This is a genomic window from Arenibacter troitsensis, assembly GCF_900177645.1.
GTDB lineage: Bacteria > Bacteroidota > Bacteroidia > Flavobacteriales > Flavobacteriaceae > Arenibacter > Arenibacter troitsensis.
In genome coordinates this window covers 230,687-461,372 of the sequence record NZ_FXAO01000001.1, presented here as the reverse complement: position 1 = coordinate 461,372, position 230,686 = coordinate 230,687, and the positions used below count along the sequence as shown (strand labels likewise).

The 230,686-nt window shown below is 40.0% G+C and carries 182 protein-coding genes and 3 tRNA genes (2 of these 185 cut by a window edge); 67 read left to right on the top strand and 118 right to left on the bottom strand.

Annotation, left to right across the window (positions count from 1 at the left end; all coding sequences use genetic code 11):
- A protein-coding gene (locus B9Y87_RS01805; protein WP_085495616.1) for a hypothetical protein crosses the window boundary here: on the top strand, positions 1 to 876 show its 3' portion. It extends 315 nt beyond the left edge of the window; 876 of the gene's 1,191 nt are visible here — the last part of the coding sequence; its start codon lies off the left edge, out of view; the stop codon is at positions 874 to 876.
- 493 nt (positions 877 to 1,369) lie between these two features.
- Here the strand turns inward: B9Y87_RS01805 and B9Y87_RS01800 are convergent, their stop codons facing one another.
- The 9 genes from B9Y87_RS01800 to B9Y87_RS01760 form a co-directional block, all read right to left on the bottom strand.
- On the bottom strand, positions 1,370 to 3,745 hold the full coding sequence (locus tag B9Y87_RS01800) for a beta-N-acetylhexosaminidase (protein WP_085495614.1): 2,376 nt from the start codon (positions 3,743 to 3,745) through the stop codon (positions 1,370 to 1,372).
- Between the two features lie 105 nt (positions 3,746 to 3,850).
- Positions 3,851 to 5,548 carry a beta-N-acetylhexosaminidase gene (locus B9Y87_RS01795; protein ID WP_085495613.1) on the bottom strand — a complete coding sequence of 566 codons (1,698 nt, stop codon included), beginning with the start codon at positions 5,546 to 5,548 and terminating at the stop codon, positions 3,851 to 3,853.
- Positions 5,549 to 5,620: 72 nt separating this feature from the next.
- A complete protein-coding gene (locus B9Y87_RS01790) occupies positions 5,621 to 6,529 on the bottom strand; it encodes an endonuclease/exonuclease/phosphatase family protein (RefSeq protein ID WP_085495611.1) in 909 nt (302 codons plus the stop codon).
- A gap of 66 nt (positions 6,530 to 6,595) precedes the next feature.
- Positions 6,596 to 8,695, bottom strand: coding sequence for an alpha-L-fucosidase (locus B9Y87_RS01785; RefSeq protein WP_085495609.1), 2,100 nt, complete (start codon positions 8,693 to 8,695; stop codon positions 6,596 to 6,598).
- Positions 8,696 to 8,889: 194 nt separating this feature from the next.
- A complete protein-coding gene (locus B9Y87_RS01780; protein ID WP_085495607.1) occupies positions 8,890 to 9,216 on the bottom strand; it encodes a RagB/SusD family nutrient uptake outer membrane protein in 327 nt (108 codons plus the stop codon).
- A gap of 64 nt (positions 9,217 to 9,280) precedes the next feature.
- Positions 9,281 to 10,504 (bottom strand): DUF4998 domain-containing protein, encoded by a 1,224-nt coding sequence (locus tag B9Y87_RS01775; protein WP_085495605.1) that lies wholly within the window; start codon positions 10,502 to 10,504, stop codon positions 9,281 to 9,283.
- 83 nt (positions 10,505 to 10,587) lie between these two features.
- A complete protein-coding gene (locus tag B9Y87_RS01770) occupies positions 10,588 to 11,799 on the bottom strand; it encodes a DUF5000 domain-containing lipoprotein (protein ID WP_176225574.1) in 1,212 nt (403 codons plus the stop codon).
- 28 nt (positions 11,800 to 11,827) lie between these two features.
- Positions 11,828 to 13,726, bottom strand: coding sequence for a RagB/SusD family nutrient uptake outer membrane protein (locus B9Y87_RS01765; RefSeq protein ID WP_085495602.1), 1,899 nt, complete (start codon positions 13,724 to 13,726; stop codon positions 11,828 to 11,830).
- Between the two features lie 35 nt (positions 13,727 to 13,761).
- Positions 13,762 to 16,959 carry a SusC/RagA family TonB-linked outer membrane protein gene (locus tag B9Y87_RS01760; RefSeq protein WP_085495600.1) on the bottom strand — a complete coding sequence of 1,066 codons (3,198 nt, stop codon included), beginning with the start codon at positions 16,957 to 16,959 and terminating at the stop codon, positions 13,762 to 13,764.
- A gap of 749 nt (positions 16,960 to 17,708) precedes the next feature.
- Between B9Y87_RS01760 and B9Y87_RS01755 the strand changes: the two genes are divergently transcribed.
- Entirely contained in the window at positions 17,709 to 21,746 is a 4,038-nt protein-coding gene (locus tag B9Y87_RS01755) for a hybrid sensor histidine kinase/response regulator transcription factor (protein WP_085495597.1), read from the top strand.
- Between the two features lie 647 nt (positions 21,747 to 22,393).
- Here B9Y87_RS01755 and B9Y87_RS01750 read toward each other — a convergent pair.
- From B9Y87_RS01750 to B9Y87_RS01725, 7 genes are all read right to left on the bottom strand, one after another.
- The gene (locus tag B9Y87_RS01750; RefSeq protein ID WP_085495595.1) at positions 22,394 to 23,050 is read right to left on the bottom strand and encodes a response regulator; all 657 of its coding nucleotides are present in this window, start codon (positions 23,048 to 23,050) and stop codon (positions 22,394 to 22,396) included.
- Positions 23,051 to 23,084: 34 nt separating this feature from the next.
- Positions 23,085 to 25,043, bottom strand: a complete 1,959-nt coding sequence (locus B9Y87_RS01745; RefSeq protein ID WP_085495593.1) for a tetratricopeptide repeat-containing sensor histidine kinase — start codon at positions 25,041 to 25,043, stop codon at positions 23,085 to 23,087.
- Positions 25,044 to 25,134: 91 nt separating this feature from the next.
- Entirely contained in the window at positions 25,135 to 26,145 is a 1,011-nt protein-coding gene (locus B9Y87_RS01740) for a hypothetical protein (protein WP_085495591.1), read from the bottom strand.
- 93 nt (positions 26,146 to 26,238) lie between these two features.
- A complete protein-coding gene (locus B9Y87_RS21750; RefSeq protein WP_139827118.1) occupies positions 26,239 to 26,577 on the bottom strand; it encodes a hypothetical protein in 339 nt (112 codons plus the stop codon).
- Between the two features lie 28 nt (positions 26,578 to 26,605).
- Positions 26,606 to 27,619, bottom strand: a complete 1,014-nt coding sequence (locus B9Y87_RS01735) for a hypothetical protein (RefSeq protein WP_085495589.1) — start codon at positions 27,617 to 27,619, stop codon at positions 26,606 to 26,608.
- 25 nt (positions 27,620 to 27,644) lie between these two features.
- Complete coding sequence (locus tag B9Y87_RS01730) at positions 27,645 to 30,506, bottom strand: CHAT domain-containing protein (RefSeq protein WP_085495588.1); 2,862 nt, start codon at positions 30,504 to 30,506, stop codon at positions 27,645 to 27,647.
- A gap of 38 nt (positions 30,507 to 30,544) precedes the next feature.
- Complete coding sequence (locus B9Y87_RS01725; protein WP_085495586.1) at positions 30,545 to 31,276, bottom strand: toxin-antitoxin system YwqK family antitoxin; 732 nt, start codon at positions 31,274 to 31,276, stop codon at positions 30,545 to 30,547.
- A 508-nt stretch (positions 31,277 to 31,784) separates the two neighbouring features.
- Between B9Y87_RS01725 and B9Y87_RS01720 the strand changes: the two genes are divergently transcribed.
- The 5 genes from B9Y87_RS01720 (at position 31,785) to B9Y87_RS01700 (ending at position 40,132) form a co-directional block, all read left to right on the top strand.
- The gene (locus B9Y87_RS01720; RefSeq protein WP_085495584.1) at positions 31,785 to 32,069 is read left to right on the top strand and encodes a DUF2188 domain-containing protein; all 285 of its coding nucleotides are present in this window, start codon (positions 31,785 to 31,787) and stop codon (positions 32,067 to 32,069) included.
- Between the two features lie 433 nt (positions 32,070 to 32,502).
- A complete protein-coding gene (locus B9Y87_RS01715) occupies positions 32,503 to 34,032 on the top strand; it encodes a M81 family metallopeptidase (protein WP_085495582.1) in 1,530 nt (509 codons plus the stop codon).
- A gap of 267 nt (positions 34,033 to 34,299) precedes the next feature.
- A complete protein-coding gene (locus B9Y87_RS01710; protein WP_245808619.1) occupies positions 34,300 to 35,730 on the top strand; it encodes an efflux transporter outer membrane subunit in 1,431 nt (476 codons plus the stop codon).
- Between the two features lie 12 nt (positions 35,731 to 35,742).
- Positions 35,743 to 36,951, top strand: coding sequence for an efflux RND transporter periplasmic adaptor subunit (locus B9Y87_RS01705; RefSeq protein WP_085495577.1), 1,209 nt, complete (start codon positions 35,743 to 35,745; stop codon positions 36,949 to 36,951).
- A 7-nt stretch (positions 36,952 to 36,958) separates the two neighbouring features.
- Entirely contained in the window at positions 36,959 to 40,132 is a 3,174-nt protein-coding gene (locus tag B9Y87_RS01700) for an efflux RND transporter permease subunit (protein ID WP_085495574.1), read from the top strand.
- A 178-nt stretch (positions 40,133 to 40,310) separates the two neighbouring features.
- On the opposite strand, the gene B9Y87_RS01695 is transcribed toward B9Y87_RS01700, so the two are convergent.
- The 4 genes from B9Y87_RS01695 to B9Y87_RS01680 form a co-directional block, all read right to left on the bottom strand.
- Positions 40,311 to 42,464: a ligand-binding sensor domain-containing protein gene (locus B9Y87_RS01695; protein WP_085495572.1), complete on the bottom strand. Its 2,154-nt coding sequence runs from the start codon at positions 42,462 to 42,464 to the stop codon at positions 40,311 to 40,313.
- 219 nt (positions 42,465 to 42,683) lie between these two features.
- A complete protein-coding gene (locus B9Y87_RS01690; protein WP_085495569.1) occupies positions 42,684 to 43,106 on the bottom strand; it encodes a response regulator in 423 nt (140 codons plus the stop codon).
- A gap of 424 nt (positions 43,107 to 43,530) precedes the next feature.
- Entirely contained in the window at positions 43,531 to 45,843 is a 2,313-nt protein-coding gene (locus tag B9Y87_RS01685; protein ID WP_217807476.1) for a hypothetical protein, read from the bottom strand.
- An 81-nt stretch (positions 45,844 to 45,924) separates the two neighbouring features.
- Positions 45,925 to 48,330 carry a transglycosylase domain-containing protein gene (locus B9Y87_RS01680; RefSeq protein ID WP_245808618.1) on the bottom strand — a complete coding sequence of 802 codons (2,406 nt, stop codon included), beginning with the start codon at positions 48,328 to 48,330 and terminating at the stop codon, positions 45,925 to 45,927.
- A 564-nt stretch (positions 48,331 to 48,894) separates the two neighbouring features.
- Between B9Y87_RS01680 and apaG the strand changes: the two genes are divergently transcribed.
- From apaG to B9Y87_RS22275, 3 genes are all read left to right on the top strand, one after another.
- Complete coding sequence (gene apaG / locus B9Y87_RS01675; protein WP_085495565.1) at positions 48,895 to 49,281, top strand: Co2+/Mg2+ efflux protein ApaG; 387 nt, start codon at positions 48,895 to 48,897, stop codon at positions 49,279 to 49,281.
- 199 nt (positions 49,282 to 49,480) lie between these two features.
- On the top strand, positions 49,481 to 51,109 hold the full coding sequence (pruA, locus tag B9Y87_RS01670; RefSeq protein WP_085496600.1) for an L-glutamate gamma-semialdehyde dehydrogenase: 1,629 nt from the start codon (positions 49,481 to 49,483) through the stop codon (positions 51,107 to 51,109).
- Positions 51,110 to 51,390: 281 nt separating this feature from the next.
- The gene (locus B9Y87_RS22275; RefSeq protein ID WP_262483162.1) at positions 51,391 to 51,519 is read left to right on the top strand and encodes a hypothetical protein; all 129 of its coding nucleotides are present in this window, start codon (positions 51,391 to 51,393) and stop codon (positions 51,517 to 51,519) included.
- Positions 51,520 to 51,521: 2 nt separating this feature from the next.
- On the opposite strand, the gene rsmG is transcribed toward B9Y87_RS22275, so the two are convergent.
- Complete coding sequence (gene rsmG / locus B9Y87_RS01665; RefSeq protein ID WP_085495562.1) at positions 51,522 to 52,157, bottom strand: 16S rRNA (guanine(527)-N(7))-methyltransferase RsmG; 636 nt, start codon at positions 52,155 to 52,157, stop codon at positions 51,522 to 51,524.
- Positions 52,158 to 52,273: 116 nt separating this feature from the next.
- Between rsmG and B9Y87_RS01660 the strand changes: the two genes are divergently transcribed.
- Positions 52,274 to 53,377 carry a fatty acid desaturase family protein gene (locus tag B9Y87_RS01660; protein ID WP_085495561.1) on the top strand — a complete coding sequence of 368 codons (1,104 nt, stop codon included), beginning with the start codon at positions 52,274 to 52,276 and terminating at the stop codon, positions 53,375 to 53,377.
- A gap of 14 nt (positions 53,378 to 53,391) precedes the next feature.
- Positions 53,392 to 54,576, top strand: coding sequence for a pyridoxal phosphate-dependent aminotransferase (locus tag B9Y87_RS01655; protein WP_085495559.1), 1,185 nt, complete (start codon positions 53,392 to 53,394; stop codon positions 54,574 to 54,576).
- A 69-nt stretch (positions 54,577 to 54,645) separates the two neighbouring features.
- Here B9Y87_RS01655 and B9Y87_RS01650 read toward each other — a convergent pair whose 3' ends face one another.
- A complete protein-coding gene (locus B9Y87_RS01650; RefSeq protein WP_085495557.1) occupies positions 54,646 to 56,136 on the bottom strand; it encodes a TrkH family potassium uptake protein in 1,491 nt (496 codons plus the stop codon).
- A gap of 1 nt (position 56,137) precedes the next feature.
- Positions 56,138 to 57,487: a Trk system potassium transporter TrkA gene (trkA, locus tag B9Y87_RS01645; RefSeq protein WP_085495555.1), complete on the bottom strand. Its 1,350-nt coding sequence runs from the start codon at positions 57,485 to 57,487 to the stop codon at positions 56,138 to 56,140.
- A 351-nt stretch (positions 57,488 to 57,838) separates the two neighbouring features.
- Between trkA and ubiE the strand changes: the two genes are divergently transcribed.
- Complete coding sequence (ubiE, locus tag B9Y87_RS01640) at positions 57,839 to 58,567, top strand: bifunctional demethylmenaquinone methyltransferase/2-methoxy-6-polyprenyl-1,4-benzoquinol methylase UbiE (RefSeq protein ID WP_085496598.1); 729 nt, start codon at positions 57,839 to 57,841, stop codon at positions 58,565 to 58,567.
- 3 nt (positions 58,568 to 58,570) lie between these two features.
- Complete coding sequence (gene porT, locus B9Y87_RS01635; RefSeq protein WP_085495552.1) at positions 58,571 to 59,266, top strand: type IX secretion/gliding motility protein PorT/SprT; 696 nt, start codon at positions 58,571 to 58,573, stop codon at positions 59,264 to 59,266.
- 4 nt (positions 59,267 to 59,270) lie between these two features.
- Here the strand turns inward: porT and B9Y87_RS01630 are convergent, their stop codons facing one another.
- Entirely contained in the window at positions 59,271 to 59,993 is a 723-nt protein-coding gene (locus tag B9Y87_RS01630; RefSeq protein ID WP_085495550.1) for a TrmH family RNA methyltransferase, read from the bottom strand.
- Positions 59,994 to 60,068: 75 nt separating this feature from the next.
- Here B9Y87_RS01630 and tamL point away from each other — a divergent pair, with 75 nt between their 5' ends.
- Genes tamL through accD form a run of 3 tightly spaced genes read left to right on the top strand, consistent with a single transcriptional unit; the run spans position 60,069 to position 64,624 of the window.
- Positions 60,069 to 62,612, top strand: a complete 2,544-nt coding sequence (gene tamL / locus B9Y87_RS01625) for a translocation and assembly module lipoprotein TamL (RefSeq protein WP_317045102.1) — start codon at positions 60,069 to 60,071, stop codon at positions 62,610 to 62,612.
- Positions 62,613 to 62,671: 59 nt separating this feature from the next.
- Positions 62,672 to 63,739: a class II fructose-bisphosphate aldolase gene (gene fbaA / locus B9Y87_RS01620; RefSeq protein ID WP_085495546.1), complete on the top strand. Its 1,068-nt coding sequence runs from the start codon at positions 62,672 to 62,674 to the stop codon at positions 63,737 to 63,739.
- A gap of 24 nt (positions 63,740 to 63,763) precedes the next feature.
- Complete coding sequence (gene accD / locus B9Y87_RS01615; protein ID WP_085495545.1) at positions 63,764 to 64,624, top strand: acetyl-CoA carboxylase, carboxyltransferase subunit beta; 861 nt, start codon at positions 63,764 to 63,766, stop codon at positions 64,622 to 64,624.
- 52 nt (positions 64,625 to 64,676) lie between these two features.
- Here accD and B9Y87_RS01610 read toward each other — a convergent pair whose 3' ends face one another.
- Entirely contained in the window at positions 64,677 to 65,537 is an 861-nt protein-coding gene (locus B9Y87_RS01610; RefSeq protein ID WP_085495543.1) for a hypothetical protein, read from the bottom strand.
- Between the two features lie 248 nt (positions 65,538 to 65,785).
- Between B9Y87_RS01610 and rpsO the strand changes: the two genes are divergently transcribed.
- The 7 genes from rpsO to B9Y87_RS01575 all read left to right on the top strand — a co-directional run bounded on the left by rpsO (position 65,786) and on the right by B9Y87_RS01575 (position 75,103).
- Complete coding sequence (rpsO, locus tag B9Y87_RS01605) at positions 65,786 to 66,055, top strand: 30S ribosomal protein S15 (protein WP_031442673.1); 270 nt, start codon at positions 65,786 to 65,788, stop codon at positions 66,053 to 66,055.
- Between the two features lie 228 nt (positions 66,056 to 66,283).
- Positions 66,284 to 68,503 (top strand): polyribonucleotide nucleotidyltransferase, encoded by a 2,220-nt coding sequence (locus B9Y87_RS01600; protein WP_085495541.1) that lies wholly within the window; start codon positions 66,284 to 66,286, stop codon positions 68,501 to 68,503.
- A 186-nt stretch (positions 68,504 to 68,689) separates the two neighbouring features.
- Positions 68,690 to 69,553, top strand: coding sequence for a sigma-70 family RNA polymerase sigma factor (locus B9Y87_RS01595; protein WP_031442671.1), 864 nt, complete (start codon positions 68,690 to 68,692; stop codon positions 69,551 to 69,553).
- Between the two features lie 274 nt (positions 69,554 to 69,827).
- Entirely contained in the window at positions 69,828 to 72,029 is a 2,202-nt protein-coding gene (locus B9Y87_RS01590; protein ID WP_085495539.1) for a B12-binding domain-containing radical SAM protein, read from the top strand.
- Between the two features lie 69 nt (positions 72,030 to 72,098).
- Complete coding sequence (locus B9Y87_RS01585; RefSeq protein WP_085496596.1) at positions 72,099 to 73,334, top strand: DEAD/DEAH box helicase; 1,236 nt, start codon at positions 72,099 to 72,101, stop codon at positions 73,332 to 73,334.
- Between the two features lie 111 nt (positions 73,335 to 73,445).
- Complete coding sequence (gene rpe / locus B9Y87_RS01580) at positions 73,446 to 74,105, top strand: ribulose-phosphate 3-epimerase (RefSeq protein WP_085495537.1); 660 nt, start codon at positions 73,446 to 73,448, stop codon at positions 74,103 to 74,105.
- A complete protein-coding gene (locus B9Y87_RS01575; RefSeq protein ID WP_085495535.1) occupies positions 74,105 to 75,103 on the top strand; it encodes a YpdA family putative bacillithiol disulfide reductase in 999 nt (332 codons plus the stop codon). The genes rpe and B9Y87_RS01575 overlap by 1 nt, the downstream gene beginning before the upstream one ends.
- A gap of 67 nt (positions 75,104 to 75,170) precedes the next feature.
- Here B9Y87_RS01575 and B9Y87_RS01570 read toward each other — a convergent pair whose 3' ends face one another.
- Positions 75,171 to 76,199 carry a LacI family DNA-binding transcriptional regulator gene (locus tag B9Y87_RS01570; protein WP_085495533.1) on the bottom strand — a complete coding sequence of 343 codons (1,029 nt, stop codon included), beginning with the start codon at positions 76,197 to 76,199 and terminating at the stop codon, positions 75,171 to 75,173.
- Between the two features lie 154 nt (positions 76,200 to 76,353).
- On the opposite strand from B9Y87_RS01570, the gene kduI reads away from it, so the two are divergent.
- From kduI to B9Y87_RS01545, 5 genes are all read left to right on the top strand, one after another.
- Positions 76,354 to 77,196, top strand: coding sequence for a 5-dehydro-4-deoxy-D-glucuronate isomerase (gene kduI, locus B9Y87_RS01565; RefSeq protein ID WP_085495531.1), 843 nt, complete (start codon positions 76,354 to 76,356; stop codon positions 77,194 to 77,196).
- 18 nt (positions 77,197 to 77,214) lie between these two features.
- Positions 77,215 to 78,009 (top strand): gluconate 5-dehydrogenase, encoded by a 795-nt coding sequence (locus B9Y87_RS01560; protein ID WP_085495529.1) that lies wholly within the window; start codon positions 77,215 to 77,217, stop codon positions 78,007 to 78,009.
- Positions 78,010 to 78,019: 10 nt separating this feature from the next.
- Positions 78,020 to 79,198, top strand: a complete 1,179-nt coding sequence (locus B9Y87_RS01555) for a DUF4861 family protein (RefSeq protein WP_085496594.1) — start codon at positions 78,020 to 78,022, stop codon at positions 79,196 to 79,198.
- Between the two features lie 161 nt (positions 79,199 to 79,359).
- On the top strand, positions 79,360 to 80,901 hold the full coding sequence (locus tag B9Y87_RS01550) for a pyruvate kinase (protein ID WP_085495527.1): 1,542 nt from the start codon (positions 79,360 to 79,362) through the stop codon (positions 80,899 to 80,901).
- Positions 80,902 to 81,035: 134 nt separating this feature from the next.
- On the top strand, positions 81,036 to 81,494 hold the full coding sequence (locus tag B9Y87_RS01545) for a GNAT family N-acetyltransferase (RefSeq protein WP_085496592.1): 459 nt from the start codon (positions 81,036 to 81,038) through the stop codon (positions 81,492 to 81,494).
- A 207-nt stretch (positions 81,495 to 81,701) separates the two neighbouring features.
- Here the strand turns inward: B9Y87_RS01545 and B9Y87_RS01540 are convergent, their stop codons facing one another.
- Positions 81,702 to 82,214, bottom strand: a complete 513-nt coding sequence (locus tag B9Y87_RS01540) for a YfcE family phosphodiesterase (RefSeq protein ID WP_085495525.1) — start codon at positions 82,212 to 82,214, stop codon at positions 81,702 to 81,704.
- 247 nt (positions 82,215 to 82,461) lie between these two features.
- Here B9Y87_RS01540 and B9Y87_RS01535 point away from each other — a divergent pair, with 247 nt between their 5' ends.
- Positions 82,462 to 82,980, top strand: coding sequence for a GNAT family N-acetyltransferase (locus tag B9Y87_RS01535; RefSeq protein ID WP_085495523.1), 519 nt, complete (start codon positions 82,462 to 82,464; stop codon positions 82,978 to 82,980).
- A gap of 60 nt (positions 82,981 to 83,040) precedes the next feature.
- Here the strand turns inward: B9Y87_RS01535 and B9Y87_RS01530 are convergent, their stop codons facing one another.
- On the bottom strand, positions 83,041 to 83,418 hold the full coding sequence (locus B9Y87_RS01530; protein ID WP_085495521.1) for a cupin domain-containing protein: 378 nt from the start codon (positions 83,416 to 83,418) through the stop codon (positions 83,041 to 83,043).
- A gap of 189 nt (positions 83,419 to 83,607) precedes the next feature.
- Positions 83,608 to 85,404 carry an arylsulfatase gene (locus B9Y87_RS01525; protein WP_139827116.1) on the bottom strand — a complete coding sequence of 599 codons (1,797 nt, stop codon included), beginning with the start codon at positions 85,402 to 85,404 and terminating at the stop codon, positions 83,608 to 83,610.
- Positions 85,405 to 85,675: 271 nt separating this feature from the next.
- Between B9Y87_RS01525 and B9Y87_RS01520 the strand changes: the two genes are divergently transcribed.
- The 3 genes from B9Y87_RS01520 to B9Y87_RS01510 all read left to right on the top strand — a co-directional run bounded on the left by B9Y87_RS01520 (position 85,676) and on the right by B9Y87_RS01510 (position 89,805).
- On the top strand, positions 85,676 to 87,832 hold the full coding sequence (locus B9Y87_RS01520) for a cation:proton antiporter (protein WP_085495517.1): 2,157 nt from the start codon (positions 85,676 to 85,678) through the stop codon (positions 87,830 to 87,832).
- A gap of 620 nt (positions 87,833 to 88,452) precedes the next feature.
- Positions 88,453 to 89,457, top strand: a complete 1,005-nt coding sequence (locus B9Y87_RS01515) for a receptor L domain-containing protein (RefSeq protein ID WP_085495515.1) — start codon at positions 88,453 to 88,455, stop codon at positions 89,455 to 89,457.
- A gap of 81 nt (positions 89,458 to 89,538) precedes the next feature.
- A complete protein-coding gene (locus B9Y87_RS01510) occupies positions 89,539 to 89,805 on the top strand; it encodes a hypothetical protein (RefSeq protein WP_139827115.1) in 267 nt (88 codons plus the stop codon).
- Positions 89,806 to 90,542: 737 nt separating this feature from the next.
- Here B9Y87_RS01510 and B9Y87_RS01505 read toward each other — a convergent pair.
- On the bottom strand, positions 90,543 to 92,396 hold the full coding sequence (locus tag B9Y87_RS01505) for an Ig-like domain-containing protein (protein WP_085495511.1): 1,854 nt from the start codon (positions 92,394 to 92,396) through the stop codon (positions 90,543 to 90,545).
- A gap of 572 nt (positions 92,397 to 92,968) precedes the next feature.
- On the opposite strand from B9Y87_RS01505, the gene B9Y87_RS01500 reads away from it, so the two are divergent.
- From B9Y87_RS01500 to B9Y87_RS01490, 3 genes are all read left to right on the top strand, one after another.
- A complete protein-coding gene (locus tag B9Y87_RS01500) occupies positions 92,969 to 94,834 on the top strand; it encodes an IPT/TIG domain-containing protein (RefSeq protein ID WP_085495509.1) in 1,866 nt (621 codons plus the stop codon).
- Position 94,835: 1 nt separating this feature from the next.
- Positions 94,836 to 96,899 (top strand): IPT/TIG domain-containing protein, encoded by a 2,064-nt coding sequence (locus B9Y87_RS01495; RefSeq protein ID WP_085495507.1) that lies wholly within the window; start codon positions 94,836 to 94,838, stop codon positions 96,897 to 96,899.
- Between the two features lie 261 nt (positions 96,900 to 97,160).
- Entirely contained in the window at positions 97,161 to 97,520 is a 360-nt protein-coding gene (locus tag B9Y87_RS01490) for a hypothetical protein (RefSeq protein ID WP_085495506.1), read from the top strand.
- Between the two features lie 815 nt (positions 97,521 to 98,335).
- Here the strand turns inward: B9Y87_RS01490 and B9Y87_RS01485 are convergent.
- The 16 genes from B9Y87_RS01485 to mraZ form a co-directional block, all read right to left on the bottom strand.
- Positions 98,336 to 98,409: transfer RNA gene (locus tag B9Y87_RS01485), tRNA-Arg, on the bottom strand.
- A complete protein-coding gene (locus B9Y87_RS01480; RefSeq protein WP_085495504.1) occupies positions 98,387 to 98,644 on the bottom strand; it encodes a GIY-YIG nuclease family protein in 258 nt (85 codons plus the stop codon). Before B9Y87_RS01480 ends, B9Y87_RS01485 begins: the two co-directional genes overlap by 23 nt.
- Positions 98,645 to 98,782: 138 nt before the next feature.
- Positions 98,783 to 99,235: a GatB/YqeY domain-containing protein gene (locus B9Y87_RS01475; protein ID WP_085495502.1), complete on the bottom strand. Its 453-nt coding sequence runs from the start codon at positions 99,233 to 99,235 to the stop codon at positions 98,783 to 98,785.
- A 94-nt stretch (positions 99,236 to 99,329) separates the two neighbouring features.
- Positions 99,330 to 101,255, bottom strand: a complete 1,926-nt coding sequence (ftsZ, locus tag B9Y87_RS01470; protein ID WP_085495500.1) for a cell division protein FtsZ — start codon at positions 101,253 to 101,255, stop codon at positions 99,330 to 99,332.
- A gap of 44 nt (positions 101,256 to 101,299) precedes the next feature.
- On the bottom strand, positions 101,300 to 102,628 hold the full coding sequence (gene ftsA / locus B9Y87_RS01465) for a cell division protein FtsA (protein WP_072865213.1): 1,329 nt from the start codon (positions 102,626 to 102,628) through the stop codon (positions 101,300 to 101,302).
- 3 nt (positions 102,629 to 102,631) lie between these two features.
- Positions 102,632 to 103,351: a cell division protein FtsQ/DivIB gene (locus B9Y87_RS01460; protein WP_085496590.1), complete on the bottom strand. Its 720-nt coding sequence runs from the start codon at positions 103,349 to 103,351 to the stop codon at positions 102,632 to 102,634.
- A 10-nt stretch (positions 103,352 to 103,361) separates the two neighbouring features.
- Positions 103,362 to 104,723 carry a UDP-N-acetylmuramate--L-alanine ligase gene (murC, locus tag B9Y87_RS01455; protein WP_085495498.1) on the bottom strand — a complete coding sequence of 454 codons (1,362 nt, stop codon included), beginning with the start codon at positions 104,721 to 104,723 and terminating at the stop codon, positions 103,362 to 103,364.
- Positions 104,724 to 104,727: 4 nt separating this feature from the next.
- Positions 104,728 to 105,822, bottom strand: a complete 1,095-nt coding sequence (gene murG, locus B9Y87_RS01450; RefSeq protein WP_085495496.1) for an undecaprenyldiphospho-muramoylpentapeptide beta-N-acetylglucosaminyltransferase — start codon at positions 105,820 to 105,822, stop codon at positions 104,728 to 104,730.
- The gene (locus tag B9Y87_RS01445) at positions 105,809 to 107,002 is read right to left on the bottom strand and encodes an FtsW/RodA/SpoVE family cell cycle protein (RefSeq protein ID WP_085495494.1); all 1,194 of its coding nucleotides are present in this window, start codon (positions 107,000 to 107,002) and stop codon (positions 105,809 to 105,811) included. The genes murG and B9Y87_RS01445 overlap by 14 nt, the downstream gene beginning before the upstream one ends.
- Positions 107,003 to 107,005: 3 nt before the next feature.
- Entirely contained in the window at positions 107,006 to 108,340 is a 1,335-nt protein-coding gene (gene murD, locus B9Y87_RS01440; protein WP_085495492.1) for a UDP-N-acetylmuramoyl-L-alanine--D-glutamate ligase, read from the bottom strand.
- A 1-nt stretch (position 108,341) separates the two neighbouring features.
- Complete coding sequence (gene mraY / locus B9Y87_RS01435) at positions 108,342 to 109,565, bottom strand: phospho-N-acetylmuramoyl-pentapeptide-transferase (RefSeq protein ID WP_085495490.1); 1,224 nt, start codon at positions 109,563 to 109,565, stop codon at positions 108,342 to 108,344.
- Between the two features lie 52 nt (positions 109,566 to 109,617).
- Entirely contained in the window at positions 109,618 to 111,081 is a 1,464-nt protein-coding gene (locus B9Y87_RS01430) for a UDP-N-acetylmuramoyl-L-alanyl-D-glutamate--2,6-diaminopimelate ligase (protein ID WP_085495487.1), read from the bottom strand.
- Positions 111,078 to 113,084: a penicillin-binding protein gene (locus tag B9Y87_RS01425; RefSeq protein ID WP_085495484.1), complete on the bottom strand. Its 2,007-nt coding sequence runs from the start codon at positions 113,082 to 113,084 to the stop codon at positions 111,078 to 111,080. The genes B9Y87_RS01430 and B9Y87_RS01425 overlap by 4 nt, the downstream gene beginning before the upstream one ends.
- A gap of 2 nt (positions 113,085 to 113,086) precedes the next feature.
- Entirely contained in the window at positions 113,087 to 113,407 is a 321-nt protein-coding gene (locus tag B9Y87_RS01420; protein WP_072865195.1) for an FtsL-like putative cell division protein, read from the bottom strand.
- A gap of 107 nt (positions 113,408 to 113,514) precedes the next feature.
- Positions 113,515 to 114,420, bottom strand: a complete 906-nt coding sequence (rsmH, locus tag B9Y87_RS01415) for a 16S rRNA (cytosine(1402)-N(4))-methyltransferase RsmH (RefSeq protein WP_245808617.1) — start codon at positions 114,418 to 114,420, stop codon at positions 113,515 to 113,517.
- On the bottom strand, positions 114,398 to 114,862 hold the full coding sequence (mraZ, locus tag B9Y87_RS01410; RefSeq protein ID WP_085495478.1) for a division/cell wall cluster transcriptional repressor MraZ: 465 nt from the start codon (positions 114,860 to 114,862) through the stop codon (positions 114,398 to 114,400). The genes rsmH and mraZ overlap by 23 nt, the downstream gene beginning before the upstream one ends.
- A 265-nt stretch (positions 114,863 to 115,127) precedes the next feature.
- Between mraZ and B9Y87_RS01405 the strand changes: the two genes are divergently transcribed.
- Complete coding sequence (locus tag B9Y87_RS01405; RefSeq protein WP_085495475.1) at positions 115,128 to 115,892, top strand: alpha/beta fold hydrolase; 765 nt, start codon at positions 115,128 to 115,130, stop codon at positions 115,890 to 115,892.
- 37 nt (positions 115,893 to 115,929) lie between these two features.
- Complete coding sequence (yihA, locus tag B9Y87_RS01400; protein WP_085495473.1) at positions 115,930 to 116,544, top strand: ribosome biogenesis GTP-binding protein YihA/YsxC; 615 nt, start codon at positions 115,930 to 115,932, stop codon at positions 116,542 to 116,544.
- 23 nt (positions 116,545 to 116,567) lie between these two features.
- On the opposite strand, the gene B9Y87_RS01395 is transcribed toward yihA, so the two are convergent.
- From B9Y87_RS01395 to gldB, 3 genes are all read right to left on the bottom strand, one after another.
- Positions 116,568 to 116,951 carry a GTPase gene (locus B9Y87_RS01395; RefSeq protein WP_085495471.1) on the bottom strand — a complete coding sequence of 128 codons (384 nt, stop codon included), beginning with the start codon at positions 116,949 to 116,951 and terminating at the stop codon, positions 116,568 to 116,570.
- Positions 116,952 to 117,058: 107 nt separating this feature from the next.
- Positions 117,059 to 117,394, bottom strand: coding sequence for a gliding motility protein GldC (gene gldC, locus B9Y87_RS01390; protein ID WP_072865182.1), 336 nt, complete (start codon positions 117,392 to 117,394; stop codon positions 117,059 to 117,061).
- Between the two features lie 27 nt (positions 117,395 to 117,421).
- On the bottom strand, positions 117,422 to 118,387 hold the full coding sequence (gene gldB, locus B9Y87_RS01385) for a gliding motility lipoprotein GldB (RefSeq protein ID WP_085495469.1): 966 nt from the start codon (positions 118,385 to 118,387) through the stop codon (positions 117,422 to 117,424).
- Positions 118,388 to 118,480: 93 nt separating this feature from the next.
- On the opposite strand from gldB, the gene nadE reads away from it, so the two are divergent.
- Positions 118,481 to 119,269, top strand: coding sequence for an NAD(+) synthase (nadE, locus tag B9Y87_RS01380; RefSeq protein WP_085495467.1), 789 nt, complete (start codon positions 118,481 to 118,483; stop codon positions 119,267 to 119,269).
- 169 nt (positions 119,270 to 119,438) lie between these two features.
- A complete protein-coding gene (locus tag B9Y87_RS01375; RefSeq protein WP_085495466.1) occupies positions 119,439 to 120,068 on the top strand; it encodes a response regulator in 630 nt (209 codons plus the stop codon).
- Between the two features lie 87 nt (positions 120,069 to 120,155).
- On the opposite strand, the gene dnaG is transcribed toward B9Y87_RS01375, so the two are convergent.
- Positions 120,156 to 122,135 (bottom strand): DNA primase, encoded by a 1,980-nt coding sequence (gene dnaG / locus B9Y87_RS01370; RefSeq protein ID WP_085495464.1) that lies wholly within the window; start codon positions 122,133 to 122,135, stop codon positions 120,156 to 120,158.
- A 122-nt stretch (positions 122,136 to 122,257) separates the two neighbouring features.
- Between dnaG and B9Y87_RS01365 the strand changes: the two genes are divergently transcribed.
- On the top strand, positions 122,258 to 122,524 hold the full coding sequence (locus B9Y87_RS01365; protein WP_085495462.1) for a zinc-ribbon domain-containing protein: 267 nt from the start codon (positions 122,258 to 122,260) through the stop codon (positions 122,522 to 122,524).
- Positions 122,525 to 122,594: 70 nt separating this feature from the next.
- Here B9Y87_RS01365 and B9Y87_RS01360 read toward each other — a convergent pair whose 3' ends face one another.
- The 7 genes from B9Y87_RS01360 to rsgA all read right to left on the bottom strand — a co-directional run bounded on the left by B9Y87_RS01360 (position 122,595) and on the right by rsgA (position 129,056).
- On the bottom strand, positions 122,595 to 123,572 hold the full coding sequence (locus B9Y87_RS01360; protein WP_085495460.1) for a polyprenyl synthetase family protein: 978 nt from the start codon (positions 123,570 to 123,572) through the stop codon (positions 122,595 to 122,597).
- Between the two features lie 168 nt (positions 123,573 to 123,740).
- Positions 123,741 to 124,787 (bottom strand): dual-specificity RNA methyltransferase RlmN, encoded by a 1,047-nt coding sequence (rlmN, locus tag B9Y87_RS01355; protein WP_085495458.1) that lies wholly within the window; start codon positions 124,785 to 124,787, stop codon positions 123,741 to 123,743.
- Between the two features lie 87 nt (positions 124,788 to 124,874).
- On the bottom strand, positions 124,875 to 125,924 hold the full coding sequence (gene queA / locus B9Y87_RS01350) for a tRNA preQ1(34) S-adenosylmethionine ribosyltransferase-isomerase QueA (RefSeq protein ID WP_085495456.1): 1,050 nt from the start codon (positions 125,922 to 125,924) through the stop codon (positions 124,875 to 124,877).
- A 95-nt stretch (positions 125,925 to 126,019) separates the two neighbouring features.
- On the bottom strand, positions 126,020 to 127,249 hold the full coding sequence (locus B9Y87_RS01345) for a 3-phosphoshikimate 1-carboxyvinyltransferase (protein ID WP_085495454.1): 1,230 nt from the start codon (positions 127,247 to 127,249) through the stop codon (positions 126,020 to 126,022).
- Between the two features lie 78 nt (positions 127,250 to 127,327).
- Positions 127,328 to 127,654 carry a nucleotide pyrophosphohydrolase gene (locus tag B9Y87_RS01340; protein ID WP_085495452.1) on the bottom strand — a complete coding sequence of 109 codons (327 nt, stop codon included), beginning with the start codon at positions 127,652 to 127,654 and terminating at the stop codon, positions 127,328 to 127,330.
- Positions 127,654 to 128,106, bottom strand: a complete 453-nt coding sequence (dtd, locus tag B9Y87_RS01335; protein ID WP_085495450.1) for a D-aminoacyl-tRNA deacylase — start codon at positions 128,104 to 128,106, stop codon at positions 127,654 to 127,656. Before dtd ends, B9Y87_RS01340 begins: the two co-directional genes overlap by 1 nt.
- Positions 128,106 to 129,056, bottom strand: a complete 951-nt coding sequence (rsgA, locus tag B9Y87_RS01330; RefSeq protein ID WP_085495448.1) for a ribosome small subunit-dependent GTPase A — start codon at positions 129,054 to 129,056, stop codon at positions 128,106 to 128,108. The genes dtd and rsgA overlap by 1 nt, the downstream gene beginning before the upstream one ends.
- A 105-nt stretch (positions 129,057 to 129,161) precedes the next feature.
- Between rsgA and B9Y87_RS01325 the strand changes: the two genes are divergently transcribed.
- A complete protein-coding gene (locus B9Y87_RS01325) occupies positions 129,162 to 129,602 on the top strand; it encodes a hypothetical protein (RefSeq protein ID WP_085495446.1) in 441 nt (146 codons plus the stop codon).
- Positions 129,603 to 129,687: 85 nt separating this feature from the next.
- Here B9Y87_RS01325 and B9Y87_RS01320 read toward each other — a convergent pair whose 3' ends face one another.
- From B9Y87_RS01320 to B9Y87_RS01300, 5 genes are all read right to left on the bottom strand, one after another.
- Positions 129,688 to 130,362 carry a head GIN domain-containing protein gene (locus tag B9Y87_RS01320; RefSeq protein WP_085495445.1) on the bottom strand — a complete coding sequence of 225 codons (675 nt, stop codon included), beginning with the start codon at positions 130,360 to 130,362 and terminating at the stop codon, positions 129,688 to 129,690.
- Positions 130,363 to 130,641: 279 nt separating this feature from the next.
- Positions 130,642 to 131,724 (bottom strand): bifunctional 3-deoxy-7-phosphoheptulonate synthase/chorismate mutase type II, encoded by a 1,083-nt coding sequence (locus B9Y87_RS01315; RefSeq protein WP_085495443.1) that lies wholly within the window; start codon positions 131,722 to 131,724, stop codon positions 130,642 to 130,644.
- Between the two features lie 9 nt (positions 131,725 to 131,733).
- Entirely contained in the window at positions 131,734 to 132,594 is an 861-nt protein-coding gene (locus B9Y87_RS01310; protein WP_085495441.1) for a prephenate dehydrogenase, read from the bottom strand.
- 104 nt (positions 132,595 to 132,698) lie between these two features.
- A complete protein-coding gene (locus tag B9Y87_RS01305; RefSeq protein WP_085495438.1) occupies positions 132,699 to 133,844 on the bottom strand; it encodes a pyridoxal phosphate-dependent aminotransferase in 1,146 nt (381 codons plus the stop codon).
- Positions 133,838 to 134,668 (bottom strand): prephenate dehydratase, encoded by an 831-nt coding sequence (locus tag B9Y87_RS01300; RefSeq protein ID WP_085496588.1) that lies wholly within the window; start codon positions 134,666 to 134,668, stop codon positions 133,838 to 133,840. Before B9Y87_RS01300 ends, B9Y87_RS01305 begins: the two co-directional genes overlap by 7 nt.
- Before the next feature lie 477 nt (positions 134,669 to 135,145).
- On the opposite strand from B9Y87_RS01300, the gene gldA reads away from it, so the two are divergent.
- The gene (gldA, locus tag B9Y87_RS01295; protein WP_085495436.1) at positions 135,146 to 136,039 is read left to right on the top strand and encodes a gliding motility-associated ABC transporter ATP-binding subunit GldA; all 894 of its coding nucleotides are present in this window, start codon (positions 135,146 to 135,148) and stop codon (positions 136,037 to 136,039) included.
- 34 nt (positions 136,040 to 136,073) lie between these two features.
- Here gldA and B9Y87_RS01290 read toward each other — a convergent pair whose 3' ends face one another.
- The 7 genes from B9Y87_RS01290 to B9Y87_RS01260 all read right to left on the bottom strand — a co-directional run bounded on the left by B9Y87_RS01290 (position 136,074) and on the right by B9Y87_RS01260 (position 141,373).
- The gene (locus B9Y87_RS01290; RefSeq protein ID WP_085495434.1) at positions 136,074 to 136,946 is read right to left on the bottom strand and encodes an ABC transporter ATP-binding protein; all 873 of its coding nucleotides are present in this window, start codon (positions 136,944 to 136,946) and stop codon (positions 136,074 to 136,076) included.
- A complete protein-coding gene (gene modB, locus B9Y87_RS01285; RefSeq protein WP_085495432.1) occupies positions 136,943 to 137,614 on the bottom strand; it encodes a molybdate ABC transporter permease subunit in 672 nt (223 codons plus the stop codon). Before modB ends, B9Y87_RS01290 begins: the two co-directional genes overlap by 4 nt.
- Positions 137,614 to 138,015 carry a TOBE domain-containing protein gene (locus tag B9Y87_RS01280; RefSeq protein WP_085495430.1) on the bottom strand — a complete coding sequence of 134 codons (402 nt, stop codon included), beginning with the start codon at positions 138,013 to 138,015 and terminating at the stop codon, positions 137,614 to 137,616. The genes modB and B9Y87_RS01280 overlap by 1 nt, the downstream gene beginning before the upstream one ends.
- Positions 138,008 to 138,796 carry a molybdate ABC transporter substrate-binding protein gene (gene modA / locus B9Y87_RS01275; protein ID WP_085495428.1) on the bottom strand — a complete coding sequence of 263 codons (789 nt, stop codon included), beginning with the start codon at positions 138,794 to 138,796 and terminating at the stop codon, positions 138,008 to 138,010. Before modA ends, B9Y87_RS01280 begins: the two co-directional genes overlap by 8 nt.
- Before the next feature lie 51 nt (positions 138,797 to 138,847).
- Complete coding sequence (locus tag B9Y87_RS01270; protein ID WP_085495426.1) at positions 138,848 to 139,279, bottom strand: BLUF domain-containing protein; 432 nt, start codon at positions 139,277 to 139,279, stop codon at positions 138,848 to 138,850.
- Between the two features lie 109 nt (positions 139,280 to 139,388).
- Positions 139,389 to 140,198: a sulfurtransferase gene (locus tag B9Y87_RS01265; RefSeq protein ID WP_085495424.1), complete on the bottom strand. Its 810-nt coding sequence runs from the start codon at positions 140,196 to 140,198 to the stop codon at positions 139,389 to 139,391.
- Between the two features lie 11 nt (positions 140,199 to 140,209).
- Entirely contained in the window at positions 140,210 to 141,373 is a 1,164-nt protein-coding gene (locus B9Y87_RS01260; protein ID WP_085495422.1) for an alpha/beta hydrolase family protein, read from the bottom strand.
- A 276-nt stretch (positions 141,374 to 141,649) separates the two neighbouring features.
- Here B9Y87_RS01260 and B9Y87_RS01255 point away from each other — a divergent pair, with 276 nt between their 5' ends.
- Entirely contained in the window at positions 141,650 to 144,697 is a 3,048-nt protein-coding gene (locus B9Y87_RS01255) for a PVC-type heme-binding CxxCH protein (protein ID WP_176225572.1), read from the top strand.
- A gap of 315 nt (positions 144,698 to 145,012) precedes the next feature.
- On the opposite strand, the gene B9Y87_RS01250 is transcribed toward B9Y87_RS01255, so the two are convergent.
- The 7 genes from B9Y87_RS01250 to B9Y87_RS01220 form a co-directional block, all read right to left on the bottom strand.
- Positions 145,013 to 145,522, bottom strand: coding sequence for an OmpH/Skp family outer membrane protein (locus tag B9Y87_RS01250; RefSeq protein WP_085495417.1), 510 nt, complete (start codon positions 145,520 to 145,522; stop codon positions 145,013 to 145,015).
- 76 nt (positions 145,523 to 145,598) lie between these two features.
- Entirely contained in the window at positions 145,599 to 146,438 is an 840-nt protein-coding gene (locus B9Y87_RS01245; RefSeq protein ID WP_085496586.1) for an OmpH/Skp family outer membrane protein, read from the bottom strand.
- A gap of 105 nt (positions 146,439 to 146,543) precedes the next feature.
- Complete coding sequence (locus B9Y87_RS01240) at positions 146,544 to 149,123, bottom strand: BamA/OMP85 family outer membrane protein (protein ID WP_085495415.1); 2,580 nt, start codon at positions 149,121 to 149,123, stop codon at positions 146,544 to 146,546.
- 4 nt (positions 149,124 to 149,127) lie between these two features.
- Entirely contained in the window at positions 149,128 to 149,811 is a 684-nt protein-coding gene (locus B9Y87_RS01235; RefSeq protein ID WP_245808637.1) for an isoprenyl transferase, read from the bottom strand.
- A 64-nt stretch (positions 149,812 to 149,875) separates the two neighbouring features.
- Entirely contained in the window at positions 149,876 to 150,562 is a 687-nt protein-coding gene (gene porG / locus B9Y87_RS01230) for a type IX secretion system protein PorG (protein ID WP_085495409.1), read from the bottom strand.
- Positions 150,563 to 150,679: 117 nt separating this feature from the next.
- Positions 150,680 to 151,561 (bottom strand): NAD kinase, encoded by an 882-nt coding sequence (locus tag B9Y87_RS01225; protein WP_085495407.1) that lies wholly within the window; start codon positions 151,559 to 151,561, stop codon positions 150,680 to 150,682.
- 142 nt (positions 151,562 to 151,703) lie between these two features.
- Positions 151,704 to 152,360 (bottom strand): CBS domain-containing protein, encoded by a 657-nt coding sequence (locus tag B9Y87_RS01220; protein WP_085495405.1) that lies wholly within the window; start codon positions 152,358 to 152,360, stop codon positions 151,704 to 151,706.
- Between the two features lie 289 nt (positions 152,361 to 152,649).
- Between B9Y87_RS01220 and B9Y87_RS01215 the strand changes: the two genes are divergently transcribed.
- The 6 genes from B9Y87_RS01215 to clpX all read left to right on the top strand — a co-directional run bounded on the left by B9Y87_RS01215 (position 152,650) and on the right by clpX (position 158,371).
- Positions 152,650 to 153,363 (top strand): pyridoxine 5'-phosphate synthase, encoded by a 714-nt coding sequence (locus tag B9Y87_RS01215; RefSeq protein WP_085495403.1) that lies wholly within the window; start codon positions 152,650 to 152,652, stop codon positions 153,361 to 153,363.
- On the top strand, positions 153,363 to 154,130 hold the full coding sequence (locus tag B9Y87_RS01210) for an alpha/beta fold hydrolase (RefSeq protein WP_085495401.1): 768 nt from the start codon (positions 153,363 to 153,365) through the stop codon (positions 154,128 to 154,130). The genes B9Y87_RS01215 and B9Y87_RS01210 overlap by 1 nt, the downstream gene beginning before the upstream one ends.
- 311 nt (positions 154,131 to 154,441) lie before the next feature.
- Positions 154,442 to 154,792 (top strand): phage holin family protein, encoded by a 351-nt coding sequence (locus B9Y87_RS01205; RefSeq protein WP_085495399.1) that lies wholly within the window; start codon positions 154,442 to 154,444, stop codon positions 154,790 to 154,792.
- Positions 154,793 to 154,891: 99 nt separating this feature from the next.
- On the top strand, positions 154,892 to 156,214 hold the full coding sequence (gene tig / locus B9Y87_RS01200; protein ID WP_085495397.1) for a trigger factor: 1,323 nt from the start codon (positions 154,892 to 154,894) through the stop codon (positions 156,212 to 156,214).
- A gap of 143 nt (positions 156,215 to 156,357) precedes the next feature.
- Entirely contained in the window at positions 156,358 to 157,038 is a 681-nt protein-coding gene (gene clpP, locus B9Y87_RS01195) for an ATP-dependent Clp endopeptidase proteolytic subunit ClpP (protein WP_085495395.1), read from the top strand.
- 97 nt (positions 157,039 to 157,135) lie between these two features.
- On the top strand, positions 157,136 to 158,371 hold the full coding sequence (clpX, locus tag B9Y87_RS01190) for an ATP-dependent Clp protease ATP-binding subunit ClpX (RefSeq protein WP_085495393.1): 1,236 nt from the start codon (positions 157,136 to 157,138) through the stop codon (positions 158,369 to 158,371).
- A 61-nt stretch (positions 158,372 to 158,432) separates the two neighbouring features.
- Here the strand turns inward: clpX and B9Y87_RS01185 are convergent, their stop codons facing one another.
- Together B9Y87_RS01185 and B9Y87_RS01180 are read right to left on the bottom strand one after the other, a co-directional pair.
- Positions 158,433 to 158,978 (bottom strand): hypothetical protein, encoded by a 546-nt coding sequence (locus B9Y87_RS01185; RefSeq protein WP_085495391.1) that lies wholly within the window; start codon positions 158,976 to 158,978, stop codon positions 158,433 to 158,435.
- 74 nt (positions 158,979 to 159,052) lie between these two features.
- Positions 159,053 to 160,567, bottom strand: a complete 1,515-nt coding sequence (locus B9Y87_RS01180; protein ID WP_085495389.1) for a GH3 auxin-responsive promoter family protein — start codon at positions 160,565 to 160,567, stop codon at positions 159,053 to 159,055.
- Between the two features lie 103 nt (positions 160,568 to 160,670).
- Between B9Y87_RS01180 and B9Y87_RS01175 the strand changes: the two genes are divergently transcribed.
- Positions 160,671 to 161,465: a DUF2797 domain-containing protein gene (locus B9Y87_RS01175; RefSeq protein ID WP_085496584.1), complete on the top strand. Its 795-nt coding sequence runs from the start codon at positions 160,671 to 160,673 to the stop codon at positions 161,463 to 161,465.
- Positions 161,466 to 161,639: 174 nt separating this feature from the next.
- A complete protein-coding gene (locus B9Y87_RS01170; RefSeq protein ID WP_085495387.1) occupies positions 161,640 to 162,974 on the top strand; it encodes a cryptochrome/photolyase family protein in 1,335 nt (444 codons plus the stop codon).
- Between the two features lie 142 nt (positions 162,975 to 163,116).
- Here the strand turns inward: B9Y87_RS01170 and B9Y87_RS01165 are convergent, their stop codons facing one another.
- The 3 genes from B9Y87_RS01165 to B9Y87_RS01155 all read right to left on the bottom strand — a co-directional run bounded on the left by B9Y87_RS01165 (position 163,117) and on the right by B9Y87_RS01155 (position 166,914).
- The gene (locus B9Y87_RS01165) at positions 163,117 to 163,569 is read right to left on the bottom strand and encodes a sterol desaturase family protein (RefSeq protein ID WP_085495385.1); all 453 of its coding nucleotides are present in this window, start codon (positions 163,567 to 163,569) and stop codon (positions 163,117 to 163,119) included.
- 376 nt (positions 163,570 to 163,945) lie between these two features.
- On the bottom strand, positions 163,946 to 164,782 hold the full coding sequence (locus B9Y87_RS01160; RefSeq protein ID WP_085495383.1) for a phytoene/squalene synthase family protein: 837 nt from the start codon (positions 164,780 to 164,782) through the stop codon (positions 163,946 to 163,948).
- Positions 164,783 to 164,904: 122 nt separating this feature from the next.
- Positions 164,905 to 166,914, bottom strand: a complete 2,010-nt coding sequence (locus B9Y87_RS01155) for a fasciclin domain-containing protein (protein ID WP_085495381.1) — start codon at positions 166,912 to 166,914, stop codon at positions 164,905 to 164,907.
- A gap of 152 nt (positions 166,915 to 167,066) precedes the next feature.
- Between B9Y87_RS01155 and B9Y87_RS01150 the strand changes: the two genes are divergently transcribed.
- Positions 167,067 to 167,948 carry a MerR family transcriptional regulator gene (locus tag B9Y87_RS01150; RefSeq protein WP_085495379.1) on the top strand — a complete coding sequence of 294 codons (882 nt, stop codon included), beginning with the start codon at positions 167,067 to 167,069 and terminating at the stop codon, positions 167,946 to 167,948.
- A 157-nt stretch (positions 167,949 to 168,105) separates the two neighbouring features.
- Here the strand turns inward: B9Y87_RS01150 and B9Y87_RS01145 are convergent, their stop codons facing one another.
- Positions 168,106 to 170,850 carry an AsmA-like C-terminal region-containing protein gene (locus tag B9Y87_RS01145; RefSeq protein WP_085495377.1) on the bottom strand — a complete coding sequence of 915 codons (2,745 nt, stop codon included), beginning with the start codon at positions 170,848 to 170,850 and terminating at the stop codon, positions 168,106 to 168,108.
- Positions 170,851 to 171,177: 327 nt separating this feature from the next.
- Positions 171,178 to 171,903 carry a queuosine precursor transporter gene (locus tag B9Y87_RS01140; protein ID WP_085495375.1) on the bottom strand — a complete coding sequence of 242 codons (726 nt, stop codon included), beginning with the start codon at positions 171,901 to 171,903 and terminating at the stop codon, positions 171,178 to 171,180.
- 137 nt (positions 171,904 to 172,040) lie between these two features.
- On the opposite strand from B9Y87_RS01140, the gene B9Y87_RS01135 reads away from it, so the two are divergent.
- Positions 172,041 to 174,119, top strand: a complete 2,079-nt coding sequence (locus B9Y87_RS01135) for a DUF5723 family protein (RefSeq protein WP_085495373.1) — start codon at positions 172,041 to 172,043, stop codon at positions 174,117 to 174,119.
- 104 nt (positions 174,120 to 174,223) lie between these two features.
- Here the strand turns inward: B9Y87_RS01135 and B9Y87_RS21745 are convergent, their stop codons facing one another.
- The 3 genes from B9Y87_RS21745 to sppA form a co-directional block, all read right to left on the bottom strand.
- Positions 174,224 to 174,436 (bottom strand): alpha/beta fold hydrolase, encoded by a 213-nt coding sequence (locus tag B9Y87_RS21745; protein ID WP_139827113.1) that lies wholly within the window; start codon positions 174,434 to 174,436, stop codon positions 174,224 to 174,226.
- A gap of 18 nt (positions 174,437 to 174,454) precedes the next feature.
- Positions 174,455 to 175,117: an alpha/beta fold hydrolase gene (locus tag B9Y87_RS01130; protein WP_176225571.1), complete on the bottom strand. Its 663-nt coding sequence runs from the start codon at positions 175,115 to 175,117 to the stop codon at positions 174,455 to 174,457.
- A 285-nt stretch (positions 175,118 to 175,402) separates the two neighbouring features.
- Positions 175,403 to 177,163: a signal peptide peptidase SppA gene (gene sppA / locus B9Y87_RS01125; RefSeq protein WP_085495371.1), complete on the bottom strand. Its 1,761-nt coding sequence runs from the start codon at positions 177,161 to 177,163 to the stop codon at positions 175,403 to 175,405.
- Positions 177,164 to 177,347: 184 nt separating this feature from the next.
- Between sppA and folK the strand changes: the two genes are divergently transcribed.
- Positions 177,348 to 178,493 carry a 2-amino-4-hydroxy-6-hydroxymethyldihydropteridine diphosphokinase gene (gene folK / locus B9Y87_RS01120; RefSeq protein ID WP_085495369.1) on the top strand — a complete coding sequence of 382 codons (1,146 nt, stop codon included), beginning with the start codon at positions 177,348 to 177,350 and terminating at the stop codon, positions 178,491 to 178,493.
- Between the two features lie 755 nt (positions 178,494 to 179,248).
- Here the strand turns inward: folK and B9Y87_RS01115 are convergent.
- Complete coding sequence (locus B9Y87_RS01115; protein ID WP_085495367.1) at positions 179,249 to 179,779, bottom strand: RNA methyltransferase; 531 nt, start codon at positions 179,777 to 179,779, stop codon at positions 179,249 to 179,251.
- Between the two features lie 209 nt (positions 179,780 to 179,988).
- Here B9Y87_RS01115 and mutS point away from each other — a divergent pair, with 209 nt between their 5' ends.
- The 8 genes from mutS to B9Y87_RS01075 all read left to right on the top strand — a co-directional run bounded on the left by mutS (position 179,989) and on the right by B9Y87_RS01075 (position 187,779).
- On the top strand, positions 179,989 to 182,565 hold the full coding sequence (mutS, locus tag B9Y87_RS01110) for a DNA mismatch repair protein MutS (RefSeq protein WP_085496583.1): 2,577 nt from the start codon (positions 179,989 to 179,991) through the stop codon (positions 182,563 to 182,565).
- Positions 182,566 to 182,732: 167 nt separating this feature from the next.
- Positions 182,733 to 182,808: transfer RNA gene (locus tag B9Y87_RS01105), tRNA-Gly, on the top strand.
- Positions 182,809 to 182,839: 31 nt separating this feature from the next.
- Positions 182,840 to 182,923, top strand: a tRNA-Leu gene (locus B9Y87_RS01100).
- A gap of 589 nt (positions 182,924 to 183,512) precedes the next feature.
- Positions 183,513 to 184,364, top strand: coding sequence for a 3-keto-disaccharide hydrolase (locus tag B9Y87_RS01095; protein WP_085495365.1), 852 nt, complete (start codon positions 183,513 to 183,515; stop codon positions 184,362 to 184,364).
- Positions 184,365 to 184,900: 536 nt separating this feature from the next.
- Positions 184,901 to 185,356, top strand: a complete 456-nt coding sequence (locus B9Y87_RS01090; RefSeq protein WP_139827111.1) for a hypothetical protein — start codon at positions 184,901 to 184,903, stop codon at positions 185,354 to 185,356.
- Between the two features lie 173 nt (positions 185,357 to 185,529).
- Positions 185,530 to 186,165: a SanA/YdcF family protein gene (locus B9Y87_RS01085; protein WP_085495360.1), complete on the top strand. Its 636-nt coding sequence runs from the start codon at positions 185,530 to 185,532 to the stop codon at positions 186,163 to 186,165.
- Between the two features lie 23 nt (positions 186,166 to 186,188).
- Complete coding sequence (locus B9Y87_RS01080) at positions 186,189 to 187,448, top strand: NRAMP family divalent metal transporter (RefSeq protein ID WP_317045101.1); 1,260 nt, start codon at positions 186,189 to 186,191, stop codon at positions 187,446 to 187,448.
- A gap of 139 nt (positions 187,449 to 187,587) precedes the next feature.
- Positions 187,588 to 187,779, top strand: coding sequence for a hypothetical protein (locus B9Y87_RS01075; protein ID WP_085496579.1), 192 nt, complete (start codon positions 187,588 to 187,590; stop codon positions 187,777 to 187,779).
- Between the two features lie 68 nt (positions 187,780 to 187,847).
- Here the strand turns inward: B9Y87_RS01075 and B9Y87_RS01070 are convergent, their stop codons facing one another.
- The 7 genes from B9Y87_RS01070 to B9Y87_RS01040 all read right to left on the bottom strand — a co-directional run bounded on the left by B9Y87_RS01070 (position 187,848) and on the right by B9Y87_RS01040 (position 199,779).
- Complete coding sequence (locus tag B9Y87_RS01070; RefSeq protein ID WP_085495358.1) at positions 187,848 to 189,779, bottom strand: OmpA family protein; 1,932 nt, start codon at positions 189,777 to 189,779, stop codon at positions 187,848 to 187,850.
- A 13-nt stretch (positions 189,780 to 189,792) separates the two neighbouring features.
- Positions 189,793 to 190,785, bottom strand: a complete 993-nt coding sequence (locus B9Y87_RS01065; protein WP_085495355.1) for a PorP/SprF family type IX secretion system membrane protein — start codon at positions 190,783 to 190,785, stop codon at positions 189,793 to 189,795.
- An 8-nt stretch (positions 190,786 to 190,793) separates the two neighbouring features.
- Positions 190,794 to 194,663, bottom strand: coding sequence for a T9SS type B sorting domain-containing protein (locus tag B9Y87_RS01060; RefSeq protein WP_085495353.1), 3,870 nt, complete (start codon positions 194,661 to 194,663; stop codon positions 190,794 to 190,796).
- Between the two features lie 155 nt (positions 194,664 to 194,818).
- Positions 194,819 to 195,703 (bottom strand): ACP S-malonyltransferase, encoded by an 885-nt coding sequence (fabD, locus tag B9Y87_RS01055; protein WP_085495351.1) that lies wholly within the window; start codon positions 195,701 to 195,703, stop codon positions 194,819 to 194,821.
- A gap of 163 nt (positions 195,704 to 195,866) precedes the next feature.
- The gene (locus B9Y87_RS01050) at positions 195,867 to 196,376 is read right to left on the bottom strand and encodes a gamma carbonic anhydrase family protein (protein ID WP_085495349.1); all 510 of its coding nucleotides are present in this window, start codon (positions 196,374 to 196,376) and stop codon (positions 195,867 to 195,869) included.
- A 395-nt stretch (positions 196,377 to 196,771) separates the two neighbouring features.
- The gene (locus B9Y87_RS01045) at positions 196,772 to 197,503 is read right to left on the bottom strand and encodes a LytR/AlgR family response regulator transcription factor (protein WP_085495346.1); all 732 of its coding nucleotides are present in this window, start codon (positions 197,501 to 197,503) and stop codon (positions 196,772 to 196,774) included.
- A gap of 74 nt (positions 197,504 to 197,577) precedes the next feature.
- Complete coding sequence (locus B9Y87_RS01040; RefSeq protein ID WP_085496577.1) at positions 197,578 to 199,779, bottom strand: tetratricopeptide repeat protein; 2,202 nt, start codon at positions 199,777 to 199,779, stop codon at positions 197,578 to 197,580.
- Positions 199,780 to 200,097: 318 nt separating this feature from the next.
- Here B9Y87_RS01040 and B9Y87_RS01035 point away from each other — a divergent pair, with 318 nt between their 5' ends.
- Complete coding sequence (locus tag B9Y87_RS01035) at positions 200,098 to 201,273, top strand: vWA domain-containing protein (protein ID WP_085495344.1); 1,176 nt, start codon at positions 200,098 to 200,100, stop codon at positions 201,271 to 201,273.
- 174 nt (positions 201,274 to 201,447) lie between these two features.
- Here B9Y87_RS01035 and B9Y87_RS01030 read toward each other — a convergent pair whose 3' ends face one another.
- Positions 201,448 to 202,443 (bottom strand): PorP/SprF family type IX secretion system membrane protein, encoded by a 996-nt coding sequence (locus B9Y87_RS01030; RefSeq protein WP_085495343.1) that lies wholly within the window; start codon positions 202,441 to 202,443, stop codon positions 201,448 to 201,450.
- 119 nt (positions 202,444 to 202,562) lie between these two features.
- Between B9Y87_RS01030 and B9Y87_RS01025 the strand changes: the two genes are divergently transcribed.
- From B9Y87_RS01025 to B9Y87_RS01015, 3 genes are all read left to right on the top strand, one after another.
- A complete protein-coding gene (locus B9Y87_RS01025; protein ID WP_085495340.1) occupies positions 202,563 to 203,465 on the top strand; it encodes a NifU family protein in 903 nt (300 codons plus the stop codon).
- Between the two features lie 69 nt (positions 203,466 to 203,534).
- On the top strand, positions 203,535 to 203,735 hold the full coding sequence (locus B9Y87_RS01020; protein WP_085495339.1) for a dodecin family protein: 201 nt from the start codon (positions 203,535 to 203,537) through the stop codon (positions 203,733 to 203,735).
- Between the two features lie 180 nt (positions 203,736 to 203,915).
- Positions 203,916 to 204,752 (top strand): mechanosensitive ion channel family protein, encoded by an 837-nt coding sequence (locus B9Y87_RS01015; protein ID WP_085495336.1) that lies wholly within the window; start codon positions 203,916 to 203,918, stop codon positions 204,750 to 204,752.
- Here the strand turns inward: B9Y87_RS01015 and tsaB are convergent.
- From tsaB to B9Y87_RS00900, 23 genes are all read right to left on the bottom strand, one after another.
- Positions 204,749 to 205,420, bottom strand: coding sequence for a tRNA (adenosine(37)-N6)-threonylcarbamoyltransferase complex dimerization subunit type 1 TsaB (gene tsaB / locus B9Y87_RS01010; protein WP_085495334.1), 672 nt, complete (start codon positions 205,418 to 205,420; stop codon positions 204,749 to 204,751). The two genes, B9Y87_RS01015 and tsaB, sit on opposite strands and share 4 nt — an antisense overlap.
- Positions 205,421 to 205,439: 19 nt before the next feature.
- Positions 205,440 to 206,780, bottom strand: a complete 1,341-nt coding sequence (locus B9Y87_RS01005; protein ID WP_085495332.1) for a TolC family protein — start codon at positions 206,778 to 206,780, stop codon at positions 205,440 to 205,442.
- Positions 206,781 to 206,822: 42 nt separating this feature from the next.
- Positions 206,823 to 207,971, bottom strand: coding sequence for an efflux RND transporter periplasmic adaptor subunit (locus B9Y87_RS01000; protein WP_085495330.1), 1,149 nt, complete (start codon positions 207,969 to 207,971; stop codon positions 206,823 to 206,825).
- 31 nt (positions 207,972 to 208,002) lie between these two features.
- Positions 208,003 to 209,265, bottom strand: a complete 1,263-nt coding sequence (locus B9Y87_RS00995; protein WP_085495329.1) for an ABC transporter permease — start codon at positions 209,263 to 209,265, stop codon at positions 208,003 to 208,005.
- Position 209,266: 1 nt separating this feature from the next.
- Entirely contained in the window at positions 209,267 to 210,496 is a 1,230-nt protein-coding gene (locus tag B9Y87_RS00990) for an ABC transporter permease (RefSeq protein WP_085495327.1), read from the bottom strand.
- Complete coding sequence (locus tag B9Y87_RS00985; protein ID WP_085495324.1) at positions 210,489 to 211,190, bottom strand: ABC transporter ATP-binding protein; 702 nt, start codon at positions 211,188 to 211,190, stop codon at positions 210,489 to 210,491. The genes B9Y87_RS00990 and B9Y87_RS00985 overlap by 8 nt, the downstream gene beginning before the upstream one ends.
- Positions 211,191 to 211,291: 101 nt before the next feature.
- Entirely contained in the window at positions 211,292 to 212,404 is a 1,113-nt protein-coding gene (locus tag B9Y87_RS00980) for an efflux RND transporter periplasmic adaptor subunit (protein WP_085495322.1), read from the bottom strand.
- A 91-nt stretch (positions 212,405 to 212,495) separates the two neighbouring features.
- Entirely contained in the window at positions 212,496 to 213,755 is a 1,260-nt protein-coding gene (locus B9Y87_RS00975) for an ABC transporter permease (RefSeq protein WP_085495320.1), read from the bottom strand.
- 28 nt (positions 213,756 to 213,783) lie between these two features.
- Positions 213,784 to 215,031, bottom strand: a complete 1,248-nt coding sequence (locus tag B9Y87_RS00970; RefSeq protein WP_085495317.1) for an ABC transporter permease — start codon at positions 215,029 to 215,031, stop codon at positions 213,784 to 213,786.
- An 88-nt stretch (positions 215,032 to 215,119) separates the two neighbouring features.
- On the bottom strand, positions 215,120 to 215,356 hold the full coding sequence (locus tag B9Y87_RS00965; protein ID WP_245802556.1) for a hypothetical protein: 237 nt from the start codon (positions 215,354 to 215,356) through the stop codon (positions 215,120 to 215,122).
- A gap of 10 nt (positions 215,357 to 215,366) precedes the next feature.
- Positions 215,367 to 215,900 carry a DUF420 domain-containing protein gene (locus B9Y87_RS00960; RefSeq protein WP_085495314.1) on the bottom strand — a complete coding sequence of 178 codons (534 nt, stop codon included), beginning with the start codon at positions 215,898 to 215,900 and terminating at the stop codon, positions 215,367 to 215,369.
- A complete protein-coding gene (locus B9Y87_RS00955) occupies positions 215,900 to 216,628 on the bottom strand; it encodes an SCO family protein (protein ID WP_085495312.1) in 729 nt (242 codons plus the stop codon). The genes B9Y87_RS00960 and B9Y87_RS00955 overlap by 1 nt, the downstream gene beginning before the upstream one ends.
- A complete protein-coding gene (locus B9Y87_RS00950; protein WP_085495310.1) occupies positions 216,628 to 217,260 on the bottom strand; it encodes a hypothetical protein in 633 nt (210 codons plus the stop codon). The genes B9Y87_RS00955 and B9Y87_RS00950 overlap by 1 nt, the downstream gene beginning before the upstream one ends.
- Before the next feature lie 136 nt (positions 217,261 to 217,396).
- On the bottom strand, positions 217,397 to 217,780 hold the full coding sequence (locus B9Y87_RS00945) for a cytochrome C oxidase subunit IV family protein (RefSeq protein WP_085495309.1): 384 nt from the start codon (positions 217,778 to 217,780) through the stop codon (positions 217,397 to 217,399).
- Between the two features lie 67 nt (positions 217,781 to 217,847).
- Positions 217,848 to 218,822: a cytochrome c oxidase subunit 3 gene (locus tag B9Y87_RS00940; RefSeq protein ID WP_085495307.1), complete on the bottom strand. Its 975-nt coding sequence runs from the start codon at positions 218,820 to 218,822 to the stop codon at positions 217,848 to 217,850.
- Between the two features lie 147 nt (positions 218,823 to 218,969).
- Complete coding sequence (locus tag B9Y87_RS00935; protein WP_085495305.1) at positions 218,970 to 219,551, bottom strand: cytochrome c oxidase subunit 3; 582 nt, start codon at positions 219,549 to 219,551, stop codon at positions 218,970 to 218,972.
- A gap of 5 nt (positions 219,552 to 219,556) precedes the next feature.
- Positions 219,557 to 220,456, bottom strand: coding sequence for a heme o synthase (cyoE, locus tag B9Y87_RS00930; protein WP_085495304.1), 900 nt, complete (start codon positions 220,454 to 220,456; stop codon positions 219,557 to 219,559).
- A 216-nt stretch (positions 220,457 to 220,672) separates the two neighbouring features.
- Complete coding sequence (locus B9Y87_RS00925) at positions 220,673 to 221,383, bottom strand: energy transducer TonB (protein WP_072862816.1); 711 nt, start codon at positions 221,381 to 221,383, stop codon at positions 220,673 to 220,675.
- Positions 221,384 to 221,625: 242 nt separating this feature from the next.
- A complete protein-coding gene (locus B9Y87_RS00920; protein ID WP_176225570.1) occupies positions 221,626 to 221,982 on the bottom strand; it encodes a VanZ family protein in 357 nt (118 codons plus the stop codon).
- A 37-nt stretch (positions 221,983 to 222,019) separates the two neighbouring features.
- Positions 222,020 to 222,400: a glycine cleavage system protein GcvH gene (gene gcvH / locus B9Y87_RS00915; RefSeq protein WP_085495299.1), complete on the bottom strand. Its 381-nt coding sequence runs from the start codon at positions 222,398 to 222,400 to the stop codon at positions 222,020 to 222,022.
- Between the two features lie 121 nt (positions 222,401 to 222,521).
- Positions 222,522 to 229,703 carry a T9SS outer membrane translocon Sov/SprA gene (gene sov, locus B9Y87_RS00910; RefSeq protein WP_085495296.1) on the bottom strand — a complete coding sequence of 2,394 codons (7,182 nt, stop codon included), beginning with the start codon at positions 229,701 to 229,703 and terminating at the stop codon, positions 222,522 to 222,524.
- Between the two features lie 5 nt (positions 229,704 to 229,708).
- Positions 229,709 to 230,290: a Holliday junction branch migration protein RuvA gene (ruvA, locus tag B9Y87_RS00905; RefSeq protein WP_085495294.1), complete on the bottom strand. Its 582-nt coding sequence runs from the start codon at positions 230,288 to 230,290 to the stop codon at positions 229,709 to 229,711.
- A gap of 57 nt (positions 230,291 to 230,347) precedes the next feature.
- Positions 230,348 to 230,686, bottom strand: partial view of an NADP-dependent malic enzyme gene (locus B9Y87_RS00900; protein ID WP_085495291.1) — the 3' end only. 1,956 nt of this gene lie beyond the right edge of the window; 339 of the gene's 2,295 nt are visible here — the last part of the coding sequence; its start codon lies beyond the right edge, outside the window; it ends in the stop codon at positions 230,348 to 230,350.

Here is a 230,686-nt window from a genome sequence, read left to right as displayed (position 1 = left end):
CCAATGGACACACTTCTTAACAAGGGTACCAACTTTGATGTGAAAATTGAAAATAATCACTTTATTGCAGACCTTACCAAGAACCCCATTAATACAGATTCCTCTCTAACGGCTGGACAATTACGTGCGTTGAGTATTAAAAATGAATCCAATACCTATTTAAAAAGAAGCGGCATAAATATGCACTGGTCCCCCAATTTTCAGAGCACCGGACGGGAATACCGTACTTCTAGCCATATTACCAATCTTAGCTATGCAAGTGTTGAAACTGGTCGCTATCTTACGACTTTGGTCAAGGAAGGAAAAGTATCCGGCTATCCAGAGATTACATTAAAGACCTCCTATGAATTTTATGCAGGAACACCATACTTTGTATATAGCTCCGAGGTACTCATAGAAAAAGAAATTGAACTTTACTTGTTGAGAAATGACGAGATGACCCTTGATAGTATATTCACTCAAATTATTTACCCAGACCCAAAACAGGGAGTTTTGACACTACCCCTTTTTAAGTCATCAACTTTTAAGGAATTAAAAAATAATCCTATCAAGCAAGATGTTCCTTGGCTCACATTTTTCAACCCTGAATTACAATTGGGTTATGGATGCATTAGACTAGAATACAATAATACAAACCTAAACGGAGCACCTTCTCCATTGTACCTTCCACATACTAAAATAACTGCAGTTAATGCTGATGGCGGAAGATATTGGAACAGAAGATTGATACATGAAAAAAATACCCTCATACCTAAGGGAAGTAGATACTATGAGAAAAATTTATATTTTATAATAAAAGACAGGTCGGATCTAGAAGATGCAATAGACGGCTTATTAAAAAGGATAAACAATCCCTTGAAGGTAGTTTACCATTAGACTTAAAAAGTCACCTATTCGGTGAGCATAAAATACGAACTCTCTAAAATCCTTATATACGGGATAATCCAGCTATAGGTTTGAATCATCCCCCTGCACTTAAAAAAGGCTACCCTATAGGTGGCCTTTTTGAGTTCGGCCCATTTTACCGAAGCCAGCGCACCTACTCGCTCCCGCACTAAAATTGTCCACCGGAAATTTTATTAACACTTGGACGTCTCCGGCTCCACTGAAATGATATCATTGCACACCAGAAAAACCCGTAATAGTATGATTACAGGTTTTTTTTATTTTATTACACATCATTTGAATTCAAATCGTACTAAATAAAAAGTCCCCAAAGCGACATCTAAAAATACAGGAATTCCTCTTCTATACTTTTTTACCTTAAAGATGAGCGTCGTGACAAGAACGAAAAAGCAGGCCTATTACATTTTTCATCTTTGTCCAATGAAATCTATTAGTAGCTAACTTTTCTATTGTATACATTTAATCAAAATACTATAACCTCATCAATAAGCAAATAACTTTTTTGTCCTTCCTTATGATGACCATCTGGAATAGGATTTATGAGATAAGCCTTTATTCTTAAGTTTTTAATATTTCTCGCTTTACACGATATATCTGTTTTGATTCTATTCCGACCTTGTATGAGACTTGTTTTGATAAAGCCCGAATCTCCTATTTTTTGGTAATCAATACCGTCGGAAGAGCCATAAATTTCTATTTGTCTTGGAGGATAAATGGCACCTATTGTTTTTTTAAGGGAGATAACACTAACACACTTAATATCAGTAGGACCATCCAAAACCAGTTCTATATCAACATCCTCATTGAAGCCTTGCCAGTTTTCATCTTCTTGGGCCAACAATTGTCCATAGTTGAGATCTGTGAGGGCCGTTTCCCCTGCAGCTTTGTACTTCTTATCGTAGCTGTTATGATAAATAACTTTGGCCCCAGCAGCTTTATGGATAGGGTATGTCTTTTCTATAATATTTCCTAACCTTTTTCCATTTTTAAAAATAGCCGATTTTATAGTAGTGGTCTCTGAAATAGTAAAGGGAGTAACATATTTTTCACTAGAAACTGTTGGACTAGTCCCATCTATTGTATAACGTATATCCGGATTTGATAATTCAGAACTTAACGATACTTCTATGGTATTACCTATTCCTTTTTGATGTATCCAAGGATTGTAAACACTATTGGCATATCGTATGTTGTTGGCTTTTAAATACTCCAACCGTGGAGCAAGCCTATTAATAAAATCATCAAAATCTTGCATTTTTTCAGGTGTCCAACCATTTTCAGCAACGGCAAACAAACGTGGAAAAGTCATATAAGTAAGTTTGCCCCAATCTGAAATAGATTCTGTCCATAAATTGCCCTGGGTCCCTAAAATATATTGAGATTCTTCCTGAGTGAGTCCATCTGGGATTACCGAATAATTATAACAAGTAGACAAGAGTGCTTCAGAATAACCTAAATTGGGTTCAAAATCTGGTTGACCCTGTTTTAAATCCAAATAGTTGGCAAAATTTGGTGTCATAATAACCCTATGTTTTGCCTTGGCCGCTGCGATACCCCCTTGTTCCCCTCTCCATGACATGACAGTGGCATTGGGAGCTAAACCTCCTTCAAGGATTTCATCCCAACCAATAAGGTCCTTACCCTTCGCATTGACTATTTTTTCAACTCTTTTTATAAAGTAACTTTGGAGTCCATCCTCATCTTTCAATCCCTTTACCTTAATTAGATCCTGACATTGTTGGTGGTTTTTCCAACCCTCCTTATTACATTCGTCCCCTCCAATATGTATATAATTAAACGGAAACAAATCCATAACCTCACCAAGTACCTCTTCTAAAAACGTATAAGTTTCTTCTTTAGAAGCACATAAGGCATTGTCTTTATAAACACCACCTGTTGCTACTTTGTAATTTCCATCATCACAGGAAACATGGGGATATGATGCCAAAATTTCTTGGGAATGTCCCGGAACATCTATTTCTGGTATTACTTCAATATGACGTGCTTTAGCGTAAGCAATGATTTCCTTCATATCTTCCTGGGTATAGAAACCGCCATAGGTTGCCTTCTCGCCATCCATTTGTACAGGTAATCCCCACCAATTGTTCACGGTTTCGTCATGATTGGTATAATTTACCCGCCATGCCCCTACAGAAGTAAGCTTAGGGTACTTCTTAATTTCTAGGCGCCAACCTTGATCGTCTGCTAAATGCATGTGAAAACGATTTAATTTTAATGAAGCCATAAAGTCAAGTACTTCTTTTACCTTTTCTTTTCCATAAAAATGTCGAGAAACATCAAGCATGTAGCCTCGCCATTCAAATACCGGCTTGTCTTTGATATAAACGGCAGGAATTTTATGAATTGGGATTTTTGTGCTATAATTTTCAAGAGGTAATAGTTGTTTTAAGCTCTGTAAAGCATAGTAGCCCCCTGCAGCAGTACTTGCTTTTATGAGAATTTTGTTGTTGGTTACATTCAATTCATATTCTTCAGCTTCCAAATCATTAACTTGCTTAATGAAAATGGAATTACCCAGCGGCTTCGTATCTGAAGTGAGCAACGATATACCTGTTTCCATTTTAAGCTCATCCACGAATCTATTTTCTAAATTCATGAATTCCATGGACCGATTTTCAATGTATATCATCGTACGGTTATCTAATTCAAAATAGCCATTTTCTTCCTTTAAGATTAATGGTTTAGGAATGATTTTGTATTTGTCTTCCTCCTTCACCGTCTCCTTCACCTTCTCTACTTTCTTGTAAGAAGTGAATCCTGTAAAAAGAAATATTAAAGCCAAAAAGGTCAGGGTTTTTCTAGCATATTTTAACTTCATCAAAACTATTTTTAAAAGAATTATGATATAAACTACATTAAAGCGAACCGATACAAAAAAGGTGTTGAAAATTTAATTCGTATTGGCTAGTTCTTTTACGCCTTGCTATTTGTCTTCAACTAATATGTGCTTTGCATAGTTCAGCCCCATTGCATCATACCTTTTTGACATATCCTCTAGTCGATTTTTAAAATCGTCCCAATTTCTAGATTCCTGTGGAGACCAAACCACTTCGGATAGGGCTGTCATACGGGGAAAGGTCATATATTCTACCTGCTTTTCTGTTTTCATATATTCGGTCCAAACATTACCTTGTGCCCCAAGAATGAATTTTTCCTCCTCTTTATCCAATTCTTCTGGAATAGGGTTATAGGAGTAGACCTTTTCAATAGGCAGAAACCCACCAATGGCCAAAGGTTCATTATCCTTATCCTCTGATTGGTAATAATCGAAATAACTATAGGTGGTAGGTGTCATGATTACATCGTGATGCTGTTTGGCCGCTTCAATTCCTCCTTTTTCGCCACGCCAGGACATAACCGTAGCGTTAGGGGCCAATCCGCCTTCCAAAATCTCGTCCCATCCAATAATCTGTTTGCCCTTTCCATTTATATATTTCTCCATTCGCTGTACGAAATAACTCTGCAGTTCATGCTCGTCACTCAACTTCTCTTTCTTGATCCTGTTCTGACAGTTCGGGCAACGTTCCCAATTCGCCTTTGGGCTTTCATCCCCACCTATATGAACGTACTTTGATGGAAAAAGTGGTATCACCTCATCCAGGACATCTTGTAAAAAAGCAAAAGTGCTTTCCTTCCCCCCACAAAAGACATCATCCATTACGCCCCATGTTTCCTGTACGATCTTAGGGGTACCGGATATTTGCAGCTCCCTGCTCTTATCGGACATCATATCATTGAATACAATAGTTGGTTCTTCCGGGAAACAACTCAAATAGGGATATGCAGCAATAGCTGCCGCTCCGTGTCCGGGCATCTCTATCTCCGGAATAATGGTGATATGCTGCTTGGAGGCATATGCTACGATATCTTTAACCTCTTCTTGGGTATAGAAGCCTCCGTATACCTCCTGATCATTTGCGGTGCCCGGATGGTGTCCAATAATGGTCCCGTTCCGGAAGGCACCTACCTGAGTCAACCTTGGATACTTTTTTATTTCTATGCGCCAAGCCTGATCCTCTGTTAAATGCCAATGCAGGGTATTCATTTTATGGAGGGCGATAAGGTCTATGTACTTCTTGACAAAGGATACGGGAAAGAAATGACGGCTTACGTCCAGCATCATGCCCCTATAGGCAAACCTTGGCTCATCTTTAACAACCACTGCCGGAATGGATAATTCGGTCTCCAAAGAAGTTCCCGATTCTATTGTCGGAGGCAAGAGCTGTCGCAATGTCTGAATAGCGTAAAACACTCCTTTGGTCGTTTTTCCCGAAATTATAATTTTGTTGTACTCTACAACCAACTCATATCCTTCATCATTTTCAATATTTTCGTCCAGTTTAAGTATTATACCACCTTCTCCTATTTTACCCTGCTCAAAGGAAATCTTTATCCCTACTGCACTGCCCAACATTTCGGACAGGTATTCTGCCTCCGTCTTCAAGGCATCAGTACTGGATATATAGGTTTTACTGTTGACCAAAAAAGAGCCCTGTGAGCTCACTAAGGACAAGGGCTTGGGAATGATTTGATATGCTTGTTCCGGGTTATCGTTGTTCTTGTTTTGGTCTGCACAGGAAATGGTCAATAATCCGACCAATAAAAAAATAAGTATTCTCATTGTTTATCAATTATTATTTAAATTTTAATATTTGTTTATGCCTATTACCATTTTGTTCACATTTAAAGAAGATCATTCCAGAAAAGGGTAATCAAATTCTGCCATTACCGGATAGTGGTCGGATAGATAATACGTATCTTTTTTGTTTAATACACCTGCATTTACGCATTTTGTTGCTAAAAAAGGGGAACTCAAAATATAATCTATTCGTGTGGAGTTAATAGGCCGCCCCTCCCCTTTTTCAGATTCAAAAACTTGGGTGGGACAGCTTACCCTATTATCCCATGAAGACGTAAACCTTTGGACAACATCAATCAGAGGATAGCCTAAGAGCGAACCAAGCACACTATATTCCAACTGGTCCTCCAATAAATTTCTAACATGATCGTGTTCTATTTCCGAAGCTCTTTTGTTCTCCAAGAGCCTAGGGTTGTCTTTATACAAGTGGGCATCAAAAGGAGATAAAGCATTAAAATCTCCTAAAACTAAATATTTGTTTTGTCCAGTGGAAAGCTTAGATAGTTTATCCATTATGATTTTTGCCTCCTCGCTTCTTTTTTGATAACTAAAAGGGGAAAAATGAACTACAAAAATGTCTATGTCGTAAACCTTGCAATGCAAGGCCCCATGGTGCATGTCGTCCAGGATCTTTTCTTTTACTACTATGGGTTCCCTGGAAGTAATCCCTACGGAATATCCAGAAGTTTTTAGAATCTCGACAAACGGATGCCCCCATTTCAATGCATCACTCTTTAGTTTTTCTTCATCATAGCCGCAGAGTTCCTGTAAAGCCAATACATCTGGATTTTTAGACTTGATCCAATTAATCGTGGCCGCTTGGCGTTCACTATCCTTGCCCCAATCAAAACCATTCCAAATGTTATAGGTCATCACCTTTAATTTCTCTTGAGATCTTAACCCATGGGAAGACACCCCAAAGGTTAGAATTATAAGCACAAAAGGTTTAATTTTATTAATCATTTACTATATGTCTTAAAGTTAATTCCTTATACTAATTTGTTTCAATTACCATACATGAAACTGAATTTACTGTTTAGTAATCACCCCTATTTCACCAACAGACATTCTTTTATCATCGTCAATTATTTTAACTCCTTTCAATTTTACAAATCGTGCTTTCGTTGTTTTGAAGCTTACGGTTTGTTTAATAGGATTGTTTTTGATATTGGCAAACTCTCCAGTAGCTGCCACAGACCATGTTTTATTATCCCTACTAATTGAAAACTCATACTGTGAAACAATTCCCACCGGCCATCTTCCCCGAACGGGCATATAGGTAAACCCTTGTAACCGCTGTACTTCTCCTAAATCAACAACGACTTCCACAGCTGTATCGCTTGCCGCGCTTACCCAAGTACTATTTGGATTGTCATCAATAAGCCTATGGGCGTCTCCAAGCTTGCCGGCACTTACCTTTAGCACCTTCCAATCTTTTTTGCTAATATCAAAATACATTTCCTTGACCGAGGTTTTCTCCCTGTTTTCCGGATTATAGGCCAAGGCCTTAATAGTTGTAGGTTTATCTATCCTGAAACCTGATTGGTATTTGGGAGATTTTTCTGTTGGTTCCGAACCATCCAAGGTGTAATGGATATCTATATTTTTATCACTCACCTCCATGCTTACCACACCACTTTTATCTCTTTTGATTATAGGTTGTGTAAGCAAATTTGGAGCACGGTACAACTCGATATTCGAAATAACGGGTGCCGCTTTTGATGCGGTAATATTTACACGGACGGCAGAAACTTCAACGGTATCGAATCGTAAGATTCTTTTCACTCCTATGGTAGTTTGCGTATCTATAAGTTTCCAATTTCCGTCTATCCTAGCCTCTACGTTAAATCCATAAACCCGTTGTCCCAAGGCAATATATTCTTGAAGTAGAATTCTGTTTACTTCTGTTGGTGAATCAAAGTTAAGGGTAAGGGAAGCTGTTGTGACTCCCTCATCGGTTGTCCAATAGGTATTGTTGTCCCCATCAATTACCTTTCCAGCTCCAAATTTGGAATGATTACCCCTAACATTTGTGGCACCAACCTTGGCGGTTTTAGCAATGTTATTTGCAAAATCCTTATTTATTTGTTCCTTTAGCGCCATTAGTTGAACCGAATCCCTCTCATGTACCAACCCTCTATCATCTACGGGTAAATTAAGCAACAATGAGGCGTTCCTTCCCACCGATTCATAGTAAATCTTTACCAAATGTTCCAGGGATTTCACTTGTGAATCCTCGGAAGGGTGGTAGTACCATCCTGGTCGTATAGACACATCGCATTCGGCCGGTACCCAATGCGTACCGTTCTCATGTCCGGAACGTAATTCCTTATACTTGGAATAGCCTGGATAAACTTTGTTTCTTTCCAACAAACTCCAATTGGTTTCATTGGCCCATCCTTCCTCATTGCCTACCCATCGGACTCCAGGACCACCATCACCAAAAATCACGGCATTGGGCTGTAGTTCCCTTATTATTGCAATGGCCTTATCCCATTGATAATAGGTTTTGTTATCAATTTTCCGGGTTTCATTAGCCCCTCCGTAATAACCAGAACCTCCATTGGCACCATCGAACCACACTTCAAAAATCTGCCCGTAATTAGTAAGCAATTCCCGCAACTGATTGTGAAAATAGGTCACGTACTCCGGTTTACCATAATCCGCATGGTTTCTATCCCATGGGGATAGATACACCCCCATTTTTAGTCCGTATTCAGCACAGGCTTCCGATAAATCTTTCAACACATCACCTTTACCGTTCTTCCAAGGAGAGTTTTTTACGGAATGTTCTGTGTATTTTGAGGGCCATAAACAGAATCCGTCATGGTGCTTGGCAGTTATTATAACCCCTTTCATGCCAGCTTCTTTTATAGTTTTCGCCCATTGTCTGGCATCCAATTGGGTTGGGTTGAATTGTGATGGTTTTTCACTTCCCATACCCCATTCCATATTGGTGAAGGTATTCATATTAAAATGAATAAACCCATAATACTCCAAATTGTGCCATGCTAATTGGCGTTCTGTTGGCAAAGGGCCGTATGGTTCTGGAGCATCAGTGTATTGCCCATGGGACAAGTAGAAATTTAGCAGTGCCAACAGTACTAAATTTAAATTAAATTTACTCATATATAAAAATTTACAACTCTTGCTAGTTTTAAATCCAGTGTCTAAAGTCTAACCTCTTATGTCTTCACACCTAGGTTCCCCCTAAGAATAAGGGAGAGACTGTTAAAGTCTCTCCCAAACAACTCAACTAACTATAACAAACTCAAAAATTAAACTTCATCTTATACCGCCATTAGGCATGTATTTCTGAATTATTATTCCCAACCCGGGTTTTGTTTCAATTCTCCATTTGGGTATAGGCCTATTTGACTTGGAGGAATTGGATATAAGTAATTTTTGCCCTCATCAAATTGCCTTGCTCTTGATGTTCCTTGATAAGGCTCAACAAATCCGTCCGAGTTTGTTCTTGCGAATGGCTCATTCACTGCATTAGGATAAACATCAGGGTTAAATTTTGCTCCCAATGGGGTCTGGGCAAGCAATTGCCCAGCCTTCCATCTAACTATATCATCCCTTCGCATTCCCTCAGCGGCACACATTCCACAAAACAACACGATTGACAAAATACTTGAATTGAACATAATTAAAAGTAAATGTTATTGAAACGTTTACTATCAAATCTATAACTAGCCATAGTATTGGGAATTAATCTACTGCCGTGGCCATAAAGGTCAATTCGTCAAAATTGGCTGTGATTTCACCATTGATCGATGAAATAGCCACTAATCTAACATATCTATAATTTGTGGAATTTTCCGGGATCAAAACCTCAAAAGTTTCTTGTGTATTATCGGTTACCTCAACCAGTTTGACCCATCCTTTGGATATTGCATCCGCTTCCCAATGAGCAATTGAGACATTATTTTCATCCCCATCAGCGTCTATATCCATCGTTTCGGCTCCAACAATTTCATTTGTTGCCCAAATTTGATAGGATGCAGGGCTTCTACCCCCACAACATTCCGACCGCTTATCAAGTCTGAATCCACTTAGATTGGCAGCCACCCCGATATCAAAACTCATTACGAACGGGTACTGGTCCTCCACCGAGTCACAACTATGCCAGAATTCTCCGGTTGCACCATCGGTTAACCTTTCATAGCTAGACCCATAACAACCATCAGATGCATCAAAAGGCATTCTTAGAGCAGTAATATTGGTATGGTTTATTTGAAATTGTTCTGGGAATACTGTTTCCGATATAGAACTAAAAACATCAATGGCATTGGAGCGAGGTGCATAAATACTTTTTACAATAATGGAACCACCTAATTTGTAGGATGACAAAGTTGTTTCACTTATATCATTGGATACTTCTATTGTCTGCATAGCTCCATTAGCATCTTCATAGCTTATAGATGTTGAGATACTTCCATTCGGGACATCTCCCCAGGTTAGCACCGCATGAGTCTCAAATGCTTTTATTGCGGAAATGCTTCTACTTAGTAACGCATTTTGATACTTTGTACCATAAACAACAGTAGTGACTTCTCGGGGAATGGATGTATTTCCCGAATCGTCTTTTAGTAAGACGTCAAAATTATATTCCCCTTCGTCTAAATTGACAATAAAAGAAATGGTGTCATTGCCATTACTTTGTCGTTCCACATCAAACTCATGATTGAACGATTTGTCTTTAGTTTGGAGAACACCGCCGCTTATTTTAGGATCGGCATTAATTACTATTGAAAATTTTAGTTTTTCAAAACCAGGAGCGACTATCACGGTATCAGGTGTTCCAACGTATATGATCTCCCCGTCTTTGGTGAATTCACTGTAGGTTTCGGACGTCTCTTCACAGGAGGCAACGACAATAATTGTGCCTATGGCCAAGAGAGCGAAATACATAATTCTTGATGACTTTTTCATTATTTTATAATTATTAAAGATTAGCGATAACAGGACTGCTTTGATTAAATATGGTTTATTTTATTGGCAATCCAGTTTTTCGGTTATTCAGCTAACTGTCCCCAGAAATTGACTTCCATGATATGCATAAATTTTCCTTCTGACCAGTTTTTAAGGTTTACAAAACGGATGTAGCGTATCGGTGGGGCATCAATTGGAAATTCAAACTCTTCTCCTGAAGCTGCCGAGGCGGCATCTTCAGCACTGTTCAGACCTATAGCCCCTCCAGAAGGTTTTATAACTTCCCCATTCTCAATTAATTTGGTCCAACCTTCAAAAGAATCTCCATTATCGGCAGGTAGTTCGTCTATACCCCAAACCTCAAAATACCTGGGATTACCATGGGTGAAAATCCAAGAACCTTGTCTTTGCCAGAATTTAAACCTACTTAGTTTAGCCTTCACCCCAAGATCCATGGTAAACATATGATAAGGCTCAGTATAAGGGGCAATGGTAACACCAGGTTCTGTTTGAGAGGTATGATACCCTGAGCCGTCAATACTTCCGTTCCACATATTGGGCATTACCCAGCCAAATGCATCTTGTCTGTCCCCGTTAAGGAAAAGATCGTCAAACTTTTGAATGTCCAGCTGAATTTCTGACAAGGGCAGCACCTTTGTTTGTTTTATATCTGTGATATTATTCCAACGGTCTATGGCGGCAACACCAAAATTTTGTAGGGCCGGAGCAAACGTTCTATAGGTAAAGTGAGACCGGTTATCGTTCTCTATAAACGCGGATTGATTATAACTAATGTTGCCATTTGCATCACTCGCATATAAAAGCAATTCAGCTTTAATATTATCCTCATTATTATATTTCAGTCGGACACCTCCAAAATCTGGAACCAGTTCAAACGATGAAAAAAGCTTGTCTATTGGTGCCGTTTGAGGATTGATGGTAACCTTAACTGGAGTTGACTTATTGTTGCTTCGATCCACTACTACAAGGTTAACATCCTGTGGGGAAGTTTCTTTGAGTCCCTCAATACTGACATAATTCTTAAAATTGGAAGACCTTGCTGAAATCAATTCCCCATTTCTTTCATAACTGGCCTCCACAAGAAGCGCATCTTCATCCGGCGGCAGTTTATATTTAATAATGGCACCACCGGGTAAATTCTCTACAGTAACTTCTGTTATTACATTTGGTGGTACCCCATCACCGACCAATGGTCCTCGCTCTTCTTCTTCGCAGGAAAAATTCAACAAACATATTGATAGAAGCGTTAAACTAAACAATTTGATATTTTTCATTGTATAATTATTCTTTATAAAGTACATTTTACCAACCTGGGTTTTGTACTAAATTACTATTAGTTATTATGTCGTTCTCGGCTATAGGCCAAAGATAGTCTCTGGTCAAAAAGCGATAGCTTCCTATTGATATTACCTTGTAATAATCTTCTGTATTCTCCCCTTCTGCATTCCATCCACGTTTGTCACTGTTTAAAAATTCCCCAGCGCGTTTCCATCTTCTTAAGTCCCAAAAGCGATGACCTTCAAAGACAAGTTCAATCAAGCGCTCGTCATGGATTATATCTCTTAAACCATCTTGGGTATTTGGTTTATTCGGATTAGTGGAGGCAGCAGTCCAAGATTCTACTACCCCATTTAGGCCCGCTCTATCCCGAACCAAATCGATCCACGGTATAGCTTCAGATGATTTTCCAGATTCATTCAGTGCTTCTGCATATAACAAATAAAGATCCGCCAATCGTACAACTGGAAAGGGGTAAGCCCTGTTACTATAACCGTAAGATGTGCCTCTTTGGACATTTTCATAATACACCAATTTTTTTGGCCAATAACCAGAGACTCCCCAACGGTTGGCATCGGTCTTACCTGTTCTTTGTCCTTTTTTTGCCTCGACTATAAGTTCATTATCATCACTTTGTTGACCATGGCCGAACCATGTACCTCCATCAAAACCTAATGAAGCATAAAATCGCGGTTCCCTGTTCATATTGAGGTTTGCCGTTTCAAACCCAGGCCTGACATAATGTTGATGAGCTTCATCTGCAACAGAAACTTTAAAACGGTTACTAAAATCATAACTATTATCCTCGTCTATTGGCACTCCATTTTCTGAGTAGAACATTTCTGCGATTCTCATTGGAGCATTATAGTATGACTCAACACTTTCCCGTGTCTCAGCCGTAATATCAAGGGCAATTTTAGCCTGCGACCAGTTTTGTAAGGCTGATACGCTACGGCCAGAGGCACCCCAGACTATTTCCTCGTTCCAACGTTCCGCTATACTACCTCTTATACTTAATTTAGTCACTGTGGTGTCAGACCAGTCTGACGGAGCCCCAGTAAATCTATATAAAGAGTGTCCGGCATCATGAGCAAAATCAATGGCGTCTTTACATGCGATTGCTGCCAAGTTCCATTTTTCTTTATCATAGGTAGTATTGATCAATTCATTACCTTCCGCATCGATAAATCCAGCGTAGTCAACGTTTCCATTAAACAAAGGACTAGCAACCGTCATTAAGGTACGAGCCTTAATGGCTGCAGCGATAGGGGTGGTTATTCTACCAAGTTCAGTCCCCTGATCTTCCACTACACTTGGCAGATCACCAATAGCTTCATCCAGCAATTCCACAATGTAATCCGCCACCTCATCTACAGGAGCCCGGCTAACCCTTACTGCCTCCACCCCAGCGCTAACTTCTATATTTTCACGGATAATCGGGATAGGGCCGTACATTCTCATTAAATAAAAATGGTAGTAAGCTTTTAAAACCTTGGCTTCAGCTATCCATCTTATTTTTTCATCCTCACGAATATCAAAAGGTTTGTCGATATTTTCTAAAAATATATTACAATCACGTAATGCAATAAAAAGATTAGATACACTATTTGAGCCCCAGTAGCCTAAGCGAGGAGTAACCTTGGATTGCCCCCCCCTTCCAATAATGCTTCCATCCCAGTCCCGTGACACATTGTCATTCACAGCTATTTCATCCCCAGCCACTAGAGCTGGATTGCTAATACTGTTAACTGGAGGGAGGTAGCCATACAAAGTGGCAAGAAAACGTTCTGCTGCATCCCGGGTTTCGAAGGCATCTTCAATAACCGCTATATTATCTGGCACAACATCTACATATTTGGAGCACGAAACTCCCGATGCAATTAGTATAATGGACAGAGATCTTATTATCAATTTTATATTCATCTTTTTTTCTTTTTGATTTTATTTTTTTAAAAAAATTAAAAACCGAGTTGAATACCCACATTTATAGTTCTTTGAAGTGGATAATTTAAACCCGTTCCCTTAAGTTCCGGATCCCATATCTTAAATTTGCTCCAAGTCATTATGTTCGTTCCTGTGACATACATTCTAAGCTTCTGGATATTAAGCTTTTCTTCCATTCCCTTGCCTAGGTCAAACCCTATTTCCACTTGTTTCAGTCTCATAAAAGAGCCATCACGTAACCACCAGGTACTTGTCTGTAAATTGTTTTGGATTGGGGTGGTAGAAAGTCTGGGCCAAAGAGCGTATACATTTTTATCGTCCTCTGACCAATGATCATCAGCATAGGCCTGAAGTAGGCCATTTTCTGATAAAATACCATTGCCAGCTTCTATCAATAAATCCGCTTGATCTGTCTGTGATCCCACAACGCTATTGATAAATGGTCCCGTCCTGTATGGGTCGATAAAAAAAGATGTTTCGGCAAGACCTTGAAAGAACATACTAACATCAAAGCGTTTGTACCCAGCGGAAAGCCCAAACCCATAGGTGATTTTTGGTACGTCTGGCTTTCCTATTGCTGCCTGATCCAAAGAACTAATTAGATTATCTCCATTAAGGTCCTTATACTTAATGTCCCCTCCACCGTAATCGATTCCAGGAGTTCCAAATTGAGCAGGTGAGTTTTTCGCTTCTTCATCATCGACAAACAAACGCTCAGCAATATAACCCTGTCTAGTACTTACATTGTTGCCGATGTTAGATCGCCAAGGAGCACCGAGTTCGGCATAATTGGGCTCTTCAAACACGGTATACTCATTGTCGGTATAAACAAAAGTTGCGCGACCCTGCATCCAAAAATTTTCATTAAAGGAGTGGTTAATATCCAAAGAAGCATCTACACCTTGTAATTTCACTTCACCCACATTGGTCTGGATTACCGACTGTAGCCCTAATGTAGTAGGAATGTCCGATCTTGTTTGCAAGATATTGGATCTGTTATCCTGAAATACATCTGCTCTGAACTGAACGGCGTCATTAAATAGATTCAGGTCTACCCCTACATTGAGTTTTCGTGCAGTTTCCCATGTAACCAAAGGATTTGCATATCTGCTAATGGAAACACCGTTTACGGTCTCGTTCAAATCACGACCAAAAGTATATCCTCGACCACCATTATTGATATCGACCTCTGAGAGATAGAAAAAACGATCATTTCTCGTGTTTCCTATTTGATCGTTACCTACCCAACCGTAAGAGGCTCTAAATTTAAGTCTGGAAATTGATTCGGATTTAAAAAATTTTTCATTTGACACCAACCACCCCACACCAAAGGATGGAAAGAATCCAAAACGATTTTCTTCGGCGAACCTTTCTGATCCGTTATAGCCAAAATTGGTTTCCAAAAAATAGCGGTTATCGTAGTCATAATTAAATCTACCAGCCAAGCTAAGATTTCTACTCGGCAGTGAAAGTTGAACCGTGTTGGCGTTCCCATCCAAAAATTCTCGTGCGGTAAAGGCCAAAAGCCCTGAAACGGTATGTTTTTCGTCAAAGGTATTGTGATAATCAGTAGCGAGTTCCATATAGAGAACTGAACTATTCACTGCCTTATGATCGGGATCCAACTCTAACGACTCATCACCTTCAGAAGTTCTCGTTAATGTGTATTCCTCTGTATTCGAATCAAAAGTTGAAACCCTATAGAAATAAGGTCTATAGGATCTTCTGTTTTCGAAGGCAGAAGTGGTGTTGGCGTTTCCTAAAAACCTTGCAGAAAGGCCTTCCAAAATCGAATTTAGGTTTTGTTTGAACTCTAATTGCACCAAAGACAACTGACGTCTATAATCACGATAACCTCTTTGTAACTCCGCATAGGGATTGTACCAAACGGCCCCGTTATCTCGATTAGCGCTCTGTCTTGGCCCCAAGTCGTTTCCGAATGTAATGTGTGGAACTCCTTGCAATGCAGCATCAGGCTCTAATACCGCAGGAAAACGCACTGGGCTTGTGCGTACAGCTGCATTGTAAATAGCATTTCCACCTTGTAAGGGGCCTCTGTAATCATCTATTGTTGAATGCAACCTTACAATCATTTCAGTGTTTTCGTGCAGATCAATATTTATGTTTGAACGTAGTACATATTGATTAAGTTTTATGTTATTGGTGAAACTATTGGTGTCATCTACTTTAAGTAGGCCATCATCCGAGTTTAGTGCACCTGCAACATAATAGCGCACCTTGTCACCGCCACCACGTACATTTAGATTAATACGCCTCGAACCGGCCCAATCTTGAAATAATTCTTCAAACCAATCTACGGCTGGATAGATATTTGAATTGCCACCTCTGGCAGTACCTGCAATTTTTTCCTCTGTAAAAGTCGGGAAAAGTCCTCGTGTTCTATCGGCCTCATTCTGTAGCCGCATATGGGTAACGGGATCGGCCAGATCAATAACAGAAACTGGTGAACTGTAAGAATTCTCGTATCTCAAATTAACAACAGCTTTACCTTTTACACCGGTCTTTGTTGTGACCAGAATTATACCATTAGCCCCACGTGCTCCATAAATTGCAGTAGTGGTAGGATCTTTTAGAACCGAAAAACTTTGAATGTCATCGGGCTGTAATCGAGCAAGGTCATCTACTGTTAATTCAACACCATCTATTAGAATCAATGGACCATTTTGTCCATTAAACGAGGCTACCCCACGGACAAAGAACTGGGCATTGTCTGCACCTGGTTCACCGCTGGTCTGATAAGAAACCATTCCAGATATTCTACCTGCAAGAGCAGTTGTTAAGTTACTTGAGGGAATCTTAAGTTCGGATGGCGTAATTGAAGTCATGGCCCCTACAACAGCTTCCTTCTTTTGCGTTCCAAAACCCATAACAACAACTTCGTCCAATGCAGAAGCATCCTCCTGCAAGGCCACTGCTATGTTTGTTTTTCCCTGTAGGGCAATCTCTTTGTTAGCAAAACCTAAATAAGAAAAGACAAGTACAGCTCTGGCATTTAGCACATCAATAGAGAAGTTTCCGTCGAAATCGGCTGTTACGCCATTAGTTGTTCCTTTTTCTATAACATTTGCACCTGGGAGTGGAGTTCCACTTCCATCAGTTATAGTTCCTGATACGGTCACATCTTGGGCACTTATGTCTTGCAGACCCAGTAGTACCAAAAATATTAAAAAATGAAAAAGTCTAAAATTCATAAAATGTTTTTTTTGGATAGTCTTCACAATTTCTGGGAAGAAAATTTCGATTAGATTTAAATTGGGGCAAAATCAGCTTAGCATGTGTTGTTCATCAAAATCTTAATGTAATATGATGTAATGGACATTACACCTAACCAAAACAGTTAAATTTTTATTTATAACCAAAAGCATACAATGGCCTAATTGGATTTTGAAAACTTATGCCCCATGAATTTGACAACAACAAGAATTATTGCCTGTTAGATAAAAATTATTCCTTAGTAGATTTAAAAATAGTCTCATAAAAGATTTGAGGAATTATTTTACATGTCCCTTTTGATTTGGAAGTGGTCCTCTTCCGTAATTTTTGATTCATACTCATTAAAATTTGATGGTTAATTATTGGTTAAAATTTTCCTCTTTTTTCCATGGTTTTACAATTATTCATGCTAAAAAAGTAGTCCTTCAAATGTATAGGCCTATGCATTCAACTTTGGGCTCATAACAGGTTTCATTTGGGCTCCATTTGTACAGTGCGCCTCCTTCTAACTAACTTTTTATAGGGTACATTTGTACTTGTAACAACCTCCAAAAACAATTAGTAACATAATTATCAGACTTTTACATTAATACACGACACCGGAAACTAAAAATTTCGACTATTGCCATATTTTCAATTCTTCATTGATAAATCCCATAATCGTATATTTGAAACCAACCAAATTGCGAATAACGTAATTTCAATACCACTAGAAATATCAAATTGAATGGCACTGACATGGAAGAACTTATTTTTACTGATAGTCCTAACTTGCAACACCATTTTTGGACAAAAAGAAAGTATCAACCTCCCTTTCTTTTCATTGAACGTCAAAGATGGCTTATCACAGAATTATATTACATGTACTACACAGGATTTTGAAGGTTTTATATGGATCGGCACACGAAATGGCCTCTATAAATATGACGGCTACCATTTTGAACAAATAAATCTAAAAGAAAAGGGAATTCAGGACAATCATATCAACTGTCTATATAGGGGGAGTGACCAAAATTTATGGATAGGCACCAACAAAGGCCCGGTACTTTATGACTACCAAAGCGGAGACCTTACCCCTCTGTTCTTAGAGAATGGTGCCCTGGCAAAAAGCATTACGACTTTTTTCCAACAAGACAAAAAAAACATCTGGATAGGTACTGGCGAAGGACAGCTCTTATCATACAACATAGCCAATAATGAAATAAAGAAGTATAGCCATCCCGGATTTAGGAACATTTCCAGTATTGGAATTACAAATACCAACACCTTATTGATTGGTTTCAAATACGGTGGACTGTTAACTTTCTCTATAAAAAATGAAAAATTCTCTGTCCCAAAAGGATATGAACAGATAGGTGGAACCGGGATCAATTCCATAATTGAGGCCAAACCAGAAACTTTCCTTGTCGTTACCCCCAAAGGAGTATTCCTTTATAAACATGGGGTTAACCCCTTGGAAGTACAAAAACTGATAAGCCCAACGAATGCCAATGCCCTAAATTCAGTCATTAGTCTATTGGCGGTAAATAATAAACATATATGGCTAGGTACGGACGGTCATGGTATACTTGAGTATACTATTGCATCCGGAAAACTGGAGCCACTACGTTTCGAAGGGCTATCCCCTTCCTTCTCCGTCACCTCCATGTTTAAGGCCAGGGATAATTCCATTTGGATCGGAACTACCAATCAAGGACTTAAAATAGTCAACCCCTATAAAAGTCAGTTTAACCATTGGGCTTTTGAAAAAGGCAATAAAACAGGGTTAAGTAGTAATTCTGTTTTAGGGTTGACGGAGGACAGCAATGGAAATATAATCTTGGCTATGGATGGAGGCGGAATTACTATATTTGATCCCAACTCAAGAAAATTTGAACATTATTTCAAAAATTCAGAGGAAAAAAGGGTGGTTAACACGGTAATCCAAGATAAAAATAATCGTATTTGGGCCGGAACCTTCAATCATGGATACCATGTTTCCCGACTTTCCTCCTCCTACTTCCTAGAGCCACTGACCCTTGCAATACCCAAAGAAATTGAAAACATTTCCGTTAAATCCTTTCTTCGGGACAAGCAGGACAACATTTGGATTGGTACCATCACTGGAGGAATCTACCTTTACGACAATAAAAACGGAACGATAAAAAAGTTTAAGGAAAACAATCCCCTTATTCAATACGCACAACCCTATTGTATTTATCAAAGCTCGGATTCCAAAATCTGGTTTGGATGTTACTCCGGCCTGTACGTTTATAACCCAAAAGATGATTCTTTAAAAGAATTCTTTCCTGAAAATGGGTCCCACTTTAAACAAGTTATCTCCATAGAGGAATTGGATGGGGACAATTTATGGTTAGGCACCAAAACCGGATTATATAATATTAATAGAAAATACAATAAAACAACACTTTATACAGAGAAACAAGGCTTGCCCAGTAATGTAGTCAATTCACTTTTGGTTGATTCCTCAAAATTCTTATGGTTGGGAACGGATAAAGGTCTATCTCAATTTAATCCGGCTACTAAGGAATTTCGAAATTTTGGGCGAGAGGATGGTATTCATGGCCTTGAATTTAATGAAAATGCAAGGTTAAAAGGCAGTGATGGTACATTATATTTTGGTAACACAAACGGAGTTTATTTTTTCCACCCAAACCAAATAAAAACCAATCCTATTCCACCGGAAATTGTATTGACCGATTTTAAGATAAACTCAGAGGATGTGACTACAACCAATGACAACGTGGAAAATAACAGGCCTATCAACCAGGTAGAAGAAATTAATCTAAACCACAGACAAAATTTCTTCACCCTGCATTTTACAGCACTAAATTTCACCAATCCTGACAAGAACCAATATAAATATAAACTTATGGGGTTTGATCAAGATTGGATTTTTGCAAACAATGAAAGAAAAGCCAATTATACGAATATACCCCCAGGAGAATATATTTTTAAAGTGGAAGCCAGCAATAACGATGGAATATGGAGCATTGCACCTAAAACTTTAAAGATAATTATATACCCGCCTTGGTGGCTAACATGGTGGGCCAGAATTTTATTTGTGATTATAACTTTAGGATCTCTAATCTTGGTCAACACCTATGTATTAAAGCAAATAAAATTAAAAAATGATCTAAAAATTGAGCGTTTGGAGAAGAATAACCAGATACAACTGAACGAATTTAAGACAAAGCTTTTTACCAACCTTACACATGAATTAAGAACACCCTTGACCATGATATTGAGTCCGTTGGACAAGTTGATCAATAAGGAAACACAGGGACCGGAATATAAAAGTCAACTTCTATCTATTCAACGCAATGCCCAGAACCTGTTAAAACTAATCAATGAATGGCTGGATTACCGCAAATCAACCTCAACACAGCCAATAATTAAGGCCATTCAATTGGACTTGGTCAATTTTGCCCAAGATATTACAGAAGCATTTAAGGAATTGGCCACCGATAAATCCATGGAGATAAAATTTATATCGCAAACTCCATCCATACCTTGTCATTTTGACCCCAGAGCCATTGAAAAGGTAATATCCAACCTTATTTCCAATGCCATAAAATATTCGGAGGCGGGAAGTAACATTACTATACAGCTAGGTACTTCTTCTTCTAAATTAGATGGAACGTCAAACGCTTTTTTTAAGATTGAGGATGAAGGGAAAGGAATTTCATTAAAAAAACAGGAACTAATATTTGAACGCTTCCAATCCCTAGGCGAAAATCCTTCTACTAGCACGGGTATAGGCCTTGCCCTTTCCAAAGAGTTGGTCGAGGCTCATCATGGTAAACTGGAATTCACCTCTATTCCACAAAAGGGCAGCACATTTACGGTAAACCTACCTTTGGGTACAGCCCATTTTACAGAAGAACAACTATCCAATTCTGCGGACCAATATACACCAACAACCACATCGCAAAAACAAAATCATCAAATAGAGATTACCCCTCACCTAAACGTTATCAACAGTTTTAAGGTTGCGCCCGATTACACGGTATTGATTGTAGAGGACGAGGATGAAATACGTGAATTTATAGCCAAGGAACTGGCCGACCACTTTAAGGTATTGACCGCGAATAATGGCAAGGACGGATTCAATAAAGCAGTTGAATCTATGCCAGATTTAGTGCTCTCTGATGTACTAATGCCCAAAGCCACAGGCTTGGAACTCTGCAAAAGCCTAAAGACCAATCTAAAAACCAGTCATATTCCCATAATTTTATTGACGGCTTTATCTGATGAAGAAAGTCAAGTTCAAGGGTTAAAAGAAGGTGCCGAGGACTATATTACCAAACCATTTAGTATAAATGCCTTGTTCTATAAAATAAAATCGATCATTGAAAATAGACAGTTGATTACTCAAAGATATCAGATTGAAACAATAATGAAGCCCAAGGAGTTGGCACAGTCCACACCTGACAAAGATTTACTCGAAAAGGCAGTAAATATTATACACAACAATATTTCGGAACCAAATTTCACCGTAGACAAATTGGTAATGGAATTAGGGATGAGCAGAACTCCATTTTTTAAAAAAATAAAAAGCCTTACTAATTTAACACCAAATGAATTTTTAAAAATTGTACGTTTGAGACATGCCGCTCAAATGCTTCTAAAAACAGACCTGAATATATCTGAAATCAGTTTTGAAGTAGGGTTTCTGTCGGCCAAGTACTTTCGATCAACGTTTAAAAAACAATTCGGAGAAACACCATCAAGTTACAGGGAGAAGAGAATTACTAAAACCTAATTATTTATTATTATATCCTTAACCTTATAGATTTCTTGACTATGAACATTGTATGAAGGGTAGTAGTTCGAGTTAGAAATTATGTAGTTTATTTTATGCCACAACCTATAGTTTAACTCCTATAAACAGTTTTAAACTAATCCTTCTTAGAAGTCACCTATTCGGTGAGCAAAAAAAAAAAAAAAAACGACTCCCTAAAAACCCCTGTATACACGGCATTCCAGCTGTAGGTTCTGGTCCCTCCGGCTCCACTTCAAAAACCACCTACGGGTGGTTTTACGATTTAATTCATTGCATATTATTGTTCATTAAAAGTTTTTAGGAAATCGATGATTTACTTCTAAATCGAGATTAGGAGCAGCCAATGCTAGGCATTTGGCAAGGCAAAAAATGAACGGAACACGAACTCTGGGATAGTTTATTTTATATTTTTCCAATTCCTACATAACTTTTAGGATTGATCCTGCGGATGTCCAATAATAAAAAGTCCTTAAATTTCCCTATAATACATCAAGGACATTATTCGACGTTGAGAATTATTTGGGGAAATCCATTATTTTATTAATTCTGCCACATCCCAAAATCATAGAACTCATTCTAGCTTGACCTTTATAGCCACAACTATAGAATCTACGTATGCTGGTGAATTATATCAGATTTTGCCTCCTAGCCTTCTGCACTGCTTCCAGTTTGTTGTGGACCTGAAGTTTTTTATAAATGTTTTCAATATGCTTCCTTACCGTACTAGGTGAAAGGAATAAATTATTAGCTATGACCGTATAACTTAGTCCCCTTGCCAATTGATCCAGAACCTCTTGCTCCCTTCCACTCAGCACAACCATATCTTCATTTATGGCTAAAGATTCCTGTTTTTCCGGACAACGCAAAAGCCGTAAAGTTTTTACCGCTATGGAAGGACTCATGGCCGCTCCTCCGCCAAGTGTATCCTTGATGGCCGTATATAGTTTGTCCGCCTCAATTTCCTTGAGCAAATATCCATCGGCCCCGGCTTTTATGGCATTGAAAATATTTTCGTCGTTGTCAAAAACAGTCAGCATAAGCACCTTAATGTGTGGGTATTTTTGCTTTACGAGATTTACGGTCTCTATCCCATCCAACACCGGCATTTCAATGTCCATGAGCACCAGGTCTAGGTTGTGGTTCTTTTCCAGTTTTGCCAAAAGTTCACTTCCATTGTACACCAGGTATTTGATGGCGAGATCGTCATAATCGACAAGCTTTTCATGAATGGCCCGTGCCAAAAATGTATTGTCATCCACTATGGCCAATTTTATTTTGCTCATCCTTTTGTTGTTTTTTTTTGATTGTAGACCCAATTCATACGTTGATCTCCAACTCTACCTTAGTACCCTTACCCGGAACAGATGTCTGCTTTAGTTCGATTCCAGCTTTTCTGGCCCGGTTGCGCATAATATGAAGACCGTTCCCTGTGGACTCTTTTGTGGAATCGAAACCTCTTCCAAAATCTTCGATCTCAATATTAATGGTATTTTCTTCCTCTGAAAATGTTACAAGTATTTCTGGACTGTCGGCATGTTTAACGGCATTGTTCACAGATTCCTGGACAATTCTAAATAGATTCATCCCTGTAAAGGCGTTGAGCACTTTGGGCGAAGGATTTCCCTCTACCCTTACCTTGATCCTGTCATCTGTAGCTTCATGGACAGTGGCAGCCAATTGTTGAGTGCGTTCCTTTATGTCTTCCAAACTAATTTCATCCTTGTTCATGGCCCAAATGGTATCCCGCAGTTCGGATATGGTCACTAAGGAAAACTGTTTCATTTGGGTTAGCTTTTCCATGAGGAAAACTTCTCCCTTATCTATCCCTCTTTTGGCCGAATCCGTAATCGAGGTAAGATAGGTAAGCTGGGAACCTATATTGTCATGTAGATCACGGGCAATGCGTAAGCGTTGTTCCTTTAAGTTCTCTTGGGCCCTTGCCTCGGCCATAGCCTTTTCCAAGGCAGTTTCCCGTGCCAAGTTCTTTGCCTTTACTCTCTGTTCACGAAACGTAACAATACCAATCAATAAAAGCAATACCAATAAACCACCACTGGCGAACAACATATTGTTGCGCTCTTTTAAGGAAAGCTCGCTTTCTACCAGCTCGTTCTGTTGGCGTAGAATTTCATTTTCCTTTTGCTCGGACTCGTACTTTTCTCTTAGGTTGAACATTTCCTTCGCTTTTTCGGCAAAATAAAGACTGTCTCTTGCTGCCTTATGTTTTTGATGATACCCATATGCTTTTTTAAAGTCGGGTTTTTCTTCATAAATTAGAGACAAGGTTTTAGAAAGCGCGTCAATGCCCGGAAGGTAATTTATTGAATCTGCTTCTCGATATGTGGTCAAAGCCAATTTTTCGGCCAGATCCATTTTACCCTGTTTTAAATATATATTGGCCAAATCATTCTTTAATGATATAAGGGCCAGACGTTCTCCCTTTTCCTGCTGAAGGGCTATGGCCTCATTATAATAAAGTTCAGCCTCTTCAAAATTTCCAAGTGCCCAACTTGCCAGGGCCAAATTCGTCAAAGGATATGCAAGTTCTAAAATGGCACCGATATCTTTATTGGTATCGTATGATTTTTTGGCAAATTCAATGGCCCTGTCGTAGTGCTTTTTTTCCAAATAGGCCACCGCCAAAGAGTTATAGCACATGGCCATAAAATAATTGTTCCCAATCCTTTCATACAAATCCAATGCCTTTAGATAGTATTCAAGAGATAGATCAGATTCTTGAATCAGCTTATATCTATTTCCCAAATTCAAATAAGATCCAGCAATCCAAATGCTATCCTTCCCTGCTGTAAAGTTCTCTAATGCCTTAAACTGAAAGTCCACCGATTTATCAAACTCAGATAGCGCCTCGTACGCATTGGCTATATTGGTATAAAGGCTTCCCAAAACAAAATGATCGTTGGAGGTTTCCAAAATAGGCTTGGCCTTTAAATGAAAACCCAATGCTTCTTTGGGCCTACCTTCATCCCAAGAAAGAATCCCATATACAATCCATATCCTAGCCCTGTAATAATCGTCATCCAAAGCTTCTGCCTCCTTAAATGCCCATTCTGTATAAAATCTGGCACTGTCCATATCTATGGATCGAAACTTCATTGCAATATCTTTCAATGCCAATACTTTATCTCCTTCCTTTTTCAGTACCAAAGTATCTTTCAACGCAATAATCTCTTGTTGAATATCTTGGGCAAACAGTGGTAATCCGAATAGAATAAAGAGGTATAAAAAGGGTAAATCAAATTTTTTAAGGTCGGTCATTACAAAAAGAAAATGATTGGTGATTAAAACTAAACCAAATGTAGAAATAATCGTTCTTTTTATTAAAAAATAGGATCGGCATAGTAGTAATTTAATTTGATTTATCCACCAATTTATCTATAGTGGCGTCCAGAAAGGCATCGATACCAATTTCTGCTCCCTTCTTATAAATTTCTGGATTGCATTTCACAACGGTTACATTGATATCTTCCTTGTCTTCTACACGCCATACATGAAAAACACCCGCATCCGTACCTCGCTTATCCACATCGGCGGCTTGAGAGGCATCAAATTTTTGTTTTTTCAGTACATCAGCTACCTCAACACCGCCACGAACAATCATTTGCCCTATATTAAACCTGTTAAAGCTCGATTCGTTGATTTTAAAATCAGTATCGGCCTTTACCTGAGCATACCCAGCCATACGGTTCAAAGATCTGGAGGTTTCGCTTAAAGCATTATCAAACGCCTGCACATTCAAAACTACTTTATTAAAAATAAAATCCTTTTTCCCGTTCGAGACCTTCATTTCCACCTGTTCTTCATAATTAGCTATTTTAAGGGGGCCGGTCTTCTTGTTATCCATGGATTGCTTTGCCACGATAAACTTTTGGCTTGTTGGGCGCATAATTATCGCCCCAAACTCCTCTCCTTTTTCACCACCTTGCCCAGCTCTTAATTCCCAACGTTTCTCGCGGTCTTTTACATAGGCCCCATGGTTCCACAATTCATCTATAGAGATTATTTCAAAACCTTTAGATTTAAGATTTGCTTTATACTGTTCGAACAATTTATCGGTAAGTTCCTGTAAATCATCTATTTGCAATCCGTCCAAAACCAAGGTCAAGGATGCTTTGGCATCGCCCTTTAACCCTCCTCTCCACATCTTCCCACCTGCCTTTTTGTCCTCCAACTGCAAGGCCGTTTGAAAATTGACTTGAAAATCCGAAATAACGATCCTTTTAGGACTTTTCCTAAAATTAAGGTTTGCCGGACCCAACATCTTTACTTTAAAATCCTTCACATTTTGGGCCATTACCAATGAAGATGTACATAATAAGATCAATAAAAAAGATAAGATGGATAAATTGTTACGTTTCATATTATAATTTTTAAGTTTTTTTTACAAACCTATATAACCTTGATTTTGGTCACAATAGGGCAATTGACGTAAAGTCAGCCGAATGTGGCATCATCAAATATCAAAAAAATTATAGCTAAGTAGACCAACAAGAAAGGCGGCCATTATCAATAAGGCATTCACTTGACGCAATTTTGGGTTCAAGTTCTTGGACCTGGCCAACAAATGCATTATAATGGACAACAGCAAGGTGGGCAAGCTGATGTATAGGTTGAACAAATAAAACCACATCCACGCAGTACATAACGACCAAATTGCCAATACTGAAGTCAATGGCGGAATACATCTTTCCATAAGCCCTACCGATTCATCTGGAAAATGAAAATAGAGAAATGTGAAAAGCAGCCCTATTGGTCCGATCAATACCATCAACATTAAAACAATGCCTAACATGAGTATTGGATTAATTGGTACATAAACACTATACCAGATATGTTTCTTGATTATCCTTCGTTCTTATGCTGATCGGTACATTTCCAAATTGCGTCTTGAAAATGACAATCCCATCCCCTACCGAAAGTTGATCGTACAATACGGTATTCACCACCAACGTACCATCGGTGGTTCCTACCCTATTTGAGTTGGATGTGCGGTTGGATGTAATAGTGACCTTGTCCTCCACCAGGGCCGCCACTCCCTTTTTATGGGCACTGAACCTGTCTTTTCGATGAATTCTACTCGCCCTAAGGAGTTTATAACCCTGATACAGGGGCACTATCCAAAGTGGGAATAGTAATACCATAAAACCCCAAAAACCACTAATCAACAATAAAATACCAACCGATAAAAACGGGGCAGCCAGCAACAAGCGTCGTTTCAGCACTGCATACCACATTCTTTTGAGGGCCTCAAAATCCCTTTGGGTGTACCGGGTATGTGGAATCCGTTTTTCAAGGAACCTTGTCGTATCCTTATGGGTAAGGGAAACGCCCCTCTCATCAGGTTGTAAAACAACAATAAGATCGAGTGTCCTTTTCGATATTGGTGCACGGTCCATTACTATATCCATCCCCACCTTTACTTTGGAATATTCCCGATAATCCACCGAAAATTCCTCATCATCCACGTGCAGGTAATAGTGTCTGGCGGTTCTTGTTTTTCCTCTTGTTCCCGATCTGCCACCTGTGGACTGAACATTGAGTCTTTTTTCGGTTACCCTTCCAGAGATACGATGTTTCAGCCCACGGCGGAGATCGATTGCCGTGGTCGCGATCGTATAGGCGATGATGCCGAAAAAGAACAAGCAAAAACCAATTACCACATATATCGCAATGGTATCTCCCTCAAAACTATTTTTGAAATCCCTGAACACAAAAGAGATACATAACAAAAACATCCCAATCACGATTACAGGGAACGCCAACATGGCGATCAATTGTTGTCTGAGCTTTTTTATGTCGGAAGGCGATAAGGGCAAAATCTCCTTTACTGGCATTGAGTGAAGTCTTTTCGAAATGATATCAGTAACCCGTATAGATGAAAGGTGCCCAAAAATAAGGATGGGTCTGGTCCCCATATTTCCCTGCAATAAAATTGCGTTTCACTTCGGCCAAGGCAGTGGGTGTGGCCATGCTCTTGTTGAACATCCTGTCATAGAGTTCCACACTCAGAAACATGGTGCCCGAATCACTTACACTCCACAGGGAAGTCAACGTGCTACTTACCCCTGCATTGAAAAGGGCCTGATTAAGTCCCTTGATACCATCGCCCGGCGACTCAATGCCCAAGGCAGTCTGGCATGCACTGAGCATCACAAAATCTATGGGAAGGTTCAGTTTTTCCACTTCACCCACGACCAACATGCCATCTTCCCCGTTCACAGGTTCTGGCTTTACCGTCATAGCGAAGGCACTTAGGTCAAATACGTAGGGATGTACACTGGCATGACTTGAGAGATGAAGCGCCCTATACTTGCCCAGTTCATTGGCCTGGCTCATTCTTTTGAGTTCGTTCTCGGTCATCATGGCATCGAGCCTAGTATCCGTGAGCGGTACTTGTTTCTGGATCAGCACCACTTCATTTCTTCCGCCTTGCAAAAAGCTCATAGGCTCCTTGCCCTGGAAGGTGGCAAAGGCATAGTCCAAAGGCAATCCCTTTTCCAAATCTTCCCGCACACGGTATCGCAGTTTTTCGAGATCGCCGATAGAACTTAAAGGTGCCTTGGGCGTTGAATACAAATCATAAGTGGCACCTCCAAAAGCCAAAACATTTTTCTCAAACTTCTTTTTGGGCTGTTTTCTAAGGCTGTACAGCAAGGAAGCGCTTGGAATATAGCCCATTTCGAACCGCTCGGCCAGATAACGGCCCTGACCATCCAACAATGCATCGAAGGGTATGGTACCTGTCAATCCTTCCGGACTGATGGCAAGTTTGGTGATGCCCTGTAATTGATCCTCCAGTCCATTTATAAAGGTGATATAAAATCGGCGGAGCAGGTCCGGCATTTTCTCTTTTTGGTAGAACACGTATTGACCATCCACTACCGAGGCCTCCATGTGTTTACGAAGGTATTGGGTCATCAACTTGAATTCGCCTGGAGCAAACATACCGGGCTTTCTCACCTTGGTCCCATTTAAATAGTCTAGATCGGGCTGTCGGAATTCATTTTTGGCCATTTCCTTTTCCAATGTAATGAGTTCCTTGTCGTTGGACAACATATCCGCAAAGGCCCCGGCAGATCTATTGTATTTTATGGTGATATCATTCTTACGCACCAAACACATCAAATAGGTGCCTTCGTAGGTATTTCCTTTTGAAACATCGATGAAGGAAAGATAAGCCTCATTGGCTCCCAGGACGGCCTGAAGCTCCTTCAATGGCAGTTGTTTTATAATGCTTCTTTTATCGTTCAATAGGGAATAGGATCGGTTGGATTCTATAACGTCATAGATCTTATTGAACTGCTGGGTCTCATAATAAGTGGCGGCCAACATACCATTTATCCGTTGAAACTTATCTAGATAACCCCTTTGGGCCAAGGTTGACAATCCCTTCAGCACCTCGATTTCTTCTTCCTTGGCTTTTTCAAATAATTTGGCAGCTTCCGTGTAGTTTTTCAACTCCATCAACCGAATCCCATCGTTGTATGCGTTGCCCGTTAAGGCTACTTCTCCTTCACCAAGAATGTTTTCCGTGGTGGATAAGCCGTTCCTCACAAAGGAGGAATAGGGTTGATTTTCCATACCATGGATTTTTAGAAACACCTGGGCCTTTCTACGTATGGCCTTGCCTTTTTCCACATCTTTGTTAAAGGCATAGGCACGCATCAACACATAATAGGCCTCAGCAACGTACTCCGGCGATTTCAATTTGGGCAAAAGATTGATGTAGGCATCGGCAATGAGGGAAGCCTCGCCATATTTTTGTTGCTCGGTTAGGGCCATGACGGTATAGAAATAAGCTTTTGCCAAGACGGCTGTAGACGGTGCACTCCCCTTCAGTTCGTTCAAAATAAAACTACTGGAGGCCAATACACGATCCCATCGCTTAAGGGCGGCCTGTATCCGTGCCAATTTTAAATACGCCCTATACCTAGAGGGCAAGGAATAGTTTTTCTGGTCAAAAACTATTTTCTCTAAGTGAGGCTCCAGTTTTTGCCCAAAGAAAAAATTGACTTTTTCCGATAACTGGGCCAAATTAACCAATGCTTCGGTGTACAGTGCCCTAGTAATTAGGCCTTCTTCCACTGCTTTTTCCGAATTGACCCAATCGGCCAATATTTTTTCCGCGGTCGTATTCTGGGCAATGTTTTCATAAGTAGCCCCGAGACTGGAACCCAGATTTTCAAAAGTGGTTTTGGCCCGCGTTATGCTCCTATTGTTATAGTCCGATAGAAATCCGTTCGCCATTTTTACGGTTGCGGACAATTGCGGAAAATTGACCAAGGAGTTTACATAACCGCTCAATGCCCGATGATCCCTTTGCAATGTTGCCTGATCTTGCCCCACGGCCTGCATATTCTCCAAAAAGAGCTTTGCGTCATTTGGCCTGTTGGCAAATACCGCATATATAAACCCATAATACCCGGTTTCAGGGTTATAACTATCAAAGGCCATGGCCCATTGCGAAAACATCACCGCATCGTCGGGTCTATTATTACCATACAAGGCACTGGCCAACCATCCAAAGGTTTTAGCATTCTCTGGGTAAATTTCCAATAGTTCTCCTGCCGACAACAACCGAGCATTGTTATTCTTAACTCTAGCTGCGTCCAAGTAGGCAGCATAGCTGGAATGGGATGTTGGATCGTTGGGTGGAATGGCCATTTGTGACCAACAAAGGAGATGGGCGAAGACGAACGCCATGAATATAGAATTTCGCATAATGTGCTTTTTTAATATGACTACAAGTTATTGGAAGCCTAGAAAGACATAATTGGTTGGCCGTCCTTACAGATAGTGGCCTCATGGGTGTTGTTCTGGTTCTTTTTTAGGTATTGACCATTGCGGGCCCCATTTTGCATTTGCATAATTTCCTTGCTTCCATCAAAGTACCATATCATTTGTAAACCATTAACAATACCTCCGGAGAATTCCGAAAAAACGATTTTTTTCTCGGACATCAGAAACTGCATCGTCATGCCGTGCATATTCCCATTTTTCCAATCGCTATATACGGCATCGCTCCCATTCACTTTTACCCCTTTGCCGTTTTCGCAGTTGCCCATAACACATGGGGAAAGCCCAGTGGTGGGCAGGGGACTATTGCTCACATGTTTATCATTTTTGTAGTCTCTAAAGTCGTAACCGTTTTTATTCCTAATAACATGCAAACCTTCTTTTTTGTCATTAACAAACATGCCAAAGGCATACATATTGTCTTCGCTCTCATAACTAAAAAAACCCTCTTTTAATCCATTCTTATAAGCACCCCAATATTTACCAAAGTTACCAGTCTGATTGGCAATTCCATGTAGCAACCCATTGTCATAAAAACCGACTTGATAACCAATCTCCTTATTATTGGCATCCACAAGTGTTGCATATGCATATCCAGTGTTGCAGTCGCCTGTTATACATCTTGTGGCATCTTGGGCAGCTACTGAACCAAATATTAGTAATGTTAATAGAATAATCATCTTAATTTTATCCATGTCAATAGGTTGTTTTTAGGTTGTTGTGCAAACCTAGTCAGTAACCAAGGTTGGTTCAATAGGGCAATTGACTTATTTGCTGGGCCATAGATAAGATATTCTAATGCCAAGGGCTCTACGATACTCAAAAATACGTAGCAAACCAAAGGCCTGACGAAATGCTAATGTTACGCGGGCATTTTTGAAAACTTTAGGATGCCCATGTGATAACCATGGGTATTTTTATTTGCAACATTTTGATAATTAAGGACACACAATCCTACGGCTCCACTTTAAAAAACCACCTACGGGTAGTTTTTTCGTTTAGTTATTGCTTATTATTGTTCTTTGAAGGTATTAATTCATAAACATCCTTTTGTCGACATCGCTTCCCGGATTCAATGGCCGAAGCGCAGCTCGCTTTTTCGCCAGAATATATAATGTAACTTTTTCCGAGAACCCCACCGATTCAATTTCATCAATCGGAAAACTGGAAATAATAGTATCTTAGGAACAACAATAATCGAATATGTCGAACGTCAAATCTTGGATACGAACCCTTGTTGAGCTTTTGGAAGTCTTTTTTAACAGCTCGCAACAAAGCAAACGAGGCAGAACTTGGCACCAGCATGTGGTGCCCTATGAGGAAGGTTGGGCCGTGCGTCGCGAAGGCAACCAACGTATAACCAGTAAACATCGAAAACAGAGCAAGGCCATAAGCAAGGCCAAAAGTTTAGCCAAAAAATACAAGGCCGATGTCATTATTCATCGAGAGAGTGGCGGTATACGAGACCGGATAAGCTATGATGATTAAGAAATCAACTCATTCTAGGAAGCCTTTAGGGTTTCAAAAGAAAGACAATCGGGGTCGTACATAAAAGAAAATTTTTCCATACCCTTATTAAAATGTTTACAAAAAGCGGGTTGGCCATTTATATAAAATCATCAGCCAGTTCCCTGAAAATTTACATGATTTTTAAAATTCTTGACCCAAAATAACATATCCCCAATTCTCGAGTTTTTATTTGCCATGAGGTTGAATTAAAACGTTGACTTTGTCTCCGGAACATTGAATTTTGTTCGATTCTTATTCAAAAAACCCACCAATAAATCCTTATATTGGATTCCCATAACGGGATTTCTAAGGCAAAATATTGCCCTTACCCATTTTCAAACTTAATTGGGAACCTAAAACATAAGTACTATTGAAACCACTTTACAATTGCTATATCCTTCTCTTGGTCCTAATGGCTTCATGCCAACAAGGCAAAAATGAAAAATCAACAAAAGAACTGCCTAAAATTGCCATTGCAGGTCTGGGAATAGAAAGCAGTACCTTTTCGCCCGCCCTGACCCATGAAGAAGCTTTTCATGCCAAAGTAGGTGACTCTATTTTTGCCAAATACCCATTTCTTCAGATAGATTCTTTAAATAGGAATAGGGCACAATGGGTACCTACCTTGGTAGGGAAGTCATTGCCAGGCGGAACAGTAACCCGTGAGGCATACGAATCCCTAGTAACCAAAACCTTAAAATTATTAAAGGAAAATGGCCCCTATGACGGACTTTTTTTTGATATACACGGTGCCATGAGTGTGGTTGGATTGGACGACCCAGAGGGCGACTTCATAGAACGAATTAGGGACGTGATAGGAACCGAGGTGCTTATATCCACCTCTATGGACCTCCATGGAAACGTGTCCGAAAAATTGGCAAAACATACCGATTTGATAACCTGTTATAGAATGGCGCCCCACGAGGATGCCATCGAGTCCAAAAAAAGGGCGGTCACCAATCTTCTGGAACGACTTGAAAACGGCAAAGGCAAGCCTCAATACAAGGTCTGGATCCCTGTGCCCATATTATTACCAGGCGAGAAAACAAGTACCCGAATTGAACCGGGCAAAAGTTTATATGCAAAAGTTCCCGATGTAGCCAATGCAGAAGGTATTATTGACGCGGCCATTTGGATTGGATATGCCTGGGCAGATGAACCGCGCAACCATGCCGTAGTAATGGTTACCGGTGATGATAGGGAAAAAGTTGAAAAAGGTGCCGAAACATTGGCGCAAAGCTTTTGGGATGTGCGGAAACAATTCGAATTTGTTGCCCCAACTACAACATTGGAAGAAAGTTTAAAAATGGCACTGTCCAGCGAAAAACATCCATTTATGATCAGTGATATGGGAGACAACCCAACTGCTGGCGGTGCAGGAGACGTTACGTGGACATTGCAACAATTGTTGGCCAGGCCGGAATTTAAATCGGACAAAGGTCCTTCCTTGATTTATGCCTCTATTCCTGGGCCCGAATTTGTTGATAAAGCCCTTGAAATAGGTGTAGGTGGAAAAATTAAGGCCATGGCCGGTGCAGCCGTGGATGACCGATTTGCTGGTCCTTTGGAACTGGAAGGAACCATTGAAGCTATCAAGGCCGGTGATGTGAACGCGGAAGTGGAGGTCGTTGTTAAAATTGGAAGTATACAGGTAATCGTTACCAAAAAAAGAAAACCGTACCATTATTTAAGCGACTTTACCAATTTAGGATTGAATCCCAAAGAAACGGATATCATTGTTGTCAAGATAGGTTACTTGGTACCAGAACTTTACGATATGCGTGGCGATTGGGTGATGGCATTGACCCCGGGCGGTGTAGATCAAGACCTTAATAGATTGGGTTATAAACGTATTAAAAGACCCATGTTTCCATTGGACAGTACTATGGCCCAACCGGATTTGAAAGCCCATTTTATTCCGGCTTCCAATTCAACCGAATAATTATGGACAAGGTTATTTAAAAGGGCTATTACAGGTTACATTTAATATTCTCTACCGTTTATCACCTAAACATAGGATGTTCCTTTAGCTAAGAGTTTGTCCAAATTACTGCTAAAGCAAACGCAGCACAAAACCAATACAAGTGCAATGGGTATTGGTAAAACCCAGACCTATTTCCTTAAGACATTATTAACAATTAAGATTTTGTTAATACAGTAATACGGCTAAAAAAAGTATTTTAGGGAAAACCTAAATATAACCCTACCATTGCAGACTAAAAGCTCTTTCCCAAGATTAAAAACGCCATTCAAACCAATAGGTATTCAAAAGACCTTTGCATTTTGTTTTTTGATCTTCGTCTTGCTCTTCTATGGCTGCTCCCCCAAATTTTCAAATGTAGCGCTACCCATAGATGGCTTGGAGGAATTCTCTTATAGTGGCTCAAGTGTTTTGGAAGACAAATGGTGGACCGCCTTCAACGATGAACAACTTAATGTTCTTATCGATTCCGCATTACAGTCCAACCTTAATCTAGCGGCTACTTGGCACCAATTTTTGGCAGCAAAAGCCATTGTAGCACGTGAAGGCGCCGACAAATGGCCACAAATTGGAGCTAGCGCACAGTCTGCAATTAATTTACCGGAACCCGATTTTGTGGGCGGGGAAAATACACAATTGGGTCTGTCTGCCAATTACGAACTGGATTTATGGGGCAGGATACGAGCTTCGGTACAGGCAGAAAAATTGAGGTCGGAAGCTAGCCTTTATGATTACCGAACCGCCGCAATATCCCTTTCCGCAGAAATTGCAACAACTTGGTACCAACTAATTGCGGCTAAAAAACAACTGCAAATTACCTTGGACCAGATTTCTACCAATGAGGATATTATTAAACTTATAAGAACGAGGTTTGTGGGAGGTCAGATTAGGGCAGTGGATATTCTGAGACAAGCACAGTTATTGGAAAGTACCAAGGAGCAACAGATAATTTTTGAGACCAATGTAGCCCTTTTGGAAAATCAACTGGCAGTTCTTTTGGGCAAACAACCACAAAGTAATATTACTTTTGACACCAAGGATCTACCAACACTGCCAGATCTACCGGAGATTGGTATTCCCTTGGAACTCATTAGACGCAGACCGGACATACAACAATCCTACGCCATATTACTCGCTGCGGATAGGGATATGGCGTCTGCCGTGCGCAGTAAATACCCAAGAATATCGGTAAATGCCAGGGGGCAACTGCGTTCCAACAGCTTTCAAAATCTTTTTGACAATTGGGCCTATACCCTAGCCGGAAACATATTGGCCCCCCTTTTCTATGGCGGACAGCTAAGTGCTGAAGTGGACAGGACCCAGGCCGTTAAACAACAACGCCTTTTGGAATACGGACAGACCACTTTGGAAGCGTTTCAAGAAGTGGAAAATGGCCTTATACAGGAATTAAAGCAAAAACAAAGGGTAGAAAATATAGCCAGACAATTGGATTTGGCGCAAAAAAGCAACAGACAACTAAGGGTAGAGTTCCTCAATGGATTCAGCCCCTATCTGGATGTACTTATAGGTTTGGACGCCGAGCAACAACTCCGCAGGGATTATGTAGTGTCACAACGGCAACTAATTCTCATACGAATTGCATTGTACAAGGCATTGGCGGGTAGATTTGAAACGGATAGGGAAATAGACAATCAATAGAAATTTAACGATATGAGCAATAAAAAAATACTGTGGATATGTTTAGCTATTCTAATTGCAGGGATTGCTATTACCACCCTAATATTTTCTACGGAACCAGAGGCACAGACCGAAGGGGCAAGTATAGAAACGGCCATGTTGGTGGATGTGATTACCATAAAAGGAGGCTCCTTTGAACCTACCATAGCAGCTACTGGGACAGTGCAGCCCGTGGAGGATATTACCTTGAGTCCGTTGGTATCGGGTCAGATACTACATAGGGATCCTGCTTTTACTCCCGGAGGTTTTGTCAAAAAGAATCAACCTCTGTTACAGATAGACCCTTCGGATTATAAAAATACCTTAGAACTTAGAAAGAGCGAACTTCTGCAATCCAAAACTACTTTGGATACCGAAATGGGCCGACAGCAAATAGCGGAACAAGATTTAAAGCTTATAACCAACGATTCCCTTTTTAAAGACAATCCGTTGTCCGCAGAAGAACGACAATTGGTATTACGGCAACCCCAACTCAATGCGGTTAAGGCCACCATTGTGGGCGCGAAAGCTTCTGTGGATCAGGCACAATTAAACTTGGAAAGAACTACTATCCGCGCTCCCTTTGATGCACATATTCTTAGCCAGAACGTCACCACAGGTTCCCAAGTTGGCCCCGGGGACGATTTAGGCAGACTGGTTGGTACGGACTATTATTGGGTTACTGCAACCGTACCGGTCTCCAAACTTCAATGGCTGCGCTTCCCCGAAAATGATAAAGACAGGGGTTCTGCCGTACTTATAAAAAATTCTACGGCCTGGCCAGATGGGCAGTATCGTGAAGGGTTTCTGGACAAACAAATTGGAGCCTTGGACGGGCAGACCCGCCTAGCAAGAGTGTTGGTAAAAGTGGCCGATCCACTGGCTAAAAATAACGATATGGAAGGGAAGCCAATATTAATGATAGGCACCTTTGTTGAAGTGGAGATACAGGCCAATAAATTAGACGATATAGTACGGCTGAACAGGGATTATATTAGAAGTAACGAAACGGTTTGGGTAATGAAGGACGAGAAATTGGAAATTCGCGAGGTTGATATCTTACTTACGGATAATGAGTACGCCTATATTAGAGAAGGCTTGCAAGAAGGAGAACATGTAGTTATCACAGATCTAAGTACGGTTAGCAACGGAATTGGACTAAGAACAAGGGCTGAAGGCTCTGAAAAAGAACCGACGCAATAGTTAGACCATGGTAGAAAAGGAAAAGACAGAAAATAAAATTCCAAGGAAAGAAGGTGCCATTGCCTATATGGCCAAGAACTCCATTGCCACCAACCTACTAATGTTGGTTCTCCTCGGCGGTGGAATTTTTACCATGTTCAAAATACAAAAAGAAGTATTTCCAGAATTTCAGCTAGATTTTGTTGAAGTCTCGGTAGCTTACCCAGGTGCCTCCCCGGCAGAGGTTGAGCAAGGTATCCTGCAGCCCGTAGAGGAAGCCGTTAGGGCCGTACAGGGAATAAAGGAAATTGTTTCCGAAGCCAATGAGGGGTCGGGACAGATCCTTATTGAACTTGTTGCGGGGTCGGAACGAATGAAAGCCTTCCAAGATATTGATCAGGCCATTAATCGTATACGTACCTTTCCAGATGATATTGAACAACCAATTGTAAGTCTGCAATCCCGTCAACGGGATGTACTTCAAATTGGATTATACGGCAAGGCAGATATTTGGACCCTGCGCCAATTAGCAGAACGTCTACGCAATATCCTTCTCAGCAATCCCAAGATTACTCAGGTGGAACTGGGAAATGTCCCCGATTATGAAACCCGGATCGAGATACCCCGCCACAACCTACAAAAATACAACCTGACCCTAGGACATGTAGCGGACATTATTGAACAAAGTAGCAATGACGTACCTGCCGGAGCGGTACAAACCCAAAGCGGGGAAATATTACTGCGCATGCAGGAAAGAAAACAATGGGCCAAGGAATATGGAAATATCACTATAATCTCTTCCGACTCTGGGGCCAAGGTGACATTGGAGGATATTGCCACCATCACCGATGGTTTTGAGGAAACCGGATTTCACGGACAGTTCAATCAAGAAAACTATGTAGAACTACGTATTTTCCGAATTGGGAACCAGTCCCCTCTGGAGATTGCCGATGCCGTGGAAGGCATCATGGAAGATTTCCAGCTTCCTCCGGGAATCAAATATCGCACGGATAGCAATCGCGCCGCGGATTATAGGGAACGGCTATCGCTTCTAACAGAAAACGGAATTCTCGCCATTATCATTGTGCTGATTATACTTACCCTATTTTTGGAGTATCGCCTAGCCTTCTGGGTAATGATGGGTATGACGGTTTCCTTTGTGGGAGGAATGATATTCCTTCCCCTAATTGGTATCAGCGTAAACATGATTTCCATGTTCGGATTTTTGGTAGTCCTGGGAATTGTTGTGGATGATGCCATTGTAGTGGGAGAAAATGTGTACGAATACCGACAGAAGGGGTTAAGCCCCATCAAAGCCGCCATTGCGGGAACTAAAGATGTTTCCTTACCGGTAGTATTTAGCATTGTCACAACTATTATAGCTTTTGTACCCCTCTTATTTATGCCGGGTGAAACTGGGAAGTTTTGGCAACCCCTACCTGCAGTGGTTATCGTAATTTTAGGGGTTTCATTGTTGGAAGCACTATTTATTCTACCATCCCATTTGGCACATCTTAAAAAAGAAACCAATAAGAACAAATGGGTGAAAAAGCTTGAAGAATGGCAGCGTTCATTTGCCAATGGTTTTGACCGTTTTATAGAAAATCAATATCGACCATTGCTGGACAAGTGTTTACAATATCGATATATTACACTAACTGCCGCAGTTGTTCTATTACTCATCGTAGGAGGCTATGGTTATAGTGGACATATGGGAATGATTATGATGCCCGAAGTTGCAGCCGACGAAATAGAAGCCGGGGTTCGCCTACCAGTTGGTACCACTCCGGATCAGGCGGCCAAAGTAGCACATGCCATCACCAAATCTACCCAACGTATGTTTGATGAGCACAATCTTTATGAAGTAGCTGAAGGAATTAAAACAAATGTTCGTGGGCAGAATTTTATAGACGTTGAAATTGTGATGTTACCTCCGGACCAACGGGATATTACAGCCGCTGAAATCATTGCCCTATGGAGAGATAATATTGGGGATATTGAAGGGGTGGACCAAATTACCTTTGAGGCCGAAAGAGGTCCTGGAGGAGCAAGGCAGGCCATTAGCATAGACCTCAGCCATTCGGATATCAATGTGCTGGAAAAAGCCAGTGGCGCATTTGTAGAAAGGATGAAGGCATTTTCCAATACGCGTGATGTTACGGATAACTACAACAAGGGAAAAATGCAACTCGATTTTAAGATATTACCTCAAGGAAGAAGTCTTGGGCTTACTTCTGACGAGGTAGGCCGACAGGTGCGCGATGGTTTTTTTGGAGCTTTGGCAATGAGGCAGCTGCGGGGAATGAACGAAATTGAGGTACGGGTAAAACTGCCGATCGAAGAACGTAAGGACATCAAAAATTTGGAAGATTTCTTGATACGTACCCCCAGCGGATTGGAGGTCCCCTTAATGGACGTGGTGATGGTGGAACAAAGGGAAGCCTTTAGCAGTATCAATCGTAGGGATGGCCGTAGAATAGTCAATGTTGGTATGGACGTTGAACCGGCCAATGCCGTAACAAAGGTCATTAATATGGTTCAGGAAGAAACACTACCACAATTACGCGCAGATTTCCCCGGAATTACATGGACCTTTGAAGGGAGTCAAGCAGATATGCGGGAAAGTACCAACACCCTTAGGTCCGGTTTCGCAATTGCCATGGGTCTAATTTATGTATTGTTGGCCATAGCCTTTAACAATTATGCACAGCCCTTGATCGTCATGACCGCCATTCCATTTGGTATAGTAGGTGCCGTTATAGGTCATATCTTGCTTGGCTACGACCTCTCATTGGTAAGTTTAATGGGGGTCATAGCATTATCGGGAGTGGTAGTCAATGATTCCCTGATTATGATAGACTATGCCAATAAACGGCGTAAGGAAGGAAACCCCATTTACACTTCCATTCACGAAGCCGGCCTTAGAAGGTTTAGGCCCATTATGCTAACAACCATGACCACTTTTGGTGGTTTGGCCCCTATTATCCTTGAAACTTCAAGTCAGGCATATTATTTAATTCCTATGGCGATTTCCCTGGGATTTGGAATTGTATTTGCTACTGCGATCATCTTGGTCATTGTTCCTTGTTTATACCTAACGCTCGAGGATATACGGCTAATCATTGAAAAAGGCAGAACGGTAAGGCAAATGGACGTATCCAAGACCAAAGTACCGGAAAACAACGTACTGGCAGATAAATGAAACAGCCTCCTTTTGTTCGTCATCGAATTGAAATTTTAGAGGGAATATTGGTTTACTTCTCCCCAAGGACATCATATTCCATTTCGTATAAGAAATTACCAACTCTTGAAAATGCCTAACTGAACATAGTGGCCTTATGTAAAACTTGGAGATTGTACTTAAAACCTTAACCTCATTTTCATTCAATCAGTTTATAATAACGTGCCATCCAGTAAGGCAACAGGTACTCATCACCTGCCAAACGGCTCATTTGAGATCCTCCTTGATCCAAGACAAACGGATTGGTATTATGCCTGTGCATTTCCCTCTCCCCGGGGTAGAGTACATTTGTGGTGGTCTGTCCCCTAAAATTCTGTGGTAAGAATTCCAGATCTTTTCGATGGGAGTTTTTAGTGGAATATCTATCCAGGTCCACATTAAATTCCCTTAAAAAGAATAAGGTAGAGTCCATATCAATATCGCCACTAACCCCGTAGGTACAGAGTTCCCAAAGACCATCCTTTTCGGGCCGTTCCAATTCCCAATGATCTCTGGCAACGGCTTCATACTTCTGTTTCAGCTCATCATTGAAGGGAAATTTGTGCAAAACCCAATAGGTTAAAAATGACATTTCATCATCGGAATGATTCCAAGAATCCCCCATTACATCCCCCATATGCACATATTCCAAGGTCCTGCGCATAGTCTTCATGGGAATCATGATATTTTCTAAATATCCATGATCCTCCATTAATCGGAAGGCCTCGGTCTTGTATATTTTCTTTCCCGTCAAGTGATAGGCCAATTGGAGTCCCGCGATTAAATGGGCACTGTTCAATTTCCTATCCGATACATAATCTGGATACCAATTTACATATTCTGGATTCCATCGGCCCCAGCGTGTAGGCTTCCCATCTACATCAACAAAATAGTAGTCATTTTCTATAATGTGGGTCATTATCGCATCTATAAAATTGGTAATGCGCTGTTTTTCTGCTGCGGTTTTTACAATAAACTTATCCATAACCGAAACTACAAAGAGGTAGGCTATATACTCATCCGTGCTGGTGGTTCCTTTCCAATCCCAATCTTTTTCTTGGGAAGGCCGCCATGCGTCATCATCAACAATAATACCCCTTCTTTCAAAGGTCCGGGCCGGAAAGCCCTTTAATGGATTTACGGTCAGTAATCTCTCATAGCACTCAAATGACTCCCACACGTATCTTTTGGCAAGTTCTTCGCCCGTGACGGCATATTTAAAGGCCTGACTGCCCAGGTAAAGTGAAGTCCATAATCCATCATTGTCATTATCCATGGAATGGGCAGTTTTCAAATCTCCCGGACTTCCGTATCGAAATTCGTTTACCCAGCCAAAACGCATATGGTATTTACGGATATCGTCCTCTATCCTTTTTGTCTTTTCTGCCAAGGTTTGGGTAATATATTTCACCTTGTTCAACCCTGTTGGGGTGAGAAAGTATAGGTCGCCCCTACTATCGCTTGTGATATCGACCACTTTATTGTGATCCAACCAACGTCTCCCGGCAAAATAACGGAATCGATCCGGCTCTTGTAAAAAGGCACCATTTTCCGATCCAAACCAGAGTTGATTGCCCACCTGAAGCATCTCGGAAATATTAGGTACCGGTAGTTTATTATTTCTATCCAAGACTGTTTGTCCTTTAAAGCTATCAACGGCATAAAATCCATCAGTTGATCCCACAAAAATTGTATTGTTCCTAAAAGCGAGGGCCGTCAGGTTCCCGCCCTTATGCAACAATTTCCAATCCATATTTTCCAAGACGTAGATAGCATCAGTGGTCAGATAATAGAATTTCTGATCATGAACATAAGCCTCCACCAATACCCCGTCCGGTAATTTGAGGTTGGCCATCTTTTTTGTTCGTTGATACAATGCGCCTTTTTTATTACCCAATAACATTACTTGATCTTGTTCATTAACCAAAATACGCCGGTACTCATTCTTTGGAAAGTACTCATAAATTGTTCCTGCATGGGCATTGGTAAGAAATTGATCGGCATACAGGTAATATAGATAACCCGTTCCTTCCTGAACGCAAATATCAACGGGTTTCTTTTTATCCAAGAGCCGATAGAATAGATCTTTGGACAGTTCGTCTTCATTGTAATCCCTAAAAAGACCTTTGTCCGTCAATACATATATAATATCATTATAGTCCACTACGACCTTTTTAAATTGGGCGTCCTTGAGCTCTTCCGATAGCACATATTTTACAGAGGTAGCCTGTTTAAAAGGCACATCAATGACTTGGGCCGTAATATTTGTCACGACCAAGGTTAGGTATAGCAATATATAAATCCTCATTTTCATAAATTTTGTTTTGGTCTCGAATCTTACAAAGTCAAGAAAAGAAGGATATAAAGGTACAGGAAGGAAAAACGATAAACTGCTAATATTTTACAGGATTCATATTATTTATTACCCATTTACATCCTTTATGAGGAATCAAATGGGGCAACAAATTACGAGCATTGTGCACAGGAAACCTATTTAGCAAAAAAAGGACACAAAGGCGGGCGCAGCACTAGTTTAAAGTGATGTGTTATGGAGGCCCTCCGTCTCTATGGTCTTGAACAAATCGGTAAGAATGGAATCCGACAATGGCTTTACTATAAAGTCTTTTACTATTTCATAGGTTTTGGCCTTTTCAATATCCTGATTATCTATTGAAGAGCTCACTATATACACCCTGGGCTTATTTTTAATAGGCAGTTTTACAAATTCATCCAAAAATTCCCATCCATCCATGATAGGCATATTTAGATCCAAGAAGATAACATCGGGCAGTTTCTCACCTGATCTTACCATGGAAGTGAGATTATCCAAAGCTTCCTTTCCATCCTCATTCACAATAACAGAGGAACCAAAACTACTGTTGTAGTTTAATAAAATTTTGGTTCCATAAACAAAAATGGGATCATCATCTATAATACATACTGTCTCTATCTTCATAACGATAAATAGTGTAAAAAGGCCAAATCAAATCAATAGTACATAGTAATCTCCGAATAATTAAAAGGGTCATTATTAAGTTATAATAATTCGGAAATAGTGCCAAAGATTTGACATTCCTTATTTTGGGTAAGTTTATTTTTTACAAAGTAATATTTTTCCTATAATTTGTATTTATACAAATGTAGGTAAAAATATCAAACTGATAGGGGGTATTTTAATAGCACCACCTGCATTTCAACGGATAATAGTGTATTTCAAATAATAGTTCATATACTTTTGCGTGCAACAGAGGATCCTTATTGATTTAGCGCTAATACAAAAGCTATTTAAGAACAATCCATTTCATCTCTGAAAATGTCATAAATAAATCGCATTTGTTGCATGACCAATAGTTTACGGCCCCAACATCGTTTTTAGTGATCTAATACCCTTCAGCCCTATGTAGCATATAGCTATTGACTATTTTACCTTCCTTTAATTCGTTCAATATCCAGGTATCCTTATTTTCACCATTGAGCAATCTCCAATTCTTTTCAGGCTTTGCCAAAAGTTTTTTAACATCACTTGGAAAGGCATTTGCCGCCCTGGCATTTTCCCAAGTCCTGATTACCTTAAATATGGCCTCCTTTTCTGGACAGCTTTCCACATCTTTCTGATTTAAATAGAGACTGTAAGTAGTACCGATCCCTACCGAAATTGCCTGTATATGTTCATATTGCCCAACCGTGGAATTGGCATTGATAGGAAAATTTCCACCCATTCCTACGGGAAAATAATTGGCATAGGTTACATCCCTAAGATCCTTTCCCTGGCTTGTTGCACTTCCCCATTCCCTAGTATCCACATCATATAGATTCTTCCCCCCTCCTACATTCCATATACTTTGATAATGCCAAGAACCCTCGGATAATGTAGCTCCAGTAAACCGGATAGGCGGAATACCATGTAGGGTGGCCCTGTCGAACATTTTTCCAAAAAAACGCTTGGCAGAATAATATCCATGCCCGTTATTAAACAAAAACTCCTGTCCATCAAAATCGTAATACCCCAAACCATTTATGTAACTTACATCAGCGTAATACTCCGCAATTTTATCCTGAAGCTGCATATTAGGTATCAATCCGTCATAGCCGTAATTAATGGTTACCTGTAATTTACATATGGTATCATTGGTTTTGTGTTCTGAGGGCGTGGTGCCCCAGTAGCCACGTTCTACATTCAAAAGTCGATAAGGCTCGTCTTCCGAAACGCCTAGATAATGGATAAGTTCCTTCCCAATTTTTACCATATTCAGGTTTTTGGCATGCCCCTCCCAACTGGCAATCTCGTCCAAATATTTGGGATCGCTTACAGAAATAAGGGTATCCGTTGCACTAATATTATTGGCCAATAAACGTTTTTGTTGACAACAAAGACTATCACTTGGCATTGGACTCGCATCCTTTGTCCCTGGGGCCAAAGAGGTTGTAATAGGGGTCCTTCCTATGGTAATCCCGTATTTTGCCGCCATTTTGGCGAATTCCTTATGCGACAAATTACCTGAAGTAAGTTTCAATGGTTTCTTTTCGAAATCCTTCCCGTCTATATACCCCCCATTTCCTCGATCTGGTCGTAAAAAGCTCTGATCGTATAGACTGATGGCCTTAAAGCCCAATCTGGAGGTATAAGATATAATACTATCGTAAAGACCCCCGCTGGTAATGGCATCCGGAACATAAGCGGCAGGGTCCTTCACCCATTTTCCATTCAAGGTAGGATAGGGAAGTCCTTCAGACAAAACAATATCTTGAATAACATCCATCAAGGCCGTGCTATCCGGACTGCCCCACAAGGCTACCGAAGACCCAATATAATCCACGCCGGGCAAAGGTTCAACTTGCAAATGGTTGGGGGTATTAGCCTCCATGTTGGGAATCAGTGAAAAATAAACCTCTCTCTTTTTTGTCCTGTCCCTTGAATTATAGGTAATGGATATCCTTCCCTTATCATCAATTTCAGCAGCATTTCCGTACAAAATTCTATAATAAGGTTCCTTGTGGGCATAAAAGGCTACGTCACTAATTCCGTTGCCGCCCAAGGTAAAAATTTGCCCTTCATATAGTTCTTCCGGCAATGGGTATTGAATAGTATCGGGCGAATGGATGACATATTGAAAAGGTGCGGCGTCTCCTATGGTCCTAGACGTGCCGCCCAAGGTATTGTCGTCCAGGGCCAGCATTCCCAGGGCATAATTGACGGTTTCACTGGTATCACGGGCCACCCCAATAATCTCTCCAAAAAGATTGGTAATATTGGTGTGGACAGAACCCCATTGAACGCCTTCAATATCTTCCCGGTTGGTCAAGGACTCAAGGGTGAATTTTAAATATTTGTCCTTCGGCTCAACCCTGATTTCAGCTCTGGAATTGTTGGGAAAGACAAGCACTATAGTATTATGGGGCAAATTAAATTCGGCACTAAGTGGCTGGTACAAGGTGTCTAGCTTGCTATTGTACAATGTCAACAGTGCAGAAGGTTTGTCAGTTGGACTCAACTCCCTAGGCTGCGACTTTGTAAGGTCTTTTATGCTATAAATAAGTCCCTGGTCATTAATACTTATTTGCAAATAATTTGTACTAAAACTGGTTTTTGAATTTTGGGAACAGCCAAGTACTAAAACAAAAAGTGGCAAGAGATAAACCCCATGCCCATATTTCTTTAAATAATAACCAACATTAGTGTATGTTTTTATCAATTTGTTAAGGTATTATAATGATAATATTTTCTTATTTCCATTGTCGAGATCAAATGCAATATAAATATAGAAGCCACAACTTTAATCAATATTGATATTGGATATATCGATGTCGATGGTAGGACTATCCTTTGCTATGGAATCCAATGGCATTTGACCTGGAAAAATACCTTGGACACTATCTATTTCTATGGGTTTATCCTTTAATATGGCAAGGGTATCCTTAATCCGCAATTCCTGTAAATAGGTAGAATCTGTTCGTGCCAACTCATAAGCCTCTGTTGCATTGGACTCTACGAAAGGCCTACAGGGAAAATAATCAAAATCATACTCAAAATTGGTAAGCATAGGTCTTTTCCAATAACTCAAATTTTTAAAAATGGAGGCTACAATTGGCAGGGCAGTATTGGCACCAGAACCCATACTAGTGGACGCAAATTGTACCCGCTTGTCAAAGGTGCCCACCCAGGAACCAACCACCAGCTCTGGGGAACAACCAATAAACCAGCCATCGCCATTATTTTGGGTAGTTCCCGTCTTACCAATAATATTATAGGGAATCCCATAACCCAATAAGCGCGACCCAGTGCCATCCCTAACTACGCCTTCCATCATTTTCTGCAAGGCCTTAATATTTTCGCTGCTCGCTACCCTTCCTTCATAACGCGGTTTTGCTTCGAACAAAACATTGCCCTGTTCATCTTCTATGCGATCAATGGCATAAGGTTTTATTTTGTTTCCTCCATTGGAAATACTGGCGTAAGCCGTTACCATTTCCAACAAACTAATATCGGCCGTACCCAACACAATGGATGGCACATTAGGAAGTTCCGATTCTATACCCATTTTCTTTGCCTGGCCCAAGACCCGCTCCGTACCGGTCTTCAATTGCAGGGTTACCGAAACCGTATTTATGGAATTTGCCAAAGCACCATGCATGGCATAACTGCCACCATACCTATTATTGGAATTTCGCGGTCTCCAATCCTCATATTTGGAATAAGTTATAAGATTATTGTCATAATAATTACAAGGGTCCTCCCCTGCCTGCAAAGCGGCCAAATAGGTAATAGGCTTAAAAGTGGAGCCGACCTGTCTGGGCGTAATAACATTGTCTATCTGACTAAATCCGTAATCGATGCCGCCTACATAGCCCATTATCCTACCAGAGACACTGCTTACAGCTATAACCCCAGCATGTAACCTATTGATACTTTTTACAATAGAATCCTCCAACGACTGCATTTGCTCTTCATATCCCTTGCCAATGACCCAATATTTTCTTTTTCGCTTTTCCTTGACAAAGGCGGCAATTTCAGCCTCGGTCCTACCCCTTTGCCGCATTTGCCTTACCTCCCTATTTTGATCTACCAATTTTTGAAGAAGTACCTCCTTACCGCCCTCTGTGGTGGCTGCTGCCCAATAGGTATCCATAAGTTTCTGAAGATTGTCCGCCTGTCTATGCAGGGCGGCTTCCGCATATTTCTGTATATTGGTATTTAAGGTAGTATATATATTTAACCCGTCTGCTTCCAAATCGTAGATATGACCGTCCGGCGCAGGGTTATCCTCTGCCCATAAAACAAACTCCCTAGCTACATAGTCTTTGAAGTAAGCAGAAAAAGAAGACACTTTCTTTGGGGTTTGATAATCCAATTTCAAGGGAGTCTGGGCCTCTTCAAAAGTTTCCCGGGAAATATAATGGTATTTAAGCATTTGCGACAATACCACATTCCGCCTCTGTTCGGCCCTTTCCGGAAAATTCCTTGGATTGTAATAGGACGGGGCCTTTAGTAGCCCCACCAAGGTAGCGCTTTCGGGCAGGGTCAATTCCTCTGGCGCCTTATTAAAAAAAAGAAAGGACGCCTTTTCAATACCGTAGATATTTTCGCCAAAGGAGACGGTATTGAAGTACAACAATATAATATCCTCCTTGTCGTAAATGCTTTCCAGTCTTCTAGCTATGAATATCTCCCTAATTTTATTGATCGGTGTAGAAAGAAAAAACTGTTTCTCCCTTCCGAACAAATTTTTGGCCACCTGTTGGGTGATAGTACTACCACCCCCGGCATTCTGCTGCAAAATGATGGATTTTATCAATACCCGTGCATAACTTTTGTAGTCTATCCCCCTATGTTCATAGAACCTTGAATCTTCCGTAGCCACTAGTGCCTGAATCAGGTCGGATTTTATTTGAGAACTATCGGCATTTGATCTGTTTTGTAGATAATAGTACCCAATAGGCTCTTTATTGGAGGCATAGATTGTAGAGGTAACAGGGTTTTTTAGGCTTTTTAAGTAGGCCTTGGACGGTAACTTCCCAAAAGCACCAAGGTAAATAACCAGAAATAGTAAAATTAAACTACAAAATCCGGCAATAGCCGCAAATAGCAATGACTTAAAGGGATGTTGCCTAACATAGGCGATTAATCCACGAAACCTTGACCACGTTTGTGCCAAAACCTTTTTTACACCTTCAAACATCATAATACCTTTTCACAAATTTCCATAATTAAAATTCCATAGCACATAAAAATAATTGAATATTCGATAACTGCTACTGTTTACATCTTAAATAAGTTTGAGCAGGATAGCAAGCACTATTATTTCAGGGCACTATTTGTTACAAAAGTATTCAGGACCTTAAAACAGACGGAAATAAAAATAGGTTGAGGACCATCCTATACTTCAGCTATGCCGACCGGACTGCGGTGCAGTGAACGATTGTATTGATTTACATCAGAAATAATATTAATTACACCGATTAAATCTACATTAACTTTTGTAATTTAAAGTTGTTCTTTATCTTGCTGATTAATTGCTTTTTAGAGGTACAAGTTTCACCTTAAAAGAATTATAATTTTAAGAAAATTTGTAATATTTGCGCTTTATCTTTGCAAGAAAATGTGCAATTCCTTTGAGCAATGTAGATTTATGACTGCGGTTAAATTGGCATCTTAAAATACTGTTATTGTATTTTTTTGTGTTTATGCCCTTAAAGGCTTTAATGCATACAGCGGAAGTTTATTTACATATTTAGAACCCGATCTTATGATAACACAGGTAACAAAAGGCATTAAAATTTCGGTAAACACCAGTTTTGAAGGAACTTTCTTTAAAAACTACAAAATGCATTTTGCTTTTGGTTATACCATAACCATTGAAAACCAAAGCAAGGATTCGGTACAATTAACATCTCGTCATTGGCAGATTTATGATTCCTTGAACGAATTGGAAGTTTTGGACGGGGAAGGGGTAATTGGCAAAAAGCCGGTAATCAAACCTGGAGAATCCCATACATACAGTTCCGGATGTTTATTAGCCTCCACCATTGGAGCCATGAAGGGCCATTACAATATGGTAAGCATAAATAATTCCGAAAAATTCAGAGTGTATATTCCCACTTTTAAGTTTAGTGCTCCATTTGCCCTAAATTAAATTTTAAATCCTACTTATGTAATCAATAATTCCATGGAGTAATTCATGGAAAATGCCTTGCGCTGTAACAACAACAATTACAGTTATTCCCGTTATCACCGTTCTTTTGCCATATCCCAAATTTCACACCCCCGTTAGTTTTATTTTCGCTAATGCATTTAGTACCTTTGCCGTGAATTTGAACTTAAAAAAAAATATCATGGGCAAAGGATTTTTTCAAGTCCCCGCGGCATATAACGAACCTATAAAAAGTTATGCCCCCGGCACACCAGAAAGGGAAGAAGTATTAAAACAATATAGTACCTATTTCAATGGTAAAGCAGACATACCAATGTATATTGGCGGAAAAGATGTAAAAACCGGAAACATCAGAACAATTTCCCCACCCCACGACCATCAACATATCGTTGGTCAATACCATATCGCCAACAAGGAAGATGTGTCCAATGCCATTTCCAACGCCTTGGAAGCCAGGAAACAATGGGCAGATTTGGAATGGGAGCAACGCGCTGCAATATTCCTAAAGGCCGCTGAATTGATTTCAGGCCCATATAGGGCAAAGATCAATGCCGCAACCATGATTGCGCAATCGAAAAATATACATCAAGCCGAGATTGATTCTGCCTGTGAACTTATAGATTTCCTTCGTTTTAACGTTGAGTATATGTCGCAGATCTATGAGGAACAACCAGATTCTGCCGAAGGTATATGGAACAGGGTGGAATACCGACCTTTGGAAGGCTTCATCTACGCCATAACCCCATTTAATTTCACTGCAATTGCCGGCAACCTTCCTGCCAGTGCAGCAATGATGGGAAATGTGGTATTATGGAAACCTAGTGATAGTCAAGTGTTTTCCGCAAAGGTAATCGTGGATATCTTTAAGGAAGCTGGACTGCCCGATGGCGTTATAAATGTGGTTTACGGAGATCCTGTAATGATTACAAAAGTAGCTTTGGACAGTCCGGATTTCGCCGGAATCCACTACACTGGATCCACCCATGTATTTAAGGAATTGTGGAAACAGATTGGAAACAATATCCACAAATACAAAACCTATCCTAGGATTGTAGGCGAAACAGGGGGCAAGGATTTTATAATTGCGCACCCTACCGCCAACACAAAACAGGTTGCAACGGCCATAGTGCGGGGAGCTTTTGAATTCCAAGGTCAGAAATGTAGTGCCGCCTCCAGGGTTTATCTTCCAAAATCCACATCCAAGGAAATATTGGAATATGTAAAGGCCGATGTGGAATCGTTTAACAAACCTGGTTCTACCGAAGATATGGGCAACTTTATTACGGCCGTTATCCATGAAGCTTCTTTTGACAAATTGGCCAAGTACATTGACCAGGCCAAAAAGGACAAGAATGCCGAAATATATGTGGGCGGTAATTATGATAAATCCAAGGGCTATTTCATTGAACCGACCGTAATCGTAACCACCGACCCAAAATATACCACCATGGAAACAGAACTTTTCGGTCCGGTGGTCACCATATACGTGTATGAGGACAAGGACTGGTCCAAAACGCTGACATTGGTAGATAGCACCTCCGAATACGCACTTACTGGCGCGGTACTTTCTGGAGATCGTTATTCTATTGCAGAAGCAACCAAAGTCTTGCAGAACTGTGCCGGCAACTTTTACATTAACGACAAACCAACAGGTGCCGTTGTAGGACAGCAACCATTTGGTGGAGCACGGGCTTCCGGCACCAATGACAAGGCTGGTTCCGCACAGAACCTTTTGCGTTGGGTTTCCCCTAGGCTTATAAAGGAAACTTTCGTTACTCCTGTAGATTATAGGTATCCATTCCTAGGATAAGGGAATTAATATAAATAATTAGGGCCCGTATTTGCTTTAGCAGTTACGGGCCCTGTCATTTATAAAATTCTACCCACCCTGAAGGCAACCACCCGTCCGTAGTCCGCCCCGTAAAGCTCCTAATTTGGGCAATCAAAAGGTCGTTATTTTCACAATAAACCTTGGCCAAAGAACATTTTTAACATAATTAAAACCATCTGTCACATAATTTTAATGTAAATTTAACGTTAACTTATTGTAAATTTACAGTGAATTTAAAGTTAACGTTAAAGCGAGTGACCATGAAAGAAAGCATAGAAAACAAAATCCAGAGTAAAGTAAAACGATTTTCATTTAGGAATATCCCCAATTACATAAAGGCCTATGCCAAGGTTTGTAGGGAGTCCTATTACCATATGTTAAGTCTTTAGTACTAGCCCTTATATTTTACAGGTAAGTATACCAACTTTTTGGTTTCAAAGAATTCCTCTTCAAATATTGCCGAAAGATCATAGATTTCAACGGTACGGTATTCCTTTAATTCTTCTTCAAGATCTCCCCCTTTTAAATAAAGGATTCCATTCTTGCGTTCGTGTTCGGATTTCTTTTTTATTTTGCCCTTCACCCAATGTGTAAAGGTTGGCATAGCCGCTACTGCCCTACTAACTATAAAATCGAATTGTCCCTTAATTTCTTCCACTCTCGAATTGACCGCAGTGACATTTTCAATTTCCAGTCCCGACACCACTTCCTGCACCACTTTAATCTTTTTCCCTATAGCATCGACTAGGGTAAAATGGGTCTCGGGAAATAAAATGGCCAAGGGAATCCCAGGAAAACCTCCTCCGGTTCCAACATCCAATACTTCCGCCCTAGGGTTAAATTTTTGAAATTTTGCTATCGCCAATGAATGCAATACATGTCGCATGTAAAGCTCATCGATATCCTTTCTGGAGACCACATTAATCTTTAAGTTCCAATCCTGGTACAAATGTTGCAGTTTTTCTATTTGCTGTTTCTGCAAATCCGTTAAATCTGGAAAATATTTGTAAATGATTGTATAGTCCATTTTGTTTCGTTAAATTTTTGCAAAAATAGTACTTTAACAGGCACAGCCTAAGTTTTAACAAAACAGTTATACTTAATTTGGGCTCTAATTGCCGTATATTTACAAAAAATTAAATCATGGACAACAATCCCATAAGATTTTCACGAAAAGACTCTGCCCAATTCTTCAAAACACTAAATAAGCGCGTTAATGATTATTTCAAGGAAAACGACCTTAAAAAGACAGGGAACTGGAAATTGCACTTAAAAACCGCCGTAATGTTTGCCTTATTTTTGGCACCCTATTTTCTAATACTAACCCTTGGACTTCCAAATTGGGCCAATTTATTGCTTACCATTACCATGGGCGTGGGTATGGCCGGCGTTGGCATGAATGTAATGCATGACGGTAACCACGGTTCCTATTCCAACAAAAAATGGGTAAATAAACTCATGGGCGGCAGTATCTACATCTTGGCCGGCAACGTTTACAACTGGCAGGTACAACACAATGTACTGCACCATACCTACACCAATATACATGAACACGATGAAGATTTGGAAGCTGGAAGGATCCTTAGGTTTTCAAAGCATGCCAAATGGCATAGATTCCACAAATTTCAGCATTTTTACTCTATATTCCTATATGGCCTTCTTACATTCAACTGGGCCATCACCACGGATTTTCAGCAGATGTACCGTTATACCAAAAGGAAATTGGCCTATGGCAAATTTCCTAATCCGTTTATAAACTGGAGTATGCTGGTAGTAACCAAACTTATTTATCTAACCATCTGGATTATTGTACCTATGGTATTTCTGGATATAGCCTGGTGGAAAATTCTTTTAGGATTTTTTATAATGCATTATGTTGCAGGGGTTATCCTTAGTGTCGTTTTCCAATTGGCACATGTTGTGGACGAAGCGGATACACCCTTACCCGAAAAGGACGGTACCATGAAAAACACTTGGGCCATTCACCAATTGTTCACCACTGTAAATTTTGGCACTAAAAATCGTATAGTGAATTGGTTTACAGGAGGTTTAAACCATCAGGTGGAACATCACATTTTCCCAAACATCAGCCATATTCATTACACAAAAATTGCCAAAATTGTTAAAGAGACTGCAAAAGAGTTTAATTTACCATACAACGAATATAAAACTACAAGAAAAGCTATAATTTCGCACTTCAAACATTTAAAGGAACTGGGCAAAAAACCCAAATTACAATATCAGTAAATTACAATATAAAAATGAAGAACCATTTATCCGATAGGATCAATTCCATGTCCACCTCGGCCACATTGGCTATGGCGGCCAAAGCCAGAGAATTAAAAAATGAAGGCAAAGATATCATTGGCTTAAGTCTCGGGGAACCCGACTTTAACATCCCTGATTTTATCAAGGAAGCAGCCAAAGAGGCCATAGACCAAAATTACAGTAGCTATTCCCCCGTGGATGGTTATGCCGACCTAAAGCAGGCTATTGCCAATAAATTTAAAAGGGACAATGGACTAACTTATGGTCTTAACCAGATTGTAGTCTCAACAGGAGCAAAACAATCCTTGGCAAATATTGCCATGGTAATGCTCAATGATGGTGACGAGGTTATACTACCTGCTCCTTATTGGGTTAGTTATAGCGATATTGTGAAATTGGCACAAGGTGTTCCCGTAGAAGTGCCTACAAGCATTGACACCGATTTTAAAATGACACCGGAACAATTGGAGCAAGCCATTACTCCTAAAACCAAAATGATGTGGTTCAGCTCCCCTTGTAATCCAAGTGGATCCGTATACAACAAGGAGGAATTGGAAGGTTTGGCCAAAGTTTTGAGAAAACACCCCAACATTTTTGTGGTATCCGATGAAATCTATGAACACATCAATTTCAGGGGAGGTCATGTAAGTATAGCCAATATTGAAGGCATGTACGACCGCACCATAACCGTAAACGGAGTTTCCAAGGCGTTTGCGATGACCGGATGGCGTATAGGATATATTGGAGGTCCGGAATGGATCGCCAAGGCCTGCACCAAGTTTCAGGGACAGATTACCAGTGGTGCCAATTCTATTGCACAACGCGCTACTATTGCCGCCCTTAATGCGCCAATATCCTCCATTAAGTTTATGATCGACGAATTCCATAAAAGACGTGATCTTGTATTGGAACTATTGGGTGAAATAAAGGGATTCAACTTGAATGTCCCAGAAGGAGCATTTTATGTATTCCCAGATATTTCCAGCTTCTTTGGCAAGACATTAAACGGAACATTGATCAACAATGCTTCCGATTTTGCGCTATACCTATTGGAAAAAGCCAATGTGGCTACCGTAACTGGTGAAGCCTTCGGAAACGACAATTGTATACGTATTTCCTATGCCGCTTCCGAGAAGGAACTTAGGGAGGCAATGGCCAGAATAAAGGCCGTATTATAATATAGACTTTAATCATAAAAAAATGGACGTCCACATCGGCGTCCATTTTTTTTATCCTCTTTTTGCATCCTAAGTACGCTTCCAAAAATACGGCGAAAATAGGATCAATACCGTAAATAGCTCCAACCTACCCAAAAGCATTAGAAATCCACACCACCATTTCCCTAAGGCAGGAAGGCTGTTAAAATTGACCAGCGGATTCAATGTACCTAAGGCAGGCCCTACATTCCCCAGAGAGGATGCAGCCCCTCCCACCGCACTTTCAAAATCCAATCCTAGCGCACCAAGCACCAAGGAACCAATAATGAATAGCAACATATAGAGCACAAAGAATGCAATGATATTGTAAACGATATTTTCAGGTACCGTCTTATTGTTATATCTAACGGGAATTATGGCGTTGGTATGGAGGGTACGCTTAAATTCCAACAGCCCATTCTTAATAATAAGCAAATGCCTCATTACCTTGATACCCCCTGCGGTTGAACCAGCGGACCCCCCAAGGAAAAACAGTCCGAAAAAGAATATGGTCAAAAAGGGTGTCCAAGAGGTAAAATCGGCAGTAACAAATCCTGTCGTCGTAATTACCGAGACCACTTGAAACAAGGTATGTCTAAAGGCGCTTTCCACCTCTCCGAACACCATGGGATGAAAATCGGACATTGGCACATTGGCCTGAAAATAAACTACCAAACTGGCCACTATGGTAAAGCAAAAAATAAAGATGGAATAGAATTTAAATTCTTCATCCATAAGCACTTTTTGTACTTTACCCTTAAAGGCATAATAGCTCAATACAAAATTGCTTCCGGCCAAAAACATGAACAAAATAACAATGTACTGAATCAAAGGTTGATCGTTCCAATAGGCCATACTGGCATTTTTGGTAGAAAAACCGCCCGTGGAAAGAGTTGCCAAAGAATGGTTTACCGCATCAAAAAAGGACATTCCCGCCAATTTCAACAATAGGGTCTCAGCCACGGTATAACTAAAGTAAATTAGCCAAAGTCGCTTCGCGGTATCGGTAATCCTAGGATGTAATTTATCCCCACTTGGTCCGGGAGCCTCCGCGGCGAACAACTGCATTCCCCCAATGCCCAACAGTGGCAAAATTGCTATGGCCAAGACTATAATCCCCATACCGCCTATCCAATGCGTTAGACTCCTCCACAAAAGGATTCCCTCGGGCAACGCCTCTATATCATCAACCACCGATGCTCCCGTAGTAGTATAACCGGACATCGTCTCAAAAAAAGCATTGGTAACGTTGGGTATGGCACCGGAAAAAAGATAGGGCAGCATCCCTGATGCGGACATTACCAACCAACCAAAAGTAACAATAATGTATCCCTCCTTTCGCTTAACCTCCTTTTTGTGGTTTCGCGTATAGAACATAGACAAAACACCAGCAAGCATTGTAACCACGGCCGCTAGGGTAATATCCAAGGTGGCTCCATCATCATACACCCCGCTTACCACAGCAGCCAAAATCATAAAAAAACCATTACAAAGTAATAGCAATCCCATGAGGTGAAAGATAATTTTTGAATTTAGGCCCATACTACAGGAATAGCTTTTCAATTTTTGGAATGGCACTTGGCAAACAACATACCACTACCCTATCGCCCTCTGTAATTTTAAATCCCCCTAGGGCAATAATCCCTTGATTGTCGCGGATTACACCTCCAATAGTAGCTTCCCTAGGAAATTCAAGCTCCCGTATTATTTGCCCGTTTACTTGGGAAGTTGGCTTTACAATGAATTCCAAAATTTCGGCATTTAAATTATTCAAGCGGGTCATCGCTACTATTTCCCCTTTCCGGATATGCCTGAAAATATTATTCGCAGCCAGTAGCTTCTTGTTTAACAGGGTATCTATTCCTATAGAGTGCGATAATTGAAAATAATCCATGTTCTCTACAAGGGCGATTGTCTTTTTAACATTCTTGGATTTGGCTACCAAACAAGACATTATATTTGTTTCAGAATTTCCAGTTACAGCCACGAAAGCATCCATAGCCTCCAGATTTTCCTCCTCCAACAGTTCCACATTTCTACCATCGCCATTAATGATAAGGGCATTGGGAAGTTCATCCGCCAAATCGAAAGCTTTTTCCTTATTCTTCTCAATAAGCTTAACGTTAAACCTATTTCTACAAAGATCCCTAGCGGTCTTAAAACCAACCTTACTGCCTCCAAGTATCATAACATTTTTAATGTCCTTCTTCTCCTTCCCGGTAAGTTTGTACAGTTCGTCCAAACCTTCTCTGGAAGTAATAAAGTACACCTGATCATTTTCCTTAAAAACCGTATCCCCTCTGGGAACTATGGTGTATTGGGTACCCATCCTTTGAATGGCAATGGGCATAAAATGCAGCTCTGAAAATATCTGGGCCGCCTCCATAACCGTCTTTCCCACAAAAGGAGCGGTACTTGGCAGGGATACGCCCACCATAATCAAAAGACCTTCCTCAAATTCATAGGTATTGTTAAATGCAGATTGATTCAACAAAAGTTGTATTTCCGTAGCAGCCAAAGCTTCTGGAGAAATCAGCTCATCGATTCCCAAGTCCGAAAATCTAATGGCTTCTTTATTATGAATAAACTCAGCATTGGAAATACGGGCTATTGTTCGCTTACAACCCAATTGCTTTGCCAACATACACAAGGTAATATTAGTGGTCTCGGAAGAGGTTACCCCAATGACCAAATCGGATTTTTCCACTTGTGCATCCTTTAATATGGCGATGGAGGTAGCATCCCCCCTTAACACCCTAATATCCAAATGACTGTCCGCATACGATAAACTATCCTTATTACTGTCTATCAGAGTAATATCCTGGGATTCATAAGACAATAATTTCGCCAAATGAAAACCTACTTCACCAGCCCCTGCAATAATAATTTTCATCTGTTATATAAATTGTTTTTCATCAACCGAAGTACACAATAATTAATGATCACTTTAGCGTTGCCAGGGTTCCAAACCGTAAGACACCCAATAGCAATGCTAAACTAAATCCATTTCCTTGGCATAACTCCTTTTGGAATTTCGAATTAAATCCATTTATACCATATAGGAAAGAAGCTTGTAAAAGCATATTTCAATTAAAATCTGAATGTAAGCGCGACAAAATTACATAATTAAATTGGGTTGTATTCTAAAATATACGAGTTAAACAGACAGAGGTCAACCCTAATTGTAAAAATTAGAAGCATAACTTTAGCTCTATATAGTATCTTTACCAAAAATTTAATGATTATGGATAAAAAGGTAACCCCATATAAAGATTCAACGTTGGGCAAGAAGGAACAGGTTACAAAAATGTTCGATACCATTTCCGGAAATTACGATGGACTTAACAGGGTTATATCTTTTGGGATTGATATTAAATGGAGAAAGCGGGTGGTATCCATAGTCTCCGAAAAAAATCCAGCCAAAATATTGGACATTGCTACCGGAACAGGCGACTTGGCCATAAACATGATCAAAACAGGTGCCAAAGAGATTATCGGTTTGGATATTTCCCCTGGAATGTTGGAGGTTGGCAAAAAGAAGATTTCTGAAAAAAACCTTGGGAACACCATAAAAATGATCGTTGGTGACAGCGAAAATCTACCTTTCGAAGCCAACTCCTTTGATGCCGTTACGGTGGCCTTTGGGGTAAGGAATTTTGAAAATCTTGAAAAAGGACTTGAAGAAATATACAGGGTCTTGAGTCCCGGAGGCTCGTTTGTTGTTCTCGAAACTTCCATTCCCACAAAAACTCCCTACAAACAAGGGTATAAAATCTATACCAAATACATTCTCCCGGCCATTGGTAAGCTGTTTTCCAAAGATCGCAGTGCTTATGCCTATTTATCCGAATCCGCAGCTGCCTTTCCACATGGAAAACAGTTCAACAATATTTTGGCTAAAATTGGGTTTATAGGTATAGACAATAGACCCCAAACATTTGGGGTTGCCTCTATTTACGTAGCTACAAAATAAAATATGAAAAATATTTTTGTTCTTTTTATTGTTTTTTATGCACTAGGCAACACGGCAATTGCCCAGTTTAATGAAAAACCCGTAATGAACCTTGAAAATGAGGACAAGCCATTACTAAATTGGGGATATTTTTTAGGCTTTAATCAATACGACTTCAAATTTGAATACAAAGATGATCTCCCCGATATTTTGGTGGACAAATCATTTGGATTCAATGTTGGTCTGATCGGGGAACTGCGTCTCAACCAATTTTTGGACCTTCGATTTGAACCTGGACTCCACTACAACCAGAGAAATTTGGGTTTTCCGGGATTTGATAACGAAAGGGATGCCATTAGGGAGGTAAAATCGACCTATATAAATTTTCCCTTGCTCCTAAAGGTCAGTACCAAAAGACTGGGGAATTGGAAACCATTTCTTGTTGGCGGGGCATCTACCTCATTAAACCTTGGAAGCAATGAACAAAGTTTGGACGACAACAGCAGTGCCACTTTCCGAATGAAAAAGACCACATATTACTATGAAATGGGTTTTGGGATCGATTTCTATTTGGAATATTTTAAGTTTACCCCCTCTATCCGAGGAGTTTTCGCCATTAATGATGAATTGATAAGGGATAATGACCCCAATAGCCCGTGGACGGGCAATATTGAAGCTATGATGACCAGGGGACTTTTCATCAACTTTACTTTTGAATAGTAAGTTAACCCCTTCTAATTTCGTTTAACAGTATAGCGGTGGCCGTTGCCACATTTAAACTTTCTGCGGTTTTAGGCCCAAACTGTGGAATGCTGATTTTTTTGCCAATCAAAGCTTCCATGACTTCCGACACCCCATTGGCCTCATTCCCCATAACCAATATTCCCTTTTTGGAAAATTCTTCCTTATAGACCACGGCACCATCCATAAATGCCCCGTAGACCGGAACCCCGCAATTTCCAATAATCCCATGCAAATCGCCATACACAATATTTACCCTACTAACAGATCCCATAGTAGCCTGTAATACCTTAGGATTATAACAATCCACGGAATTGGATGAACATATTATGCTTTTGACCCCAAACCAATCGCATAGGCGGATAATGGTTCCCATATTTCCCGGATCCCTAACATCATCCAACGCAATGACCCAGTCCGAAAAATCCAATGGTTCCGGTTCTGGAATATGAAATACGCCCAGAACCTTATTTGGAGTGGATAACCCACTCATTTTTTTCAATTCCCCTTCACTTATCAACTCCACAAAATTGGCGTCCCTTGGCAGCACTTTGCTGTCCGTTACATATATTCTATAGACCTTCAGGGAAGAATCAAGTAGTTCCCTAACGGTCTTTACCCCCTCCACTACAAACAACTTGTTTTGTGTTCGGTACTTTTTTTGCTGTAAATTTTTTATAAATTTTATTTGGCTTTTAACAACCATACAAATAATGTATTTTTGACTTCTATGAGGACACGGCCGTGTATGCTATTTAACTTTACGAAAATAGGATTATTATTGCTAGTAATTGCAATTACCTCCTGCAATGCAACAAAAAGGGTAGCTGATGATGAACTCTTGCTGACCAAAAATCTTATTTATGCCGATAGTGTAAAAATTACCAACGAGGATATACATAGCCTTATTTTTCAAAAACCCAATAGCGCATTGCTGGGGTATCCCCTAAGGCTAAATCTTTACAATCTAGCCAAGAAAAATCCAGATTCCTCCTTTCAGGCCTGGTTGCACAAAAAGGAAAAAAGGGAGCAGCGCCTCATCAATATCCTTTCTAAAAAACAAGTGGAAAGATTGGGTGAATCATTTTTGGTGAAAGGGGCCAGCGTATGGTTAAAAAATATAGGAGAACCTCCCATGGTCATAGACACTTCACGAACAAGAAGGTCTTTGCAAAGACTGAATGCCTATTATAAAAGCAAAGGGTATTTTAATAACTCCACCACTTATGAAATAGATACCAGTCTTAGAAAACAGCGCGCTATCATAAATTACAAGTTGGATTTGGGCACTCCTTATGTCATAGACTCGATATCCACAAAAATTACCTCCTCTGCACTGGACTCCATCAACAATGCCAATAAGAGTGATTCCTTTATTAAACCAGGGCAACGAATAGACCTGGACAATTTTAATAGTGAAAGGGAACGCTTGACCAATCTTTTTAGAAACAATGGAATCCACAATTTTCAAGAGAGCTCCATTTCATATGATCTAATTGGGGACACCACCAAACTAGGGAACAACCAAAAATTGGATATCCTTTTAAATATCGAAGATTTAAAGACTAGAACGGATAATGCGCTTTCCACATCGGAATACAAGATCCATACCTTTAAAAAAATCAATATTTACACGGACTATACCTTCAATAATGGATTGGACAGTCTAAAAAAAGTGGATTATAAGGATTTCACGATCTATTATCAAGGAAAATTACGTTATAAGCCCAAAACGCTTACTGATGCCGTTTTCCTAAAAAAAGACAGTATTTACAGGGAAATTAACCGGATTAGAACATACAGGCAGATTACCAACCTTAATACTTTTAAATATCCAAATATTGAATTCGTAGCAGATAGTACGGCATCCGAATTAACTGCCAATATCTATCTTTCCCCTCGTCCTAAATACTCCTTGGGCACCGATTTTGACGTAACCCACTCCAACATTCAATTTTTGGGCATTGGGTTTAGCCCCTCCCTGCAGGCCAGAAATTTGTTCAAAGGGGCAGAAAACCTTAGCATATCGGGAAGGATAAGCATAGGGGCCTCAAGTGATCCGGACATAGCGGACAACCGGTTTTTCAATATTCTGGAGATGGGTGCCGATATGAACCTTAATCTGCCCCGTATTTGGTTTCCTTTTTTAAAGACATCCCGAATTATACCCAACTACATGCTTCCCAAAACCAAATTATCGATTGGGACAAGTTTTCAACAAAATATTGGGCTGGACAAACAAACCTTGAATTCTGTATTTGGCTACAATTGGTCCCCATCAGATTTTATAAAGAATACTGCCGAATTACTGAATGTGCAGTTTGTCCGCAATGTAAACCCAGATCGATTTTTTGCCGTATACGAGAGTACTTATGAAAGTTTGGATGAAATTGCCGACAATTACGAAACAGAACCTGCCCTGGCCGATTATTTTAAGACCACAGATGACGGTACCGATCTGCAGTTGATTATTCCGGAAGGCACCACCGGCTTTACCAATACCATTCTAAATGGAGAGGTATCTTCCAGCGAAACTGATTATGAGGATGTAAGCAGTATTGAGGAAAGAAGAGTAAGGCTCACCGAAAACAATTTAATATTTGCAAGCAATTACACTTTTACGAAAAATAACAAAAGCGGAACTGCCGATAACGATTTTTATCAGTTTAGGCTTAAATTGGAAAGTGCCGGAAACCTATTGTCGGGAATTTCCAAAATAATTCCCTTCTACACCAGCGAAGACGACAAACTATTGGTTTTCAACGTACCTTTTTCACAATATATAAAAACGGAATTGGATTATATAAAACATTGGAGCACCTCAAGGACCAATGTTTTGGCCTTTAGGAGTTTCCTTGGTATTGCAATACCTTATGGAAATTCGGACAACATACCTTTCGTAAGAAGTTATTTCGCCGGTGGCTCCAACGACAACCGCGCCTGGCTACCCTATTCCCTAGGACCAGGAAGGACCGATAACATAAACGACTTTAACGAAGCAAATTTAAAAATTGCCTTTAATCTGGAATACAGGTTTCCTATAGTAGGCGATATAAAAGGGGCTCTCTTTGCCGATGCCGGCAATATTTGGAATGTCCTGGACAATGTCACCGACGAGAAGGCGACCTTTGAAAATTTGCGCTCCCTTGGGGATATAGCCTTGGGTACCGGTCTTGGAATCCGTTACGATTTTACGTATTTTGTATTCAGATTGGATATGGGTCTTAAAACCTATAATCCGGCCGAAGAATCTTCAAAAAGATGGTTTCGGGACTACAATCTATCCAATGCAGTATTCAACATAGGTATAAATTATCCTTTTTAGAGCTGATTATTTTATTACTTTTGTCGCATCTTTTTAATTAACTACATTAAAACAAGAATATGGCACACAATATTAAACCAGGAGTTGCAACCGGAGATGAGGTACAAAAAATTTTCAATTATGCCAAGGAAAAAGGATTTGCCCTACCTGCTGTTAATGTTATAGGATCGAATACTATTAACGGAGTTTTGGAAACTGCTGTCAGTTTAAATGCTCCTGTAATTATACAGTTCTCCAACGGAGGAGCACAGTTCAATGCTGGAAAAGGATTATCAAATGACGGACAACAAGCTGCCATATTGGGCGCAGTGGCAGGAGCAAAACACGTTCATCAATTAGCCGAAGCCTATGGTGCTACCGTTATTTTACATACAGACCACTGTGCAAAAAAATTATTGCCTTGGATAGATGGTTTGTTGGATGCAAGTGAAAAGCACTTTGAAGAAACAGGAAAACCGCTTTACAGCTCGCATATGATAGACCTATCAGAGGAGTCACTTGAGGAAAATATTGAAATTTGCAAAAAATATCTTGCCAGAATGAGCAAGATGGGAATGACCCTGGAAATAGAATTGGGAATAACCGGTGGTGAAGAGGACGGAGTGGACAACTCCGATGTGGACGATTCCAAACTATACACACAACCGGAAGAGGTTGCCTATGCCTACGAGGAGCTATCCAAAGTGAGCCCAAAATTTACCATAGCGGCCGCCTTTGGCAATGTACATGGTGTATACAAGCCAGGAAATGTAAAATTGACCCCAAAAATCCTTAAAAATTCACAGGAATTCGTTACTAAAAAATACGGGGTAGAACATAACCATATCGATTTCGTATTCCATGGCGGATCCGGATCTACCGTAGAGGAAATTCGCGAAGCTATTGGATACGGAGTTGTTAAAATGAATATAGACACCGATCTACAGTATGCCTTCTTGGAAGGAATCAGGGACTATATCCAAGATAAAAAGGATTATTTACAATCCCAGATCGGCAATCCAAACGGGGCCGACGAGCCAAATAAAAAGTTTTACGACCCACGTGTTTGGTTGAGAGAAGGAGAAAAAACGTTTGTTACACGTCTAAAAAAGGCTTTTGAAGACCTTAACAATGTGAATACCTTATAATCCCCCAATCCAAAAAGAAAGCTTATGTCGTCTTGGTTTAAAAGAAAGGAAAAAGGAATACAAACTGCCACGGATCAGAAAAAGGATACCCCAAGGGGTCTCTGGTACAAATCCCCCACCGGAAAAATTGTAGAATCCGACGAATTGGCAAAGAATTTTTATGTTAGCCCTGAGGATGATTATCATGTACGAATAGGTAGTAAGGAATATTTCGAAATTCTTTTCGACAACAACAAGTTTACTGAGTTGGATGCAAAACTTACTTCCAAAGATCCATTGAAATTTGAGGACACCAAAAAGTATGTGGATCGTTTAAAGGCAGCCGAAGCAAAAACAGGCCTTAAGGATGCCGTAAGGACCGGAGTAGGCAAATCTATGGGTAAGGATGTAGTTATATGCTGTATGGACTTCAGTTTTATTGGTGGCTCCATGGGCAGTGTGGTAGGAGAGAAAATAGCAAGGGGCATCGATTATTCCATCAAAAAGAAAATCCCCTTTGTAATGATTTCCAAATCCGGAGGTGCACGTATGATGGAAGCGGCATTGTCCCTTATGCAATTGGCAAAGACATCGGCTAAATTGGCTCAACTTGCGGATGCGGGCATACCTTATATTTCATTATGCACCGATCCCACCACTGGAGGAACAACAGCTTCCTATGCCATGTTAGGCGATATAAATATTTCCGAACCTGGCGCCCTGATCGGTTTTGCAGGCCCACGCGTAGTAAAGGAGGCAACTGGTAAAGAATTGCCGGAAGGGTTTCAAACCGCGGAATTCCTACAGGAACATGGATTTTTGGACTTTATAGTACATCGAAGGGATCTTAAAAAGAAAATTAATCTTTATATAGATCTAATAGAAAACAATCCTGTTAGAGTATAAAAATAAACGGCCCTGATCATGATCAGGGCCGTTTTAATTATCCCATCCCCTCTTAATTATTAAACCTTCTTAAAAGGATTTCCTTGGTTTCTCCATTAGGAAAGGTCAACATTCCCTTGGCATCACAAGTACCATCCCCAAGATCGAGGCTAATAGTGGTATCGTTTTTAGAAACTTCCAATACTCCACTAACGATAAACCGGCAGGACAACTCCCTTCGAAGAGAGCTCATAGTTTCCCTTGTATAGACATCACCCGTCTTATTGGTATAGGTACCCTCCCCTGAAATAAGGAAAACATTATCGGCCCAAAATCCGGAACCGTAGCCCTCTACCCATTCCCGGGTCCTATTTCCCGTAAAACTGGCCACACTCCCGTCTGGCCATACTCCGCTATAACTGGCTACGGCATCGGATTGGGGATTACCATTATCGTTGGAACGTTGGCGCACCAAGGTAGCTCCCCCGGTTACTGCCACTTCGTTAAAGGTGAAATCCTCTAAGGAAAGGCTAATGGTCTTGGTTGCCGCATCCATATCCTTGGCATAACTTAAATGGATAATTCCACTTAACTGATTACCATTGGGCATGGTGCAGCCCTCTCCAAAATCAACGGTAGTTTCTTTGACCTCACTGGAAACCACTGTTGTTATAGTGACGCATTCCGGCAAGAAATTGGAAAGAAAAAACGATTTTGAGGTAGCCCTGATCTCTTCGGTGGCATATACGTCCTCACCTATGTTAGCTATTTCTTCCGAAATCAAATCGGCTTCATCGCTAGCTACCAGTTCGGCCACTTCAAAGGTGGCATCCTCTTCCACGTTGGTGGACTCTTCATTGTTACAGGAACCCATTACCAATAAGACCATTAGCAACCATCCTGTTAAGTTCGAATTTTTGAGACTTTTTTTCATCTGTTTTAATTTAAATGTTTACAATTGGAAAAATTAAATTCTGTTGCTGGCCAGCATTACGATCGTTTTACCGCCTATAAGGCAATAACATTTCTTTAACGTTTATAATAGGACACCATATTTTTAAAAAAGTTTAATCCACACTTCAAAAAATATTGGGATAGCACCAGGTTTCTAAAAAAAAGTCTATCTTTGCGCCCTGATTGAAAATCAATCATGTACATAAAAATCATTAAATTAATATTGGAATGTATTTAACTAAAGAAGTAAAGGCCGAGATTTTTAAGAAACACGGCGGGGAAGAAAAAAACACAGGTTCTGCTGAAGGGCAGATAGCTTTGTTTACCCACAGAATCAACCACTTGACAGAGCATTTGAAAAAGAACCGTAAAGATTTTAACACTGAGCGCTCTTTGGTAAAGTTGGTAGGTAAGAGAAGATCTCTTCTAGATTACTTGATTAAAAAGGATATCATTAGATATCGTGCCATAATTAAGGAATTAGGAATTAGAAAATAATTTACCAAAAGGGGAAAGTGTTACTTTCCCCTTTTTTACAATATCAGTAATATTGTTTTTCAATACTATTGTAAAGTCCCATAGGCTTAGCTTAGGGCAAAAACAAAAAGCTTGCACATAGTTTTTCATTGGTCCACAACACACAACTACAACACAACAACGCGTCTATAACAGACGAAAGACCATTGTTTAACAAACCTGTAAAGAGACAGGTTTTAATTCGTATTTATGATACCAAAAGTATTTAGAGAGGTCATTGACCTTGGGGACGGTAGGGAAATTTCTATCGAAACCGGAAAATTGGCAAAACAGGCCCATGGTTCTGTTGTTGTACAGTCTGGAAAATGTATGTTGTTATGTACAGTAGTTTCCAATTACAAACAAAGTGATGTGGATTTCCTTCCACTTACGGTAGATTACCGTGAAAAATTTGCGGCTTCCGGGCGTTATCCAGGAGGTTTTTTCAAAAGGGAAGCAAGGCCTAGTGACGGTGAAGTATTGACGATGAGATTGGTAGATCGTGTTTTACGTCCGCTTTTCCCTAAGGATTACCATGCTGAAACCCAGGTGATGATCCAATTGATGTCCCATGATGAGGATGTTATGCCCGATGCTATGGCAGGATTGGCTGCTTCCGCTGCCATTCAACTTTCAGATTTTCCATTTGAATGTGCTATTTCAGAAGTGCGGGTAGGTCGTATTGATGGTCAATTCATAATCAACCCTACCAGGGCCCAATTATTGGTATCGGATATCGATATGGTCATAGGAGCTTCTGCAGATTCTGTGATGATGGTCGAAGGTGAAATGAAAGAAATCTCTGAGGAGGAAATGGTAGAAGCCATTAAATTTGCCCATGATGCCATTAAGGTACAATGTGCTGCCCAAATTAAGTTGGCAGAAGCATTTGGCAAAAAAGAAATTCGTGAATACGAGCCGGAAAGGGAAGACGAGGAGTTAGCCAAGAAAATCCACGACATGGCTTATGATAAGGTTTATGCCATTGCAAAAGCCGGTTCGGCAAAACATGAAAGAAGTGCTGCCTTCGACGCAATAAAAGAAGAAATAAAAGCTACTTTTTCTGAAGAAGAATTGGCAGATTTCGGGGATCTGATTTCCAAATACTACTATAAAGCAGAAAAAGCTGCGGTTAGAGACCTTACCTTAAATGAAGGACTACGTTTGGACGGCAGAAAAACCGATGAAATTAGACCCATCTGGTGTGAAGTGGATTATTTACCTTCAACCCACGGTTCCGCTATATTTACACGTGGGGAAACCCAGGCTTTGGCTACGGTTACTTTGGGAACTTCAAGGGAAGCCAACCAAATAGATATGCCTTCTTTTGAAGGAGAGGAAACTTTCTATCTACATTACAACTTCCCTCCTTTCTCAACCGGAGAAGCCAGACCTATTAGAGGTACTTCCCGTAGAGAGGTAGGACATGGTAACTTGGCCCAACGTGCACTTAAAGGCATGGTCCCTGAGGATTGTCCTTACACAGTACGTGTGGTATCTGAAGTATTGGAATCCAACGGATCTTCTTCCATGGCAACGGTTTGTGCCGGAACTATGGCACTGATGGACGCAGGGGTACAATTAAAGAAACCTGTATCCGGTATAGCCATGGGATTGATTTCCGATAGCGAAACTGGAAAATATGCTGTTTTGTCCGATATACTTGGTGATGAAGATCATCTTGGGGATATGGACTTTAAAGTAACCGGAACCGCAGACGGAATTACCGCTTGCCAAATGGACATTAAAGTAAAGGGATTATCCTATGAAATTTTGGTCAATGCATTAAAACAGGCCGGTGCTGGACGTTTGCACATCCTAAGTAAATTGGTAGACACCATTGCTACACCAAATGCAGATGTTAAACCACATGCTCCTAAAATGGTCACCAGAGTTATTCCTGGCGAATTCATTGGAGCATTGATAGGACCTGGAGGAAAAGTAATCCAAGAATTGCAAAAAGCTTCCAAAACCACCATAGTTATCAATGAAGACCCAGTTACCGAAGAGGGTATTGTAGAAATACTAGGTACCTCACAAGAAGGTATTGATATGGTTCTTGCCAAAATTGATTCCTTATTGTTTAAACCTGAGGTAGGTAGCGTATACGAAGTAAAGGTCATCAAAATGCTGGATTTTGGTGCCGTTGTGGAATATACCGATGCTCCTGGCAATGAAGTATTGCTTCACGTATCCGAATTGGCTTGGGAAAGAACGGAAAATGTTTCCGATGTAGTAAACATGGGAGATGTTTTTGATGTTAAATACTTCGGTTTAGACCCAAGAACTAGAAAGGAAAAAGTTTCACGTAAGGCACTTTTGCCTAAACCTGAAGGCTATAAGGAAAGACCACCACGAGAAGATCGTGGAAGAAATGACAGAGGCAACGATAGAAATAGAGATAGGGATCGTAAACCTAGAAGGGACTAGTTTTATATAACTGTCGCAGTACCAAAGCCACGTTTTTACCTTTTTTTAAGGAGAGCGTGGCTTTTTTCATGCATTTTATCTAAAAAAGCAAAATAAAACGGACCCATTGTAACATTTTAAACTTTTCAACGTATAACCTAATGCAGCTTATGCTTAATGCAAATAATTTAGAACAATAAAATTTCGATGAGACAGCTTAAAATTACAAAACAGGTTACCAATAGGGAAACTGCTTCTTTGGATAAATACTTACAGGAAATAGGTAAGGTTGATTTAATTACGGCAGATGAGGAAGTAGAATTGGCACAGAGGATCAAGGCAGGTGATCAACGTGCACTGGAGAAATTGACCAAAGCCAATTTACGATTTGTGGTTTCCGTTGCAAAGCAATACCAAAATCAAGGTTTGACCCTTCCAGATTTGATCAACGAAGGTAACCTTGGCCTAATTAAAGCTGCACAACGTTTTGATGAAACCCGTGGTTTTAAATTTATATCCTATGCGGTATGGTGGATTCGCCAATCCATATTACAGGCTTTGGCGGAACAATCGCGTATTGTAAGGCTACCCTTGAACAAGATTGGATCTATCAATAAGATAAATAAGACCTTTGCCTTCTTGGAGCAAGCCCATGAAAGACAACCTTCTGCTGAAGAAATTGCCAAGGAATTGGACATGACCGTAGAAGATGTAAAACAATCGTTAAAAAATTCCGGGCGTCACGTATCCATGGATGCGCCCTTGATAGACGGTGAAGATTCCAACCTATACGATGTACTGCGTAGCGGCGAGTCTCCAAATCCGGACAGGGAATTGTTGCACGAATCTCTTAGAACCGAAATAGAAAGAGCTTTGGAAACCTTGACCCCAAGGGAAGCGGATGTTATTCGTTTATACTTTGGCTTGGCAGGGCAACACTCTATGACCTTGGAGGAAATAGGGGAAACTTTTGACCTTACCAGGGAAAGGGTTCGCCAAATTAAGGAGAAAGCCATTAGAAGGCTTAAACACACCTCAAGAAGCAAAATTTTGAAGACATATTTAGGTTAATCCTAACAATTAAAATTTTTGCGCAATCGCTTATCCCCATTGGAAAGCTAGTGCAAAAATCGTAAATTGTACACAGTAACAACAGTTATCATGACTGTTCGTTTTTTGATTGATGAATAAACTCCGGCTGATTACCGGAGTTTTTTTGTTCATACAAGTCATAACTTCAGCCAATCCCAACCATTTCATAAAAAAATTGAATCCTTATGGGATAAATTAAATACGCCCATTACCCCAAACACCCCTATCTTTGTTTCACCACATAAATTATTCTATGGCCAAAGACCTCCTTTTAATAACACCTCCCTTTACCCAACTAAACACCCCTTATCCGGCAACGGCATACTTAAAGGGCTTTCTAAATACCAAAGGCATAAGTGCTTTCCAAATGGATTTGGGTATTGAGGTTATATTAAAAATTTTCTCCAAAGACGGACTTCGGAATATTTTTGATTATGCCCAGGACAAGAATTCCATAAAATCGGACAACTGCCACAGAATAAACACTTTACATGAAGATTATGTAAAGACTATAGATTCCGTTGTTTCCTTTTTACAGGGACATAATGCCACCTTTGCCAGACAAATATGTACTCCAAACTTTTTGCCGCAAGCAGCGAGATTTGATCAATTGGACGATCTCGAATGGGCCTTTGGCAGTATGGGACATCAGGATAGGGCGAAACACCTGGCCACCTTATATCTGGAAGACCTATCCGATTTTATTGTGGAATGCGTGGATGAAAATTTTGGCTTTAGTCGTTACGCGGAGAGATTGGGGAGAAGCGCCAATTCGTTTGATGAACTCTATCAGCATTTGCAAAGTGACATCACCTATATAGACCAATTGACCCTCGATATTTTAGCCTATAGAATCGATACTGTTAAACCCAAATTGGCATGTTTTTCCGTTCCTTTCCCTGGCAATTTGTACAGCGCGTTTAGAGGTGCCCAATTTATAAAACAAAACTTTCCGAAGATTAAGGTTTCCATGGGCGGGGGATTTCCCAATACGGAACTCCGGTCTCTTACGGATACAAGGGTTTTTGAATTCTTTGATTATATTACTCTGGATGACGGGGAACTGCCTTTGGAACAGTTGACAGCCCACTGCCTATTGCCCAAATCCGATGATAGCAAAGCCCTTCTAAAAAGAACCTTCCTATTAAAGGATGGTGCGGTATATTATAATAATCTTTCCACTAGAACAGATTACAAACAAAGTGAGGTAGGTACGCCGGACTATTCGGATCTATTACTAAACAAGTACATCTCGGTCATAGAAATCGCGAACCCCATGCACAGTCTTTGGAGCGATGGCCGCTGGAACAAACTAACCATGGCACATGGTTGCTATTGGGGCAAATGTACTTTTTGTGATATCTCTCTAGACTATATAAAAATATATGAGCCCATTGCGGCCAAACTGTTGGTAGACCGCATGGAAGCTCTCATTGCACAAACCGGTGAAAGTGGCTTTCATTTTGTGGACGAAGCCGCACCCCCAGCCCTTATGAGGGCATTGGCGCTGGAAATCATAAAACGAAAATTAAGCGTTAGCTGGTGGACCAATATTAGGTTCGAAAAGAGCTTTGGCCGCGATCTTTGTAAATTATTAAAGGCATCAGGCTGTATTGCCGTTTCCGGAGGCCTGGAAGTTGCCTCGGACCGATTGTTGGCATTGATCCAGAAAGGAGTTACCGTAGAGCAGGTAGCCAAAGTTAACCGTAATTTTACGGAAGCGGGCATAATGGTGCATTGCTATCTTATGTACGGCTACCCTACCCAAACGATCCAAGAGACCGTAGATAGCCTGGAAATGGTGCGGCAAATGTTCCAATTAGGAATACTACAATCCGGCTTTTGGCATCAATTTGCCCTTACGGCCCATAGTCCGGTAGGGCTCAATCCAGAAGATTACCAAATTATCCCGGACTATCAACCCATAAGCTTTGCCAATAACGACATCCAATTTACGGATACCACCGGCATAGATCACGAAAAATTTAGTTTTGGGTTAAAAAAATCGCTTTTCAATTTTATGCACGGCATATGTTTTGACCATCCCTTGCAACAATGGTTCGATTTTAAAATCCCCAAAACCACTATAGCCCCCAATTTTATAGAGAAAGCCCTTGCAGAAGAGCCCGTCCTCAACACCAAGGACAATGCCAAAATAGTGTGGTTGGGAAGCGCACCCATAGGGGAGACCATTACAAAAACTAAAAAAGGGCATAGCTGGAAATTGCTTAAATTGACATTTCATAACAAGTCGGGCTCCATAAGCATTACCGTAGATCAGGAAAAGGGAGAATGGTTAAGGAACACCTTGCAAAAGGTATTGGCTTCACATGAAAAATTCCACACCTTCGGCCAGCTTAAGACCGACTTTGAATCGCAGTTTGAGAATTTTGAACTTTTCTGGTATTCCAAACCATTACAAACTTTAAAGAGCCATGGGCTTTTAACCTTGTAGGGTTTACCAACACATGCCTTACCATTTTACCTTACCTTTGCATACATCACTAGCTAAATGGGTACCTATATGAATTTTAAAGAATTAAAGCTCAACAAACATCTTTTGAGAGCAGTGGCAGAAAAAAACTATGACGACCCAACTGCCATTCAGGAAATGGCCATCCCTGTGGTTTTACAGAAAAACGACTTAATAGCTTCTGCCGAAACAGGAACAGGAAAAACGGCCGCTTTTGCCCTCCCCATACTACAGCTATTATTTGATAAACAGGAAACTTCGGAAAAAGGCAGAAAAATCAAGGCCTTGATTATAAGTCCCACCCGCGAACTGGCATCCCAGATTTATGAGAGTTTTATGGATTATGGCAAGTATACCCATTTAACTTCAGCCGTTATTTATGGAGGAACAAAGATAGAGCCACAAATAGCCATCTTAAAAAAGGGAGTGGATATCTTGGTGGCCACACCAGGCAGGTTATTGGACCTTCACAAGCAGGATCTGGTGAATTTGGATTATGTGGAAACCTTAGTGCTGGATGAGGCAGATCTTATGCTGGATATGGGATTTATAGACGATGTTAAAAAAATAGAGCGACTTTGCCCCAATGAAAAGCAGACCCTGCTATTTTCGGCCACTATGCCCTTTAAAGTAGTGCAATTGGCCGATACCATTTTAAAAGATCCCAAGAAATTAGCCGTTACCCCAACATCTTCGGCAGCGGCCACTGTGCACCAATTATTGTATTATACGCCAAAACCCAATAAAATAGAACTCTGCCTTTATCTGTTAAGAAATACCATAAAGGGCAATATTTTAATTTTTAGGCGTACAAAATACGGGGTGGACAAATTGGAAAAAACGCTCCGTAACAACAACTTTAAGGTAGACAGCCTACACGGGGACAAATCCCAAGAGGAGCGTCAAGCAGCATTGGGAAAATTCAAACAGGGAGTAACGAACATCCTTGTGGCCACAGATGTGGCCGCCCGTGGATTGGATATAGACGAGCTGGATGCCGTCATCAACTTTGACCTGCCCAATATACCCGAAACCTATGTGCATCGGATTGGCAGGACCGGTAGAGCGGGAAACACAGGAACATCCTATGCCTTTTGTTCTGCCGATGAAAAGGGATATTTATCCACTATTCAAAAACTGATGCAGAAGCATATCCAAGTGGTTGATGACCATCCGTACCCCTTGGACCCCAAGGCCAAACCGCAAGTACATAAAAAGCAAGGCAGCAAGCACAAAAAAGGCAGAAAGTCCGCGGCCTCCAAAAAGAAAAAAAAGCGCTGGTATTAGTGCCTATTAACCTTAAATTTTAAACTGTCCCATAATTTAATATCGCGTGCCCCCTATTCCCTTAAACCATATCAATTCACTACCTTTGTGGAAATTATTTCAATAAAAGTAATGGACAAAAAGATTATTGCCCCTTCCCTTTTGGCAGCAGATTTTGCCAACCTTCAACGAGATATTGAAATGGTAAACCACAGTGAGGCCGATTGGCATCATATAGATATTATGGATGGTGTTTTTGTACCAAATATCTCTTTTGGAATGCCGGTCCTAAAAGCAATCGCTGCCCATGCCACCAAAACATTGGACGTTCATCTCATGATCGTGGATCCGGATCGTTACATAAAGACCTTTGCTGATTTGGGCGCCAATAACCTAACCGTTCATTATGAAGCCTGCCCACATCTACATCGTACCCTACAGGCCATAAAAGACGAGGGAATGGCAGCAGGAGTGGCTTTAAATCCACATACCAACATTAACGTATTGGAAGATGTTATAAGTGATATCGACCTAGTCTGTATCATGAGTGTAAATCCAGGTTTTGGGGGACAATCATTTATTGAAAACACCTACGAAAAGATTAAGGCCCTCAAGGAACTTATACAAAGAAAAAGTGCCCATACACTAATTGAGGTCGATGGCGGGGTTACCTCTAAAAACGCCAAGGATTTAATAGACGCGGGAGCGGATGTTTTGGTTGCGGGAAGTTTTATTTTTAGGAGCAAAGATCCTGAGCAAACTATTCATGAACTGAAAAAAATGGTTGGATAATGAAGATTTGGGACGTAGTTATAGTTGGAGGCGGGCCCATTGGCATTGCCTGTGGCCTGGAGGCTAAGAAAAAGGGATTGTCCTATATAATTCTTGAAAAGGGATGTATTGTTAATTCCCTCTATAATTATCCCCTGAACATGCAGTTTTTTTCATCTTCCGAAAAGCTGGAAATAGATGAAATTCCTTTTATTAGCATAGAGGCGAAACCCAAAAGAAATGAGGCGCTGGAATACTACAGACGGATAGTGACCTCTAATCAGCTAAACATTGCGCTTTTTGAAAAAGTAAATTCAATTAACAAAATTGATGGGCTCTTTAAGCTTGTTTCAGATAAGAATACCTATACGTCCACCCATGTAATCATTGCCACAGGTTTCTACGATATTCCGAACAGAATGAACGTTCCCGGGGAAGATTTAAAAAAGGTATCCCATTATTACAAGGATCCGCATTTCTATTCCAGTCAAAAAGTAGCGGTCATTGGGGCGAGTAATTCGGCCATAGATGCTGCCCTGGAATGCTATAGAAAAGGGGCGGACGTATCCTTGATCATTAGGGGACCGGAAGTAGGCCAACGTGTAAAATATTGGGTAAGGCCCGATATCATCAATAGAATTGAAGAAGGCAGTATAAAAGTATATTACAATAGTACAGTACAGGAAATTAAGGAAGATGAAATTATCCTGAATTCCCCTAGCGGAACAATTGCCCTGGAAAACGATTACGTTCTGGCGCTGACCGGATACATGCCTAATTTTGGTTTCTTGGAAAAAATAGGAATCCAATTGTCCGATGACGAGAAAAGGCTGCCCCAGTACGATCCCCGAACCATGGAGACCAATATTGACAACCTATATCTTGCCGGAGTAATTTGTGGGGGAATGGAAACCCACAAATGGTTTATAGAAAATTCCAGAATCCACGCCCCTATGATTTTGGACCATATTGTAAGTGAGGCAAAAATAAGTTCTGCGTATAAAAATAAGACGGGTTAATTCAATTCTTTGCAGTCATTTGAATTCCATAGCCTTAAACCTTGTACCTCAATAACTTTTATTAATTTTAAGTTATTCTTCTAGAAGAATCGCGTTCAATTAAAGAGGACTTCTGAATTGTTGTTTTACCGATGATAATATTGTCCTTAGATGAATTACTAATTTCATCCAATAACAACTTTGTGGCAATTTGTCCAATTTGAAAACCAGGCTGATCAATTGTTGTCAAAGAAGGATCTATTATACCAGAAACCGGTTCGTTACTGAACCCTACAATGGCCACGTTTTCCGGTACTCTAATGCCTTCCTTCTTAAAATACTTCATAGCGCCAATAGCAGCGACATCATTGGCAGAAAACAATCCGTCTATATCATAAGGTAAGGAAAGTAAGGTTTTTGCCCCTTCCGCCCCATCATTTTCCATAAGGCTGGAACGCAGTATGAGTTCTGGCCGGAATGGAATTTTATGTTTTTCCAAGGCCTTTCTATACCCAGCGGTCCTATTACGGTAAATAGCCAATTCTTGTGGCCCGGAAAAATGTCCAATATTTTTACATCCATTCAAAATTAGATGCTCCGTGGCTTCAAAACCACCTTGTAGGTCATCGATCAGCACACTACTAATACCCTCAATCTCACAATGCCTATCAAAAAAAAGAAATGGCGTACCATTGTTTTTCATGTTCAACAGATGGTCAAACTCAACTGTTTCCATGGAAACGGACAATAATACCCCAGCTACCCGGTTCGCCAATAAGGTTTCTATAATCTTACGTTCACGTTTTAACTGTTCCAAAGACTGGCAGATTATCACATTGTAGCCAGCATCATACGCGGCCTCCTCTATACCCGAAATAACCGAAGAAAAGAAGTGTCGGGAAATTCGCGGAACTATTACTCCAATAGTATTGGTTACACTTTTTCGAAGATTTGAAGCCAGTACATTTCGTTGGTAACCCATTTCATTAGCTTTGGCCAATATCCTAGCCTTGGTCTTCTGGCTTACCCTCGGACTGTTGTTCAATGCCCTTGAAACGGTAGAGGCATCTATTTTCAAAGCTTTGGCAATATCGTGTATGGTTGTTTTATTTTCCATAAATAATGAGTATCTTGACGTTTCTTAACAAATATACACATTCAATAATACAATCGATTGTATTTTGAGTAATTTTTTATACCTTTACTAGCTATCTATAAAACGCCACTTTTTTAGCCGAGATATAAGAACTTATAATTAGATATTTAGAATCATGAAAAACAATTACGAGGTTAGATATGCCTGCTCTCCCAAGGAGACTAAAACGTTGACCACAGAAGGACTGAGAAAAGAGTTTCTAATCCAAAATTTAATGGAAGCGGATACCATCAATTTAGTGTACACCCATTTCGACAGATATATAGTTGGAGGGGCAGTGCCCGTTAACACCCCTTTAAAACTAGCCACTATAGATCCATTAAAGTCGGATTATTTTTTAGAACGAAGGGAGATCGGTATTATCAATGTCGGTGGTGCGGGTTCTGTAACCGTCGATGGCCAGAAATATGATTTAGACTTTAAAGAGGCCCTGTATATTGGTAAAGAAAACAAGGAGGTGAGTTTTAGTAGCGACAGTGCCGATACCCCTGCCAAATTCTACATCAACTCAACCCCGGCACACAAGGTATATCCCACAAAAAAAATAAGTAGGGCAGATGCGGAGATCGTGGAAATGGGATCTATTGAAACGGCCAATGCCAGAACTATACGAAAATTGATCGTGAACAGTTTGGTAGAGACTTGTCAGGTACAAATGGGAATGACAGAATTAAAACCAGGAAGTGTTTGGAACACGATGCCCGCACATGTTCACGACAGGAGAATGGAAGTATATTTTTATTTTGAGCTTCCAGAAGATCAAGCTGTATGCCATTTTATGGGACAACCCCAAGAAACACGACATATCTGGATGGTCAACAATGAAGCCGTAATCTCCCCACCTTGGTCCATTCATTCCGGTTCCGGAACCAGTAACTACACTTTTATCTGGGGAATGGCCGGTGAAAACCTAGATTATGGAGATATGGACCACTGTAAAATTAAAGACTTAAAATAACCCTAAGAGAACTTAAATATGTCATTGAATCTATTTGACTTATCAGGTAAAACAGCCCTGATTACCGGAGCTACGCACGGTCTTGGCAAAGCCATGGCCATTGGACTGGGAAAAGCAGGCGCAACCCTGGTCGTTAACGGAGCTTCTTCCCAGGAAAAATTGGACAATGCCGTTGCCGAATACCAGGCTTTGGGATTAAAGGCCTATGGCTACCTCTTTGATGTTACCAATGAAGCCGCGGTCATAAAAAACATTTCTAAAATTGAACAAGAGGTAGGACCAATTGATATTTTGGTAAACAATGCCGGGATCATCAAAAGAATTCCCTTGGAGGAAATGGAGGTCGCCGATTTTGAAGAAGTGGTAAAAGTAGATTTGGTAAGTCCCTTTATCGTTTCCAAACATGTGGTAAAGGGCATGATATCCAGAAAGGAAGGCAAGATTATCAACATTTGTTCCATGATGAGCGAATTGGGACGAAATACGGTAGGCGCCTATGCCGCCGCCAAAGGCGGATTAAAAATGTTGACCCGCAATATGGCTACCGAATGGGCCAAACACAACATTCAGGTCAATGGTATAGGACCCGGCTATTTTGCCACCGCACAGACCGCCCCTATAAGGGTAGATGGGCATCCTTTCAATGATTTTATAGTAGGCAGAACCCCTGCAGGCAAATGGGGAGATCCGGACGACCTACAAGGTGCAGCCATCTTCCTAAGTTCCAAGGCCAGTAATTTTGTTAACGGACAAATAGTTTACGTGGATGGAGGCATATTGGCCACTATTGGAAAACCGGCCAATGAAAATTAAAACAACGTTCATGAAAATACGTTATAAAACATTTCTATTTTCTGTAGTGGCAACACTGTTCCTAGCTTGTACCGAAAAAGAATTGCCCACCACCATCACTATAAAAAATGTTCTTGACCGCGAAAGGTCTATGGAAACCGTAGAGCTCACCAAGGATATGTTGACGGTGGAAGACCTATCCGCTGTTGGCATAAGGAACAAGGAAACCAATACCCTCCAAATTGTCCAAACGGTAGATAATGATGGGGATGGTGATTTGGACATGATCCTTTTTCAACCCCGAATAGCGCCTAATGGAGAAAGCCAATTTGAGGTAGTCACAGTGAAACCAGGGGAAAACCCCTCGGCACCAGAGCTGTGTTACTCCAGGTTTGTACCCGAACGTACCGATGACTACACTTGGGAAAACAACAAGGTTGCATTTCGGGTGTACGGACCCACCGCCCAGAAAATGGTGGAAGACAAGGTAGCTGGCGGCACCCTGTCCAGTGGTGTCGATGCCTGGTTGAAACGGGTAGATTACCCCATTATTGACAAATGGTACAAAGAGGAATTAAGTGGTATAAGTAGTTACCACAAGGATACCGGCGAAGGCCTGGATGATTTTCATGTTGGCGCAAGTCGTGGGGTTGGCGGTATTGCCGCCAAGGTAGACACTACCTTCTACTATTCCAAAAATTATACGCAATGGCGCACCATTACCACCGGCCCTATAAGGACCAGCTTTTATTTGGAATACGAAGCCTGGGACGCCAATGGAAAGACCATCATGGAGTCTAGGCTTATAAGCTTGGACCTAGGCCAAAATCTATCCAAATTCAATATCAATCTAGAGGGGGTGGATGATATTTACGCCGGACTCACCCTGCACGAAAAGGACGGAGTGGTTAGCGGAAATACAGAAAAGGGATGGGTAAGCTACTGGCAGCCCCATGGCGATTCCGAATTGGGTATGGCCATCCTTGCCCCTAGGGATTCTTTCATCGATTTTGAAAAGTACGATGTTCCTACCAAGGACCTAAGCAATGCCTACGCCCATTTGAAAGTTAAGAACAAGGAAGTTACCTACTACGCAGGCTTTGGATGGAAAAAAAGCGGGCAATTTAACAGCAAAGCGGATTGGGAGCAGTATTTAAACGCCTTATCCGAACAGATAGAACACCCCTTGGAAGTTACCGTAACTCCATAAGAAAGAGTTTCTGACAAACATTACATGAGGCAATACCCATAGGTGCATATAATGCCAAGGGGTATTGCCTTTTTTATGCCCAAATTTTAACTTCAATTTGTGTTTTTCATCAAAAATATCCCTGGTTTATATGCGTAAATTTATAAAACAAAAGCTGCTATATGGACCTACAAAAACTGGAAAGGGAACTCGAAATTATATATGAAACACTTTTAAAGCATGAGTCCTCCGCGGATAGCATAGCTGCTTCGGTACATCCTCAATATAGGTCCAGCGCCAAGAACCTATACCGCTATTTGCTGCTTCGCAGTATGGACATCCGCAAGCTTCAGAACGATCTTTCCGAAATAGGGATTTCCTCATTGGGAACAGGGGCCGGTTATGTGTATGAAAACATCTCCAATGCCCTTAAGCTGGTTAAATTATTGAACGGAAAAACTTGGGAAAGGAATGGCGACTTGGAGGCCCTGGGATTTGTTGGAAGCAAGAATTTATTGATGGATCATGCAAATGACCTCTTTGCGTCCGACCACGGGGAAAGAGATACCGAAATAATGGTTACTATGCCCGATGAGGCAGCCACCGACAAAAAACTTATTAAGAAGTTGCGTTCTGCAGGTATGGGCATTGCCCGATTAAACCTTAGCCATGGCAATGAAGCGCTTTGGAAAAAGATCCTGAACAAAATAAAAGCCGTTTCCAAGGAAAGTGATTCCCCCATCCATATTTATATGGACCTACCGGGGCCAAAAATTAGAATTAGCAATATTTACCTAAAAAATGATACCGGAAAAGCCTGGGATACCGTCCCCTTCGTAAAGATTGGTAAAGGGGATAAATTATTACTGATAAAGCACAACTCCCCACATGTTTCAGGGAGCCACAAAAAGACAATAGCCCCTAAAGAAACCATCCTAGTGGAAGTTTCCCTACCGCAAATTATTGACAACCTTAAAAAGGGGCAGGCAGTGTTTTTTGATGATGGGGCCATAGAGGCCAAAGTATTGGGCATCACCCAGGATACGGCATCCCTGGTGGTGAAAAAATCGCATAAGAAAAAACTAAGGACGGGGAAAGGTATCAATTTACCGGATACCCATCTCAACCTGCCTTCCCTAACTCCAGAAGATGTACAACTATTGCCGTTTATAAGTGCTAATGCAGACCTTATGGGCTATTCCTTTGTGCGAAACGCCAAGGATGTGGCCATTCTATATGAGGAATTGGACAAATTGGGAGATAAGGATACCGGGGTGGTCTTTAAAATAGAGAACAGGGCGGCATTCGAGAATCTACCAGCCATCCTTTTCAGCGCTATGAAAAGACCTAAAATAGGCGTCATGATCGCCCGGGGCGATTTGGCAGTGGAGATAGGTTTTGAACGTATTTCCGAGGTGCAGAACCAAATACTGTGGTTCTGCGAGGCAGCGCAGATACCTGTCATCTGGGCTACCCAAGTATTGGATACCATGGCCAAAAAAGGCATGGCTACCCGGGCTGAAATTTCGGATGCCACTATAAGTGCCCAGGCAGAATGTGTTATGCTCAATAAGGGGCCTTTTATAGTAGAAGCCACCAAAACCTTAAAGAATGTATTGAAGCGCATGGAAGCCCATTCCCAAAAATCCAAAAAAACCTTAAGGGCACTAAAAGTGGCCAAAACGGGACTTAAAAATATTCATAAAGACTTTCCGGTGAAGTAATAGTATCCAAAAATTACCCTCTTATAAACCGAAACATTTGTAAGAAAAGAATTGCTATATTAGACTGATAAAAAGGGAGTATGGGTATTGGGTCCTTAATCCTTTCGATAGCAATAATTAAAAGAAAGACTAAATTGAAAATTATAGAATCCCATAAAAACGATTACACCATTTCTACTGACAAGAATAAATTGGATATTTCCACTATTCACAAATTCCTTGCGAACGAAACAGACTGGAACTACGGAATTCCATTAGACACCCTAAAAACATCTATTGAAAACTCTTTAAATTTTGGGCTTTATTACAAAGACCAACAAATAGGATATGCCAGAATAATTTCAGACTATTCCACTATTGCTTATTTAGGCGATGTTTTTGTTTTAAAAGAATTTAGAGGGAATGGATTAAGTAAATGGCTTATAACTGAAATAATGCAACATCCTAATCTTCAAGAATTAAGACGATGGATTTTATTAACCGATACAGCCGAATGGCTTTATAAAAAATTTGGATTTACCAAATTACCTAATCCTGAATTTTATATGGAAAAGCACAATCCAAATGTATACAATGTTGTGAAAAACAATTAACGCAACACAAGGTATAGGCCTTAGCCCATGCTAGCGCTAGCCTACCTGCCCAAGTCCTAAAGACCGGGAATTTCAAATTTGACAAACCTTCCCCACGCTGGCGCGAGCGTCACGCTCGTGACATAGTAGACAAATAAGCAAGTAGTTACTGCTGGCAGTAGCCTGTCTTAGTCGTCAGTCCTGCCATAGTCGTAAAGACCGGGAATTTCAAATTTGATAAACTTTTGTTTTTACCAGGTCGGTATCCAATACCAAATAAGTTGCAGGGATATCCTTTAGCTCCCCTCCGTGATACCCCATGATGGTCCCTGGATTGATCAGCAGGGTGTCGCCAACCTTTTCATCCTTAACCACGGTATGATTATGTCCATAGCACACTATGTCGAAACCTCCATTCTCCGCAATTACCCTAGCTTTATCAGGGTAGTGGTTCATGGCCATTGATCTACCGCCCAAGTCACCTCTAAAATATTCTCCATGAATGTGAATATTCGGATATTTCTTGGAATTCCCAATGATAGCCGCAACATCCCCATCGTTATTGCCCAATACCATATGGATAGGATTGGAATACGCACGCCCCAATAAATGGATGACAAAGGGCGAACAAAGGTCACCACAAAAAAGCATCGCTTCCGTAGCCTGAAGTTCCGGCATGGATAAGGCTTTTTGCAGGTTCCAGATGTTATCGTGGATATCGGAAATTACGGTGATTTTCATTTTCAGTAGCTATTAGTAACTATAGTATGCCCAAAACAGTAACTCAGTTTATAATCCATCCATTAATTAGACTAAGCTTATTTTTTTAGAAATTTCAGGATAAATTATAAGCATGACTTTTTTATTATTTTGCCTATTACAGGCCTTGTACCTGAAAAACCATTAATTTCACAGGCTGGCGCTAGCCCAAGTCACAGATACATGAATAAGCATCAACTTAGGACAAACAAAGTTAGTTAATTTTAATATGAGGCCCTATAAGACATTTGAAACAGAAAGGTTAATCCTAAAACCTACCTTAGAAGAGGATGCAGCGTTTATTTATGAGCTGTTCAACACGCCCAAATGGCTTAAAAACATTGGGGACAGAAATATTGGCTCGCCAGAAATGGCAAAAGAGTATATTTTAACCAAAATGCAACCGCAACTGGAACGGCTGGGATTTTCCAATTATACCCTCATAAGAAAAACGGACAAGGTAAAAATTGGATGTTGTGGATTATATGATAGGGAGGGATTGGAAGGCATCGATATTGGATTTGCCTTTTTACCAGAATATGAAGGTCAAGGTTTTGCCTTTGAAGCCGCCGACAAATTAAAAAATGTAGCCCTCAAGGAATTCGGGCTCCATGCCCTTAGCGCCATAACCTCCAAACACAATTTTGCCTCCCAAAGATTGCTGGAAAAACTTGGTTTGGCCTTAGCGGGAACAACTACCCTTCCCAACGGTAATGAAGAATTACTTTTATTTACCATTGAATTATAATATCCATTCTAAAAAAGGGCATCATAGAAGTGTAATTAGACCTTAAATCCATTAGCCAAATTAGGCTCCAAATTCGGCCATTTTTATACCTACATGGGTAATTACCTCGTTGAATTCCTTAGTTGGATTAAAATCGATCAATTTAACATCTTCCTTAACAATGGCCGTATGACCCGAAGGCATATAATAAACATCCCCCTTGGTGAGCAATTCTTCTTTTCCATCATAATAAATGACCAACATAGACCCCTCCAATACATACCCCCAATGAGGGCAATGGCAGCTATTATTAGCCAATCCTTGAAGGAGCGGTGTAAAATCAGTTCCCTTAGGTAGTTCATTGAAACAAACGGTCATACCTCCAAAATTGGGTTGGGCCCGCATAGTCGTGTCCGGCGACTGCATAGTAGTCGGAATACTTTCTTTATTAATTTTCATGGTATATGTGTTTAGTATTCAATAATTTACAACAAAAATATGAACATATCAAAAGTTTCACACAAATAGCACAAAAACCAAAGTCGATATAAATCACTTTGGCATGTGCAAAGGGGCGACTTTGGATTTAAAGCAAAAGGCTAGATGTTGTGAGGGTGGCAACTTCGAATCCCAGTTGCCAATATCATTTCAATCAACCCTTTTAAACAGCAACAAACGCATATCCATAATTTCCTCCTCAGGTATTTTAAGGGCTTGGAGCACCAGGTTGCCCCTACCCTTTTTCAAGCTAATTTTCCCTAGAACCATAGGAATAAAGTCCTTGGTAAAGGATTCAATTCTGGGGTCACGGTCCCGTTCCGCCCCTACCAGCGGCGGATCATGGGCCTTCGTAATGGTTGCCTTTAAGGAACTCTCCCCCAAGCGTAATTCAAATTGGGAACCCAAATCCTTTTCTTTGGCGGTGTAATAAAGCTCCACTTCAAAATCCCCGTCGGCCAGCACTTCTACATCCCAGCTGATACTATCCTTTGTGCTTTTCCAATATGTAAAAAAGGTATCGTTGGGATGCCTATTACTCCGTTCTATATTGCCATGCGCTACCCCGTCCCGGGCGGGAATCTGGGTGTACACATAATCAGGATGGCCCAAAGTAAACGGCCTATCCTCCGTCTCCTTGGATTTTGGCATTACTTCTTGCAGCCAATCCCTTTTTAACTGTTTCAAAGAATCTGCAAGCTGTGGTAGTTTCCCAGAAAGGTCTGTGGTCTGTCCGCCATCCTTTTCCATATCATAAAGTCTGTCCTCACTATCCAAGCGATATTTTTGCGTACGGATACTTGTACTTCTGTTCCAATGATTATAGACCACCCTATCGTACCAGCTGGCGTTATCCCCCATCAACAAGGGCTTTAAGCTTTTCCCGTCCAAGGGTTTCTGGGTATTCATCTCAATTTGGGCCAAATCCGTTAAGGTGGGCAATACATCTATGGAACTTGCTATTTGTGAAATATGCTTGCCTTTAGGTAGCTTATTCTTCCATTGCATCACCAAAGGGGAACGTACCCCGCCCTCATCGGTAGATCCCTTTTTTCCCCGCATCCCCGCATTCCATCGCCATCCATTTGGTCCGTTATCCGACAGATATATAACCAGTGTATTTTCTTCCAGTTGCAAGTCCCTTAGTTTATTAAGTACCCTGCCCACATTATAATCTATATTCTCCACCATGGCCAGGGCCGCTCTGGTAAAGTTCTCGTTCTCTTCCTCTTCCCCATGGTATTTCATGGCAAGTTCCTTGTCCCTGAACTTGTTCCAAAATTCATCGGGTACCTGCATAGGACTATGGGGTGTATTAAAAGGCAGGTACAGGAAAAATGGATGCTCCTTCTTCCTAGCCATAAATTCCAATCCTTTGTTGGTAAGATCGTCAATTATAAAGCCGTTACCTTTTACAATTTCCCCGTTGTGCTCCAACATGGGACTAAAATAATTGCCCCAATGCCCGGAACAGAAGCCATAAAAATCATCGAAACCCCTAGCATTGGGATGATAAGGGGGTTGCATGCCGTTATGCCATTTTCCATAGGCAGCAGTGGCATATCCGGCCTTCCTAAAGACTTCGGCTATTGTGGTTTCATCCAGATTTAAACGTTCACCGCCCGAAGAAGTGGAATAGACCCCTACTCTTGGAAAATAGCGCCCCGTAAGCAGTTCGGCCCGGGTAGGTGAACAAACGGGACTAACATAAAAATGATCGAACATAACGCCATTTTTGGCCATGGCATCTATGTTGGGGGTTGCCAGATTGGTATTTCCAGTAATGCCCAAATCTCCCCAGCCTTGATCGTCGGCCAAAATAAGCACAATGTTGGGTTTATGGTTGCGTTGGGTATTGGACGTGGATTCTGGTTTTGTCTTTTCCTTGCACGCCAGTGGCAACCCCAATATGGCCAAGGCCATACACTTCACTAAAATATTCCTCATTTGGCCGTTTTTTAATTGGTCGGATTTGGGAAGTATAAGATAAGAAACTTAATGGATTACTATGCATATGGCCTAAAACCCTCATTGGAAATCCTTTTCCTATGCCTCCTAACATTTTGTACTTCAGTCCCAATGGAACAAGCCTAAATTATAAGGTCTATTAACAACTAAATCGAAGAAAAGATTCAAGAAAGATTTCTTCCCCTAAACAGATATTATTAACCAAAAATAGTTGAATTTAGAGCTAACCTAAAAAGGGTACATCAACAGGATGAAAGATTTTTTTGAACACTTCAGGCAGGAGTTCGAATTACCGTTGGAAAATCCGGTGCTGATATTTTCTTTAATCCTGTTTATTATTCTGCTATCACCCATTCTGCTTAGAAAATTAAATATTCCGGGCATAATTGGTTTAATTATTTCTGGGGTGGTAATAGGGCCGTTTGGACTCAACATTCTAGAAAAAAATTCGGCCATAGACCTGTTTTCAACCATTGGCCTGCTGTATATCATGTTCATTGCTGGTTTGGAACTGGACATGAACGAATTTAAATCCAATAGAAACAAAAGCCTTGTATTTGGATTTTTTACCTTTATTTTCCCGTTAACCATCGGTTTCCCGGTTTGTTATTTCTTTTTGGAATATGACTTTAATGCCAGTTTCCTTACTTCCAGCATGTTTGCCACCCATACGCTGGTAGCATATCCTATCGTGAGCAAACTGGGGGTTTCAAAAAACCAGGCTGTAGCCGTTACCGTGGGCGGAACTATTTTGACGGACACGGCAGTACTTATCATTCTGGCTGTAATTATGGGAAACAGCGAAGGCAATCTGAATATGGCCTTTTGGATCCAATTGGGAATTTCATTAACCATCTTTTCGGCAATAATGTTCCTTATAATTCCAAGGATTGCCAATTGGTTTTTTCGTAAACTGGAAAGTGAAAAACACTCCCATTATATCTTTGTTCTTTCCATTGTTTTCTTTGCCGCATTTATGGCCGAATTGGCAGGTGTTGAGCCGATTATTGGAGCATTTGTGGCAGGATTGGCCCTAAATAAACTTATACCCCATTCCTCGGCCTTGATGAATAGGATACAATTTATAGGCAATTCCCTATTTATTCCCTTTTTCTTAATAAGTGTTGGAATGTTGGTTGATGTTAGTGTTATTCTAAAGGGTGAAACAGCGCTTATTGTGGCAGGAACACTTTCGGTGGTAGCCCTTTTTGGTAAATGGTTCGCAGCTTTGGTAACACAACTGGCCTTTAAATACTCCAAAACCCAACGTCAGCTTATTTTTGGATTAAGCAGTTCCCATGCAGCTGCAACCTTAGCCGTAATTTTAGTAGGCTATAAAGCCCAAATTCTAGACGAAAATATCCTGAACGGCACCATAATACTTATTTTAATTACCTGTGTTGTTGCCTCATTTGCTACAGAAAAAGCCGCTAAAAAAATCGTGGTGGAGACAGAAGGCGATTCTACGGGACCACTAAAAGTAAACGGTTTGGATAACGAGCACATTTTATTGCCAATTGCCAATATTGGCAACATGGAAAAACTGCTCGAGTTTTCAATATTTATTAAAGGAAAAAAATCGGCCAATCCCTTATCGGTTCTCTCAGTAGTTTCCAATAACAATGAAGCCGAAAACAATATTCTAAAGGCCAAGAAAAAACTGGAAGAATTCGTGGAACAAGCCTCTGCAACGGAAACGAAAGTTAGTATCATAGCCACAATCGACCATAATGCCGCCAGCGGAATATCCCGTATTGCAAAAGAAATAATGGCGGACATCATTGTTTTGGGATGGCCAAAGCGTACTGGATTCATAGACAAACTTATCGGCGAAAAAGTGGACAGTATTATAAGTAACACCGATAAAACCACTATTATTTGTCATTTTGAAAAGCCATTGGTGTCCCATAAAAGAATTGTGATTGCGGCCCCTCCCTTAACCGAACATGAGAACGGCTTTGAACTTTGGTTTGGCAAGATGGCTAAATTGGCCCAAGAATTAAGCATTTCTATACAGCTGTACTGCAATGCATCTACCTTAAAATCAATTAAAAAGTTGGTTAAAGATTCTAAAATATCGGCTACAATTACTTCTAGTCTTTTCAGTGATTGGGAAGATTTCCAGGATCTCTCAAAAAACGTAAGGGAAAATGATCTATTTATTTTGGTTTCTGCCCGTGAAGGCGCCGCATCTTATATGGTTATGCTCGAAAATCTCCCCTCGAAAATGGAAAAACACTTCCCCAATAATAGTCGACTTATCATTTATCCCCACCAGTTCGTTCAGAGTTTTGGAAGCAAGCGATATGATCAGATCAACCCTGAACCGCTCAACAAAGGAATTGAAACCATACAAAAGATTGGCAAGGGCATTGGTAATATTTTTAAAAAGGACAACAAGGAATAATCTGCAGGAAGTATTTCTATAACCTAGCTGTTTGCCCAAGTATCATGGTGGGCCTACAAACAAACGTCTCTCCCCAGAACGGATACAGGGATTAGCTACGTTAACCCCTAAAAGTGCCGCTCTGAAAACCACAAAAAGTTCCACTTCGCTATACTTCAAAACAACCCGCAGCACCGCCCGGAACAGGATCTAGGGATTGGCTGCGCCCATCCCTACTAAGCTCCGCTTTGAAAACCACAAAAAGTTGCGCTTCGCTATACTTCAAAAAAGGTTTTTTACAATTACATCAAGGTGAATCATCTACAAAGGGCAATAAGGATTGGTGAAAATAAATTCTTTTAATAAATAGATTGACTTTACCACTTAAAGCTAATAGCAGAATTATACTTTGTTTAAGATGTTTGACTTTAAATTAATTACTTTGGCACTTAATAGCAAACTGCATTAGGTAGCATAAACCATACTAATGGATTAACTATATTAGGCATATAATAGAGTTGTAAAACATTTTGAAAATAGCCTACGACTTAATAAAACGTATATGAATAGAATATTTCTTTTTCACAATAGGATTATGAACGATTCGTTATTCTATAAAAAAATAACTCCCCATTTTTGATATGAAAAAGCTCTTTGTCTTAATCATCCTTGTTTTTGCGGTTTGTTCTTGCGAAAAAGATGGTACTAATAAAATAGAAGAAGAAAAATCTATTACTTTACCAGTATTAACCTCTTCCACTGTTTCAGAAATAACTGAGACCTCAGTTAAAAGTGGCGGAAACATAACCAATGACGGTGGAGCTCCCATTACTGCAAGGGGTATTTGCTGGAGTACTTCGGCCAACCCTACTACAAATGACAATAGAACCTTGGATGGCACAAATGCTGGAAGCTTTACAAGTTCATTAAACGATTTGGTTGAAAACACCATCTATTATTTAAGGGCTTACGCGACAAATAGTGAAGGAACATCCTATGGAAATGAATTAAGTTTCAAAACTCTTGAAAAGCCTAAGCTTGTTATCGAAGGTGATGTCAATTTGAGAACACAGGAAATGATTGATAATTTCGGTGCCTATGGATATGAAAGGGTTTCGGGTAATTTGCTAATCCTTGCTAGTTTTGGTAGTAACATTAATAGTTTAAAACCACTTGAGGGGTTAAACACAGTGGATGGTGACTTCTACATCGCTAATACTAATTTAACAGATTTTGAGGGATTGAATAATTTAGCTGTTGTAGGAGGAAATATTCAAATTCAATATAATAATAAATTAAGCAGCATGGGCGATCTAATTAGCCTTAAGGAAATAGGTGGGTTTTTAGATATTGATTCTAATCCTAGTTTAAAGAATTTAGATGGTCTTGAAAATCTTACCACTATTAGTCGCTGGTTGGACATTGATTTTAACGAAACACTCGAGAATATTGATGCCCTTTCAAATTTAAAAACCATTGAATATGGTCTTACAATCCAGTCCAACCCTGCATTAAAGAACATTAATGGGCTTTCCAGCTTGACTTCAGTGGGCTATGAATTGACAATCGATAAAAATGCCTTAATTACTAATCTTGATGGATTAAAAAGTCTCACAAAAGTTGGCAGTTATATTGTAATTTCTTAAAATGACGCTCTGACAAATATATTGGGGCTTAACAAGCTTGAAATAATTAATGATAGATTAGTAATCCATAACAATAATTCGTTGATCAATCTCGATGGGCTTGAGAATATAGTTCAAATTGACGACTTTCTGGGAATTAGTAGCAATAAATCTTTAGTAGAAATAAATGGATTAAATAATTTAAGTACTTTAAATGGTAAATTAATAATCAGTCACAATCTTGCCTTAAATAATTTTTGCGGGATTAAACCTTTGATTGACAATGGTTTTTCGAACTCATTTGATATAGCCAGCAATTCTTTTAATCCAACCCAGCAAGACATTTTAAATGGAAATTGCAGCGAATAAGTCCTTTTTTTTGACGGGAAAGACAGGTTTTTAGCATTTATTATGACATTATTAATTGATAGCGGGAAACAAATAGTTAATATTAGTAAAGGCTAGCTGGCTTAAACATGCAAACTTTTTGAATGCAACTATGGAATTGATTGACTTATCACTCATAATCAAAACCAACTTTGACAGAAAAACGTTGTATAATAGCTATAAACAATACGGACTTTGGGCTCAATTTAAAGCTTTGCGTATTTTTATGAAGTCCCAAAATCTTTTGGATTTTGCTTTGGACAAAAAAACAAAACGCGCCCGAACGTAACCGTTCGTTGCGGGCGGGCATAAAGATTTCGCTATTTGCTCGGCGGAAGGCCAAGGCTAGTTTGCTCTCGTACAGATCATAGCTCAAGACATAAATTTTATGAGCCAATTAATCGCCAATCGAACGCTTCTGACTCAAATTTTTAAGAATTATTCACAAACCCGAAATGAATTCCTTAACTACTCTGAGGGTATAAACCTCAATACGAATTAGGCATATTTGATTTCACAATAAAAAACATTGTTTTTCTCCGTCACTAATATCAACGGATTCAAAAACGTAAATGATTATCCATAAACAAATGCACCAAATATGGGTGACCTTTTCAACTGATGTACAAAACGCCCAACTACTGATGCATTCCTTGTACTAGGCTTTTTTTTTGGATAATTAGTGATGGCAATACTGCCATCAGTTAAACAACCCCTAATCAAAATGGAAATTCATAAGATGGTGACCATTGAGCGCTTTCTGACTTAAATATGCGCTCTCTAAATGGCGAAGAAATATAAAAAGGAACGGATGGTACCAATACATTTTCAATATAATCCTGATAAGAATTAAAGGTAGAATAGTTTTCTGCAGCTCCTTGTTTTACTTCAAAAGCTTTATTTGCAAAAATCTCGGTAACCGCCTCTGGAAATAACCCTTCAGGTATTTCAGGTATGGTCGGATTCGTATTTTGACCATCAAAAATGAATTCCAACTGAACCGAAGGATTTTCCGGAGAAGTTAATCCAGTACCAGACCTTATACCAACTAGACGAAGACGACCAACTTCAAAATCAGGTAACCCAGAAAAGCTTAATTGTTGATTATAAAAATTGTAATCAACAGTTGAATTGGGTATTGTAACCGTAGCTGGTATAGTGCCAGAGCCTTCAAAAGTATAATTTAACAACTGACCCCAATAGGTGGTATATTCAAATATGTCAGGAAAAGTGTATTGTTTGGTATACGAAGTACTTGACTGGAGGTAATCCGCATAAAGTAAATGACCGCTTCTAGCTCGATACATAGCTTCATTCTCGTATCCTGTGATTTTCACTAACGGTCTTTGAAATCTTTTATTTAAATCAAAAGTATTTGTAACGACATTAGCATTAGAAAAATCTTCCTGCACTAACGAGGTACGATTCTGTATATCACTAATGAATGCCCATTGATAACTATTTTCAATATCTGAATTAAAATAGCTTATGAATGTCATATTTGTTGCTAAATCATTACTGAACGCTGTTGAGACATGACCTGAAAGTTCATCGTCGTAGTAAATCAAAGAATTCCATGGACCTGAAGCCCTCATCTGATAACCCGCCTCAAAAAAAGGTACTTCAATCTTTGGAAATGCAGGTGATAAACCTCCTGATTTTTGATTTAAGGTTATTTCGTTACCAAGCATATTCAATGTAAGGTTATTGTATACATAGAAGTTAAATATTGAATTGTCAAAGTCATGAATGAAAGATATTGTAAACTCCGTATTGTCGTTTAATTCTTCTGTGGTGCAAAATGACAATGTTTCAATTTCACCGGACTCATGTGTCTTACTATCTATATAGTTTCCATCTATATCTGATATCACTACATGCACTTTCTCAACATTCTTCCGCATAAAGTCATTCGGAAAGTTAATCTTAAAGAATTTGTTTGCAATTCCTATAGCAATAGAATCCTTTGAGACATTACCTAAAGCATCTTCCATTACAAATATTAGATTACCCATACCCGTTGGTAATTCTTGTGGATTTAATGAGAAAGTAAAATCAGTAGTATTTTCTTTTTCCAACAGCAATAAATCATCAAGATATACATGCAATTGTTCAACGTTTGAAACAAGATCTGTAATGCTTGGTGATAACTGAATTTCATCGCAGATAATTTCATTTTCAGAGATACTATCAAGTATTAGAATTGGACCTTTATTATCTATTTTAATAGTAATTGTTTTAGTTCCAATTATTTTTCCATCAGCATAAGCATTAACTCTGAAAGTATGTTCGCCGTCTTCATATTGTTGAGTTTCCACTGTTAAAGTATAAGGTGGAGCGTTGAAATCATGAATAATATCATTATCCATAAGCACTTCTAATTTCGATATAAGGGCATCTCCAGTTAATGTAATGGTAATTTCCTCTGAAGTGATAACAACGTCATTTTCAATATTTAATTCGATCAGGATATTTTGAATTATCTCTTTCTCTTTTTCAGCCGAAGAATCTTCATCTGTACACGCAATTAATAGAAAAAGGGTTGAGATAAATATAATTTTTATTCTAAACATGTATATGAATCAGTATTTATGCCCGGCTATCATTGCATCCAAGCACTCACAATTTAAGTATAAAATAACGCTAACAGCTAAAATTTATTGCAACTTCAATTCTACAACACTTGCACAAAATGGAAAATTCCGTATCATAATCCAAGGAACGTCAAGAGCCTGTAATTACTGTTTGCTTCACTACTTCTGCTGGCAACACCTATAATTAATGAGGAATTTGGCCTTTTCGCCAAGGTCTGTGTATATTTATAAAGTCGCTAAATTGAAAATTACACGATAGCGAAATATTCAATTTTAGCTTTAGCATAGAATAAAAATCAAAACCCGCCCGAACGCCCGGCTGAATGATAAAGTCGGACAGGTATCTGTTCTATACGGGCGGGCAGTAAGCATTAGCTAATTACTTAGACGGAAACTGGCCAGCTAGTCAACCCGTCCGCTGCTAACGTAAATGGCGTACCTGGTTTTCCACAGACTACTCCTTTTAGTTCTTTTTTATCCTTTTACCGATTTTGTTTGAGCATTAGATAAAAATATTGAACTTTTGATCTATGCTAATCCAGAATATTTAAATGAAATTCCTTTTAATAGTATTCAATATATTTATTATAATTTCTTGTAGTAAATCTCCAGAAATAGTAAACACGGAACCAGAAATAATAAACACGGAGCCAGAAGAAGTGCTAGAACCGGAAAATCCGGTATATCAGAAAGACTCGACATTGATCATCGATTCTGTTTTTCCACAATTAGTAGATTTGGGCGACACTTTAAATTTAAAAGGAAAGAATTTCAACAGAGATATACGTTTGACTTTAGGTCAAGTACAATTAAAGAATCTTTTTAATAACGATAGTATAATTCAGTTTGAGATTCCATATTGGGGTTTCGACCCCGATAGCCTTATCATTGATATAGACAATCGAGATACGATTGTTGCATTTAACAACGCTTTTCAACTTTATGAACCGGTGATTGATTCCATACCAAGCAACTATGGATTAAGGGATACCGTTGTCGTTTACGGAAAACATCTTACTAATTATCCCGAAGCAGTAAATGGAATTATAGAGTTGAACAATGATAGGATAAGTGTTTTAGATCATAGCAAGGACTCTATAAGGTTCATCCTTCCCTACAATGTCAATAAACATGAGAACGATTTGGTGATCCGGGCTCAATTGCGGGAAATTGTAAGGCCAAAGTCAATTGTAATTCCAGATCCAGTTATTTCTGGGGTTTCTAACGATAGTTTATTGATAGGTGAAAGTCTTACCATATACGGCTCTAATTTTTTTGAATACAGAGATTATCTTCATGAAGTTTATATTGGTGAAAACAGAGCTGAAATTGAAGAAGTATATAGCGATTCCATAATCGCAAAAGTTCCTTTGGGCCTATATCGTGATAGGAATATAAATAATGTTACGGTTAAAGTTGTGGAGAAAGAAGTAACTAAAGATTTTGGCTTATACTTAAAAAACACATGGTATCAATATGGAAGAATTGACAACTTAGGGCTTTCTGGCATAGGTGATCGAGGGCATACTTCTAATTGGAGCTTTTATTACAATAATGCATTTTATTCACTGCAAGATAGAGACGGAGGTTTGTGTTATGGAGATTTCAAAAAATTAGGTTTCTCGAAGTATAACCTTGATGAGAATTCCTGGGAAACTTTACCAGATATTCAAATTGCTTGTGACTCAGGCCGATTTAGTGGTTTCCACACTTATTCTTTAAATGATGGCAACGTTTATATATATCTTTCAAGAGAAACTGATAATTTTTATGAATACGACTTGGAATCCGGCGCACTAACCCCTTTACAAGACTTCCAAAACGTCGATGTGGTCAAAGAGCCAATGGGGTTTGTTTTAAATAATACGTTCTATTTTGGAATGGGTAGGACAGGTGGAACATCGACCAATCCAAATAGAAAGTTATGGAAGTTTGAGGAAAGTACTAATTCTTGGGGATATGTTTCCGAAATGCCTTTTGTTGAAGGTCAAGGTACTGGGGACCATTCTAGCTATTTTATAAAAGACGGAAAGGCATATATCGGAAACGGGTGGCAGCTTTACGATATGTGGGAGTTTACGCCGGAGGAAACATGGATTCGTAAAACAGATCTTGTAAACCCCGTAGGTGGAACCGCATTTGTAAAAGTTGAAAATAGCGGCTATTATCATGAACGTCATGGGTTAGGTCATACCGGAGGTACTTTTCACCAATATGATATTAATTTGGACACATATTCAATGAGGGAGGATCTGACCATAACGGGTTATCTTTTAGAAAGTAAATCTATGTTTGTGCATAATGGTTTCGTTTACTTTATTGGATATACTGGAAGCCCTTTTCTACCAGATTTCAGTTCAATAAAAAGATATGATCATGTTGTACTAAGAACAGAAATTTCAAACTTCATAGATTAATATGAAAAAGACCGTTTTTCTTATTATTTGCTCAGTTCTTTTTTTTTCTTGTGCCAAGAATGACCCTACTGAAAAGCAATCACCGATTGAATCAGAAATGGAGACCGAAGAACCTTTTGATGTTCTGAATTTTGACCTGGAAATAGAAGTCTTTGAAAAGGGGGGAGTTGTATTAGAGGCTATATCTGCTGAATTGGAGGCAGATAAAATATCAGAATTTGGTTTTTTAATCTCTCAATTAAAAAATCCGAATTTTGCGAATTCTCGAGTTATAGAATCCGATGAATTGATCGACAATATGTTTTCTCAAACAGTTGAGGATGATTTAGATTTTAATGTGGAATATCATGTTGTCGCCTACATCAAACAAGGTGAAGAATATACCTATACAAAAGTAAAATCTTTTGTGTCGACAGGCAGTAAGGCTCCAGAAATCATAAGCGTCGCTCAGGCCCATATTGGGGATACTTTGGAAATCAAAGGACTAAATTTTACATCGATTCAAAACAGAACCAAGGTTTTGTTCGATGAAGAAATCGCAACTGTATTGCAATCTTCGGATACCATAATAAGATGTATTGTTCCTAAAACCCTGAAAAAATTTGACCCGAAAGTTAAAGTTGAGCTTTTTAGTAAATCCGCAGACTTTGAAGCATTTTCGTTGTTTAAACCTATTATTGAAAGCCTTTCGGCAACCTCGGTCTCAATTGGAGATACCCTCACGGTCTATGGCAAACACTTTGATTTAGAGAATGAAAGAAACTCGATTGCCATTGAGGAAAAGCAAGCCGAAATTTTGCTGTCTTCTAGAGATTCTATAACATTTGTTTTACCCCAGCCTTTATCATTTTCTAACAACACTTTTACCCTTACATCGCAGTTACAAGATGTAGAATCAGAGTTATCTTTTAGTATAAGACCTCCAGTAATTTCAGAGATTCCTCTAAGTTTTCGTTCTTATGAAACAATTGAATTCACAGGAGATGAGTTCAGTTCAATCGCCGAAGACAATATTGTTTTATTCGACAATCACCAGGCCACAGTAATCGAAGCATCCAAAACCAAATTAAAGGTCAGGGTGCCAATCGGGCCATACGAGGATAAAAATCCTGCCCTACAAATTAAAATAATGGACCATGTATTTCAATTTGAAGATAATCTTGAGTTCATCGACACGTGGTTGCTTTATAGGGAGCTCGAAGAGAACCACTTCACACATTTTATCTCGAATGACGACTCAGCTTACATCTTTATTGAAGATGATACCAATGCTCGATTTATAGTCAGGGTTTTAGATTCAAATTTAAGCTTGACGTCATCATTTCATGTTGATTATCCAAGAACCAGTATGAAAGATGAGCAATATGCCGTATTATATAATAAAGATTCAAATCGAGTGTTTTTTTACTTTGCAGAGGAAGAAGAGCACAATTTCTATGAATTTTTAAAAGATAACAGAACTTTGGTGGAAAGGACGAATTACCCCGACACTGAAAGAAGTGGCCCCGTAATTTTTACAATTGACGGGATGATTTATATGGGCCTTGGCAACTATCCAACATCGAATTCATATCCTGATTATGAACCTTTTTCACATTTTTGGCGATATGATGATCAAACTGACTCATGGACGCAGGTTGCGGATTTTCTTGGCAATATCAATCGAAGGCGAAGTTCCGTATTCGTTATTGACAAAGAAGGCTATGTCGGTAATGGAGCTACCTCTACCGGACATTACGATTTTTGGAAATTTTCTCCAACCAATAATGAATGGGACCGAATAGACAATTTCCCTGATATTAGGAAAAATACGGCTTCATTCGAATATAATGGTAATGGATATGTAGTTTTTGGTGGATGGTTAAGCTCTTTGGATGACGTTTTTAAATATGTTCCAAGCTTAGATGACTGGTTTAAAATGGAGGAAGTAAATGAATTCTTCTTTCAAGACTACGGTAGATCTCCAGAACCAACAACAATCTTAAAATTTTCCAATGCTATATACCTAATAGTTGGTAAATATCCGAATGATTTGTGTTTTAAGGTCGATTTGGATAAACTATAAAAATAAATAATCAAGAATTAATATTAGGATTTAGAAGCAGATCAAATGATGGGGATTTCATTTCCGAAGGCATTATTATTACAAAAATGAGTTTAAATGGAGAGATCATTTGGGTAGCGAATCTTGAAGGTTTAAACTATGGAAAAACAATAATTGACAAAACTGGCGGATAGATTTCACTTATTGGAAACACTAAGAATCGCAGTGATTTTGAAATAATTAAAATGGACGAACAAGGATCTATTCTTTGGAAAAATAGTTTTGGAGGAAGCGGGCAGGAATGGGGGGGGGGGGGGGGGGGGGGAAGATTTAATACAATTTGCTGACAATTCCTTAGCAGTTCTTGGAACATCAAGTTCTAGTGATGGAGAAATACTAAATAATTACGGCACGAAGGACGATGTAATTCTAGCTAAGCTAAGTTATTCTGGAAAATTATTAGGTTTGAAAAATTTTGGTGGTAGCGATCGGGAGTGGACTAACTCTTTTTTAGAGATTGGTAATGGGGAATTTATTATAAATGCATCTACATCTTCCTTTGATTATGATGTAATAAATAACTTCGGAGCTACTGGGACTGATAATTGGATATTTAAGGCAAAGGAAATTATTCTTGAATGAAATGTCCGCACGTGTATTATAAAAAGCACTAGTCCAGTTTTCTAAAGTTAATTAATATTTTACTTAAGCTCAAGACTCCCGGGACCTTTCTAAGGTGGCAATGATATCCTCACGTCTATATCTTATCCTGTTTCCTATCCTATACGGCATCAGCCCCCTTCTTTGACCTATCATGAACAGTAACCAAAGGGATTCCAAGAAATTTTACCACTTGCTTTCGGTCCAAAAAACCCAATGGTTCTTTGGAAATTAGTCTTTACTCAAGGTCCTTGATTTTCTGACCTACCTCAACCAAAATAGTGCGCCTAAATTCTTCGGCATTTACGTAATCAACCTGAACTTGCTTGTTTACAATGCACCTTTCAATTAATTATATCCAGTAACAAAATAAGCGATAAAATCGTAGAAAAAGGGTGTATTTTTTGGTGTAACATTAATGAAACGTCAACAAAATACCTGTTGACAACTCAATAGATTGTTAATAAAAAAATATTAGTTAATAAGTGGACTTAAAGATTAAAAAAACATAGTTTCACACCATACAGCTGCTTCTATCTAAGCAATTAGTTTTCTGAAATAACCCTCTCCATATACGGCCATAATCCGCTTAAACTGCTCCAAAAACAACTCATTAGCATGAATTAGGTAAATTGAACCAACTATGGAGTAGCAAATTAAATCATAACCAATTCAAAGGCCACCTATTTTTGTGATACACCGTCAAACATTTCTTCATAGGGAGACAAAAATGACACACTAACAGAAATAAAAAAAAGCAACTAACTGAATATAAGTTAGTTGCTTTTACATAAAAGTGACCCCGGAGGGATTCAAACCCCCAACCCTCAGAGCCGAAATCTGATGCGCTATTCAGTTGCGCCACGGGGCCTCACGTTTATTTTTCTCCATCGCCTTCCTGCAGCAGATTTTAGATACTTTTCTCTATTTCTTGCCGCTAGCCTAGTTTCGTAATCCTCCGTCAGGACTACTTCCCAAGGAACATAGGCTTTGGTCGATTTTGTCTTTCCTGAATTATGCTGTTTTAAACGAACTTCAATGTTATCCGTAATCCCAACATAATATCTTTCAAAACTACTACTATATATTACATAGACCTTATACATTCCCTATAAAATCCAATGCGCCCCGCCCGAACGTGCCAACCAATATCCAATACACCTACCCTAACTCGTTCGGGCACGGGCGGGTATTCAGTTGCGCCACGGGGCCTTATACTGACCTATTCGGTCAGATATGCTTTCTTAATTGGCCAACTTGGCCTTAACTATATTGGAAATGGTCTTCCCATCTGCCTGTCCGGCCAATTCCTGGGATACGATTCCCATAACCTTGCCCATATCCTTCATTCCTGACGCTCCAACGGCATCAATGGTCTGCACCACTACCTTTTCTATCTCTTCTTCGGTCAACTGCTCTGGAAGGAATTTTTCGATGATCAAGGCCTGTGCCAATTCCGGCTCTGCCAGATCCTCACGTCCCTGTTCCTTATAGATGGCCGCACTGTCCTTGCGTTGCTTTACCAATTTTTGAACCAGCTTTACTTCATCTTCCTCGGAGAGTTCCTTTCCTGGACCTGTTTCCGTCTGTGCCAACAATAAGGCTGATTTTATAGCTCGTAACGACTCCAATGCCACGGTGTCCTTGGCCTTCATTGCCGCCTTCATATCTTCCATTACCCTCTGCTGTAAACCCATATCTTTTTTTTAGCCCTGCGAAGATAAAAATAAACCCGAAAATATAAGCTATTTTCGGGTTTAAACTTTAGGTTTTATAGTTGTACGAACAGTACTAATCTACATTGTCATGTAAATAAGAGTTGTTGGAACGTAATTGAATATCATCATTACTATCCTCGCTTAAGCTTGTTCTGGAAACTTTACTTTCCTTAGGGTTCTCATTTAAGTTTATCCCCTGTCTCTTATAGGCAGGTTGCTTGGATATTTCGTCCAAATTGCTAAGGCTATTCTGAAATTTATAATTAAAGTCCTTCAGTTTTCTTCTGCGCTCATCTGCCCGTTCCTTTAACAGGATTTCAATTGGGGTATTAATAGGATCTTCGTCCTCTACGTTCACCCTCTGCTGGTTGGACTCTGACCTTGCAACAGTACGCTTTTCAAATATCAACTCGTCTTCAACAATTCGTGGCTCAAACTCCTCTGCCTTGGATTTGGCTCCGGTAAGTTTCTTTTCCAACTCCATATAATCGTCCAAACTATAACGCTTTTCCCCGTTCTTGTTATACTCTAGGACAGGAATTACTTCTACGTGATCCTTTACCTCAAAATCCCTTACCTCTTCATCCAAATCGAAGGTAATCACATGTTGTGCTTCCTCTTCCTCCTCTGTTGGTCTTTTGGCCAAAGGCATATCAAAACTGAACTCGAACTGGTCTTCTTCCTCCACCTTGTTGGATACTACCCGTGGATCAACAACTTCTATATCCTTAATCTCATCGGATGCATTGATAATGATAAAATCGTCCTGAACATTTTCAGCTACTACTTCCTCATAGAATACATTAAAATTCCTAATAAAATTAGTAGTAGGTATCAAATCCATTTTTGGCTCCTCATGCACCACGTTGCGCTTCACAGGAATCGCCTTAATTTCCTCTTCTTCGACCAACTGGTGAACAACATTCTTTGGAGTAAGGTTATGCTCCGCGCGTTGCTCATCTTCTAACGTATGAATGATTTTTTTGGATTCCGTATTTACAATATCATCCTGTTGATCTATATTAAAACCCGTGGCAATAACCGTAACTGCGATTGCCTCGCCCAGTCCCTCATCTTCACCGACCCCCATAATGATATTGGCCCCAAAACCTGCCTCATTTTGAATATGGTCATTAATTTCACCTATTTCGTCTATCGTAATTTCCTGAGCACCGGAAACGATTAGTAAAAGTACATTCTTGGCCCCAGTAATTTTGTTGTCGTTTAACAAGGGGGAATCCAACGCCTTCATAATGGCCTCATGGGCCCTTGAAGAACCAGAAGAAATGGCCGATCCCATAATGGCCGTTCCACTACTGCTCAATACAGTTTTGGCGTCACGTAAATCTATGTTCTGAGTATAGTGATGTGTTATTACTTCTGCAATACCACGAGCGGCAGTAGCCAATACTTCATCCGCTTTGGAAAAACCAGCTTTGAAACCCAAATTGCCATATACTTCCCTTAATTTATTGTTGTTGATAACAATCAAGGAGTCTACATTGGCACGTAATTTTTCTATTCCCAACTGAGCCTGTTGGCAACGCATTTTACCTTCAAATTGAAAAGGCATGGTAACGATCCCCACTGTAAGAACATCCATTTCCTTTGCCATTTTTGCAATGACAGGGGCAGCACCAGTACCTGTTCCCCCGCCCATACCGGCAGTAATAAATATCATTTTTGTGGTAGTATCGAGCATTTGCTTGATCTCCTCCATACTTTCAATAGCCGCCTGTTCCCCCACTTCAGGATTGGCACCAGCGCCCAATCCTTCAGTCAACGAAACTCCCAATTGTATCTTATTGGGTACGGGACTATTTTGAAGTGCTTGCGAATCGGTATTACAAATCACAAAATCCACGCCATTGATACCGGCCTGGAACATGTGATTTATGGCATTACTACCGCCACCGCCAACACCTATGACTTTAATTACGTTACTCTGATTTTTGGGTAAATCAAAGGATATGCTTTCAAATTCAGTGTTCTTGCTCATATTATTTATTTTACTGGTTTACTATACTTTTCTTATTTTATAATCTATTCCGCATTATCCAAGAAATCCTTCAATTTCTCGGACCATTTGTCAAAAATAGATTTACGCTCCTTTTTTATGGCAGTTTTGGTCTGGGTGCTATCTTCCCCTGAAAAAACCTCACGATCCAATTCCTTATCCACAGCCTCCTGCCGTGCTTCCCTAACTTTGGCTTTGTTCTGCACCGCATTCATCAAGAGTCCCACTGCAGTTGCATATAAGGGACTGGCTATTTCCTCATCCGAATCGCCTGCCAAATGTTCATTGGGGTAACCGATCCTAGTGTCCATCCCTGTTATATACTCTACCAATTGCTTTAAATGCTTTAACTGGCTTCCTCCTCCTGTCAATACAATCCCGGCAATCAATTTTTTCTTTTGCTCATCGTGGCCATAATTTTTGATCTCCACATAAACCTGCTCCACAATCTCCACCACTCTGGCATGTATTATCTTGGAAAGATTTTTCAAGGTGATTTCCTTGGGCTCACGTCCTCTTAACCCAGGGATGGAAACAATTTCATTATCCTTGTTTTCTCCTGGCCAAGCAGAACCAAACTTGATCTTTAAAAGCTCTGCCTGCTTTTCAATAATGGAACAGCCCTCCTTGATATCTTCGGTAATAACATTACCTCCAAAAGGGATTACTGCGGTATGACGGATTATTCCATCCTTAAAAATGGCCAAATCCGTGGTGCCCCCACCTATATCTATCAACGCTACACCTGCCTCTTTCTCTTCCTGACTTAATACCGCGTTGGCAGATGCCAATGGCTCCAAGGTTATATTCCCTAGATCTAGGCCGGCACTCTTTATACATCTTCCCACATTACGGATAGAGGAAACTTGACCTACCACTACATGGAAATTGGCTTCCAGTCTGCCCCCGTACATCCCCATAGGCTGCTTTATCTCGGCCTGCCCGTCTACCTTGAATTCCTGTGGCAACACGTGGATAATTTCCTCTCCAGGAAGCATTACCAATTTATAAACTTGATTACAGAGCTTTTCCACATCATCCTCATTGATGACCTCTTCCGATTTCGCCCTGGTGATATAATCGCTATGTTGCAAACTTCTAATATGCTGTCCTGCAATACCTACCACCACAGAACTGATCTTTAAACCGGAATTGCCTTCGGCCAGTTCAACCGCTTGCTGTATAGACTTAATGGTTTGCGTAATATTATTGACCACTCCGCGGTGTACTCCCAAACTTTTAGATCTGCCAATACCCAAGATTTCAATCTTGCCATACTCATTTTCCTTACCAATGATGGCTACAATTTTGGTGGTCCCAATATCCAACCCTACTGAATAATTACCTTGTTCCATATCTTAAATTTTGGTGCACACTACTTGGTTATTAAATTCTAAACTTACCCTGTTGTAATCGTTCAACGTTTTGTCCTTATTTGCTTTTGAATAAAAAGCTTTGAAATTGCTGAACTTTTTCTCTAGTTCGTCCACATGGCCCAAATCCACTACAAAATTCTCCATCCTAAACTTTAACTGATACTTTTGCTCCTCGGTTATATGAACGCCTATTATATTCTTTCGCAAGAATTCATCAGAATTTATATAAGTCAAAATTTCGTACACTCCCTCCGTACTTTTATTGGTTACTATTCCTGTAATTATTGGTACCCGCGCAGAATGATATTTTGAAAATGGCATACGTTTACCATCCTCATCTATATAAAACTTTGCAACTCCCTCAACTCTTCCGATTGGTTTTCGCTGTATGACTTTAGCCACTAGATCCCCGTTTACCGTAAGGTAAACCTGGGCTTTTTTCACCATTTCATTAGCTTCGATAGCTTTTTCTATAGTATTCAAAACTATATCTTCTTTGGGCAGGTTTCTAAGGTCTCCAGAATTTTGTATTAACAATTTATTAACCGTCTCTTGGGTCATATATAGATTCTGATCCCCGACGAACTCAATTTCAATTTTATCTATTTTTTTATGCCTGTTCCTAGCACTGGAAAATGCATAAAGTCCCGTAATTACAAGCATCAGGGCTCCGAATTTTATGAAATTCCAATTAATTTTCATTTCTTTATTTTTAATGTCTTTTTTGAACAAGATTTAATTCCTTTTTAATTTTTGATACTTCCAATCCAATATCTCCAGCTCCCAGGGTTATTAAAACATCGGGTTTTTGGGCTAATATTTCTGAAATCAACTCTGACTTTCCAATTAATTTTTTCCTTGGGCTTGTAATTTTATCCAACAACCATTGAGAGTTAACCCCTTCAATTGGCTTTTCCCTGGCCGGGTAAATATCCAACAACAATAAACTGGGAAAATTAGACAGGCTTTTGGCAAATTCATCCACAAAATCCCTTGTTCTGGAGAATAAATGCGGCTGAAAAACGGCCAATATACTTTTTCCGGGATGCATTTCGGAAACCGCTTGAAATGCAGCATCAATTTCCGTAGGATGATGTGCATAATCATCTATAAATACAAAATCGGAATTCTTTATCTGATAGGAAAAACGTCTTTGCACACCTTTAAAAGTGGCCAAGGCCTCTGCCAAACTAGAAGGAGACGAACCGGCTTGTATGGCCATGGCATAAGCTACCAAACCATTGAGCAGGTTGTGTCTACCTGGTTTATTAAATCTAACGGATTTAAGATTGGCCTCCGGAGAATCCAAATCAAAAATATAGGTACCGTGGTCTATTCTAATATTCCTAATGCAATAATCGGAATTGTCCTCTATACCATAGGTTGTCCCCTCCAAATCCAAACCATTCCGTACCAACAGTTTACCATTGGGCTTTATTCGATTTACAAAATCACGAAATGACCTTTGCAGCTCCTCACTGTTGCCATATATATCCAAATGATCTGCATCCATTGAAGTAATACAGGCCACATTAGGTGATAACTGAAGAAAGGAACGATCAAATTCATCCGCCTCTACCACAGAATACTCCGAACCTTCCAGCAAAAAATTACTGTTGAAATCCTCTGAAATCCCACCCAAAAAAGCCGTAATGGGAGTCCCGGTCTCCTTTAATAAATGAGCCAGAATACAAGAAGTAGTTGTCTTGCCATGTGTGCCTGCAACTGCGAAACAATAGGTATCCCTTGTAATTAATCCCAATACTTCCGAACGCTTTTTCACCTGAAAGCCATGGGCTATAAAATAATTATACTCCCCATGATCATTAGGCACGGCGGGAGTATATACCACCAAGGTATTATTAGGATCCAAATATTCCTTGGACACCAATTGCAAATCATCTTCATAATGCACTTGGATACCCAAATCCACTAAATCCATAGTAAGCGGTGTTTCGGTCTTATCATAGCCCGAAACATTTTTGCCTATAAATTTAAAATATCGCGCAAGGGCGGACATACCAATACCTCCAATACCTATAAAGTAGACGTTATGTATATCTTTTATGCCCATTTTCTTATTGTTGCACTAATAATTTTTCTATTTCATTTACGATCTCCTTGGTAGCGTTGGGCATGGCCAAATTCTTGATATTGGCTCCCAACTTCCCCCTCAAGTCCATATTACGGATCAATTCCAAAAACACTGTCTCGAATTTTTCATCCAATTCTGTTTCCCGTACCATAATAGCGGCATCCTTTTCCACTAAGGATTGGGCGTTTTTTGTTTGATGGTCCTCCGCCACGTTTGGGGAAGGAATAAAAATTACCGGTCTGCCCACAATGCACAGCTCAGAAACGGAACCTGCTCCCGCTCTGGAAATAATAATATCTGCAGCCCCATAGGCCAAATCCATCCTATTCAAAAATGCCACTACCTTGACATCCCCGCTTTCATATTTTTTATATTCCTCATAATACAGCTTACCACTTTGCCATATTACCTGAATTCCTTGTTCCTTGAACAAAGGCAAACTCTGTTCAATAAGAACATTTACACGTCTTGCCCCAAGACTACCGCCCAGGACAAGCAATGTGGTTTTATCCGCCTGTAAACCAAAGAAGCTCAACGCCTCTACTTTATTCTCCACCAATGACACCAAATCCCCACGTACAGGATTACCCGTCTTTACAATTTTATCCTTAGGAAAAAATTTCTCCATGCCATCATAGGCCACACATATTTTGGCCACTTTGTTCGCCAATAATTTATTGGTGATGCCAGCATAGGAATTTTGTTCCTGCAACACACATGGGATCCCCTTTCCCGATGCCACTTTTAATAGGGGACCACTGGCAAAGCCACCGGTACCCACAACGGCATGGGGTTTAAAGTTTCTCACTATGCTTGCTGATTTCATCAAACTACTTATCACTTTAAAAGGAAACATTAAATTTTTCAAAGTGAGCTTCCTTTGCAACCCACTTATCCACAAACCTTCAATTTTGTACCCTGCCTGGGGTACCTTTTCCATCTCCATTCTATCTTTTGCCCCTACGAACAAAAATTCAGCATCGGGATACCTTACTTTTAACTCATTTGCAATAGCAATGGCAGGATAAATATGTCCGCCCGTGCCTCCCCCAGATAATATAAATCTATAACTGCCCACTTAACACTTCTAAAGGGTTGGTCTCATCTATTTCCTCCGATTCGGTTTGAACATGTTTATTGCTTGCACTAAGAATAATCCCTATGGCCAAACAGGTCATCCAACTTGAGGTTCCACCACTACTAATTAAAGGCAAGGTCTGACCGGTAACTGGGAAAAGTTCCACGGCCACCGCCATATTGATCAATGCCTGAAAAACTATAGGAAGACCAACTCCCAAAACCAAAAGTTTTCCAAATACGGTTTCATTACTATTTGCCACTACCACGATCCTAAAAAGCAACAACAAGTAGAAGAACATCAATACAAATCCCCCCAACAGTCCATACTCCTCAACAATAATGGCGTAAATAAAATCTGAAGAACTCTGTGGCAAAAAATTCTTCATTACGCTCTTTCCTGCTCCATTACCCACTATTCCTCCTGTTGCAATGGCAATTTTCGCCTTCTCTATTTGATAATCGGCCTCCGTATCTTCAGGATTGGAGAAGCTTTCAATTCTGCTCATCCAAGTATCTACCCTATTCGGAAATAAGTCGGGCACCGCCTTCGCCGTCAAAATAAACAGTGTTAGGCTCAATATTCCCGCACCAACTATTCCCAACAGGTACTTAAAGGGATACCCCCCTATAAAACACAATAGCAGCACCATGGAAAATATAATGGCGGCCGTTGAAAAATTGGCAGGCAGTATTAACACTATTACCAAAAAAACTGGTAACCAAAGAGGAAGAATACTCTCTTTAAAAGTTATGGTCTTATCCTTTATTTTTGTTAAATACCTAGCTACATAAATCATTAGTACCACCGCAGCCAGGTTGGAAGTCTGAAATGTAAAACCAACTATGGGAATACGGATCCACCTACTTGCATTGGCACCATCTATAACCTGGCCCTGTGCCAACGTATAAAGTAACAAAAGCAATACCACCGGCATTGCAATCAAGGACAAACCTTTAAAAAAGTGTGTGGGAATACGGTGCACCCCATAAATTATACCAAACCCCATTAAGAGAAGTATGGCATGCTTTACCAGATAACCAATGGTGGTACCATTGCCCACCACGTACACCAAGTTACTACTGGCACTATAAACAGGTAAAAACGAAAATAAGGCCAAAAGGGCCACCACTGCCCAAATAGCTTTATCTCCATTAATTTTGTTTAAAAATCCGAACACTCTTTATAATTTTTTTACTGCTTCCTTAAATTGCTTTCCCCTATCTTCATAATTCTTGAACAAGTCGAAACTGGCACAGGCCGGGGACAACAATACAGTATCCCCACGTTCCGCTATCTTATAGGCAACTTTTACGGCCTCGTCCATAGCAAATGTTTCTACTACCAGGTCCACCACATTGCCAAAGGCATCCTTTATTTTGGAATTATCCGTACCCAAACATATTATAGCCTTTACTTTTTCGCGCACCAAAGGCATTAATTCCTTGTAATCGTTTCCTTTATCCACCCCTCCTACAATCCACACCGTTGGTGTTTTCATGCTGTCCAAGGCATAGTAGGTAGCATTTACATTGGTAGCTTTGGAATCGTTTACATACTGAACATGATGAATTTTAAGTACTTTTTCCAACCTATGCTCTGCTCCCTGAAAATTTTCTATACTTCTGCGTATAGTCTCCTTTCTAATACTAATTAGTTTAGCGGCCGTAGTGGCAGCCATGGTATTCTTTACATTGTGTTTTCCTTCCAAAGCCAAAGCGTCTGTACCCATCTCTATAGTGTTATTTTGTGTCTTAATAATTATTTTATCATTCTCTAAATATGCCCCTTCATCCAATTTCCTATTAATGGAAAAGGGCAATAATTTTGATTGGACCGGGTTCTTTTGCAACCACTGGACTATTACTTCATCATCGGCATCATATATTAAATAATCCTCCTTTGTCTGGTTTTTTGCAATTCGAAATTTGGAGGCTATGTAATTCTCAAATTTGTACTCATACCTATCCAAATGATCTGGAGTAATATTGGTAAGGATGGCTATGTGTGGTTTAAAATCCACTATCCCGTCCAATTGAAAACTACTTATCTCCAAAACATAAAAATCAAAGTCCTTTTCTGCCACCATTTTGGCATAACTATCCCCAATATTCCCTGCCATCCCTACGTGTAACCCGCCTTCTTTTAAAATGTGGTTCGTTAGCATGGTGGTAGTGGTCTTTCCGTTACTTCCGGTAATCCCTATAATGGTCGCCTTGGTATACCGTGAGGCAAACTCGATTTCCGATATAATAGGAACCCCCTTCTCCTTAAGCTTAACTACCACAGGAACCTTATCCGGGATACCTGGACTTTTCATGACCAGATCGGCATTCAAAATCTTTTCTTCAGTGTGTTGCCGTTCTTCCCAATCTATTTCAAAATGTTCAAGAACTTTTTTATATTCCTCTTTTATAATCCCCTTATCGGAGACAAAAACTTCAAAACCTTCCTTTTGACCCAAAATAGCCGTTCCAACGCCACTTTCTCCGCCTCCCAAAACAACCAAACGCTCCATTCTAACGCACCTTTAAGGTTACAATGGTTATTACCGCCAACAGAATTCCAACAACCCAGAACCTAGTCACTATTTTACTTTCGTGGTATCCCTTTTTCTGATAATGATGATGCAATGGTGCCATTAGAAAAATCCTTTTTCCCTCACCAAATCTCTTTTTTGTGTACTTGAAATAACCCACTTGCAACATCACGGAAATGGACTCTGCAAAGAAAATTCCACATAAAACAGGTATTAGTAATTCCTTGCGAATAATGATGGCTATAACCGCTATTATTCCTCCAATGGTCAAACTTCCGGTATCCCCCATAAAAACAGTGGCCGGATAGGCATTGTACCACAGAAACCCAACCAGGGCACCCACAAAGGCTGCAATAAACACCACCAATTCCCCTACCCTGGGAATAAACATGATATCCAAATAATCCGAAAAAATGATGTTACCCGAAACCAGGGTAAAGATGCCTAGCGTAAATACAATTATTGCCGAAGTCCCGGCAGCCAGTCCATCTATACCATCGGTCAGATTTGCTCCATTGGAGACCGCCGTTACAATAATTATAATTATGGGAATAAATACCAACCAAGCATATTTCTCCATCCCATCTCCCATCCAGGTAATAAAACGGGCATAATCCAACTCGTTGTTTTTAATAAATGGCAAGGTGGTCATGGTAGATTTAATTTCCTTGCCAGGTACTTGCTGCACGGTATACTCCTGGGTAATTTCTGTTTTGGAATGCTCCTTCATGGTCACCTCCGGATGAAAATACAAAGTTGCCCCCACCATCAAGCCCAAAACTACCTGGCCCATTACCTTGAACCTTCCTTTTAAACCCTCTTTATCCTTTTTAAAAATTTTGATATAATCGTCCACAAAACCTATGATCCCCATCCAAACCGTAGTAACTATCAAAAGGATTACATAAATATTATCCAAGAAGCGCGCAAACAACAAAACTGGAATTAAGGTGGACATAATAATTATCAACCCACCCATGGTTGGGGTACCCGCTTTTTGTTTTTGACCTTCAAGACCAAGATCCCTCACAGTTTCCCCAATTTGCTTATGGCGCAAATAATTAATAATTCTTTTCCCATATACCGTGGCCAATAACAACGAAAGCATTACCGCCATTGCCGCCCTAAATGTGATAAATTGGAAAAGCCCCGCCCCTGGCAGTTGATAGTGTTTTTCCAAATATTCGAACAAATAGTATAGCATTCCTGGGTTTATTGTTTTTTGTTATTCTCTTTAATCTTGGCGACCTAAAACTCTATTTATTTAAGTCGGCCAATAACTCCTTCACTATTTTAAAGTCATCGAAATCCTCCCTAACACCATTAGTTTCCTGATAGGTTTCGTGGCCTTTACCCGCAACCAGTATAATATCATGGGTAGCAGCCAATTGACAAGCCGTTTTAATGGCCTGCTTACGGTTTACTATAGACAATGTTTTGTTGGCATTTTGCGCTTCCACACCCGCTTCCATCTCCTCTATGATAACAGTGGGCGACTCCGACCTGGGGTTATCCGAAGTGAAAATGACTTTATTGCTCAATGCTGTTGCGATATGACCCATAACCGGACGCTTAGACTTATCTCTGTCACCACCACACCCCACGACGGTGATGACATTTTCATTTCCAGTCCTCAATGTATTGATTGTATCAAGTACATTTTTCAAGGCATCCGGTGTATGGGCATAATCAACAATAGCTGTAATTTTTTCTTTTGATATATAATACTGAAACCTTCCATCCACATTTTCCAATTCACTTAGTAAACGAAGAATTTCAAGTTTTTCCAATCCCAATAAATCCGCAGTGGCGTAAATTGCCAACATATTATAGGCGTTAAAATCCCCTATCAATTTGGACCAAACCTCATGGTCATCCATCTTTAGCAATTGGCCGTTGAATTGATTTTCCAATATTTGGGCCCTATAATTAGCATAGGATTTTAAGGCATAGGTGTACTTCCTAGCACTGGTATTCTGCAACATTACCAAGCCGTTCTTATCATCGATATTGGTAAGCGCAAAGGCCTTTTTGGACAACTGATCGAACAACCTCTTCTTAGTATCCCTATACTCCGCAAAAGTTTTGTGGTAATCCAAATGATCGTGGGACAGATTGGTAAAAATAGCGCCTTCAAACACCAACCCTTCCGTTCTCTTTTGATGTATTCCATGCGAACTGACCTCCATAAAACAATACTCAACCCCCTCATCGTTCATGAGCTGAAGGTGCTTGTTGATCGTTAAGGCATCCGGAGTGGTATGGGTGGTGGCATATTCCTTATTATCCACCATTATCTTTATGGTAGATATCAATCCTACCTTAAATCCGGCTTTTTTAAACAATTGATAGAGCAAGCTACTAACCGTGGTCTTTCCGTTGGTTCCGGTCACTCCCACCAATCTTAGGTTCTTAGAGGGATTACCATAATAGTTGGACGCCATAATGGCCAAGGCTTTATTGCCATTATCCACCTGCACATAGGTTATATCATTATCGAACTTTTTGGGTAGCTCTTCACAGACTATGGATTTTGCTCCTGAAGCTATAGCCTTATCTATGAATTGATGCCCATCGGCAACAAGACCTTTTATAGCCACAAAAACATCATCCTGGCCCACCTTTCTGGAATCAAAACATATATGGTTCACCATGATGGAAGTAGATCCACTCACCGCAGAAAGACCAACCCCGTACAATATGTCCTTAAGCGTTTTCATGATAGTACCAATACAATTTTATTGACCTTTTTAAGGTCCGTTCCCTTAGCAATTGACTGCTTCTTAACCTTGCCATTCCCTTTCACCTCTACTTGGATCCCCAAATTTTCAAGGATCGACACCGCATCCATACCACTCATACCTTCCACATTGGGCACTTGGTTATATTTTTTATTGGAAGCCGCAAAGTATCTTTGATAATCCTCTTCCAAGTTCTTGGTCTCCACATCATTAACATCCACCTCATCCACCAAAGGAGAACTTGCATATATTTTTTGGGCAACGGATTTAAATACGGGCCCCGACACATCGGCGCCATAGTACCCTACACTCTTGTCCGGTTCATGAATTACCACGATACAGGAATATTTAGGGTCGTCTGCAGGAAAGTAACCCGCAAAGGTGGAAATGTATTTCATCACCTCAGGATCCTTGGAGACATAATTCTTTTGTGTAGTTCCTGTTTTTCCCGCCATAGAAAAATTGGGCGAATACAAGCCATGCCCGGTACCGTGCTTTTTCTCAACAACATCTTTTAACAATTGCTGTACCTTGCGCGCTGTTTCCTTGGAACAGATAGAAGGATTAATGACCTCCTTCTCAAATTTCAAAATAGTTTTATCCCACTCTTTCACTGCCTTTATAAGCCTAGGTTTTAACATCTCCCCATCATTGGCAATAGCATTATAGAAAGTGAGGGTCTGCAATGGGGTAAGCGAAACTTCGTACCCATGGGACATCCACGCCAGGGAAACCCCAGACCAGCCTTTATCCCCAGGATAACGGATTACCGGGGTACCCTCCCCATTAACCGGCAATCCCAATTCCCTATGAAGGTTCATGTTCATGAGACGGTTGACAAATTTCTCCGGATTGTCCTTATAATTGTTATTGATGATTTTGGCAAATGCCGTATTGGAAGAAACCTCAAATGCCTTGGCGGCGGTTATTTTACCATAGCCCCCGTGTTTGGAATCCCTTACCGTTCTATTGTATACTTTATAAGTTCCTTTTTCTGTATCAATAACCGTATTGGTATCTATAACCTTATCTTCCAAGGCCACGACCATGGACATTAGCTTAAAGGTTGACCCAGGTTCATGAGACTCCCCTATGGCATAATTTAGTCGCTCATAATACTTGCCTTCACTGGTCCTTCCCAAATTGGATATGGCCTTGACCTCTCCGGTCTTGGTTTCCATTACAATTACACAGCCGTGTTCCGCATTATATTTTTCCAATTGCCCCAATAAGGCATGATGCGCAATATCCTGAATATTGATATCGATAGTGGAAACCACATCATAGCCATCCTTGGGCTCCACAATATTATCCCAACCTATAGGCTTCCATTGTCCTTTGGCAATTTTTTGTTTTAACCTCTTACCTTCTACCCCTCTAAGATATTGTCCGAAGGCGCCTTCCAATCCAACCCTAGTATAGTATCCGTCCTCATCAACCCTTTCATAACCAACGCTCCGTTCAGCAATCTTCCCCAAAGGATGTTCACGAACAATTTTTTGTTCTATAATGAGACCACCTTTATAAGGGCCCTTGTTAAAAAGTGGAAACTGTTTTACGGCCACGTAATCCGAGTAATCCAAATTTCTGGCAATCAAGGCGTATCGATTTTTATTCACCTTGGCCTTTCTCAAAAGTTGCTGATAATGGGAGGACGAATTGCCCAACAATTTCGCCAAGGCATCGGACAAAGGCTTTACATTATCCTCAAAATCCCTTTTCCCAACCGTTTCAGCATCAAACCGAATCGTATACCTTGAAACTGAGGTTGCCAGCAAACTGCCGTCATCAGAATATAAATTACCCCTCTTGGGGGCAATGGTGAACATTTTCTCAGTACGATCCATGGCAAGTTTCCGATACTTCTCGCCTTCCACCATCTGTATACTGACCAATTTGACCAAAACGGCAATTGCGAACAGGAATAGGAATCCCGCCACAATATATAATCTGGTCAATATGTTTTTTTCCGTTACAGGCACTGTTATTCGGTTTCGGTTTTAACTTTTATTTTTTTAGGCGGAGTTTCGGACGGAAACAAACCATCCTGCTCCAAAATTCTCAATACAGTGGATTCCAACTTAAGCTCCTGCATATCCGAACGGACATCCACAAACTCGCTCCTCAACTCCTTGACCTGTTCATCCAGGGCTGCAATTTTATGGACTTTTCCATCCGCACTATGGGAACTGGCAATCATAACCGTTGCCAAAAAGGAAACATAAATGATAAACATCCAGTTTTTGGGAGCACCACCACTCACCAAAAACTTTCCTTTTAATATGTCCAATATCCCTTTTCTCATTACTTATAAATTACCCAACTGTATACCTTATTATACCAATTCATTATTATACCAATTCATTATTACAGGTGCCACCTTGGACAATTTCACATTCCTACACTTTAACATCAAACCCGTTCGGCTATCCTAAGCTTGGCACTTCGCGCCCTATTATTCAACTTTATTTCCTCCTTGGAAGGGACTACTAAACCGCCAACCTTTTTCATTGGAACTTCTATGTTCCCATAAAAATCCTTTTCCGGCTCTCCTTCAAACTGGCCGGCCCTAATAAACCTCTTAACCAGCCTGTCCTCCAAGGAATGATAACTAATAACACTCAACCTCCCCCCTTCATTCAACAATTCCGGCACCTGCACCAAGAATTCCTTTATCACCTGTATTTCTTGGTTTACTTCTATTCGTATTGCCTGATAGATCTGAGCCAAAATCTTATGCTCCCTATGTTTTGGCAGATACTGACCAAGAACCTCCTTCAATTGATCGGTGGTTTTTATGGGCGCGTTTTCACGCTGCTCTACAATTGTTTTTGCTATGGCATTTGCGTTCCTAAGGTCACCATACTGAAAAAGAACCCTCCTCAAACCATCATAGTCATATACATTTACCACATCAAAAGCCGAAATCTGGTTCTTTTTGCTCATTCGCATATCCAGATCAGCATCAAAACGGGTAGAAAAACCCCTCTCGGCCTGATCGAATTGATGGGAAGACACTCCAAAATCGGCCAAGATCCCGTCCACCTTCCTTATTCCATAGAACTTCAAAAACTGCTTTATATATCTAAAATTCTCATTGATCAACTGAAATCGCACATCATCTATAGCATTAGCCAATGCATCCTCATCCTGATCAAACGCCAACAGCCTTCCATTTTCCCCTAACCTCTTCAATATCTCCCTGGAATGTCCGCCGCCTCCAAATGTTACGTCCACATAAACTCCATCGGGTCTTATATTGAGCCCATCAACAGACTCTGCCAGCAATACCGGGCTATGATAAGTCATCGTCGTCATCTCCCATTACTTCCTCGGCCAAACTTGCAAAGTCCTCGGCTGTTTCCTCCAATACCTTTTCATAGTTGTCCTTATCCCAAATCTCAACAATATTGATTGCCGAACTCAATACCACCTCTTTCGTAATACCTGCCACATCCACCAAGTTTTTCGGAATCAACAACCTACCGGTAGCATCTATTTCCACCACCTTCACTCCTGCCGAAAATCTCCTTATGAAATCGTTGTTCTTTTTCTTAAACCGGTTCTTTTTGTTCATCTTCTGCATCAAAATATTCCACTCCGCCATAGGATACAACTCCAAACAAGGTTGGAAAACAGAACGTTTTACCACAAAACCATCATTGATTACGGGAGACATTTGATTTTTAAGCGCCACAGGAAGCATCACCCTTCCCTTGGAATCGGCCTTACAATCATATGTTCCAATGAAATTAATCACTTAAAGTAGCTGGTTTTTAATTTAATAACTCAAATATATATAAATTATTACCACAATTTACCACAAAATACCACTTTGTTAATAAAATGCATACTTTATCGACAAACTACACTCCAAATGCACCTTAAAAATTCCACAGAACCGATACCGTAAAAAATCTTTCAACAAAAAATTATCATTAAATATCACCGTTCCAAAAACTTGTCTATACTTGCATAATAATGAAATGCCTATATTTGCCAACTAAGATCAGAAGCTATCCTTAATGGAAAAAAAGATAATTAAAGAGGGGAAATACCGATATATTGAAATGGGTGAAGGAACACCAATTATAATATTACACGGTCTAATGGGAGGATTGAGCAATTTTCACGGGGTCATGAACCATTTTCCACCTAAAGGCTATAAGGTATTGGTTCCCGAGCTTCCTATTTACGATATGCCATTACTTAAAACCAATGTAAAGAGCTTTGCTAAATTTTTGGAAGGTTTTATAGAGCACAAGTCCCTTAAAGATGTAATTCTACTTGGCAATTCGCTTGGCGGACATATTGGCCTGCTCCATACCAAATTATATCCAAAAAAGGTAAAGGCCCTTGTAATAACTGGTAGCTCCGGATTATACGAAAGTGCCATGGGAGATGGTTATCCCAAGCGTGGCGACTATGAATTTATAAAGAAAAAGGCTCAGGATGTATTTTACGATCCTGAAGTAGCTACCAAGGAAATCGTGGACGAAGTATTTGCTACGGTAAACGACCGTATTAAATTGGTTAAAACGCTTGCAATTGCAAAAAGTGCCATTAGACACAACATGTCCAAAGATTTACCGCATATGCTAACCCCTACCTGTATCATATGGGGCAAAAACGATAGCGTTACCCCACCCAATGTGGCTGAGGAATTCCATGCACTACTCCCAGATTCGGATTTATACTGGATAGATAAGTGCGGGCACGCCCCAATGATGGAACACCCACAGGAATTCAATACTGTACTGGACGCCTGGTTGGAGAAAAGAAATTTCTAAGCAAGAATCAAAGTCCGTAACCTATAAAAGCGAACAAATGAAAATTAAGTCGGCCAACTTTGTTATGAGTAATTCCAACGTAGCAAATTGCCCTAAGGAACATTTGCCGGAATACGCATTTATTGGTCGCTCCAACGTTGGAAAGTCCTCCTTGATCAACATGCTTACCCAAAGAAAAAGTTTGGCCAAAACATCTGGTAGACCAGGAAAGACACAACTTATAAACCATTTTAAAATAAACGAAAATTGGTTTTTGGTAGATTTGCCCGGATATGGTTATGCCCGGGTATCCAAAAAGGATAAAAAAACCTTTCAAAAGTATATTACCGACTATTTTATTGAGCGTCAGCAATTGGTATGTGCCTTTGTTTTGATCGATATACGGCATGAACCCCAAAAAGTGGATATGGAATTTTTGGAATGGATGGGAGAAAACCAGATTCCGTTTTGTATGATTTTCACCAAGGCGGATAAATTGAAACCAAAAGCCATAGAAAACCACGTCAATGCCTATATCAAGGAATTATTGGAAGGTGTTTGGGAGGAGGCCCCAAATTATTTTGTCACCTCATCCACCAATGGGATGGGCCAAGAGGAATTGCTTGGTTTTATAGAGGAATTAAATACCAATTTCTTCAAGGCATTAAATTAATGCTACTTTCAGTTTACCGTAAATTAGATCTGCGACAACTTCGCCTCAACGGCAAAAATTAGATCTTCCTGACTTTTCATTTTATTTATCTCTTCTTTATGGAGAAACTCTTGTAGCTTGCCCCCATTAAGAATAAGGACTAGTGGAAAAACGTCTTTAACTTTTCGTTCATAAGCATACCGTTTTTTAAACTCGTCCCTATGAAGAAATTCCATATCCACACCAGAATTCTGCCTAAATTCCTTCCATTTCTTATGTTCAGAAACAAGGCCAAAGGTTATGGCACATAGATTACAATTGTAGGACTTTGGATCCAAGGTTTTATGAATACTATCCAAAAGGGCATTGCCAATCCCCGAATTGGCATTATACACAAATACAAGTCGCTCTGCTGGGATACCTTCCATCTTTATGAATTAAGAATTGACTTTTCCAGCTTAGTCGGCAAACCCCGTAAATACTTAATACTAGAGCACTCTAGAACCTAGTAAGGGTAATAACCTCTGCAGGTAACCTATTTTTTCAACTCCAATTTTTCTGCAAAATAATCGCAAAAATCCTTCATGGTAGCCGTCATTTTTTCATCCTGGGTAGCTTTCATAAATGTGTCGGACAGGGAGACCAAGGTTTGATGAAAAAAAACTTTCATTTCATCTACCGGCATATCCTTTGTCCATAAATCGATCTTTAAGGATTCTTGGTTTTTACTATCCCAAACAGACAATAACATTGCCTTGGCCTTTTCATTGTCTATGCCACCATCTTGTGCCGACCACGATAGCTCTTCAGGAACCCTATTTTCATCCAACCCAACTCTTAATGTAATTTCTGATGTATGTAGTTTTGCCATTGTTTTGTATATGATTTGTATTGACTCTTACAGTTTTCTTGGCTTAAACCCCGATCTTTTGAAAAGTTCTTCCTCAGGCAGGGTCAACATTTCCTGTAATGTAATATTATTGTTATCCATAAAGGCCTTGACTATTTGCCAACCAATATAACGTCCTATTTTGCCAGGTGACTCATTATCCAATTCCAGTTCAAACTTGGAGAAAGGAGCCGGATCCAAAAATCTTGGTCCCAATTTACTATTGGTACTGTACAACAATTCACGTTCTATAAAATAGCGCCAAATCTGTTCCTCGTTGACGTTCGCCCATTCCAATTCATCCGGCGCATAACCTATAATGACAGCTTCCTTCTTTTGAGGCATAAGCTGCTGCATTAAATAGAGCTCCTTACCGTAATAAACAAGCTGCGATAAAAAAGTACGGTCCCGCGGTGGTGCCACAACGGTTTTGGCAAATGCACTGGCCATGTCCCGGGTCAAGTATTGTTTATCCAAATCGTTGGCGATATATCTGGAAATACCTTGATAAAATTTATGGGTACTGCCCAAATAGTTATCCAGACCAACAAGAAGTAGGCTATCCGTTAAAATAATTCTATTGTTGTAATCTACCTCCGAAGTTACTGTAACAACCCTTGGTATTTCATAATTGGGAAAATAGTATTTAATATACCTAAACAACCACTCCATGTCTTGCTTTTCACTTACAAAGTCGGGGAAAGATTTTCCGACCTCATCCATAACTTCCAATTGTAGGGTATCCTGCAATTTTGCCACCCAAATGCTATCCGGATAATTGGCAGGGAAAAGATAGGGATACTTTTCTTTTAGACCTGGAATATCCGTGGGCTTGGCCTCGGCAAATTCCCTATCAAATCTATTAACCTTTATATCTACGTTTATTTTAGCGACCTCATCGGCCAACTTATCGCCGTGAACACAACTACAAAAAATAAAAATTGGGACTAAAACAAAGAATATGGCCTTTTGCATTCTAAAGTAATTCGGTTAATGTTTTAAATATTAAACTCTAGGCTTTATTTTTACGGTGCAAAGTTAAGTTTTTAAACCTTATAAATCGTTCATATGCAAACCGAAAAAGTTATAGACCACATAGTAACATGGTTACGGGAATATGCAAACAATGCAAATATAAAAGGATTTGTAATCGGAATTTCTGGAGGTATAGATTCCGCCGTAACCTCTACTTTATGCGCAAGAACAGGACTACAACTTTTATGTTTGGAAATGCCCATACACCAGGCCGAAAACCAAGTGACCCGTGCATCCAACCATATAGTATGGCTTAAAAAGCACTATCCAAATGTTGAAAGGCTACAGGTAAACCTTACGCCCACGTTTGATAGTTTGGTAGATGCACTACCCGCAGTTGACAACGAGGAAGACAGGTTTATGTCCTTGGCCAATACCAGGGCCAGGTTAAGAATGACCACTTTATATTACTTTGCTGCCCTAAACAAACTGTTGGTAGCCGGTACTGGCAATAAGGTTGAAGATTTCGGCGTGGGCTTCTACACTAAATATGGTGATGGCGGTGTGGATCTAAGTCCGATCGCCGACCTACTTAAAACCGAAGTATACGAAATTGCCAAAGTCCTTGGCATAAACGAAGACATTATTAAAGCTGCGCCCACCGATGGCCTATGGGGAGACGACAGAACCGACGAAGACCAAATTGGGGCATCCTACCCAGAATTGGAGTGGGCCATGCAAATGGATGAAGAAGGAAAGGTGGAGGCGGATTTTTCTGATAGGCAAAAAGAGGTTTTTCAGATATACAAAAGATTCAACCGCTCAAACAAACATAAGATGGTCCCAATTCCCGTTTGTGAAATACCAAATTCGTTAAAATGAACCTCTCACCTAAGAACCAAGTGATTAAATCGAAAAAACATGCTAAAATTTTCGGTTTTCATTAAAAAAATTAAGCTTTGCCTATCTAATTAGATATTTTAACCCTACATTGCATGTCAGTATTTTTAGACATGATTATTGATGTTGAAATCTAGAAAAATAACCCAAAATGATCAAAATTTTAATTGCTGATAATCATCCTATAGTACGGATGGGCGTAAAACAAGTCTTGGATTCTGTTTCCGATATTCAAGTAATAGCCGATGCATCTACCACCACGGAATTATTCAATAAGCTGGAACTTTTTACCCCAGATGTAATTCTTCTGGAAATGGACATCCCAGAAATTAATGGCATTGCAACTCTTAGGAAAATAAAAAAAGAGTACCCCAACATACGGGTTTTGATCTATAGCGGTCAATCTGAAGATGTTTATGCCCTAAGCACCATTCGTGCCGGCGCATTTGGTTACTTGTCCAAAACATCGGATATAGACTACATTATAAGCGCTATACGAAAAGTTAGTGAAGGCAATATGTTTATTACCAATGAATTGGCACAACGCCTTGCTTTTGACGAAGGAACTCAAAAACCAAGAAGGTTTTTCAGAAAACTTTCCACAAGGGAAGTAGAGGTCCTGAAACTCTTGGCCAGTGGCAAGCGAAATAAAGAAGTAGCCCAAGGCTTGGATTTAAACGAAAAAACGGTCAGTACCTACAAGGCGCGTTTAATGCGTAAGCTTAATGTGGACAACTTAGTGGATTTATTACAGCAAGCCAAAGCTTTGGAACTGTACTAGACATAATAACCAATCAATAATAGAAAAGACTGATTTCCTCATAAATAGGACTTCAGTCTTTTTTTTTGTTTACTGCCTCCAGAAATCTTAAGAAAGAACCCTGTTGAGCTTTTTGTTCAACAATACATTAAGTTGAATATAGTTCATGATCTCCTCTAGGGCTTCCATATTTCCCTCCTGATTATTTAAGGTGCTCTCCTGAAGGGAACCTATTCTCTTTTTTATAAGGTAACATCTTAGGGTCAGAATGGTTTCGCTTACCAACTGGGAAATACCTACTTTTTTATCTTTAGGAAATATATCTTTTCGTTCCCAGCTATGTAAAACGTACTTTTCTTCTTCCATTAAAATGGAAGAAATTTCCGAGGCCAATTCCTGGTCCAGATTTGCTATAAAAGTGGTAATGGAAAAAATTTCCTTCTCATTAAGATCCTCCATCAATCTATAATAGATATTTCTAAACTGCTCATTGGCAAGTTCAATTTCATCATCTTGTAGGTCTAGATATATCTTTTCATATACCTTGGCATCCAGGGATTCGGGCTCCAGTACCAAATCTCCCTTTTCATTTTCCTTTAAAACCAGATCCTCGAATTGCTGTTCCAAATCCCCATATAACAGCAACATCTCTATAATCTTACGCTCCAGCTCGTATTGCACATCCACTTTCTGACGCAAGGGTTCGTTCTTGACCACATCAAAGGCCTGCTGCTCCTGTTTTATCTTTTTATTGGCATCCGATACGTCCTTTTTCCCAATCTGCGCCAAAGTATTGAACAAAACCGCCTCGGAAATGTTCATAATCTGCGCACACTCCTGGATATATATTTCCTTCTGTATCCTATCTGGGATCTTAGAGATACTATTAACAATATCCCGTACCGTATCCGCTCTTTTAATAGGGTCGTTCGCCGCTTCCTCTACCAATAAGGAAGCCTTGAACTGAATAAAGTCCTTGGAGTTCTCCTGCAGGTATAGTACCACGTCCTCATAGTCATTGTTTTTGGAAAAACTATCCGGATCTTCCCCTTCAGGAAAGGTACACACCTTTACGTTCATTCCCTGTTCCAGGATCAGGTCTATCCCCCTAAGGGAAGCGCGCAAACCGGCCGCATCCCCATCGAACAAAACCGTTATATTCTTGGTGAGCCTATTTATTAATCTTATCTGATCTGCGGTCAAGGCCGTACCACTGGAAGAAACTACATTGTGAATACCCCGTTGGTACATCTGTATAACATCCGTATACCCCTCTACCAAGTAACAATTGTCTTCCTTGGCAATAGCCTGCTTTGCAAAATAAATACCATACAGTACCTTGCTTTTGTGGTAAATATCGCTTTCCGGGGAGTTTAAGTATTTGGCCGCCTTTTTATCATTGGTCAATATTCTACCTCCAAAACCGAGCACCCTACCGCTCATGCTGTGTATAGGAAACATAACACGCCCTTTAAACCGATCAAAGGTCTTTTTGTTGTCCTTGTCGGCCGCATCATCCTTGACAATAGTAAGACCCGTTTTCTCCAGATAATTTAATTGATATCCCTTATTGAGGGCCGCTTTGGTAAAACCGTCCCATTGGTCCAAACAATAGCCCAGATCAAACTTCTTTATGGTATCTTCCGTAAACCCACGTTCCTTAAAATAACTTAAACCAATGGCCTTGCCTTGTTCCCTTTCCCACAAAACCTCGGAAAAGTATTTTTGTGCAAATTCGGAAACCAGATACATACTCTCCCTTTCATTGGTCTGTTCTTTTTGTTCGTTGCTCAGTTCTGTTTCCTCAATTTCAATATTGTACTTTCTGGCCAAATACTTAATGGCCTCAGGATATGAAAAATGCTCGTGCTCCATTAAAAAAGCCACAACATTCCCGCCTTTACCACTGCTAAAATCCTTCCATATCTGTTTTACCGGCGACACCATAAAGCTAGGGCTGCGCTCATCAGTAAAAGGACTAAGCCCTTTAAAGTTGGAACCCGATTTCTTTAATTGCACAAAATCCCCTATAACCTCCTCCAATCGGGCAGTCTCGTATACTTTGTCTATAGTGGTTTTTGAAATCAACCTTTACATTTTTTAGAAGGTTAAAGATAATACTTAAGGGCTCTAGAAAAAAGGAAAACCATGCTTGTAAAAGAAATATTGCTAAATTGCGATTTCCATTTAGAAGAATAAACCAATAGGAAATGATATTATTTCTAGGAACCAAACCCGGAAAAACAACTTCAAAATTGCTTCAAAATGTGGCCTGTCCCTACTGCGGCAATAAGGACACCTTAACAGCAGTAACAAGTACCACTTATTTTCACTTTTTCTGGATTTCCCTTTTTAGAGTGGGCTCCTTTTCCTCCATAAGCTGTTCCCATTGCAAAAGAACTTATTACCAGGATGAATTTACCGAAGAAATGCAACGCGGTATAGATACCGGAAAGAGTCTGGAACAAACCAACTAATATTAATTCAATTATCACAAACCAAAGTGTGGCCGGAAACCGATTTCATACCGATTACAGAATTAAAGACTTACTTCTTACGGTCCACCACATAGTTCACCATAAGCTTAAGCGAACCTTTATACTCGGAATCCGGATAGGCATCCAATAAGGCCAAGGCTTCCTCCTTATAGGCCAGCATCTTTTTTACGGCATATTCCAGACCGCCGTTCGCTTTTACAAAAGCGATGACTTCCTTTACCCGTTTTTTATCCTTGTTGTGATTTTTAATGGAATTGATCAACCATTTTTTTTCCGTCTTGGAACATTTATTAAGAACATATATCAAGGGCAGGGTCATTTTTTGTTCCTTGATGTCGATACCTGTAGGCTTTCCAATTCTTTCCTCTCCGTAATCGAACAGATCATCCTTGATTTGAAAGGCCATGCCAATAAGCTCCCCAAATTTCCTAAAAATTTCCACATCAGGGGAATCAGGCTTAACGGAACAGGCCCCCAGACTACAGCAAGCAGCAATCAAGGTTGCTGTCTTCTGCCTTATAATGTCGTAATATACCTCCTCGGTAATGTCCAAGCGCCTTGCCTTCTCAATTTGCAGCAATTCGCCCTCACTCATTTCACGTACGGCGACAGAAATAATTTTAAGAAGATCAAAATCCCCATTATCTATAGATAGCAGAAGGCCTTTGGAAAGTAGATAATCCCCTACCAATACGGCTATTTTATTCTTCCACAAAGCATTTACGGAAAAGAAGCCGCGACGTTTATTGCTATCGTCTACCACGTCGTCGTGTACCAAAGTAGCCGTATGTATGAGCTCAATCACCGACGCACCCCTATAGGTCCTTTCGTTTACCCCACCATTATTTAACAATTTCGCCGTAAGAAAGACGAACATTGGGCGCATCTGCTTCCCTTTTCTGTTAACGATATAGTACGTAATCCTATTTAACAAGGCCACCTTGGAAGACATGGATTCATAAAACTTTTTTTCAAAAAGTTCCATTTCCTGATTAATCGGTTCCTTTATTTGGGATACAATTTTCAAGGGATAATTTAAGCTGCTTTGTATAGCCGGTTTAGATGCGTAAAATTAGGTAAAAAAACATAGTAATTAACAGCCTACTCTGGTAATGTAACCCTTATTTAAAGATTTCAGCGAATTTACAATGGAATTCGGCACAAGAGAAAGCTGTCTTCCCTCAATCTAATATTCTTAGGATTTATTGGCCAACTGGCCACAGGCCGCGTCAATATCCTTGCCCCTAGAACGCCTAACGGTCACCGTAATTCCATTTCTTTCCAAGGTATTCACATACATTTCAATAGCGGCATTATTTGCCTGCCGAAATTCCCCATCGTCTATAGGGTTGTACTCAATAAGGTTAACCTTGGAGGGGGCGAACCTACAAAACTCCACTAGGGCGTTAACATCCGTTTGTGTGTCATTTATACCTTCCCAAACCACATATTCATAGGTTATTCTACTTTTTGTTTTTTGGAACCAATATTCCAATGACTCCCTTAGGTCGGCAAGGTTAAAAGTTGCGTTAAAGGGCATTATGGAGGTCCTTATTTCATCTATAGCGGAATGCAGGGAAACCGCCAATTTAAATTTCACCTCCTCATCTGCCATTTTCCTTATCATTTTGGGTACGCCCGAGGTGGATACGGTAATGCGTTTGGGAGACATCCCCAAACCTTCCGGTGAGGTTATCTTATCTATGGCCTTAAGTACATTGTTGTAATTCATCAACGGCTCTCCCATACCCATAAAAACAATATTGCTCAAAGGGCGATCAAAATATAACCTGCTCTCATTATCAATGGCCACCACTTGGTCATAGATCTCGTCCGGGTTAAGATTTCTCATCCGCTTTAGTCGGGCTGTGGCACAAAACCTACAGTCCAAACTACAGCCAACTTGACTGGACACACAGGCGGTAGTCCTGGTTTTGGTAGGAATTAAAACAGATTCTACAATAAGGTCATCATGTAGTCGAACTGCATTTTTAATGGTTCCGTCACTACTTCGTTGCATTTGATCTACCTTAATATGGTTGATCACAAAATTATCCTCCAACATCTGCCTGGTTTCCTTGGAAATATTGGTCATATCCTCAAAGGTATGTGCCGATTTTTGCCACAGCCATTCATAGACCTGATTGCCCCTAAAGGCCTTGTCTCCTTGGGATTCAAAGAACAACCTAAGCTGATCTTTGGTAAATGCCCTTATATCCCTTTTGTTTTTTGCAACTTCCACTTCCTAAAGATAAATGATTCTATAAAAAAATCCCGTCAATCCACAATAACCTGCGATACTGACGGGATTCTAGTATTTATTTGGATACTATAAAATCAACATGGCATCGCCATAAGAATAAAATTTATATCCTTCCAATATAGCCTCTTTATATGCTTTTTTCATCAAATCGTGTCCCATAAAGGCCGAAACCATCATTAATAGAGTTGATTTTGGCAGATGAAAATTGGTGACCATGGCATTGGCGATACTAAAGTCGTATGGAGGAAAAACAAACTTGTTCGTCCAACCATCAAAGGTATTTAAGGTCTGCTGAGAAGAAACGGCACTTTCCAAAGCCCTCATAGCGGTAGTACCTACGGCACATACTTTTCGCTTCTTAAGTTTGGCAGCATTAACAATTTCCGTTGCCTTTTCGTCAATGATCAATTCCTCACTATCCATCTTGTGCTTGGAAAGATCTTCAACCTCCACAGGATTAAAAGTCCCCAGACCTACATGCAGGGTAACCTCCGCAAAATCGATTCCCTTAATTTCCAATCTTTTCAACAAATGTTTGGAAAAATGCAAACCAGCAGTAGGCGCTGCCACCGCCCCTTCGTGCTTGGCATAAATAGTTTGATATCTTTTTTCGTCTTCGGCCTCTACCTTTCTTTTAATGTATTTTGGCAAAGGGGTTTCTCCCAACTCCTTTAATTTTCTTCTGAAATCGGTATAGGAACCATCATACAGGAACCTCAGTGTTCTTCCCCTTGAAGTGGTATTATCTATTACCTCGGCCACTAGGGTCTCGTCATCACCAAAATAAAGTTTGTTCCCTATTCTTATTTTACGCGCCGGATCTACCAATACATCCCAAAGACGTTGTTCCTCATTTAACTCACGCAATAAAAATACTTCTATTCTGGCACCAGTCTTTTCTTTATTGCCATATAATCTAGCAGGAAAAACCTTAGTGTTGTTAAGCACCATAACATCGCCCTCATCAAAATAGTCTATAAGGTCCTTGAACATTTTGTGCTCAATTTTACCTGTATCCCTGTGTATCACCATTAATCTGGACTCATCTCTGTTCTCTGCCGGATACTCTGCCAATAATTCGTTTGGAAGTTCAAAATTGAAGTGCGATAATTTCATTTAGTATATTCCTTAATTTTAGATTCATGTTTAGCGGCTGCAAATATACGACGATGTAGGGGGCGATGTCAAGTAAAACCCTATTTAAATAAAAATCAAATGGTCTGCACCTTGAATTTTAGATTTTTCAAATCCTCCCAAAAGTCGGGATATGATTTGGATACGACTTCCGCATCGTTTACGAAAAGTGTAGTCTTGAGGGCCAATGGAGCAAAGGCCATGGCCATTCTATGATCGTTATAGGTATCTATTGCAATTTCCTTTTTTATTTCCTTGGAAACCTCCAAAGTCAAAGTTTTGTCGGTGACGGATATGGATGCGCCCAATTTGGTCAATTCGGTCTTTAATGCTTCCAGCCTGTCGGTTTCCTTAATTTTAAGTGTATGCAGGCCCGTCATATGACAACCTACCCCCAAACCTAAACAAGTCACGGCAATGGTCTGCGCTATATCCGGTGCATTTGCCAGATCAAAATTGAAAGTACTATTGTTGGGTGCTCCAATTTTTTTCAAAGTAACCTCATGGCCCTGAAAGCTGGTTTCCACCCCAAAATCCTTGTAAATTTCCTTAAGGACACTATCCCCCTGAAGGCTGTTCTTGCTATAGGCGGACAACGATATTTCCGTGCCTATCTCACAAAGCGCTGCTATGCCATAAAAATAGGAGGCGGAACTCCAATCGGATTCTACCACCTGGGTGGTAGGCTCAACTGTTTCTTTCGGAGACACCTTAATGGTATTTCCATTAAAGGAACTCACTACCCCAATTTGGGAAAGCAGTCCCAAGGTCATTTTTATATAGGGTACCGATGTAATCTTACCCACCAATTCCAACTCAATTCCATTCTCCAGACTTGGTGCTATTAATAATAAAGCCGAAATATACTGACTACTGATATCTGCGGGCAGACTAACTTTATGTTTCGTCAGCTTTTTACCTTTAATGGCTATAGGCGGATACCCCTCGTCCTTTAGGTAACTTATATCAGCACCCAGAATCCTCAAGGCCTCTACCAATACTTTTATTGGTCTTTCGGTCATTCGTTTAGATCCCGTTAGGGTAACATCTTTGTTTTCCTGTGACGCAAAATAGGCGGTCAAAAAACGCATGGCTGTACCTGCATGGTGAATATCTACCACACCATTACTGACCTGCAACCCCTTTTGCATAACTTCGGCATCATCGGAATTGGAAAGATTATCTATTTTTATAGAGGGAAACAGCGCCTGCAACAACAACAATCTATTGGATTCGCTTTTGGATCCTGTTATTTTTACTGTTGATTTTATCAGGGTTTGCGATGGGGCAGATAAATGTAACTTCAATTTTTATGGAATTTTTAAGACGTATTTAGTATTTTTTGTTTCGCAATGAAGAAACAAAAACAAGCTACAAATATAGCACTATTTCAGCTTTTTATTACTGTGGTGGCGATTATGATCGCGTTTGGCCTTAAGGTTTAATTTTTTATCAAAAGACTCCTGTAAATTAATCCCTGTCTGATTGGCCAGACACAGTACAACAAAAAGCACATCTGCCAATTCTTCCCCTAGATCCTTATCCTTGTCCGATTCCTTTTCACTTTGCTCCCCATAGCGCCTAGCAATTATTCTGGCAACCTCCCCTACTTCCTCTGTAAGTTGGGCCATATTGGTAAGTTCGTTAAAATAGCGTACCCCATGGGTCTTTATCCATTCATCTACGGCCTGTTGTGCGTTTTCTATGTTCATTATTCCCTATTTTTTGTATCTATTTGTATGGTTACCGGTCCGTCATTAAGCAGGGCCACCTTCATGTCTGCACCAAAAATACCTGTTCCAACTTTTTTTCCCAGGCCCTTCTCCAATTGGGCCACAAAACTTTCATACAAGGGAATTGCTGTCTCCGGCTTTGCCGCTTTAATATAGCTGGGCCTATTTCCTTTTTTTGTGGAGGCATGGAGAGTAAACTGACTAATTACCAAGGCCTCTCCATCCTCCTGAAGGAGGGACAAATTCATAACCCCCTCTTCATCATTAAAAATCCTGAGGTTTACAATCTTATTGGAAAGCCACTTAATATCATCCGCAGCATCCGCATCCTCTATTCCTAAAAATATAAGCAATCCGTTCGAGATTTTTGAAATTACTTTCCCATCTACCTTTACACTCGCAGTGGTTACCCTTTGTATTGTTGCACGCATTACTTTTCCCCGTAAATATCCATTCTATAATTCTCTTGTTCCCCGCTCAACATTTGCACATAACTCTTGTATCTGCTCCAAGCCACTTCGTTATCCTCCAAGGCCTTCTTTACTGCACAATGGGGTTCATCCATATGCAGGCAATTATTAAACTTACACTCGCCTTTCAACTTAAAGAATTCAGGAAAATAATCCCCTATTTCCTCCTTCTCCATATCCACAATTCCAAACCCTTTTATTCCAGGGGTATCTATGATCTTGGCCCCACATTCCAAATCGAACATTTCCGCGAATGTAGTAGTGTGCTGCCCCTGCATATGTTGGGAGGATATTTTTTTAGTCTTCAGGTCCAGCTGAGGCTCAATGGCATTGACCAAGGTGGATTTTCCCACACCGGAATGTCCAGAAAACATACTTGTCTTCCCGATCATCAATTCTTTTACCTTATCTACATTTTTTCCAGTTTTGGCAGAAATCCCAATACAGGTATACCCAATTTCCCTGTAAAGGTTTGCGAGATACTTTATCTCATCAAGTTCCTCTTCCTTATAGGTATCTATCTTATTAAAAAGTAAAATGGCAGGAATATGGTACGCTTCGGAAGTCACTAAAAAACGATCTATAAAACTTGTAAAAGTGGGTGGATTATTTAAGGTTACTATCAAGAAAACCTGATCCAAATTAGCGGCAATAATATGTGTTTGTTTTGATAGGTTTACCGACTTTCTTATTATATAATTCTTCCTATCCTTAATTTCGGTAATGATCCCCTGGGCATTTTCAATGGCACCGTCTACCTCAAAGACCACCTCATCCCCCACAGAAACCGGATTGGTGCTTTTTATTCCCTTGAGCCGAAACTTTCCTTTTATCCGGCATTCGTAGAAAGCACCTTCCACAGTTCTTACAGTGTACCAACTTCCAGTAGATTTATATACGGTTCCTTCCATTAAAAAGTTCTGACATATTTGTTTACAAAGAAACAACTTTAGTTTTATACTAGCTTTTAAAATTCATCGTTGTTAAACAATCATTAATCATAAAAAACACGAAATATGAAAAAATTTATGCTTTTTGCCTGCTTAGCAATTACGGCCGTTATGGACGTAAATGCACAACAATTTAAGGTAATTACCAGTGTCGAATCCATAGTTCCCAGTGGCTTGGGAAGGTCTCGGATCATTAGCGCCACAGAGGACAGGGATTATAAGGAATTCACCAGTGAACAGACCGAGGAAGACAATACTAGAAACAAATCTGACCGAGGTGAGATTAGGGTGAAAAATTTCGAAGAAACCAAACTATTAAATTTTTACAATATTGCTGGAATTAGATTTCAGAACATTGCCGCCAACGATGCCCTAATCTCCTCAAAAATTAATGCCATGGTGGCCGAAGGATGGGAATTGGCCTTTGTTACCAGCGCTGTAGAGAGTGATAGTGGCAAAGACGACGGACAGGGAATATTTATCACCCGGTACATATTTAAAAAGTAATCTTAAATATCCAAAAAAAAGAACCCGGCCAAATGGTCCGGGTTCTTTTTTTGCTGTCCTATTTTAATTCCTAAAAGAGATGGTACTAATCCATAATTTTCACCCTTCCCCCGGCAAAGGTATTCTTATTAACTGATTTTGGGTTTCCATAAACGTAAACATCCCCACCGGCCTTAATATTGATATCTATTACCTCCGAAGCATACATTGCCGCCTCTCCGGCAGCTGTTATCTTAACACTGGCTTTCTCACTTAATAGTGGTTTTCCTTCAAAAACTCCCCCAGTATTTAATACCACTTCCTGATTTATGGTTTTTCCGGAGGCCTCAACATTACCGCCGGTAACACATCTGACTATTAATTGGTGAACATCGAGTCCTACCTTTATTTTGGCGCCCTCCTGGGTCTTCAATTCTATCTTTTCCTGGCTCAATGTTTCATTCACCGTAATTCTAGCGCCCTCATTCCCGTCAATAAGGTCTATATTTTTAAAATACACCTCCACAAAGGTGTTTTCTCCATGAAACTTCTTATCCAGTTCCATTTTTATTTTGAGGACTCCATTTTTATTTATAATCTGGATATCATCCACATTATCCCCTTTTACCAAAACCTTATTCTCGTCAGATTTAATAAGGTTTACCTCTATCAAATCATACACCTTTAGCTCGTTAAAATCACCAACGGATTTATTAACGATTCGCTGTGACATCCCTACGAACGACACACAAAGAAAACCAATTGCCAAAATTTTTTTCATTCTCCTATAACTTTATATTAAACTTATTCTTAAACATTTGGGGAAACATAGAACTATTAGTACCATACACTTGGTAAAGATGGCACAAAAGTAGATTTGTTACACTAAATTATACAAACAATTAACGTTATCAAATATCCAAGGTCCAATATTAGAATCATCCTCAAGTTTCTTAGACCAGAGGAATAAAGAATAGTCATCTTGAAACGCAATGGAAATATAATGCATAAAAAAACCACGCCTAATGGCGTGGTTATAACGGTATACCCATAAAATAGTTTAAGAGTTGATTATCTTCTCTTGGTGATTTATGGATTCTTGGTGAATTGCCTTAAACATCTTTAAAACAAATTCCTCACTTAATCCCTTTGCTTCCCCTTCCAGAATCATAGCACCCAATATCTGATTCCACCTATTGGATTGTAAAACAGCGACATTTTTTTGCTTCTTTAACAACCCTATACCATCAGATATCTTCATTCTTTTGCCAAGCATTTCGATCAACTGGCTGTCCAGAACATCTATTTGCGCTCTTAGGGTACTAAGTTGGCTATTGTACTCCGCTTCCGAATCGGACTCTTTTCTAATCTTTAAATCCCTCATAATCTGGATCAATTTGGCCGGAGTAACCTGTTGTGCAGCATCACTCCATGCGTTATCCGGATCGTAATGTGTCTCAATCATAAGACCGTCAAAATTAAGGTCCAATGCAGTTTGAGAAACATCAAAGATCATTTCCCTATTCCCTGTAATGTGCGAAGGATCATTAATAAGAGGTAAATCGGGAAATTTATTTTGAAACTCAATAGCCAATTGCCACTCAGGAATGTTCCTATATTTTGTTTTTTCATAAGTAGAGAAACCCCTGTGTATGGCCCCTAATTTTTTTACACCCGCCGTATATAATCTTTCGATGCCACCTAGCCACAATGCCAAATCGGGATTTACAGGGTTCTTTACCAAAACAATTTTATCGGTTCCGGCCAAGGCATCTGCAATTTCTTGCATTATAAAAGGACTAACAGTTGACCTTGCACCAATCCACAACAAATCAATATCATGCTCCAATGCCAACTTCACATGGGCCGCATTAGCTACTTCCGTACAGGTCTTCATACCGGTTTCGGCCTTAACTTTTTGTAACCACTTTAAACCTAAAGCTCCCACCCCTTCAAACATACCCGGACGTGTTCTGGGCTTCCAGATACCCGCACGATAGTAATTTACATCGGTATCTTTTAACTCATTGGCAATTCGAAGCACCTGCTCCTCTGTTTCCGCACTACAAGGCCCGGCAATTACTAACGGATGGTCCAATTTCATATCGTCCAACCATGTTCTCATTTCTTTTAAATTTTCCATTTCTATACTCTATTTTTTGTTAAGTGGTATTCCGTTTAATATTTCCTTTATTTTATTTGTACTATTCATTTCCTTATAGATTCCTTCATAATCATCGGCTATCAACATTGCTTTGAATTCCTTCAAATTTTGTATGTACTCCCTAAGGGTTTCCACTACATTTTCCTTGTTTTGCCTAAAAATTGGGGTCCACATGGCCGGTGAACTCTTTGCCAATCGCACAGTGCTCTCGAATCCACTGCCCGCCATGTCAAAAATATCACGTTCATTCCTTTCTTTCTCAATAACGGTCTTTCCCAACATAAAGGAACTAATGTGTGATAAATGTGAAACATAGGCAATGTGCTTATCATGTGCCTCCGGATTCATATAACGTATCCGCATCCCCAATTGCTGAAAAAGTTCCAAAGCTCTTTCCTGTAGTTTAAAGGCCGTTTTTTCTATTTCGCAAATGATATTGGTCTTCCCCATAAATAAACCCTCCAAAGCCGCAGAGGGACCCGAAAACTCGGTTCCAGCAATAGGGTGGCAGGCCAAGAAATTTCTTCGCTTGGGATGATTTTCCACCACCTTGCATATGAGGGATTTTGTAGATCCTACATCAAAAACCACCGCGTCGTCATCAATAGCATCCAATATTTTGGGTAGTTCCTGAACCATAACATCCACCGGAATCCCCACTATTACGAAATCGGCCTGTTGCAGTTGACCATAATCCGCTTTTTCATCGATCAAAGATAATGACAAAGCCTCTTCCAAGTGCCTCTCATTGGCATCAATGCCGTAAATTTTGGAATCCGGCCTGTTACGCTTAATGTCCTTGGCCAGAGACCCACCAATTAATCCGATACCGATTACAAATACATTCATTTTTTATTGTTATCTGAGAAAATTATTAGAAATTATACCAAGAATTATTCTCCAGTATTTATCTATTTTCATTTCCTCATTCCTATATCCTTACTTCACTTATTTTAAAATCTATTTATCGCTTCTTTAATCTTATCTGCCGTTACACATAAGGAGAATCGAATATACCCCTCTCCATTTGAGCCAAAAATGGTTCCCGGAGTAATAAATATGTTCTTGTCATAGAGCACCTCATCAATGAACTTTTCGGAAGACGAAGCCCCTTTTGGCAATTTGGCCCAAACAAACATTCCTACAGAATCCTTATCATAAGTGCACTGCAGCTTATCGGCCAAGGTGTACATTAATTCCCGTCGCTCATGATACACCGCATTTAATTCATTGAACCAAGATTCGCTACTGTTTAAAGCGGCGATGGCTCCTTTTTGGATACCATAGAACATCCCGGAATCCATATTGCTCTTTACCTTTAAGACAGCATTGATATGCTCACTGTTCCCCAGAACCATCCCAACTCGCCAACCCGCCATATTGAAGGTCTTGCTCAAGGAATTCAGTTCCAAAGCCACATCCATAGCCCCCTCGATCTCCAAAATACTTATAGGGCTTTGATTCAGCACAAAACTATAGGGATTGTCATTGACCAATAAAATATCGTTTTCCTTAGAAAAGGCCACAAGATCTGTCAATTGCTCCCTATTGGCCGTAGCTCCTGTCGGCATATGCGGATAACTGGTCCACATTATCTTTACCTTGGAAAGGTCTTGTCCCTTCAATTCTTCCAAATCTGGAAACCAACCATTTTTATCGGTCAAATCATAATATCTCGGCACTGCACCAACCAAATTGGTTACCGATGTGTATGTAGGATATCCTGGATTGGGAATCAACACCTCATCCCCAGGGTTCAAAAAGGCCAGACTAATGTGCATGATACCTTCCTTGGACCCCATCAAGGGCAATACCTCGTTCTGAGGATTTACAGTTACACCAAATTTGTTCTTGTAAAAAGATGAAAACGCTTCCCTAAGCTCGGGCAAGCCCTGATAGCTCTGATATTGATGCGCACCATCATGCCTCAATGCTTCTTTGACCGCGTTTTGCACATCTATGGACGGCTCCAAATCAGGACTTCCTATACCCATATTTATAATGGGCCTTCCTTCCGCCATTAACCCCCTTACTTCCCTAAGTTTTTTGGAAAAGTAGTATTCTTCAACTGTATTTAATCTATTTGCCGCAATCATAATATTCTGGCATTTTTATATTCTCCCAATACTTTAAATTCTTCGGCCATAATTTCCAACAAAGCCTTGGCTTTAGAGAAATGTTTATACTTTTCAAAAGTTACATCAACGAAAAAGGAATACTTCCAAGGTGTCTGAATAACAGGTAAGGATTGTATTTTTGTAAGGTTCAAGTTGCAATCGCTCATTACATTCAATATGGCAGCGAGACTACCCCGCTTATGATCCGTGATGAATCTTACAGAGGCCTTATTGATCTCCTCTTCCGGTAGGACCTTATTTTGCGTCTTTACAATAATAAACCTTGTGGCATTATCCTTAATGGTCTGTATTTCAGAATGTATAATCTCCAAATCGTACAATTCGGCCGCCACTTTTGGCGCAATGGCTGCGACCCCTTTAAGCTGATTTTCCTGGATTCTCTTGGCCGTTTCAGCAGTATCTATATCTTCAACAAGCTTAATATGCCCGTAATTTTTAAAAAACTCATTGCACTGTAGCAGTGCCATGGGATGGGAACGGACCTCCTGAATATCGGCAATGGTCTGCCCCTTTAAAGCCATCAAATTATGATGTATATTTAGATATTGTTCCCCAATTATATGGAGGTTTTTATGGAAGACCAGGGCATAGTTGGGTATAATGGACCCCGCAATGGAATTCTCTATGGCCATTACCCCCTTATCCGCTGTTTTATTGATCAAATGATCTACCAAAATATCGAAGGATGAACATTCCACAAAGGTAACATCATCACCAAAATAATCCTTCGCCACCTGATGATGGTTAGAACCTTTAATACCTTGTATTGCAACTTTTAATTTCACCCTTTTTAAAATTATCTTCTTATCTATCAAAGACTTACTACTCAACTCCTATATAACTCCAGCTTAAATCCGTAAGTTATACCCAAAAAAAAAGTCCTGGTTTTCACAGGACTTCTATCTATTATATATTTTAAAATATGCTAGAACAGTCCCTTACTTCCCTTAAAAAAGAAGTAAAAATAAAAACCATTCCAGAAATATTGCTTTGTCATTTTTCTTGTAAAACTCCGGCTAAATTAATAATTAAATTTATAAATCGGCATTAACACTAACATTTTTTTATTTATTTCAGTTTAAAGCAATAAATAATACCGATTAAACCCCCAAATCGGTATATTTTTACGAATTACGAAGAACAAATCCCGATATACAACTTTTTAAATACCAAAAATGTACCACCGACGGCCATATTCTATCATATCAATAATTAAAACTAGGTTTCATTAATTTGCTTTATTTTTGATAAAAAGAATAGGCATGTCCATCATAGCAAATAACATTACCAAATTTTTCGGGAAACAAAAAGCACTTAACAAGGTTTCCTTTACCATAGAAAAAGGGGAAATAGTAGGCTTTTTAGGTCCCAATGGGGCAGGGAAATCCACAATGATGAAAATATTGACTACCTATCACACCCCGGATGAAGGTAAGGCCGAGGTTAATACATTTGATGTGCAAAGTGAAAAGAAAAATGTTCAAAAAAGCATAGGCTACCTACCCGAACACAATCCACTTTATTTGGATATGTACGTAAAGGAATATCTTGCTTTTAATGCGGAAGTCTACAAAGTAGATAAACAGAGAATCAACACGGTAATAGAACAAACCGGTCTTACCCCTGAGGCGAACAAAAAGATTGGGCAACTTTCCAAAGGCTATAGGCAAAGGGTTGGATTGGCCGCCGCACTTCTTCACGACCCGGAAGTTTTGATCCTAGATGAGCCCACAACCGGTCTAGACCCCAATCAATTATTGGAAATCAGAAAATTGATTCGTGAAATCGGCAAAGAAAAGACCATATTACTGTCCACACATATCATGAAAGAGGTTGAAGCGGTTTGTGATAGGGTATTGATCATTAATAAAGGTACTCTGGTGGCCGACAAAAAACTATCAGAATTGCGCGATGGACAGGACCAAGTTTTAGTGGTAGAATTCGACTTTAGGGTGGAAGAAGCATTTCTAAATAAATTGCCCCATGCAATAATGGTTAAAAATATTGGTGGTTTTGTTTATGAGATCACTTTTGACACTTCGAACGATATGCGACCTGCTGTGTTCGACTTTGCCCATGACAACCAATTAAAAACCTTGCAATTAAGTAGGAAAAACAAGAATCTGGAGAGTTTATTTAGTGAACTGACCCTTTAGGGCCAAAAGCATTATTGGCAGGCCAAAACTGGAACTATATTTTTTGAATTATAGGATTAAAGGCCTTGGAAGCAACAAATACCCGATCCCCAATCTCTAAAAGTTCGGCCTCCTTCGGGTCTGAGACAACCCTAATAATATCATTCCCTATAAGAACAGAAATTACATACAACACATCTTCCCTTTGTATCTTTAATACTTCCCCTGAAAATCTGAATTTGGCACTGGTCCTGTTCAACCCAAAAAAATCTGTGGCTGCACCTTTCTTAATTACGCTACCATTTTGAAGCTCAAATACGCTATCGGACAGTTTAACTATTTCCGCAATATCATGACTTACCAATATTGTGGTTAGTTTATATTTCTTATGAACTTTCAATAAATATTCCTGTAGCTTTATCCGCATCTTTAAATCCAAGGCCGATAAAGGTTCGTCCAATATTAATATTTCAGGTCGCTGTACCAATGCCCTGGCCAATGCCACTCGCTGTTTTTGTCCACCAGACAGGGTTTCGGGTTTTCTTTGTTGCAATTCGCCCAGCTCGGCAAATTCCAATAACTCCTCTATTTTGGCGCTATCCTGATTTTTCTGAAGGGCGTATTCCAAATTTTGACGAACATTCATGTTGGGAAATAGGGCATAATCCTGAAATACGTACCCTACCTTACGCTGTTGTGGTTTAAGGTCAATATTTTCTTGACTGCTAAACCATGTTGCTTCACCCACTTCAATAGTTCCGCTGTCTGGTCTTAACAAGCCACTGAGCATTCTCAAGGTAGAGGTTTTTCCCGCCCCGGATTCCCCGAATAAGGTAACAAATTCACCCTTTTTTATGTTCAATTGCAAATCCAGGACCATTTTTCCTCCGGCAGACTGCAAGGTTTTTTTTAGGTTTAACCGTATCATTGGGCAAAGCGTTTAAAATATCCCCCATTGGTTAGATAAACCAACAACAGAATTACAAAAGTTACGGAAAACAAAATCAATGAATAACTATTGGCAGCGGCATAATTAAGTGCCTCCACTTCATCATAAATCGCAATAGAGGCCACTTTGGTCTTTCCGGGCATATTCCCCCCAATCATCAGCACTACGCCAAACTCTCCAACAGTATGGGCAAAGGAAAGCACAATGCCTGTTAATAGGGAAGGCTTAATATTGGGCAATAAAATTTTTAATAGTGTCGTCATTTTTGATTTTCCCATGGTATAGGAAGCTTCCTTCAATGTGGAAGGCAGGGAGGAAAGTCCCGCTTGGATGGGTTGCACCATAAACGGTAAGCTATAAATAACCGAAGCCACCACCAAACCTCCAAAAGAGAATATGAGCTTTATACCTAGGTATTCATTCAACCAATTTCCAAGGGCATTTTCTGGACTAAAGGCCACTAGCATATAAAACCCCAATACAGTAGGTGGCAGCACCAATGGCATGCTTACCAAGGTTTCCAAGACGGGCCTTATTTTAGATTTGGTACTTGACAGCCAATTGGCAATGGGAATAGAAACCACAAACAATATTGCCGTGGTAACCACTGCCAGTTTAAAGGTCAGGACCAAAGGTTGCCAATCCATTATGGTGCCAGTATTATTTCGTTCAATTTAACCATAATCATTACGTTCATCTTTTCAACCAATCCCATCTGCCCAACACTCATGGTGCTTATTATAGCAATGACCTCACCTATTTTGGTCTCCAACATTAATCTGCTCAACAATACGCCCACTTCTATATGTGTAATAATCCCTGCAATCCTATTCTCTAAACTAATATTCAACTCCTTTTGGGAAGAGACAGCTACCTCCGTTTCCTTAAACAAGACATTTACCTTATTACCGCTTTTCAAATAAGGGGCAGATTCAGGGGTATCTATGACCACGGACATTAATTCCTCTCCACTGTCCGTCGTAACAAAAACAATGGACATGGCCCCATTGGTTTTAACCTCTTTTATATGAGCCGGAAAACTATTCATCTATCAAATATCCAAATTCTTTTAATATCCCCTTGGCTTCAACTGAAAAAAGAAAATTATAAAAATCTTGGGCATCCTGCTTAGTTTCTTCTTTCCGATTTACAAGCACTACACCTTGATCAATATTGGCATAGAGTGATGGATCTATTATAATCCAACTCCCTTTTCCTTTCATTTCTGGCGACAAAACTGTTGATAAGGCCGTAAAACCAATTGGTGCTGCCTTGGAAATGATAAATTGATCGGTCTGTCCAACACTTTCCCCAAAAACCAATTTAGGCGCCAAGATTTCTTTCAGGCTGTAATGTATTAAAACTTCTTGGGCGGCAACACCATAAGGGGCAGTTTTAGGATTTGCCAAAGCTATGTGTTCCAAGGCTGGATCCGAGAGTGCATCAATTGAAACAGTGATATTCTCCATCAACGACCAAAGCACCAACTTTCCTTTGGCATAGACTTTAGGGGCATTCTTTGCTTTTCCGCCGGCATAAACGGCTTGCGGATATTTCATATTGGCCGCAACAAAAATATCGTAGGGCGCACCTTCCAAAATCTGCGCCGTTAACTTCCCCGAAGATCCAACAATAATTTCGCATTCCACTCCCGATTTTTGGGTATAGGCATTTGTCAAGGCCTCCATGGCCGATTCCATATTGGCCGCAGTGGCTATAACAATTTTTCTGTTGTGATTCTCCTGGCATCCTAAAAATATGAAGGTCAACAACATTGCTCCCAACCATCGCCAATTGCACCCCTTGATTATTCTTTGGACGTTCAACATATTTTATTGGATAAATTTTGACCTTCAATAGCGAGGGGCATTAGGGTCTATTTAGATTACCTCCCCCGAAATAAGTTTGCGCACACTTATCCAAAACATGTCCAAAACAGCGGTAGAACCGGCGGAAAGTTCTGACAGTAATAATAAATTTCTTTCAAAATTCTTCATCTCCCCATTTGAAGATCTTTCTTCGGATTCTGCAAAATAAGCCATATTCCAATCGCCAAAGTTTCTTCCATTATTCTTGCCCTCCCACAACAATGTAACTTCACTATGCCTTTTATCCTGCCTAATATCTTCGAACAAGGATTGTATATGCCTCTTTTCACCTTCTATTATTTGAACGAAGGAAAATTTATGAAAAACTAGGCAACCAGTAACTCCTATGGCCTTATTACGCTCACGGGATGTTTCCAAAATGCCGCTAATAATTTCTTCAGAAACATCTGAGGTTGCTTTGGAAAAATAAGACAGTTGGTACATTAAAACTATTTTGGGGCAAAATACAAAAATTCTGTAGTTTCACTAGTTTGCGCTACACGCTAAAATATCCATTCGGCCCTAGAACGATATTTTGCCTTACATAAATAAATTATTGAGCCACCTGCGCATACTCTGTCCATGAACCGTCATAAACCTTATTATGGTTTTTTAAACTCATTTCGCTCGCCATTAGCACGATGCATGCCGTTACACCGGATCCACAACTGAACACCAATGGCCGTCCCTCCCTTTCCAGATTGGCAAAAACTTCTTTCAACTGGTTCAAGGATTTGAACTTCCCGTCCATAAGAACCGTTTCATAAGGAATATTAATGGAGTTTGGAATATTACCCCTTCTCAATTCCTTCCTCGGCTCCGCTACTAGACCATGGAAGCGATCGGAGGAACGGGCATCTATGACCAAGGCCTTTTTAGTTTTCAGATTATCGCTTACCCCTTCAAAGTTCACCACCATATCCGGATTGAAAACTGCCTTAAAATTACCGGTTCCATAATTCAATCCAACTACTTTTTCTGTGCCATACCCCGCTTTCTTCCATTCAGGAAAGCCTCCATCCAAAACACTGACATTCTGATGCCCCATAACTTTAAACATCCACCAAGCCCTAGGGCTCACATAAATTCCAAAATGATCGTAGACCACAATCTTACTGGATTTATTAATTCCTAATTTTCTGCATGACTGCTCAAATTGATCCTGACTTGGAAGCATATTCGGAAACGGGCTGTTTTTATCACTAAATTCGTTTTCCAAGTCAAAAATACGAGCCCCAGGTATCTTTAAATCATCCAATTGCGAAACAGCTGGATCATAGCGTAGTCGGACATCCAAAATTATAATTTCGGGCATGTCCAAATTTTGATTTAGCCAAGCGGCAGACACTAGTATATCATTCATTTCCAACTTTTTTATTTAACTGATATTTTCAAATACGCCATAACGGCATCATCTCCCTGCAGGGCATTCTTGGGCCTAGGGCTGTCCTTTCCAAAAACCATCAGATCCTCTGGAGGTAAAATAGTAACAAAATCTTCCTTGTAACCTTCAGCGTAGGGTATTTTACCGGCATTTAGATCTAGGTGATGGTCAAAAAAATTGTAAAGGGCAGTTCTTTTGTTATATCCGTAATCGTGTCTTTCCGCCGGTAAATGAACATTTTCCACTTTGTGCTCGGCATTATACAGCGCATATACCTTTTGAATGTAAGGATACTCAATTCTCGGCGTGTTTCGCGTCCAGTCGGCACCATCCGAAACCAACAATAAAGGTCTGGGAGCGCAAAGTGCAGCTATTTCCACATTGTTGGTCTGGTGACCCGAGCTTTTATGTATCGGCATACCACTTTCACAAACACAACCTCCAAAAAAGTGGGCAGAAACCTGAACTACAGGAGCCGCTACTTTTATCCGGTCATCTATGGCCGTTAAAACAAAGGTTTGTGTACCGCCTCCAGAGGCACCTGTCATCCCTATGCGTTCCGAATCCACATCAGGTCTGGACAGCAAATATTCCAAGACCCTTTTACTGTTCCAGGTCTGCAAGAGCAAGGCAATTGGCATCTTGTGGTTTACCTGGGTACTTTCCGCGTAACCCACCATATCATAGGCAAAAACCACAGCTCCCATTCTAGCCAAAGCGGCACACCGCCATTGAATGTAATCTGTATACCTCTTATCCTTCATATGACCATGTGGACTAAGAATGGCCGCATACTTGCCATTTTCTTCCGCAGGCCTGTACAGGTTGCCCGTAACAAAGAACCCAGGAAAGCTCTCTATGGCAATATTTTCTACAATATAACCGTCCATCACCCTGGAATTCCTTATTATGGGATTAAAGTTACCTGTTATTTGCGGCATCTTGTCCAGTTGCATCCCCTCTATAATCCCGTTCTTAATTCTTAACGCCCTTTGTTCCCATGATTCCAGATCGTTCCACTCGGAAGCAAATTTTTTCATGACAATATTTGCCTCGTCCTCTGTCCAATAACTTCCCACACACAACATATTATCCTGACCATAAACGGTTAAACCAAAAAATGAAATTGCAATAAGTCCTAGTAATTTTTTCATCTATTTTAAAGGTTAATTGTTACTGTTATAATTTATGAATTTTGGAATAATCCATAGGCAAGAATACTGCCCATAGTATACCGTTAAAACCTGCTACTTTCAGGTCCAATCCCTCAATTTATCCTGTTAACTAAAATACTGTTTTTCCTCCATTGTTTTCAGTATTTTGTTCTCAAGTTCACTTAGCACCATTTCCCAACCTAACACGCGAACATAATTTTTAACATGATCTTTATTTTTTTGGTAAATTGTGGAACAGCAACCAAAAACCTTTACATGTTTCCAAACCAAATTGCCAACAAAACCTTAGTAATTATTATGATACTTGGCTCCCTTTACTCCTGCAGGGAACAACCAAAGGCCAATATCGATTTTTCATCGCTTTCGGAACAGGAAAAAAGAAACCCAGAGTATGCCTTGGCCTCCATGGAAGTCGAGGAGGGTCTACATCTTGAGCTCTTCGCCTCGGAACCTATGGTTACCAACCCTACCAATATGGCCATTGATGCCAAAGGCAGAATATGGGTCTGCGAGGCCAGGAATTACAGATTGTTCGCCAATCCGGATAATACTTATGACGATAGTGGGGATCGAATCTTAATACTTGAGGACACCAATGGAGATGGCAAAGCGGACACCTCCAAGGTTTTCTACCAAGGGGAGGATATCAATTCCGCCTTAGGTATAGTTGTTTTGGGCAACAAAGTAATCGTATCCGTAAGTCCCAACGTTTTTATTTTTACGGACGAGAATGGGGACGACCTACCGGATTCCAAAGAAATCCTATTCCAAGGCATAGAAGGTGTAGATCACGACCACGGGGTTCATGCCTTGGTTTTTGGCCCAGATGGGAGGCTTTATTTCAACTTCGGCAACAATGGAAAGCAATTATTGGACAAAAATGGTGAGGTGGTTATGGACCTGCACGGCCAAGAAATTGTAGCCAATGGTAAGCCTTACAGGGAAGGAATGGCTTTTAGAATGAATATGGACGGAACAAATTTGGAAGTCCTTGGGCACAATTTCAGGAACCCTTATGAGATTGCCATTGACTCCTATGGAGGTTTATGGCAATCCGATAATGACGATGACGGCAATAGGGGCACTCGTATCAACTATGTTATGGAATATGGCAATTATGGATATAGGGACTTATTATCCGGTGCAAGTTGGCGAGAAAGAAGAACCGGATGGGATAACGATATCCCCAAAAGGCATTGGCATTTAAACGACCCGGGAACCGTACCCAATTTGCTACAGACCGGATCTGGTTCCCCATGTGGCATTCTTGTTTATGAGGACAAAATGTTGCCACAGAAATTTCAAAATCAGCCCATACATGCCGAACCTGGCCATAATGTGGTCCGCAGCTACATAATAGATGAATCGGAGGCCGGTTATACCGCAAAAATTGAAAATCTGGTAAAGAGTAAAGACGATTGGTTTAGACCGGACGATGTTACCATTGCGCCCGATGGCTCCCTTTTTATTTCCGATTGGTATGACGGCGGTGTTGGAGGGCACAAGGCGGAAGACATTGCAAGGGGGAGGGTTTACCGATTGTCCGCTGGCTCGAATTATAATGTTTCGGATATAGACCCCAAGACCGAGGAAGGGGCGGTTAAAGGACTTCTTTCCGGTAACATGGACCTTTTTTATCAATCGTGGCAAAAATTACATTCCATGGGCGAGGCCGCCCAACCACTTTTAACGAAATTAAGGGAAAAAGGAGGTATGGCCAAAGCCCGGGCATTATGGCTAGGAATACATATTCCAACCAAAAGTAACGATTATATAGAATTGGCATTAATGGATGAAGACCCCAAATTTAGAATGCAGGGAATCCGTATGGCCAGATTTAAAGGCAAGGAAAGTCTTGAGAAATACCTATCCCTTTTGGAGAACGATAAATCGCCTCAAGTAAGAAGGGAAGCGGCTATTGCACTCAGGTTTGTAGGCACGGAAGCCGCTAGCGAGCTATGGGCCAATTTGGCCGTTCAGCATAACACTGGCGATAGATGGTATCTGGAAGCCTTGGGCATTGGGGCGGATAAGTTTCCAGAGCTGTATTTTAAAGTCTGGAGAAACAAGGTTGGGGAAAATTGGAAAAGTGAAGCCGGAAAAGAAATAGTCTGGCGTATGCGGGCCAAAGAATCGGTTCCTATGTTGGTATCCCTAATTAAAGACCAAACTGTTCCACCAACAAAATTGGCTTCCTATTTTAGAGCCCTGGATTTTAAGGATCATCCGGACAAGGATAACTACCTATTGGAAATGCTTAGTTGGAACCACCCCCTTAAAAACCAAATCCAGGCATACGCTATAGGGCAAATGGATGCCAAATTTGTATATAGTTCGCCCAAACACATTAAAATGGTCAAGGAAGTGCTTCCCAAGATAGAAGGAACCCCAGAATGGATCATGGCCATCAAAAATTTAGAGTTAAAGAACCTGAACGAGGCGTTGTTTAGAGTATTGGCCAATGGATCCAACACAGATATTGGCAAGGAAGCCGCCAACCTATTGCTTAATAATAACGGAGCGACACTGATCGACAGCTTCCTTCATTCCCAGGAACCGGAATCTTCCAAAATTGCGGTATTGGAAAGGCTAAATGGAATATCCAATCCTGTCGTCATTACAATGCTAAAGGAGAACATAACTTCCAAGAAATTAGGCCATGCACTTACCAGAAAAATGATTGAAACATTGGGCAATACCGGAGCCGGGCAGGAAGAATTGTACCAAATGCTAAAAGAGGATAGATTGGCCGAAGAATTCAAAACAACTACTGTAATAAAACTCATGAACAGCTGGAACAAGGAAATCAGAACCAACGCACCTAAATTCTTAACCTCTCGAGAAAATGGAGGGCTGGACATTTCCAAATTGGTGGAACGCAGGGGCAATGCCACCCATGGCAGGGAAGTATACGACATCTATTGCAGTTCCTGTCATATAGCTGCAGGAAATGGAATAGCATTCGGACCAGAATTGTCGGATATAGGCAATAAACTTTCAAAGCAATTTTTATATTCCAATATTATATATCCCAGTGCCGGAATCAATTTTGGTTTTGAAGGTTACTCTTTTAAAATGAAAGATGGCAAAACCTACATAGGATACATCCTAAGCAGGACAGAGAATGAAATAACCATTAAAATGATGGGGGGCACCCAAAAAATCTTGGAACTGAAAGACATTGAGGAACAGCAAGCCTTAGACCAATCCTTAATGACCCAAGGATTGGCTGAAATAATGTCTGAGAATGATTTAGTGGATTTGGTGGAATATTTAGGTACCTTAAAGGTAACAACAGAATAAGAATAAAAGGTATTAAACCTCATGGCCAGCCCTGAACCCAGATCCCGCCGAAATAGGGGGGATTAGTCCAGCTTGCAATTTTAAGTGCGTTTTACCGACTTCCTAAAATTGAGTTTCACTAATAAATCTCCTTAAATCTTAAAGCAGCAGCAGTCGACCTCCTCCAACCCCCTCCCAAGGAGGGGGGAGTAATCTTTAAAGGCACGAGCCCGACACCTGTCTGCAGGCTAAGCCTAGCTCGCGACCCCTGCACAAAAAAAAAGGCCGTCCAATACATATTGGACGGCCTCTTCATTATAAAATTTTGTTGTTGGATTAGAACCCTAACTGCTTCTTAACCTCTGGCAAAATATCCTTCCCTTTGGCTACGATAAGTCCACTACCTTGGGTAGCATCCATAACGTAGTCAATTCCTTGGGCGGCCGCCACAGCTTCAATAGCTTTTTTGGCCTTTTCAGTGATAGGGCCTAAAAGTTCACCTTGTTTCTTTTGTAATTCCTGTGAGGCAGTCTGTTGCGCCTCACCAATGTTCTTTTCAAAGCCTTGCAGTTCCAAAGCCCTTTTCTGATTCTCCTCTTCAGACTTTGAAGATGATTCATTTTTATATTGCGTGTACTTGTTTTGAAGTTCGGTCATAGAACTTTCAATATCCGCCCTATAGGTTTCCTGTAATTTCTTAAGTTCCGCTTCGGCTGCTTTCATCTCCGGCATTTCAGACAACAATTTCTGTACATCTATGTGTGCAATTTTCGCCTGTGCATTAACAAAACTAGTAGCTGCTACGAACAAAACTATGGCTACTGCTATTTTTTTAAATTGTTTCATGATTTTAATTAATGTTTGAGTGTTAATTTAAAGATTTAGTTATATAAATGTAATTTGGTTTAAACTTAATTCTATACTATTCATCGCCCTTGGAACTCTCCTCTTCCTCTGAGTCATTTTTGCCATTACGCTCCTCTAATTCCTTTTTTCTTTTTGCTTCCCTTTCTTCCAACAACTTTTTCCTTCTTTCTTCGTACGCCTTTTTACGCTCTTCGCGAATCCTGAGCTGTTCCGCCCGGTTTTCCTCTGCCGTCTTGATCCTGGCCTCTTCTGCCTGCTTTGCCCTCTCCTGACGTTCTAAAATAGCATCACTAATGGTTTCTTCCGTTTCCTCATCCTCAATATCCTCGAAACTAGTTCTGGCATTTTGCTTATTCTTGGGCGCGCTTATTTTTCTAGTCCTCGAAATTCCCCTTAAAACAAGATCGCTAATATCGTGTCTTTTCTCGGAATACAACATTACAACATCTGCCGATTTATCAAAAATAAAATCATATTTTTTATTTGCACCAATTTTTTGCACTTCATTGAAAACCTGATCTTGAATTGGCTGTATCAATCTTCTTTTTTGAAGCACTAAATCGCCTTCAGGACCAAATCTATCTTGCTGATAATCGAACATTTCCTTTTCCAAGATTTGAATCTCTTCCTGCCTCTCGGAAATCAATTCCTCCGTTAACAGCACCTTCTCCGCCATCAAATCCTTCTTCATCTGATCAATTACCCCTTTCTCCTTATCCAGTTCCAATTTCCATTTCTGGACTTTGGTCGCCAATTGCTCATTGGCCTCCCTGTACTCCTCTACATTTTCCAGGATATATTCCATATCCACATAACCTATCCTAATAGCCCTTTGCGCCGAAATGGTAGCAGCACACATAGTTGCGACTAGAAACAAAAATACTTTTGATTTAATACCCATGCTATCTTCTTTTTATACTATAGAAAATATCGTGCCAAAATAACTAAATATTTTAGAATGAACCATTTAACATATAAAACAATTGCAAATTTCTATATATTAAAACTGTTGTCCAATGATGAAGTGGGTTTGCCAACCGCTAGGTCCTGATGAATTGGGGTTATAATCTTGATCAAATCCATATCCAAAATCAATTCCCAATAATCCAAATGCTGGCATAAAAATACGCAGCCCCACTCCGGCAGATCTTTTTAACTCAAACGGATTAAAGTCTTGAAAATTGTTGAACGCATTTCCTGCCTCTAAAAATACTTGTCCATAAATGGATGCAGATGGTTTTAGTGTCAATGGATATCTTAGCTCCAAGGAATATTTATTATACACAACTCCACCGTCCTGTACTTGTCCTCCACTCAATGGGTCCGTACTATAGGGTGTTAAGGATTGATTCTCATACCCCCTTAAGGCAATAACATCCCTACCGTCCAAGGTGTAAGCGCCCATACCGTCTCCCCCAACATAAAATCTCTCAAACGGAACCTTTCCTACATCTTCGTTATAACTACCCAAAAATCCAAATTCGGCATTGGTCCTCAAAACCAATTTATCTACTAAGGTGGTGTACCAATCTCCCTTAAAATTAACTTTGTAAAATTCCAGCCACCTAAAGCGTTCCTGGTCTATGCGCTCTATTTCATCACTATCCAATTCCTCAATGGCCTTTTCCTCATCCTCATTAAGTTGTTTATAATCTATATTATTGAACAAAGAAAAAGGAGGGGTAAATTTAGCCGTGATGGCAAAATTGGATCCCGATCTTGGATAAATACGTCCACCACCGGTAGCATCCCTAGAGATCCCCAGAGTGTATGCTATGGAGTTTGATTTTCCATTACCAAAATTAAAAAGTCCTAAATTATAATCCTTAAAATTGTATAGCTGATACCCTAAAGAATGGGAAATAGTAAAGAAATCATCTGGCCATTGAACCCTTTTTGCCAAACCTGCCGAAATCCCTGTGATGGAAAACTGCTTGCTCTTATCGGGCTTGTTACTTACATAAGGGTTATAGTAAAACTGTTGGGTTCTGGACAAGGACATATTGAACCTTACCGGTTTCTTACCTCCCAACCATGGCTCGGAGAAATTTAAACTATATACCCTATAGGTCCTACTGGCCTGCAAACGCAGGGCAAAAGTTTGCCCATCCCCCATAGGGACCGGTTTATAAGCCTCCCCTTTAAATAAATTCTTCATGGAGAAGTTACTAAAAGACAATCCAAGGGTCCCTATGAACCCTCCACCACCATAACCACCCTGCAGCTCGATTTGGCTGGAACCTGCTTCCACTAAGTTATATGCTATATCCACTGTTCCTGCATTGGGATCAGGATTTTGGATATCCGGCTTTATCTGTTCCGCATCAAAGAATCCCAATTGTCCCAATTCCCTGATACTTCTAATAATATCCGATTTATTGTAGCGTTGACCGGGCCTGGTACGCAGCTCCCTAAAAATAACGTGGTCATTGGTCTTGTCATTACCCGCTACGGTGACATGATCTAGAAAGGTCTCTTTACCTTCAATAATCCTAATTTCAAAATTGATGGTATCATTTTCCGCAGAAATCTCCACAGGATTGATACTGGAGAACAAATAGCCGTTATTCTGATATAAATTGGTAAGGTCCTCTGCATCCGGTTTTGTGTCATCTGCGATTCGTTTCCTTAATAGAACCCCATTATAGGTATCCCCCTTTTTGATTCCAAGCATTTGAGCCAATTGACGATCCGAATAAACCGTATTCCCAACGAAATCTATTTCCCCAAAATAATACTTGTTCCCTTCTTCTACCTTGATCTTCAAATCGATAAGATCATCAGAAACCTTTACAAAGGTATCCGATATAATTCGGGCATCCCTAAAACCTTTTTCAGCGTATTTATCTACTAGGGAAACCAAATCATTTTTGTAATCCTCTTGAATATATTTGGATTTTTTCCAGAAACGGTAGAACTTTCTTTCCTTGGTCTTTTTCATGGCCTTCGCCAATTTTTTATCGGATAACTGCTCGTTACCTTCAAAGACTATATCGCTGATCTTAACCTTATCGCCCTGCTTAACGTTGATGACCATAGCCTGTGTATTGGCATCGGTCGTATCCTTTGTGGTAGCAATGGTAACCTTGGCATTAAGATATCCCTTCTTTTTGTATTTGTTCTGAATATAATTCTTGGAATTGGCGATTAAACTCTCGGTAATCTTTTTACCCTTTTTAAGATCGGTATCTTTAAGGATTTCATCAATCTTTCTTTTCTTGACCCCGTAAACGGTTACATTGGAAAGTGTAGGCCTCTCAATGATATTAAGTTCCAGAAATACCTTATCATCTACAATATTGGTGATATAGAAGTTAATATCCGTAAACAGTTCCAATCCCCATAACTTATTGATGACGGCACTTATTTCATCGCCGGGAACGGTAATGGGCTGCCCTACCCTTAACCCTGTGTAGGTCTTTACAGTCTGCTCGTTGTAACTTTGCAATCCGGTAACTTCCAAACCTCCAAGAATATAACGCTTACCATCTTCGTAGGAAGTATCCTGTGCCCAGATAACTGTGGTAAAAATTAAGAATAAAAGTGTAAATAAAAGTTCAAGGGACATGAACCTATTCATGCCGCTAGGTGAGTTGTTCGCTAGTTTTTCCAAATCTTCGTTCTCTGTTCTGGTAATTTTTAATGGCTTCCAATAAATGCTGTTCCGAAAAATCCGGCCAAAATACATCAATAAAATACAATTCCGCATATGCAATTTGCCATAGCAAGAAATTACTGATCCTATGCTCTCCACTAGTACGGATCAACAAGTCTACATCTGGTAAATTTTGCGTGTAAAGATGGTTATTAATAATGGTTTCGTCAATATTTTCGGGAGAAATTATATTATTTTTAACTTTGATACATATCTGTTGTACGGCATTTTTTATCTCTTCCCGAGCCCCATAACTAAGGGCAAGTGTTAGCGTCATTCCTGTATTGGCCTTGGTTTTCTCCATGACATCCAATAATTCCCTATGGGCACTATTGGGCAAGGAAGCTATATTGCCAATGGTATTTAACTTAATATTATTATTGTTCAAGGTCTTCAATTCCTTTTTTAGGGAAGAAACCAACAATCGCATTAAAGTATCGACCTCCAATTTGGGTCTGTTCCAATTCTCGGTAGAAAAAGTATATAGCGTAAGAAACTCCACCCCAATTCTTGCACAGTCCTCCACAGTTCTCCTAACGGTTTTCACCCCTTGCTCATGGCCAAAAACCCTTAATCTTCCCTTTTCTTTCGCCCATCGCCCATTTCCATCCATAATTATGGCTAAGTGTCTTGGCAATGATTTAACCTTTAATTCTTCCAAACTACTATTTTTAACACTACTGAAAACAATCCTGGCAAGGTTTTCTTCCAAAGGTATACGTTAGCGTAACCCCGGAGAAGACATACCAATCATCACTAAAAATATTTCCAAATCTAAATTCCTCATAGTTGGAACCTTCCGGGTTACTGGCATCCAAATTATCCGTAAAGGTATACCGGGCCCCAATTTCGGCTCCAACAACAAAAAACTGACTAATCCTTAATTTGGCCCCAACCGTCATAGGAACCGAAAATGATCCGTCTTTCTGCCCAACATCCTGTAACTGCGCCGCATCAAAATAGTGGTATCCATATCTAAAATAAGTAACACCAGTATACAGATAAGGCGTAAAGGCCGGTCCTAAACGATGTAAATTATATTCTACAAAATTAAACTCCAAACCCGCAGAGGCCTCTAGAATATTATTGTCCATTATAAAATTCCGTTGTTGTCGGGACGGTATGTCCGATTTGGAATCATCCGCCGTAAATTCTCCATAAATAATACTGGCCCTCCATGCATAGCGTTTACTCTTGTTCCATTTAAACAAACCTCCGAAAGCCGGTCCCGAAGGAAAAATAAAATTAGATCTTCCAACATCCCCAATATTATTGGCCCCACCAGCAAATAGGCCAATCTCGTATGTCTGTCCCTTTATTTCATTACAAATGAAAAGAAGTAATACCGCAAAAAATAACCTCATTATTTATAAAAGTTTGCAAATATAACAATTTCAGTAGTTTAGACTAATAAATTATTACATTCATGTTCCCATTTGATAAACAGATTTTGTTCCATTTTATTGTCGCTTCCAACACAATCAGTTACGTCTGTCTTCACCCCACAATAATTTATTTCGTAGAGTTTTCAGAAAACTTTCGGAGGTATATTCGATCATTTTTATAGTAAATGGAGCTTTTTTGATAAAAATCTCCTTGCCACTGGCCACGGTAGCGATCCTGGAATCCAAAGATACCAAATGACTATCTTCCCTTCCGGAAACTTTAAGCCTTATAACGGTATCATCCGAAATCACCAATGGCCTTGCATTAAGGTTGTGGGGCGCAATAGGGGTAAGTATCAAGGATTTAGCCGTGGGGGCAATCACGGGTCCACCACAGCTAAGTGAATATCCCGTAGATCCTGTGGGCGTTGCCACAATTAATCCATCCGCCCAATAGGATGTTAGATATTCATCGTTCAAATGTGTTTCCACCGTAATCATGGATGTAGTATCCTTCCTGCTCACGGTAATCTCGTTCAAAGCGAAGTTTAATGTCTTAAATTCCGGAATATCGGATTGGGCACTTACCTCCACCAGACTGCGCTCTACAATGGTATATGCTCCAGAAACGAATTCTTTTACCACCTTTCTCACATCTTCTTTCCTAAACGTGGACAAAAAACCAAGTCTACCGGTATTTACACCAACAATGGGTATTCCCAGGTCGCGAACATAGGTAGTAGCCCTTAAAATAGTTCCGTCACCACCAAAGCTGACGAACATATCGAAATCGGCATCAAGACCATCGGAATCCGTAAATATGGGAAATTCGCCCACATTTCGCTTGGCCATGATTAAGCCGTAAAACCCTTTTTCGAAATAGATTTGGGCATTTTCTTTGTGAAGTTCGTCCAGCAGCTCCACTATGCAATCCAATACGTTATTCTGGCAAGTAAGTCCGTAAATGGCAACTTTCATCTGTTTAAGGCTATTTTTTTATTTGTCAGACCTGCCCCACTCCTTCGTTCAGGCAAGTGTAATTCGCCAGTGCCACTAAACGTACGTCCAAAAATTAACGGGAAGTAATGTCCTTGTGCAAGTTGGCTCATTTCATAGAGAGTTAAACATTTAGATATTTATCCAAATAATCAGACCTCTGTTTTAAATCCTCAATAAATTGATCGTCATTATTACCGTAGAGTATGGTGTAGTTGTACCTTCTAAAAGACTGTATAATTTCATTTAAATGTGTAGTACCAATTTTAATGGTGATCTGAATAATATCATTTCGAATATCAGTAATAAAACCGCCAATCAATTTTACATTGTTACTTTCCACTATTTGGGCAATTTCGCTAAAGGAGTAATCCTTTAAACCCTTTGCCAAAACAAGGATTCCACCTGGTTCTGTAAAAAAGGGTGTATCTATAAATTCATCAACAATATCTATTAGATCATAATACCCCAAAACAAGGCCATCATTATCCAATACGGGCAAAAGGTTTGCGTTGTTCTTCGAAAATATCTCCAAAACATCGAGCCAAGAGGTTTCCTTACGCACAAAAAAGGTTTCCAAAGTATATCGGTAGTCCTCTATCTTCTTATCCTTGTCATAATTATCAAGATCATTTTCGTCCAAAACCCCTATAAACACATTCTCTTCTATCACTGCAACATGGGAATAGTTGGATTCATTAAAGAACTTGATTACTTTTTTCAAGGAATCGCCCACTTTAAAAATCGGCAATGTGGCAACTATGTTGTTTTGAATGTTCATAACTTCATATTATAACGCAAAATACTAATAAAAATTTCTAAGAACCTGAATCTTCCCATGTATTATTTCTAAAAAGACCTAGCTTTTGCTGGCTGTTAAAAAACAATCCCGTTAAATTAGGAATACTCCAAACCGTTTCTACCTGAAAGTCCCCATAATCAACAAAACCGAGATACCTATAATTTTCCAATAGGGATGCCCCCTGACGCTTCCAACGAATTCTTCATAATAAAATAAGCAAAAGGCATGCCTAATTTGTATTTTTGCTTTTTAAACATACCAAAATCCCATGACAAAGCTTAGCGTTAATGTAAATAAAATTGCAACATTAAGAAATTCGCGCGGCGGAAACGTACCCGACCTGTTAAAAGTAGCCAAAGATATTGAAGATTTTGGGGCACAAGGCATAACCATACATCCAAGGCCCGATGAAAGACATATAAAATACCAAGATGCAAGGGATTTAAAGAAATTGGTGCGCACCGAATTCAATATTGAAGGGAATCCCGTTCCATCCTTTATGGATTTGGTATTGGAGGTAAAACCAACACAAGTCACCCTAGTCCCCGATGCCGTTGATGCCATTACGTCCAACGCCGGTTGGGATACCGTAAAGCATAAGGATTTTCTAAAAGAGGTAATATCAACATTTAAAAGCAATGGCATAAGGACCTCTATTTTTGTGGACGCCAATATTGAAATGGTCCAAGGAGCCGCATTAACAGGAACCGACCGTATTGAACTATATACCGAAAGCTATGCCCATGAATATGCCAAAGGAAACAAGAAAGGGGTTTTAGCATTTTCCGAAGCTGCCAAAGTGGCCCACGAATTAGGTTTGGGCCTAAATGCTGGACACGACCTAAGCTTGGAGAACATAAAATATTTCAAAGAAAGCATACCTCACTTGCTGGAAGTTTCCATTGGTCACGCCCTAATATGCGAATCCCTGTATCTAGGCCTGGAAAATGTTATTAACATGTATCTAAACAAATTAAAATAATGCCTGTATTGCATTCCAATATTTTAGGGGAAGGACAACCTATTATTATCCTACATGGGTTTTTGGGCATGTCCGACAACTGGAAGTCCATGGGCTCCAAATATGCCGAAGAAGGCTTTGCTGTACATATGCTGGATTTGCGCAACCACGGAAAAAGTTTTCACTCCACCGAGTTCAATTACGATTTGTTGGCCGAAGACCTTAAACAATATATGGAACATCACCAGTTGGGAAGCGCCATTATAATTGGCCACTCCATGGGAGGAAAAACGGCCATGCTTTTTGCCTGCCGCTATCCCCAATTAACAAAAAAGCTACTGGTGGCCGATATTGCCCCTAAATTTTACCCACCACATCACCAGGATATAATTAACGGCCTCAATGCCTTGGATATTGGAAATATAAGCTCAAGGAACGAAGCGGATGAACAATTGTCCCAATACATCAAAAATATAGGGATCCGTCAGTTTTTGCTTAAGAATTTGTATTGGGAAGAAAAGGGGGTTCTGGGTTTTCGCTTCAATCTTAAGGTTTTGAGCGAAAAAATGGAAGAAATTGGTGAAAACATAGGATCTACCGACACCTACAAAGGACCAACACTTTTTTTAAGGGGAGACAGATCCGAGTATATAACCCCAGATGATTTGTCCGTTATAAAAAGGCATTTTCCCTTGGCCACGGTTGAAACCATAGTTAAGGCCGGACATTGGCTGCACGCGGAGAATCCCATGCAGTTTTTCGAAAAATCCATACTGTTTATCAAGTAGTCATTACCTATTAACTAAATAAATTTCTGAGGCTGATCCTAAGTCCATTCTTAAAACCCAAAAAAAATATCCCCTTAACAGTTAAAAGGAATTAAACCTCAGGGCAAGCTTTGAACCCAATAATAGGAAAGGACACAAGGGTCGAGGTATTGAACCTAAATCCCACCGAAAAAGGCGGGATTAGTTCAACATGCAATTTTCAGTGCAGCTTACCAACTTCTCAAAATTGAGTTTCACTAATAAAATAAATGTTTACTTTTAAGGGTATTATACCATTCATAAAACATTCCGTGAACCAAAAAAAGTAAACCATGAACCTAATTTTAAGAATTCTCCTAAGTGCCATAGCCGTTGTTATTTTAGCAAAAATATTACCTGGGGTAGGTGTGGACTCCTATACCACGGCCATTATTGTGGCCATTGTTCTAAGTTTGTTGAATTTTATTGTAAAACCCATCCTGGTCATCCTAACCTTACCCGTAACTATACTTACCTTAGGGCTGTTCCTGCTCATAATCAACGCCATAATTATCCTTTTGGCCGACTACTTTGTTGATGGTTTTCAAGTAAATAACATTTGGTGGGCGTTACTTTTTAGCCTTTTGCTTTCCTTTCTACAATCTATATTTTATTCATTTCTAAATGATGACAAAAATAACTAGGGTACCTTTTTGACATTCAGTAATTTAAAAACTTGTTGGAGATTAGAAAATGTACTACTTTTGCATCCCATTTTATTTTAGTAAAATATAGATATAGAAATGAACATCACTAAAGAGCAGATTGACGAATTAAATGCAGTAGTAAAAGTTGCGGTAACCAAAGACGATTACTTCGATAAGGTAGAAACAATCTTAAAGGACTACAGAAAACAGGCAAACATACCAGGTTTCAGAAAAGGTCAGGTGCCTATGGGATTGATCAAGAAACAATACGGAAAAGCCGTTTTGGTCGACGAGGTGAACAAACTGTTACAAGACAATCTTAACAAATATCTTACAGAAGAAAAGCTGGATGTTCTAGGAAATCCACTCCCAAAACAACAGGATAACTTTAATTGGGATTCTGAGGAGTTTGCATTTGAATTTGAATTGGGACTTGCCCCTAATTTTAGTGTAGACCTAAAGTCTAAAAAAGCCATAACCCACTACAAAATTATTGCCGACAAAAAAATGGTCGATGAGCAGGTAGAGCGTATTCAAAAGCAATACGGAAAACTGATCAGCAAGTCGGAAATCGGGAAGAAGGATGACGTAAATGGTATTTTCAAGAACGAGGCAGAGGAAATAGACAACAAGACGGTAATCGAGATCGAAAAAATAAAAAGCAAAAAAGCACTGGAGAGCCTTTTGGGCAAAAAAGTGGGCGATGTAGTAACCTTAAATACTAAGGGATTGTTCAAAGAAGATTATTTGTTGGGCAGTTCTTTGGGTATAGACGGTGAAAAATCCGAAAAATTGGATATTGAAGTTACCTTTACCATTGAGGAAATCAACGAAAAGGAGCCGGCAAAATTGGATCAGGAACTTTTCGATAAACTATTTGGAAAGGATGTGGTTACCTCTGAAAAAGAACTTAAGGAACGCATTAAGGAAGACTCCGAAAAGCAATTTGAGCAACAATCCGACCAGAAGTTATTAAATGATGTTACCGAATATTTTATAGACAACATCAAATTTGACCTTCCTACTGAATTTCTGACCAAGTGGATTCAGATGACCGGCGAAAAACAATTGACCGAGGAGGAAGCGAACGAAGAATTTGAAAAATCTGAAAAAGGCCTGCGCTATCAATTGATAGAAGGTAAGATAATCCAAGAAAACGGTATACAGATCCAGTTTGACGAGTTAAAAGAATTTGCAAAGGGCTTTATTAAGCAGCAAATGGCCCAGTTTGGACAACTGAACCCTAAAGATGAGGAGTTGGACAATATTGCAGCAAGGGTACTTTCCAATCAGGACGAGGTAAAACGCCTTTCTGAACAATTAATGAGCCAAAAGCTTTTGACCCTATATAAAGAAAAGGCAAATTTAAAAACGAAAGAAGTTACTTACGAAGACTTTGTCAAAGAAGTATACGGGTAATTTGCATTAGCGGAAACTTACAATTTAATTACGCCTTCATAGGTGCCAATAAAATATAGTTTCACTAAAAATAAGTATATTTACAGTGTCGAAGAGTTAATTTTCGACACTTTTTTTATCTTATAAAACTATTGATATAAAATATGGATTACGGGAAAGAATTCAAAAACTATGCTATTAAACATCAGGGAATAAATAGCATGTATTACGATACTATTTTAAGTAGTATGTACCCCACCAACCTTACTCCAAACATTATTGAAGAAAGACAGCTGAATGCAGTGGCAATGGATGTTTTTTCACGATTAATGATGGACCGTATCATTTTCCTCGGAACAGGGATCAATGACCAAGTTGCCAACATTGTACAAGCTCAGTTATTATTTTTGGAGAGCACGGATGCCTCCAAGGACATACAGATATATATCAATTCCCCAGGTGGAAGTGTTTATGCCGGTTTGGGAATCTATGACACCATGCAGTTCATAAAACCCGATGTGGCTACCATATGTACAGGAATGGCCGCCTCCATGGGGGCAGTGCTACTATGTGCAGGAGAAAAAGGCAAGCGCAGTGGCTTAACACATTCCAGAGTAATGATCCACCAACCACTTGGAGGGGCTCAAGGCCAGGCCAGTGATATTGAGATTACGGCAAGGGAGATCCTAAAACTTAAAGATGAATTGTACCAGATCATTGCAAATCATTCCGGACAAACCCTTGAAAAAGTGAGTGACGATAGTGACAGGGATTACTGGATGAAAGCCAGTGAAGCCAAGGATTATGGCATGATAGATGAAATCTTGGTAAGGGATAAAGACTAGAGACGACTAAAAGACACGAATAATTCGGGCTGCACTCTTCACGGATGCACCAAAATATGGATTATTTCGTTACTATTATTGAAAGTGATAAAATGATATGGCAAAAGAAAATTTAGAATGCTCTTTTTGTGGTAGAAAGAAACCAGAAACCAATCTATTGATTGCTGGTCTTGATGCGCATATATGCGATCGTTGTATAGAGCAGGCACACGGTATTGTGGCAGAGGAATCCAAGCAGACCAAAAACCATGATCTTTCTTCCGAATTAACCTTAAAAAAACCTTTGGAAATAAAGGAATTTTTGGACACGTTTATAATTGGACAGGATCGCACCAAAAAAGTAATGTCCGTTGCCGTCTACAACCATTACAAAAGACTTCTACAACCAAAAAGTAAGGAAGACGATATAGAAATACAAAAGAGCAATATTGTCATGGTAGGCCAAACTGGGACCGGCAAAACCCTAATGGCCAAAACCATTGCCAAGATGCTGAATGTACCTTTGGCCATTGTTGACGCTACCGTACTTACGGAAGCCGGATATGTTGGCGAGGATGTGGAAAGTATACTAACCCGCTTGCTACAGGCGGCCGATTACAATTTGGAAAAGGCAGAGCGCGGTATCGTCTTCATAGATGAAATTGATAAAATTGCGCGAAAAAGCGACAATCCCTCAATTACTCGCGATGTATCCGGGGAAGGTGTTCAACAAGGACTTCTTAAACTATTGGAGGGGACTGTGGTAAACGTTCCACCCAAAGGTGGCAGAAAGCACCCAGATCAAAAATTTATTGAAGTTAATACGGAGAATATATTGTTTATCGCCGGAGGCGCCTTTGACGGCATAGAAAGGCACATCACCAAAAGACTGAACATGCAGGCCGTAGGCTATAGCGCTTCCAAAGCTGATGAAAAGGTAGACAACGAAAATATTTTACAATACATTGTACCTAAGGATCTAAAGGACTTTGGATTAATTCCAGAGATTATTGGTAGACTACCGGTACTCACCCACATGAATCCGTTGGATAAGGAAACATTAAGGGCCATTTTAACAGAGCCCAAGAATGCCATAATTAAACAGTATGAGAAACTGTTTAAGATGGATGGAATTACCTTTAAGATAACAGAACAGGCACTGGACTATATTGTGGACAAGGCAATAGAGTATAAATTAGGTGCAAGGGGATTACGCTCTCTTTGCGAAGCCATTTTCACCGATGCCATGTTCGAATTCCCAAGTACCAATGAAACGGAATTTAAGGTCACCAAACCTTATGCCGAAGAGAAATTATCTTTTGAAACTATTAAAAAGTTAAAAGCAGTCTCTTAAGACTGCTTTTAACTTTTATACACCAACACTATCTTCCATAATTCACTTGGAAATGAAGGTATTAGGCCACATGCTGTTTTTGCATAACCTTGACCAATAAATCCAGACATACCTTACTTATGATTTTCTCATCGGTATAGAGTTCATGTCCAAAACCTTTCACAATTTCAACATCAACACCAATTTGGTCAGACCAAGTATTGGAGGGCCTAAACTCATCATTTTGCCCATACAGAAGTTGAATGCTTCCTACTGGCCTTTCACTCTCCAAACGCAATCTGTTACTGGAAATTGAATATAATGATTTTAGGGGCAATCCATTAAGCGCTGCCTTCCAAGCTATGCTGCCACCAATACCAAAAGTCAAATAATGACTTGGCTCGTTTTCCTTTTTAAGCAGATGGGCCACTGCTGTTTCCACTCCCCCATCAATAAATTCCCTATGGATATTTTCTGGAGAATTTACCTCCAAACTAATATTGGCCAATTGCTGACAATCGTAAAATGTAATATCATAATATTGCTGCAAATAACCTAAATAGGAGGTAATCCATAACCCTTTTTTAGAACCCCACATATCGGATAAAATCACTAGTCTGTTCGCCATAATAAAAAGTATAAATAGTTAAAGGGAAACTTTTAATACCCCTAAGTTGAACATATTGGCAATTTTAATCACATTTATTTGTTCATCTGAAGCAATTCCTCGATATAATCCCTTTTATTGGACAATCTTGGAATTTTATGCTGCCCTCCCAACTTGTCTTTTGATTTTAGCCAGTCATAGAACAGGTTTTCCCTGGCAATATGGACTTTGGGAAGTTTTAAAGTAATGTTGTTATAACGCTTGGCCTCATAGTCCGAGTTCAAGGATTTAAGCGCATTGTCAAGAATTTCGGTAAAATAAGCCAATTCTTCGGGAGCCTTTCTAAACTCTATAATCCACTCATGGGCACCCTTTTCCTTCCCCTCCATAAATATAGGTGCCACCGTATAATCCTTTATTTCCGATCCCGTTTTTTTACAAATCGACTTCAAGGCTTCCTCCGCATTTTCAATGATCAGCTCTTCCCCGAATACATTTATATGATGTTTAGTTCTCCCCGTTATTTTGATCCTATAGGGGTTGGTAGAAGTAAACCTTACGGTATCCCCTATTTTATATCTCCAAAGACCTGCGTTGGTCGTAATTATTACCGCATAGTTCCTATTTACCTTAACGTTCCACAAGGGGAGGGTAACCTGTTCACTGGTGCCATAGGTATCCATTGGAATAAACTCATAGAATATTCCATAATCCAACATCAACAAAAGATCATCCGCATTATTTCTATCCTGAATGGCAAAAAATCCTTCGGATGCATTGTAGATTTCGTAGTAATTAAAATTTTTCCGAGGCAAGAGTCGGGAATATTGATCTTTGTAGGGATTAAAGCTTACACCTCCATGAAAATATACTTCCAAATTTTCCCAAACTTTAAAAAGGTGCTCCTTTCCTGTTTGCTCCAGAACATTGATCAATAGCACCAACATCCAAGAAGGCACCCCGGCCAAGCTGGTGACATTTTCCTGAACACTTTCCCGAATAATGGCCTGTAATTTAGTCTCCCATTCGCTCATAAGGGACACCTTATTACTTGGTGTGCTGCTGAGCTCTGCCCAAAATGGCATATTATCTATAAGAATGGCCGATAGATCGCCAAAAACGGTTCCATTATCTTGATATAACTCCTTACTCCCTCCCAATCTTAAACTTTTTCCCGTAAACAATTGGGAGTTCTCATTGTTGTTCAAATATAGACAGAGCAGATCCTTACTGGATTTATAATGGCAATCCTCCAAAGCCTCGGAACTTACAGGAATAAACTTGCTTTTAGCGTTTGTGGTACCACTACTCTTAGCAAACCACTTAATAGTCGTTGGCCAAAAGATATTTTGCTCGCCCCTTCTGGATCGCTCTATCATAGGTTCTACCTCTTCATAGGAGACTATGGGGATCCGCTCTGCAAAGGTTTCATAACTGGCGATAGATTCAAAATCGTACTTCCGTCCAATTTCGGTATCTTCGGCAAAGGACAATAACTGGTGCAACACCTCATCCTGCACCTCCTCAGGGTACTTTAAAAAAAGTTCTATCTGATGATATCTTTTTTTCAACAGCCAAGAAGCAATCGAATTGAATAATGTTATTGGCATTTTTATCCCTATTTTTAACGGGTTTTTGAGTATGGTTCAATTAGCTAAAAATAGGTTTAATTGAATTCATATTCAAATTGAATTTATGTTAAGCAGAAAAAATATGCAGTATCAAGGAGTTTTAAGAAAAATGCAAACCGAATTGGCAGATCCAATACAGTATTACCTAATATTTGACAGTGACTTTTTAAACCTGAACCAGGTATTGAACAAGGAACTTACCATTTCCTTTCTTAAATACCAATGTCTAAACTGCGGTGAAGATCGTCCTATTTTTAGACAAGGTTTCTGTAGGACCTGTTTCTATGAAATTCCCACGGCAGGAGATTGGATTATGCGCCCGGAATTAAGTACGGCGCACCTGGACAAGGAAGACCGCGATCTGGAATATGAAAAAAAGGTTCAGTTACAGCCGCACATCGTTTATCTTGCCAATTCCAGTAACATCAAAGTAGGTGTTACCCGCAAATCCCAAGTACCTACCAGATGGATAGATCAAGGTGCCCATGAGGCCATAGAGATTGTTGAAGTACCCAATCGTTATTTGGCCGGTATTACCGAGGTTGCTTTAAAAGAGCATATTGGCGACAAGACCAATTGGAGAAAAATGTTGACCAATGACGTTGATGATGAGGATTTGGTGGAATACAGAAATAAACTAAAAAAATACATCCCGGAAGAGGCCGCTGTATACTATATTGAAAGTAATACGGAAACCCATCTAGAGTTTCCCGTGCTACAATATCCCAAAAAAGTAAAAAGTCTTAACCTGGACAAAACACCAACTTATACTGGGGTCTTAAAAGGTATTAAAGGACAATATCTCATCTTTGAGGACAGTACGGTCTTTAATGTGAGGGGAAGTGAAGGGTACGTTGTAAGTTTGGAAGTGAAATAGTTTATACACGGTAAAAACCTTGATATTCATTTAAAATATCATTAAATTGTCCTTGAAGTTGGATCATTCCAAATTTAACCTATAGGATAAGAAAGCTTACTTGATAAATACACAAATCCCTTACGGTTTACAGCCTGAAACTTCAATCTTACTAATTTTTTTCCATTAGATACTATGGTGACCAACATAAGTAATGAACATATATCGGTCTTATCCAAAGATCAAACCCCAATTTCTATTTTTTGGTTTAGAAGAGACCTTCGAATAGAAGATAACACGGCATTGGCAGAAGCATTGGGCAAGGACATCCCCGTTTTGCCCATATTTATTTATGATCGCCTTATTTTAAACGAATTGCCGGAAGATGACGCCAGAGTAAATTTCATCTATCAAACTATTTTCAAAATAAAAGAAACCTTAAAAAACCATGGCTCGGACATTTTGTGCTTAGACGGCGAACCGATAACAATTTGGAAGGATATGATTTCCCAATTTAATATAGTTGCCGTTTATGCCAACCGAGACTACGAACCTTACGCCATGGACAGGGATAAGGAAATTTCCGAAATGCTGGCCAAAAAGGATATCCCCTTTTGTAGTTATAAGGATCAAGTTATATTTGAGGAAAACGAAATTGTAAAAGGTGATGAAGAACCCTATACGGTTTTTACACCCTATAAGAATAAATGGCTCGCTAAATTTGAGGAAAAAAACGCCATATCACTTAGAATTCCCAAACTGGATAACCTTATCAAAGGAGAGTATCCTCACCTAACTTTGGAAAAAATCGGTTTTAAAAAATCGGATATTGAGGTGCTGGACTTCGACCTGACCCAACTACATCTTTATGAGGACCAAAGGGATTTCCCGTACGAAGACATCACCAGCCACCTCAGCCCCCATTTAAGATTTGGAACTATAAGTGTAAGACAGGTTATTTCCAGCATTGATAAAAAATATGCTGTTTTTTTAAGCGAACTCATTTGGAGGGAATTCTTTATGCAAATTCTGTTTCACTTTCCCCATGTTGTAACACAAAATTTCAAATCCAAATACGATGGTATTCAGTGGAGGAACAACAAGGAAGAGTTTAAATTATGGTGTGAAGGAAGAACGGGATACCCCATGGTGGACGCCGGTATGAGACAGCTCAATGAAACAGGCTTTATGCATAATCGTGTTAGAATGATCACTGCAGGGTTTCTATGTAAGCACCTATTGATCGACTGGCGTTGGGGAGAGGGCTATTTTGCGAAAAAATTGTTGGACTATGAATTATCCTCCAACAATGGCAACTGGCAATGGGCAGCAGGAACAGGTTGCGATGCCGCACCCTATTTTAGAATTTTCAATCCCCAATCACAACAAAAAAAATTTGATAAAGATTATAAATATGTCAGAAAGTGGATTCCCGAATTTGATTCCTTTGAATACCCTGACCCAATAGTTGAGCACAAATTTGCCAGGGAAAGAGCCTTGAAAGCCTATAAAATTGGAATTGACTCCTAAAAGTGATCGCATTATAGTAAATTTTCATAAAAGCTTGTACCCTACTCAAGTACCTTGGGATATCCTTTAACGAGGGCCCAGCGGTTCGGACATCTTTAATGACGAATACTGTAAGATTTAAACGGCAAGGGTAAGACTATTTTTAGTTTTTGGTGAAATATTTTTTGGGTACCAGCAGCATTCCAAAACATTCCCCATCTTCCTTGCCCATATTTTTATGATGAATTTTGTGCGCCTTTCTTAACGCCAGCAAATACCTGTTTTTGACGTTCTTAAACCATTTAAATCTTTGGTGAATTAATACATCATGAACCAAAAAATAAGCAATACCATAAAACAGTATACCCAATCCAATAAAGAACAAATAGTTAAGCTCCGGGCTAATTCCAAAATACAGTAGTAAAACACTCGGAATGGCAAAAATTACGAAAAAGGTATCGTTTTTTTCAAAAACATGGGGGTACTTAGGTTCATGGTGGTCGGCATGCAAAGCCCACAAAAAACCGTGCATCACAAATTTATGGGTACACCAGGTCACCACTTCCATCACTATAAAAGTCAACACAGTTGTAAGAATATACAATACTATTTCCATTAGCCTTTTTTTTTAATATCACTCATTTCTTATTTAAGAATTTTGTTCCAATCTGAGATCAAAGGAAAGGCCTTATATTTAATGACTAAACTACTTATCCCTAGAAACACAATACTTAAAGGACGTGATTTCGATTGATTATTAATTGTTAATGGGTTGTTTGTGGTAATGTTGTCCGATCGAGTCTGCCCGTTCCGTTCAGGCGGGCGCAATCGAGACCTCTATTTATAAATATAACTGCCCAAAACCTCTCGACTGCAGCTGTCTGCCGACAAGGCAGGCCTACCTACCAGTAGGCAGGCTCGAGGAGACAAAAAAACAGACCTTAAATAATTAACAATCAATTATTTGTATTTTAATTAAAATTGAGCTCTAGTTAAATAGCGTTTAACTTGTACCTCACATAGCCCTTGGCCAATATCACCATTTTCATAGGGTTGGATATATGGATTCGGCCCTTCAGTATTTTTTCAGATTTGGTATTTTTTAGTTTTTTCAGAAGGTTGGAATAATACTTATAGGCAATATAAACTCCTAGCCTACTCTCTATGGGCAACTGAACCAAACCTAAATACGCCTTTTTAAAGTCCTCCTCTATTTCTGCGATGATTTCCCGTTTTACCTCATCGGTCAGTTCCTTTTGATGTACATTGGGAAAATAAGATCTGCCCAAGCTTTCAAGATCCTGTTTTATATCCCTTAAAAAATTAACCTTTTGAAATGCGGAACCTAGGTACTTGGCAGAGGATTTGAGGGATTTGAACTTTTCTTCGTCATTATCTACAAACACCCTTAAGCACATTAGGCCCACCACATCGGCCGATCCGTAGATATAATTCTCATAAGCCTCCTTGGTCGTATATTCGGATACCTCAAGATCATATTTCATACGTTCCAAAAAAACATCTGCGTATTCGTATAGTTCATATTTGCGTACTACCTCCTGAAAAGAATTTATAATAGGATTTAAACTAATTTTTCTTTTTAAGGATAGTTTATATTCCTGAATAAATTCGGTGAGCAATTCTTCTTGATCATATCCATGAAAAGAATCCACAATCTCATCGGCATATCTAACAAAACCATAAATGGCATAGATTGCCGGCCTTATTTTAGGAGCGAACAATCTTATACCCAAGGAAAAGGAAGTACTATAGGTATGGGTTACCAACTTACTGCATTTTAAACTGGAGGAATCGAACAGCGCTTTCAAAATCTACGGTTTTTTTTAGTTGTTATTAAGCTTTGTCAAAGTGATGTATTGAAAAGAAACCGACGACCAAATGGATGATCGTCAGTTTCCTAACCAAACTAAACACACTAGTTAACCTTATCTTAGTGTCCTAAAGCGGTCAATGCTTCCTGAGGCAACAATACCTTATCAATTATGTGTACCACGCCGTTGCTGGCGGCAATATCTGCAGGTGCTACAGCTGCGTCCACATCGGTTTTATCCTGAATGAAAACTCCACCGGTTAAGCTAACCGTTACGGATTCTCCCTGAGCGGTCTCTACCATTTGTCCGTCGGACAGATCGGTGGAATAGGCCGCTGCACCAGCTACCACATGATACTTTAGGATCTGGGCCAACAAGGCTTTTTCTTCGGGGGTATCAAAATCGGCCAAGCTATTATAGTCATCACCCAATGCATCCAATAGGGCAGCAAAGGCAGTATCGGTTGGTGCGAACACTGTAAAAGGTCCGTCGGTCTGCAACAGGGCTACCAAACCGGCATCGGCCTGTACCAAGGCGCCTACCAAAAGAGATAAAAAGTCAGTGTCCATTGCCAATTCCACAATATTAGGGGTTGGTGGCATTAGTGCATCCAAGGCTTCCTGAGGCAACAATACCTTATCAATTATGTGTACCACGCCGTTACTGGCGGCAATATCTGCAGGTGCTACAGCTGCGTCCACATCGGTTTTATCCTGAATGAAAACTCCACCGGTTAAGCTAACCGTTACGGATTCTCCCTGAGCGGTCTCTACCATTTGTCCGTCGGACAGATCGGTGGAATAGGCCGCTGCACCAGCTACCACATGATACTTTAGGATCTGGGCCAACAAGGCTTTTTCTTCGGGGGTATCAAAATCGGCCAAGCTATTATAGTCATCACCCAATGCATCCAATAGGGCAGCAAAGGCAGTATCGGTTGGTGCGAACACTGTAAAAGGTCCGTCGGTCTGCAACAGGGCTACCAAACCGGCATCGGCCTGTACCAAGGCTCCCACTAAGAGAGTTAAAAAGTCAGTGTCCATTGCCAATTCCACAATATTTGGAGTTGGTGGCATTAGTGCATCCAAGGCTTCCTGAGGCAATAATACTTTGTCAATAACATGTACCACTCCATTGCTGGCGGCAATATCTGCAGGTGCTACAGCTGCGTCCACATCGGTTTTATCCTGAATGAAAACTCCACCAGTTAAGCTAACCGTTACGGATTCTCCCTGAGCGGTCTCTACCATTTGTCCGTCGGACAGGTCGGTGGAATAGGCCGCTGTACCAGCCACCACATGATACTTTAGTATCTGGGCCAACAAGGCTTTTTCCTCGGGGGTATCAAAATCGGCCAAACTGTTGTAGTCATCACCCAATGCATCCAATAGGGCCGCAAAGGCAGTATCAGTTGGTGCGAACACGGTAAATGGTCCGTCGGTCTGTAATAGGTCTACCAAACCGGCATCGGCCTGTACCAAGGCTCCCACTAAGAGAGATAAAAAGTCAGTGTCCATTGCCAGTTCTACAATGTTAGGCATGGGCTCTGGATTTAAGGCATCCAAAACTTCCTGCGGCACCAAAACTTTATCTATTACATGCACAATACCATTGGAAGCCAATACATCTGCAGGCCCAACTTTTGCATCGGTGTCGGTCGGATCCTGAATGTAAACATCTCCGTCTATCCTAACCGTAATTTTTTCACCTTGCAATGTGGTAAACTCTTGACCATAGGTAAGAGAGCTAGAGGTAGCGGCTGCTCCTACCACTACATGGTACTTCAAAATAGTGGCGAGAATCTCCCTTTTTTCAGGAGTATTAAAATCGCTTAAACTATCAAAATCATCTAGGCTGGCCAAAAGAGCTGTAAATGCACCATTGGTTGGCGCAAACACTGTAAAAGTCCCTTCTCCGCTCAATGCTCCTACTAGGTCCGAATCCGCGTTTTCATCCGCCTTAACCAAAGCAGCAACCAAGCTACTTAAAATGTCTGTGTCTTGAGCAGTTTCCACAATAGTCTTCAAAGTGGGCTCATCAATTATGTCATTATCATCATCATTGCTACAAGAAACAAAGAGGAACAATGAACTGATAAATGCCAAAAAATAAATGCCAAATTTTTTCATGTCTAATGTTTTTAGATTATTACTTAGACAAATATATGTATTTTATTTTATTGTCCAACTTTTTTTAATAAAACTTTAGACAAATTTATTTTTAACACCCCTTCATATCAATAATTTGTTTAACTTTACACCATAATATATTAGACAGTAAAATGAGTAGATATTCCATGGCCCAGGTAGTTTCCTTAACAGGTATCAATTCACATACTTTAAGAAAATGGGAAAGTAGATATGATTTTTTAGTTCCTGAAAGAACAGATACCAATATCCGTTTCTATTCAGATGCCCAACTAAAAAAACTTTTAAACATAAGTATCTTAAGAGGCCAAGGTGTACGCTTATCCGCTATTGGCAAGATGACGGACGAAGAAATCCACAAGATGGTCGCAGATGCTTTAATAGAGTCTGACCAAGATGCCGAAGTTAAGGCATTGGTGTTGAGTATGATTAATTTGGACGAACAGGAATTTGACAACATTATAAAATCCCAGATATTAAAAAATGGCATTCTAACCACCTTTACTGAAGTAATCTATCCTTTTTTGCACAAAGTGGGCGTGCTATGGGGTATCAATAAAATTATGCCTGCGCAAGAGCATTTTGTTTCTAACCTGATCCGTCAAAAGATATGTTCGGCCATAGATCTATTACCTATTCCACCCAAGAATGCTCCAAAGATAATTATGTTCCTTGCCGAAGGGGAAAATCATGAAATTGGTCTTTTATTGGCTCACTTTATTGCCAAACAATTAGGGTGGCGGGTTTATTACCTTGGACAAAATGTGCCTTATGACAATGTAAAGACCATGGCCGAATTGGTAAGCCCCAATTATCTTTTGACCTTTTTTATAACCACTACCCCTACGGTGGTAGAAGATAAGGTTCTTAGATTATCCTCGGAGACCAAAACACCTCTTCTATTCTCTGGAAGTCCCGTTAATTTTGATCCTAAGAATATAGACAATTTGGTGACCTACTTGAAAAGTCCAGGGGATTTGATTACCATTTTGGAGGAGGAATTATCATCCATATAATCCAGTTACACCATTACGGCCTTAGCACAACAAACAAGTGTTGTTGCCCTTAATTTATTTCATATAGAAATCTATCTATGGCAAACAACGCTAATTATACACGCTCGTCCATTTAAGTAAACATTACCTAAATTCTAAAAACGACCAGGCCATTAATCTATTGTACACTGTCTTTTTTGGTTTCCGAAGTTTCCTTCTTTTTACCTAAAAGCCCACCCAATATTTTTTTGGCCACTTCTTTCTGCGATTCCTTTTTGGCCGTAGTTGCGGTATCCGTTTTAGTGGTAGAATCGGTCTTTTTTGTGGCAGCCCCTAAAAGACCTCCTATTACATCCTGAGTCTTTACCTGGTTTTCCTTCTTGGCAGAATCTGTAGCTTTCTGGTTTTTGGCAATAAGATCACCTATAAAATTCTTGGCTTTGTCCTTCCCCTTATTAATTAATTTTTGCTTTTCAATCTCCACTAACTGGGCCGTTAAATTTTTAATGCCCGAAGTAAGGTCCGTAGTTACGGTAGGACTGGTATACCCCCCCCCAATATTTGCAGTAATGGGGATCGTTAAATTTTCCAAGGATTTTTCGTCAATCCTCGCTATGATATTATTGATATCCTTTCCCAAATACTTGGCGGGCACTTCAATGGTAGCCGCATAGTTCAATTTTTGATCAAAAGTATGGCTACCGGCAACATTAATTGCAAAATCCTGATATTTAAGGGTAAACGGCTTCACCTTTACCACTCCATCCTCAAAATTCAATACCGTTTTTAAATCCTTTAGATTCAATTTATCCAGATCCAAAAAGTTCAATTTACTATCCAACTCGGTAAGTAAAGGTGCACTTTCCGCATCAATTTTATCGGTTAATAGTTCAGCCAAAATATTTCCGGAGATAGTATTTAAATTGGGAGTAAAATCGTCCTTTAAACTTCCGGATACCTGAATATCCGAATTTAAGGTTCCTTGCAAAATTTTAGCAATAGGTGCTAGGGTCCTGAACATTTCCAAAGCATTAAAAGTCTCAGCAATCTTAAAACCATCCATTCCCAACTTCATGGCGAAGGTAGGTGTGGCCGCCTTGGTGGACACCTCTCCATTTAGCGCCAATTTACCATCAAAGATTGAAGATGTCATTTTGTACAGTATTGCTTTCTCATCCCTAATTACCAGTGTTCCCTTAACATCCTTTAAAGTAAGGTTGTCATAAATTACAGTATTTGCCGTGGCGTTGATGGTACAATCCAAAAAGGAAGGTATCTTGATTTTTTCTTCCGCAGATGTGGTGGACGCCCCTTTATCTTCCCCTGCACCCACTTCGGTGGTTTCCGCCACCATGAAATCATTGACTGCAAAAGTGTTGGACCTGAGATTAAAATTACCCTCTATGCTCTCGTTGTTGAACATAAAACCCAGTAGATTAACAATGGTTCCTGAGGCATCAAAATCCGTTTTTCCCGTTGCTCCCTGTAAATTGTTCAAGGTCACTGTAGTAGGGTTGAAGGTCACCGAAGTACTTTTTAAAATAATGGGATTGGGGAATTCTTCGGACTTATACTCAAAGTCGCTCAATTTTAAGTTACCTGTTGTTCGGGTATTTTCATACTCCTTATTTTCTATAGATGCCATATCAAAGGCAGTAGCAATATCGGCAATTAAGATTCCCTTTAAGTTTAAATCGGCGGGAACTGGGTAGGCCTTGGAAATATTGGCAAGATTCATTTTTCCATCAATCTTGGCATCTACCTTGGTATTCCCCATTAGGTCGTTAATTTTGGCCACCATATTAAACTTGTCCTCATCTATCATAAAAGACAACTTTCGGATATCAACAAAAGTATCTTCCGTAATACCGGTATTATTCGAAATTTCGGTATCTATAAATACATTCCGGACCGTTTTGGGTAGATCTGGATACTTAAAGGAAGCATTATCCGAATTTATATCTATTTTGAACTGAGGAATATGATCTTCATCCACTATCCCTTTGAATACTCCGGCAACGGTAAAGTTTCCGGTAGTGGTCACCTGTGCAATATCCTTGGAATAAGCCTCTGGAATAACGGCCAAGAAGTTTTTAAAGTCGGACGAAGGTGTTTTAAAGCTAATATTTACCTCCTGGTTGTCCTCATTCAATTTTACAAACCCATCAAATACCAAGGCCAATTGATTGACCATAGCCTCATTCTTTAAAAAGGAATACTTGTTTTCCTTCAAGTCCACCCCAATAAGCGCTTTCAATTGAACCGGATTCTTGTTCAAATATTGCGTACTATCCATTTCAAAAGAAACCAAACCACTGGTCTCTGTGTCCAATTCAGAATTCTCCAGGGAAAGATCTCCCCTACCGCTATGGTTCATTTCAGAAATGGCAAATGACATGCCACTGGCAAGGTCATCATATTTTATTACTGCATTATTGATGGCATAAGACTCCATGGACAAGGTAAAACTACTTTCGGATGAAGCCGTTTCGGCCGCAGTATCGGGGGAAGAACTATCATCGATAGCGATATCATAGTTGGCATTCTCTTCCTGGTCTACCTTTATATTTATAAGCGGACGATCCAATACCAAACTTTTTATGGCAATAGGCTCACTTGCATCCTTAAACAGCTCCTTTATAGACATATCCAAACTCACCCTTTCCGAAGCAAATAGGGTATCGCCCTCAAAGGGGGCTTTATTTATCAATGTTATGTTATCCAAAGTAACCGTGGCATTGGGAAAACTTCGGAATAGACTTAGGTCCGCATCGGAAAAATCGAAGGTGGCATTAATACTATTGTTCACCTTATTCTTAATAATATCCGCAATTTTACCTTTCAAGAAAAATGGGGCGGCCACAAGAAGTAAAATCATCACCAAAAATAAGCCACCAACAATCTTTAAAATTTTCTTTTTCATCTGTTACTATTTACAATATTAAAAGCAATACAATCAATTTCCAGCAAATACGGAGCAATTCACCCCCTTTTCTTACCGTTTTTTTGTTTTACATTCCGGCCATGGCTCAATATTACATAGAAATCGGCCATTAGTTTAAACGAATACCTTCAAATATTGACGCAATTCTACGATATAACCCCAAGTAAAATCAAAATTCCCACTTAGTTTAAACAAAATTTAACATCGAAATAAAAAACAGCTTGAATACTGCCTCCACTGCTGGTTCATCAATATTATCATTACAATATTGCCTTACCCGATAAAAACAGCAAAAAGCGAACTTTATTATGCCTCAAGATCAATTTCCTGATTTACTTTTAAATTGAATCGCCTTCTAAAGAGATATACGAAGAAATAGAGGAAAGGGGTGTCCAATAATGCCACAATTACCTTAAAAATAAAACCACTGATCACTAGGCCGTAAAACATGGACCAAGGTAGCACCTCAAAAATACACAAAAGGCCAACCACAGTAAAAGTATCTATAAACTGCGAAAGATAAGTGGAGAAATTATTGCGCAGCCAAAGATGTTTTCCATTAGTTAGTCTTTTCCAGAAATGATATATGCCAATATCTACATATTGGGCAAAAAGATAGGCCAACATAGAGGCAAATACTGCAATTGGAGACAGGGCAAATACCTGACTAAAAACAGCGTCCTGAACGGGAGAACTAGGCAATGCCGGAACCCAATTGGCCAGCAATACAATTCCCATGGAAAAAAAGGAGGCAAATATTCCGGCAGTAACAATTTGGTTTGCCTTTTTTCTGCCATAAATTTCCGAAATAAGGTCCGTAATCAAAAAAGTAAGTGGATAAGGCAAAATACCCACTGAGATTTCAAATAAAGATGCTCCTAAGACCGTAACGTCGCCAAAAGGTCTCCAATAAAAAAACTTTTGAAAAATTAAGTTGGAAACCACCAAGGAGGTAATGAACAATGCTCCCAAATAGAGATATATCTTAAAGGCCAGCCGCTTATCCTTCTCTTTTAATACTGCGTATACCATAGAAGCAATATAAATTTTAACATTTTATAATTTAATACCAATTAAAGCGTTCCTACACTTTGATCCTTGAAAAAAGCCAAATTTACACGAACAGGGATCGATTAACAATAAAAAAGAAATAAACTAAATTTTTAAGCATGAACAAAAGCATTTTAACAGCATTCATTATTTTAATTGCCGCTATGGTACAGGGCCAATCTTACATTGGTTTTGGTACTGACAATTACAATGGGGTGCATGGCCTAATTTCCAATCCCGCAAATATTGTTGATTCGCGATTTAAAACGGACATTAACCTTGTTGGGGTTAGTGGACTCATTGGAAACGACTATTACAGTGCAAAATTCGGGGATATTATTAAAGATGATTTTGATTTTGACGACGATGGAACCAAATCCCCAAAGAATGCCAATAACGCCTATGGCAATGTGGACATTTTGGGACCCTCTTTCATGTTTAACATCAATCCCCGGAATTCATTGGCTATTTTCACTAGGGGAAGGGTGTTTTTTAATGTAAATGATATAAATGGGGATACCTATGATAATATTTCCAATGAGTTTGATGAAAACGAAGACTTCAATGTAAACGAAGGGGATTATCAAATGAGCGCCAATGCCTGGGCCGAAACAGGCATAACCTATGCCACGGTACTTCTGAACAAAGAACAACATTTTTTAAAGGGAGGTATCTCCCTGAAATACCTAATGGGATACGGAAACGCTTATTCCAGTGGTAAGGATATAGTTATAGATTATGATGCAGATGGATCGGGAACTACGGGAAGCATTGACTCCCAAGGTGAAATTGCCTATGGCAATAGTGACAACATCACCAATGATTTTGAAGACTATGAATTTGTTAAGAGTGCAGACGGCTTTGGGGTAGACTTAGGTTTTATCTATGAATGGAGACCAAGTTTTGCAGACTATACCGTAACCGATAAGGACGGTAATCCTTACGCGCCAAAAGACATCAACAAATACAAATTGAAATTTGGATTATCCTTGACCGATCTAGGAAGCCTTAAATACGATGGTCCAGAAAATGCCTATGACATTACCAATTCCATTAGCGAAGACGATTTTGATAATGAAGAAGGGTTTGAAGACAAGCTGAACAATCTATACACACAGATCAGGTCCGGTAACGCTTCAAAAGCCGTTTTACCAACCGCCCTGCATATAAATGCCGATTGGAACATAAACAATCACTTTTACCTGAACCTAAATAGTGATCTGTCCATAACCTCAAAAAGTAACACCAATACCAATAGTATTGCCAATATAGTTTCCCTAACCCCTAGGTTCGAAAGCAAATGGTTCAGTTTTTATTCGCCAGTAAGTTATGTTGAAAATCTAGGCGTACAATGGGGTGCAGGATTAAGGGCAGGGCCGCTTTATATAGGGTCCGGATCTATTTTAACTGTATTGACCAGCGACCAATCAAAAGGCGCGGACGTTTACGCCGGACTAAAAATACCTATTTACCAATCCAGACCAAAAGATAAGGACGAGGACGGTGTATTGGACAAGGTAGATGGTTGTCCTGAGGTTCCGGGACCAATAGAAAATAACGGATGTCCCTGGCCAGATACCGATGGGGACCAAGTATTGGACAAGGATGACAATTGCCCAGAGGAAGCAGGAATAATAGAAAACAAGGGGTGTCCTTGGGAAGATTCTGACAATGATGGAGTATTTGACAAGGACGACAATTGTCCGGAAGAAGCGGGAGTTCCAGAAAACCAAGGATGTCCTTGGCCAGATAACGATGGCGACGGTGTATTGGACAAGGACGACAATTGTCCCGAAGTGGCCGGAACGGTTGCCAACAACGGATGTCCTGAAGTAACGGAGGAGGTTCAAAAAACTTTAAATGAATATGCCAAGACTATTTTATTCAACTCGGGCAAGTCTACCATTAAAGTAGAATCTACCAATGTCCTAGTAGATATTATAAAGATCCTTAACGAGTACCCCAATGCCAAATTTAGCATTGAAGGGCATACGGACAGTATTGGAAGTGTACCACACAATCAAAAGCTATCTGAGGAAAGGGCACTTGCCGTTAAGAACTTCTTAATTGAAAAGGGTATCGACAGCTCTAGATTGACTTCCATTGGCTATGGAGAAAGCAAGCCTATTGCCACGAACATGTACAAAGCGGGGCGTGCAGAAAACAGACGGGTAGAAATAAACTTGGTAAAAAACTAACAAACCAATAAATCCCAATGCAACAAGGCCGTACCACAAATGGTGGTACGGCCTTGTTATTATATCTTTTTCAAGGTCCAAATTCGAAACCTATATCCCTTTAACTAAAAATCCCGATCCCTATCCTCAATCTTCCTGTATTTCTTGGTAAAAAAATCATTGGCAATTCTATTAAATTCATCGGTATGGGTCACCAAAGTATAATGTCCGGAATTGGGTAAAATCCACAAATAAGCGTTGGGAATATTTTTAAATATCTTTAAGGTATGATCAGGTTTAATTACATCATGATCGCCACCCACAACCAAAGTAGGCACCCTTATTTTATGTAGCTCCTACACTGCAATATTTGGCTGTTCCACCAATAACCTAATATACTTGTACACTATAGAATCCAAGGGTGTTTTAGCTTCCTTTCCGCTAAACATTTTCTCAAACATATTATAGGTCTTCGTTACCCTTTTTAATACATCTGGTGAGACCGCCGAGGAGTCTGGTTGCAAATTAGCTCCTGTAATAACCAATTTTTTTACTTTTTCGGGATGCCTTATCGCCAACAACAAGCAATTTACGCCTCCATCACTCCATCCCAGAACATAGGCCGAATCGATCTTCATTTGCGATAGTAAGGCCGCGTAATCATCTGCCATCATTTCATAAGATAGTGAATCCAACTTGTCTGTAGATTTACCGTGATTTCTGCTATCGGCTACAATAACCTTATACTTTTTTGAAAAAAAGGGTATTTGTTTAACAAAGGTACTGATAGATGCTCCGTTGCCGTGAATTAAAAGCAATGGCGCCCCTTCACCATAAGTTTCGCAGTACATTTTAAAGCCCCGTATGTTATAATACTTCCCGGTATTCGGATTGTTGCCATATATGGTGTTTTTTGTTAAACTATCATATTCCTTCTTAATTCCATCCAATGACTTTTGTCCAAAAGAAACAAAACAGCAACAATTAAAAATTATACATACCAAGATTGATTTAGTCATTTTGAATATGTTTAAATTAATATCAAACATATAGAACATTTTCTCTTTTCAAAATCGCATGATGATGTGATTTTGAACGTATCACAAAAATGCAAATAGTGGTTTAATTGGCTATTGCCGCTAAGGGTTCCCCTCCTATTTGCAACATCCATTTTTTGTGCAAAAATTAAGACCATAGCCCTCAATTACACAGATCCCAACACACATTAAGGCCTACAAAAAAGGCCGTTCAAAAACATTTGAACGGCCTTTTTAATCAAATCCTATTTTTGGATTAAATCTTCTCTACTTAATATTCAAGGTAAAGGGCATTCTGGCCTGAACCCCTTTATTTTGCATGGCCAGCTTTATCTCCCTTAAAATGGCATATGCCTCTGCACCTATTTCTTCCTGTATAATGCTTTCTTTGCTTTTGGTTGTAGCACCTCCCAAATCTTCCATTAACTTCTCAAAATCCGATTTGTACTTAGGGAGTTTTCGTATTCCATAGTTGTCCAATTCCACCATTTCAGCAGCGGCTGCAATAGCCTCATCCAGTCCTCCCAATTCATCTACCAGTCCCAAACGCTTGGCATCTACCCCACTCCATACCCTACCCTGGGCAACACTATCGGCCTGTGCCAAGGTAAAGCCACGGCCCAGGGCCACCCTATCCAAAAATGTTTCATAGGTAGCTTCTATACCTTCCAAAACGATGCTTCTAAAACTATCGTTCATAGGTTCAAATAAGGAATAGTCTACCGAATTTTTATTGGTTCCCACCTGTTCAGCGTTGACCCCAATATTTTCGGCAAGTTCACTTATATTGGGAATAGTCCCAAAAACGCCAATAGATCCTGTAATCGTAGTAGGCTCGGCGAAGATCTTATCGGCTCCCGCCGCAATGTAATATCCTCCCGAAGCCGCTACATCGCCCATGGAGACCACCACTGGTTTGGATTGCTTGGTAATTTCGATCTCGCGCCAAATAATATCGGAAGCCAATGCACTTCCTCCAGGGGAATTTACCCTCAACACTATTGCCTTTACATTCTTATCCTCCCTAGCTTTTTTTAGGGCATCATTGATAATTCCCTGACCAATTACATCGGAGCCTCCCTCACCGTACCAGATTTCTCCTTGTGCAAAGATTACCGCAATTTTATCTGTACCACTATTGATTTTTATCTTGCTGGCTGTTCGTATATAATCGAATATCGGGACATAGTTTAAATCATCTGTCGTATCTACCCCCATTTTTTCCTTAATCATGCTTTCGTACTCATCAAAATACACTACCTCATCGATCAACCCGGATAAAGCCGCATATTTTGAGGTACGCGTACCCAAAGTATCCGCAATATGGTTCAGATCTTCAACGGAAATATCCCTACTTTTCGAAATATTGGTAAGCATGGAATGCCATAAGGCGTCCAACAACTCCTTTATCTGCGTCCTATTGGCCTCGCTCATTTCATTGGCCAAAAAAGGTTCTACGGCACTCTTATACTTCCCATGTCTAATGACCTCCATTTTAATACCGGACTTTTCCTGTAGATCCTTAAAAAACAATACCTCGGTAGACAATCCTTTAAAGTCCAAGGCACCTACGGGATTAAGGTAAACCTCATTGGCCACACTTGCCAAATAGTAATCCTTCTGCGTATAAAAGTCCCCATAGGCATATATAAATTTCCCGCTTTCAGCAAAATCGCTCAAGGCATCCCTAATGGCCTGTGTTTGGGACAAGCCGGCCATAATCACATTATTGTTTAGGCTAATCCCCTTTATTTTATTGTCTTCCTTGGCAACGTTAATGGCATGCAATATTTCATCCAGCCCCTGATTTACATTGAAGAGTCCGGCAAAGGGATTGGATTCATCCATCCCCACATAATCATTGATGGGGGTTTGCAATTGAATTTCCAAAACGGAATTATCCTTGACCACTACCGTGTCCTCTCCTTGACCGATAAGGGCTGCCAAAACAAGAAACATGACGAATATGATTCCAAAAGCGATAAGACATCCTATAATTGCGGCCAATAAATTTCTTAAAAAGTTCATTCCTTGTATGTTATACTAATAACTTGCAAAGATAACCAATGTAGGATTGCTGTAATTATAATTATTGAAATTTATAACCTTTAACCCCTTAATCACATTTTTGGAAAGCCCTTTAAAAATTGGTCCTGTTTTTGGTATTTCCCTTTATGAAGTTAATTACTTTTGCTTACTTTGCCCGCCTAATATGAACAAGACCGCAACAACATATCTCTCACTAGGAAGCAATCTTGGAGACAAACTGAACCATTTGCAGGAAGTGGTATTTTTAATCCAGGCCAGTGTTGGCGAAGTCACAAAAGCATCCCCAGTATATGAAACACCTGCGTGGGGTTTTGAAGGCGATAATTTCTATAATGCCTGCATTACTGTAGAGACTACCCTTACCCCCTCCGCTCTTCTGGAGAAATTGCTGGAATTGGAAACTAAACTGGGCAGGGAGAGGAATCCGGGGGCAGGCTACTCCTCCAGAACGGTAGATATCGACATACTTTATTTTGATAAGGAAATCATAAATACCGATTTACTAACCGTGCCCCACCCCAATCTGCAATTGAGACGGTTTGTACTTAGGCCATTGGCGGACATTGCTCCGCAGTTCTATCATCCAATCCTTAATAAGGATTCCAGAAACCTATTACAGGAATGCAAGGACAAGAGCCATATTACCAAAACACCCTATAAGCTATATACCAACAGATCCCAACTTTTTTCCCAATTGGAATATATTGCCATTGAAGGAAATATTGGTGCGGGAAAAACTACTTTGGCCCATAAGATTGGACAGGATTTTAATGCAAAATTAGTATTGGAACGATTTGCGGACAACCCTTTCCTGCCCAAGTTTTACGAAGATCAGGGTAGATTTGCCTTTCCCCTGGAAATGTCCTTTCTAGCCGATCGCTACCAGCAATTTATGGACGACACTTCCCAGTTTGATCTGTTCAAGAACTTTATGGTAAGCGATTACGACATTAACAAGTCCCTTATTTTCGCCAAGGTTACCCTTCAGGAAGAGGAATTTAAGCTTTATCGAAAACTCTTTAACCTCATGTACAAAGAGATAAAAAAGCCGAAAATTTATATTTACCTGTACCAAAACACAGAACGACTACTGCAGAATATAAAACTAAGGGGAAGGGAGTACGAACAGAATATAGCGCCAGAATATTTAGAGGAACTTAACCGAGGATATTTTGATTACATAAGAAGTTTTCCAGAGCAAAATAATCTTATTTTGGATATAAGTGAACTGGATTTTGTGGAAAACCAGGCCGATTATGAGGTGATACTGGACCATATCCAAAAATATGCGGTGAAACTCTCATTTTAAGATAATTTTCACATATTATTTGCACAGGACGAATCAATTTGTTTACTTGCGCCTCCAATAAAGTCGTTTTCAGCCATATGGCACATCGTAAAAACGATGTAAAGACTTTAAGGTTTTAAACTAACTAACTCAAACTATATATTGCCAAACCCAACCTAATAGGTTGGGTTTTTGGTTTTATATGAACTTTATTTTTGTTTCCTTCCCAAATAGTGGATCAGGAACAATTGTTGTGTTTATGTAAAATTAGGATTAATTTGATCACTCATGTTTTTTGAGCAATAGTTTTAATTAATATGAGCAATCTAGAAAAACCAACAATTAAATAATTCTTTCATTTTACTCCATGGGTTGTTATTGTTTTTTATCGGATTTCGTGAATCTTCGATTTCTTTGTTTTCCAATGAAACCGACGCAGGAGGTTCATGAATACCTTATTATAAAATAGAAAGGCCATGAATAAAACGAAACAAACCCGCCTTGCCGTTGGGCAGGAGAAAAGACCCTTCTGCAATAGATGGTCCATAAAATCTTAGGATTTCATGGACCGATGCCATGCCTAAATTATTTCCAAGGCTTCAATAATTCTTTACGGCCATGGCATCTCCACAACGGAAGAAGAAGGACCAAACCATAAACTTTAATCAAAAGGTTCAACGGTATCCTTTAGCGGACAATGATATTTTGACACTAAAAGGTTAAAGGAACGGCTTATTTTCATTTTCGTTTTAAGCAGGTTTCTCTTTTAATTGATTTTACCCTTTTAGTTTGGCCCAGAGGTCCCAAACCACAATACCCACACTAACCGAAATATTCAGGGAATGTTTTGTGCCATATTGGGGAATTTCCAAAACCAGGTCGCTACCTGAGACTACTTCTTGGGAAACCCCCTTTACCTCATTGCCAAATATTAGGGCATACTTTTTATTTTCTTCAATCTTAAAGTCGTTCAACATAATGGCATTTTCGGCTTGTTCCACAGCAAGTGAGGTATAGCCCGCTTCCTTCAATTCCTCCAACAGTACCAAGGTATTCTTCCTGTATTCCCAGGCAACACTATCCGTGGCCCCTAGGGCGGTTTTATGTATTTCCTTATGTGGTGGGGTTGCGGTAATTCCGCACAGGTATATCTTTTCGATCAAAAATGCATCGGCCGTTCTAAATACCGACCCAATATTGTTCAAGCTACGAACATTGTCCAGTACAATACAAATCGGCGTTTTTTCCCTCTGTTTAAACTCCTCAACATTCAGTCGATCCAATTCGCTATTCTCCAATTTACGCATGTAATCCCAATTAAATTTTTACTCTTTCCCAAAGTCCAATAAGGACATTACTTAGCCCAAAACGGCATAAAGTTATCCCCAAAATATCAACAATAGTGTACATTCCAATAGATAAACCTTACATTCGTTGTTCAGGAAATGAATGCAAAAATAAGTTAATAATATCGCTTTTGGCAGACTCGGGAAAAACAAAAAAGGTAACCCCTTTAATGAAACAGTATAATACCATTAAGGTGAAATATCCTGATGCCCTATTATTGTTCCGTGTCGGGGATTTTTATGAGACTTTTGGGGAAGATGCCGTAAAGGCTTCAAAAATATTGGGTATTATTCTTACCCATCGGAACAATGGTGGTGACAGAACAGAACTTGCCGGTTTTCCGCACCATTCCCTAAACACTTATTTGCCAAAACTGGTAAAAGCAGGGCAAAGGGTTGCCATATGCGATCAGCTGGAAGACCCTAAGCTTACCAAGACCATAGTTAAAAGGGGCGTTACGGAACTGGTTACTCCAGGTGTAGCCATGAACGACGACATCCTTTCGGCCAAGACCAACAATTTTTTATGTGCAGTTCATTTTGGACGAAAAAGATTGGGAATATCCTTTGTGGATATATCCACAGGCGAATTTCTAACTTCGGAAGGCAATGAGGAACAGATAGATAAATTGCTCCAAAATTTCTCTCCGAACGAAGTATTGGTGTCAAAAGCCAACAAAAAGGAATTTTTGGAGGTCTTCGGCAAAAATTTCCATACCTTTTTTACAGAAGATTGGATTTTTCAGGATGATTATGCCCTGGAGACACTTACCAATCATTTTAAAACAAAAAGCCTAAAAGGTTTTGGCGTGGACCATTTGGCCCATGGTATAGTAGCGGCAGGGGTTGTCCTACATTACCTTTCAGACACACAGCATAGGCAATTACAGCATATTAATACCCTTCAGCGCATTGCGGAAGAGGAACATATTTGGATGGATAGGTTTACGATAAGAAACCTGGAACTTTACCATTCCAACAATCAAAATGCGGTTACCCTTTTAGATGTCATAGATAAGACTATCTCCCCTATGGGTGGTAGAATGCTGAAAAGATGGTTGGCACTTCCTTTGAAGAATATCGAAAAAATAAGAAGAAGGCATCAGGTAATTACCCACCTAACCGAAAACGAAACGGCCCACCAAAAATTGCAAAGCGGCATAAAATTGATAGGCGATCTGGAGAGATTGATTTCCAAAGTGGCCACGGGAAAAATAAATCCCAAGGAAGTGGTTCAGCTTAAAAATTCCTTGGAAGCCATTGTCCCCATAAAACAGATCACCACCAAAAGTAAAAATGAAGCCTTGAACCTCATTGGGGATCAATTGCACACCTGTGATATGTTGAGAAACAAGATCAAAGAAATGGTGAGCGAGGAGGCTCCAGTAAATATGCTGAAAGGCAGTACCATTGCCAAGGGGTATTCCGCAGAATTGGATGAACTAAGGGGGCTGGCCTATTCCGGCAAGGACTATCTGGACAAAATGCTGGAGAGGGAAACCCAACGCACGGGCATTAGTTCCCTCAAAATTGACTCCAACAATGTTTTTGGCTATTATATAGAAGTGCGGAACACCCATAAGGATAAAGTTCCGGAAGATTGGATCCGAAAGCAGACCTTGGTCAATGCCGAACGTTATATCACCGAAGAGCTCAAGGAATACGAAGCTAAAATATTGGGGGCGGAAGAGCGTATTTTAAGTTTGGAGCAACAATTGTTTTCACAGTTGGTGGTCTGGATGCAGGAATACATAGCCCCGGTACAAAACAATGCCTTTCAAATTGCGCAATTGGATTGTCTCTGTGGCTTTACCCAATTGGCCAAGGAGAACAATTATGTTTCCCCGGACATGGACGATTCCACCGAACTATCCATCATTGGAGGCAGGCATCCCGTCATTGAAAAGCAATTGCCTTTGGGAGAGGCGTATATTGCCAATGATGTTACCTTAAATAGGGACGAACAACAGATCATTATGATTACCGGTCCCAACATGAGTGGTAAATCGGCCATCTTAAGACAAACGGCCCTTATTGTTTTATTGGCCCAAATGGGAAGTTTTGTTCCTGCAGATGCTGCCAAAATTGGTTATGTGGACAAAATATTTACGCGGGTCGGTGCCAGTGACAATATCTCTATGGGAGAATCTACCTTTATGGTAGAAATGAACGAAACAGCCTCCATTCTAAACAACCTTTCTGAACGCAGTTTGGTACTTTTGGATGAAATAGGCAGGGGCACCAGCACATATGACGGCATCTCCATTGCCTGGGCCATTTCGGAATATTTACATGAACACCCCGCTAGGGCAAAAACATTGTTTGCCACCCACTATCATGAGCTCAATGAAATGACCTCAACATTTACACGTATAAAGAACTTCAATGTCTCCGTAAAGGAACTAAAGGACAATGTGCTCTTTTTACGAAAACTCACTCCTGGTGGCAGCGAGCACAGTTTTGGTATACACGTGGCCAAAATGGCCGGTATGCCACAACAGGTGATCCACAAGGCCAACAAGATTCTCAAAAAACTGGAAAAATCGCATTCTAGCGAAGAGCTTTCAGATAAACTACAATTGGTCCAAAATGAAATGCAACTAAGCTTTTTCAATTTGGACGATCCATTATTGGAACAGATCAAGGAGGAGATCACCCATTTGGACATCAACACCTTAACACCAGTTGAAGCCTTAATGAAACTCAACGAAATTAAGCGTTTGCTCACCAAAAAGAAAAATGCTTAAGGGATGTAGCGGAGGGCCAATATCCCCATAATTCCCACCTAAAATATTCACCTTGGGCACATTATAAATATTTTGATTCTTTTTAGCGAAAAGTTCTTTGCTTTTTACAGAATTGTATTAAATTTGCTCCCGCATCTGAAAAGGATGCAACGTTCATTACATAAACTGCGAAAATAGCTCAGTTGGTAGAGCGCCACCTTGCCAAGGTGGAGGTCGCGGGTTCGAATCCCGTTTTTCGCTCCATTGTAAAATCTCTACTGCTCTGAGCAGTTAGGCTCGAGTGGTGGAATTGGTAGACACGTTGGACTTAAAATCCAATGGACATTAGTCCGTGCGGGTTCAAGTCCCGCCTCGAGTACAGATAAGTGGAAAAGCCCTGACCTTTTGGTCGGGGCTTTTTTGTTTTAGACGATGAGCCAAATTTATTTGGGCGAAAACGGATAAAACAAAAATGCGGCATATAGTGCCGGCTTTTCCACTTTCAACATGTTCGAACGGGACTCACCGAACGAAGTGAGGTAATTCCCACCACTGTAATATCGCGTAACCCCATATTAATTATCCTAAAGTGGAAGCCATGGGCTTTTTTGTTTTGGACGATGAGCCAAATTTATTTGGGCGAAAACGGACAAAACATAAATGCGGCATATAGTGCCGGCTTTTCCAATTTCAACATGTTCGACCGAGACTCACCGAACGAAGTGAGGTAATTCTCGTCTCGTGGACAAAAACCTATACTTATATCCAGCGTTAATTATTCCATGGGCTTTTTTGTTTTAGAAGATGAGCCAAAATTGTTGGAACGAAAACGAACGGAGCGTTTAGGTCGTTTACCCAACTTACCGAATACCAAGGCCTATAAAAATAAAACACAAATGCCCAATATTTTCAGACTTCACTATAAAATTAATATGCTATTTTAGACCCTTCAAACAATAATTCATTTTATGAAAGCCATATTCAACAAAGTACTTATCACTATTTTCTGCGTCATTGGGCTAGGTATGATCACCACAGAATGTTCTGCACAAAAAAACCTTAAGTGGAAACAATTATTCAATGGCAAGGATTTAGCTGACTGGCAAATAAAAATAAGGCACCATAAATTAAACGAAAACTTCGGTAATACTTTTCAAGTCAACGATGGAAATATTCAGGTGAGATATGATCAATATACCAATTTTGACGAGCAATTTGGACATCTGTTCTATAAGGAGCCGTTTTCATCCTATTTGATTGGGGTTGAATATAGATTTGTTGGCGATCAAGTTAAGGGAGGGCCAGGTTGGGCCTATAGAAACAGTGGTATAATGGTTCATGGCCAAGATCCGGCAAGCATGACCGTAGACCAGGATTTTCCAAATTCCATTGAAGTGCAATTATTGGGTGGAAATGGCAAGGATGAACGTTCTACGGCCAATTTATGCACCCCGGGCACCCATTTTGAACAAGACGGTAAGATTATAAAACAACACTGCATCAATTCCAACTCCAAAACCTACCATGGCGACCAATGGACAAGGGTAGAAGTTCTTGTGCTAAGGGACTCCTTAATAGTCCATTATGTAAACGGAGAAGAAGTTATGCGTTATACCAAACCCCAGTTGGACCCCATAAAGGGATCGGAACAAGGCAAATTCTTAAAGTCCGGAAGCATTTCCTTACAAAGCGAAAGTCACCCTGTAGACTTCAGAAAAGTGGAAATTATTGATTTGGAAAAGTATGCGGACAAGCCTAAGAAATTAGAAAAGGCAATAGCGAAACTTATGGCCCAAAAACGCGTGGCATTGCAAGACTAACTATTATTTCATTTAGATACACTCTTGCCACCATTTATTATACACTCACCTTAACAAACAGGCATATCATATAAATATGGTTCCTTCGGTAATAACGGTGCCCATATTCATTATCTTTGATAAAAACAATTACTATGGCAAAGAGTCAAGATGCAAAGAAGAACGTAAAAAAGGAACCCGTTTTATCTGCCAAGGAAAAAAAAGCGGCAAAAAGGGATAAGAAGGCCAAGAAATAAATATGATCCTACTTTATAAAAAAGTTATACCTGGTTAATTTTAGGTCAATTAGGTACATATTATGTTTGTTCAACGCTGATTTCAGCGGTAAAAGTGGCCTAATCGATATTAGTCACAAAGCTGTCGGATAACATCAATTACACTACCAAAAAGTTTTACATACGGGTATAGATTTAACAAGAAAATTACCTTCCAAAGACTTTTTTGCACAATTCATCGGTTTTATTTGCCTTTGGAAGTAAATACAAATAATTGACCTAAATATTTTGGAATATTTGGCTAATAAATCCTCCAAAAAAATGAAAAAATATTTTTATTTATTTCTAATTTCTATCTCTCTGCTTATTTCTGGTTGCAACAATGATGACTCTTCTTCAGATTCTTCTTCAACCAGCGTTAAAGTGTTTACCCTGAGCCCAGTTACCAATTCCAAAATTACTGGCAAAGTTACCTTTAAAAAGAATGAAGATGGGTCAACTACAGTTCTATTGGAAATTAACGGTTCTTCCACAGACGTGCATCCTGCGTTTATTTATTTTAACAATGTGGCAACGGGTGGAGAAATTGCTATAACCCTAGAACCCATTGATTGCGATTGTGAATCCAGTAGCACAATTATAACTACCTTGGACGATGGAACACCAATTACGTATGAGCAACTTTTAAAATTTGATGGTCACATTAAGATCCACCAAAATGAGGAACATCTGGAAATTATTATCACTCAAGGCAATATTGGTGCAAATGCCAATTAAACTTAATAGTTTAAACTCATTGTTCAACCCCGACCAAATTTGAGTTGGGGTTATTTTTTTGTGTATATAAGGCTATTAGTGCCAAATGCCCTGAATAGGATTGCACAATACTGCAAACGCTCAGGCCATGGATAAGACCTGAACTACATTTTTTATTTTGATTATATTGACGAATGATTAAGAAAATTGGCATTGCGGTTCTTTTAGGGGTTTTAGCCATAGCTCTCATATTGTTTTCATGCAACAAAATCATTAATAAGGCCACTAAAAACAGGACCTATTGGAACATTCAAAATATTCCCAAAAATAGGGTAGGATTGGTTCTTGGAACTTCCAATAAATTGGTGGGAGGGGGATCCAACCCCTATTACACCAATAGAATTAAAGCGACCTTGGAATTATTTACAGCCGGAAAAATAGACTATATACTGGTCAGTGGAGATAATAGTACTCAATATTACAATGAACCCACTGTTTTCAAAAAAGACCTTGTCCAAGGAGGAATACCTAGCGAAAAAATATTTTTGGATTATGCCGGCTTTCGAACCTTGGATTCCATGGTAAGGGCCAAGCATATTTTTGGATTGGACAGTGTTACCATTATTTCCCAAAAATTCCATAATGAAAGAGCCATCTATCTGGCTGAAAAAAAAGGCCTGTACGCCATAGGGTTTAATGCAGATGGCATCTCATTAAATCAGGGCCTAAAAGTTCAAATAAGGGAATATTTTGCCCGCGTAAAGGTGTTTATTGATCTAACACTCAATACCCAACCAAAATTCTTTGGGGACAAAATTGAAATCAAGTAAACTTAGCTATATTTACTCCCGATATGTCAATTGTGGCTTCCATACAAAAACTGATTAAAAACCTTGGTCCTGGCCTGCTTTTTGCCAGTACGGCCATAGGAACTTCCCACTTAGTGTTATCCACTAAGGCAGGAGCACAATATGGGTGGATAATGATCTTTCCCATAATATTGGCAAATATCTTGAAGTATCCTTTTTTTGAATTCGGAGTTCGGTATACCAATATTACCAATAAAACACTTATAGAGGGCTATCTTAATCGTGGCAAGGCTTATCTCATCTTCTATGCCATTATTACCTTGTTCAGTACCTTCACTATTCTAGCCGCGCTCTATGTAGTTACCTCCGGATTGCTAATAAATCTTTTTCAATTAACCAATACATCGGTTAGTGTTGTAGCTGGCGGACTTTTTATACTAATCTGCCTACTACTTATCATTGGACGCTATAAATTTTTGGAAATCTCGCTCAAGTATGTGATATCCATTTTATTTTTGGCCCTTTTGGTGACTACCATTTTGGTAATTGCCAATGGAAAAGTTCCTGAAGCAGAAAACTTTGAAACACCGGTAATCTTCAATGAAGTGGGAATCCTATTTTTAATAGGACTAATGGGATGGATGCCAACAGCTGTGGAGGCCTCCGGTTGGATAAGTCTCTGGAGCATTGAAAAATTTAAAAATTCCAAACAAAAACCTACTCTAAAAGAGGCGCTCCAAGAGTTTAAATTCGGTTATTTTACAACAGCTATTTTGGCCATTTTTTTTATGATCATTGGTTGGTTTACCCTCTACGGCACTAACACGGAATTGAGTAATAGCGCAGTAGTTTTTGCAGACCAACTGGTTCAACTGTTTACTGTTAATATTGGCTCCTGGGCTTATATTTTGATTGCAATAGCCGCGTTTGCTACCATGTTCAGCACCTGTATTACAGCGCACGATGCCCTTAGCCGGGTTAGCGTGGACATCTTGAGCTTACTATTTCCTAAAAAGGAGGTGATAAAAAATAAAGGCTTTACTATAGGAGTGTTGTTACTAGCTGTAATAAATTTTATGGTCATAAGTATCTTTTCTGCCAATATGGGGATTCTCGTTGCCCTGGCCACCTTTGTTTCCTTTGTAATGGCACCCATAATAGGGTATATGAATCTAAAGAACGTCATGAGCCGTGAAATACCTGTGAACGACAGGCCCAACAGAAACCTGCAACTATTAACCTATCTCGGTATAATATTTCTCGCCCTCTTTTCCATTTATTATTGTTGGATGCTATTTTTTTAATAAAAAGCATCCGTAAACAGCATTAATATTAGGGGATCTAGGTCATTTTCAAGTGATCAATAAAGACTTAACACCCAAAATTTGCTTTTGGCAATTCTATCTTTAATCTTTGTAAAATATGAAGAAGAAGCGCAGAATTATGAAATTGATACGGATAAAGAGAAATACAAGGAACGAAAAGCGTTATAATTCCAAAATGGGAATCCTATACACCCGGGTGACCTATATAAAAGAAGTGGTTTTCGGTATACCCGTTAGGACTCTTCATAAATACAGGGAAACTTATTACGGAGAAATCAAAGACTGCAGTGCGTGCAATTTGGCAAGGTAACCTGCAATGGCCCTTTACTCTATACCACAAAACCTAAGGCAAAGAATTCAGAATATTACAAAATACCCTTAGTACAGGAGATCATAATTGAGTACCACAATTAATGATCTTTCGTTCTTGTTGTGCAACATATCCAAACAAAAAACACCATTCTTACATCCGTTTAGGAGCTTATCCTCTCCATAACCCACAGAATAGAGTATATTGCCCTCCGGAACGCCATGTTGTAAGAGATAATCCTTAATGGCATCCGATCTTTTTTGTGACAAGGTAAAATTATAACTTCCCCCGCCCCTACTATCGGTATGGGATTCTATCCTTAGCTGTAATTGGGGAAATCTCTCGATCAGGTCTACAACCTTATCCAATTCTTGGGCAATTTCAGAATTGACATTGCTTTTTCCCTTATCAAAATAGAACTTCTTCAATTTCACAACAGTTTGGTCTTCTTGCTCCTCCACCAAGTCATCCAAATATTTAATCCCCATGTTAAAGGCTTTATTCTGGATTTCGTCCAATTCGTTGCCTTTATAAGTTATGGAAAATGTAGAATGTTTTTCTTTAGTGGATTCAATGGTTACGATATCTAGAAACGGAATCTCTACACTATAATCACCATTATCATTGGCAAACACTTCCTTGACCAGCTCTCCATCCTTGTCCAATAATCGCACTTGAGCCTTGGCGATCCCATTATTTGACGTAAGATTAATCACTGTCCCTTTAAGGGCCAAAGTTTTTAGTCCCGGCTTATCCTTAACATTAAAACCATAAATATCGTCATTGCCCTTACCACCATCCCTATTCGATGAAAAATAACCCAACAGCCCATTAGTGTCATTATTCCTTATAATAAATCCAAAATCGTCCTTGGAAGAATTAATTCCCTCACCAAGATTTATGGGAATACTAAAACTGTTGTCGGTATTCATATTAGACTTATAGATATCCATTCCTCCCAGCCCATAAAAGATATCCGACGAAAAATAAAGGCTGTTTTCAAAAATAAAGGGTGCTATTTCATTACCCGGGGTATTAATTCTTGGACCCAGATTTACCGGAGCAGACATAATAAGCCCATTATTGGTATACACATAATAAATATCAGTGCCGCCATAACCGTCTTCAAAATTGGCCGCAAAAAATAATCTTCCAGTACTGGCTTCGTAAAAAGGATAATAAAAAGAAGTATTTAAATCCCTTAATATGAATTGAAATGCCCCACTTTCATCAATCCTCCCCAAGGCCAAAGTGTTTTTTCCACTTTCACTAAATTGCAAAACCTCCCCATCGGCATTGGAAAGTACATAAAATATATTATTAAGCTCTTCTGAATAATAAGGCGTTGCACGATGAAAATTTGTATTGGATATTCCTTTAAAAGCTTGTGGCCTTTTTATGTCTCCTTGGGCCTCAATGTTGGCCTCGTAAATATTGAGATACGATTCACCAGAAGGATTATAAATCCTCTTGGTACCATCGGGCCTACTACTTGAAAACAATAGCTTATCCTTATAAAATGAAGGGGAAAAGTCGGCCTGTGGACTGTTTCCACTAATATTGAATATCTTAAAATTCAACTCTTCATTACTGTTGGTTGCGATCAACTGATAGTTAAAATCCGCATTTTCCAATAATTCAGAGGACAAATCGCCCTTTTTTGTTGACAAATAAGCCCTAACCTTTTCAATTTCAGAAGTCTTGGACAACGATTGTAGCATTTTATTAAAATGGAAAGAAGACATAGTAGTGTCTTTCTGAAAAATATTCACATAAATTTCCGAGGCCTTCTTAAAATTGCCAATCTTCATATAGGAATCTGCCAGATTCAAATATTGTTTATTACTGAGTACCCCGTCCCTTAATTCCTTTTGATATTCTAAAATAGCCTCATTGTAGGAATACTCAAAAAACAGAATATCCCCTTTGGATTTTTTTTGTTGGGCAAATCCAAAGGACCAAAAAAGGATAAAAAATACAACTGTTAATTTAAACTTCATGTTCATATTAATTTTAGAAAAACCTAGGGGTATCTATTTGTTTTGGTTTCCCTTTTTGATCTCTAGTACGCTCCTTTTTAACTTTGCTATCAGCCCTTCCTAAGTAGAACTTCAATATTACCTCATGGGAACCCTGACTATATTCTCCCAGTCCATTGGTATTATAATCATAGGAATACCCTAGAAATAGACTATTGGAAACCTGCAATCCGGCCAAACCGCTTATAGCGTTATCCAATCTATAGGATGCCCCTAAAGTTACGACATCGCTAATTAAAAAATTTGCAGATAAATTCAGGTTTAAAGGAGATCCATTTAAATAGTTCATTAAGAAGGCCGGTTTAAATTTTAGGCCTTCGGAAAAATCAAAAACATATCCCCCTATAAAATTAAACTGCATCTTGTCCTCTACAATATTGGCCACTTCATCCGCATACAAGCCAGAGGTTAAAAAGTTGGGAACGGACAATCCTACGTACCAGTTTTCCTGATACATAAATATACCAGCACCTACAGTAGGATAAAATTTATTAAAGGTATCCGCATTATTCAACAAGGGCTCATTTTCATCTTCAAAATCACCTTTGGTATAATCCACATCCAACAAAGAGCCACCTGCATCCACGCCAAAGGACAGCCTAGTTTCTTCTGTTAATTTAACTTGGAATGAATAGGCAACATCTATGTACGTTTGGGAAGTAGGCCCCAATTGATCACTAACTACATTAAATCCCAAACCATTTTTTTCATTCGCAAAAGGTAGGTTTACCCCAAACCGCAGGGTTCGTGGCGCTCCCGGGATTCCAGACCATTGCACACGGTACAGACCGGTAATATCCGGAGTCTCCACAGTACCCACGTAAGCCGGGTTAAAGCTACCAATATTGTACATATATTGGGTATACTGGGGTTCTTTCTGTCCGAAAAGTACGGTTACAGAAAATAACAGTAAGCTACAAAACAATAAAAGATCTCTATACCCTATTCTGTATATTCTTAAATTCATAATCTATATTATCTTATGATTTGGATCCAACCTTTTCGCACTTCCGTGCCGTCACCTAGATCCAAGATATAAAAGTAGGTCCCCTTTGGCAAATCTCCATTTTTCCCTGTCCCCTCCCAAGTGTTGTCATAACCGCTGGCCGTGAATACCTCATTGCCATAGCGATCAAATATTTGAAGGGTGTTGTTAGGATATTGTTCTATACAATTTATGACCACCGCATCATTATATTCGTCCCCATTAGGTGATATCTGATTGAACAGGAATCCGCATTCGCTCGATGACCGAGGCGTCACGGTTACCGTAGCCGTTGCACTATCATTGGCGGCATTGCTATCTTCGGGGAAGGAGTCCACTATAGCTGCGATATTCTGATAGGTACCTACATCGGGTACCTCGGCGATAATGGTCAGGGTTACCACCTCTTCAGCCAATAGCTCCTCCAATTGCCATACCCCGGCAATTTCATCATATATCCCCTTAGAAGCAGAACTACTTACATACTGGAACCCAGTTGCAGGACTTACAAGATCGTTCACTGCTATATTGGTCACCATGATCTGACTTAGGTTGGTCAGTGTTATAGTAAATATAACTTCCCTTCCCACCAAAACACTTTCCTTATCCACCGTTTTCTCTAGGGCGAGGTCTATCTGACAAGCTGCCGAGATATTTGGTATACAAGGGTTATCATTGGCGGGATCCAGCTGGTCAACAACACTGTCATTGTCCGAATCCAAGATATTGGAATCCAAGGCATCTATTATTCCGTCACCATCGGTGTCAATAGGGTTACTTACATCAGGCCCTACTTCATCCCCATCATTAATGCCGTCACCATCCGTATCCTCATTGTCGATCTCCAAGCCCAAAGCAGTTTCATCCCTATCTATTAAACCGTCGCCATCGCTATCATTGGTACAAGTAGTTACGCTAATGGTAACATCCACGCTTTCATCTACACAAGGGGAAGCAGCTGTATTCGTAGTAAACCTAAAGATATAATCTCCATCAGCTGCCCCTTCAAAATCAACAATATTGTCCGCACCAATAGTGACGCTACTTGGAGGAGTACCCACAATGGACCATACTCCAGAATCTCCTCCCGATCTAGTAGTATCCAAATCAATGGTTGTTGCTGCTCCACCTCCGGTTATACTACAGGCCGAAGTAGCTGTTGTTGTACCAGGATCTACCAAATCATTGACTGTTACTGTAACCGCTTCACGCTCCGAGAAACAACCATTGGCAAAAGCCTCTGCGTAATAGGTAGTAGTTGCATTAACGCTGACAGAAAAGCTACTGCCCTCTTGCAACGAATCCCCACCCGATTCCGAATCGTACCAGAACAAACTACCCCCAGCACTAACTGTGGCACTAATTGTAGCAATACCTGGTCCGCAAATCGTTGCTGGGGTGGCACTTAAAATTTCTGGGGGTTCATTCCGGACAAGGGTCACTTCCAAAGGCGGACTTACACAGCCCGTACCTTCATTATACAAAAAGCCATAAAAGGTAGCCTCAAAATCTATTATGCTAGTGTTCAACCTAGCGCCGGTAACCGAAAAATCACTATTACTGCTCCATACCAATTCAAAGCCAGTAGGAATGGTAGTGTCCGTATAAGCATCCAAATCTTGGGTAAAGGCCTCACAAAATATAGTTGATGTATCGTTAATTAATGGAGCTTCAATACAATTATCATTATCCGCTATAGTTCCTACTCCCTGTGCCTTTGCTATTTGGGCAAATCCAGTAGCATTGGAAAGGTTTACATAAAAGGATTCCGTGCCTTCTGCAATAACATCCTCCAAAATATCAATTACAACAGTCTTCGTTTCCCCATTTAAGCCCAAAAAAGAAAGGGTGCCCGATTTGCTAACATAATCAGATCCCGCTGAGGCCGTATTATTGGCGGTTTCGTATTTCACCGAAGTGCCGAATAGTACACCTCTATTTAAAATTACCGTAAAAGTTGCCGTTCCGTCCCCTTCATTTACGGTTACATCACTTATGGAAATACCAGCAGTATCATCGTCAATATTAACTACTGAAACATCCGCAACGCTTCCAGCGTTTAGTGCGTCATAGCCAGTGTCTGAAGAAGTAACATTGCCCGTCACAATAGCATAGGAAATGTCGCCATCCACCACAATATCATCTACTCCTGTGACCGTCACCGTTTGTGCAACGTTCCAGTTACCTGGTGTGAAGACCACAGTGGATACCGCAAGTGTACCCTCCGCAGTATTATTGCTGGTCAAGGGTATAGTTACATTCCCTGTGGGCTGGCTATCCAGAACCAACGTAAAGGTAGCTGTGCCCCCTGCTTCCGTAGTATTTCCACTGATCGCTGATACCGTTACCCCAACAGCGTCATTGTCTATATTGGTCACCGCAACATCCCCAACATTGGCATCCGTAAGCGCATTATAGCTCGTATCCGCAGAGGTTACATTCCCCGTAACAATGGTGTAGGCAACATTACCGTCAGCGACCATATCGTCAATCCCGGTCACCGTCACCGTCTGAGCTACGTTCCAGTTACCTGGCGTGAAAACCACATTTGGAACCGATATCGTCCCTTCAGCAGTATTGCTACTGCTAAGGGGTATGGTCACGTTTGCCGTGGGTTGACTATCCAAAACCAATGTAAAGGTCGCTGTGCCGCCCGCCTCCGTGGTATTGCCGCTGATCGCAGATACCGTAACACCGACGGCATCGTTGTCCGTATTGGTCACAGCAACGTCCGCAACATTAGCAGCCGTAAGTGCATTGTAGCCAGCATCCGCTGAGGTCACATTACCTGTAATTATCGTATAGGCTATGTCCCCGTCCACCAGGGCATCGTCTACCCCGGTCACCGTCACCGTCTGAGCTACGTTCCAGTTACCTGGCGTGAAAACCACATTTGGGACCGCAAGTATCCCTTCTGAGGTATCATTACTACTAAGAGGTATGGTTACATTTGCGGTGGGCTCGCTGTTGAGAACCACCGTGAAGCTCGCCGTACCCCCAGCCTCAGTCGTATTGCCACTGATCGTGGATACCGTTACCCCAACCACATCGTTGTCCGTATTGGTCACAGCAACGTCCGCAACATTAGCAGCCGTAAGTGCATTGTAGCCAGCATCCGCTGAGGTCACATTACCTGTAATTATCGTATAGGCTATGTCCCCGTCCACCAGGGCATCGTCTACCCCGGTCACCGTCACCGTCTGAGCTACGTTCCAGTTACCTGGCGTGAAAACCACATTTGGGACCGCAAGTATCCCTTCCGAGGTATCATTACTACTAAGAGGTATGGTTACATTTGCGGTGGGCTCGCTGTTCAGGACCATAGTAAAGAATGCAGTACCACTAGCCTCAGTAGTATTACCACTGATCGTAGATACCGTAACACCGACCTCATCGTTGTCTACAATGGTCACAGTGGCCGAGGAAGGACTCCCAGTAACATAATTTAAAGCATCATCTAGAATGACCACATTAACAGTTTCATCAACCTCATCAACAAAATCATCAATCACATCCACGGAAATATTTGCGGAACCTCCTAAACTAGAATAAAACACTGTAACAGGCCCTGTCAAAATAGTGTAGTCAGACCCAGCAGTCGCCGTACTTGAGACCAAAACTGCATAATTGACATCCACGCTGCCCAATCCTAACGAAAAATCTGGCTCTACCGAGACTGTAAAGCTTCCTGGGATTATACCACCTTCCAAACCGTTATTGTTATTTGCTATGGAAATAGTAGGCAATTGCGCATAACCATTAAGTGCAAATAATAAAAGGGTTCCTATAAACAACAAAGACCTAAGTCTTCCAGCATCCAAAAAATTGGAAAGTATTTTATATAGGGCATTTATTTTCATAACCGGTTATTTCATTCTAAGATTCAAATAGGGAACGGTCTAGCCGTATCCCCAAAATAGGGAATCAATATTAAGAAAAAATAGCCCATAAGCCTAAGAATAAGGCTTAAATATAAATTTATCAGATAAACGGCAAAAAACTAATGCTAGGCCATTTAAGAAAGCTCCGCAGACATGGTTTCGGCAGTAGGATGAATTTTTTTAACCAATCCCTGAAGTACCTTCCCCGGACCTACTTCCGTGAACAAGGTTGCTCCATCAGCTACCATTTGTTGTACACTTTGGGTCCACTTTACAGGAGCCGTTAATTGGGCTATTAAATTTGCTTTTATAGCCTCTGGATCCTTAACCGCTGTAGTAGGTACATTTTGGTAAATAGCACAGCTTGGCGTATTAAAAACAGTGTTTTCTATGGCCGCAGCCAACTCTTCCCTTGCAGGCTCCATTAAGGGCGAGTGAAACGCTCCGCCTACCGGTAAGACTAACGCTCTACGGGCACCGGCTTCCTTCAACTTTTCACAGGCGGTATTTATGGCCTCCACTTCCCCGGAAATGACCAGTTGTCCAGGGCAGTTGTAATTGGCAGGTACTACAATACCCGGAACCTCTGCACATATTTTTTCCACAAGGGCATCATCCAATCCCAGAACCGCCGCCATAGTGCTCGGTTGTATTTCACAGGCCTTTTGCATGGCCAAAGCCCTTTTAAACACCAATTGCAATCCATCTTCAAAATCCAAGGCTCCATTGGCCACCAAGGCAGAAAATTCGCCCAAGGAATGCCCTGCCACCATATCCGGTATAAAGCTATCGCCCATAACCTTGCTCATGATTACCGAATGCAAAAAAATAGCTGGCTGGGTTACCTTGGTTTCCTTTAAGTCCTCAGCAGTACCTTCGAACATAAGATCGGTAATGGAGAATCCTAAAATTTCATTGGCGGTCTCAAACATTTTTTGGGCCAAAGGGTACTTTTCATAAAGATCCAATCCCATTCCTACAAATTGTGCTCCCTGTCCTGGAAAAATATATGCTTTCATCTGTTTATTTTTATTCTATTTATTATCTGTGCAAAAATAAGATTAATTAATCAGGTGTTTACCTCCGATTCCAGGATTTAGTGCCCATTTGAATTCGCCAATAATCCATTCCGTTTTTCAAACTCAACAATAACACGATCTACGCTCCTATTATTTATGGAAATTATTCCTTAAACCAACCGGAATATTTTACGTAAGCATTGGCGATACGCTCTACCTCCCCAACACTCAACTCGGTACTGATCTCCTTAATTTTTTTAGCCGGCATTCCTGCAAAAACAGTACCTGAAGGCACTCGGGTTCCCTTGGTTACCACGGCTCCTGCTGCAATAATGCTATTGCTTTCCACTATACAATCGTCCATGACAATACTCCCCATTCCTATTAATACATTATCATGTATGGTACAGCCATGAACTATGGCATTATGACCTATGGAAACATTGTTGCCAATATTGGTGGGCGACTTTAAATAAGTGCAATGTATAACTGCCCCATCCTGCACATTTACCTTATCCCCCATTTTTATATAGTGTACATCGCCTCTTAATACTGCATTGAACCAGATACTGCATTGGTTTCCCATAACTACATCCCCAACAATCGTAGCATTCTCCGCAATATAACAATCCTCCCCTATCTGTGGCGATTTTCCATTTATGGTTTTAATCATCTTAGTTAATACGTTTATTTTTTTTTGGTTTCTAACATCCGTTACTTCCTAAGGTTTGACACCACCTAATAACGCAAGTTCTCGACCGCGCTCGAACGAAAAATGGGGGTATTATATACATTGGTCTTTCCCCTTTTTCACTATTAATAATTAACTGTTGATTGTTCACTATTTACAATCTCACGTTTACTTCAATTTTTACCCCTCTCAATCTCCGTATTTTTCATCCGGTGGCTGAGCCTGCCCGTTCCGTTCAGGCGGTCGTAGCCGAAGTCACAATTTAGCAAACATCCCAGATTACTGTTGACCGTTTGCCGCTCATTGCTATTTTTCATCTCCGATTTCGACTCCGCTCAATCTCCAAAGTGCAACCTTAGACTTTGGACAAATCTACGCTATTCAAAAAAAGACAACAAATCCTTCTTTTTGGATGCGGAAACCATTATCTCCTTACCATTGGAAATCACCACGCTACCTCCCTTGCCCTTTTTATACCTGACAATCTCATTTACATTTACCAGATACGACTTATGGACCCTGGCAAAAGTATAACCGGACAAGGCTTCCTCAAAATATTTAAGCGTTTTACTGACCAGAATTTTTTGTTTCTCCAAATACAATTCCGTGTAATTGTCATCTGCCCTGCAATACAATATATCCCCTACATTCAATACCTGAAACCCATCTTGTTGCGGCAGGGTAATCTTTCCATCCACCTTATTAAATTTAGGGGTAAGAACCCTATCTTCTATCGCCTTTTCCTTCTCCCTAATTTCCATCACATAATCTACTGCCTTGATCAGTTCATCTATGCTAATGGGCTTCATTAAATAATAGGCAGCGTGGGCATTTAGTGCATCTACGGCGTACTGATTATAGGCAGTGACAAAAACGGTTTCAAAATTTCGATCTGGCAGCTGGTCCAACAGGTCAAATGCATTGCCAAAAGGCATTTCCACATCCAAGAATACCAAATCCAGTTCCGTACTATTGATCAGGGCTAGCCCTTCCTTTATAGTTGCCGCTTCGCCAACCAAATTAACCGTGGGACAATATTTGGCCAAATAATTACGTAGAATTTCCCTGCTATTGGCTTCGTCTTCTACAATTAGGGCGTTTATTTTCATTTTCAAATTTTGCGTTTCTTTCTTCTACCTTAGGCCTATTTGACCCACCAACCTCATCATTTGTGTTTGTTGCATCAGTCCCTCTTAATGGTAAACAGCACTTTAGTACCCGTACCATTGGTTTCCAGGTCGGAAATAAAAACATCTACCTTATCCTTATACATATCGTTCAATATCTCTATTCTTTTTTTGATGTTGCCCATGCCCTTGGATTTTTGTTTTTTCTGATTTTGTGTCTTTAGGGCCGCTGATTGCTTTCTGCCTATACCGTTATCGATTATGGAAATCTCCAAGGCTTGCCTATCTTTTTGCCCGAGCTCAATCTTTAGAAAACCCTTGTCTTCCCTATAGCGCAAACCGTGCCAAATGGCATTTTCAATATAAGGTTGCAACAGCATGGGCGGTATTTGAAAAGCATCAACATCAATACCCCCATCTACTATAATTTCATAATCGAATTTATCCGAAAAGCGTGAATGCTCCAACTTGGTATACAGTTCCAACAATTCCAACTCCTTGGAAAGGGGAATAAAATCCTCATCGGAATTTTCCAATACGGCCCTCATCAAGGTGGAAAAATCGCTCAAATACCTATTTGCACTTCTTTCGTCGCTTTTGGCAATAAAATTATTTACCGAATTCAAGGCATTGAATATAAAATGGGGATTCATTTGAGACCTCAGGGATTTCAAGGCCAACAAATTATTGGCCAACTTTTGTTGCTTATTGCTCCTGTAAAAAAAGTAGGCTGCCAAACCCATTAACAGCATTCCAAAAATCAGGGAATAAATGATCCAATTTTGCCGTTTTATACTTTCTGCCACCAATTGCTGCTCCGTTAGGGCCAGGCTGTATTTACTCTGGGTTAGCTCCCGCTCCTGTTCAAGTCCGGATATTCTACTTTGCTTGGAGGCAAGCTCCCTATTAAACTGGGCAGCTCTGGCAATTTCCTGCTCCTTTCTAATATAAAGGGTGTCTACAACGGCTACATACTCCTGATAGGTCTCCAGGGCTTTGGTATAATCGCCCTTGTACCTATAAACTTCAGATAATTTACGGGTGGCATCTTTACGGACCAACAAATCATCGTCAACATCCGCATCCTTTATACTCTCCTCCAAATAAGGTATGGCTTCATCATATTTATCCTGGGCTATATAAGCATTCGCAATTTTGTAATTTATTCTTTGGGCCGATATGGAATCGTTTTCTATAGATAATTCACCCGAAACCTCATTTTTGGGAATCTTTTTTAAATCCTCCAAACTCTTTTTGCGCAATTGTATTTCCTGCCCATATTGATTTTTACGATTGTAAAAATCGGCCACTTTCTCTTTCTCCTGGACTGCCCGTTGCGGTGCTTGTCCTGAGGAAAGCTCCAATGAATTATTAAAATAGGCATTGGCTTCCTGAAGTCGGTTTCCCTTGGCGTAGGCAGTGGCTATTTTTGAATTTAGGTCGATTGTTTTTGGAGCGATCTGATTCTTATCGGCTATTTTGAGCCCCTCGCCATAAAAGGCCACTGCATTATCCACATCTCCCAATCCAATATAGGCATCTCCTAGCGTCTCATAAAGCTCTACCCTTTGAAATGGAACCATATTGGTCATTTTGACCAAAGGCGAGAGCAACTTCTCCGCTTCCCCGTACTCTTTGTTCAGGACATAGGTCTTGCCAAGCAGCAAGGATGTTTTTAGCGTCTTATTGGCATTCATAGCATCCTTGTAGCTGGAGATGGCCAAATCGTATTGCTTGTGATATTGGTACACCTCCCCTAGGGTGGAATAGGCCATGGCCAATTGTTGCTTATTACTTCCAATCCCCAACTGGGAAAGTGATTGGGTTATAAAATCGATACTTTTCCGAATATCCTTCTTTTTATAGAAATTGGCAGAATCAATATAACGCTTATACAGGGAGGTAGAACTTTCCACCTTACTACTCCTACTTGACCCTATATTATCCTTGTTGGCAGTTCCTACTACAATCTCCAAATAATCCTTACTTGCAACCCTATACCGAAGGGTTTCCATGCTGGGACTCTCAAAGACAAGTTCTTGCCCCAAGCCTACAACAATCTTAAATTCCCCTTTAGCATTTGTTAGTGTATACTCGCCATTATTGGCAGATACAGTCACTCCGGACAGGCCCTGATTACTTTCCTTTTCCTTGACCACTCCCTGGAGCTCAAAATTAGATCCGGTCTGCGATATTTGGGAATACCCTTTTACCGTACCCAACACCATTAATACACATATGTAAAAAAATTTGGCCATTCCCATTGAATATATTATGATAAACTTAATTGATTTAAACCACACTAAAAAACACCTAATTCCTTTAAATAGCCCAGTTTTTAAACATAAACGGACCTTAACACATTCAAAACACCCATTGGCTCATTCAAAATGGCCGTTTACTCATTGCTTATTTTTTAAAAAATATGTTGCTCCTACTTTTATCCCATAGCATCAACGATTTATATCCAAACACATAAACTTTGATAGCTAACAAGTAACGAAACATAGTGTTTATCATAATGATACAACCACTAAAACAAAAAGAAATCAATGTTCAACTAAAATAAAGTACCGATGAAAAATGTAAAGCAAATATTAGTTTTAGGGGCAATTGCCCTAAGTATGGGCCAAAGTTTTGGTAACGACCTTAACGGGCATACCTTAAAAGACCCTAATATCACCAAAGTAACCGCGGAAAACTCCAAATCGGACAATAATATGGTTAAGATTGCACTCTTGCTGGATACCAGTAATAGTATGGACGGACTGATAAATCAGGCGAAAGCACAATTATGGGATATTGTGAACAAATTCACCCATGCCAAATGCGGCACGGATGGTAGGCCCCAGCTGCAAATTGCCCTTTACCAATATGGAAACGATAATTTATCCTTTAGGGAAGGTTATATTCAACAGGTTTTGGGTTTCAGCAGTGATCTGGATGAAATTTCGGAAAAACTATTCTCCCTGTCAACCAATGGAGGGGAAGAATATTGCGGGCAAGTAATACAAACTTCCTTGAGTCAGTTGGACTGGGGAAAAAATCCGGATAACCTAAAAATGATCTTTATTGCCGGCAATGAACCCTTTACCCAAGGAAAACTAAATTACAAGGATGCAGTGGCCAATGCCAAGGAGAAAGATGTTATAGTAAATACCATTTTTTGTGGTGCCTACGAGCAAGGTATCAATACGGGATGGAAAAATGGGGCCCAACTAACGGGTGGAGAATATATGGCCATAGACCACAACCGTGAAGTGGTACATATAGCCACCCCTTACGATGATATAATCATAAGGTTAAACTCCAAATTAAACAAAACCTACATTTCATACGGAGCTTTGGGCGCAGCAAAAATTCGGCAACAAAGTGTCCAGGACAGCAATGCCATGGAAATGGAAGAGGCCGTTGCGGTGAAACGTGCGGTAAGCAAGTCGTCCCGACTTTACACCAACTCCTCCTGGGATATGGTAGACGCCTCCAAGTCTGAAGATTTTGATCTGGATAAGATTGAAAAGGAGCAATTGCCCCAAGAATTAAAAGGGAAATCCAAATCTGAAATGGCATCCTATATTGAAGGCAAGAAAAAGGAACGCAGCGATATTCAAAAAGAAATACAGGACCTTAACAACAAAAGGGAAGCCTATATCGCCTCAAAGAAAAAGGATACTGAAAAAGGTGAACTGGAGAATGCCATGCTTACGGCCATTCAAAAACAAGCGGCCAAAAAGAATTATCGTTGGGAGTAGGCCACTTAGGCAAAATAGTCCCTTACGGACCTTAATAGAACTGTAAAAATTGTAAGATATAAAGCAAATGTTCAATGGATATAGCAAATCTATTGAACATTTAATTTTTGTACATCCAAGTACTAATTATCAGTAAAAAGAAAATTATATCCACTGCTAAACGCAGCTTAGGAACTAGTAATTAACTGCTGGACACTTACAATCGTATCTTTTCTCTGTCTGCCCAAAATCGTACCCTAGGGTTATTTGATGAAATCCACCGTTGTCAAACCTAACATCCCCCATTTGGTAGGAATAGTTATAAGAGACTAGAAAATTCTTGTAGTTGACACCCACAATAGGAGTAAAGAGCTGTAAACGCTGCTCGCCAAAATCGCTGGCAGTTTGGTATTGGGCGCCATCAAAACTTCGTCTATACGAAATACCCCCCCAAACCGTTCCAAAATCCACACTTTTATAAACTTTGGCGTTGATATCGATAGCTTTTTCTTGGGTAAACTCCGTAAACTGAAATAGTACGGAAGGTTCTACCTGCCATTCGCTCTTTCCGAAAACATAACCGGATGATATAAGATATTTCCGTAAGTTATTGGATTCTATGGCCGAATACAGATCCCTACCCCGTCCCATCAAATTGTGAACTGCCGCATGGGCATAGAATTCCATGAAATTATAGGACATGCCCAAATCCATATTAAAATAACCAACACTATTCCTGGAACCGGTAATGATCGGGTCCGGAATTACTGAAACAAACTCGGATTCGTCCAAATTACTTTGCTGAATGCCCGCACTAAGTCCGAAGGAGAGTTGATTTAGGCTTCTAAAATCCCCGCCCAATCTTAAATGATGTGCATAGGTAAGTTTAAATCCCGTTTGGGAATGATAACCGTTGGCGTCATTAAAAACGGTTGCACCAAAACCGCTACTACTTTCACCAACCCTAAAATGTGCATTTAAGGTCTGCATATTAGGGGCCTCATCCACACTAAACCACTGTTTCCTTATTGTTGCCCTAATTTTACCACCTTCGCCTATTCCTGCCATAGATGGGTATACCAAATAGTAGTTATCCGCTAAATAATCGAAATAGACTGGAACGCCTTCTTGGGCAGCAGACTGATAGCCCATCGCAAAAAACGAAAGTAAAATCAATAAATGTTGTTTCATTTAAGATGAGGGGTGCGTTAATAACATCGTCCAAATATAAAATATAACGGTTGAAGTACTACATTATTATATATGCCATAACTTAGAAAAACCTTCGTACTTTTGTGAAAAATATTTAAATGGAGGAGTTTATAATTACCGTGGTGCCCACGAAGAATCCGGCGATACTGAAATTTGAAACTAATCATTTCATAACCAAGAACAATAATTACGAATTCAAAAACATAGACGAAGCTAAAATTTCGCCTTTGGCCCAGCAGTTATTTTATCTGCCGTTTATAAAAACGGTATATATCTCGGGCAACTTTATTGGATTGGAACGTTATGATATTGTGGAATGGGACGATGTTAAGGATAGTGTGGCACAACAGTTGGTAGATTATCTTAACGCTGGGGAGCCTGTTGTTAAGGAGGATGAAAATCAAAAGAAGGTGGCGGTAACGGTTTATGCCGAAGTGACACCCAATCCGTCCGTGATGAAATTTGTGACCAATAAAAAAATTGTACCAACAACTTTTGAGTTCAAGAACATAGATGAGGCCAAAGATTCGGAATTGGCCAAACAACTATTTATGCTGCCTTTCGTAAAGGAAGTATTTTTTGATGTAAACTATGTTTCCATAAACAAGTACGATGTAGCGGAATGGGACGTTATTACTATGGAACTGCGCGAGAAAATCAGGGATTTTATTGCTGATGGCAAGGAAGTGGTTTCGGCCAAGAGTCTTCAAAAACAAAAAACAACGGCCCCGGAAGCCCAGATGGAGGATGCCAATTTAGACGATATATCCAAGCAAATCATTGATATTTTGGAAGAGTATGTAAAACCAGCCGTAGCTAGTGATGGCGGCAATATTCTTTTTAAATCCTATGAGGGGGACACCAAAACGGTCAACGTTATTTTGCAAGGGGCCTGTAGTGGCTGCCCCTCGTCTACCTATACCTTAAAAAATGGAATTGAAACGATGCTCAAAAATATGATGGGCGATATGGTAAATGAAGTTGTTGCCTTAAATGGTTGATTTTCAATAACAATAATATCCTATCTAGCTTTTATTTCTTAACTTTAAGAGAATCTAAAACTATATATTATGGCTATCTTAAAAGTTATTGAAGTGCTGGCAAATTCCAACAAAGGATGGGAGGATGCCGCAAAAAATGCTGTGGAACAAGCTTCCAAAACCGTAAAGAACATTCGTTCTGTGTATATCAAAGAACAAAGCGCTACGGTTACGGACGGAAAACTTAGCGATTATCGCGTAAATGTTAAGATCACTTTTGAAGTGAATTAATATTATTTGCATTTCAATCAATCAGCGCCGATAAAAGGCGCTTTTTTTGTAGCATATTTTTTAACCCATTTCATCACTGTAGATTTCAACAGTAACTGTCCATAAGATTAACATTTGTTTAGTGTTTGGAGTTTGATAAGGGAATGGTTTTTTTATTGTTTTGCAAAAAATTAAAATTAAATGAATATACTTAACAACTACGAGGACAACCTTACTAAAGCCCAGGAATGGGCATGGGAAATTTTGCCTGGATTGATCACTTCCCTAATTACAGCTGCACTAATTCTGGTAGTAGGCCTTTGGGTTATAAGGCTTATCAATAGAATGGTCAAGAAATTTTTTAATAAGGCCGAATACGACCCTTCCTTAGAATCCTTCTTGATGAGCTTTATCAGTATTGGCCTTAAAATAATGCTGTTTGTACTGGTAATTACCCAACTAGGGGTGCAATCTTCCTCTTTGGTGGCTATTATTGGTGCCGCTGGTCTGGCCATTGGCCTGGCACTGCAAGGTTCCTTGGCCAATTTTGCTGGTGGAGTACTTATCCTGGTGTTTAAACCATTTAAGGTAGGTGATTTTATCTCTGCCCAAGGTGTAGATGGCACGGTTAAGGAAATTACTATTTTTACAACCAAATTGAGCACTTTTGGAAATCAGATCGCTATTGTTCCCAATGGCCAATTATCCAATAATAACATTATTAACTACAATGCCCAAAATACCCGTAGGGATAAAATAGCCGTAGGCATAGGTTACAATTCCAATATTAAGGAGGCAAAGGATATATTGTTACAGATATGTGCCGAGAACGAAAATATCCTTAAGGATCCGGCTCCAGAAGTATATGTGGCCGAATTGGGAGATAGCTCCGTAAATCTTTCCTTGCGCTTTTGGGCCAAAAATGAAGTTTTTTGGGCGGCCCACTTCCATGTTATGGAAGAGCTAAAGAAAAGGTTTGACGCCGCAGGAATAGAAATCCCTTTCCCACAAAGGGTAATCCACCAGTCCCAAGTCTAAGATTTTTTGGTGGGCAACATAAAGTCCTTTAAGTAATAAGGTTCAAAGTAAGCGACATTCTCAAAATCGTTTGCTTTGAACTTTTTATAAGACAATTCACCCATCTCCGTAGCCGTAGGCAATGCCGTAAGGAAACTAAAATTTGGATGATCCAGCAGTTCCCGGCATTTTTCAGCTCCGTCCCCAATGAGCAAAACGCTGCCTTTTTGTGCATATTCCAGGAAACTATCCTTGTTTATAATTTCTGCCTTGGTTTCCCTAAGACGATTGCCCTGCGCGTCAAAAATTGCCGAATAGACTTCCATTCTCCTAGCATCCAAAACCGGAATTATAAAATCGTAGTTTCTTGCATGGCCCTGCATTGCCAAACTTTCCAATGTGGAAACAGATATCAGTGGGAGATCCAAGGAAAAACAAAGTCCCTTGGCTGCCGATACCCCTATGCGCAGACCGGTATAGGACCCTGGGCCCTTGCTCACGGCCAAAGCGGATATATCCTTAAAAGCTAAGGAAGCCCCTTGCAAAGCTTCCTCTATAAAAATATGCAACTGTTCCGAATGCGAATAGTTTGGACTATTATCTTCCCTTAAGGAAATTATTTCCCCATTCCTTGCAATACTCACTGAACAATTCGTGGTTGCGGTCTCTAAATTTAGTATCATAGTCATAATAGACCGCAAATATAGCTTAATCCAAGGTTATAGGTAAACCAAAATAAAATTCCAGAACCTTTAATCTAAATATATAGTCATATTTTGTTCTTATTAATTCGGCCTCCGCGTTATCAACCCTGGATTGTGACTGACTAAAATCGAAGGCATTCATTAGGCCAACATCAAATCTCTCCTTGGAATAATTATAGGCCAACCGGCGTGCATCCAAGGTTTTTTGGGCAGCTTCATAGGCTTTGGAAAAACTCTTAACATCTACATAGGCCTGATTGATATTGGATTCCAAATCCAATTTATCCTGTTCCAACTGCAAACGTGACCTTTCTACCCCAATTTTGGCCCTTTTAATATTATTATTAACACTAAACCCATTAAACACTGGAATATTCAACTGCAGGCCATAGGCAATACCGTCAGTTAAATACAACTGGTCCGTGAAAGCGATCCTATCAAAGGTCAATGGATCCCTAAACTCGCTCGAATAACGTGTGCCATAGTTAAAGAAAGCCCCTAAGGTTGGGTAAACCGCCCCTTTGGCAATTTGCAAATCCTTTTGTGCCAATTCTACGTTGGACATGGAGAATTGAATATCATTTCTAAAAGTAAGGGCTTTGTCGAAAATAGTCTTGGGAGAATTGTCCAAGATATTGGAAGGAGGAATATCGAATTCCTCATCGGCGATATCAAAATTTTCGTAGTCCCTGATCTGAAGTAGCTGTGCCAAGCTTATCCTAGAGATCAACACTTGATTCTCTCCATTTACAATTTGCTGTTCCTGATTGGCCGCAGTAGCCTCTATTTCCAATAAATCGCCCCTTGGGACTACCCCGGCTTCCACCAATTCCTTGGTCCTAACCAGATCCTGTTCCGTTACGGCATATTGCGCCCTAAAGACCTTAAGCGACTCCTTATTGGACAAAACCTGTAGATAGGCATTGGCCACCGCCAGCATAATGTCGTCCTTTAAGTCATCCAATCTATACTGATTTGCCAAGGCATTCAATTTTGCCCGGTTAAGCCTATGGATATTCCTGAGTCCATCAAATAAATTTACCGAGGAACTGAAACCTCCTGATGCCGTTGTTACGGTACCCGTAACCTGTTGGTTCCTGGATTGATCCAGAACGAGCCCCGAATTACCAGAGAGACTCGCATTTGCATTAAAATTGGGCAACATATCACCTATAGCATCCGATTTATCTATTTTGGCATTTTCAAGATCGAGTTCAAACTGCTCTATGGTCAAGTTGTTTTCCACCGCATAATAAACACATTCTTCCAAGGTCCATTTTTTTTCCTGGGCAGAAAGCAGGCCACAACAGAAAATAAACAACCCTATAATTATTCTAATTCTCATGTTTTGATTGTTTTTTGATTGATTTTTTGATTGATATTCCCCTTAATTTTCTTCCCCTTCTTCACCGTCCTCTTCCGTACCTTTCTTGATAGGTTCGGTCTTATTCCAAACCTTCACCCTATCCTCTTCGGTAATACCTGAAACTATTTCCACATTTACCCCATCCGAAATCCCAATCTCTACATCCTTTCTTTCAAACTTTTGCTCCTCAAGCGTACCTACGGCAACTTCAACAAAAGGTTTATCCGTTATTTTGTCAAATTGCAATAGGGCCTCTGGTATCACCATAACACTATCTTTCTTTTCCAGCACCAAGGAGGCATTGGCACTATATCCGGCACGGATCAAAAAATCGTCCTCCACAGTAACATCGCCCTCTATCTTAAACTGTACAGCTCCGGATTCCTCCACGCCCTTAGGGGCAATAAACCTAAGCTTGGCATCAAACTTTTTGTCGTTAATAGCGCCCAAACTAATTTCTAGGGGCATTCCCAATTCCAATTTTCCTACCTCGCCTTCGTCTACTTTCCCTTCGAAAATCATGATGCTCAAATCGGCTATGGTCGCTATTGTGGTACCATCATTAAAATTGTTACTCTGAATTACCTGATCTCCTTCCTTAACGGGAATCTCAAGTACGGTCCCAGAAACAGTGGCCCGTATGTTAGTATTGGCAGTGGCACTGCCACCAGCCGACCCATCACGGATAATCTGGTAATCCGATCTTGCATTGTCCAACTCCAATTTTGCCTGATCATATCGCAACTGTTGTGTATTAAAATCTTGGGAAGAGATAACTCCCTTATCAAATATGGCTTTGTTACGGTCATATTCAACCTTGGTATTGTTCAATGCTATTTCTGCATTCTTAACCCGACCTCTTGCCTGGTTCAAGGATTGTTCATTGGGAACCACCTTAATTTTTGCAATTAGATCGCCGGCATTTACCTTGGCCCCCTCTTTCAAAAAGATTTCATCTATAATTCCTGAAATCTGAGGTTTTATCTCCACCTCATCCTCAGGCACTACCTTTCCAGTTGCCACAGATTTCTTTTGAATATTGGCTATAAATGGATTTTTTGTCTCGTAGGTAATGGCCGATTTGCTATTGGACTTTATAAAAAAAGCGGCTGCCCAAAGTGCGCCCAGCACCAAAATCCCAATTAGCACATATTTTACAATCTTGTTCATTTTACTTGTTATTTATTAGTATTGGTTTGTTTTATTCTTCTCTTAATGCATCTATAGGTTTTATACTTACGGCACGTTGGGCGGGTATCAACCCAATCAAAGTACCTAGAATTACCATTATGGCCAAAGCTCCCAAAACATAGGGAATGGGTACGGTTGGATTGGAATAGGGAAAATCCATACCCTTGGTCAACTTATTGATCAGGCTCAGCACCCCGGCTCCTAGAATTATTCCCATAATGCCGGCCAACATGGTCAAAAACACCGATTCTAGGATAATAAGCGACCTCACTTCCTTGGGCGTGGCACCTAGGGCACGCCTAACTCCCAATTCTTTGGTTCTTTCCTTGACCGAGATCAACAAAATATTCCCGATCCCTATAACTCCCGCTAAAATAGTGGCAATTCCAACTACCAAGGACATAAAGGTCAGCCCCTTGGCAAAGCCGACAATTCTATTGAATATTTCCCCTAGGTTAAAAGAACCAATAGCCCGTTCATCCTTGGGATTCACATTGTGAATACTTTTAAGAACCGCCTTCACATTTTCCTCCACTTGTACAACATCGGCATCATCATAGGCTGCAATGGCAAACCAACCCACATTTTCACCGGTATTGTATAATTTTTTAAAGGTGGTAAAGGGTATATAAATATCGGAATCACTTTCAAATCCTCCTCCCGGCGTATACTTGTGCACTCCTACCACCTGAAAAAAAACATTGTCTATTCTAATATATCCTCCTATAGGGTTCTCTTCACTTTCAAACAACTCCTTTTGGGTGCGTTCTCCAATAACACATACCTTTCTGGCGCCCTCTATATCCTCATCATTTATAAATCTACCTCCGTCATAAATTTTCTTGGTAGCTATTTTTGTGGAAATGGGATAATCGCCATATACTGCATAGTTCCCGGACTTACCGTTTCTGATGGTCTGGGCCGGACTACCTCCAAAAATGCCCTTTACATTTCTTGGGGCAATATATTGAATCTCGGGAATCCTATTTTTCAACAGTACCCCATCATTTAATTTCAGTTGTAGCTGTCTTCCTGTTTTAAACCCTTTATAGGGCATGCTGGTACTCTGTGCCCATGTAAACATACTGTTCATGGCCACATTTTGAAACTGCTTTTCAAACCCATTGTCCAGGCCTTTAGCAGCTCCAGACAATACGATATAAATCAAAATGCCCCATAAAACCCCAATGACGGTAATAATGGTCCTAGTCCTATTCTTACCAATAGAACCAAAAATCTCCTGCCATGTATTGCTGTCAAATAAAAATCGCATATTATTCGTCTCTTAAGGCTTCAATTGGCTTTATTTCCGCTGCCCGTTTGGCCGGAATATATCCTGCAATGGCACCAAACAGTATCAATACCAAAGTTGCGCTGATCGCCATTGTAATATCTATATAGGGATTGGTTATGAAGTAGTCCTTCAATTTTTCTCCCATTGAATTCAAAATAAAAACCCCCAAAAGCATTCCAAAAAATCCCGAAATGGTAGTAATAAAAACCGATTCCAATAAGATGGAACCTATGACCGACTTGGGAGTAGCCCCTAGGGCTTTCCTAATACCAAGTTCTTTTGTACGTTCCTTGACCACAAAAACCATAATATTGCTGATCCCTATTATCCCGGCTATTATGGTACCAAAGGCCACAAAGGCCACTATAATCTGCAAGACCCTTGCAAATTGCTGGTTTTGCTTAAGTTGATCCGCGATATTCCTGATGAATATTCCGTTCTGGTCGTCCGGACTTATATATTTCTTTTCCTTAAAAAACCGATTAAGACTCAGATCAAGTGCCATGGCCCCGGCGTAACCGATCTCTGGTTTAAAGGCCACAATTATTTGGTCTACCTTATCATTATTTTTCTCAATGAGCTGTCTGGTTGTATAGGGCATATAGATCAATCGTTCCTCATTATCCCCTCCATCATCCTGAAATACCCCAATGACCATAAACGCACTCCCTGCCACATCTATGTATTCGCCAAGGGAATTTTTATTTCCAAATAGATCGTTTTCTACCAGCCTACCTATGACAACATATTTCGTCTTATTCTTAATATCTTCCTCATTAATAAAACGTCCCTTCATCATAATGGTCTTTTCGGCATATTGATGTGCCGGACCAACCGCCCTTGTAGTGTAGTTATTGGATTCATTCTTGTATTTGACCAAACCTCCCCGGGAAATTCTTGGAGTGGTATATTCAACGAACATAGAGAAATTCTTATTGATGTCTACCAAATCACTATTGTCAAACTCAATACGCCTATTGGATTTATAGCCTTTATACGGTATGGTTGTCCTCCCTGGAAAAACGTATAGCACATTGGTGGCATCATCCCCAAAGAACTCGTTGAAGGTGTTCACCAGGCCATTGCCCATTCCAAATAGAACAACGAAAATGAGAATGCCCAAGGCCACGGTAAACCCAGAAAGAAAGGTTCTGAGCTTGTTCTTGTGAATGGTTTCAAATATTTCCTTCCAATTATCCCTACTAAACATACTGGGAGGCCCTAACCTGGGTTATTTTTTTATCTTCCACAATAACCCCATCCTTTAAATGTACAATTCTCTTGCACATGTCCGCAATATCAGGCTCATGCGTAACTATTAGTATAGTGTTGCCGGCATCGTTTATTTTTTGAATGAGGTCCATGACCTCATAGGACGTTGTACTGTCCAAGGCACCGGTAGGCTCATCTGCCAACAATACTTTGGGTTCGGCCGCCATGGCCCGTGCAATGGCCACCCTTTGCTTTTGACCACCGGACAATTCACTGGGCAAATGATCTGCCCATTCCCGTAAACCAACTTGTTCCAAGTATTTCAAAGCTTTTTCCTGTCTTTCCTTTCTGCCTACTTTTTGGTAATACAGGGGAAGTGCCACATTTTCCATGGCGCTTTTATAATTGATCAAATTAAAGGACTGGAAGACAAAACCCAAAAACTTGTTCCTGTATTGTGCGGCTTTGGTCTCATTTAAATCCTTAATAGGCACCCCGTCCAAGGTGTAGGATCCCTCATCCAGAACATCCAACATACCAAGTATATTAAGTAGGGTGGACTTTCCGGAACCAGAAGATCCCATAATGGCTACAAGCTCCCCATCCTCCACAGAAAAATTAATGCCTTTTAACACATGCAGGGAATTGCTTCCCATTTTATAGGATTTATGAAGATCTTTAATTTCTATCATGATGTATTGAATTAGGTGAGCATATATGAAAATACGAATATAAGACCTACTATCACTAGAGTCGTTACAATAGTGCGTGTTAAAGCTTTGTTAAAAAAAGCCTAGGCCCCAACCGTTGCAGGTTTTATTTCGTTCCATACTTTTATTTCATCGTCTGGTTTTATTCCCTGTAGAATTTGGATATAGATTCCATCACTTACCCCCAATTGAATTTCCCTACGTTCAAATTTCTGACTTCCCGTAGCAATTTCCACAAAGGGTTTTTTGGTATCCGGATCAAACTGTATCAAGGCTTCCTTCACCGCCAACACACTATCTGCCTTGGCTAATATAATGGAAGCATTGGCGCTAAGCCCTGCCCTTATAAACACGGAATCGCGCTTTTTCAAGGTACCTTTGATCTCGAATTGTATGGCCCCATTTTCCACTTTCCCCTTGGGTGCTATATAATCCAGGACAGCATCGAACACGGTATTTTCTATGGCCCCCACGGTAATTTCCAGAGGTAGATTTTCCTTAATTTTACCTACCTCCGATTCGTCTACCTTGCCTTCAAAAATCATCTTATCCACATCAGCAATGGCTGCAATGGTAGTACCTTCATTAAAATTATTGGATTCTATGACCTGATTACCAACTTCCACCGGAACTTCCAGCACCATTCCGCTCACCGTTGCGCGTATCAGGGTATTTGCCTCGTTCCCATAACCTTTGGTTGTTCCGGTCTTAACGATATCGAAGCGTTTGTTGGCCGCAACATAGGATTGCTTGGCCTGGTCATAGGCAACTTCTGCCTTTTCCAGATCCACTCTGGAAATTACCCCTTTATCGAACAAGGTTCTTTGCCTTTCCAAGTTGCGCTTTTGGTCATCCAAGGAAATCTTGGCCTCTTCTATGGTATTCTTGGCTTCGTTTAAAGAAGATAGGTTGGGTACTACCTTTATCTTGGCTATAAGATCTCCTGATTGAACATAATCGCCCCCTTCTACAAAAACCTCCTCTATAACGCCTGAAATATTTGGTTTGATCAACACCTCTTCCAAAGGCAGTATACTGCCCGTAGCCACAGTTTTCTTAATGATGGTCTGTGTGGAAGGCTTTTCTGTTGCATAGACCACAGGATCTTCCGCATTCTTTTTATACAGGTAATACAAGGCCCCGGCACAACTAAAAACGATAAATATTAAAATTATAACGGTAATCGACTTTTTCATGTTTTTGATGATTTTGATTGATTGATTGATTGATTCCTACTTATGTTGTTATTCCTAGTTAAAAATCTTACAGCTTGTCACAATGATACGGCTACTCCATCCTCAGCGCCTCTATTGGTTTAATTTTTATAGCACTTTGTGCAGGTATAAAACCTGCCAACAGCCCCGATACCACCAAAATAATCAAGGCCACCAGTACCACCCCCAAACTCACACTGGGATTAATGAACATTTCAATTGGTCCGTTGCTTGCCAGAAAATAATTAATAAGGTAAATGACAAAGGCCCCGAAACTAATTCCGGCCATCCCGGATATGATGGTCAAAAAAATAGACTCCATAATAATTTGAAGCTTAATGGACCACGGGTTTTCTCCCAAAGCACGTCGTATCCCAATTTCCTTGGTCCGTTCCTTGACCACTATCAACATAATATTGCTCACCCCAATTACACCGGATAACAATACCAGTACACCAACAAAATAGGCTATCCAACGCATTGCCTTAAACAGTCCCAACACTCTGTTGAACTCCTCAAATAAATCAAAATGCCCAACAGCACGCAGATCTTGGGGATGAATTTTTTGGTTTTCCCGTACTACCGTAAATATTTGTTCTTTTAATTGGGTAATTGAAGAGTCATCATTGGCGGTAATGGCCATCCAACCAACTTTATCGGCCTGGTTAAAAGCCTGGGAAAAGGAAGTAAAGGGTATAAAAATTTCCTTTTGGATCTCCTCGGCATTGCCGTCATTGGAATTCTTCCTATAAGTTCCAACAACCATAAAATTCACTCCTTGAATCTTAATATAGGTACCTATAGCCTCTTCCCCCACATCATATAAACTGGCACGCACCCCTTCTCCAATTACCGCCACTTTTCTTTTTCCATCAATATCCAATTGATTTATAAATCTGCCGGAAGTGATGCTCATGGGATCTTGATTAATAATATCCGGATAATCCCCATAGACATTAAATGCCCCCGTTTTTATTCCCCGGACCACATTATTGGTTCCGTTAAAACCTCCCAATTGATTTCTTGGGGACACAAACCTTAGATCCGGGACTTTTTGCCTTATGGCATCTACGTCCCCCAATTTAAAAGTAAAACGCCTCCCTTTTGGCAAGCCTTTGTAGGCCATTGAGGTGCCTTGGGTCCACATGAACATAGTATTGGTTGCAATATCACCAAAATTGGACCGTATTCCGTTCTCCAATCCCTTCCCTGCCGCCAAGAGAACAATCAAAATCAATATTCCCCAAAAAACCCCAAATGCGGTTAGAATGGTCCTGAACCAGTTACTGGTCAGCACTTCCAGAATTTCCTTCCATCGGTCCTTATTGAACATATCTATTGGTTATTTACAAACAATGGTCCTATTCATCCCTCAAAGCTTCAATGGGTCTAATAGTAGCAGCCCGCCAAGCTGGAAAAAAGCCCGCTAAGGCCCCGGCTATTATCAACAAACAAACCGTACTAAGGGCCACCTTAAAATTAATGGAAGGATTAAGGACATAATCTATCTGAAGGTTTGGACCCACAAACTCCAACAACCCCATGCTAAATATTAGTCCGGCCAAACCCGCAACGCTGGTAACAAAGATTGCCTCGTGCAATATCATGCCCACAATGGCCCTTGGCCGTGCGCCCAAAGCCTTCCTTACCCCTATCTCCCGGGTTCTTTCCTTTACTATAATCATCATAATGTTGCTAACGCCTACCACCCCTGCCACAATAGTACATATACCAACGAACCAGAAGAAAAATTTAATCCCTCCCGTTAAATTTTGAAATCGCTTTACCGCTTCCAACGTATTAAAAGTATTAACGGCACTAGGGTCTGTTGGCGCCACCATATGGGCTTCCTTGAGATAGGTTTTGATATCTTCGGTCAATTTCACGGACTTTGCTACCGTTTCATCCAAACTTGCGGAAGGTTTTAAGGTATAGAACAGCATATTTAGGTTATCGGTTCCATTAAAAACACGCTGAGCGGTACTTATAGGGATAAACAACCTATCCTCTTCCCTATCGCCGCCCTTATCCCCATAAACCCCAATGATCTGAAAATTAATCCCTGAAAGCTTCAAAAACGCACCAATGGGATTTTCTTCCCCTTTAAGCAGTTCCCGTTTAATTTTATTACTGATCACCACCACCTTGGCAACGTTTTCCTCGTCCCCGTAATTTAAATACCGCCCCTGGGAAATGAATTGATTTTCAATATTCTGAAACAATGGGGATACTCCCTGTACGGAATAGGAGCCGGATTCCGTATTATAATCTACGGTTACATTTCTTACCCTAAAGAATGGGGATCTATTTTCAAGGTCTTCGCCAAATTTAGAATTGATGGCCTGGTAATTATTATTTCTCAACTGTATGGGCCTGCCTGGATTTAGGCCCATATATTCCTGCGTGGTAACCTGTGTCCACACCCCTATCCTATTGCTGGCATCCGCTTCAAATTCTTTGGCAATACCATTTTGCATGCCCTGACCAAATGCCAATAAAACCACCAAAATAAATATGCCCGAAGCAACGGAAACGCCGGTAAGAATGGTACGGAGTTTATTTTTCCGTATAGCATCAAAAATTTCCTGCCATCTCTCAATATCAAACATAGGCCCAATAGTGTTTATTGAATAAGACCTTTGTGAAATGAAATTGTTACAGGTGTAACTCTAAATAAATGTTAAAATTGAACCTGTTTTAAGATTTCATCTTGCGGTAGATAAAGAAAAATAAACCGGCCACCAACAGATAAGGAACGGCCATAAGATAAACAATGCCATTGTTGATGCCTTTTGCAGCAGCCTCACTCCCTTCACTTTCCAACACAGCCCTACACATGGCGCATTGGGCTTCGGCCAATTCCGGAACCAATAAAAACACCAAAGTTAAAAGCAATACGGTATATCGTACTTTTATGGTATTTCTTGAATACAATGTCGACCTTTTAGTGTACATAGTAGGGAGATATCATTAAATAGACCACAACCCCGGTAATGGCCACATACAGCCATAAGGGAAAGGTAATTTTTGCAAGTTTCCTGTGCGCATCATAATTCTTAAGGTATGCCTTTGCATAGGTGCGCAATACCAATGGTATAATTACAATGGAAAGAATGATATGGGTTATCAAAATAAAGAAGTAGAGATACCTAACAATCCCCTCTCCGCCAAAGGAGGTAGAATCCGAGGTCATGTGATAGGCCACATACATCACCAGAAATGCCAGGGAAAGAACAATACAACCAGTCATTAATTTCCGGTGCAACTCCAACTTCCCGCTCTTAACGGCAAGAACGGCAAGAACCAATAAAACGGCTGTTAAACCATTTATGGAAGCATATATAGGTGGTAAAAAACCAAGAGGCTCCACATTGGGTAATTTAACCCCAAATAGCAATGCCACTACAAGCGGTATGACAATGGACACCAGGTTTATAATTTTATTGATTTTTTTTTCCTTTAAAGCAATAGTATCCATTATTCTTCCAATAGTTTTTTAATGTCCTCTTTTAGAATTGATATTTGTTCTAGCTCCCCATGATCATTCTCACCATCCTGTTCGGTTATAGTCCCCCTATAATACACAATTGGATTCCCAAACTTATCCACCCGGGAACGTATAAAACCGTTTTTATCTACCAATGCAAATAGACCCGAATGTTCAAACCCGCCTTCTGCCTCTGGAACTTCAGCGGCAAAAATACTAAATCCGGTATTGGCCAAGGTATAAATGTCGTTCATATTCCCCGTCAACAAATGCCAGTCCATGTTTGTTATGCCATAATCCTGAGCGTATTCCTTCAATACCGATGGCGTATCATATTCTGGGTTTATGGTAAACGAAGCCACTCCAAAATTTTCAAAATTCTTAAATTCGTTTTGAATCTGAACCAAATTTTTGTTCATGATGGGACAAATTGTGGGGCAAGTAGTAAAAAAGAATTCCACTAGATAGACCTTGCCCTTATAATCGTCATTGGTAATCAATAGACTGTCTTGATCTATAAAAGCAAAGGGCGGTACCTTACGTCTCTCACCGTTCATTTCAACATATGCCAGCTTATCATTGGCATCCTTCAGGTTTAACCTATCATTTTGTGTAATGGAACCCCCTTTAACCCGATCCACAATTTTTGGGACAAAAATGATTCCAAAAACTAGAATTACCAGTGAAACCCAAACATATGTATAATTATTCTTTTGCATTATTTTGGCCTATCTGCATTGTTCTTTTTAAGGGCCATTCGATATTCGGCCAGTATTATTTTTATATCATCCTCCATCTTATTGTTTAAATCGGCCACCGAAGAAGTGTCAAAACCATATTTGACACCCTCATCCTCATCATCGTCCCTACCCCTAAGCACCCTGTTCTTATCCACGATAAACACATAGGGAGTACTCAAGTTCCCATCCAAGCTAAGGTTCGTCTTTAAACTCCTAAAAATTCGATTAATATCATCCTCATCCCCGTAAACGAAATTCCATTTACCAATATCTGCCAGCTGCTCCAACTCCTTTTTCAATGCTTCCACACCCTGCTCCGTACCTTTGGGCATTACCATAACAAATTGAAAATCGTTAAACTCGTTAAAGCGCTTGTATATCTTCTGGTTTAAATTAAAGGCGTTTCCTTTTTTGTTATCCACGTCCTTCCCTAAAAATCCCAATACGGTAATTTTACCTTCCAAGGCAATGTCGTTGGTAGCAAAATCAATTTCAGAGACATTCTCCGTCAAAGTTGCCAATTTGCCAAAGTTGGTAATCCCTGAGGCAAAAAATAGATATATCACTATTGGCAGTATAAATAAGGTGACAAGTACTAATGTTTTCTTCATCTAATAGCTATTAGTTTCCAACATTACAGTTTTTACGAAAAAAACATTCCTTCGCTGTAAAATCGGTGCAAACCGAATAAGTACAAAAATAAAAAAGACGGTTGTTATACCGTCTTTTTAAGCTGTTAATTATTCGTTAGAAATTCCACTTAACGAAGCCATCGCTATACACGTGGTATATATAATCCGCTTCAAAGAGAAGAATAAAAATAAGATAGGCAACAAGGAATATAGGGGTCCATACAATAGCTCTTCTTAAAGAACTCTTTTCATCCCTAAGGTGCATAAAATCCCAAGCAATATAATACGCCTTAACCAAGGTTAGTATGATAAATATCCAATTCAAAATTTTCATCCCAAGGAAGTAGGAATGAGTTAAGGCCGCAGGTTTTAAAATCCCCAATGCCACTTCAACTATGGTGACCAAAGTAAGGAATATAAGTACCCCCCATATTTTTTGGGTATTGGACTTAAACTTCAACAGACCTCTAAATATTTCGAGTTTATGTTCGTGTGCCATTTCTAATGCTATTTTTAATGCTATTTTTAAAGTATTCTTTTAATTGTAAATGTTATTTTTCCAGAAGCTATACCAAGTAGAAGAAGGTAAACACAAATACCCATACCAAATCCACAAAGTGCCAGTACAACCCTACTTTTTCCACCATTTCATAATGTCCCCTGCGCTCATAAGTACCAAGAATAACATTAAAAAAGATAATACAGTTGATTACTACACCGGAAAACACGTGAAAACCGTGAAAACCTGTGATAAAGAAAAAGAAATCGGCAAACAACCTACTGCCGTACTCATTCCGTATCAAATTGGCACCTTCCACAACCAATGCAGCATCGTTCAATTTCTTCAAAGTTTCATCCCGAGACAAAACTGTCTTATGGCCATCCTCGTTAATGGTCTCTGTACGAATTAAAACATTGGGATTCGATTTCACCCCTTCAACTACCTCATTCAAGGAGTAGCTGGGCAACGCATCGCCTTTGTAGTACCAAATTCCGTTCTTCCTTTCGTGATCGACCCTTTCTTCGTCCAAAGTCGCTGCAAAATCCCTTAATGCCAAGCGATCACCTGAATCGGCACTAACAAATTGCAAAACCCTACCGCCTTTGGTTTCCAAAGCTCCAAAATCGCCCTTTATAAAAGTGGCCCATTCCCAAGCCTGTGAACCTACGAATATAGCACCCCCAATAATGGTAAGAAACATAAACCAGATGACTTTTGTCTTTTGTAATTTATGTCCGGCATCAACGGCCAACACCATAGTTACCGAAGACATGATCAAGACAAAGGTCATAAAAGCTACGTAGTACATTGGGTAATTCCCATGAAAAAAAGGAACGTGGGTAAACACCTCATCGGCAATTGGCCAAGTTTCTATGAACTTAAATCTTGAAAAACCGTAAGCGGCAAGAAAGCCAGAAAATGTTAAAGCATCGGAGACAATAAAGAACCACATCATCAACTTTCCGTAACTTGCACCTAGAGGTTGATTTCCTCCACCCCAAACGTTTTCTTCTGTACCCGTAGTAACCGTAGAATCCATATAAAAATTATAGCGTTAATAAAATTTTCACAAATTTACATTTTTTTCGGCTAAACAAAATTTTTGCCTTTTAAAAATGGCAAAAAAAACCCATTCTAAATAAGCTCACCTAGAATACCTTCTAATTACCAAAGAATTAACCCTTTTTTAGTTCACGAAATACATAAAAAGTATTAAATAAACCCAAAGAATATCCAAAAAATGCCAAAACGTGGCTCCCAATTCCAAACCGAGCATTTCCTTGGAGGAATACTTATTTCGCAAGTGGTTGGCAATAACCACCAAAAGCGAAATAATCCCGGCAACGACATGAACAATGTGCACGGCAGCTATTAGGAAAACATAGGACATTTTAATATTGCTCGTAGGCCCGGTAAAATAGTAACCGTTGGCTACCATCTGTGAGAATCCGTTGAATTGCAATATTATAAAGGCAATTCCCAGACCCAGGGTCAACAACAACCAGTTGGTACATTGTTTTATCCTATCTTGTTTAATGGCTTTCTTCGCCATAATATAAGTTATACTGCTTATAATTATAACTAGGGTACTCCCCAAAAATGATGATGGCAAGGCCAGATCCTTGATCCAATCCTCACGTGAACTACTTACTATATAGGCGCTGGTCCAACCCGCAAATCCCATTAGCAAGCTCACAATCCCGAACCAGAGCATCATCTTCTTAGCCCTTGCGTTTTTTTCCTTTCCCGTACCCTGCGTTAAGTCCATCCTTATTAAATAAATTTATCCATTACATATACCACTTGCATCAGCGTTATATAACTTACACTGGCCAGCATTAACTTCCTAGCGGATGCATTGTCCCTTTTTTCATATAATCGAAAAGCAAAGAACAACATTACCGTACCCATTAAAAAAACGATAACAGCCGCCACAATTGACAATTGAAGCCTTCCCGTAAAACCAAATACCGGAATTATAGATATAATCATCATCCAAATGGTATACATTATGATCTGTAAAGCGGTGCCCTTATCCTTTTTACCTGTCGGAAGCATTTTAAAACCACCCTTCTTATAATCTTCATCCAACATCCAACCTAGAGCCCAAAAATGTGGAAACTGCCAAAAGAACTGAATCATAAACAAAGTCCCCGGCTCTATTCCAAAATGATCGGTAGCGGCCACCCATCCCAACATGAAGGGAATAGCTCCTGGAAATGCCCCTACAAAGACAGCCAACGGGGTTTTAGTCTTTAAGGGGGTATAGACACTTGTGTACAAGAAAATGGAGATGGCACCAAACATGGCCGTCTTTGGATTGAGAAAATACAAGGCTACGATTCCCAAAATGGTCATGAGAACAGCAATGGCCATAGCCGTATTCACTGACATCCTACCTGACGGGATTGGCCTGTTCCTGGTACGGCTCATCAGGGCATCCAGATCTTTTTCTATAATTTGATTATAGGCGTTGGAAGCCCCTACCATACAATAGCCCCCAAAGGCCAAAAGTAGCACCGAAGTAAAACTGATTTCAACGGCACCCAGAAAATACCCTGCTATGGAAGAGAAGACCACACTAACAGCAAGCCTTGCTTTGGTAATTTCTTTAAAGTCAGCAAAATATAACGCTAAAGAGGTATTCTTCACTGAACCGACCGCCGTTTTCATTTACATTTTTTAAATGGACCGCAAAGATACACCGCATAAGATATTTTTGCAACCAATTAAACATGTTTATATAAATTAACTAAATAGGAGAGGCAGAACGCTAAACGAATCTAGTAAACATCCTAACTTCCATGGACCAAGGCGCGCTCACATCATTATGGAACAAAAAAAATCCCGAGCGTTGGCTCGGGATTTTGAATATATTATAAGTTTCAACTATTGCAGTTTGAAAGTAATTGGAATACTAAACGGTACACGAACTGGTCTCCCCCTTTGTTTTCCTGGAGTCATTTTTGGCAACTTACTGATAATCCTTGCAGCTTCTTCCTCCAAGTTCTTATCCGGACCTCTCATTCTTACGTTTCCAATACTACCGTCTTTTTGGATAACAAACATTACGTTTACCCTACCTTGAACTCCCATTTCCTGGGCAATTTCTGGATAGCGGAAGTTTTTTCCAATATGCTTCTGCATCATGGAGTTGAAACAATCCCTCATTTTGTTTTTTGGTTCATTTTCACAACCAGGAAAAATAGGAACATCCTCGATAACAGCGAAAGGTACATCCACATCCTCCTCTACTTCCTCCACCTCAACATCGGCCACTTCTATTACTTCCTCCTCTTGGCTAGTTTCTGTAGACTCTATTACCGTCTCTTCTACTTCCTCCTCATCCTCAACAACCTCAATGATCTCAGGTGCTGCTGGTGGCGGTGGTGGCGGTGGTGTTTTGATTTGCTCGGTCATTGGAACTTCTTCGTCCAAAGTATCCTCCACATTCATGGTGTAATCAAAATTATTATCGTCGTCATAGGTCTTCCACTCAAAAGCTATATACGTCAATGCCATAACCAAAACAAGACCAATAACGAAATAAAGCCCGCTATTCCTTGTTAAATCTGCTTTCGGATTCTTTTTAAGTTGCATAATTCTTAATTTTTAATGTTCGCTAATTTATATATTTATTTTATCTGTTTAAAACTTTTTGTTAAAAAAAATACAAATAAATTCAAACAGGTCATTGGGCTCCAAAGTATCCTATTATATGTAACTAAAGGCCCTGAACGCAACTAAGTGGAAGAATCTCAATCTCCAAATATCCATTCCATTAAGAACCAGCAGGTTGCACCCTTTTTCTTAGAACACACCCCAAATTACTCAAAAAAATACTATTTCATCCACTTTAAAGAAGTTTTTCCCGAGAAAATATATTTTACCGAAAAACTTCCGAACAATGCCCCCAAACTATTTGCCAAAACATCCAGCAAATCGGGCTCCCTATCTTTTGTGGCCACACCCTGAAGCACCTCAATAATTATACCATAAATAACTGCGTATAAAACTATTTTCACAATCGCCTTCTTCAAAGGGGTATTTCTTCGGTCCATTTCCCTAAAGGCAAAACAGCCTAAAGCCGTAAATACGAAATAAAAAGTTAAATGTACCAGCTTGTCAAAATGTGGAATATCAATGGACGGCACACTCTCTTCCTCAAAAGAAAATAAGCTGAGCGTTGTTATGAACACCACCCAGCTTATAAACAAGATTGTAAAAAAATATTTTTTAAGCACCTACAAGTTCTTTGTACTCCGTATCGTTAAGTAAGCCATCTACTTCGGAAGAATCGCTAATTTTTACTTTAATGATCCAACCATCACCATAAGGATCGGTATTTACCTTTTCCGGCTCATCTTCAAGCGATTCATTAAAAGCTATAATTTCCCCGCTTAAGGGAAGAAAAAGATCGGAAACCGTCTTTACGGCCTCAACCGTTCCAAAAACCTCATCCTTATCCAAGGTTTCGTCCAAGGTCTCCACTTCCACATAAACAATATCCCCTAGTTCCCCTTGGGCAAAATCAGTAATCCCGACTATAGCGGTATCGCCTTCTATTCTGACCCATTCATGGTCTTTTGTGTACTTTAAATCTGAAGGTATATTCATTATCTAAATTTGTTAAGGCAACAAATGTAAAAGAATATCTTTTGTTAATCAAAAAACTCATTTAAACTTTTTGGTCCACTTGGAAATTAAATTCATTAACCAACACCCCTACTTGTTTAAACTAGTTCCCAAAATTATACCTCAATGTAAATCCTGTATTTATAGATGTTTGGGGAAAAGCAGTGGATACTGCAAATTTGGAAAAGGAATGATCGTAGAAAAACAGTGCGTTCAAATTCTTGCTCAAGGCATAATCGGCCACAAATTTTATGGACATTAAATTTTGTCCGGAAGTAATTTGATTGTTATCTATGTCCAAGTTTCTTATAATGGTGATATTATCCCTAAGGGTAACGTCTGCCTTAAGATTCAAATCCCCTTTTAAGCGTTGCTGCTCACCACCTATATTGGTTACAAATTTTACATCCTTAAAACGATACCCAAGTCCTACGGTATATTCCTTGCCATTGATCTCTGTCATTAAACTATTATCAAAACTTAAGGACAATGCCCTATCCGTTCTAATCTCGGCAAGTATACTAAGGGAGTTCTGCATTTCAAAATCCACTCTCACCAATGGGTTAAACTGATCCGTAAGCACCACATTGTTCATAATGTTGACCGGTAAAAAATCCTGGTTTTCAGAGTTTATCGGCTCCATACCCTCATTGAGCAACTGAGTACGCGTTAAATTGGTCTGAAACGAATTTATACTGTACGCCGCCCTATAGCCGTGACTAAGGGAAAAACGTTTAAATTTCTTCTTAAACCAAGGGTTGCGCATTAATCCGGTATATTTAATGTTCCAATTGGGAATGGGAATACTTCTAAAAGCATCCAAACTCACCTTATTAGGGTCCTTACCTGTATAAGCGGCAAAAAAAGCAGGCAAAAGAACATCTTGGCTCGTCTTACCATATCTCTCCGGAAAACCATCTTCATCCACCTCACCGGTGTCATGGTTTCTTTGGGTAACAATCCTATTGGCTATTGTAATCCTATTGTCCTTAAAGGTTTGAAAACTCTCCGAACTAAATTCATCACTCTTATTAAAAACAGTACCGATCATTAAGGTGGAAATACTAAAATTACCGTAGTTGTTTCCTAGAAGGTTCACATATTCAAATGTGTCATTGCCCAAATCCTCTACGTTAAAAGTCTCTTGGTAACTTTCGGACATTTGTCTATCGGCCACAAGATCTATTGTTAAATCCCTAGTAGGTTGCGCCGTTGCCGTTATATTTAACTGTTTGTTGGTATTCTGAATGTATTGTTGGTTAAATTCAGGGAAGGTGGTCAGCCATCCGTTTCTGGCCGCCTCGTACCTCACATCAGCCTGACTACCAAAAACAAATCCTATGGTTGGCTTTGCAGTACCAATAAAGCCTACAGACCTGGTATAACCTGGTAAAACCTTACCATTGTTCTGACTGTAGGTTACGTTGACACGTTTTACCATGGTAAGTACATCTATAAATGCATTGTAGCCAGACCCGCCTGCCTTTTTATCGTTTTTGGCATTTTCATTGGATGCCGGGTTGCCGGCCTTATCCAAACGAGTGGGCTTTGCAACTGCGCCTTTGGTATCCTTCCTACCTAAACCAAGGAAATCATAGAACTTTTGCATGGTCAAGGATGCCGTTAAATTATGAGTACTGGCATTCTGAACCGTATTTATATCCTCTCCGGCCACTTCGTTCAATGCATCCCCTCCCCTTTGCCAGTCAAAATTACTGGTATAGGTATATTGGGCACTTATAAAATCGAAAGCAGGAATTTTGTTCAGGGGCAATTCATAATTCAATTGCATTTCCTGGGAATGCCTGTTGGGCTCCCCAAGATCGAAAAATCCGTCCCACAAACCCAAAGCCTGATCAATTTCCGAATCCGGATTACCATCTTCCGAAAAATAATTCCTTACAATATTGTTGTTGGAAGCGGTAAGGTTTAACCGCAAGGATTTTGTTAGACTATAGTTGATGGCATATTGCCAATTGAAAAGATAATTCCTTTGCTGTAGAAATGGCAGTTCCAACTTTTCTACCCCAGGTTCAAAAACATCCCTAAACTTTTGTTGATTAAAGGATCTGTTAATATTGGATTGCAACGAAACACTGGCAGGCAGCACATTTAGATTCAATTCTTTTAGCCACTTCCAATATTTCCCGGTAAACAGGGAATCCTTCTTGGCAAATGGTTCTATTGGTAGAGGTTTAAAATTATGGTTATAAACAAAACCGGTTACCACATTCTGATCCCTTAGCTCATCGATCTCAAAATCCCTATGGTTAACTTCGTTATAGGAATAATTAAAGGTGAAGTTCTCAATGTCATAAAAATTGGCCTCCGCCTCTTCGCCCCTATCCTTTCTTACCCCAATAAAATTTATACTGGTCCTTTTGGTATAATCTTCAGCCTGCTGTCTTATTGCCTCGGCATCTTCTGGTGTTTCGGCAGCCGCAATACGATCTTCCAATTTTAGATCGTCATAGACAGGGTCAAATTCTGGGGTAATCAACTGCTCCGAAATTCCATAATTAAAAGGCAACTGCAGACCCCACTTTTTTGGAAACAATTGACCAATATTCACATTGGTGACCACGTCATAGGAAATGGCATCTTCACGTGCCCGTTCATTAGGCATCTGATCTATAGCCCCGAAGCCCGAAGTACTTTTGCTACCAGTAGCGGACACATTGGCAAAATCTGCCATGTTCATATCCATAGCAGCTATAGCGGCCCATCCCCCGTTATTATCCAATCCCGATAGGCGCAATTCATTAAACCATACCTCTCCCCTAGCCGGAAGGTTGTCATCGTTCTTAACACCTACCATCATACTCCTAATAGCTCCCAAGGAAGGATTTCCACGAATACCAATTCGCACTTTACCTAATGTTCGTGGATCAAATTCATTTACCTGTACGACCTCACCATTGTCTATTTCATAATAATTAATGGTGCTAAGGGTTTGGGCAGCTATTCCGGCAGATTTCACCTTGGACAGGTCATCCAAAGAAAGGTCCAGTTCATTTACATCGGGCCATATCTCACTTTCGGAACTTGCGCCGTGAGGCGTTAGCTGTAAGGGCAATTCTATTTGATAATAATTTTGGGTAAAATCCGAACCTATCCTAATAAACCCAACCAAGGGCGTCTCATCATCGGCATAATCCGAATCTACAATTTCTTCGGCGTGCATAAACATCTTTAAGCGTTTATATTGCCTTACATCGATATCCAAATTTTTGAAGACTCCCCTGGAATCCTGAGGTTCCAAGTTCTCCACTACAAATGACAATGATTGTTCATTCTGCCTTATAATGGTATTGTTGTTGTTCAGCCTTTCACGTTGTACACCAGGAGGCAAAACATAAGGTATTGGGGTTCGGGCAGCATTTTCCTCTATGTTCACGGCATTAACATCCACCAAGGTACCATCATCGGTAGGATCCCCATCTACATCTGGTTGCAAAGATTTGGCATATGTACGCCAATCCCCGCGCACTAGGTCCAAGGTGGCAAAACGCAATACCACATTACTTGAAAACCCTGTTAGGTACATCCGCATAAAGCTTATGGACCTAAAATCGCTTATACCGCCAACCGCATCCGTAAAATCGGACAAAGGTATCTTGTACTGTATCCATCGTTCGTTCAAGGTATTGCCGTTGGGCAAAGACCTGGTAACCCCTTCCTTAATATCCGTTACATACTTATCATTAACAGTAGTCCCTGGTTTAATATTAATACGGTATTCGTAATAACTATTAACCGTATTCATGGTTCCGTCCCTGTCTATATCCTCTACATCGGGCAAAGTTGTGGACCCCCTATCGGAATTGCTCAATTGTACCGGAGAGTTCCCATCGGGGTTATTGTAATTAAGATATCTTTCCAAAATACTACCTTCCCTGTTCAAAAAGTACTCGTAATTATCCAATGCCGGATCTTCCGCCGGACCATTATAGGTAATTCCGCCCTCAAAGGTATAAGTAGCCTCCTCTGCATCCGTTAGACCATCAAAACCAATATCCTGTAAACCTCTGTTATTCTCATCAGCATCAAAGGCATATATCAAAGATTGGGTTGCAGGAACCTTTCCCCAATTCGTTTTATAGGTAAGGTCATTGGACACGGGGTCTACAGGCAAACCATTTTCATACTGCTTCCTTCCATCGGGCAAAATATCCTCGGAAATATTCCCTAGGTTGATCACCAAATCCCCTGCACTTGTTGCTATACCATCCACATAAGGATCCAATACCCAAAACTGAACGTATTCCACGTTGGACTGCTCAAAGTTGGTACTGCTCAACGATCTCATTATCCCCGCCCATTTATCCTGGGGCTGTTCCGTAGTAAAATTTGGATTTGCATTGTAGGGACCTTTCATATCGGGGTAATAGGCAATGTCCAAAGTATTTTGGGCCAAAGTCTGTCCTTGGGCAACATCCTGATTAAAAACATCCTGAATATAGATTCTTCTGGTCTCGTTTGTGGAAATATCATCATCGTTCAACGCAGTAGGTCGCTGATTGGAATAAAAAATAGGATCCACGGTATACCAGGCCATTTTTGCCCTACCAAATCCAGACTCTACACTATTGACCGTGTTCGTAAATTCCACGGGTGGACTCGCCATGGACCAACCAAGAAACGAACGGATATCTATAAGTGATTGAGCTCCTTCAAAATCGTCCAAATAGGTTGTGGTTTCCCCTTCAAAATCCGCATTCTTGGGAGAGCTTGGACTTAAGAAGGCAACTTCCCCACGAACAGACAAGTTGGAAGGGACGTCCGTATCTATATTTGGCAATTTATTGACCAATCTGGTCAAAAATGGCACCTCAGTGGAAAAATTACTATTGAGGCCAAATATTGTATTGTTTACAGGCTCTATTCCATAATTGGATTTCTGTGTCAAGGGTTTTTCATTCAAATTGAGCAAAGTACCTCCAAGCACAAAATTTTTGTTGAATTGATGCTCCACATTTACACCGGTAAAACGTCTGGTCTGCTGTCCAAAAACCGCATTGTTCTCCACAGAAATATTGATGGGCGTATTGGAAGCCTCCAAGCTTGGGTCCAAAATCTGCACCGTTCCCGACTGATAATTTACAGTGTAATCTATACCTTCCTGCAACTGCCTACCACCGGCAGTAACCCTTACGGATCCCTGCGGAACATTGAATGCCCCAATAGGTATCCCATTCGTTCCCTGTGATTTATAGGTACCTTTTAGAATAAACCTATTCTTATCCGCGTCCTGTTGGGCGGCCGCCGTTGGAAGCGAGTACATATTCCTAAAGACGTACTTCTGTTGATTGGCATTATAACCTTGATCATTGTCCACGTCATAGGTACCACCACCCAAAAGGTTAAATAAATACTCCCCAAAAGGTTCAACTTTTGTAAATATAATGCTCCCCGTTTGAGAGTTTATGGTAATGCCTTCCACATAATCGAAAAAACCATCCCCTCCACTTTGCAGATCATTATACGCATTTAGCCTATCCAAATTAAAGACATCCAACAATATCCTATCCTCCAACGGTTTAGGGGAAGATGGCCATCCAGAACCAACACCTGATTCTACCGGGGTAATATAATTTCTGGGAGTGGTTTCCGCATATAAAATGTTCAACTTAAAATCTTCCTGACTCAATTGGTAAGCGCCAGTCGCATATATATTCTTCATCATCAGATCCCATATAGGATCTACAACATTGGTAATATTACTTTTTAACAATTTAAGGATCAGGGTATTGTTGTTTACCGGTATTTCTGCCCCTGCAGATACCGTAGTGGCATCCACACCTCCATTGGCAAACTCCCCCACTTGATAGACCTCCCCGTTGTAAGTATATTGAAAGGCGACCCCCAAAACTTCATCATTGCTCAACCTTTGGTTTAGGGATATGTATCCCAATTGGGAATTAAAGGTAAAGTCCCTTCCCTGCTCCAATTTTCTGGCATTCTCCAAAATAGCATAATCAAACCCCTGATTCACAGTGTACCCAGGCACATTAAAACCCGATTGAACAGTGGCTATATCGCGAATATTGGTTGTTAGAGCTCCTCCAGACCCAATTTGGAGAGGATCAAAATCATTGGCACCGTTCCTCGGCAAATTCCCGGCAGCGGAACTATTAAAGAATCCAGCCGGATCTCCATTGTTCTGCCCTATCCTTGTCTTTTCTGGCTGTACTTCCCCCAAATCCTGGATCGCAACAACGTTCCTAATATTCACAGTTTGCTGGCTCCTATTGGTAATCCATACTTCCAACCTTGTAATCTGGACCTGGCTCCTTATATAAGGATAATTAACAAGCGCAGCATCATAATTATCCCTAAAATAATGGGCCAAGAAAAAGTGTTTATCGGCATCGTAATCCTGGGCCCTTAGCTCAAAGTCGTTCACCGTACCTCCTCCTTGTGCCACTACAGTATTGCTCTGGGATCTTTGTTCCGAAAATACGGCCGTAACCCTGGTCTTCCCAAATTGCAGTTCGGTCTTTACCCCAAAAAGGCTCTGTGCCCCCGTTATCAAGGAGCTATTAAGAGGCATACTAACATTACCAACTTCGATCTTCTGAAGTATATCGTCTTCAGATGGTGTGTAGTCCAACTTGACCAAATTTTGAAAATCAAAGGTAGCCTCGGTATCATAATTGGCAGTTACCTGCAGGCGCTCCCCAATTTTTCCCAACATACTTAGGCTTATCCGTTGGTCAAAATCAAAGGAAAGGTTGGTCCGGTTACGCGGGGAAAGGGATGGATTGTCGTTTTTTTGCCATATAACCCCAAGATCCATCGCCACCGATCCTTGTGGAATCACTTCAATGGTATTACCTCCAAAGACACTTTCAAAAAAGCTGTTATTTACATAGAAATTGGGAAGTAAATTTTTACGGGCCGCATCACTACCCTCCTTTTTGCCAGAAAAAGCATCGATTTTTTCCTTAAAATAGGACTTCATACCCTCGCGGCGTACAAGCTCCAAATATTGGTCCGGGGTAAGGATAACGGGATAGTTGATATCAAAATCCCCAACACTTACCGTGTAGATATATCGGTCCAGATTAGGGTCATACGTATATTTTGAAACTATGCTGTCCGGGTTTTCCATTTTCAGTTTCCCCAGAGCAACACCAGTTTTTAGTGAATCCACTTCCTGCTCAATTGCATCTTCCCCTTCTACCTCCTGGGCAAGGGAAGTACCCATGGTGCCCAAGAAAATAAATAGTAGGATAGTAAGCTTAAATGATGATTTAAGATAAAATTTTGCCCCTTTTTTCAAACTTGTTATAAATTTTTAAGCGCAAATTTTATAATGTCCTCTACGCTTAGTCCAGGGTCTTGGGCAACTACTTTATCCACAACCTTTTCAGCTTGCTTGCGGACAAAACCAAGAACCTCTAATGCAGATAACGCTTCATCTTTATTTGTATTGTTTGGTTGGGCGGAAAGTTCATCAATATCGTAGACTTTTAAAACCTTGTCCTTTAGGTCCAGAATTACCCTTTGTGCCGTTTTGGCACCGATACCCTTTATTCCTTGGATAGTGGGCACGTCTCCCGTTGCTATGGCATCCCTTATTTGAGCTGGGGACAGGGAGGACAACATAGTTCTAGCCGTACTGGATCCTATTCCGGATACGGATAAAAGCAATCTAAATATTTCCCTTTCGGACTTCTCGAAGAAGCCGAACAACGTATGTGAATCTTCCTTTACCTGTAAATGGGTGTACAGCTGAATGCTTTCCGAATCGCCAATTTTTGAAAACGTGTGCAACGAAATATTTACAAAATATCCCACTCCGGCACATTCGATTACAATATGCGTGGGATTTTTTTCAACAAGTTTTCCTTTTAAATGGGTAATCATTGGATATTACTGGTTTCATGTTTCAACGTATCTTGAAACTAGAATTATTTAAACTATTTATTTTTGTGTTCTTGCCAATTTCCGTTTCTCCCTTTCCTGGGCATCAATAACCGCCACAGCGGTCATATTGACCATCTCGTCTACACTGGCGCCTAATTGAAGAATGTGTACGGAACGTCTTAAACCTACCATGATAGGACCAATGGAATCCGCTTGGTTGAGTTCCTTAAGTAGCTTATAGGTAATGTTGGCCGACTCCAAATTTGGAAAAATAAGGGTGTTTACTTTTTTACCGGACAATTTGGAAAAGGGAAATTTACCCTGGTGCAATTCTTTGTTCAAGGCAAAGTCGATTTGAAGTTCCCCATCAACTACCAGTTCAGGATTGGAGGTATG

Bases quoted from the DNA above. Each gene is read 5' to 3' on its own strand.
- fabD (WP_085495351.1), bottom strand. From the start codon at position 195,703: ATGAAAGCATATATTTTTCCAGGACAGGGAGCACAATTTGTAGGAATG.
- B9Y87_RS01575 (WP_085495535.1), top strand. From the start codon at position 74,105: ATGAAGATTTGGGACGTAGTTATAGTTGGAGGCGGGCCCATTGGCATT.
- B9Y87_RS01115 (WP_085495367.1), bottom strand. From the start codon at position 179,779: ATGCGTAAATTGGAGAATAGCGAATTGGATCGACTGAATGTTGAGGAG.
- B9Y87_RS01680 (WP_245808618.1), bottom strand. From the start codon at position 48,330: ATGATGTTTGAAGGTGTAAAAAAGGTTTTGGCACAAACGTGGTCAAGG.
- rpsO (WP_031442673.1), top strand. From the start codon at position 65,786: ATGTATTTAACTAAAGAAGTAAAGGCCGAGATTTTTAAGAAACACGGC.
- B9Y87_RS00985 (WP_085495324.1), bottom strand. From the start codon at position 211,190: ATGATAGAAATTAAAGATCTTCATAAATCCTATAAAATGGGAAGCAAT.
- B9Y87_RS01655 (WP_085495559.1), top strand. From the start codon at position 53,392: ATGAAGAACCATTTATCCGATAGGATCAATTCCATGTCCACCTCGGCC.
- B9Y87_RS01375 (WP_085495466.1), top strand. From the start codon at position 119,439: ATGATCAAAATTTTAATTGCTGATAATCATCCTATAGTACGGATGGGC.
- B9Y87_RS01170 (WP_085495387.1), top strand. From the start codon at position 161,640: ATGGTGACCAACATAAGTAATGAACATATATCGGTCTTATCCAAAGAT.
- B9Y87_RS00970 (WP_085495317.1), bottom strand. From the start codon at position 215,031: ATGTTTGATATTGAGAGATGGCAGGAAATTTTTGATGCTATACGGAAA.
- B9Y87_RS01520 (WP_085495517.1), top strand. From the start codon at position 85,676: ATGAAAGATTTTTTTGAACACTTCAGGCAGGAGTTCGAATTACCGTTG.
- B9Y87_RS01785 (WP_085495609.1), bottom strand. From the start codon at position 8,695: ATGAGTAAATTTAATTTAAATTTAGTACTGTTGGCACTGCTAAATTTC.
- B9Y87_RS01250 (WP_085495417.1), bottom strand. From the start codon at position 145,522: ATGAAACAATTTAAAAAAATAGCAGTAGCCATAGTTTTGTTCGTAGCA.
- rsmG (WP_085495562.1), bottom strand. From the start codon at position 52,157: ATGGACTATACAATCATTTACAAATATTTTCCAGATTTAACGGATTTG.
- B9Y87_RS01280 (WP_085495430.1), bottom strand. From the start codon at position 138,015: ATGAATAGTTTTCCGGCTCATATAAAAGAGGTTAAAACCAATGGGGCC.
- mraY (WP_085495490.1), bottom strand. From the start codon at position 109,565: ATGCTATACTATTTGTTCGAATATTTGGAAAAACACTATCAACTGCCA.
- B9Y87_RS00925 (WP_072862816.1), bottom strand. From the start codon at position 221,383: ATGCAACTTAAAAAGAATCCGAAAGCAGATTTAACAAGGAATAGCGGG.
- B9Y87_RS01505 (WP_085495511.1), bottom strand. From the start codon at position 92,396: ATGTTTAGAATAAAAATTATATTTATCTCAACCCTTTTTCTATTAATT.
- apaG (WP_085495565.1), top strand. From the start codon at position 48,895: ATGATAACACAGGTAACAAAAGGCATTAAAATTTCGGTAAACACCAGT.
- B9Y87_RS01585 (WP_085496596.1), top strand. From the start codon at position 72,099: ATGAATTTTAAAGAATTAAAGCTCAACAAACATCTTTTGAGAGCAGTG.
- B9Y87_RS01030 (WP_085495343.1), bottom strand. From the start codon at position 202,443: ATGAAACAACATTTATTGATTTTACTTTCGTTTTTTGCGATGGGCTAT.
- B9Y87_RS01660 (WP_085495561.1), top strand. From the start codon at position 52,274: ATGGACAACAATCCCATAAGATTTTCACGAAAAGACTCTGCCCAATTC.
- rsmH (WP_245808617.1), bottom strand. From the start codon at position 114,420: ATGACGACGATGACTTATCATAGCCCGGTATTGCTGGCAGAGTCTGTT.
- gldB (WP_085495469.1), bottom strand. From the start codon at position 118,387: ATGCAAAAGGCCATATTCTTTGTTTTAGTCCCAATTTTTATTTTTTGT.
- modA (WP_085495428.1), bottom strand. From the start codon at position 138,796: ATGTTGAACGTCCAAAGAATAATCAAGGGGTGCAATTGGCGATGGTTG.
- B9Y87_RS01075 (WP_085496579.1), top strand. From the start codon at position 187,588: ATGAAATTGATACGGATAAAGAGAAATACAAGGAACGAAAAGCGTTAT.
- B9Y87_RS00990 (WP_085495327.1), bottom strand. From the start codon at position 210,496: ATGTTTAGTAGGGATAATTGGAAGGAAATATTTGAAACCATTCACAAG.
- B9Y87_RS01085 (WP_085495360.1), top strand. From the start codon at position 185,530: ATGATTAAGAAAATTGGCATTGCGGTTCTTTTAGGGGTTTTAGCCATA.
- B9Y87_RS00995 (WP_085495329.1), bottom strand. From the start codon at position 209,265: ATGCGATTTTTATTTGACAGCAATACATGGCAGGAGATTTTTGGTTCT.
- B9Y87_RS01255 (WP_176225572.1), top strand. From the start codon at position 141,650: ATGTTTCCAAACCAAATTGCCAACAAAACCTTAGTAATTATTATGATA.
- B9Y87_RS01525 (WP_139827116.1), bottom strand. From the start codon at position 85,404: ATGAGGAATATTTTAGTGAAGTGTATGGCCTTGGCCATATTGGGGTTG.
- B9Y87_RS01080 (WP_317045101.1), top strand. From the start codon at position 186,189: ATGTCAATTGTGGCTTCCATACAAAAACTGATTAAAAACCTTGGTCCT.
- B9Y87_RS00950 (WP_085495310.1), bottom strand. From the start codon at position 217,260: ATGAAGAAAACATTAGTACTTGTCACCTTATTTATACTGCCAATAGTG.
- B9Y87_RS01135 (WP_085495373.1), top strand. From the start codon at position 172,041: ATGAACAAAAGCATTTTAACAGCATTCATTATTTTAATTGCCGCTATG.
- B9Y87_RS01770 (WP_176225574.1), bottom strand. From the start codon at position 11,799: ATGAAAAATATCAAATTGTTTAGTTTAACGCTTCTATCAATATGTTTG.
- B9Y87_RS01795 (WP_085495613.1), bottom strand. From the start codon at position 5,548: ATGAGAATACTTATTTTTTTATTGGTCGGATTATTGACCATTTCCTGT.
- B9Y87_RS01090 (WP_139827111.1), top strand. From the start codon at position 184,901: ATGAAAAAATATTTTTATTTATTTCTAATTTCTATCTCTCTGCTTATT.
- gldC (WP_072865182.1), bottom strand. From the start codon at position 117,394: ATGGCAAAACTACATACATCAGAAATTACATTAAGAGTTGGGTTGGAT.
- gcvH (WP_085495299.1), bottom strand. From the start codon at position 222,400: ATGAATATACCTTCAGATTTAAAGTACACAAAAGACCATGAATGGGTC.
- B9Y87_RS01755 (WP_085495597.1), top strand. From the start codon at position 17,709: ATGGCACTGACATGGAAGAACTTATTTTTACTGATAGTCCTAACTTGC.
- yihA (WP_085495473.1), top strand. From the start codon at position 115,930: ATGAAAATTAAGTCGGCCAACTTTGTTATGAGTAATTCCAACGTAGCA.
- B9Y87_RS01395 (WP_085495471.1), bottom strand. From the start codon at position 116,951: ATGGAAGGTATCCCAGCAGAGCGACTTGTATTTGTGTATAATGCCAAT.
- kduI (WP_085495531.1), top strand. From the start codon at position 76,354: ATGAAAAACAATTACGAGGTTAGATATGCCTGCTCTCCCAAGGAGACT.
- B9Y87_RS01495 (WP_085495507.1), top strand. From the start codon at position 94,836: ATGAAAAAGACCGTTTTTCTTATTATTTGCTCAGTTCTTTTTTTTTCT.
- B9Y87_RS01065 (WP_085495355.1), bottom strand. From the start codon at position 190,785: ATGAATTTAAGAATATACAGAATAGGGTATAGAGATCTTTTATTGTTT.
- B9Y87_RS01185 (WP_085495391.1), bottom strand. From the start codon at position 158,978: ATGGCGAACAGACTAGTGATTTTATCCGATATGTGGGGTTCTAAAAAA.
- B9Y87_RS00935 (WP_085495305.1), bottom strand. From the start codon at position 219,551: ATGGACTTAACGCAGGGTACGGGAAAGGAAAAAAACGCAAGGGCTAAG.
- B9Y87_RS01310 (WP_085495441.1), bottom strand. From the start codon at position 132,594: ATGAATGTATTTGTAATCGGTATCGGATTAATTGGTGGGTCTCTGGCC.
- B9Y87_RS01740 (WP_085495591.1), bottom strand. From the start codon at position 26,145: ATGAAACGTAACAATTTATCCATCTTATCTTTTTTATTGATCTTATTA.
- B9Y87_RS01745 (WP_085495593.1), bottom strand. From the start codon at position 25,043: ATGACCGACCTTAAAAAATTTGATTTACCCTTTTTATACCTCTTTATT.
- B9Y87_RS01695 (WP_085495572.1), bottom strand. From the start codon at position 42,464: ATGAAAATGAGGATTTATATATTGCTATACCTAACCTTGGTCGTGACA.
- B9Y87_RS01595 (WP_031442671.1), top strand. From the start codon at position 68,690: ATGAGACAGCTTAAAATTACAAAACAGGTTACCAATAGGGAAACTGCT.
- B9Y87_RS00960 (WP_085495314.1), bottom strand. From the start codon at position 215,900: ATGGATACTATTGCTTTAAAGGAAAAAAAAATCAATAAAATTATAAAC.
- B9Y87_RS01735 (WP_085495589.1), bottom strand. From the start codon at position 27,619: ATGCCAGTAAAGGAGATTTTGCCCTTATCGCCTTCCGACATAAAAAAG.
- B9Y87_RS00980 (WP_085495322.1), bottom strand. From the start codon at position 212,404: ATGAAAAAGTCGATTACCGTTATAATTTTAATATTTATCGTTTTTAGT.
- tsaB (WP_085495334.1), bottom strand. From the start codon at position 205,420: ATGACTATGATACTAAATTTAGAGACCGCAACCACGAATTGTTCAGTG.
- B9Y87_RS01800 (WP_085495614.1), bottom strand. From the start codon at position 3,745: ATGAAGTTAAAATATGCTAGAAAAACCCTGACCTTTTTGGCTTTAATA.
- B9Y87_RS01015 (WP_085495336.1), top strand. From the start codon at position 203,916: ATGAATATACTTAACAACTACGAGGACAACCTTACTAAAGCCCAGGAA.
- modB (WP_085495432.1), bottom strand. From the start codon at position 137,614: ATGGATTGGCAACCTTTGGTCCTGACCTTTAAACTGGCAGTGGTTACC.
- B9Y87_RS01705 (WP_085495577.1), top strand. From the start codon at position 35,743: ATGAGCAATAAAAAAATACTGTGGATATGTTTAGCTATTCTAATTGCA.
- B9Y87_RS00955 (WP_085495312.1), bottom strand. From the start codon at position 216,628: ATGCAAAAGAATAATTATACATATGTTTGGGTTTCACTGGTAATTCTA.
- B9Y87_RS01650 (WP_085495557.1), bottom strand. From the start codon at position 56,136: ATGGGCCTAAATTCAAAAATTATCTTTCACCTCATGGGATTGCTATTA.
- ftsA (WP_072865213.1), bottom strand. From the start codon at position 102,628: ATGGAACAAGGTAATTATTCAGTAGGGTTGGATATTGGGACCACCAAA.
- B9Y87_RS00945 (WP_085495309.1), bottom strand. From the start codon at position 217,780: ATGGCACACGAACATAAACTCGAAATATTTAGAGGTCTGTTGAAGTTT.
- gldA (WP_085495436.1), top strand. From the start codon at position 135,146: ATGTCCATCATAGCAAATAACATTACCAAATTTTTCGGGAAACAAAAA.
- B9Y87_RS01725 (WP_085495586.1), bottom strand. From the start codon at position 31,276: ATGGATAAAATTAAGATGATTATTCTATTAACATTACTAATATTTGGT.
- B9Y87_RS01320 (WP_085495445.1), bottom strand. From the start codon at position 130,362: ATGAAAAAAATTTTGGCAATTGGTTTTCTTTGTGTGTCGTTCGTAGGG.
- murD (WP_085495492.1), bottom strand. From the start codon at position 108,340: ATGGAGCGTTTGGTTGTTTTGGGAGGCGGAGAAAGTGGCGTTGGAACG.
- B9Y87_RS01210 (WP_085495401.1), top strand. From the start codon at position 153,363: ATGCCTGTATTGCATTCCAATATTTTAGGGGAAGGACAACCTATTATT.
- B9Y87_RS01235 (WP_245808637.1), bottom strand. From the start codon at position 149,811: ATGGATGGAAATGGGCGATGGGCGAAAGAAAAGGGAAGATTAAGGGTT.
- B9Y87_RS01140 (WP_085495375.1), bottom strand. From the start codon at position 171,903: ATGGTATACGCAGTATTAAAAGAGAAGGATAAGCGGCTGGCCTTTAAG.
- B9Y87_RS01540 (WP_085495525.1), bottom strand. From the start codon at position 82,214: ATGAAAATCACCGTAATTTCCGATATCCACGATAACATCTGGAACCTG.
- porT (WP_085495552.1), top strand. From the start codon at position 58,571: ATGAAAAATATTTTTGTTCTTTTTATTGTTTTTTATGCACTAGGCAAC.
- B9Y87_RS22275 (WP_262483162.1), top strand. From the start codon at position 51,391: ATGAAAGAAAGCATAGAAAACAAAATCCAGAGTAAAGTAAAACGATTT.
- B9Y87_RS01550 (WP_085495527.1), top strand. From the start codon at position 79,360: ATGGACCTACAAAAACTGGAAAGGGAACTCGAAATTATATATGAAACA.
- dtd (WP_085495450.1), bottom strand. From the start codon at position 128,106: ATGCGTGCAACAATACAAAGGGTAACCACTGCGAGTGTAAAGGTAGAT.
- B9Y87_RS01610 (WP_085495543.1), bottom strand. From the start codon at position 65,537: ATGAAAAAAAGTCTCAAAAATTCGAACTTAACAGGATGGTTGCTAATG.
- B9Y87_RS01460 (WP_085496590.1), bottom strand. From the start codon at position 103,351: ATGAAAATTAATTGGAATTTCATAAAATTCGGAGCCCTGATGCTTGTA.
- B9Y87_RS01000 (WP_085495330.1), bottom strand. From the start codon at position 207,971: ATGAACAAGATTGTAAAATATGTGCTAATTGGGATTTTGGTGCTGGGC.
- B9Y87_RS01175 (WP_085496584.1), top strand. From the start codon at position 160,671: ATGCAGTATCAAGGAGTTTTAAGAAAAATGCAAACCGAATTGGCAGAT.
- B9Y87_RS01480 (WP_085495504.1), bottom strand. From the start codon at position 98,644: ATGTATAAGGTCTATGTAATATATAGTAGTAGTTTTGAAAGATATTAT.
- B9Y87_RS01095 (WP_085495365.1), top strand. From the start codon at position 183,513: ATGAAAGCCATATTCAACAAAGTACTTATCACTATTTTCTGCGTCATT.
- B9Y87_RS01205 (WP_085495399.1), top strand. From the start codon at position 154,442: ATGAACCTAATTTTAAGAATTCTCCTAAGTGCCATAGCCGTTGTTATT.
- B9Y87_RS01530 (WP_085495521.1), bottom strand. From the start codon at position 83,418: ATGAAAATTAATAAAGAAAGTATTCCGACTACTATGCAGTCGCCGGAC.
- porG (WP_085495409.1), bottom strand. From the start codon at position 150,562: ATGAGGTTATTTTTTGCGGTATTACTTCTTTTCATTTGTAATGAAATA.
- B9Y87_RS01405 (WP_085495475.1), top strand. From the start codon at position 115,128: ATGGAAAAAAAGATAATTAAAGAGGGGAAATACCGATATATTGAAATG.
- clpX (WP_085495393.1), top strand. From the start codon at position 157,136: ATGGCAAAAGAAAATTTAGAATGCTCTTTTTGTGGTAGAAAGAAACCA.
- B9Y87_RS01570 (WP_085495533.1), bottom strand. From the start codon at position 76,199: ATGGAAAATAAAACAACCATACACGATATTGCCAAAGCTTTGAAAATA.
- B9Y87_RS01130 (WP_176225571.1), bottom strand. From the start codon at position 175,117: ATGACTAAATCAATCTTGGTATGTATAATTTTTAATTGTTGCTGTTTT.
- mutS (WP_085496583.1), top strand. From the start codon at position 179,989: ATGAAACAGTATAATACCATTAAGGTGAAATATCCTGATGCCCTATTA.
- B9Y87_RS01560 (WP_085495529.1), top strand. From the start codon at position 77,215: ATGTCATTGAATCTATTTGACTTATCAGGTAAAACAGCCCTGATTACC.
- B9Y87_RS01225 (WP_085495407.1), bottom strand. From the start codon at position 151,561: ATGAAAGTTGCCATTTACGGACTTACTTGCCAGAATAACGTATTGGAT.
- B9Y87_RS01155 (WP_085495381.1), bottom strand. From the start codon at position 166,914: ATGAAAAAATTTGGCATTTATTTTTTGGCATTTATCAGTTCATTGTTC.
- sppA (WP_085495371.1), bottom strand. From the start codon at position 177,163: ATGAACTTTTTAAGAAATTTATTGGCCGCAATTATAGGATGTCTTATC.
- B9Y87_RS01760 (WP_085495600.1), bottom strand. From the start codon at position 16,959: ATGAATTTTAGACTTTTTCATTTTTTAATATTTTTGGTACTACTGGGT.
- B9Y87_RS01535 (WP_085495523.1), top strand. From the start codon at position 82,462: ATGAGGCCCTATAAGACATTTGAAACAGAAAGGTTAATCCTAAAACCT.
- B9Y87_RS01220 (WP_085495405.1), bottom strand. From the start codon at position 152,360: ATGAACATTCAAAACAACATAGTTGCCACATTGCCGATTTTTAAAGTG.
- B9Y87_RS01005 (WP_085495332.1), bottom strand. From the start codon at position 206,780: ATGAGAATTAGAATAATTATAGGGTTGTTTATTTTCTGTTGTGGCCTG.
- B9Y87_RS01070 (WP_085495358.1), bottom strand. From the start codon at position 189,779: ATGAAGTTTAAATTAACAGTTGTATTTTTTATCCTTTTTTGGTCCTTT.
- folK (WP_085495369.1), top strand. From the start codon at position 177,348: ATGAACAAGACCGCAACAACATATCTCTCACTAGGAAGCAATCTTGGA.
- B9Y87_RS01290 (WP_085495434.1), bottom strand. From the start codon at position 136,946: ATGATACGGTTAAACCTAAAAAAAACCTTGCAGTCTGCCGGAGGAAAA.
- B9Y87_RS01500 (WP_085495509.1), top strand. From the start codon at position 92,969: ATGAAATTCCTTTTAATAGTATTCAATATATTTATTATAATTTCTTGT.
- B9Y87_RS01150 (WP_085495379.1), top strand. From the start codon at position 167,067: ATGAGTAGATATTCCATGGCCCAGGTAGTTTCCTTAACAGGTATCAAT.
- B9Y87_RS01145 (WP_085495377.1), bottom strand. From the start codon at position 170,850: ATGAAAAAGAAAATTTTAAAGATTGTTGGTGGCTTATTTTTGGTGATG.
- B9Y87_RS01590 (WP_085495539.1), top strand. From the start codon at position 69,828: ATGGCCAAAGACCTCCTTTTAATAACACCTCCCTTTACCCAACTAAAC.
- B9Y87_RS01035 (WP_085495344.1), top strand. From the start codon at position 200,098: ATGAAAAATGTAAAGCAAATATTAGTTTTAGGGGCAATTGCCCTAAGT.
- rpe (WP_085495537.1), top strand. From the start codon at position 73,446: ATGGACAAAAAGATTATTGCCCCTTCCCTTTTGGCAGCAGATTTTGCC.
- B9Y87_RS00940 (WP_085495307.1), bottom strand. From the start codon at position 218,822: ATGGATTCTACGGTTACTACGGGTACAGAAGAAAACGTTTGGGGTGGA.
- B9Y87_RS01690 (WP_085495569.1), bottom strand. From the start codon at position 43,106: ATGAAGATAGAGACAGTATGTATTATAGATGATGATCCCATTTTTGTT.
- B9Y87_RS01720 (WP_085495584.1), top strand. From the start codon at position 31,785: ATGTCGAACGTCAAATCTTGGATACGAACCCTTGTTGAGCTTTTGGAA.
- B9Y87_RS01325 (WP_085495446.1), top strand. From the start codon at position 129,162: ATGAAAAAATTTATGCTTTTTGCCTGCTTAGCAATTACGGCCGTTATG.
- B9Y87_RS01515 (WP_085495515.1), top strand. From the start codon at position 88,453: ATGAAAAAGCTCTTTGTCTTAATCATCCTTGTTTTTGCGGTTTGTTCT.
- B9Y87_RS01420 (WP_072865195.1), bottom strand. From the start codon at position 113,407: ATGAGAAAAGGGATATTGGACATATTAAAAGGAAAGTTTTTGGTGAGT.
- B9Y87_RS01060 (WP_085495353.1), bottom strand. From the start codon at position 194,663: ATGAAAATAAATGCCCTATATAAAATACTTTCCAATTTTTTGGATGCT.
- B9Y87_RS01265 (WP_085495424.1), bottom strand. From the start codon at position 140,198: ATGAATGATATACTAGTGTCTGCCGCTTGGCTAAATCAAAATTTGGAC.
- B9Y87_RS01750 (WP_085495595.1), bottom strand. From the start codon at position 23,050: ATGAGCAAAATAAAATTGGCCATAGTGGATGACAATACATTTTTGGCA.
- B9Y87_RS01340 (WP_085495452.1), bottom strand. From the start codon at position 127,654: ATGAACATAGAAAACGCACAACAGGCCGTAGATGAATGGATAAAGACC.
- B9Y87_RS01260 (WP_085495422.1), bottom strand. From the start codon at position 141,373: ATGAAAAAATTACTAGGACTTATTGCAATTTCATTTTTTGGTTTAACC.
- accD (WP_085495545.1), top strand. From the start codon at position 63,764: ATGTCGTCTTGGTTTAAAAGAAAGGAAAAAGGAATACAAACTGCCACG.
- B9Y87_RS01180 (WP_085495389.1), bottom strand. From the start codon at position 160,567: ATGCCAATAACATTATTCAATTCGATTGCTTCTTGGCTGTTGAAAAAA.
- B9Y87_RS01775 (WP_085495605.1), bottom strand. From the start codon at position 10,504: ATGAAAAAGTCATCAAGAATTATGTATTTCGCTCTCTTGGCCATAGGC.
- B9Y87_RS01365 (WP_085495462.1), top strand. From the start codon at position 122,258: ATGATATTATTTCTAGGAACCAAACCCGGAAAAACAACTTCAAAATTG.
- cyoE (WP_085495304.1), bottom strand. From the start codon at position 220,456: ATGAAAACGGCGGTCGGTTCAGTGAAGAATACCTCTTTAGCGTTATAT.
- clpP (WP_085495395.1), top strand. From the start codon at position 156,358: ATGGATTACGGGAAAGAATTCAAAAACTATGCTATTAAACATCAGGGA.
- ftsZ (WP_085495500.1), bottom strand. From the start codon at position 101,255: ATGAGCAAGAACACTGAATTTGAAAGCATATCCTTTGATTTACCCAAA.
- B9Y87_RS01240 (WP_085495415.1), bottom strand. From the start codon at position 149,123: ATGAATAGGTTCATGTCCCTTGAACTTTTATTTACACTTTTATTCTTA.
- fbaA (WP_085495546.1), top strand. From the start codon at position 62,672: ATGGCACACAATATTAAACCAGGAGTTGCAACCGGAGATGAGGTACAA.
- B9Y87_RS01790 (WP_085495611.1), bottom strand. From the start codon at position 6,529: ATGATTAATAAAATTAAACCTTTTGTGCTTATAATTCTAACCTTTGGG.
- B9Y87_RS01765 (WP_085495602.1), bottom strand. From the start codon at position 13,726: ATGAATATAAAATTGATAATAAGATCTCTGTCCATTATACTAATTGCA.
- B9Y87_RS01270 (WP_085495426.1), bottom strand. From the start codon at position 139,279: ATGTACCAACTGTCTTATTTTTCCAAAGCAACCTCAGATGTTTCTGAA.
- nadE (WP_085495467.1), top strand. From the start codon at position 118,481: ATGCAAACCGAAAAAGTTATAGACCACATAGTAACATGGTTACGGGAA.
- B9Y87_RS01555 (WP_085496594.1), top strand. From the start codon at position 78,020: ATGAAAATACGTTATAAAACATTTCTATTTTCTGTAGTGGCAACACTG.
- B9Y87_RS01020 (WP_085495339.1), top strand. From the start codon at position 203,535: ATGGCTATCTTAAAAGTTATTGAAGTGCTGGCAAATTCCAACAAAGGA.
- B9Y87_RS01045 (WP_085495346.1), bottom strand. From the start codon at position 197,503: ATGAAAATAAACGCCCTAATTGTAGAAGACGAAGCCAATAGCAGGGAA.
- rsgA (WP_085495448.1), bottom strand. From the start codon at position 129,056: ATGGAAGGAACCGTATATAAATCTACTGGAAGTTGGTACACTGTAAGA.
- B9Y87_RS01165 (WP_085495385.1), bottom strand. From the start codon at position 163,569: ATGGAAATAGTATTGTATATTCTTACAACTGTGTTGACTTTTATAGTG.
- trkA (WP_085495555.1), bottom strand. From the start codon at position 57,487: ATGAAAATTATTATTGCAGGGGCTGGTGAAGTAGGTTTTCATTTGGCG.
- ubiE (WP_085496598.1), top strand. From the start codon at position 57,839: ATGGATAAAAAGGTAACCCCATATAAAGATTCAACGTTGGGCAAGAAG.
- B9Y87_RS01600 (WP_085495541.1), top strand. From the start codon at position 66,284: ATGATACCAAAAGTATTTAGAGAGGTCATTGACCTTGGGGACGGTAGG.
- B9Y87_RS01025 (WP_085495340.1), top strand. From the start codon at position 202,563: ATGGAGGAGTTTATAATTACCGTGGTGCCCACGAAGAATCCGGCGATA.
- B9Y87_RS01780 (WP_085495607.1), bottom strand. From the start codon at position 9,216: ATGTTCAATTCAAGTATTTTGTCAATCGTGTTGTTTTGTGGAATGTGT.
- B9Y87_RS01315 (WP_085495443.1), bottom strand. From the start codon at position 131,724: ATGGAAAATTTAAAAGAAATGAGAACATGGTTGGACGATATGAAATTG.
- B9Y87_RS01040 (WP_085496577.1), bottom strand. From the start codon at position 199,779: ATGGCCAAATTTTTTTACATATGTGTATTAATGGTGTTGGGTACGGTA.
- B9Y87_RS01475 (WP_085495502.1), bottom strand. From the start codon at position 99,235: ATGGGTTTACAGCAGAGGGTAATGGAAGATATGAAGGCGGCAATGAAG.
- B9Y87_RS21750 (WP_139827118.1), bottom strand. From the start codon at position 26,577: ATGTTAGGCATTGTTTTAATGTTGATGGTATTGATCGGACCAATAGGG.
- ruvA (WP_085495294.1), bottom strand. From the start codon at position 230,290: ATGATTACCCATTTAAAAGGAAAACTTGTTGAAAAAAATCCCACGCAT.
- queA (WP_085495456.1), bottom strand. From the start codon at position 125,924: ATGAAATTATCGCACTTCAATTTTGAACTTCCAAACGAATTATTGGCA.
- B9Y87_RS01730 (WP_085495588.1), bottom strand. From the start codon at position 30,506: ATGCGAAATTCTATATTCATGGCGTTCGTCTTCGCCCATCTCCTTTGT.
- B9Y87_RS01715 (WP_085495582.1), top strand. From the start codon at position 32,503: ATGGCTTCATGCCAACAAGGCAAAAATGAAAAATCAACAAAAGAACTG.
- B9Y87_RS00975 (WP_085495320.1), bottom strand. From the start codon at position 213,755: ATGTTCAATAAGGACCGATGGAAGGAAATTCTGGAAGTGCTGACCAGT.
- B9Y87_RS01630 (WP_085495550.1), bottom strand. From the start codon at position 59,993: ATGGTTGTTAAAAGCCAAATAAAATTTATAAAAAATTTACAGCAAAAA.
- murC (WP_085495498.1), bottom strand. From the start codon at position 104,723: ATGGGCATAAAAGATATACATAACGTCTACTTTATAGGTATTGGAGGT.
- pruA (WP_085496600.1), top strand. From the start codon at position 49,481: ATGGGCAAAGGATTTTTTCAAGTCCCCGCGGCATATAACGAACCTATA.
- B9Y87_RS01050 (WP_085495349.1), bottom strand. From the start codon at position 196,376: ATGATTAAAACCATAAATGGAAAATCGCCACAGATAGGGGAGGATTGT.
- B9Y87_RS01700 (WP_085495574.1), top strand. From the start codon at position 36,959: ATGGTAGAAAAGGAAAAGACAGAAAATAAAATTCCAAGGAAAGAAGGT.
- tig (WP_085495397.1), top strand. From the start codon at position 154,892: ATGAACATCACTAAAGAGCAGATTGACGAATTAAATGCAGTAGTAAAA.
- B9Y87_RS01430 (WP_085495487.1), bottom strand. From the start codon at position 111,081: ATGAAAACGCTTAAGGACATATTGTACGGGGTTGGTCTTTCTGCGGTG.
- B9Y87_RS01215 (WP_085495403.1), top strand. From the start codon at position 152,650: ATGACAAAGCTTAGCGTTAATGTAAATAAAATTGCAACATTAAGAAAT.